Source organism: Streptomyces sp. TOM-9, assembly GCF_056858595.1.
The window spans coordinates 4,263,187-4,483,995 of record NZ_JBXEQB010000001.1 but is presented as its reverse complement, the minus strand read 5'-3'; the positions used below and the strand labels follow the sequence as shown (position 1 = coordinate 4,483,995).

General features: G+C 72.7%; 216 protein-coding genes, 1 tRNA gene, 6 pseudogenes and 1 riboswitch (1 of these 224 only partly in view). Of the genes and pseudogenes, 119 read left to right on the top strand and 104 right to left on the bottom strand.

The genetic code is table 11. The features are described from left to right. The 6 genes from AC1VWI_RS20795 to AC1VWI_RS20770 form a co-directional block, all read left to right on the top strand. Positions 1-685: the 3' portion of a phosphatidylglycerol lysyltransferase domain-containing protein gene (locus tag AC1VWI_RS20795; RefSeq protein ID WP_499512519.1), read on the top strand. The gene continues 1,073 nt to the left of window position 1, outside the view; only the last 685 of its 1,758 coding nucleotides appear in the window; its start codon lies beyond the left edge, outside the window; the stop codon is at positions 683-685. A 23-nt stretch (positions 686-708) separates the two neighbouring features. Continuing rightward, on the top strand, positions 709-1,563 hold the full coding sequence (gene folP / locus AC1VWI_RS20790; protein WP_499512518.1) for a dihydropteroate synthase: 855 nt from the start codon (positions 709-711) through the stop codon (positions 1,561-1,563). A 376-nt stretch (positions 1,564-1,939) separates the two neighbouring features. Beyond that, positions 1,940-2,425 carry a nuclear transport factor 2 family protein gene (locus AC1VWI_RS20785; RefSeq protein WP_499512517.1) on the top strand — a complete coding sequence of 162 codons (486 nt, stop codon included), beginning with the start codon at positions 1,940-1,942 and terminating at the stop codon, positions 2,423-2,425. Between the two features lie 217 nt (positions 2,426-2,642). Continuing rightward, positions 2,643-3,002 carry a dihydroneopterin aldolase gene (gene folB, locus AC1VWI_RS20780; RefSeq protein WP_499512516.1) on the top strand — a complete coding sequence of 120 codons (360 nt, stop codon included), beginning with the start codon at positions 2,643-2,645 and terminating at the stop codon, positions 3,000-3,002. Further along, positions 2,999-3,589 carry a 2-amino-4-hydroxy-6-hydroxymethyldihydropteridine diphosphokinase gene (gene folK, locus AC1VWI_RS20775; protein ID WP_499512515.1) on the top strand — a complete coding sequence of 197 codons (591 nt, stop codon included), beginning with the start codon at positions 2,999-3,001 and terminating at the stop codon, positions 3,587-3,589. The genes folB and folK overlap by 4 nt, the downstream gene beginning before the upstream one ends. Positions 3,590-3,643: 54 nt before the next feature. Continuing rightward, a complete protein-coding gene (locus tag AC1VWI_RS20770) occupies positions 3,644-4,138 on the top strand; it encodes a DUF3180 domain-containing protein (protein ID WP_499516874.1) in 495 nt (164 codons plus the stop codon). A gap of 5 nt (positions 4,139-4,143) precedes the next feature. Here AC1VWI_RS20770 and AC1VWI_RS20765 read toward each other — a convergent pair whose 3' ends face one another. Then, positions 4,144-4,758 (bottom strand): GPP34 family phosphoprotein, encoded by a 615-nt coding sequence (locus AC1VWI_RS20765; protein WP_499512514.1) that lies wholly within the window; start codon positions 4,756-4,758, stop codon positions 4,144-4,146. A 13-nt stretch (positions 4,759-4,771) separates the two neighbouring features. Further along, positions 4,772-5,980, bottom strand: coding sequence for an ABC transporter ATP-binding protein (locus AC1VWI_RS20760; protein WP_499516873.1), 1,209 nt, complete (start codon positions 5,978-5,980; stop codon positions 4,772-4,774). 169 nt (positions 5,981-6,149) lie between these two features. Here AC1VWI_RS20760 and AC1VWI_RS20755 point away from each other — a divergent pair, with 169 nt between their 5' ends. The 4 genes from AC1VWI_RS20755 (at position 6,150) to AC1VWI_RS20740 (ending at position 9,681) form a co-directional block, all read left to right on the top strand. Then, entirely contained in the window at positions 6,150-6,830 is a 681-nt protein-coding gene (locus AC1VWI_RS20755) for an ABC transporter permease (RefSeq protein WP_499512513.1), read from the top strand. Continuing rightward, positions 6,830-7,540 (top strand): ABC transporter permease, encoded by a 711-nt coding sequence (locus AC1VWI_RS20750; protein ID WP_499512512.1) that lies wholly within the window; start codon positions 6,830-6,832, stop codon positions 7,538-7,540. The genes AC1VWI_RS20755 and AC1VWI_RS20750 overlap by 1 nt, the downstream gene beginning before the upstream one ends. Continuing rightward, the gene (locus tag AC1VWI_RS20745; RefSeq protein WP_499512511.1) at positions 7,537-8,502 is read left to right on the top strand and encodes an ABC transporter substrate-binding protein; all 966 of its coding nucleotides are present in this window, start codon (positions 7,537-7,539) and stop codon (positions 8,500-8,502) included. Before AC1VWI_RS20750 ends, AC1VWI_RS20745 begins: the two co-directional genes overlap by 4 nt. 186 nt (positions 8,503-8,688) lie before the next feature. Then, the gene (locus AC1VWI_RS20740) at positions 8,689-9,681 is read left to right on the top strand and encodes a hypothetical protein (protein ID WP_499512510.1); all 993 of its coding nucleotides are present in this window, start codon (positions 8,689-8,691) and stop codon (positions 9,679-9,681) included. Between the two features lie 48 nt (positions 9,682-9,729). On the opposite strand, the gene AC1VWI_RS20735 is transcribed toward AC1VWI_RS20740, so the two are convergent. Together AC1VWI_RS20735 and AC1VWI_RS20730 are read right to left on the bottom strand one after the other, a co-directional pair. Beyond that, entirely contained in the window at positions 9,730-10,872 is a 1,143-nt protein-coding gene (locus tag AC1VWI_RS20735; protein ID WP_499512509.1) for an NADH-quinone oxidoreductase subunit D, read from the bottom strand. A gap of 20 nt (positions 10,873-10,892) precedes the next feature. Continuing rightward, positions 10,893-11,906 (bottom strand): SAM-dependent methyltransferase, encoded by a 1,014-nt coding sequence (locus tag AC1VWI_RS20730; RefSeq protein WP_499512508.1) that lies wholly within the window; start codon positions 11,904-11,906, stop codon positions 10,893-10,895. A 217-nt stretch (positions 11,907-12,123) separates the two neighbouring features. Here AC1VWI_RS20730 and AC1VWI_RS20725 point away from each other — a divergent pair, with 217 nt between their 5' ends. Next, positions 12,124-13,101, top strand: a complete 978-nt coding sequence (locus AC1VWI_RS20725; protein ID WP_499512507.1) for a carbohydrate-binding protein — start codon at positions 12,124-12,126, stop codon at positions 13,099-13,101. Here the strand turns inward: AC1VWI_RS20725 and AC1VWI_RS20720 are convergent. The 3 genes from AC1VWI_RS20720 to AC1VWI_RS20710 all read right to left on the bottom strand — a co-directional run bounded on the left by AC1VWI_RS20720 (position 13,098) and on the right by AC1VWI_RS20710 (position 16,179). Next, on the bottom strand, positions 13,098-14,039 hold the full coding sequence (locus AC1VWI_RS20720) for a 1-phosphofructokinase family hexose kinase (RefSeq protein ID WP_499512506.1): 942 nt from the start codon (positions 14,037-14,039) through the stop codon (positions 13,098-13,100). The two genes, AC1VWI_RS20725 and AC1VWI_RS20720, sit on opposite strands and share 4 nt — an antisense overlap. An 89-nt stretch (positions 14,040-14,128) precedes the next feature. Next, positions 14,129-15,322, bottom strand: a complete 1,194-nt coding sequence (nagA, locus tag AC1VWI_RS20715) for an N-acetylglucosamine-6-phosphate deacetylase (RefSeq protein ID WP_499512505.1) — start codon at positions 15,320-15,322, stop codon at positions 14,129-14,131. Beyond that, entirely contained in the window at positions 15,265-16,179 is a 915-nt protein-coding gene (locus tag AC1VWI_RS20710; RefSeq protein ID WP_499512504.1) for an ROK family protein, read from the bottom strand. Before AC1VWI_RS20710 ends, nagA begins: the two co-directional genes overlap by 58 nt. Positions 16,180-16,385: 206 nt before the next feature. Here AC1VWI_RS20710 and AC1VWI_RS20705 point away from each other — a divergent pair, with 206 nt between their 5' ends. Continuing rightward, positions 16,386-16,646, top strand: coding sequence for a DUF3263 domain-containing protein (locus tag AC1VWI_RS20705; RefSeq protein ID WP_499512503.1), 261 nt, complete (start codon positions 16,386-16,388; stop codon positions 16,644-16,646). Positions 16,647-17,063: 417 nt separating this feature from the next. Further along, complete coding sequence (gene otsB, locus AC1VWI_RS20700; RefSeq protein ID WP_499512502.1) at positions 17,064-17,960, top strand: trehalose-phosphatase; 897 nt, start codon at positions 17,064-17,066, stop codon at positions 17,958-17,960. Here otsB and AC1VWI_RS20695 read toward each other — a convergent pair. The 3 genes and pseudogenes from AC1VWI_RS20695 to AC1VWI_RS20685 form a co-directional block, all read right to left on the bottom strand. After that, positions 17,921-18,796, bottom strand: a pseudogene (locus AC1VWI_RS20695) (SDR family NAD(P)-dependent oxidoreductase); the annotation flags it as partial. The gene otsB and the pseudogene AC1VWI_RS20695 sit on opposite strands and share 40 nt — an antisense overlap. Positions 18,797-18,890: 94 nt before the next feature. After that, positions 18,891-19,556, bottom strand: a complete 666-nt coding sequence (locus AC1VWI_RS20690) for a response regulator transcription factor (protein WP_499516872.1) — start codon at positions 19,554-19,556, stop codon at positions 18,891-18,893. A gap of 2 nt (positions 19,557-19,558) precedes the next feature. After that, a complete protein-coding gene (locus AC1VWI_RS20685) occupies positions 19,559-20,656 on the bottom strand; it encodes a sensor histidine kinase (protein WP_499512501.1) in 1,098 nt (365 codons plus the stop codon). Between the two features lie 134 nt (positions 20,657-20,790). On the opposite strand from AC1VWI_RS20685, the gene AC1VWI_RS20680 reads away from it, so the two are divergent. Next, the gene (locus tag AC1VWI_RS20680; protein ID WP_499512500.1) at positions 20,791-21,003 is read left to right on the top strand and encodes a hypothetical protein; all 213 of its coding nucleotides are present in this window, start codon (positions 20,791-20,793) and stop codon (positions 21,001-21,003) included. 91 nt (positions 21,004-21,094) lie between these two features. Here the strand turns inward: AC1VWI_RS20680 and AC1VWI_RS20675 are convergent, their stop codons facing one another. The 4 genes from AC1VWI_RS20675 to AC1VWI_RS20660 all read right to left on the bottom strand — a co-directional run bounded on the left by AC1VWI_RS20675 (position 21,095) and on the right by AC1VWI_RS20660 (position 23,779). Then, a complete protein-coding gene (locus AC1VWI_RS20675; RefSeq protein ID WP_499512499.1) occupies positions 21,095-21,511 on the bottom strand; it encodes a hypothetical protein in 417 nt (138 codons plus the stop codon). Positions 21,512-21,757: 246 nt separating this feature from the next. Then, positions 21,758-22,660, bottom strand: a complete 903-nt coding sequence (locus tag AC1VWI_RS20670) for a hypothetical protein (protein WP_499512498.1) — start codon at positions 22,658-22,660, stop codon at positions 21,758-21,760. Positions 22,661-22,766: 106 nt separating this feature from the next. Then, positions 22,767-22,967: a DUF397 domain-containing protein gene (locus AC1VWI_RS20665; RefSeq protein WP_499512497.1), complete on the bottom strand. Its 201-nt coding sequence runs from the start codon at positions 22,965-22,967 to the stop codon at positions 22,767-22,769. Further along, positions 22,964-23,779 (bottom strand): helix-turn-helix domain-containing protein, encoded by an 816-nt coding sequence (locus AC1VWI_RS20660; RefSeq protein ID WP_499512496.1) that lies wholly within the window; start codon positions 23,777-23,779, stop codon positions 22,964-22,966. Before AC1VWI_RS20660 ends, AC1VWI_RS20665 begins: the two co-directional genes overlap by 4 nt. A 115-nt stretch (positions 23,780-23,894) precedes the next feature. On the opposite strand from AC1VWI_RS20660, the gene AC1VWI_RS20655 reads away from it, so the two are divergent. Together AC1VWI_RS20655 and AC1VWI_RS20650 are read left to right on the top strand one after the other, a co-directional pair. After that, on the top strand, positions 23,895-24,287 hold the full coding sequence (locus AC1VWI_RS20655; protein WP_026251177.1) for an ATP-binding protein: 393 nt from the start codon (positions 23,895-23,897) through the stop codon (positions 24,285-24,287). Continuing rightward, the gene (locus AC1VWI_RS20650) at positions 24,284-24,685 is read left to right on the top strand and encodes a hypothetical protein (protein WP_499512495.1); all 402 of its coding nucleotides are present in this window, start codon (positions 24,284-24,286) and stop codon (positions 24,683-24,685) included. The genes AC1VWI_RS20655 and AC1VWI_RS20650 overlap by 4 nt, the downstream gene beginning before the upstream one ends. Here the strand turns inward: AC1VWI_RS20650 and AC1VWI_RS20645 are convergent. Then, entirely contained in the window at positions 24,682-26,142 is a 1,461-nt protein-coding gene (locus tag AC1VWI_RS20645; protein ID WP_499512494.1) for an alpha,alpha-trehalose-phosphate synthase (UDP-forming), read from the bottom strand. The genes AC1VWI_RS20650 and AC1VWI_RS20645 overlap by 4 nt on opposite strands. A gap of 284 nt (positions 26,143-26,426) precedes the next feature. Beyond that, positions 26,427-27,395, bottom strand: coding sequence for a glucosyl-3-phosphoglycerate synthase (locus AC1VWI_RS20640; RefSeq protein WP_499516871.1), 969 nt, complete (start codon positions 27,393-27,395; stop codon positions 26,427-26,429). A 157-nt stretch (positions 27,396-27,552) separates the two neighbouring features. Next, positions 27,553-27,680, top strand: a riboswitch (SAM riboswitch). 18 nt (positions 27,681-27,698) lie between these two features. Between AC1VWI_RS20640 and thrC the strand changes: the two genes are divergently transcribed. The 4 genes from thrC to groL all read left to right on the top strand — a co-directional run bounded on the left by thrC (position 27,699) and on the right by groL (position 31,925). Further along, the gene (thrC, locus tag AC1VWI_RS20635; RefSeq protein WP_499512493.1) at positions 27,699-28,985 is read left to right on the top strand and encodes a threonine synthase; all 1,287 of its coding nucleotides are present in this window, start codon (positions 27,699-27,701) and stop codon (positions 28,983-28,985) included. A gap of 45 nt (positions 28,986-29,030) precedes the next feature. Then, positions 29,031-29,309 (top strand): ubiquitin-like small modifier protein 1, encoded by a 279-nt coding sequence (locus AC1VWI_RS20630; RefSeq protein ID WP_499512492.1) that lies wholly within the window; start codon positions 29,031-29,033, stop codon positions 29,307-29,309. A 424-nt stretch (positions 29,310-29,733) separates the two neighbouring features. Further along, complete coding sequence (locus AC1VWI_RS20625; protein WP_005486335.1) at positions 29,734-29,940, top strand: cold-shock protein; 207 nt, start codon at positions 29,734-29,736, stop codon at positions 29,938-29,940. A 362-nt stretch (positions 29,941-30,302) separates the two neighbouring features. Further along, on the top strand, positions 30,303-31,925 hold the full coding sequence (gene groL / locus AC1VWI_RS20620) for a chaperonin GroEL (protein WP_499512491.1): 1,623 nt from the start codon (positions 30,303-30,305) through the stop codon (positions 31,923-31,925). 93 nt (positions 31,926-32,018) lie between these two features. Here the strand turns inward: groL and AC1VWI_RS20615 are convergent, their stop codons facing one another. After that, on the bottom strand, positions 32,019-32,720 hold the full coding sequence (locus tag AC1VWI_RS20615) for a copper homeostasis protein CutC (RefSeq protein WP_499512490.1): 702 nt from the start codon (positions 32,718-32,720) through the stop codon (positions 32,019-32,021). A gap of 52 nt (positions 32,721-32,772) precedes the next feature. On the opposite strand from AC1VWI_RS20615, the gene AC1VWI_RS20610 reads away from it, so the two are divergent. Together AC1VWI_RS20610 and AC1VWI_RS20605 are read left to right on the top strand one after the other, a co-directional pair. Further along, positions 32,773-33,459, top strand: a complete 687-nt coding sequence (locus AC1VWI_RS20610; protein ID WP_499512489.1) for an HD domain-containing protein — start codon at positions 32,773-32,775, stop codon at positions 33,457-33,459. A gap of 93 nt (positions 33,460-33,552) precedes the next feature. Beyond that, positions 33,553-34,164 carry a maleylpyruvate isomerase family mycothiol-dependent enzyme gene (locus AC1VWI_RS20605; RefSeq protein WP_499512488.1) on the top strand — a complete coding sequence of 204 codons (612 nt, stop codon included), beginning with the start codon at positions 33,553-33,555 and terminating at the stop codon, positions 34,162-34,164. Positions 34,165-34,175: 11 nt separating this feature from the next. On the opposite strand, the gene AC1VWI_RS20600 is transcribed toward AC1VWI_RS20605, so the two are convergent. Then, positions 34,176-34,463: a DUF4031 domain-containing protein gene (locus AC1VWI_RS20600; RefSeq protein ID WP_499512487.1), complete on the bottom strand. Its 288-nt coding sequence runs from the start codon at positions 34,461-34,463 to the stop codon at positions 34,176-34,178. A gap of 1 nt (position 34,464) precedes the next feature. Beyond that, positions 34,465-34,851, bottom strand: coding sequence for a DUF8819 family protein (locus AC1VWI_RS20595; RefSeq protein ID WP_499512486.1), 387 nt, complete (start codon positions 34,849-34,851; stop codon positions 34,465-34,467). A gap of 83 nt (positions 34,852-34,934) precedes the next feature. Between AC1VWI_RS20595 and AC1VWI_RS20590 the strand changes: the two genes are divergently transcribed. Continuing rightward, positions 34,935-35,831: a MurR/RpiR family transcriptional regulator gene (locus AC1VWI_RS20590; RefSeq protein WP_499516870.1), complete on the top strand. Its 897-nt coding sequence runs from the start codon at positions 34,935-34,937 to the stop codon at positions 35,829-35,831. Then, positions 35,828-36,763 (top strand): N-acetylmuramic acid 6-phosphate etherase, encoded by a 936-nt coding sequence (gene murQ, locus AC1VWI_RS20585; RefSeq protein WP_499512485.1) that lies wholly within the window; start codon positions 35,828-35,830, stop codon positions 36,761-36,763. The genes AC1VWI_RS20590 and murQ overlap by 4 nt, the downstream gene beginning before the upstream one ends. A 22-nt stretch (positions 36,764-36,785) precedes the next feature. On the opposite strand, the gene AC1VWI_RS20580 is transcribed toward murQ, so the two are convergent. Then, positions 36,786-38,831 (bottom strand): HelD family protein, encoded by a 2,046-nt coding sequence (locus AC1VWI_RS20580; protein WP_499512484.1) that lies wholly within the window; start codon positions 38,829-38,831, stop codon positions 36,786-36,788. Between the two features lie 261 nt (positions 38,832-39,092). On the opposite strand from AC1VWI_RS20580, the gene AC1VWI_RS20575 reads away from it, so the two are divergent. Further along, on the top strand, positions 39,093-39,266 hold the full coding sequence (locus AC1VWI_RS20575) for a hypothetical protein (protein ID WP_499512483.1): 174 nt from the start codon (positions 39,093-39,095) through the stop codon (positions 39,264-39,266). Positions 39,267-39,301: 35 nt separating this feature from the next. Here AC1VWI_RS20575 and AC1VWI_RS20570 read toward each other — a convergent pair whose 3' ends face one another. Further along, the gene (locus AC1VWI_RS20570; protein ID WP_499512482.1) at positions 39,302-40,933 is read right to left on the bottom strand and encodes a DNA repair helicase XPB; all 1,632 of its coding nucleotides are present in this window, start codon (positions 40,931-40,933) and stop codon (positions 39,302-39,304) included. Between the two features lie 152 nt (positions 40,934-41,085). Next, positions 41,086-43,503, bottom strand: a complete 2,418-nt coding sequence (locus tag AC1VWI_RS20565; protein WP_499512481.1) for a helicase-associated domain-containing protein — start codon at positions 43,501-43,503, stop codon at positions 41,086-41,088. A gap of 293 nt (positions 43,504-43,796) precedes the next feature. On the opposite strand from AC1VWI_RS20565, the gene AC1VWI_RS20560 reads away from it, so the two are divergent. Together AC1VWI_RS20560 and AC1VWI_RS20555 are read left to right on the top strand one after the other, a co-directional pair. Then, positions 43,797-44,642, top strand: a complete 846-nt coding sequence (locus AC1VWI_RS20560; RefSeq protein ID WP_499512480.1) for an HAAS signaling domain-containing protein — start codon at positions 43,797-43,799, stop codon at positions 44,640-44,642. A 10-nt stretch (positions 44,643-44,652) separates the two neighbouring features. Beyond that, positions 44,653-45,297, top strand: a complete 645-nt coding sequence (locus AC1VWI_RS20555) for an HAD family hydrolase (RefSeq protein ID WP_499512479.1) — start codon at positions 44,653-44,655, stop codon at positions 45,295-45,297. On the opposite strand, the gene AC1VWI_RS20550 is transcribed toward AC1VWI_RS20555, so the two are convergent. Then, positions 45,267-45,512 (bottom strand): hypothetical protein, encoded by a 246-nt coding sequence (locus AC1VWI_RS20550; protein ID WP_499512478.1) that lies wholly within the window; start codon positions 45,510-45,512, stop codon positions 45,267-45,269. The genes AC1VWI_RS20555 and AC1VWI_RS20550 overlap by 31 nt on opposite strands. A 186-nt stretch (positions 45,513-45,698) precedes the next feature. Here AC1VWI_RS20550 and AC1VWI_RS20545 point away from each other — a divergent pair, with 186 nt between their 5' ends. Next, the gene (locus tag AC1VWI_RS20545; protein WP_319161765.1) at positions 45,699-46,082 is read left to right on the top strand and encodes a cold-shock protein; all 384 of its coding nucleotides are present in this window, start codon (positions 45,699-45,701) and stop codon (positions 46,080-46,082) included. Positions 46,083-46,102: 20 nt separating this feature from the next. Here AC1VWI_RS20545 and AC1VWI_RS20540 read toward each other — a convergent pair whose 3' ends face one another. The 4 genes from AC1VWI_RS20540 to AC1VWI_RS20525 form a co-directional block, all read right to left on the bottom strand. Beyond that, positions 46,103-46,963: a 1,4-dihydroxy-6-naphtoate synthase gene (locus tag AC1VWI_RS20540; RefSeq protein ID WP_499512477.1), complete on the bottom strand. Its 861-nt coding sequence runs from the start codon at positions 46,961-46,963 to the stop codon at positions 46,103-46,105. Further along, positions 46,960-47,661: a futalosine hydrolase gene (locus tag AC1VWI_RS20535; protein ID WP_499512476.1), complete on the bottom strand. Its 702-nt coding sequence runs from the start codon at positions 47,659-47,661 to the stop codon at positions 46,960-46,962. The genes AC1VWI_RS20540 and AC1VWI_RS20535 overlap by 4 nt, the downstream gene beginning before the upstream one ends. A gap of 26 nt (positions 47,662-47,687) precedes the next feature. After that, positions 47,688-48,158: a hypothetical protein gene (locus AC1VWI_RS20530; RefSeq protein WP_499512475.1), complete on the bottom strand. Its 471-nt coding sequence runs from the start codon at positions 48,156-48,158 to the stop codon at positions 47,688-47,690. 72 nt (positions 48,159-48,230) lie between these two features. Continuing rightward, the gene (locus AC1VWI_RS20525; RefSeq protein ID WP_499512474.1) at positions 48,231-49,610 is read right to left on the bottom strand and encodes an MFS transporter; all 1,380 of its coding nucleotides are present in this window, start codon (positions 49,608-49,610) and stop codon (positions 48,231-48,233) included. Positions 49,611-49,824: 214 nt separating this feature from the next. Between AC1VWI_RS20525 and AC1VWI_RS20520 the strand changes: the two genes are divergently transcribed. The 4 genes from AC1VWI_RS20520 to AC1VWI_RS20505 all read left to right on the top strand — a co-directional run bounded on the left by AC1VWI_RS20520 (position 49,825) and on the right by AC1VWI_RS20505 (position 57,392). Next, complete coding sequence (locus AC1VWI_RS20520; protein ID WP_499512473.1) at positions 49,825-50,727, top strand: DUF3027 domain-containing protein; 903 nt, start codon at positions 49,825-49,827, stop codon at positions 50,725-50,727. A 1,556-nt stretch (positions 50,728-52,283) separates the two neighbouring features. Then, positions 52,284-55,439: a sacsin N-terminal ATP-binding-like domain-containing protein gene (locus tag AC1VWI_RS20515; protein ID WP_499516869.1), complete on the top strand. Its 3,156-nt coding sequence runs from the start codon at positions 52,284-52,286 to the stop codon at positions 55,437-55,439. 173 nt (positions 55,440-55,612) lie between these two features. Continuing rightward, positions 55,613-56,449, top strand: coding sequence for a calcium-binding protein (locus AC1VWI_RS20510; protein ID WP_499512472.1), 837 nt, complete (start codon positions 55,613-55,615; stop codon positions 56,447-56,449). A 187-nt stretch (positions 56,450-56,636) separates the two neighbouring features. Next, positions 56,637-57,392, top strand: a complete 756-nt coding sequence (locus tag AC1VWI_RS20505; protein ID WP_499512471.1) for a calcium-binding protein — start codon at positions 56,637-56,639, stop codon at positions 57,390-57,392. A 39-nt stretch (positions 57,393-57,431) separates the two neighbouring features. Here the strand turns inward: AC1VWI_RS20505 and AC1VWI_RS20500 are convergent, their stop codons facing one another. Continuing rightward, entirely contained in the window at positions 57,432-59,855 is a 2,424-nt protein-coding gene (locus tag AC1VWI_RS20500; RefSeq protein ID WP_499512470.1) for an HAD-IC family P-type ATPase, read from the bottom strand. Positions 59,856-59,966: 111 nt separating this feature from the next. Then, positions 59,967-60,251 (bottom strand): DUF2530 domain-containing protein, encoded by a 285-nt coding sequence (locus AC1VWI_RS20495; RefSeq protein WP_499512469.1) that lies wholly within the window; start codon positions 60,249-60,251, stop codon positions 59,967-59,969. A gap of 145 nt (positions 60,252-60,396) precedes the next feature. Here AC1VWI_RS20495 and AC1VWI_RS20490 point away from each other — a divergent pair, with 145 nt between their 5' ends. Beyond that, complete coding sequence (locus AC1VWI_RS20490) at positions 60,397-61,857, top strand: NCS2 family permease (protein ID WP_499512468.1); 1,461 nt, start codon at positions 60,397-60,399, stop codon at positions 61,855-61,857. Here the strand turns inward: AC1VWI_RS20490 and AC1VWI_RS20485 are convergent. Then, positions 61,827-62,036, bottom strand: a complete 210-nt coding sequence (locus tag AC1VWI_RS20485; protein WP_499512467.1) for a ribbon-helix-helix protein, CopG family — start codon at positions 62,034-62,036, stop codon at positions 61,827-61,829. The genes AC1VWI_RS20490 and AC1VWI_RS20485 overlap by 31 nt on opposite strands. A gap of 205 nt (positions 62,037-62,241) precedes the next feature. On the opposite strand from AC1VWI_RS20485, the gene AC1VWI_RS20480 reads away from it, so the two are divergent. Then, complete coding sequence (locus tag AC1VWI_RS20480; RefSeq protein ID WP_499516868.1) at positions 62,242-62,634, top strand: MarR family transcriptional regulator; 393 nt, start codon at positions 62,242-62,244, stop codon at positions 62,632-62,634. Positions 62,635-62,652: 18 nt separating this feature from the next. Next, entirely contained in the window at positions 62,653-64,110 is a 1,458-nt protein-coding gene (locus tag AC1VWI_RS20475) for an MFS transporter (protein WP_499512466.1), read from the top strand. 25 nt (positions 64,111-64,135) lie between these two features. Here AC1VWI_RS20475 and AC1VWI_RS20470 read toward each other — a convergent pair whose 3' ends face one another. Beyond that, positions 64,136-64,525, bottom strand: coding sequence for a hypothetical protein (locus tag AC1VWI_RS20470; RefSeq protein ID WP_499512465.1), 390 nt, complete (start codon positions 64,523-64,525; stop codon positions 64,136-64,138). Positions 64,526-64,676: 151 nt separating this feature from the next. Beyond that, positions 64,677-65,084, bottom strand: coding sequence for a winged helix-turn-helix transcriptional regulator (locus AC1VWI_RS20465; protein WP_499512464.1), 408 nt, complete (start codon positions 65,082-65,084; stop codon positions 64,677-64,679). Between the two features lie 136 nt (positions 65,085-65,220). Here AC1VWI_RS20465 and AC1VWI_RS20460 point away from each other — a divergent pair, with 136 nt between their 5' ends. After that, a complete protein-coding gene (locus AC1VWI_RS20460) occupies positions 65,221-66,123 on the top strand; it encodes an NADP-dependent oxidoreductase (protein ID WP_499512463.1) in 903 nt (300 codons plus the stop codon). A 136-nt stretch (positions 66,124-66,259) separates the two neighbouring features. Then, positions 66,260-66,838: a Uma2 family endonuclease gene (locus tag AC1VWI_RS20455; RefSeq protein ID WP_499512462.1), complete on the top strand. Its 579-nt coding sequence runs from the start codon at positions 66,260-66,262 to the stop codon at positions 66,836-66,838. A 28-nt stretch (positions 66,839-66,866) separates the two neighbouring features. Here AC1VWI_RS20455 and AC1VWI_RS20450 read toward each other — a convergent pair whose 3' ends face one another. Continuing rightward, entirely contained in the window at positions 66,867-69,647 is a 2,781-nt protein-coding gene (locus tag AC1VWI_RS20450) for an FAD-binding and (Fe-S)-binding domain-containing protein (RefSeq protein ID WP_499512461.1), read from the bottom strand. 86 nt (positions 69,648-69,733) lie between these two features. On the opposite strand from AC1VWI_RS20450, the gene serC reads away from it, so the two are divergent. Continuing rightward, on the top strand, positions 69,734-70,852 hold the full coding sequence (serC, locus tag AC1VWI_RS20445; protein ID WP_499512460.1) for a phosphoserine transaminase: 1,119 nt from the start codon (positions 69,734-69,736) through the stop codon (positions 70,850-70,852). A gap of 74 nt (positions 70,853-70,926) precedes the next feature. Here serC and AC1VWI_RS20440 read toward each other — a convergent pair whose 3' ends face one another. Then, positions 70,927-71,943 (bottom strand): hypothetical protein, encoded by a 1,017-nt coding sequence (locus AC1VWI_RS20440; protein WP_499512459.1) that lies wholly within the window; start codon positions 71,941-71,943, stop codon positions 70,927-70,929. Between the two features lie 25 nt (positions 71,944-71,968). Then, complete coding sequence (locus AC1VWI_RS20435) at positions 71,969-72,574, bottom strand: mycothiol-dependent nitroreductase Rv2466c family protein (protein WP_499512458.1); 606 nt, start codon at positions 72,572-72,574, stop codon at positions 71,969-71,971. A 242-nt stretch (positions 72,575-72,816) separates the two neighbouring features. On the opposite strand from AC1VWI_RS20435, the gene AC1VWI_RS20430 reads away from it, so the two are divergent. The 3 genes from AC1VWI_RS20430 (at position 72,817) to AC1VWI_RS20420 (ending at position 75,027) form a co-directional block, all read left to right on the top strand. Further along, positions 72,817-73,509, top strand: a complete 693-nt coding sequence (locus AC1VWI_RS20430) for a GDSL-type esterase/lipase family protein (RefSeq protein WP_499516867.1) — start codon at positions 72,817-72,819, stop codon at positions 73,507-73,509. Between the two features lie 33 nt (positions 73,510-73,542). Continuing rightward, positions 73,543-74,538 (top strand): aldo/keto reductase, encoded by a 996-nt coding sequence (locus AC1VWI_RS20425; protein WP_499512457.1) that lies wholly within the window; start codon positions 73,543-73,545, stop codon positions 74,536-74,538. Positions 74,539-74,607: 69 nt separating this feature from the next. Next, positions 74,608-75,027, top strand: coding sequence for a CBS domain-containing protein (locus AC1VWI_RS20420; RefSeq protein ID WP_326575072.1), 420 nt, complete (start codon positions 74,608-74,610; stop codon positions 75,025-75,027). A 155-nt stretch (positions 75,028-75,182) separates the two neighbouring features. Here the strand turns inward: AC1VWI_RS20420 and thpR are convergent, their stop codons facing one another. Further along, the gene (thpR, locus tag AC1VWI_RS20415) at positions 75,183-75,752 is read right to left on the bottom strand and encodes an RNA 2',3'-cyclic phosphodiesterase (protein ID WP_499512456.1); all 570 of its coding nucleotides are present in this window, start codon (positions 75,750-75,752) and stop codon (positions 75,183-75,185) included. Between the two features lie 24 nt (positions 75,753-75,776). Beyond that, complete coding sequence (locus tag AC1VWI_RS20410) at positions 75,777-76,877, bottom strand: citrate synthase 2 (protein WP_499512455.1); 1,101 nt, start codon at positions 76,875-76,877, stop codon at positions 75,777-75,779. A 320-nt stretch (positions 76,878-77,197) separates the two neighbouring features. Here AC1VWI_RS20410 and pdxH point away from each other — a divergent pair, with 320 nt between their 5' ends. Further along, positions 77,198-77,821 carry a pyridoxamine 5'-phosphate oxidase gene (gene pdxH, locus AC1VWI_RS20405; protein ID WP_499516866.1) on the top strand — a complete coding sequence of 208 codons (624 nt, stop codon included), beginning with the start codon at positions 77,198-77,200 and terminating at the stop codon, positions 77,819-77,821. Positions 77,822-78,216: 395 nt separating this feature from the next. Beyond that, entirely contained in the window at positions 78,217-79,548 is a 1,332-nt protein-coding gene (locus AC1VWI_RS20400; RefSeq protein ID WP_499512454.1) for a PAS domain-containing protein, read from the top strand. A gap of 8 nt (positions 79,549-79,556) precedes the next feature. Here the strand turns inward: AC1VWI_RS20400 and AC1VWI_RS20395 are convergent, their stop codons facing one another. Beyond that, on the bottom strand, positions 79,557-80,306 hold the full coding sequence (locus tag AC1VWI_RS20395) for an SIS domain-containing protein (protein WP_499512453.1): 750 nt from the start codon (positions 80,304-80,306) through the stop codon (positions 79,557-79,559). A gap of 111 nt (positions 80,307-80,417) precedes the next feature. On the opposite strand from AC1VWI_RS20395, the gene AC1VWI_RS20390 reads away from it, so the two are divergent. Both AC1VWI_RS20390 and AC1VWI_RS20385 read left to right on the top strand, forming a co-directional pair. Further along, on the top strand, positions 80,418-81,110 hold the full coding sequence (locus AC1VWI_RS20390) for an iron-dependent transcriptional repressor DtxR (RefSeq protein ID WP_499512452.1): 693 nt from the start codon (positions 80,418-80,420) through the stop codon (positions 81,108-81,110). 351 nt (positions 81,111-81,461) lie between these two features. Further along, positions 81,462-82,349: an alpha/beta fold hydrolase gene (locus AC1VWI_RS20385; RefSeq protein ID WP_499512451.1), complete on the top strand. Its 888-nt coding sequence runs from the start codon at positions 81,462-81,464 to the stop codon at positions 82,347-82,349. 51 nt (positions 82,350-82,400) lie between these two features. On the opposite strand, the gene purU is transcribed toward AC1VWI_RS20385, so the two are convergent. Beyond that, entirely contained in the window at positions 82,401-83,279 is an 879-nt protein-coding gene (gene purU / locus AC1VWI_RS20380; RefSeq protein ID WP_499512450.1) for a formyltetrahydrofolate deformylase, read from the bottom strand. Positions 83,280-83,387: 108 nt separating this feature from the next. Further along, entirely contained in the window at positions 83,388-83,834 is a 447-nt protein-coding gene (locus AC1VWI_RS20375; protein WP_499516865.1) for an SCO4402 family protein, read from the bottom strand. Between the two features lie 160 nt (positions 83,835-83,994). On the opposite strand from AC1VWI_RS20375, the gene AC1VWI_RS20370 reads away from it, so the two are divergent. Then, positions 83,995-85,269 carry an ABC transporter substrate-binding protein gene (locus AC1VWI_RS20370; protein ID WP_499512449.1) on the top strand — a complete coding sequence of 425 codons (1,275 nt, stop codon included), beginning with the start codon at positions 83,995-83,997 and terminating at the stop codon, positions 85,267-85,269. A 115-nt stretch (positions 85,270-85,384) separates the two neighbouring features. Here AC1VWI_RS20370 and AC1VWI_RS20365 read toward each other — a convergent pair whose 3' ends face one another. Together AC1VWI_RS20365 and AC1VWI_RS20360 are read right to left on the bottom strand one after the other, a co-directional pair. Next, on the bottom strand, positions 85,385-86,677 hold the full coding sequence (locus AC1VWI_RS20365; protein ID WP_499512448.1) for a hypothetical protein: 1,293 nt from the start codon (positions 86,675-86,677) through the stop codon (positions 85,385-85,387). A 204-nt stretch (positions 86,678-86,881) separates the two neighbouring features. Then, positions 86,882-88,261 carry an NsdA family TPR-like regulatory protein gene (locus AC1VWI_RS20360; RefSeq protein ID WP_499512447.1) on the bottom strand — a complete coding sequence of 460 codons (1,380 nt, stop codon included), beginning with the start codon at positions 88,259-88,261 and terminating at the stop codon, positions 86,882-86,884. A 260-nt stretch (positions 88,262-88,521) separates the two neighbouring features. Between AC1VWI_RS20360 and AC1VWI_RS20355 the strand changes: the two genes are divergently transcribed. Genes AC1VWI_RS20355 through AC1VWI_RS20345 form a run of 3 tightly spaced genes read left to right on the top strand, consistent with a single transcriptional unit; the run spans position 88,522 to position 91,653 of the window. After that, positions 88,522-89,184 (top strand): bifunctional DNA primase/polymerase, encoded by a 663-nt coding sequence (locus AC1VWI_RS20355; RefSeq protein ID WP_499512446.1) that lies wholly within the window; start codon positions 88,522-88,524, stop codon positions 89,182-89,184. A 34-nt stretch (positions 89,185-89,218) separates the two neighbouring features. Beyond that, a complete protein-coding gene (locus AC1VWI_RS20350) occupies positions 89,219-90,088 on the top strand; it encodes an ABC transporter ATP-binding protein (protein WP_499512445.1) in 870 nt (289 codons plus the stop codon). Continuing rightward, positions 90,085-91,653: a transporter gene (locus tag AC1VWI_RS20345; RefSeq protein ID WP_499512444.1), complete on the top strand. Its 1,569-nt coding sequence runs from the start codon at positions 90,085-90,087 to the stop codon at positions 91,651-91,653. The genes AC1VWI_RS20350 and AC1VWI_RS20345 overlap by 4 nt, the downstream gene beginning before the upstream one ends. Before the next feature lie 47 nt (positions 91,654-91,700). Here AC1VWI_RS20345 and AC1VWI_RS20340 read toward each other — a convergent pair whose 3' ends face one another. Further along, positions 91,701-93,005, bottom strand: a complete 1,305-nt coding sequence (locus tag AC1VWI_RS20340) for a maleylpyruvate isomerase N-terminal domain-containing protein (RefSeq protein WP_499512443.1) — start codon at positions 93,003-93,005, stop codon at positions 91,701-91,703. Further along, on the bottom strand, positions 93,002-93,550 hold the full coding sequence (locus tag AC1VWI_RS20335) for a sigma-70 family RNA polymerase sigma factor (protein WP_499512442.1): 549 nt from the start codon (positions 93,548-93,550) through the stop codon (positions 93,002-93,004). Before AC1VWI_RS20335 ends, AC1VWI_RS20340 begins: the two co-directional genes overlap by 4 nt. Positions 93,551-93,769: 219 nt before the next feature. On the opposite strand from AC1VWI_RS20335, the gene AC1VWI_RS20330 reads away from it, so the two are divergent. The 3 genes from AC1VWI_RS20330 (at position 93,770) to AC1VWI_RS20320 (ending at position 97,327) form a co-directional block, all read left to right on the top strand. Then, complete coding sequence (locus tag AC1VWI_RS20330) at positions 93,770-94,147, top strand: STAS domain-containing protein (RefSeq protein ID WP_499512441.1); 378 nt, start codon at positions 93,770-93,772, stop codon at positions 94,145-94,147. 239 nt (positions 94,148-94,386) lie between these two features. Continuing rightward, complete coding sequence (locus tag AC1VWI_RS20325; protein WP_499512440.1) at positions 94,387-95,760, top strand: glycosyltransferase family 2 protein; 1,374 nt, start codon at positions 94,387-94,389, stop codon at positions 95,758-95,760. Positions 95,761-95,854: 94 nt separating this feature from the next. Next, positions 95,855-97,327 (top strand): cellulose binding domain-containing protein, encoded by a 1,473-nt coding sequence (locus AC1VWI_RS20320; protein ID WP_499512439.1) that lies wholly within the window; start codon positions 95,855-95,857, stop codon positions 97,325-97,327. Between the two features lie 28 nt (positions 97,328-97,355). Here AC1VWI_RS20320 and AC1VWI_RS20315 read toward each other — a convergent pair whose 3' ends face one another. Together AC1VWI_RS20315 and AC1VWI_RS20310 are read right to left on the bottom strand one after the other, a co-directional pair. After that, a complete protein-coding gene (locus tag AC1VWI_RS20315; RefSeq protein ID WP_499512438.1) occupies positions 97,356-98,459 on the bottom strand; it encodes a tetratricopeptide repeat protein in 1,104 nt (367 codons plus the stop codon). A gap of 62 nt (positions 98,460-98,521) precedes the next feature. Continuing rightward, a complete protein-coding gene (locus tag AC1VWI_RS20310; RefSeq protein ID WP_499512437.1) occupies positions 98,522-100,021 on the bottom strand; it encodes a class I adenylate-forming enzyme family protein in 1,500 nt (499 codons plus the stop codon). 169 nt (positions 100,022-100,190) lie between these two features. On the opposite strand from AC1VWI_RS20310, the gene AC1VWI_RS20305 reads away from it, so the two are divergent. From AC1VWI_RS20305 to AC1VWI_RS20290, 4 genes are all read left to right on the top strand, one after another. Then, on the top strand, positions 100,191-101,387 hold the full coding sequence (locus AC1VWI_RS20305; RefSeq protein ID WP_499512436.1) for an amidohydrolase family protein: 1,197 nt from the start codon (positions 100,191-100,193) through the stop codon (positions 101,385-101,387). Next, on the top strand, positions 101,378-102,499 hold the full coding sequence (locus AC1VWI_RS20300) for an acyl-CoA dehydrogenase family protein (protein ID WP_499512435.1): 1,122 nt from the start codon (positions 101,378-101,380) through the stop codon (positions 102,497-102,499). The genes AC1VWI_RS20305 and AC1VWI_RS20300 overlap by 10 nt, the downstream gene beginning before the upstream one ends. A 6-nt stretch (positions 102,500-102,505) precedes the next feature. Beyond that, positions 102,506-103,414 (top strand): acyl-CoA dehydrogenase family protein, encoded by a 909-nt coding sequence (locus tag AC1VWI_RS20295; protein ID WP_499512434.1) that lies wholly within the window; start codon positions 102,506-102,508, stop codon positions 103,412-103,414. A 378-nt stretch (positions 103,415-103,792) separates the two neighbouring features. After that, complete coding sequence (locus tag AC1VWI_RS20290) at positions 103,793-104,266, top strand: ATP-binding protein (RefSeq protein ID WP_499512433.1); 474 nt, start codon at positions 103,793-103,795, stop codon at positions 104,264-104,266. Between the two features lie 15 nt (positions 104,267-104,281). Here AC1VWI_RS20290 and AC1VWI_RS20285 read toward each other — a convergent pair whose 3' ends face one another. Then, on the bottom strand, positions 104,282-105,208 hold the full coding sequence (locus tag AC1VWI_RS20285) for a cyclase family protein (protein WP_499512432.1): 927 nt from the start codon (positions 105,206-105,208) through the stop codon (positions 104,282-104,284). Between the two features lie 95 nt (positions 105,209-105,303). Here AC1VWI_RS20285 and AC1VWI_RS20280 point away from each other — a divergent pair, with 95 nt between their 5' ends. From AC1VWI_RS20280 to AC1VWI_RS20265, 4 genes are read left to right on the top strand one after another with little or no spacing between them, the layout of a single operon-like run. Further along, positions 105,304-106,206 carry an SDR family oxidoreductase gene (locus tag AC1VWI_RS20280; protein WP_499512431.1) on the top strand — a complete coding sequence of 301 codons (903 nt, stop codon included), beginning with the start codon at positions 105,304-105,306 and terminating at the stop codon, positions 106,204-106,206. 28 nt (positions 106,207-106,234) lie between these two features. Beyond that, a complete protein-coding gene (locus tag AC1VWI_RS20275; protein WP_499512430.1) occupies positions 106,235-107,380 on the top strand; it encodes an acyl-CoA dehydrogenase family protein in 1,146 nt (381 codons plus the stop codon). After that, positions 107,377-108,843, top strand: a complete 1,467-nt coding sequence (locus AC1VWI_RS20270; protein WP_499512429.1) for an aldehyde dehydrogenase family protein — start codon at positions 107,377-107,379, stop codon at positions 108,841-108,843. Before AC1VWI_RS20275 ends, AC1VWI_RS20270 begins: the two co-directional genes overlap by 4 nt. Continuing rightward, on the top strand, positions 108,843-109,892 hold the full coding sequence (locus AC1VWI_RS20265; RefSeq protein WP_499512428.1) for a Zn-dependent alcohol dehydrogenase: 1,050 nt from the start codon (positions 108,843-108,845) through the stop codon (positions 109,890-109,892). The genes AC1VWI_RS20270 and AC1VWI_RS20265 overlap by 1 nt, the downstream gene beginning before the upstream one ends. Positions 109,893-109,898: 6 nt before the next feature. Here AC1VWI_RS20265 and AC1VWI_RS20260 read toward each other — a convergent pair whose 3' ends face one another. After that, positions 109,899-110,924, bottom strand: a complete 1,026-nt coding sequence (locus tag AC1VWI_RS20260; protein WP_499512427.1) for a GlxA family transcriptional regulator — start codon at positions 110,922-110,924, stop codon at positions 109,899-109,901. Between the two features lie 70 nt (positions 110,925-110,994). Between AC1VWI_RS20260 and AC1VWI_RS20255 the strand changes: the two genes are divergently transcribed. Further along, entirely contained in the window at positions 110,995-112,329 is a 1,335-nt protein-coding gene (locus AC1VWI_RS20255; RefSeq protein WP_499512426.1) for an MFS transporter, read from the top strand. A gap of 87 nt (positions 112,330-112,416) precedes the next feature. Next, entirely contained in the window at positions 112,417-112,743 is a 327-nt protein-coding gene (locus AC1VWI_RS20250; protein WP_499512425.1) for a hypothetical protein, read from the top strand. 19 nt (positions 112,744-112,762) lie between these two features. Here AC1VWI_RS20250 and AC1VWI_RS20245 read toward each other — a convergent pair whose 3' ends face one another. Continuing rightward, on the bottom strand, positions 112,763-113,380 hold the full coding sequence (locus AC1VWI_RS20245) for a flavin reductase family protein (RefSeq protein ID WP_499512424.1): 618 nt from the start codon (positions 113,378-113,380) through the stop codon (positions 112,763-112,765). An 84-nt stretch (positions 113,381-113,464) separates the two neighbouring features. On the opposite strand from AC1VWI_RS20245, the gene AC1VWI_RS20240 reads away from it, so the two are divergent. Beyond that, complete coding sequence (locus tag AC1VWI_RS20240; RefSeq protein WP_499512423.1) at positions 113,465-114,094, top strand: hypothetical protein; 630 nt, start codon at positions 113,465-113,467, stop codon at positions 114,092-114,094. 8 nt (positions 114,095-114,102) lie between these two features. On the opposite strand, the gene AC1VWI_RS20235 is transcribed toward AC1VWI_RS20240, so the two are convergent. From AC1VWI_RS20235 to AC1VWI_RS20225, 3 genes are all read right to left on the bottom strand, one after another. Continuing rightward, a complete protein-coding gene (locus tag AC1VWI_RS20235; RefSeq protein WP_499512422.1) occupies positions 114,103-114,939 on the bottom strand; it encodes an enoyl-CoA hydratase/isomerase family protein in 837 nt (278 codons plus the stop codon). Next, positions 114,932-117,139 (bottom strand): acetate--CoA ligase family protein, encoded by a 2,208-nt coding sequence (locus AC1VWI_RS20230; RefSeq protein WP_499512421.1) that lies wholly within the window; start codon positions 117,137-117,139, stop codon positions 114,932-114,934. The genes AC1VWI_RS20235 and AC1VWI_RS20230 overlap by 8 nt, the downstream gene beginning before the upstream one ends. A 280-nt stretch (positions 117,140-117,419) precedes the next feature. Beyond that, positions 117,420-118,613, bottom strand: coding sequence for a flavin-containing monooxygenase (locus AC1VWI_RS20225; RefSeq protein ID WP_499512420.1), 1,194 nt, complete (start codon positions 118,611-118,613; stop codon positions 117,420-117,422). A 132-nt stretch (positions 118,614-118,745) separates the two neighbouring features. Here AC1VWI_RS20225 and AC1VWI_RS20220 point away from each other — a divergent pair, with 132 nt between their 5' ends. The 4 genes from AC1VWI_RS20220 (at position 118,746) to AC1VWI_RS20205 (ending at position 121,268) form a co-directional block, all read left to right on the top strand. Continuing rightward, positions 118,746-119,198 (top strand): DoxX family protein, encoded by a 453-nt coding sequence (locus AC1VWI_RS20220; RefSeq protein WP_499512419.1) that lies wholly within the window; start codon positions 118,746-118,748, stop codon positions 119,196-119,198. Continuing rightward, the gene (locus AC1VWI_RS20215) at positions 119,195-119,626 is read left to right on the top strand and encodes a Zn-ribbon domain-containing OB-fold protein (RefSeq protein WP_499512418.1); all 432 of its coding nucleotides are present in this window, start codon (positions 119,195-119,197) and stop codon (positions 119,624-119,626) included. The genes AC1VWI_RS20220 and AC1VWI_RS20215 overlap by 4 nt, the downstream gene beginning before the upstream one ends. An 8-nt stretch (positions 119,627-119,634) precedes the next feature. Further along, positions 119,635-120,186 carry a GNAT family N-acetyltransferase gene (locus AC1VWI_RS20210; RefSeq protein WP_499512417.1) on the top strand — a complete coding sequence of 184 codons (552 nt, stop codon included), beginning with the start codon at positions 119,635-119,637 and terminating at the stop codon, positions 120,184-120,186. A 251-nt stretch (positions 120,187-120,437) separates the two neighbouring features. Next, positions 120,438-121,268, top strand: a complete 831-nt coding sequence (locus tag AC1VWI_RS20205; protein WP_499512416.1) for a glycoside hydrolase domain-containing protein — start codon at positions 120,438-120,440, stop codon at positions 121,266-121,268. Positions 121,269-121,321: 53 nt separating this feature from the next. On the opposite strand, the gene AC1VWI_RS20200 is transcribed toward AC1VWI_RS20205, so the two are convergent. After that, entirely contained in the window at positions 121,322-122,488 is a 1,167-nt protein-coding gene (locus AC1VWI_RS20200) for a thiolase C-terminal domain-containing protein (RefSeq protein WP_499512415.1), read from the bottom strand. 72 nt (positions 122,489-122,560) lie between these two features. On the opposite strand from AC1VWI_RS20200, the gene AC1VWI_RS20195 reads away from it, so the two are divergent. Together AC1VWI_RS20195 and AC1VWI_RS20190 are read left to right on the top strand one after the other, a co-directional pair. Further along, on the top strand, positions 122,561-123,793 hold the full coding sequence (locus tag AC1VWI_RS20195; protein ID WP_499512414.1) for an acyl-CoA dehydrogenase family protein: 1,233 nt from the start codon (positions 122,561-122,563) through the stop codon (positions 123,791-123,793). After that, positions 123,790-124,293 carry a nitroreductase/quinone reductase family protein gene (locus AC1VWI_RS20190; RefSeq protein WP_499512413.1) on the top strand — a complete coding sequence of 168 codons (504 nt, stop codon included), beginning with the start codon at positions 123,790-123,792 and terminating at the stop codon, positions 124,291-124,293. The genes AC1VWI_RS20195 and AC1VWI_RS20190 overlap by 4 nt, the downstream gene beginning before the upstream one ends. Positions 124,294-124,470: 177 nt before the next feature. On the opposite strand, the gene AC1VWI_RS20185 is transcribed toward AC1VWI_RS20190, so the two are convergent. After that, positions 124,471-125,118, bottom strand: coding sequence for a TetR/AcrR family transcriptional regulator (locus AC1VWI_RS20185; protein ID WP_499512412.1), 648 nt, complete (start codon positions 125,116-125,118; stop codon positions 124,471-124,473). Between the two features lie 193 nt (positions 125,119-125,311). Here AC1VWI_RS20185 and AC1VWI_RS20180 point away from each other — a divergent pair, with 193 nt between their 5' ends. Beyond that, on the top strand, positions 125,312-126,112 hold the full coding sequence (locus AC1VWI_RS20180) for a VOC family protein (protein ID WP_499512411.1): 801 nt from the start codon (positions 125,312-125,314) through the stop codon (positions 126,110-126,112). Positions 126,113-126,247: 135 nt separating this feature from the next. Beyond that, positions 126,248-128,629 carry a protein serine/threonine kinase AfsK gene (gene afsK / locus AC1VWI_RS20175; protein ID WP_499512410.1) on the top strand — a complete coding sequence of 794 codons (2,382 nt, stop codon included), beginning with the start codon at positions 126,248-126,250 and terminating at the stop codon, positions 128,627-128,629. Between the two features lie 210 nt (positions 128,630-128,839). On the opposite strand, the gene AC1VWI_RS20170 is transcribed toward afsK, so the two are convergent. The 3 genes from AC1VWI_RS20170 to AC1VWI_RS20160 are packed head-to-tail and all read right to left on the bottom strand — an operon-like array spanning position 128,840 to position 131,145. Next, entirely contained in the window at positions 128,840-129,619 is a 780-nt protein-coding gene (locus tag AC1VWI_RS20170; RefSeq protein WP_499512409.1) for an enoyl-CoA hydratase/isomerase family protein, read from the bottom strand. Further along, a complete protein-coding gene (locus AC1VWI_RS20165; RefSeq protein WP_499512408.1) occupies positions 129,588-129,995 on the bottom strand; it encodes a Zn-ribbon domain-containing OB-fold protein in 408 nt (135 codons plus the stop codon). Before AC1VWI_RS20165 ends, AC1VWI_RS20170 begins: the two co-directional genes overlap by 32 nt. Position 129,996: 1 nt before the next feature. After that, on the bottom strand, positions 129,997-131,145 hold the full coding sequence (locus AC1VWI_RS20160) for a lipid-transfer protein (protein WP_499512407.1): 1,149 nt from the start codon (positions 131,143-131,145) through the stop codon (positions 129,997-129,999). Positions 131,146-131,202: 57 nt separating this feature from the next. On the opposite strand from AC1VWI_RS20160, the gene AC1VWI_RS20155 reads away from it, so the two are divergent. Continuing rightward, positions 131,203-132,777, top strand: a complete 1,575-nt coding sequence (locus AC1VWI_RS20155; RefSeq protein ID WP_499512406.1) for a FadD3 family acyl-CoA ligase — start codon at positions 131,203-131,205, stop codon at positions 132,775-132,777. 303 nt (positions 132,778-133,080) lie between these two features. Here AC1VWI_RS20155 and AC1VWI_RS20150 read toward each other — a convergent pair whose 3' ends face one another. Both AC1VWI_RS20150 and afsR read right to left on the bottom strand, forming a co-directional pair. Then, entirely contained in the window at positions 133,081-133,215 is a 135-nt protein-coding gene (locus tag AC1VWI_RS20150) for a hypothetical protein (protein ID WP_018559962.1), read from the bottom strand. A 174-nt stretch (positions 133,216-133,389) separates the two neighbouring features. After that, positions 133,390-136,326, bottom strand: a complete 2,937-nt coding sequence (afsR, locus tag AC1VWI_RS20145; protein WP_499512405.1) for an SARP-family global regulator AfsR — start codon at positions 136,324-136,326, stop codon at positions 133,390-133,392. Positions 136,327-136,628: 302 nt separating this feature from the next. On the opposite strand from afsR, the gene AC1VWI_RS20140 reads away from it, so the two are divergent. The 7 genes from AC1VWI_RS20140 (at position 136,629) to AC1VWI_RS20110 (ending at position 144,732) form a co-directional block, all read left to right on the top strand. Then, positions 136,629-137,342 (top strand): AMP-binding protein, encoded by a 714-nt coding sequence (locus AC1VWI_RS20140; RefSeq protein ID WP_499512404.1) that lies wholly within the window; start codon positions 136,629-136,631, stop codon positions 137,340-137,342. 289 nt (positions 137,343-137,631) lie between these two features. Then, positions 137,632-138,867: an amidohydrolase family protein gene (locus AC1VWI_RS20135; protein ID WP_499512403.1), complete on the top strand. Its 1,236-nt coding sequence runs from the start codon at positions 137,632-137,634 to the stop codon at positions 138,865-138,867. Between the two features lie 171 nt (positions 138,868-139,038). Further along, positions 139,039-139,911, top strand: a complete 873-nt coding sequence (locus AC1VWI_RS20130; RefSeq protein WP_499512402.1) for a TIGR03619 family F420-dependent LLM class oxidoreductase — start codon at positions 139,039-139,041, stop codon at positions 139,909-139,911. A 12-nt stretch (positions 139,912-139,923) separates the two neighbouring features. Next, on the top strand, positions 139,924-140,688 hold the full coding sequence (locus AC1VWI_RS20125) for an SDR family NAD(P)-dependent oxidoreductase (protein WP_499512401.1): 765 nt from the start codon (positions 139,924-139,926) through the stop codon (positions 140,686-140,688). Positions 140,689-140,780: 92 nt separating this feature from the next. Continuing rightward, positions 140,781-141,902 (top strand): LLM class flavin-dependent oxidoreductase, encoded by a 1,122-nt coding sequence (locus AC1VWI_RS20120; protein ID WP_499516864.1) that lies wholly within the window; start codon positions 140,781-140,783, stop codon positions 141,900-141,902. Positions 141,903-142,062: 160 nt separating this feature from the next. Further along, positions 142,063-143,802, top strand: a complete 1,740-nt coding sequence (locus tag AC1VWI_RS20115) for an N-acyl-D-amino-acid deacylase family protein (protein ID WP_499512400.1) — start codon at positions 142,063-142,065, stop codon at positions 143,800-143,802. Positions 143,803-143,901: 99 nt separating this feature from the next. Then, the gene (locus tag AC1VWI_RS20110) at positions 143,902-144,732 is read left to right on the top strand and encodes an LLM class F420-dependent oxidoreductase (protein ID WP_499512399.1); all 831 of its coding nucleotides are present in this window, start codon (positions 143,902-143,904) and stop codon (positions 144,730-144,732) included. A gap of 13 nt (positions 144,733-144,745) precedes the next feature. Here AC1VWI_RS20110 and AC1VWI_RS20105 read toward each other — a convergent pair whose 3' ends face one another. From AC1VWI_RS20105 to AC1VWI_RS20090, 4 genes are all read right to left on the bottom strand, one after another. Continuing rightward, positions 144,746-145,852: an ADP-ribosylglycohydrolase family protein gene (locus AC1VWI_RS20105; RefSeq protein ID WP_499512398.1), complete on the bottom strand. Its 1,107-nt coding sequence runs from the start codon at positions 145,850-145,852 to the stop codon at positions 144,746-144,748. Positions 145,853-146,003: 151 nt separating this feature from the next. Beyond that, the gene (locus tag AC1VWI_RS20100) at positions 146,004-146,486 is read right to left on the bottom strand and encodes a hypothetical protein (RefSeq protein ID WP_499512397.1); all 483 of its coding nucleotides are present in this window, start codon (positions 146,484-146,486) and stop codon (positions 146,004-146,006) included. A gap of 17 nt (positions 146,487-146,503) precedes the next feature. Then, on the bottom strand, positions 146,504-147,244 hold the full coding sequence (locus AC1VWI_RS20095; protein WP_499512396.1) for an SCO2400 family protein: 741 nt from the start codon (positions 147,242-147,244) through the stop codon (positions 146,504-146,506). A 202-nt stretch (positions 147,245-147,446) separates the two neighbouring features. Continuing rightward, positions 147,447-150,020, bottom strand: a complete 2,574-nt coding sequence (locus tag AC1VWI_RS20090; RefSeq protein ID WP_499512395.1) for a bifunctional FO biosynthesis protein CofGH — start codon at positions 150,018-150,020, stop codon at positions 147,447-147,449. 123 nt (positions 150,021-150,143) lie between these two features. Here AC1VWI_RS20090 and AC1VWI_RS20085 point away from each other — a divergent pair, with 123 nt between their 5' ends. Together AC1VWI_RS20085 and trxA are read left to right on the top strand one after the other, a co-directional pair. Beyond that, on the top strand, positions 150,144-150,563 hold the full coding sequence (locus tag AC1VWI_RS20085; protein ID WP_499512394.1) for a MerR family transcriptional regulator: 420 nt from the start codon (positions 150,144-150,146) through the stop codon (positions 150,561-150,563). After that, on the top strand, positions 150,560-150,895 hold the full coding sequence (gene trxA / locus AC1VWI_RS20080) for a thioredoxin (RefSeq protein WP_499512393.1): 336 nt from the start codon (positions 150,560-150,562) through the stop codon (positions 150,893-150,895). Before AC1VWI_RS20085 ends, trxA begins: the two co-directional genes overlap by 4 nt. 59 nt (positions 150,896-150,954) lie before the next feature. Here trxA and AC1VWI_RS20075 read toward each other — a convergent pair whose 3' ends face one another. The 3 genes from AC1VWI_RS20075 to AC1VWI_RS20065 all read right to left on the bottom strand — a co-directional run bounded on the left by AC1VWI_RS20075 (position 150,955) and on the right by AC1VWI_RS20065 (position 154,798). Then, on the bottom strand, positions 150,955-152,487 hold the full coding sequence (locus AC1VWI_RS20075) for a sodium:solute symporter family protein (RefSeq protein ID WP_499512392.1): 1,533 nt from the start codon (positions 152,485-152,487) through the stop codon (positions 150,955-150,957). A gap of 280 nt (positions 152,488-152,767) precedes the next feature. Then, complete coding sequence (locus AC1VWI_RS20070) at positions 152,768-153,553, bottom strand: SDR family oxidoreductase (RefSeq protein WP_499512391.1); 786 nt, start codon at positions 153,551-153,553, stop codon at positions 152,768-152,770. Positions 153,554-153,604: 51 nt separating this feature from the next. Next, positions 153,605-154,798 carry an aminotransferase-like domain-containing protein gene (locus AC1VWI_RS20065; RefSeq protein ID WP_499512390.1) on the bottom strand — a complete coding sequence of 398 codons (1,194 nt, stop codon included), beginning with the start codon at positions 154,796-154,798 and terminating at the stop codon, positions 153,605-153,607. A gap of 106 nt (positions 154,799-154,904) precedes the next feature. Between AC1VWI_RS20065 and AC1VWI_RS20060 the strand changes: the two genes are divergently transcribed. Further along, positions 154,905-155,750 carry a hypothetical protein gene (locus tag AC1VWI_RS20060; RefSeq protein WP_499512389.1) on the top strand — a complete coding sequence of 282 codons (846 nt, stop codon included), beginning with the start codon at positions 154,905-154,907 and terminating at the stop codon, positions 155,748-155,750. A gap of 79 nt (positions 155,751-155,829) precedes the next feature. Here AC1VWI_RS20060 and AC1VWI_RS20055 read toward each other — a convergent pair whose 3' ends face one another. The 3 genes from AC1VWI_RS20055 to AC1VWI_RS20045 all read right to left on the bottom strand — a co-directional run bounded on the left by AC1VWI_RS20055 (position 155,830) and on the right by AC1VWI_RS20045 (position 157,977). Further along, on the bottom strand, positions 155,830-156,039 hold the full coding sequence (locus tag AC1VWI_RS20055) for a DUF397 domain-containing protein (protein WP_499512388.1): 210 nt from the start codon (positions 156,037-156,039) through the stop codon (positions 155,830-155,832). A 160-nt stretch (positions 156,040-156,199) separates the two neighbouring features. Continuing rightward, on the bottom strand, positions 156,200-157,057 hold the full coding sequence (locus AC1VWI_RS20050) for a helix-turn-helix domain-containing protein (RefSeq protein WP_499512387.1): 858 nt from the start codon (positions 157,055-157,057) through the stop codon (positions 156,200-156,202). Positions 157,058-157,266: 209 nt separating this feature from the next. Beyond that, complete coding sequence (locus AC1VWI_RS20045; protein WP_026251155.1) at positions 157,267-157,977, bottom strand: GOLPH3/VPS74 family protein; 711 nt, start codon at positions 157,975-157,977, stop codon at positions 157,267-157,269. Between the two features lie 483 nt (positions 157,978-158,460). Here AC1VWI_RS20045 and AC1VWI_RS20040 point away from each other — a divergent pair, with 483 nt between their 5' ends. After that, positions 158,461-160,698, top strand: a complete 2,238-nt coding sequence (locus tag AC1VWI_RS20040) for a D-alanyl-D-alanine carboxypeptidase (protein WP_499512386.1) — start codon at positions 158,461-158,463, stop codon at positions 160,696-160,698. A gap of 58 nt (positions 160,699-160,756) precedes the next feature. Here the strand turns inward: AC1VWI_RS20040 and AC1VWI_RS20035 are convergent, their stop codons facing one another. Both AC1VWI_RS20035 and AC1VWI_RS20030 read right to left on the bottom strand, forming a co-directional pair. Continuing rightward, complete coding sequence (locus AC1VWI_RS20035; protein ID WP_499512385.1) at positions 160,757-160,945, bottom strand: hypothetical protein; 189 nt, start codon at positions 160,943-160,945, stop codon at positions 160,757-160,759. Positions 160,946-161,019: 74 nt separating this feature from the next. Beyond that, positions 161,020-162,252 (bottom strand): winged helix DNA-binding domain-containing protein, encoded by a 1,233-nt coding sequence (locus tag AC1VWI_RS20030; protein WP_499512384.1) that lies wholly within the window; start codon positions 162,250-162,252, stop codon positions 161,020-161,022. Positions 162,253-162,409: 157 nt separating this feature from the next. On the opposite strand from AC1VWI_RS20030, the gene AC1VWI_RS20025 reads away from it, so the two are divergent. Further along, complete coding sequence (locus AC1VWI_RS20025; protein WP_499512383.1) at positions 162,410-162,835, top strand: SsgA family sporulation/cell division regulator; 426 nt, start codon at positions 162,410-162,412, stop codon at positions 162,833-162,835. A gap of 51 nt (positions 162,836-162,886) precedes the next feature. Here AC1VWI_RS20025 and AC1VWI_RS20020 read toward each other — a convergent pair whose 3' ends face one another. Both AC1VWI_RS20020 and AC1VWI_RS20015 read right to left on the bottom strand, forming a co-directional pair. Continuing rightward, positions 162,887-165,175, bottom strand: coding sequence for a heavy metal translocating P-type ATPase (locus tag AC1VWI_RS20020; protein ID WP_499512382.1), 2,289 nt, complete (start codon positions 165,173-165,175; stop codon positions 162,887-162,889). Further along, positions 165,172-165,381, bottom strand: coding sequence for a heavy-metal-associated domain-containing protein (locus AC1VWI_RS20015; RefSeq protein WP_499512381.1), 210 nt, complete (start codon positions 165,379-165,381; stop codon positions 165,172-165,174). The genes AC1VWI_RS20020 and AC1VWI_RS20015 overlap by 4 nt, the downstream gene beginning before the upstream one ends. A gap of 165 nt (positions 165,382-165,546) precedes the next feature. On the opposite strand from AC1VWI_RS20015, the pseudogene AC1VWI_RS20010 reads away from it, so the two are divergent. Then, positions 165,547-166,519: pseudogene (locus tag AC1VWI_RS20010) on the top strand (cytochrome P450). A gap of 26 nt (positions 166,520-166,545) precedes the next feature. On the opposite strand, the gene AC1VWI_RS20005 reads toward AC1VWI_RS20010, so the two are convergent. Next, the gene (locus tag AC1VWI_RS20005; protein WP_499516863.1) at positions 166,546-166,941 is read right to left on the bottom strand and encodes a nuclear transport factor 2 family protein; all 396 of its coding nucleotides are present in this window, start codon (positions 166,939-166,941) and stop codon (positions 166,546-166,548) included. Positions 166,942-167,199: 258 nt separating this feature from the next. Between AC1VWI_RS20005 and AC1VWI_RS20000 the strand changes: the two genes are divergently transcribed. Beyond that, positions 167,200-168,558 (top strand): transaminase, encoded by a 1,359-nt coding sequence (locus AC1VWI_RS20000; RefSeq protein WP_499512380.1) that lies wholly within the window; start codon positions 167,200-167,202, stop codon positions 168,556-168,558. A 5-nt stretch (positions 168,559-168,563) separates the two neighbouring features. Next, entirely contained in the window at positions 168,564-169,004 is a 441-nt protein-coding gene (locus AC1VWI_RS19995; protein ID WP_499512379.1) for an Lrp/AsnC family transcriptional regulator, read from the top strand. A gap of 13 nt (positions 169,005-169,017) precedes the next feature. On the opposite strand, the gene AC1VWI_RS19990 is transcribed toward AC1VWI_RS19995, so the two are convergent. Genes AC1VWI_RS19990 through AC1VWI_RS19980 form a run of 3 tightly spaced genes read right to left on the bottom strand, consistent with a single transcriptional unit; the run spans position 169,018 to position 172,194 of the window. Then, complete coding sequence (locus AC1VWI_RS19990; protein ID WP_499512378.1) at positions 169,018-169,239, bottom strand: cold shock domain-containing protein; 222 nt, start codon at positions 169,237-169,239, stop codon at positions 169,018-169,020. Positions 169,240-169,295: 56 nt separating this feature from the next. Next, positions 169,296-171,623, bottom strand: a complete 2,328-nt coding sequence (locus AC1VWI_RS19985; protein WP_499512377.1) for a bifunctional polysaccharide deacetylase/glycosyltransferase family 2 protein — start codon at positions 171,621-171,623, stop codon at positions 169,296-169,298. A gap of 37 nt (positions 171,624-171,660) precedes the next feature. Then, complete coding sequence (locus AC1VWI_RS19980; protein ID WP_499512376.1) at positions 171,661-172,194, bottom strand: hypothetical protein; 534 nt, start codon at positions 172,192-172,194, stop codon at positions 171,661-171,663. A gap of 223 nt (positions 172,195-172,417) precedes the next feature. Between AC1VWI_RS19980 and AC1VWI_RS19975 the strand changes: the two genes are divergently transcribed. The 3 genes from AC1VWI_RS19975 (at position 172,418) to AC1VWI_RS19965 (ending at position 174,228) form a co-directional block, all read left to right on the top strand. Further along, the gene (locus tag AC1VWI_RS19975; protein WP_499512375.1) at positions 172,418-172,825 is read left to right on the top strand and encodes a hypothetical protein; all 408 of its coding nucleotides are present in this window, start codon (positions 172,418-172,420) and stop codon (positions 172,823-172,825) included. Positions 172,826-172,906: 81 nt separating this feature from the next. Beyond that, positions 172,907-173,497 carry an RNA polymerase sigma factor gene (locus AC1VWI_RS19970; RefSeq protein WP_499512374.1) on the top strand — a complete coding sequence of 197 codons (591 nt, stop codon included), beginning with the start codon at positions 172,907-172,909 and terminating at the stop codon, positions 173,495-173,497. After that, positions 173,494-174,228: a hypothetical protein gene (locus tag AC1VWI_RS19965; protein ID WP_499512373.1), complete on the top strand. Its 735-nt coding sequence runs from the start codon at positions 173,494-173,496 to the stop codon at positions 174,226-174,228. Before AC1VWI_RS19970 ends, AC1VWI_RS19965 begins: the two co-directional genes overlap by 4 nt. A gap of 22 nt (positions 174,229-174,250) precedes the next feature. On the opposite strand, the gene AC1VWI_RS19960 is transcribed toward AC1VWI_RS19965, so the two are convergent. Then, a complete protein-coding gene (locus AC1VWI_RS19960) occupies positions 174,251-174,550 on the bottom strand; it encodes a hypothetical protein (protein ID WP_499512372.1) in 300 nt (99 codons plus the stop codon). A gap of 6 nt (positions 174,551-174,556) precedes the next feature. Here AC1VWI_RS19960 and AC1VWI_RS19955 point away from each other — a divergent pair, with 6 nt between their 5' ends. After that, positions 174,557-174,679 carry a hypothetical protein gene (locus tag AC1VWI_RS19955; protein ID WP_499512371.1) on the top strand — a complete coding sequence of 41 codons (123 nt, stop codon included), beginning with the start codon at positions 174,557-174,559 and terminating at the stop codon, positions 174,677-174,679. A gap of 214 nt (positions 174,680-174,893) precedes the next feature. Continuing rightward, positions 174,894-175,262 (top strand): hypothetical protein, encoded by a 369-nt coding sequence (locus AC1VWI_RS19950; protein WP_499512370.1) that lies wholly within the window; start codon positions 174,894-174,896, stop codon positions 175,260-175,262. Positions 175,263-175,333: 71 nt separating this feature from the next. On the opposite strand, the gene AC1VWI_RS19945 is transcribed toward AC1VWI_RS19950, so the two are convergent. Next, positions 175,334-175,630 (bottom strand): GYD domain-containing protein, encoded by a 297-nt coding sequence (locus AC1VWI_RS19945; RefSeq protein ID WP_499512369.1) that lies wholly within the window; start codon positions 175,628-175,630, stop codon positions 175,334-175,336. 218 nt (positions 175,631-175,848) lie between these two features. Here AC1VWI_RS19945 and AC1VWI_RS19940 point away from each other — a divergent pair, with 218 nt between their 5' ends. Both AC1VWI_RS19940 and AC1VWI_RS19935 read left to right on the top strand, forming a co-directional pair. Continuing rightward, entirely contained in the window at positions 175,849-176,370 is a 522-nt protein-coding gene (locus AC1VWI_RS19940; RefSeq protein ID WP_499512368.1) for a SigE family RNA polymerase sigma factor, read from the top strand. Beyond that, positions 176,370-177,446, top strand: a complete 1,077-nt coding sequence (locus AC1VWI_RS19935; RefSeq protein ID WP_499512367.1) for a hypothetical protein — start codon at positions 176,370-176,372, stop codon at positions 177,444-177,446. The genes AC1VWI_RS19940 and AC1VWI_RS19935 overlap by 1 nt, the downstream gene beginning before the upstream one ends. 169 nt (positions 177,447-177,615) lie before the next feature. On the opposite strand, the gene AC1VWI_RS19930 is transcribed toward AC1VWI_RS19935, so the two are convergent. After that, the gene (locus tag AC1VWI_RS19930) at positions 177,616-178,668 is read right to left on the bottom strand and encodes a zinc-dependent alcohol dehydrogenase family protein (RefSeq protein ID WP_499512366.1); all 1,053 of its coding nucleotides are present in this window, start codon (positions 178,666-178,668) and stop codon (positions 177,616-177,618) included. Between the two features lie 271 nt (positions 178,669-178,939). Then, on the bottom strand, positions 178,940-179,383 hold the full coding sequence (locus tag AC1VWI_RS19925) for a hypothetical protein (protein WP_499512365.1): 444 nt from the start codon (positions 179,381-179,383) through the stop codon (positions 178,940-178,942). 142 nt (positions 179,384-179,525) lie between these two features. Between AC1VWI_RS19925 and AC1VWI_RS19920 the strand changes: the two genes are divergently transcribed. The 4 genes from AC1VWI_RS19920 (at position 179,526) to AC1VWI_RS19905 (ending at position 183,643) form a co-directional block, all read left to right on the top strand. Further along, positions 179,526-180,419, top strand: a complete 894-nt coding sequence (locus AC1VWI_RS19920; RefSeq protein ID WP_499512364.1) for a LysR family transcriptional regulator — start codon at positions 179,526-179,528, stop codon at positions 180,417-180,419. Positions 180,420-181,184: 765 nt separating this feature from the next. Further along, complete coding sequence (locus AC1VWI_RS19915; RefSeq protein WP_499512363.1) at positions 181,185-181,808, top strand: hypothetical protein; 624 nt, start codon at positions 181,185-181,187, stop codon at positions 181,806-181,808. 243 nt (positions 181,809-182,051) lie between these two features. Beyond that, the gene (locus AC1VWI_RS19910; protein ID WP_499512362.1) at positions 182,052-182,573 is read left to right on the top strand and encodes a SigE family RNA polymerase sigma factor; all 522 of its coding nucleotides are present in this window, start codon (positions 182,052-182,054) and stop codon (positions 182,571-182,573) included. Next, positions 182,573-183,643 (top strand): hypothetical protein, encoded by a 1,071-nt coding sequence (locus AC1VWI_RS19905; protein WP_499512361.1) that lies wholly within the window; start codon positions 182,573-182,575, stop codon positions 183,641-183,643. Before AC1VWI_RS19910 ends, AC1VWI_RS19905 begins: the two co-directional genes overlap by 1 nt. 10 nt (positions 183,644-183,653) lie before the next feature. Here AC1VWI_RS19905 and AC1VWI_RS19900 read toward each other — a convergent pair whose 3' ends face one another. The 3 genes from AC1VWI_RS19900 to AC1VWI_RS19890 all read right to left on the bottom strand — a co-directional run bounded on the left by AC1VWI_RS19900 (position 183,654) and on the right by AC1VWI_RS19890 (position 185,234). Then, positions 183,654-183,968 (bottom strand): transposase, encoded by a 315-nt coding sequence (locus AC1VWI_RS19900; RefSeq protein ID WP_499512360.1) that lies wholly within the window; start codon positions 183,966-183,968, stop codon positions 183,654-183,656. 571 nt (positions 183,969-184,539) lie between these two features. Beyond that, positions 184,540-184,785 (bottom strand): hypothetical protein, encoded by a 246-nt coding sequence (locus AC1VWI_RS19895; RefSeq protein ID WP_499512359.1) that lies wholly within the window; start codon positions 184,783-184,785, stop codon positions 184,540-184,542. A gap of 176 nt (positions 184,786-184,961) precedes the next feature. Continuing rightward, positions 184,962-185,234, bottom strand: a complete 273-nt coding sequence (locus AC1VWI_RS19890) for a hypothetical protein (protein WP_499512358.1) — start codon at positions 185,232-185,234, stop codon at positions 184,962-184,964. A 402-nt stretch (positions 185,235-185,636) separates the two neighbouring features. Here AC1VWI_RS19890 and AC1VWI_RS19885 point away from each other — a divergent pair. The 6 genes and pseudogenes from AC1VWI_RS19885 to AC1VWI_RS19860 form a co-directional block, all read left to right on the top strand. Beyond that, positions 185,637-185,982 (top strand): annotated as a pseudogene (locus tag AC1VWI_RS19885) (tyrosine-type recombinase/integrase); the annotation flags it as partial. A 764-nt stretch (positions 185,983-186,746) separates the two neighbouring features. Beyond that, positions 186,747-187,298 carry a hypothetical protein gene (locus AC1VWI_RS19880; protein WP_499512357.1) on the top strand — a complete coding sequence of 184 codons (552 nt, stop codon included), beginning with the start codon at positions 186,747-186,749 and terminating at the stop codon, positions 187,296-187,298. Beyond that, positions 187,295-187,669 carry a transcriptional regulator gene (locus AC1VWI_RS19875; protein WP_499512356.1) on the top strand — a complete coding sequence of 125 codons (375 nt, stop codon included), beginning with the start codon at positions 187,295-187,297 and terminating at the stop codon, positions 187,667-187,669. The genes AC1VWI_RS19880 and AC1VWI_RS19875 overlap by 4 nt, the downstream gene beginning before the upstream one ends. An 862-nt stretch (positions 187,670-188,531) precedes the next feature. After that, the gene (locus AC1VWI_RS19870) at positions 188,532-188,957 is read left to right on the top strand and encodes a hypothetical protein (protein WP_499512355.1); all 426 of its coding nucleotides are present in this window, start codon (positions 188,532-188,534) and stop codon (positions 188,955-188,957) included. A 535-nt stretch (positions 188,958-189,492) separates the two neighbouring features. After that, on the top strand, positions 189,493-190,014 hold the full coding sequence (locus AC1VWI_RS19865) for an SMI1/KNR4 family protein (protein ID WP_499512354.1): 522 nt from the start codon (positions 189,493-189,495) through the stop codon (positions 190,012-190,014). A 162-nt stretch (positions 190,015-190,176) separates the two neighbouring features. Further along, positions 190,177-191,006: pseudogene (locus AC1VWI_RS19860) on the top strand (IS5 family transposase). Between the two features lie 16 nt (positions 191,007-191,022). Here AC1VWI_RS19860 and AC1VWI_RS19855 read toward each other — a convergent pair. Next, complete coding sequence (locus tag AC1VWI_RS19855) at positions 191,023-191,340, bottom strand: hypothetical protein (protein WP_499512353.1); 318 nt, start codon at positions 191,338-191,340, stop codon at positions 191,023-191,025. Between the two features lie 33 nt (positions 191,341-191,373). Here AC1VWI_RS19855 and AC1VWI_RS19850 point away from each other — a divergent pair. Further along, positions 191,374-191,509, top strand: a pseudogene (locus AC1VWI_RS19850) (replication initiation protein); the annotation flags it as partial. Positions 191,510-191,511: 2 nt separating this feature from the next. Continuing rightward, positions 191,512-191,865: pseudogene (locus tag AC1VWI_RS19845) on the top strand (tyrosine-type recombinase/integrase); the annotation flags it as partial. Between the two features lie 226 nt (positions 191,866-192,091). Here AC1VWI_RS19845 and AC1VWI_RS19840 read toward each other — a convergent pair. From AC1VWI_RS19840 to AC1VWI_RS19805, 8 genes are all read right to left on the bottom strand, one after another. Then, positions 192,092-192,979, bottom strand: a complete 888-nt coding sequence (locus tag AC1VWI_RS19840; RefSeq protein WP_499508794.1) for an IS3 family transposase — start codon at positions 192,977-192,979, stop codon at positions 192,092-192,094. Then, positions 192,976-193,275: a transposase gene (locus AC1VWI_RS19835; protein WP_499508795.1), complete on the bottom strand. Its 300-nt coding sequence runs from the start codon at positions 193,273-193,275 to the stop codon at positions 192,976-192,978. Before AC1VWI_RS19835 ends, AC1VWI_RS19840 begins: the two co-directional genes overlap by 4 nt. Positions 193,276-194,439: 1,164 nt before the next feature. Beyond that, positions 194,440-194,853, bottom strand: coding sequence for an SCO4402 family protein (locus AC1VWI_RS19830; protein WP_499512352.1), 414 nt, complete (start codon positions 194,851-194,853; stop codon positions 194,440-194,442). 448 nt (positions 194,854-195,301) lie between these two features. Further along, on the bottom strand, positions 195,302-195,817 hold the full coding sequence (locus AC1VWI_RS19825) for an Imm1 family immunity protein (protein ID WP_499512351.1): 516 nt from the start codon (positions 195,815-195,817) through the stop codon (positions 195,302-195,304). A gap of 520 nt (positions 195,818-196,337) precedes the next feature. Continuing rightward, positions 196,338-196,574 (bottom strand): hypothetical protein, encoded by a 237-nt coding sequence (locus AC1VWI_RS19820; RefSeq protein WP_499512350.1) that lies wholly within the window; start codon positions 196,572-196,574, stop codon positions 196,338-196,340. Positions 196,575-196,673: 99 nt separating this feature from the next. Further along, the gene (locus tag AC1VWI_RS19815) at positions 196,674-197,183 is read right to left on the bottom strand and encodes a hypothetical protein (protein WP_499512349.1); all 510 of its coding nucleotides are present in this window, start codon (positions 197,181-197,183) and stop codon (positions 196,674-196,676) included. A 212-nt stretch (positions 197,184-197,395) separates the two neighbouring features. Further along, positions 197,396-197,468, bottom strand: a tRNA-Arg gene (locus AC1VWI_RS19810). Between the two features lie 89 nt (positions 197,469-197,557). After that, complete coding sequence (locus AC1VWI_RS19805; RefSeq protein ID WP_499512348.1) at positions 197,558-198,040, bottom strand: MarR family winged helix-turn-helix transcriptional regulator; 483 nt, start codon at positions 198,038-198,040, stop codon at positions 197,558-197,560. 103 nt (positions 198,041-198,143) lie between these two features. Between AC1VWI_RS19805 and AC1VWI_RS19800 the strand changes: the two genes are divergently transcribed. The 3 genes from AC1VWI_RS19800 (at position 198,144) to AC1VWI_RS19790 (ending at position 201,070) form a co-directional block, all read left to right on the top strand. Continuing rightward, positions 198,144-198,554: an organic hydroperoxide resistance protein gene (locus AC1VWI_RS19800; RefSeq protein ID WP_499512347.1), complete on the top strand. Its 411-nt coding sequence runs from the start codon at positions 198,144-198,146 to the stop codon at positions 198,552-198,554. A gap of 253 nt (positions 198,555-198,807) precedes the next feature. Beyond that, the gene (locus AC1VWI_RS19795) at positions 198,808-199,437 is read left to right on the top strand and encodes a TetR/AcrR family transcriptional regulator (RefSeq protein ID WP_499512346.1); all 630 of its coding nucleotides are present in this window, start codon (positions 198,808-198,810) and stop codon (positions 199,435-199,437) included. Between the two features lie 121 nt (positions 199,438-199,558). Then, positions 199,559-201,070, top strand: coding sequence for an MFS transporter (locus tag AC1VWI_RS19790; RefSeq protein ID WP_499512345.1), 1,512 nt, complete (start codon positions 199,559-199,561; stop codon positions 201,068-201,070). Between the two features lie 94 nt (positions 201,071-201,164). On the opposite strand, the gene AC1VWI_RS19785 is transcribed toward AC1VWI_RS19790, so the two are convergent. Next, the gene (locus AC1VWI_RS19785) at positions 201,165-201,932 is read right to left on the bottom strand and encodes a dioxygenase family protein (protein ID WP_499512344.1); all 768 of its coding nucleotides are present in this window, start codon (positions 201,930-201,932) and stop codon (positions 201,165-201,167) included. 9 nt (positions 201,933-201,941) lie between these two features. Continuing rightward, on the bottom strand, positions 201,942-202,589 hold the full coding sequence (locus AC1VWI_RS19780) for a GTP cyclohydrolase II (protein WP_499512343.1): 648 nt from the start codon (positions 202,587-202,589) through the stop codon (positions 201,942-201,944). 102 nt (positions 202,590-202,691) lie between these two features. On the opposite strand from AC1VWI_RS19780, the gene AC1VWI_RS19775 reads away from it, so the two are divergent. Continuing rightward, positions 202,692-203,192, top strand: coding sequence for a MarR family winged helix-turn-helix transcriptional regulator (locus AC1VWI_RS19775; RefSeq protein WP_499512342.1), 501 nt, complete (start codon positions 202,692-202,694; stop codon positions 203,190-203,192). Between the two features lie 12 nt (positions 203,193-203,204). Here the strand turns inward: AC1VWI_RS19775 and AC1VWI_RS19770 are convergent, their stop codons facing one another. Continuing rightward, positions 203,205-203,732 carry a GNAT family N-acetyltransferase gene (locus AC1VWI_RS19770; protein WP_499512341.1) on the bottom strand — a complete coding sequence of 176 codons (528 nt, stop codon included), beginning with the start codon at positions 203,730-203,732 and terminating at the stop codon, positions 203,205-203,207. A gap of 189 nt (positions 203,733-203,921) precedes the next feature. Here AC1VWI_RS19770 and AC1VWI_RS19765 point away from each other — a divergent pair, with 189 nt between their 5' ends. Both AC1VWI_RS19765 and AC1VWI_RS19760 read left to right on the top strand, forming a co-directional pair. Further along, complete coding sequence (locus AC1VWI_RS19765) at positions 203,922-204,908, top strand: sigma-70 family RNA polymerase sigma factor (RefSeq protein ID WP_499512340.1); 987 nt, start codon at positions 203,922-203,924, stop codon at positions 204,906-204,908. A gap of 176 nt (positions 204,909-205,084) precedes the next feature. Continuing rightward, the gene (locus AC1VWI_RS19760) at positions 205,085-205,294 is read left to right on the top strand and encodes a hypothetical protein (protein WP_499512339.1); all 210 of its coding nucleotides are present in this window, start codon (positions 205,085-205,087) and stop codon (positions 205,292-205,294) included. Positions 205,295-205,306: 12 nt separating this feature from the next. On the opposite strand, the gene mscL is transcribed toward AC1VWI_RS19760, so the two are convergent. Both mscL and AC1VWI_RS19750 read right to left on the bottom strand, forming a co-directional pair. Continuing rightward, entirely contained in the window at positions 205,307-205,789 is a 483-nt protein-coding gene (mscL, locus tag AC1VWI_RS19755; RefSeq protein ID WP_499512338.1) for a large conductance mechanosensitive channel protein MscL, read from the bottom strand. Between the two features lie 186 nt (positions 205,790-205,975). Beyond that, positions 205,976-206,572 carry a hypothetical protein gene (locus AC1VWI_RS19750; RefSeq protein ID WP_499512337.1) on the bottom strand — a complete coding sequence of 199 codons (597 nt, stop codon included), beginning with the start codon at positions 206,570-206,572 and terminating at the stop codon, positions 205,976-205,978. Between the two features lie 217 nt (positions 206,573-206,789). Between AC1VWI_RS19750 and AC1VWI_RS19745 the strand changes: the two genes are divergently transcribed. Then, the gene (locus AC1VWI_RS19745) at positions 206,790-207,473 is read left to right on the top strand and encodes a helix-turn-helix domain-containing protein (protein WP_499512336.1); all 684 of its coding nucleotides are present in this window, start codon (positions 206,790-206,792) and stop codon (positions 207,471-207,473) included. 45 nt (positions 207,474-207,518) lie between these two features. Here the strand turns inward: AC1VWI_RS19745 and AC1VWI_RS19740 are convergent, their stop codons facing one another. From AC1VWI_RS19740 to AC1VWI_RS19720, 5 genes are all read right to left on the bottom strand, one after another. Beyond that, positions 207,519-208,379 (bottom strand): universal stress protein, encoded by an 861-nt coding sequence (locus tag AC1VWI_RS19740; RefSeq protein ID WP_499512335.1) that lies wholly within the window; start codon positions 208,377-208,379, stop codon positions 207,519-207,521. Between the two features lie 121 nt (positions 208,380-208,500). Then, the gene (locus tag AC1VWI_RS19735; RefSeq protein ID WP_499512334.1) at positions 208,501-209,514 is read right to left on the bottom strand and encodes a zinc-dependent alcohol dehydrogenase family protein; all 1,014 of its coding nucleotides are present in this window, start codon (positions 209,512-209,514) and stop codon (positions 208,501-208,503) included. A 121-nt stretch (positions 209,515-209,635) separates the two neighbouring features. Further along, positions 209,636-209,953 (bottom strand): FmdB family zinc ribbon protein, encoded by a 318-nt coding sequence (locus AC1VWI_RS19730; RefSeq protein ID WP_499512333.1) that lies wholly within the window; start codon positions 209,951-209,953, stop codon positions 209,636-209,638. A 66-nt stretch (positions 209,954-210,019) separates the two neighbouring features. Continuing rightward, positions 210,020-211,393: an MFS transporter gene (locus tag AC1VWI_RS19725; protein ID WP_499512332.1), complete on the bottom strand. Its 1,374-nt coding sequence runs from the start codon at positions 211,391-211,393 to the stop codon at positions 210,020-210,022. 173 nt (positions 211,394-211,566) lie between these two features. Next, the gene (locus AC1VWI_RS19720) at positions 211,567-213,066 is read right to left on the bottom strand and encodes a potassium/proton antiporter (RefSeq protein WP_499516862.1); all 1,500 of its coding nucleotides are present in this window, start codon (positions 213,064-213,066) and stop codon (positions 211,567-211,569) included. A 166-nt stretch (positions 213,067-213,232) separates the two neighbouring features. Between AC1VWI_RS19720 and AC1VWI_RS19715 the strand changes: the two genes are divergently transcribed. Then, the gene (locus tag AC1VWI_RS19715) at positions 213,233-216,061 is read left to right on the top strand and encodes a penicillin acylase family protein (protein WP_499512331.1); all 2,829 of its coding nucleotides are present in this window, start codon (positions 213,233-213,235) and stop codon (positions 216,059-216,061) included. Between the two features lie 114 nt (positions 216,062-216,175). Here the strand turns inward: AC1VWI_RS19715 and AC1VWI_RS19710 are convergent, their stop codons facing one another. Then, entirely contained in the window at positions 216,176-216,772 is a 597-nt protein-coding gene (locus AC1VWI_RS19710) for a 5-formyltetrahydrofolate cyclo-ligase (protein WP_499512330.1), read from the bottom strand. Positions 216,773-216,852: 80 nt separating this feature from the next. On the opposite strand from AC1VWI_RS19710, the gene AC1VWI_RS19705 reads away from it, so the two are divergent. Genes AC1VWI_RS19705 through AC1VWI_RS19685 form a run of 5 tightly spaced genes read left to right on the top strand, consistent with a single transcriptional unit; the run spans position 216,853 to position 220,742 of the window. Further along, positions 216,853-217,761 carry a UTP--glucose-1-phosphate uridylyltransferase gene (locus tag AC1VWI_RS19705; RefSeq protein WP_499512329.1) on the top strand — a complete coding sequence of 303 codons (909 nt, stop codon included), beginning with the start codon at positions 216,853-216,855 and terminating at the stop codon, positions 217,759-217,761. Then, positions 217,758-219,101 (top strand): molybdopterin molybdotransferase MoeA, encoded by a 1,344-nt coding sequence (locus tag AC1VWI_RS19700; protein ID WP_499512328.1) that lies wholly within the window; start codon positions 217,758-217,760, stop codon positions 219,099-219,101. Before AC1VWI_RS19705 ends, AC1VWI_RS19700 begins: the two co-directional genes overlap by 4 nt. Positions 219,102-219,157: 56 nt before the next feature. Further along, positions 219,158-219,640 (top strand): cyclic pyranopterin monophosphate synthase MoaC, encoded by a 483-nt coding sequence (gene moaC / locus AC1VWI_RS19695; protein ID WP_499512327.1) that lies wholly within the window; start codon positions 219,158-219,160, stop codon positions 219,638-219,640. Then, the gene (locus AC1VWI_RS19690) at positions 219,637-220,125 is read left to right on the top strand and encodes a MogA/MoaB family molybdenum cofactor biosynthesis protein (protein ID WP_499512326.1); all 489 of its coding nucleotides are present in this window, start codon (positions 219,637-219,639) and stop codon (positions 220,123-220,125) included. The genes moaC and AC1VWI_RS19690 overlap by 4 nt, the downstream gene beginning before the upstream one ends. Beyond that, entirely contained in the window at positions 220,122-220,742 is a 621-nt protein-coding gene (locus AC1VWI_RS19685; RefSeq protein WP_499516861.1) for a GNAT family N-acetyltransferase, read from the top strand. Before AC1VWI_RS19690 ends, AC1VWI_RS19685 begins: the two co-directional genes overlap by 4 nt. The last annotated feature ends 67 nt before the right edge of the window (positions 220,743-220,809 follow it).

Genomic DNA, 220,809 nt, shown 5'->3' with positions numbered 1-220,809 from the left:
CTGCTTCTCCCTGTCGGGGCGGGCGATGCGCAACGTGCGGCAGATGGTCAAGCGCACCGAGCGCGCGGGGTACGTGTGCCGGGTCCGGCGCGTGGCGGAACTGGGCGAGGAGGAACGCGACGCGGTCCGCCGCGCCGCGGACGCCTGGCGCGGCACGGACACCGAGCGGGGCTTCTCCATGGCACTGGGCCGCTTCGGCGACCCGGCGGACGAGGAGTGCGTGGTGGTGACGGCGCACGACGCGCAGGACGTGCTGAGGGCGGTGCTGCACTTCGTTCCCTGGGGCGAGGACGGCATGTCGCTGGACCTGATGCGGCGCGACCGGTCCGCCGACCCGGGGCTGAACGAACTGCTGATCGTGGCCGCGCTGGGCGAGGCTCCGCGGCTGGGCGTGCGGCGGGTCTCGCTGAACTTCGCGATGTTCCGGTCGGCGCTGGCCCGCGGGGAGCGGCTCGGCGCGGGGCCGGTGCTGCGGACCTGGCGTGGCCTGCTGGTCTTCCTGTCCCGGTGGTTCCAGATCGAGTCGCTGTACCGGTTCAACGCCAAGTTCCAGCCGGAGTGGCTGCCGCGCTTCCTGGTCTTCCGGGCCACCGGGGACCTGCCCCGGATCGGCCTGGCCGCCATGCGCGCCGAGGGATTCGTCACCCTGGCGCTCCCCGCGTGGGCCTCCCGGCGCCTGCGGTGAGCCGCCCGCTCTAGGCTGGCCCCATGGGTACGATGCGCGGCCACGTGGCCGGATTGCCGTCCTGGGACCGGTGCGCGGTCATGGGCGTGGTCAACGTCACGCCGGACTCGTTCTCCGACGGCGGCGACTGGTTCGACACGGACCTGGCGGTGAAGCACGGTCTGGACCTCGTCGCGGCCGGTGCCGACCTGGTGGACGTCGGCGGTGAGTCGACCCGTCCGGGCGCGGCGCGGGTGGACGAGGCGGAGGAACTGCGCCGGGTGGTCCCGGTCGTCCGCGAGCTGGCCAGAGCCGGGGTCGTGGTGAGCGTCGACACGATGCGGGCCACGGTCGCGGAGAAGGCGGTCGAGGCGGGCGCGGCGCTGGTCAACGACGTCAGCGGTGGACTGGCGGACCCGGCGATGATCCCGGTCGTCGCGGCGACGGGCAGCCCGTTCATCGTGATGCACTGGCGCGGCCAGAGCATCGACATGAACAACCGGGCGGTCTACCGGGACGTCGTCGGCGAGGTCACCACCGAGCTGCGGCGCAGCTTCGAGCACGCGGTGGCGGGCGGCATCGACCCGGAGCGGATCGTCCTCGACCCGGGCCTGGGCTTCGCGAAGAACGCTGAACACGACCTGACCCTGATCGCCCACGTCGAGGACCTGCTGGCCCTCGGCCGCCCCCTGCTGATCGCGGCCTCCCGCAAGCGGTTCCTCGGCCGTGTGCTGGCCGGCGAGGGCGGCGATCCGCCCCCGGCCAGGGAACGCGACGCCGCCACGGCCGCCGTCACCGCCATCGTGGCGGGCCGCGGCGCCTGGGCGGTCCGGGTGCACGAGGTGCACGACAGCGCCGACGCCGTACGGGTCGCGCGGGCGCTGGAAGGGGCTCGGTGAGCTAGGTGTCCGACCGGGTGCCGAGGGGTGCCGGGAGAAGCGAACGAGGGAGCTTGGTGAGCGACGCACGCGAGGCCGCCGGGCGGCAGGCGGCGACGATGCCCGCGGCGGGATGCCGAGCGGGCGGAGAAGCGAACGAGGGAGCTTGGTGAGCGACGCACGCGAGGCCGCCGGGCGGCAGGCGGCGACGATGCCCGCGGCGGGATGCCGAGCGGGCGGAGAAGCGAACGAGGGAGCTTGGTGAGCGACGCACGCGAGGCCGCCGGGCGGCAGGCGGCGACGATGCCCGCGGCGGGATGCCGAGCGGGCGGAGAAGCGAACGAGGGAGCTTGGTGAGCGACGCACGCGAGCAGACGACGAGGGACGGGGGGACAGGATGACGCCGCGTACCGCCGAGGCCGCACGGGTCGAGGAGGCCAACCAGGCGTTCTACGACGCCGTGGAGCGGTCCGACCTGGACGCGCTGGAGGAGCTGGTGCTGACCGGCCCGCTGGCGGAGACGGTGTCCGTGGTGCACCCGGGCTGGCCGGTGCTGCGCGGGCGACGCGAGGTGATGCGCTCGTACGCCCTGATCATGGCGAACACCGAGTACATCCAGTTCTTCCTGACCGACGTGGAGGTGGCGGTCGACGGCGACACGGCCCTCGTCACGTGCACCGAGAACATCCTCACCGGCGGCCCCGCCGAGGAGGAGGGCGAGATGGGCTCCCTCGTGGGCGGCCTGGTGGTCGCCACGAATGTGTTTCGGCGCACACCGGAGGGCTGGCGGCTGTGGGTGCACCACGGTTCCCCGGTGATGGCGGACGGGGCCGACGAGGACGCCGCGGAGGACGCCGACAACGGCGGCGAGGGGTCAGCCTGAGGCCTTCTGACCACTCGTTCGAGCCAAGAAGTGGTGAAGGCCGGAGTAGGCCGCTGCGTCCCGGGGTAAGCGCGGGGCGGTCGGCCGCCTCGGTGCCCGGTACTGGGGACTGTCGGTGGTCGAAGGTACATTCGAGTAAGGGCGGAGCGGCCCTCCCCTCCCGCTGGGCGGGCGGACCGCGCCCGCCCGTCCGTCCGACGACCAGCGGGAGTGAATCGTGGATCGTGTCGCGCTGCGCGGCCTGAAGGCCCGCGGGCACCACGGCGTGTTCGAACACGAGCGCCGCGAGGGCCAGGACTTCTTCGTGGACCTCGTCCTCGGCCTGGACACCGCCCCCGCCGCCGCCACGGACGACCTGACCAGGACCGTGCACTACGGCATCGTGGCCGAGGAGGTCACCGCCGTCGTCGAGGGCGAGCCCGTGGACCTGATCGAGACCTTGGCCCAGCGGATCGCCGACCAGGTCCTCAAGCACGACCTGGTCCAGGAGGTGGAGGTCACCGTGCACAAGCCACATGCCCCGATCACCGTCCCGTTCGCCGATGTGTCCGTCACCATCACCCGGAGGCGCCCGTGAGCTACGACCCCACCGTGCAGCCGGTCCCGGCCTCCGTCGTCGCGCAGGTCGACGCCGCGGACTCGACGCTGCAGAATCCGAAGTTCGCCGTCATCTCGCTGGGCAGCAACCTCGGCAACCGCCTGGAGACGCTGCAGGGCGCCGTGGACGCCTTGGAGGACACCCCGGGCGTCCGGGTCAAGAAGGTCTCGCCGGTGTACGAGACGGAGCCCTGGGGCGTCGAGCCGGGCTCGCAGCCGAACTACTTCAACGCCGTCGTCCTGGTCAGGACGACGCTGCCGCCGTCCTCGCTGCTGGAGCGCGGCCGGGCGATCGAGGACGCCTTCGCCCGGACCCGCACCGAGCGCTGGGGCGCGCGCACCATCGACGTCGACATCGTGGCCTACCAGGGCGTCGTCTCCGACGACCCGGAGCTGACGCTGCCGCATCCGCGGGCGCACCAGCGGGCCTTCGTGCTGGCGCCGTGGCTGGACATCGACCCCGCGGCGGAGCTGCCCGGACAGGGGCCGGTGGCCGGTCTGCTGGCGGGCGTGGGCCGGGAGAGCGTGTGGGCCCGGGGCGACGTGGAACTCAGGCTGCCGGAGTAATCGTTACGATCCCGTCGGTACGTTCGTCGATGTGATGTGGGGAGCGAGCACTCGGTGAAGGCGCTGCGCATCAGGACCCTGGTCGGACTGTTCGTGGTGGCCGGAGTGCTCTCCTGGGCCGGCGCGAAGCTCTGGGACTCGCTCGGCACCCTGCCGGGCGTGCCCGTGGCCGCGCCGATCGTGCTGGCGCTGATCGCCGCCGTGCTGGCGGCGACGGCGCTGTCGTTGCGCTCCAGGCTGCGCGCGCAGCGCGAGCGGCGTCCGGGAGCCAAGGGCGTGGACCCGCTGCTGGCCGCCCGGGCGGTGGTCTTCGGCCAGGCCAGCGCGCTGGTCGCCGCCCTGGTCGCGGGCATGTACGGCGGCGCGTGCGTCTTCCTCGTCATGTACCAGCTGGACAACGACCCCCGCCGTGACCAGGCGATCTACGCGGGCACCGCGGTGATCGCCGGCATCGCGGTCTGCGCCGCCGCGATCTTCCTGGAGCGGGTCTGCCGCCTCCCCGAGGACGAGGACGACAACCGCACCGGCGCGGTGGGCGGCCGGGCCTAGCTCTGTCAGTAGCCGCGCCGGACGTTCTCGGCGGCGGCGTCGGCCTGTCGCCGGGAGCGCCGTCGGCGTTCGGCCGTCAGCTCGGCCAGCGCGCCGTCGAGGGCGGCCAGGACGCGGGCCTTCGCGGGGTCGGTCACCCCGGGGGGCGGGTCGGTGGCCGGGCCGCCGCGCAGGCCGAGCGCCCCGGTGAGGGCGGTCAGGACGGGCTCGTCCGCCGCCAGGCGGTCCGCCGCGCGGCGCCGGGCGGGGGAGTCGCCCAGCACGGTCCGGGTGTCGCGGACCAGCCACCTCCGGTGCCGTTCCCGTACGACCTCGCCCCCGGCTTCCAGGGCGGCCAGGTAGACGCCGGCCAGGCCGCGGCCCCTGCGCCACAGCCAGTCGCCGGGGGTCTCGTACGGCGCCTGGCGCACCAGCGCGGCCGCGGCCTCCTCCAGCAGCGGGTCGGCGAGCTCCGGGTGCCCGCCCGGCACCAGGCGGTCGCCCTCCAGGGCCACCGCCCCCGCGGCCAGGAGGTCGACGGCCTCGGCCGCGGCGAGGGCGAGGGAGAGGTCGCCGGGCTCCACGGCGCGTTCGGCGGCCCGTTCCAGGGCGGTGATGATCAGGTCCCGCGGGGTGGTCATGGAACGCTCCGCATCAGGAGGCTTCGGCGTCCGGTTCGGCCCGGCGATTGTCGCCCGGCCCGGTCCCGGCCGCCACCGACCGCCCCGCGTCATCGTTCTCGTCCTCGACATCGCCGTCGTCGCCGTCCTCGTTGACCGAACGGCGCAGCGCGGTGTGGAGCGTCGCCGGGGTCAGCACCCCGGCGAAGCGGTCGCCGTCGACGACGGCTATCCAGCCCGCGTCGTGCTGGAGCATCGCGCTGAAGGCCCGCTTGAGGGGGGCGCCGACCGGGACCCAGGCCTCCAGGCGGCGGGTGTGGTCGGCCACGGTGCCCGAGGTGAGGGTGCCCGCGGCGACGTAGCCGCGCAGCCCGCCGTCGTCGTCGAGGACGACGGCGTAGGGGTCGCCCTGCTCCGCCAGGACGGCGGCGGCCTCCGCGGCGGGGGAGCCGGCGCGCACGACGGGCGGGTGCTCCAGGTCGGCGGTCTCGACCGGCGTGACGGACAGCCGCTTCAGACCGCGGTCGGAGCCGACGAAGTCGGCCACGTACGGGGTGGCGGGGGAACCGAGCACGGTCGCGGGGGTGTCGTACTGCTCGATCCGGCCGGGGCCGAAGACCGCCATGCGGTCGCCGAGCCGGACCGCCTCCTCGATGTCGTGGGTGACGAACAGCACGGTCTTGCGCACCTGTTCCTGCAGCCGCAGGAACTCCGACTGCAGCCGCTCGCGCACCACCGGGTCGACGGCGCCGAAGGGCTCGTCCATCAGCAGCAGCGGCGGGTCGGCCGCCAGTGCCCGCGCCACACCGACCCGTTGCCGCTGCCCGCCGGAGAGCTGCTCGGGGTAGCGGGAGCCGTGCACGGACGGGTCCAGGCCGACCAGTTCCAGCAGCTCGGCGGCGCGCGCCCGGCGCTTGGCGCGGGTCCAGCCGAGCAGGTGCGGCACGGTCTCGGTGTTCTCCAGCACGGTCTTGTGGGGGAACAGCCCGACGTTCTGGATGACGTAGCCGATGCGGCGGCGCAGCCGTACCGGGTCGGTGCGGGCGATGTCCTCGCCGTCCAGCAGGATCCGGCCGGCGGTGGGCTCGATGAGCCGGTTGACCATCTTCATCGTGGTGGTCTTGCCGCAGCCGGACGGCCCGACGAGGGTCACGAGTTCGCCCTCGCGCACGTCGAAGGACAGGTCGTCGACGGCGGTGGTGCCGTCGGGGTAGCGCTTGGTGACGTTCTCGAAGCGGATCATCGGGACCTCTCGTCGGCGCTGGGTGGTGCGGCTCACCCCCCAGCTTGGTACACGCTCGGCGATGGTTGTGAAGGGGGTGTTGCGAGGATGTGGCGGGACGCCGGGAATGTCGGTGGCCGGGTTTACGCTCACCTGCATGATCTGAAGCGGGCGGGGGAGGTGGCATCGCATGGCCGGACAGGACTGCCTGGCGGCGAACGACTGGATCTGCGGTGAGTACGTGCGCACGCGCAGCCAGGAGTTGCTGGACGCGGGTGTGCAACATCTGTGGATCACCGTGGCGTCGGTGGCGGCGGGCGTGCTGCTCGCGTTGCCGCTGGCCCTGCTCGCCCGGCGCTGGCGGGCGGCCGAGGGGCCGGTGCTGGGCGTGACGACCGTGCTCTACACGGTCCCGTCGCTCGCGCTCTTCTCCTTGCTCGTGCCCGTGTTCGGCATCTCCGCGGCCGTGGTCGTCACCGGGCTGACGCTCTACTCGCTGACCATCCTCGTCAGGAACTTCCTCGCCGGCCTGGACTCCGTGCCCGAGGACGCGCGGGAGGCCGCCCGCGGCATGGGGTACGGCCCGGTACGCCTGCTGCTGGAGGTGGAGCTGCCGCTGGCGCTGCCGGCGGTGATGGCGGGCGTGCGGATCGCCACGGTCGCCACGGTCTCCCTCACGACGGTCGGCGCGATCCTCGGCTACGGGGGCCTGGGCAACCTGATCTACGCGGGGATGCACAGCTTCTTCAAGGCCGAGGTGTTCACCGCCTCGGCGATCTGCGTGGTGCTGGCGATCCTCGCGGACGTGCTCCTGCTCGGTCTCCAGCGGCTGCTCTCGCCCTGGAGCCGTGCCCGGAAGGCGGTGGCGTGATGGCGGTGATCCCCGGCGCGTGGGAGTGGCTGACCACCGGCGCCAACTGGACCGGCACCGACGGGGTGCTGCAGCGGCTCGGCGAGCACCTCTCCCTGACCTTCGTCTCCCTGGGCATCGCCTGCGCCGTGGCGCTGCCCGTCGCGATCCTCCTCGGCCACCTCGGCAAGGGCGGGGCGCTGGCCGTCAACCTGTCCAACGTCGGTCGCGCGGTGCCCACGTTCGCCGTGCTCGTGCTCCTGATCATCGCCCTGGGGTCGGCGAGCCACTGGCCGACGATCCTCGCGCTGGTCCTCTTCGCCGTCCCGCCGCTGCTCACCAACACCTACGTCGGCATGCGCCAGGTCGACCGCGACGCGGTGGAGGCCGCCCGCGGCATGGGGATGACCGGTGGGCAGCTGCTCGGCCGGATCGAGCTGCCGCTCGCCGCGCCCTTCGTCCTGAGCGGGGTGCGCTCGGCCGCCGTCCAGGTCGTCGCCACCGCCACGCTCGCGGCACTGCCCGGGGAGGGCGGCCTCGGCCGCATCATCACCGCGGGCTTCGCCCAGTACGACACCCCGAAGGTGGTCGCGGGCGCGGTGCTCGTGGCCGCGCTCGCCCTGCTGGTGGAGGGAGTCTTCCTGTTGCTGCAGCGCCTGGTGTCCCCCACGCGGAAGTCCCGACCCGCCCGAAGACCTGCCCGTCCCACACATCAGATGGAGTTCTCATGAGCAAGGCCCTGCGCACCGCCACCGCCGTGGCCGCCGTGGCGGTCCTCTCCGCCGGCCTGGCGGCCTGCGGCGGCGACAGCCTGGAGAAGAGCGGGGGAGGGGGCAGTTCGTCGGCAGGCGGCGGCAAGGGTTCCCTGACCGTCGGCTCGGCCGGGTTCACCGAGAGCACGGTCCTCGCGCAGCTGTACGCGCAGTTGCTGACCGACGCCGGCTACAAGACCACGATCAAGACGGTCGACAACCGCGAGCTGTACGAACCCGCCCTGGAGAAGGGCCAGATAGACGTCGTCCCCGAGTACGCGGCCACGCTCGCGGAATTCCTCAACGCGAAGGCGAACGGCAAGGACGCCGCGCCCGTGGCCTCCTCCGACGTCGACGCCACCGTCACGGCGCTCACCGAACTCGCCGACCCGCGCGGGCTGAAGGTGCTGCCGGCCGGTGAGGCGGTCGACCAGAACGCGTTCGCGGTCACCAAGGACTTCGCGGAGAAGAACAACCTCAAGACCCTGTCCGACCTCGGGAAGTCGAAGATCAAGGTCAAGCTCGCCGCGGGCGAGGAGTGCTCCATCCGCCCCTTCTGCTCGCCCGGCCTGAAGAAGACCTACGGCATAGACGTCACGTCGGTCGACACCAAGGGCGTCGGCACCGTCCAGGCCAAGCAGGCCGTCAAGGACGGCACCGACCAGCTGGTGCTCACCACGACCACGGACGCCACCCTCGACCAGTTCGGCCTGGTGCTCCTGGAGGACGACAGGGGCCTGCAGAACGCCGACAACGTGCTGCCCGTCGTCAACGCGAAGGAGGCCGGCGGGGCGGACGTCGCCGCGGCCCTGGACAAGCTCACCCAGGTGCTGACCACGGCCGACCTCACCGAGCTGAACAAGCAGGTGGACGCGGAGCGCAAGAAGCCCGAGGACGTGGCCGCCGACTACCTGAAGTCGAAGGGCCTGCTGAAGGGCTGAGGCCCCGGGGCCGACGGACGGTCCCGGACGGTTCCGGACGGACAAGATCGACTAAATGGTGGCGGGAGGGCGTTCGCGTGACGTTTGGTGCACGCGCGAGCGCCCTCCGTATTTGTCGTTGTGTGTTCGGTGAGAAATCGGATGCCGCGGCCCCACACGACGCACGGGCACGCTAAGTTCCCTTCCATGCCCCGTGGACGACACCGCCATTCCCAGCCGCTGCACCGGCTGCTCCCGCCCGTGACGGTCGCCGGCTCCGCCGCGGCCCTCGCCGTCGGCGCGCTGGTGATCGGTGATCCGGTGCTGCTCCGTGTGTTCGTCGTCGCGGCGGCCGGTGTCGCCGGTGGCGGCGCCTTCCTGCTGCGCAGCTGGGACCGCGCCGCCGGCAAGCAGGTTGCCGACCTGAAGACCGCGCGTGTGCGCGACGAGTGGCGTGCCGACGAGCGGATCGCGGAGCTCGAGGTGGACCTCGAGGACTCCCGCGAGCTGCGCGGCAAGCTGGAGAACAAGCTGCGCGGCAAGCGCGCCGAACTGGCCCGGCTCCGCACGGAGCACGCGGACCTGCTGCGTCGCTACGCCACCGCCGAGTCCGAGCGGGCCCGCGCCCTGGAGGACGGCCGCGTCGCCAAGAAGGCGGTCGGCTCCGCGCTGCCCGTGCCCTACACCTCGCCGGTCAGCCCGGCCGCGTACCTGCGGGCCGCCTCCGCGCTGCGGGACCTGTCGCGCAACGGCGCCCGCCAGCAGGCCGCGCTCACCGTCGAGGAGGCGCGCCGCCGCGACCTCACCGACACCGACGAGCCGCAGGGCAGGCACGCGCTGGACCCGGCCGTCCGTGAGCGTCCCGCCGACGCCACCACCAGTGGCAGCGGGAACACCCCGGCGCTGCCGGTGCGCCAGCCCAAGCTCGTCCCGGCGGTCGCCGCGGCCGTGCTGCCGTACGCCAAGCCCAACCGGCAGGCCAGCCGTGCCCAGGGCGGCTTCGACTTCTTCGGCACGAAGAACGAGAAGGCCCGCCCCCAGGAACTGGAACCGGCCGGCGAGGCGGCGCCCGCGGGGGCGGACCTCGCCGACGTCGTCGGGGACGAGGCCGTGGCCGAGCAGGCCGAGGTCATCGACCTGACCGTGCACGACGAGACCGAGCAGCTGGACCTCAGCGAGCTGCGCGCCCAGTCCTCCTGACGTCCGGCCTTCCGACGTCCGGCGGGCCGCCCGCAGGCGCCCCGCCGGTCACTTGTCGATGTCGCCGACGACGAAGAACATCGAGCCCAGGATCGCCACCATGTCGGCGATCAGCGTGCCCGGCAGCAGTACGGCGAGCGCCTGGATGTTGTTGTAGGACGCCGAGCGCAGCTTCAGCCGGTACGGCGTCTTCTCGCCCTTGGACACCAGGTAGTAGCCGTTGAGCCCGAGCGGGTTCTCGGTCCAGGCGTACGTGTGGCCCTCGGGGGCCTTGAGCACCTTCGGCAGCCGCTGGTTGACGGGTCCCGGGGGCAGCTCGGCCAGCCGGTCGAGGCACGCGTCGGCGAGGTCCAAGGCGACGTGGGTCTGCTCCAGCAGCACCTCGAAGCGGGCCAGGCAGTCGCCCTCGGTGCGGGTGGGGACCTTCAGGGTGTCCGCCAAATCCCCGTAGGCCAGGTACGGCTCGTCCCGGCGCAGGTCGAAGTCGACGCCCGAGGCGCGGGCGATCGGGCCGCTCACCCCGTACGCGTGCACGTCCCGCGCGGCGAGGACGCCGACGCCGCGGGTGCGGCCGCGGAAGATCTCGTTGCCGAGGACCAGGTCGTCGAAGGTCCCCATGCGCGAGCGCACGGCGGCGACGGCGGCCCGGACCCGGCCGTGCCAGCCATTGGGGAGGTCCTCCTTGAGGCCGCCGACGCGGTTGAACATGTAGTGCATGCGGCCGCCGGAGACCTCCTCCATGACCGCCTGCAGGTCCTCGCGCTCGCGGAACGCGTGGAAAATCGGGGTGATCCCGCCCAGTTCGAGGGGGTAGGAGCCGAGGAACATCAGGTGGTTGAGCACCCGGTTCAGCTCGGCGAGCAGCGTGCGGGTCCACACCGCGCGCTCGGGCACCTCCATGCCGAGCATGCGCTCCACGGCGAGCACGACACCGAGTTCGTTGGAGAAGGCGGAGAGCCAGTCGTGCCGGTTGGCCAGCATGATGATCTGGCGGTAGTCCCGGGCCTCGAAGAGCTTCTCGGCGCCCCGGTGCATGTACCCGATGACCGGCTCGGCCGAGCCGATCCGCTCGCCGTCCAGGCTCAGGCGCAGGCGCAGCACCCCGTGCGTCGAGGGGTGCTGCGGGCCGATGTTCAGCACCATGTCGGTGCCCTCGGCCGCGCCGCCGATGCCGATCGTGGTCTCCGTCATGGGCCCAGTTTCCCATCCCTTTACGTGTCCCGGGGCGTGCCCCCCGGAGCTTCCCCGGCGGCCGGCACGGGCTGCTCCAGCCAGAGGAAGCCGCCGAGACCGGACGGCTCGGTGAGCTCGGCCGCCTGACCCGCGCGGGTCAGGGCGCGCACGTAGCCGGCGGGGTCGGAGGAGGCCAGGGAGAGCGGCGGACGGGCCCCGGTGACCCCCAGGGCGCCCAGGGCCTCGCGCTGGGTGCGCAGGACCGCCCCGGGGCCCGCGCAGGCGTCCATCGTCACGTGTGCCGTGATGTCGCAGGAGCCGTCGGGCACGGGCGGTGAGACCTCGCGGCCCGCCCGGAACGCGGTGAGCGTCCCGTACGGCGGGCGGGCCCCGGCCACGTGGCCGTAGTCGACCGCGACGGCGAGCCCGGCCTCCAGGCAGGCCACCGCGGCCGCCCAGGCGGAATCCCGCCAGCGGCCGATCTCCGCCCGGGTCCCGGCCTCCGCGCCCTCGACCGGCCACCAGCGGCGCAGCCAGGCGGCGTCCTCCCCGGCCACCGCGTCGCCCAGGCGCTCGGCGCCGTCCGAGGCGCGGACGAGGACGTGGCGGGGCACACCGTGCGCGTCGGTCTCCGCCACCGCGACCGGCACGTTGTCCAGCCATTCGTTGGCGAAGAGCAGGCCCCGCAGGCCCCGCGGGAGCTCGTCGGACCAGGTCACCCGGGCGTCCAGGCCGTCCGGTCGCGGGGCCTTCTCCACCGCGTGGGGCCGCAGGCGGGCGCGCAACGTGGCGGGAACCACATCGAGCACCCCCGTGAGCAGTTCCCCGGCGCCCGCGCCGACGTCCACCAGGGCCAGCTCGCCGGGGTGCCTGAGGTCCGCGTCGACGCGCTCCAGGAGCCGGGCGACGGCCCCCGCGAACAGCGGCGAGGCATGCACCGAAGTGCGGAAATGGGCGGCCGGGCGCTCCCGGCGGAAGAAGCCTCCCGGGCCGTACAGGGCCCGCTCCGTGGCCTCCCGCCACCCCGTCCACGCGGCTGTGCTGTCGATCACGTCTCCACCGTATGTGCACAACCCGGGGCTTCGGACGGTTGAGCGGTCCATCACCGGTTCCAGGTAGGGTGCCGTGGTCAGAGGTGTGTCCGCCCGTGACGGCCGCGGATGAATCGATCATGAACATTTGGCCATCGCGTGAGCGTACGCCTATTGCCGGATGGCCCGGTACTGATAGGTGCTGTGCAAGTGACAGGCAGTGGAAGGTGAAGAGCGGATGACGGCCGGCAACAACGGTGCCCCCGAGCCCGGGAGTGACGACCCCTTCGCGTACCTGTACCGCCAGGACGGCGAGGAGCCGGGTCAGGCGGCTGCTGCCCAGCCCGGTGTGCCCCGCACCTCGTACAACCAGGTGCAGCGGGTCGGTGAGCGGCGCCAGCAGCAGCCGCAGCAGTCCCAGCAGGGCGGCTACGGCTACCCGCAGCAGCAGCCCGCGTACGGTCAGCAGGCGCCCTCCTACGGTCAGCCGCAGCCCCAGCAGGCACAGGCGACCCAGCAGTTCCCCCAGGGCCCGGCAGGCCCGTCGGGACCGGCCGGCGGCGGCAGCCGGCGCGCCGCGTCCCCGCGCCCCGGCGGCCCCAACAGCAAGGGCCTGCTGATCGGTGCCGTCGCCGTCGTCGCCGCCGTCGCGATCGGCATCGGCGTCGCCATGGCGGGCGGTGACGACAAGACCCCGCAGGCGGGCGGCGGCTCCACGCCGACCGCGAACAGCGACGGCGGCAAGAGCGACAGCTCCGGCGAGCCCTCGGCCTCGGCGAGCGCGACCGTTCCGGGAGTCGTGGACGCGGCCACCCTGAAGCTGGCCGGCGGTGCCACGATCGCCACCGGCGTCTCCGGAGGCAAGGGTGCCGGCGGCAAGTACGTCGCCGGGATGGAGTCCGTGGGTGCCTCGGCCACGTGGGACTTCTCCGTCCCCGAGGACGGCGCGTACACGCTGTTCGTGGAATACACCGTGCCGGGCGCCGACGGGAACGCCACGATCACCGTCAACGGCGAGAAGCAGCAGCGGCCCATGAGCCTGCGGAACTTCGCGCACGCCAAGCCTGGTGACTACGAGGGCGGCTGGACCAAGTCCTACAGCTACATCCGGCTGAAGCAGGGCGAGAACACGGTGGCCCTGTCCTGCGAGGCAGGCAACCAGTGCAACTACTACCTCGACCAGGTCTCGGTCGAGCAGGGCGAGCACAAGGGCTAACGCCCCGTCTCCTCCGAGCACAGCACATCGACCCGCCCCAGCAGGTCCTCGTACACCCCGCGGTCGAACTCGCCCGCGACCGGTGCCGCCACGGTGGCCGCCGAGAGGGCGACGGCGCGGGCCAGGCGGCGCGGCCAGTCGAGGCCCTCGACGAGCCCGGAGAGCAGGGCGGCGACGGCGGAGTCGCCGGCGCCGGCGGGATTGCCGGGGACGGGCGCCGGGGGCCGGGCGGTCCACACGGTGCCGTCCTCGGCGAGGGCGAGCATCCCGTCGGGGCCGAGCGAGGCGGCGACGGCGCGGGCGCCGCGGCGGCGGGCGTCGCGGGCGGCGCGCATGGGCTCTGTAGCGCCGGTGAGCCCGGTCAGCTCGGCGGCGTTGGGCTTGACCAGATCCGGCCGGGCGGCCAGGCCGCGCCGCAGCGGCTCACCGCTGGTGTCCAGCAGGACCGGGACACCCGCGGCGCGCGCGTCCCGCACGAGTTCGGCGTAGCAGCCGACCGGCAGTCCCGGCGGGAGGCTGCCGCACAGCGCCACGGCGCGCGCCGCGCCGCCGTCCAGGAACTTGCGGTACGTACCGAGGAAGGCCGCCCACTCCTGCGAAGTGATCGTCGGGCCGGGCTCGTTGAACATCGTGGTGTCGCCGCCCGACTCGTCCACGACGCCCACCGTCCGCCGGGTGCTGCCGGAGGTGGGCACGAGGGCGTCCGTGACGCCGTCGATCCCCGTCAGGCAGGCCCGCAGCCGGTCACCGGACGCGCCGCCCGCGAAGCCGGTCGCGACGGCCTCGTGGCCGAGCGCGGCGAGGACGCGGGCGACGTTCAGCCCTTTGCCGCCGGGACGTTCCGCGGCCTCCGACACCCGGTGGGTGGTGTGCGGCCGCAGCCGGGGGACGCGGTAGGTCACGTCGATGGCGGCGTTCAGCGTGACGGTGACGATCACCGCATGATCCCTTCGAACAGCGTGTGCGATGGGAAGGGATCATGCCAAAGGAACGCCCGGAGGCACAGACCCCGCCGCCCGGGGGTCCGTCAGGGCTCGACGACCCAGCTGCCCTTCCGCATCACGCCCACGAGGTCGAACGACGCGTTCAGGACCACCAGGTCGGCGTCCTTGCCCGGCTCCAGGGAGCCGATCCGGTCGTACGCGCCCAGCAGCCGCGCCGGGTTGGCGCTCAGCGCGCGCACGGCGTCGGCGACGGGCAGCCCGTCCACGGTCACCGCCCGCTTGAACGCGGTGTCCAGGGTCAGCGTGGAGCCCGCGATGGAGCCGCCCTCGACGAGCCGGGCGACGCCGTCGACGACGTCGACCTCCATCGGGCCCAGCAGGTAGCGGCCGTCGCCGAAGCCGGCCGCGTCCATGGCGTCGGTGATGAAGGCGACCCGGTCGGCCCCGGCGCTGCGGAACGCCATCTCCAGGACGGCCGGGTGCAGGTGGACGCCGTCGTTGATGAGTTCGACGGTGACCCGCTCGTCCTCCAGCAGGGCGGCGATCGGGCCGGGTGCGCGGTGCAGCAGCGCGGGCATGGCGTTGAACAGGTGCGTCGCCACGGTCGCGCCCGCCTCGACGGCCTGCAGGGTGGCCTCGTACGCGGCGTCGGTGTGGCCGACGGCGGCGATGACGCCGTGCTCGGCCAGCATCCGCACCGAGTCGAGCCCGCCGGGCAGTTCGGGGGCGAGGGTCACCATGCGCGCGGTGCCGCGGGCGGCGTCGAGCAGCTTGCGGACGTCCGAGGGGTGCGGGTCGCGCAGCAGCGAGGGCTTGTGCGCACCGCGCCGGTGCGGGGAGATGAACGGCCCCTCGAAGTGGATGCCGGCCAGGTCGCCCTGCTCGACCAGTTCGGCCAGCAGCGCGGCCTGCCGGGACAGGTCGTCCAGGTCCCCGGTGACCGTCGAGGCGAGCAGGGTGGTGGTGCCGTGCCGCCGGTGGGTCGCGATGCCGGTGAGGACGGCCTCGGCGTCACCGGAGGAGAAGGACGCGCCGCCGCCGCCGTGCACGTGGATGTCGACGAAGCCGGGGACGATCCAGTGCCCCGTCAGATCGCGGGTGGACGCCTGGAGCGGGTCGTTCGCGACGATCGAGCGGCCCTCGACGGTCAGCCGGCCGTCCTCGACCACGCCGTCCGGCAGCACCACACGGGCACCGGTCAGCACGCTAGTTGCCGCAGTCAAGCGGTCACCTCCACGGAGAGAAGATCCCAGGCGAGCAGCCCTGCGCCCAGGCATCCGGCGGTGTCCCCGAGGGCCGCCGGCACGATGAGGGGGAGTTGCTGGAAGGTCAGCCGCCGCTCGACGGCGGCCCGCAGCGGTGCGAAGAGGGTGTCGCCGGCCTCGGCGAGCCCGCCGCCGACGATCAGCGTGCCCGGGGTCATCAGGGTGATCCCGGTGACCAGGCCGTCGGCGAGGGCGGCGACGACCTCGTCCCACACGGCCGCCGCGCGGGGGTCGCCCGCCTCGACGGCGGCGGCGCAGCCGGCGGCCCCGGCGTCCGGGATCCCGCCCGCGGCCTCCCAGGCGCGGGCCACGGCGGCGGCGGAGGCCGCCGTCTCCAGGCAGCCCCGCTGGCCGCAGCCGCAGACCGGGCCGCCGGGGCGGACGACGACGTGCCCGAGCTCGGTGGCCTCGACACGGCCCTCGATGCCGATCGCCCCGGCGATGCCGGTGCCCAGCGCCACGAACAGGAAGCGCTCGGCGCCCCGCCCCGCGCCCAGCCGGCCCTCGGCGAGGCCGCCGGCGCGCACGTCGTGGCCGAGGGCGACGGGGGTGCCGTCGAGGCGGCGGGTGAGCAGGTCGCGCAGGGGCGCGTCGCGCCAGCCGAGGTTCGCGGAGTAGACCGCGATGCCGGCCCGCTCGTCGACCAGCCCGGGCACGGCGACCCCGGCCGCGGCGGCGGGCTCGCCGTAAGCGCTTTCGCCGTAGGTACGAAGGTCCGCGGCGAAGTCGAGCACGGAGTCGACCACGGCACCCGGGCCGCGCTCCCGGCCGGTCGGGCGGCGTGCCTCGTGCAGCAGCGTGCCGTCCGCCGCGACCAGGGCGGCCTTCATGCCGGTGCCGCCCACATCGAGGGCGATGACGTGTCTCACGGGGGACAGTGTCGCGCGGGACCCCGCAAAAGGTCTAGTCCACTCGTCGAAAGAGATCGCGTGCCGCGTGCGAAAGGGGGCCAGGCGGGGTTGCGGGCGCGAACCCCGAGTGGTGTAGACCTCATGAGGGGGTCGGGGCGGGGACTGCGTGTGATCGGGGGGACACCCGGCGCATCCGCGGGCCCGGGCGCGGATATGGTTGTCGGATGGAAAGGGACGAGACCGGGGCGGACGCCCCCGCGGACGGGCTGACGGAGCAGGACCGCGCCGTCCTCGACATCGCCCGCCGCACGTGGGCCGGACCCGGCGCGAAGGAACGGGCCGTCCGCGAACGCCTCGGCATCTCCCCCACGCGCTACTACCAGCTCCTCAACGCCCTCCTCGACGACCCCCGCGCCCTCGCGCACGACCCCGTCACGGTCAACCGCCTCCGCCGCACCCGCGACACCCACCGCACCACCCGCTGACGCCCGCCCCCCGCCGGGTCCGGGGTTCGGGCGGGCAGCGACGGCGGGTTGTCGTGTGGTGGGCGCCGTCGCGGTCCGCGCCCATCCTTGCGGCGGTGCGACGGGCGTCCCCGCCGGTGACCGGTGGTCCGGGGTCCGGGCGGGCGGCGACGGCGGGTTGCCGTGCGGTGGGCACCGTCGCGGCCCGCGCCGGCGCGGTGGATCCGCGGCGGGCACCGTCGGTCCGCGTCCATCTTTGCGGCGGTGCGATGGGCGTCCCTGCCGGTGACCGGTGGTCCGGGGTTCGGGCGGGTGGGTGGGAGACCGCCCGCCGCAGGCGCAGCGGACCCGCGGGCGGCGGTGCGGAGAACACCGCCGGAGGCGGGATGCTTCCGTACGCCGGGCGTGCCCCCCGCAGGGGTCGGTAGGGTCGGGGGCATGAGCCGCAGCCGCAGGGACGAACTGCCGGTACCCACGACGCCCGAGGGCAAGGACGGCCTGGCCGCACTGCTCGCGGAGCCCCGCAGGGCCGTGCTGGCCCTGGACTTCGACGGGACGCTGGCGCCGATCGTGCCGGATCCGGACGCCGCGCGGGCGCATCCCCGCGCGGCCGCCGCACTGGCCCGGCTGGCGCCGCGGATCGGGTCCGTCGTGGTCGTGACGGGCCGCCCCGCGGGCGTGGCCGTGCGGTACGGGGGCTTCGCCGGGGTGCCGGCCCTGGAGCACATGGTCGTGCTGGGCCACTACGGCGCCGAGCGTTGGGACGCCCGTTCCGGCGAGGTCAAGGCGCCCGGCGCGCACCCCGGGGTCAACGCGGTGCGCGCGGAACTGCCGGGCGTGCTGGACGCGATCGGGGCGTGGCACGGCACGTGGGTGGAGGACAAGGGCCGCGCGGTGGCCGTCCACACGCGCCGTACGGAGGATCCGCAGGCCGCGTTCGAGGCGCTGAGCGGACCGCTGAGCGATCTGGCCGACCGGCACGGGCTGATCGTGGAGCCGGGCCGGATGGTGCTGGAGCTGCGGCCGCCCGGCATGGACAAGGGCGTGGCCCTCAACGACTACCTGCGGGAGGTCGGCGCAGGTCCCGTGCTGTACGCCGGTGACGACCTGGGCGACCTGGCCGCCTTCGGGGCCGTGGAGAAGCGGCGCGCCGACGGCCTGCCCGGTGTGCTGGTGTGCAGCGGCAGCGCGGAGGTGGCCGAACTGGCCGCCCGGGCCGACCTCGTCGTGGACGGCCCGGAGGGCGTCGTGGCGCTCGTCGACGCCCTCGCGGACGCCCTGGAGGAGCGGGACGGTCAGGACGGGCCCGAGAGCCAGCCGCCGGTCAGCGACTGAACCGCGGACCCGTCGAGGTCCGCGAGCTTCACGCCCGTGAACTCCCGGGCCCGCGGGGAGGTCTGGACGCGGAAGGGCGGCCGCTCGGCGCCGAGCACCTCGACGATGGGCGCCGCGGCCTCGTCGATGGTCTGGGCGGCCGTGAACGCCTGCGTGGTCCGGTCGAGGTAGTGGGTGAACGCGGGCCGGTAGGGGCCCGCGGCCGCCGCGTACGCGGGGATGTCGATGTCGAGGTTGGCGACGAACTCGCTGCCGACCGCGCCCGGTTCGACGACGCTCACCGTGACCCCGACCGCGGCCGCCACGGGCGCGAGCGCCTCCATGTAGCCCTCGACCGCGAACTTCGCGGCGCAGTAGGCCTCGTTGAAGGGCTGCCCCACGACGCCGCCCACGCTGGTGACGGTGACCAGGCGCCCGCCGGAGGCGCGCAGGTGCGGCATCGCGGCCTTGGTGACCTCGACGACGCCGAAGAAGTTGACCTCCATCGTGGCGCGGACGTCCGCGACCGTCTCCAGCTCGATCGTGCCGACGTGCCCGGCGCCGGCGTTGTTGACCACCGCGTCCAGGCCGCCGAACTCCACGACGACGTCCTCCACCACCGCGGCGACCAGCCGGGCGTCGGTCACGTCCAGCCGCTTGACGTGGACGTGTTCGGGGACCCCCGCCCCGGCCGCGGCCTTGCGGAGGGCGTCCGCCTTCCCGGGGTCGCGCATGGTCGCGACGACGTTCCAGCCGGCGCGGGCGGCGGCCACGGCGGTGGCCAGGCCGATGCCCGAGGAGGTGCCGGTGATCAGGACGGTCCTGGGGGTGCCGGTGGTCATGGGGTGGCTCTCGCTCTCTGCCGGGCCGTGCGGGTGCGCGGGTGTGCGCGTACTCGGGTGCGCGCGTACTGATGACCGCACCCTAGACACCCCGGCGGCCTCCGCCCGGTCAGCCCCGGCCCGCGGCGTCCGCGTCGTGGACGAGGAGGGCGATCTGGACCCGGTTGTTCAGGCCGAGCTTGCCGAGGATGCGGGAGACGTGGGTCTTCACCGTCGGCACGCTCATGTGGAGCCCGGCCGCGATGTCCGCGTTGGACCGGCCCTCCCCGATGGCGAGGGCCACTTCGTGCTCCCGCTCGCCCAGCGACGCGAGCCTGCGCCGTGCGGTGGCCCGCGCGCCCCTTCCCCCGGCGCCGGAGTCGGCGACCTGGGCGATCAACTGCCGTGTCACCGCCGGGGACAGCACCGGTTCGCCGGCCGCCACCTTCCGTACCGCCTCGACGATCTCGCGCGGCGCCGTGTCCTTCAGGACGAAGCCCGCCGCGCCCGCGCGCAGCGCCCGCAGCACGTGCTCGTCGGTGTTGAAGGTCGTCAGCACGATCACCTCGGGCGCGCCCGGCCGCGCCCGCAGCGCCTCGGTGGCCGCGAGGCCGTCCACGACGGGCATGCGGATGTCCATCAGCACCACGTCGGGGGAGTGCTCCTGGACCAGTGCCGCCACCTCGCCGCCGTCGGCCGCCTCGGCGACGACCTCGACGTCCGGCGCCCCGCCCAGCATCATCCGCAGCCCGGCCCGCACCAGCGGGTCGTCGTCCACCAGCAGCAGCCGCACCATCGTCACGCCGCCCACGGTAGCCAGGCGCGCAGCCGGAAGTCCCCGCCGGCCCGGCCGTGCTCCAGGTCGCCCCCGGCGAGCGAGGCCCGCTCCGTCAGCCCGATCAGCCCCTGCCCGGCGCCGGGGATGGCCGGCACCACGGCCGCCGCGGCCGGCACCGGGTTGCTGACCTCGACGGTCAGCCCCCGCGCGGGACCGCCGGCGAGCCGCACGGTCACCTCCGTGCCGGGGGCGTGCTTGCGTGCGTTGGTCAGCCCCTCCTGCACGATCCGGTACGCCGTGCGCCCCGAGGCGGCGGGCGCCGCCGCCACCGCGTCGTCGTCCGCCTCCAGCACGATCCGCATCCCGGCGTCCCGGGACTCCTCGACCAGCCGCGGCAGGTCCGCCAGCGTCGGCTGCGGCCGTCCGCCCGCGCCGTCCGCCGCACCGGAACCGTCCGGCTCGCGCAGGACGCCGATGATGCCGCGCAGGTCGTCCAGCGCCTGGTGCGCGCTCTCCCGGATCACCCCGGCGGCGCGCTCGATCTCCGCGGGGGACGCCCCCGGGTGGAACTCCAGTGCTCCCGCGTGGACGCTCAGCAGCGACAGCCGGTGCGCCAGCACGTCGTGCATCTCCCGGGCGATCTCCTCGCGCGCCTGCCGCCGTCCGCGCTCGGCGTACGAGGCCAGCAACTGGCGCCGGGAGCGTACGTAGAGCCCCCAGCCGATCGAACCCGCCATGATCACGAAGAAGGTCATCGCCGAGCCGGTCTCCGGCAGGTCCGGGTCGGGCCCCCGCGCCATGAACAGCGGCAGCGGAGCGAACGCCAGGGCCGCCACCCAGGCCGTCGTGCGCAGCGGCCGGTGCGCGGCCACGGTGAAGACCGCCACCGCGGTCGGGCCGCCGACCAGGTGCGCGAACCACCCGGTCACCAGCAGCACCACCGCCAGCTGCACCGGCCACCGCCGCCGCAGGAACAGCGCCGCGCACGCGGCCGCGCTGACCGCCTGCTCGACGGGCCCGACCTGGGCACCCACCCCGTCCACGGACAGCACGGAGAAGGCCGCCGCACCGAGGAAGACCGCGATGTCGGCGACGATGTCCTTCCGTACGCGTCGCATTCCCCCGAATGTACGGTCCCGGGGCGCCGGCACCACCCCCGCGCCCCAAGTCGAGACTTTCGGACGACAGCCCGTGCGCGATCGGCGACTTTCGCCGACAGCCCGCGCGGGCGCGTGCTCCCTAGCCTCGTGGCATGAAGGGTTTCCTCGGTTTCCTCAGCTTCGTGCTGCTCTCCCAGGGCATCGGCGGCATCGCCTACGAGCTCACCGGCGGCTGGTTCCGTCTGTGGGCGCTGACCCACCGGATCGGCTTCCTGGACGGTTACGAGATCTACGTGTGCGTCCTCCTGCTCGTCCTCGGCGTCGCGGTCCTCTCCGCGGCGGAGTCGGTGGGCAAGCGCTCCTGACGCCCGGTTGCGCCCGGTCGCGCACGGCCCGCCCCGGTCCCCCGTTCCTGTGCGACGGGGGCCGGGGCGGTGGCACATGTAGGGGGTCGGGTCACCAGTTGTTGTTGTCGCGGACGATCGCCGCGCACTCCACGACGGCGCGGGCGGTGGGGCTGAAGTTGGTCGACGGGGTTCCGTTGACCTTTCGGACGGTCACGGACCACCCATTGCCGGACCGCTGGCTCGTCAGTACGTGCAGGTCGCTGCTGCTGAGGACGAATCCGCCGCCGGTGACCTCGGTGCGCGAGGGGCAGCGTGCCGAGACCGTAACGGTGGACATGTCGGCCACGACGGCGGAGACACCCAGGAACTCGGCGGTCCTCAGCCGCCCGAAGTTGTCCCGGTTGCCGCCGCCCTGGACGGGGTTCGAGGCGGCGTCGTCGGCGACCGCGGCGGTGCGCGCGGTGGCGGAGGCGTGGGTGGGACCGGCGAATGCGGTGGTCGTGACGACCGCTGCGGCGACCGTCATGGCTCCGGCGACACCCCAAAGCACCTTATGGCGGGGTCGACCGGACATGGTCTTCTTCGCTCGTATGTTCATCTCTCTGCCTTCGAAGATGACGGAAGGAGCTCGCTCCGGGTCGAAGCGATTGCGCTCATCGTCACCTTGTGCGAGGTGTTCCGCACTTTGGGTGACCAAAGAGGATGAACGGGGCCCGGGGCGCGATCTGACGGAGCGGCGGTACGACGCTCGGTCAGCACGCCGGAACGGGCCTCAGATGGGGCCGGCGACCGCGCACGGTTCCACGCGTGGCCGCTGCCGCACGATGCCCGCGCGGACCAACGAGGCGCCGCGCGGAGCGCCCGACGGGGCGTCGGATGCGGGGGCGGCGGTGGAGCAGGGCGGGCAGGGGCCGGTCCGGCCGGGGGGTAGCGGGTCGCCGCAGCCGGGGCATTCGGGGAGCGGGGCCGCAGGGGCGGCGGGGTCGCGGGCGGGGCGCGGTGCGGGGAGCTTGTCGCGCAGGCGACGGGCGATGAAGCCGGCGGGGGAGTGCACGGCGGGCGGCAGTCCGCAGGACAGGGCCGTGCCCAGTTCCAGCTCGCTCGCGCCGTGTGCCAGCCAGCGGGCGGCGAGCGGGGCCAGCCGGGCCGCCTCGGCGACGCCCAGGGCGAGCCTGCCCTCCCACCGCCCGAGGCGGTGCAGCGCGGCCGCCGCGCGGGCGACCAGCGGCTCGTCGGCGGGGGTCCCGGGGTGGGAGGTGTTCTCCTTCTCCCTGTTCTCCCCCTTGGGGGATGCGCCGACGGCCCGTACGGACGGCGCACCGGCGGTCGGGAGGCTGCCACCCGGTGCGGCGAAGGCGGCCTCGATCTCGGCGGGGTCGCGCAAGGGCACGTTGGAGACGAGCACCTGGGTGGTCCAGCGGCCGGTCTCGCGGCTCTGCGCGCGGCGGGTGTGCACATAGCCCTCCGCCTCCAGCTGCTGCCGGGCCCGGCGCAGGGCGATGCGCCCCTCGGGCATCTTCTCGCCGATGGACTGCAGGGTCTCCCGGGACCCCTCCGGCAGGGAGAGCGCCCACTGCAACAGCCGTACGGCGGTGCCGTTCAGGCGTGGATGGCGGATGAGGTCGTTCGGCGTCTGGGAGAAGAAACGGGTCGGCGGGATAGCATGGCGGATCATTTGCGGGGCTCCTTCGGATAAAGCCTCGTACGTGTAGGCCCCCGGCCGGTGTTGGCGCACCACTGGGGGCCGCTTCATGCGCTGGGCACGAAGGGTGATCGGCCGATTACTCTACCGGTGTCCCGGTGTTGTCGGCGACGAAGGAGACGAACGCCGTCCACGCCTCGCCGGTGAAGGCGAGCGCGGGTCCGGCGGGGTCCTTGGAGTCCCGTACGTGCACGGCGCCCGGGGCATGGGCCACCTCGACGCAGGCACCGCCCTCGCTGCCGCTGTAACTGCTCGTGAACCAGGCGAGTTGGGACGTCATAGCTCCCCCGCAATCTGCTCGATCACTCTGGCGGAGTCCCCCACGCTGAGGGCCTGTGAGCGGATCATCGCATAGCGCTGGTGGAGTTTGCTGACCTCGTCCCGGCCGTCCACCAGCACGCTGCGGCCCTGGACTTCGAGATAGGCGAGCAGCCGCAGATCGTGGGTCTCCAGCAGGTGCATCGGTCCGTCGAAGCCCGCGTGAGCCTCGTGGGAGAGCGGCATCACCTGGACCGTCACATGACGCAGCGCCGCGGTCTCCACCAGCCGCTCCAACTGGCGCCGGTGCACCGCCCGTCCGCCGACCGGACGGCGCAGCACCCACTCCTCGATGACGAAGGCGAGCTGCGGCGCCGGGGCGCGGGTCAGCAGCGCCTGCCGGGCCAGCCGGGCCCGTACGCGGCGTTCGACCTCCTCCGTCTCCAGGGTCGGGCAGTAGGCGCCGAGCACGACGCGGGCGTACTCCTCGGTCTGCAGCAGGCCGTTGATGACCTGCGTGTCGTAGGTGTAGAGGCTCACCACCGCGCGCTCCAGCTCCGCGTACTCCTCGAACCAGGAGGGGAACTCGGCCCGTTCGAGATGACGCGCCGCGGACCGCAGCACCCCGCCGCCGTCGCCCAGCAGGGTTCCCGCCCTCTCCACGAACGCCGGCGGCGGCATCCGCTCGCCGCGCTCGATCTTGACCACCAGCGACTTCGAATAGCCGACGTGCGCGGCCAGTTCGTCGGTCGACATCCCGCGGGCCTCCCGCAGGGACCGTGCCACTGAACCGAACATCCGCATGCTGGCCGAGCCCTCGCCCTTCGCGGACACGGCACCACCTCCCCGGTACACACGCCGTACACAGCCGCGGACCGGTCCCGACACAACTGATCCGGGGTCAGGTCCGCCCTGGTCAGGCTAGCCACGGCACGGAACCGTTGGACCCATGACGCAGGAATCTCCACCCGCGGCGGCGATGCGCGTCGTCGCCGAGCCCGCCCGCATCGCCGAGGTCCGCCGGGCCGTACGCGAACAGCTCCGCGCCTGGGGGCGCGAGGACCTGGCGCCCGCCGCCGCGCTGTGCGTCACGGAGATACTCGCCAACGTGCACCGGCACGCGGGCTCCCCGGAGTGCGAGCTGACCCTGGACGACCTGGCCGCGGAGGGCGTGCGGGCCACGGTCAGCGACCGCTCCCCCGTCCTGCCGGTCCCGGCCCCCGGGCCGCCGGACTGGGCGGCCGAACGCGGGCGCGGCCTGCACCTGATCGCGGCGGCGGCGCACCGGTGGGGCGTACGGCCGACTCCCGACGGCAAGCAGGTTTGGGTGGTGCTGCGGTGAGGCCCGGCTCGTGGACCTGGCTGGACGACACGGCGTTCGGGCCGGTGGCGTTCCTGCTGCTGGCCCATCCGCACGGGAGCGGGACGGAGGAACTCGCCGCGCTCCTCGGGCTCGCCGAGCCCGGGCGGCGGCTGCCGGAGCTCGGCGAGCGGATCGCCGTCCCGCGTCCCGGGCGGGCCACGGTGCGCGGCCCGGACGGCGGCCCGCTGCTGGAGGTCGCGGCCGGGGAGCGGTGGTCCGCCTTCGTCGCGGGCGGGGGACCGGTCGCGCTCGTCGTGGGGCTGGACCCGCTCGCCCGCCGCGCGCCGCTGCCGGAGGTGGAGACCTACCTCGCCCTGGGCACGACCGCCGGACGCATCCGGCTGGGGATCAGCCGGCGGGCCCCCGACAAGGCCTAGCCCAGCGCCCGCAGCTGGTCCAGGAACCACTGCTGCGGGGGGAGCGCCGTCGAGGCCGCCGCGAGTCGCTTGGTGGCCTCGGCCCGCTCGCCGTGCGACACGGACAGCGCCTGGTGGAGGGCGTTGGCCGTGGCCCGGATGTCGTACGGATTGACCACGAACGCGTCGTCGGCCAGCTCCTCGTACGCCCCCGCCTCGCGGGAGAGGACCAGCGCCACGCCGTCGTCCGAGACGACCGGGATCTCCTTGGCCACCAGGTTCATGCCGTCGCGGATCGGGTTGACCAGCGCGACGTCCGCCAGGCGGTAGGCGGCCAGGGAGCGCGCGAAGTCGTCCTTGACGTGCAGGACCACCGGCTGCCAGCCCGGCGTGGCGAACTCCTCGTTGATCTCCTCGGCCAGGTCGGAGACCTCGTCCGTGTACTCCCGGTAGACGGCCAGGTCGTGACGGGAGGGGTAGGCGAAGGCGATGTGCACCACGCGCCCCTGCCATTCGGGGTGGTCGCGCAGCAGCTGCGCGTACGCGAGCAGGCCGCGGATGATGTTCTTCGACAGCTCGGTGCGGTCCACGCGCACGATGACCTTGCGGTCCGGGCCGCCCACGGCCTCCTGCAGCGACGCCAGGCGCTCGTCCACGTCCGGCTGGTGCGCCCGCTCCCGCAGGAAGTCGGCGTCCGCGCCGAGGCCGTGCACCCCGATCCGCGTGGTGCGGCCCTTGTACGTGATCGTGAGGCTGCCCTCGTCACGGATGACGGAGGCGCCCAGCACGTCGGCGCAGCACGCGGCGAAGGCGTCCGCCCAGCGGCGGGTCAGGAAGCCGGCCCGGTCGGCGCCGAGGATGCCGCTCAGCACCTCCGCGGCGACGTCGTCGGGCAGCAGGCGGAAGTAGTCCGGCGGGGCCCACGGGGTGTGCGAGAAGTGGCCGATGCGCAGGTCGGGGCGGCGCGAGCGGAGCAGCTGCGGCACCAGCGCGAGGTGGTAGTCCTGCACCAGGACGGCCGCGCCCTGGCCCGCCTCGTCGGCGAGCGCGTCGGCGAAGGCGGCGTTGTACGCCACGTACGCCGCCCACTGCTCGCGGAAGTCCTCGTCGAAGACGGGCTCCAGCGGGGTCTGGAACAGCATGTGGTGGACGAACCACAGCACCGAGTTCGCGATGCCGTTGTAGGCCGACGCGAAGGTGTCCGCCGGGATGTCCAGCATCCGTACGTGCTGGCCGCCGGTGTCGGCGGTGGACAGCCGGCCCGTGCCCCCGGAACTGCGCAGGACGGCGGCCCGGTCCCCCTCGCCGAGCGCCGCGCAGACCCAGACGGCGTCCGCGTCCGGCCCGATCGCGCTCAGGCCCGACACGAGTCCGCCGCCGCCGCGGCGGGCGGTGAGCGTGCCGTCCTCGCGGAGGCTGTACGACACGGGGCCGCGGTTGGACGCGACCAGTACGCGCGCGGCATGCGATGCGACCATGCGGCCAGCCTAGCCACGCATCCCCGACCGCAAACGTACGAGCTAGCCCAGCCGGGGGTTCCAGCCAGGTTGTGGGCAGGCGGTCCGCCGCCAGGCGTGGGGGCACCCCCAGCGGAGCTGGGGGAGGGTGGGCACAACCTGGCCACGGCGCCGCACCTGTGCGGTACCGCGGGTTGCGTCGGCGTGTGCACCCCGGTGGGTGGGGTGCGCCCACCCTCCCCCAGCCTTCGGCCGGGGGGACCCCCATGCCCCGCGGGACGACTGCCCGCTACCGGGCCGGAGGCCTACGCCACCGCGCGGTGGGCGTATTCGGGGACCGTCCGCATCGGGGGGCGCTCATCCGTCGCGACCTCGTGGACGCGGGGCTCGAAACCGCCGTCCGGGGAGCGGTCGAACTGCGTGAGGACGGGCCGCACGAGATGGCCCCGGGCCAGGCGGATCTGCGCCGTCCGGTAGATCGCCGCGGCCATGCGGCCCAGTGCCTGGCCGTCCTGGTGCCGGTGGTGCCGGACCCCCACGTCGACCTGGGCCAGCGCGTCGAGCCCGACCGTGTTGAGCGCGTCCACCAGCAGCCCGAGCTCGACCCCGTACCCGACGGGGAACGGCAGCCGCTCCAGCAGCGAGCGGCGCGCCGCGTACTCGCCGCCCAGCGGCTGGACGAACCCCGCCAGCTGCGGCCAGTGCAGGTTGAGCAGCGGCCGCGCGACCAGCTCCGTCACCCGGCCCCCGCCGGCCGGGACCACCGTGCCGCCGGTCTCCAGGGGCCGGTCGTACATCGCCTTGACCAGCTGCACGTCCGGGTCCGTGAGCAGCGGCCCGACGATCCCCGACACGAACCGCGCGTCGAACTCGCGCAGGTCGGAGTCGACGAAGCAGACGATCTCCCCGCGCGTCACGAGCAGCGAGCGCCACAGGACCTCGCCCTTGCCGGGCAGCGCGGGCAGCCGCGGGAGCACCTCGTCCCGGTGGACGACGACCGCACCCGCGGCCGCGGCGACCTCCGCCGTGCGGTCGGTCGACCCGGAGTCCAGCACGACGAGTTCGTCGACCAGCGGCACGGCCTCGCTCATCAGCTCGCGGCGGATCGTCCCGACGATCGCCCCGACCGTGGCCTCCTCGTCGAGGGCGGGCAGCACGACGCTGACCGTGCCGCGCGCGCCCGCGGCGCGCTTGGCGGCGAGCAGTTGCGGCAGCGGCCTGTGGTCGGCGGTCCAGGACCGCCGCTGCAGCCAGCCGGCCACCTCGTCGAGCACCGGGTTGCTCCGTTTCTGCCCGTCTCGCAGGACGGACGGCCCATGACCAGGTTCGAGGTCGTCGGTTACAGTCTTGAACACGAGGCATGACCATCGTATGTCCGCGGTGATCGCGCCCCGTCCGACAAATGCCCGGGCCCTGCGCCCGGTGCCATACCGCTCATCCAGAGGGGCAGAGGGAACGGCCCGTTGAAGCCCCGGCAACCCTCCCGCCGACCGCGAGGTCCAGGTGGGGAAGGTGCCAATTCCGTCTCGCGGCGAAATGCGCCGTGAGGAAGATGAGGAGAAAGGGCCTCGCCTGACATGGCTGCGCAGACCGTTGCACCCGCGTCCACCGATTCCGCCTTCGGCCCCGCGTCCGCGCTCTCCTGCCGCGAGTGCGGTGAGCGCTTCCCGCTGGAACCCATCTTCGCCTGCGAGGTCTGTTTCGGGCCGCTCGAAGTGGCGTACGACCTCCCGGGCGGCGACCCCGAGACCCTCCGCAAGCGGATCGAGTCCGGGCCGGACAACATCTGGCGGTACGCGCCGCTGCTGCCCGTCCCCGCGGACGTGGCCTCCAAGCCCAACCTCAACCCGGGCTTCACCAAGCTGGTCAAGGCCGACAACCTCGCCCGCGAACTGGGCGTCACCGGCGGCCTGCACATCAAGGACGACTCCGGCAACCCGACCCACTCCTTCAAGGACCGGGTCGTCGCCATCGCCCTGGAGGCCGCCCGCACCTTCGGCCTCACCACCCTGTCCTGCTCCTCCACCGGCAACCTGGCCGGCGCCGTGGGCGCCGCGGCCGCCCGGGCCGGCTTCCGCTCGTGCGTGTTCATCCCGCACGACCTGGAGGAGGGCAAGGTCGTCATGGCCGCGGTCTACGGTGGCGAGCTGGTCGGCATCGAGGGTACCTACGACGACGTCAACCGCTTCTGCAGCGAGCTGATCGGCGACCCGATCGGCGAGGGCTGGGGCTTCGTCAACGTCAACCTGCGCCCCTACTACGGCGAGGGCTCCAAGACGCTGGCGTACGAGATCTGCGAGCAGCTGGGCTGGCGCCTGCCGGACAACATCGTCATCCCGATCGCCTCGGGCTCGCAGCTGACGAAGATCGACAAGGGGCTGCGCGAGCTGATCAAGCTCGGCCTGGTGGAGGAGAAGCCCTACCGCATCTACGGCGCGCAGGCCGAGGGCTGCTCCCCGGTCTCGACCGCCTTCAAGGCCGGCCACGACGTGGTGCGCCCGCAGAAGCCGAACACGATCGCCAAGTCGCTGGCCATCGGCAACCCGGCCGACGGCCCGTACGTGCTGGACATCGCCCGTCGCACGGGCGGCGCCGTCGAGGACGTCACCGACGAGCAGGTGGTGGACGCCATCAAGCTGCTCGCCCGGACCGAGGGGATCTTCGCCGAGACGGCCGGCGGCGTGACGGTCGGCGTGCTGCGCAAGCTCATCGAGAACGGGCAGCTCGACCCGGCCGGTGAGACCGTCGTCCTCAACACCGGTGACGGCCTCAAGACGCTGGACGCCGTCGCCCCGACCTCCCGCCCCACGGCCACCATCCGCCCGAGCCTCGACGCGTTCCGCGCCGCCGGCCTGGCCGGCTGACCCCGACCGCACCGGCCGACCCAGACTGAAGGTGAACCCAGCATCATGAGCGCTACCGTCCGCATCCCGACCATCCTCCGCACCTACACCGGCGGCCGTGCCGAGGTCCCCGCCGAGGGCGGCACCCTGGCCGAGGTCATTCACTCGCTGGAGCAGAGCCACCCCGGCATCTCCGCGCGGGTCCTGGACGACACGGGCAAGCTGCGCCGTTTCGTGAACGTCTACGTCAACGACGACGACGTCCGCTTCTCCGAGGGTCTGCAGACCACGGTGGGCGAGGGCGCGTCCGTCTCGATCATCCCGGCGGTCGCCGGAGGCTGCTGAACCGCACGGCCCGCGGGCGACAGGGGTGCCGGGGACCACCCGGCACCCCTGTGTGCTTGAGCGGTAGTTGAAGGCCTGTACAGTTGCCTTCGACGGCTCGCAACTCCCTGCAACGCTCTGCGCAACCCCTCTTCCCCGGGGTGGCCTTGTCGACGATTTATCGCCAAATTCACGTCGCGTTTGTCGCGTTGGCCGCTTATGTCCGGTCCGAGTTGCCCCGGATTATTCGCCGATCAGGCTCTTCTTCCGATTCTCTGTGCCCGGAATTCTCGTCCGATTGACCTGTTGCAGACAGCGTCCGGGCAGATACATTCAGCCGCGGTCGACGCGTTCCGGCGCACGCCCCCTTGGCTGTAGGGGGTGAGGTCTGACCCGGGTCCGCGAGGTGCGGGTCTGCGAAGGGCCAGCAATAGGGGAGTTAGGAATGGCTCAGGGCACCGTCAAGTGGTTCAACGCGGAGAAGGGCTACGGCTTCATCGCGGTCGACGGTGGTGCGGACGTCTTCGTGCACTACAGCGCGATCCAGATGGACGGCTACCGCACCCTCGAGGAAGGTCAGCGGGTCGAGTTCGAGATCTCGCAGGGCCAGAAGGGGCCGCAGGCGGACATGGTCCGTCTCGCAGCCGGCTGACGCGCCGCGCATCGGCCACGGAGCACTTTCGCGTACGGCCGCTCAAACGTACGCGTCGAGGCCCGCCCCCCACACGGGGGCGGGCCTTCGTGCTGTCCGGGGCGGCCGCGGACCCGACCTGCGGGTTGTCCACGGTCCCGGCCAAGCGGCTTGCACTCTCCTGGGGCGAGTGCTAATCATTGGCGTTAGCACTCTGACGTTGAGAGTGACAAAGGACCGAGTGGGTGAGGCCCGCTCCACCGCCGTAAAGGAACCGGTGGGAGGGCAGGCCGTCCGTCGCGGGCGCCGGCACGGTCCTGGAGTAATCCTTCCCCGCAGCCCTGTGCCGCGGGGGGACCCCAAGTCCGGGAGGACCACTTCACATGGCCAAGATCATCGCGTTCGACGAGGAGGCACGGCGCGGTCTCGAGCGCGGGATGAACCAGCTCGCCGACGCCGTCAAGGTCACCCTTGGCCCCAAGGGCCGCAACGTCGTCCTCGAGAAGAAGTGGGGCGCCCCCACGATCACCAACGATGGTGTGTCCATCGCCAAGGAGATCGAGCTCGAGGACCCGTACGAGAAGATCGGCGCCGAGCTGGTCAAGGAGGTCGCGAAGAAGACGGACGACGTCGCCGGTGACGGCACGACGACCGCGACCGTCCTCGCCCAGGCGCTGGTCCGCGAGGGCCTGCGCAACGTCGCCGCCGGCGCCAACCCGATGGCGCTCAAGCGCGGCATCGAGAAGGCCGTCGAGGCCGTCTCCGCCGCCCTGCTGGAGCAGGCGAAGGACGTGGAGACCAAGGAGCAGATCGCCTCCACCGCCTCCATCTCCGCCGCCGACCCGCAGATCGGCGAGCTCATCGCCGAGGCGATGGACAAGGTCGGCAAGGAAGGCGTCATCACCGTCGAGGAGTCCCAGACCTTCGGTCTGGAGCTGGAGCTCACCGAGGGCATGCGCTTCGACAAGGGCTACATCTCGGCGTACTTCGCCACCGACCTGGAGCGTATGGAGACGTCCTTCGACGACCCGTACATCCTGATCGTCAACTCCAAGATCTCCTCGGTCAAGGACCTGCTCCCGCTGCTGGAGAAGGTCATGCAGTCCGGCAAGCCGCTGCTGATCATCGCCGAGGACGTCGACGGCGAGGCGCTGTCGACCCTGGTCGTCAACAAGATCCGCGGCACCTTCAAGTCCGTCGCGGTCAAGGCCCCGGGCTTCGGCGACCGTCGCAAGGCCATGCTCGGTGACATCGCCATCCTCACCGGTGGCACCGTCATCTCCGAGGAGGTCGGCCTCAAGCTGGAGAACGCCGGTCTCGACCTGCTCGGCCGCGCCCGCAAGGTCGTCGTCACCAAGGACGAGACCACGATCGTGGACGGCGCCGGCGACCAGGACCAGATCCAGGGCCGCGTCAACCAGATCCGTGCCGAGATCGAGAACAGCGACTCGGACTACGACCGCGAGAAGCTCCAGGAGCGTCTGGCGAAGCTGGCCGGCGGCGTGGCCGTCATCAAGGCCGGTGCCGCCACCGAGGTCGAGCTCAAGGAGCGCAAGCACCGCATCGAGGACGCGGTGCGCAACGCCAAGGCCGCCGTCGAGGAGGGCATCGTCGCCGGTGGTGGCGTGGCCCTGCTCCAGGCGTCCAACGTCTTCGAGAAGCTCGAGCTCGACGGCGACGAGGCCACCGGTGCCGCGATCGTGAAGCTGGCCCTGGAGGCCCCGCTGAAGCAGATCGCCGTCAACGCCGGCCTCGAGGGTGGCGTCGTGGTGGAGAAGGTGCGCAACCTGACCCCGGGCCACGGCCTCAACGCCGCCACGGGCGAGTACGTCGACCTGATCGGCGAGGGCATCATCGACCCCGCCAAGGTCACGCGCTCCGCGCTGCAGAACGCGGCCTCCATCGCCGCGCTCTTCCTCACCACCGAGGCCGTCATCGCCGACAAGCCGGAGAAGGCCGCTGCGCCGGCCGGCGGCGGCATGCCCGGCGGTGACATGGACTTCTGATCCTCCGGGATCAGGACTCCGCACCACGGCAGAAGACCGAGGGCGGTACCCCACGCGGGGTACCGCCCTCGGGCGTTTCCGGCTGCCGCCCGGTCACGGGACGGCGACCGGTGCGTCGAGCAGATCGCGCCAGGTGCGCACCGCCTCCCTGTCGACCGGGCCGGTCCAGCCGCCGGGGCGGACCGCGCCCCCGACGTGGAAGGCGTCGATGCCGCCCGCGAGGAGCCGCGGCAGGTGCTCCGCGCGGAGCCCGCCGCCCACCATGAGCTGGGGCTCGCCGGGACGGCCCGCCTCCGCCAGCAGATGGGCGAGCCCGGCGTCCACCCCGCGCGCGGAGCCCGCCGTGAGGAAGGTGTCCAGTCCGGGCAGCCCGCGCACCGCCGAGCGCACGGCTTCCCGGTCGGCGGAGTGGTCGATGGCACGGTGGAAGGTCCAGCGGGCACCGGAACCGATCGCGTCGACCAGCAGGCGCACGGCGGCCAGGTCCGGCGCGCCCGACGCGTCGAGGAACCCGAGCACGAACTCGTCGGCGCCCTCGCCGCGCAGCGCCGCAGCGGCGGCGCAGAGCGCGTCCGTCCCGCGGGTGCCGCCCACGGCGAAGTCGGCGCGGGCCCGCAGCATCACCCGGACCGGGATGTCCACCGCGGCCCGGACGGCGGCGAAGGTCTCCCGGGACGGCGTCAGACCGTCCGCGGCCATGTCCGTGACCAGTTCGAGGCGGTCCGCGCCGCCCGTCCGGGCCGCGAGGGCGTCGTCGGCGTCGAGCGCGATCACTTCGAAAATTGGTCTAGACATATCTCTAGGGTGTCACATGCCCACAGGTGCCCGCGACCCCCCGTACCGCACAATGACCTTCATGGCTGACACCGCACCCGAAACCGGCTCCGCCCTCCTCGCCCGCTGGTGCGACCTGCTGCGCCGCTGCCAGACGGAGTCCGTCGACCCGGTGCCGTACGGCAAGGACCTGATCGCCCGCTGGGCCGAGCCGCACCGCCGCTACCACACCACCACCCACCTCACCGCCGTCCTCGACCACGTCGAGGCCCTCGCCGGGCACGCCGAGGACCCGGACGCCGTGCTGCTCGCCGCCTGGTTCCACGACGCCGTCTACCGGCCCGACCGCTCGGAGAACGAGGAGCGCAGCGCCCGGCTCGCCGAACGCGCGCTCCCCGAGGCCGGGGTCCCGGACGCGATCACCGCCGAGGTCGCCCGCCTGGTCCGGCTCACCGTCACCCACCACCCCGCCGAGGGCGACCGGGACGGCGAGGTCCTCAGCGACGCCGACCTGGCCGTCCTCGCCGGCGACCCCACCGCCTACGCCGAGTACGCGGCCGCCGTCCGCGAGGAGTACGGCTTCGTCCCCGACGACGCCTTCCGCGCCGGCCGCGCCGACGTCCTGCGCCAGCTCCTGCGGCTGCCCCGGCTGTTCCGCACCCCGGAGGCGTACGGGCGCTGGGAGGCCACCGCCCGGCGCAACCTCACCACCGAGCTGGAACTGCTCGCCCCCGGCGACGTGGACGACGCCCGTCGATGACCGCGGCGCGAACCGATGACTCCGGTGCGCGCGGGCGGTCCTTGTCCGTGGCGGGGAGCCGCCCGCGACACGCGACGAAGGGGTACGACAGCGATGACCGACGACACGCAGGTGCAGGCCGCCGTCGCGGCCGAGTTCAGGGACCTGGCCGACCTGCTCGACGGGGCCCCCGCCGCGTGGTGGGACACCCCCTCGCTCTGCGAGGGCTGGCGGGTGCGTGAGGTCGTGGCGCACATGACGATGGCGGCGCGCTACTCGCAGGAGGCCTTCATGGCCCTCCTCGCCGAGCACGGCTTCGACTTCACCCGGCTGTCCGACGCCGTCGCCGAGCGGGACGGCGCACTGCCCACCGGGGAACTGGTCGGCTGTCTGCGCTCCGAGGTGATGGGGCGGTGGCAGCCCCCGGGCGGCGGTGCCCACGGCGCGCTCAACCACGTGGTGATCCACGGGCTGGACATCACCGTGCCGCTCGGCACGGGACGCCGGGTCCCGGCGGAGACCCTCGGCATCCTCCTCGACGACCTCACCGCGGGCGGAGGGCACGCGCACTTCGGCGTCGCCGTCGAGGGCCGGCTGCTGCGGGCCACCGACCGGGACTGGTCGTACGGTTCCGGCCCGGAACTGCGGGGCACCGGCGAGGACCTGGCCCTGGCGATGTGCGGGCGCCGGCTCCCCGCCGGCCGGCTGGAGGGCGAGCCGCTGTGAGCGGGGCCGGTCTAAGCCCTGCCGGCCCCACCCTGGGGGGACCTGCGCTTGGGGCGGCGCAGGCCGGCCTCGGTGAGGTGGCGCAGCAGTTCCTTGCTGCCGACCTCGACGGCGCCCGCGGCGACGGCCGAGGCGTAGCGCTCGCTGGGGACGTCGTAGTGGTCGGCGTCGAAGGCGCGGCGGGGGGCGCCGATGGCGGCGGCGAAGGCGTGGAGCTCCTCGTACGAGGTGTCGCTCACCATGTGGGACCACATGCGGCCGTGGCCCGGCCAGGTCGGCGGGTCGATGTAGACGGTCACGTCAGCGGGGCCCGCCGAGGGCCGCGGACAGGCCGCCCACGGGGGCGACGGCCTCGCCGAGCGACTCGCACACCCAGTGCGGGTCGGGGCCGAGTTCGGGCTCCACGTCGAGGGCGTGCGGGTCGGCGCAGCGAGGGCAGAGCGGCCAGCGGCCCATGCGTTCGAGCAGGGCGTCCTTGACGTCCTGGGCGACCAGCCCCGCGACGAACGCGGCGCCGTCGGGCCACTGCTCCACCCACCAGCGGCGCTGGGAGACGGCGTCCTCGACGAGCGAGACGATGTGCGCGTCGGCGACGCCGGTCGCGGTCAGGTCGGCGAGGACGAGCGCGCGGGCGCTGTGCAGGGCCGCCTCCAGGCCGGCGGAGGAACCGGGTGCGTCAGGATCCATGGCCCCCATTGTGGACCAACCGCCGCGCAGGCGTCCTTGACGTCGTCAGGAGGTGAAAATAGCTTTCGTCCGTGGCCGAGAAGATGAAGGAAACCTTCAACACCGGTGGGCTGGCCGCCAAGGTCAGGACCATGGCCCCGTCCATGACCCGGTCGATGCAGCGGGTCGCGGAGGCCGTGGCCGCGGATCCGGCGGGCTGCTCCCGGCTGACCGTCACGGCGCTCGCGGCCCGTACGGGGACGAGCGAGGCCACCGTGGTGCGCACCGCGCGCGTGCTGGGCTACCCCGGCTACCGGGACCTGCGGCTCGCGTTGGCCGCGCTGGCCGCCCGCGTGGAGGCGGGGGCACCGCCCGCCGTCACCCCGAACATCGCGGTGGACGACCCGCTGGCCGACGTGGTCACCAAACTCGCGCTGGACGAGCAGCGGTGCCTGGCCGACACCGCCGCCCAGCTGGACGTGGCCCAGCTGGAGGCGGCCGTGGCGGCGCTGGCCGCCGCCCGCCGCATCGACGTGTACGGGATCGGGGCGTCCAGCCTGGTCGCCCAGGACCTGGTGCAGAAGCTGCTGCGGATAGGCCTGGTCGCGCACGCCCTGGCGGACCCGCACCTCACCCTCACCAACGCGGTCCAGCTGCGCCAGGGCGACGTCGCCGTGGCCGTCACGCACTCCGGCCACACCCACGACGTGGTCGAGCCGCTGCGCGCCGCCTTCGACCGGGGCGCCACCACCATCGCCGTGACCGGCCGGGTGGACGGCACCGTCACCCAGTACGCCGACCACGTGCTGCTCACCTCCAGCGGCCGGGAGAGCGAACTGCGCCCGGCCGCCATGGCCAGCCGCACCAGCCAGCTGCTGGTGGTGGACTGCCTGTTCGTCGGGGTCGCCCAGCGCACGTACGACACCGCGGCCCCGGCCCTGTCCGCCTCGTACGAAGCCCTCGCCCACCGCCACAGCCCGCGAAGGAACCACCCGCAATGACGCACGCCGAGCTCCGTCGCGAGCTGGACCACCTCGGAACCGAGGCCTTCCGTGCCGAGCTCGCCGAGGTCGACCGGCTCCCGACGCTCGACATCGCCCGGCTGATGAACGCCGAGGACGGCACCGTGCCGGCCGCCGTCGCCGGGCAACTGCCCGTCATCGCCGCCGCCGTCGACGGCATCGCCGCGCGCATGGCCCGCGGGGGCCGCCTGGTCTACGCGGGCGCGGGCACCGCGGGACGGCTCGGCGTGCTCGACGCCAGCGAGTGCCCGCCTACCTTCAACACCGCGCCGGGCCAGGTCAGCGGGCTCATCGCGGGCGGGCCCACGGCGATCGTGGACGCCGTCGAGGGCGCCGAGGACAGCGGGGAACTGGCCGCCGCCGACCTGGACGCCCTCGGGATCGGCCCGGACGACACCGTGGTCGGCGTCTCCGCCTCCGGCCGCACCCCGTACGCCGTCGGCGCCGTGGAGCACGCCCGCGCCCTGGGGGCGCTGACCGTCGGACTGTCCTGCAACCCGGGCTCCGCGCTGGCCGCCGCGGCCCACCACGGCATCGAGGTCCTCACCGGCCCGGAGTTCCTCACCGGCTCGACCCGGCTGAAGGCGGGCACGGCGCAGAAACTCGTCCTCAACATGCTGTCGACGATCACGATGATCAGGCTGGGCAAGACCTACGGGAACCTGATGGTCGACGTGCGCGCCTCCAACGACAAGCTGCGCGCCCGGTCCCGGCGGATCGTGGCCCTGGCCACCGGCGCGCCCGACGACGAGATCGAGGCCGCGCTCACCGCCGCCGGCGGCGAGGTCAAGAACGCCGTCCTCGTCGTCCTCGGCGGCGTGGACGCCCCGACGGCCGCCCGGCTCCTGGCGGAGGCGGACGGCCATCTGCGCGCGGCACTGCTCGCGGCCGTCGCCGGCGACCGCGGATGAGCATGCGCGCGCGGGCGCGGGGTCACGCCGCGCGGAGCGCCTGCGGGAGGGGCGCCGCGTGGAGGACCGCCAGGCCCGAGACCGCGCGGGTCAGCGAGACGTACAGGCGGCGCAGGCCGGTGCGCTCGTCGGGCTCGCCGTCGACGACCGCGGCGGGCTCGTCCAGCACGACGTAGTCGTACTCCAGGCCCTTGGCCAGGGAGGCCGGGACGAGCGTGAGGCGGACCTCGGGCGTGGTCTCCTCACCGGGTGACAGGTACGGCAGGCCGGCCGCCGCCAAGGCCTCGGCCAGTGCGGGCACGCGCGCGTCGGCGGCGATCAGGCCGATGGACCCCTCGCGGTCCAGGGCCTGCCGGCAGGCGTCGAGCACGGCCGGGGTCAGCCCGCCCGCAGGGACCTCGGTCACCGAGAAGGCGCCCGGGTTCTCCCGGACGGAGGTCGCCTCCTTCAGGCCGGGTGCGATCTCGGGCAGCAGCCGGGACGCGTAGGCGATGACCTCCAGCGGGACGCGGAAGCCCTGGGTCAGCTCCTCGACCCGCGAACCCGGCTTGCCGAGGTGCTCCAGCGCCTCCTCCCAGGTCCCCGTCGCCCACGGGGTGGTGCCCTGGGCGAGGTCGCCCAGCACGGTCGCGGAGCCGGTGGAGCAGCGGCGGCCCACCGCCCGGTACTGCATGGGGGAGAGGTCCTGGGCCTCGTCCAGCACGACGTGGCCGAGCGAGGCCGTGCGGTGCACCAGGTCGTGGGCCTCGTCGACCAGCACGGCGTCGGCGGCCGACCACTTGGCGGAGGCGGCCGAGCGGGCGGGCTTCTCCCAGAGGATCTCCTTCTGCTCCTCCTCGGTCAGCACGCCCTGCGCGCACTCGGCCAGGAACTGCGGATCGGACAGCAGCCGCAGCACCGTCTTCGCCGGGTCCACCGGCGGCCAGGCCTCCTTCACGGCCGCCTTGACCGCCGTGTTGCGCGCGACCGCGTCCTGCACCCGGTCGTCGGGGGCCTCCCCGGCCGCCTCCATCCGGACCAGCACGGCGTGCGCGATCCGCTGCGGCAGCGCCTCGCGGGCGGCGCCGTAGCGGATGTCACGCTCCATCAGCTCGCGGACCAGTTCCTCCAGTTCGTACGCCGGGACGCGCCAGCGGCGCGAGCCGCGCACCACGACCACCGGCTCGGTGGGCATCCGGATGCCGGAGCGGACCGCGCGCCGCAGCACCTCGGCCATGCGCGCGTCGCCCTTGACGCCGGCGGCGGCCGCCGAGTCGGTGCCCTTGACCGGGACGTGGGCGACCAGGTCGTCGACGGTGGCCTGCTTGACGCTCAGCTCGCCCAGGGCGGGCAGCACCTGCTCGATGTAGTGCAGGAAGGACGCGTTGGGGCCGATGACGAGGGTGCCGGTGCGGGCCAGCCGTTCGCGGTGCGCGTAGAGCAGGTACGCCACCCGGTGCAGGCCGACGGCGGTCTTCCCGGTGCCGGGCGCCCCCTGCACGCAGACCGTGCCGCCGACCCCGGCGCGGACGATCTCGTCCTGCTCGGGCTGGATGGTGGCGACGATGTCGCGCATCGGGCCGACGCGCGGCCGCTCGATCTCCTGCTGGAGCAGCTTGCTGGAGGTCTGCGCCTCGTCCGGGTCGGTGAGGTGCTCGTCCTCGTAGGCGGTCAGCTCCCCGCCGGTGTAGCCGAAGCGGCGACGCAGCGCGACGTCCTGCGGGTCGGTGCGGGAGGCCCGGTAGAAGGGCTGGGAGACCGGCGCGCGCCAGTCGACGACCATGGGGTCGCCGTCCGCGTCGTGCACGTGGCGGCGGCCGATGTAGAAGCGGTGACCGGCTTCGGCGCCGTCCGCGTAGTCGAGACGGCCGAAGAACAGCGGGGTGTGGGCGAGGTCCGCGAGCGCCTTGATGCGGGCGGTGATCTCCGACTGCAGCACTTCCGCGTTCACCCAGTTGGCGGTGACGTCCCGGATGTCGAGGGCCTCGACGTCGGCGCGCATCGCGCGCAGGGCGGAACGGGACGAGGAGAGGTGGGAGCGTTCGCGGTCGAGCGGATTGTCGGTGGTGAGGGACTGTTCCCCTGGCACGGGTTGCCTCCGGCGGCACGTAGGGCATGGCTCAGCCGGCCCCTGACCTGCGCGCACGGGGGCGCGGGGCGGGGCGCTGTCCTGATACGGATCACGACTCGGGCCGACCGGTTTCCGTCCGGCCGGTGGCGCCGTCCCTCAAGGGGGCGGGCGGCAAGACGCAGGATCTTACGCCTCGGCGACGGCAGGTGCTAACCGGTTTTCCACCCGCCCGTAGCCGGAACCTCTGCCCAAAGCGTCACGTATGCGTACATTGGGGGCATGGCACGACCAGTGGTCTCCCGCGTCCACGGCAGCACCGCCATCGCCGAGGCCCCCGGGCACCGGCATCCGGTCCACCCCGTCGGGGACGCCCTGCGCGCGGTCCGGGTCTACGTCGCCACGGCCGTCCGCGTCGTGGTGCTGGGCCAGGACGGCGCCGCCGCGCGCGACTGACGCGGCGGGCCTCCCGGCGCGGCCCCGCGGACGGGTCAGAGCAGCTCGTCCGCGTCGACGATGCGGTACGCGTACCCCTGCTCGGCCAGGAACCGCTGGCGGTGCGCGGCGAAGTCCTGGTCGATGGTGTCGCGGGCGACCACGGAGTAGAAGCGGGCCTCGTGACCGTCCGCCTTCGGCCGCAGCACCCGGCCGAGGCGCTGCGCCTCCTCCTGACGGGAACCGAAGGTGCCCGAGACCTGGATGGCGACCGTCGCCTCCGGCAGGTCGATCGAGAAGTTGGCCACCTTGGAGACCACGAGCACCGAGATCTCGCCCTGCCGGAAGGCGTCGAAGAGCTTCTCGCGCTGCGCGTTGGTCGTCTCGCCCTTGATCACCGGCGCCCCGAGGTGCTCGCCCAGCTCGTCGAGCTGGTCGATGTACTGGCCGATCACCAGCGTCTGCTGCCCGCGGTGCTTGGCGACCAGCGCCTCGGCGACCTTGCGCTTGGTCGCGGTCGTCGCGCAGTAGCGGTACTTCTCCTCCGGCTCGGCGGTCGCGTACGCCAGCCGCTCGGAGTCGGTCAGGTTGACCCGCACCTCCACGCAGTCGGCGGGCGCGATGTAGCCCTGCGCCTCGATCTCCTTCCACGGCGCGTCGAAGCGCTTGGGACCGATCAGCGAGAAGACGTCCGACTCACGGCCGTCCTCGCGCACCAGCGTCGCCGTCAGGCCGAGCCGGCGGCGGGCCTGGAGGTCCGCGGTGAACTTGAAGACCGGCGCCGGGAGCAGGTGCACCTCGTCGTAGACGATCAGGCCCCAGTCGCGGGAGTCGAAGAGCTCCAGGTGCGCGTAGACGCCCTTCCGCTTGGTCGTCAGCACCTGGTACGTGGCGATGGTGACCGGACGGATCTCCTTGCGGGTGCCGCTGTACTCGCCGATCTCGTCCTCGGTCAGCGAGGTCCGCTTCACCAGCTCGTGCTTCCACTGCCGGGCGGAGACCGTGTTCGTCACCAGGATCAGCGTCGTCGCCTTCGCCTGCGCCATCGCGCCCGCGCCCACCAGCGTCTTGCCGGCGCCGCAGGGCAGCACGACCACGCCCGAGCCGCCGTGCCAGAAGCCCTCCACCGCCTGCTCCTGGTAGGGGCGGAGCTTCCAGCCGTCCTGGTCCAGCTCGATCGGGTGCGCCTCGCCGTCCACGTAACCGGCCAGGTCCTCCGCCGGCCAGCCCAGCTTGAGCAGCACCTGCTTGATCTGGCCGCGCTCGGAGGGGTGGACGACCACCGTGTCCGGGTCGAGCCGGGCGCCCACCAGCGGCGTGATCTTCTTCGAGCGGAGGATCTCCTCCAGCACCGGACGATCCGTGGAGGTCAGCACCAGGCCGTGCGCCGGGTGCTTGCTCAGCGTCAGCCGGCCGTAGCGGGCCATCGTCTCGGCGACGTCCACCAGCAGCGCGTGCGGCACCGGGTAGCGGGAGTACTGCACCAGCGCGTCCACGACCTGCTCGGCGTCGTGCCCGGCGGCGCGGGCGTTCCACAGCCCCAGCGGGGTGATCCGGTAGGTGTGGATGTGCTCGGGCGCCCGTTCCAGTTCGGCGAAGGGGGCGATGGCACGCCGGCACTCGTCGGCGAGCTCGTGGTCGACCTCCAGCAGCAGGGTCTTGTCGCTCTGGACGATCAGGCAGGACACGCAAACCTCCGCGAATGGGCGGGCCGGGACCGGGAAGGGGGCCGGGCTGAACTATCCATGGTCCCCCATCCCCGAGGGGAAACGTCCCGGTCCTCCGGATCGATACCGCGCCCCGCCCCCGGGCGGCGCCCCTTCCCCGCCCCGCGGCAGGGTCACGCCAGGTCGTCGGCGAGCTCGGCGACACCCGTTATCCGGTGCAGCGCGAAGGTGCGGACCTCGTCGGCGGTGTGGTCGTACGCGGTGACGAACCCGCCCTCCACCCGGATCGGGCCGATCACGCGCTGGCTCGCCGCGCCCTCCGCGTTGACGTAGCCGATCCACACCGACTCGCCGGTCAGCACCGCCGCCTGCATCGTCGCCAGCGTCTCGGCCGCCGCCGTGCGCGGCAGCCGGCCGTCGCCCTGGCCGCCCGGGCGCGCCGCGGACTCCCTGCGGACCGCGGTCGAGGCCCGGTCACCGGCCCGGATCGCCTTGACGGCCGCCCCGAGCAGTGTCCCGTCCGGGGTCGGCGGCCCGTCCACCACGGGTACCGGCGCGCTGCGCGGCGGGGTGCGCCGGGCGTCCGCGCGGGTGATCAGCACATCGCCCTCGGCGGACTCGGCCGCCGGCGCGTGGCCCAGCGCGCGCAGCCGCTCCAGCAGCGTTGCCGGATCGCTCTGCGCCGCCAGCACCGTCGGCGCGAGGCGGCGCAGCCCGAGGCCGGCCGCCCGGCGGTCGGCCAGCAGCTCGCTGAGCAGCGCGTCGTCGTCGCAGCGCACGTACGCCGAAGCCGCGCCCACGCGCAGGCGTCCGTGCCGGCGGGCGACGTCGTCCACGAGGTAGCTCAGCGGCTGCGGCACGGGCGTGCGCGAGTGCGCGGAGAGGAAGGCGTGCAGGTCGGCCGCGGTGCGGCCGGCGTCCAGCGCCCGGCGCACCGACTCCTGGGTGAAGCGGAAGACGGTCGCGCCGCCCTTGGACTCCACGTCCGCCAGGACGTGCAGGGTCTCGGCGAGGTGCGGCTGCAGAGGGCCCGGCGCGACCGCCGTCAGATCGGCCTGGAGCAGCACGTGGTCCAGCGGCTCCGGCAGCAGCGGCCCGAGCAGCACGGCCGCCGCGTCCCCGGAACGCCGCAGCAGCGCGCGGCCGTGCGCCGCCAGCGCGCCACGGCCGGTGACCCCCAGCATCTCCGCCTCCGTCACCGTCCAGCGCACCAGGTCGGCGCGGAGCGGGTCCATCGAGGCGCCGCCCCGCAGCGGGCGCTCCCAGCGCAGCCGGGCCAGCAGCGCGTCCTGGTCCGCCGAGGCGCCCTCGGGGAGCGCGGCCAGCAGCTCCAGCGTCCGGCGGCGCACCTCCGGGGCGAGCGAACGGTCCAGGTCGGGGCCGAGCGCCGCCAGCGCGCGGCCCTTCACGTCCCGTGTGCCGACGACCCCCGGTACGCGGGTGGCGGCCAGCCACGCCGTGACCAGGGCCGCCCAGCGGTACTCGGCGGGCAGCGTCAGCCACCCGTCGGCCGCGGGGGTCGGCGCGTACGCCTCGTCCAGTTCCCCGTCCGCGGCGACCAGGCCCGCGGCGTACGCCACCTCCACCCAGAACGCGGCCAGCGGATCCGGCACGTCCAGTGCCGTGGCCACCCGCTTGAGGTCCCGCACGCTCAGCCCGCCCGCGCGCAGCACCGAAGGGCCGCCGGTCTCCCACTGCTTGAGCAGCTCCTCGACCGTACGGACCGCCGTGAAGGCCTGGCCCGCGGCGTTCCTGTCCACAGCCTGTGGATCGTGCTGCTTCGGCTCCACGGCCGGCGCGACCGGCTCGGGGGCGCGGTGCGCCCTGCCGTCGCGCAGATGCAGGGCCACCTCGCGGGGGAGCACGACGTTGCGCGCCCCGGCCGGCAGCAGCAGCCCGCGCTCCAGCAGCCAGGCCACCGGGGGCGGCGGCACCGACACGTCCGCCACCTCCCCGTACGGTGGGCCCCACGCCAGCCTGCGCAGCACCGCCCCGGCCTCCGGGGGCGCGGCGTCGAGCAGCGCCGCCATCCGCGCGGGGTCGGCGAACAGCGAGCTCAACGCCCCCACCGCGCTCACCGGGTCGTGCGTGGGCGGCAGCCCGGCCACCGTGAGGATCTGCTGCAACCGCGTCGGCGACATACCGGAGGTCGCCTCGGCCACGGTCGGCCCGAGGCCGGTCGGGGACGGGGTCCCCGCGGCCGGGGCCAGGATGTCGCGCGCCGTGCGCACCAGGCGCAGCCGGTCGTCCCCGCCCCACAGCAGTGCCTGCGCCCGCAGCGTCGCCACCGCGCCGGGCAGCGCCTGCGCCGACTCCGGGCCCATCAGCGCGGCGAGCGCGTCGTGTCCGGCGCCGTCCGGCGCGACGGCCAGGGCCTCGGCGGTCTGCAGCGTGAACCGGTCCAGGCGTTCGAGGGCGCGGACGACGGAGGCGCGGGTGCCGGCGCGGGTCGCCAGCTGCGAGAGGTCGTTCGGGACCGGGTTCAGCAGGTCCGGGCGCGCCCGGAGCAGTGCGGACAGCGCGTCGTCGCCGCGGGCGCGCAGATCCTCCGCGAGCGTGCGCGGCGCCGCCGCGGGGCCGTCAGTGCTCATCTCCCCCACATTAGCCCTGCCCGTCCCCAACCCATGCTGGGCGTCGCCCCCGCTTTTCCCCAAGCGTGCCCGGTGCCCGGGTGTGTGGGGTTGCGGGCAGTCGTCCCTGGGCATGGGGGTCCCCCCGGCCGAAGGCTGGGGGTGGGTGGGCGCACCCCACCCACCGGGGTGCAGACGCCGGAGCAACCCGCAGTACCGCACAGGCGCGGCGCCGTCGTGGGGTTGCGCCAGCCCGCTTCGCCTCCGGCGAGCGGCCGACCCGCAACCATGCCCGGGGGCGGTAGCGTCGGGGCATGGGTGCGGAGGAGAGCGACCGGCTGGTACTGGACTACCTCAGCAAGGTGGGGGACCTGGCACAGACCGCCCTCCCGGCGGACCGGCGGCGGGACCTCGTGGCACGCCTGCGCAAGGACATCGACCGGGAGCGGCACGGCAGCGACAACCCCGCCGTGGTGCGGCGGATCCTGGGACGGCTGGGCGCCCCGGACGCGGTGGTGCAGGGGGAGGCCGCCGCGGTGCCCGCGCCCCGCACCCCGGCGGACCCCGCACCGGCGGAACCGCAGTGGTGGCGGCTGCCCGACCAGCGCACCCAATCGCCGTCGCCATCGCCTTCGACCTCGCGGACGTTCCTGCCCGGTGACGAACTCGCCGGGCTGCCCGGCATGACCGGCGGCCTGATCATCCCGCTGACCCCCGAGGAGGACCCGGAGGCCGCCCCGGCCGCCAAGGCCGAGGCCCAGCCCGAGGCGGAGCCGGACGCCGCCCCGGCAACGCGCCGCGGGCCGCGGCGGTGGCGGGCCGGTCTCCTGGAGTCCGTCGCCGCGCTCCTGCTGCTGACCGGCGCCGTCCTCGGCTCCTGGATCGCCCTCCTCGCCGGGTGGGCCGTGGCGTACGGCTCGCGCCGCCTGTCCCGCCGCGCGTCCCGGTTCGCGGCGCTGGGCCTGCCGGGCCTGACCGCCGCGGCCGCGCTGATCTGGATCTGGGGCCGCTTCGCCGGACGGTGGGGCGAGCCGATCCCCGAGGGCGGCCTGGACTCCGCGATCGCCGACGCGCTGCCCACGGTCGTGCGGATCGCGGCCGTCGCCTCCGCCGCCTTCCTGCTCTGGCGGGGGAGCAGGGCCGGCCGGCGGCCTCGTTAGAGTGGCTGCCATGCCCGCTTCCCAGCCGACGTCCCCGATAACGGTCGGGTTCGACCTCGACATGACCCTGATCGACTCACGGCCCGGCATCAAGGCCACGTACGAGCGCCTCGCCGAGGAGACCGGCGTCTTCGTCGACGCCGCGCTCGCCGTCACCCGCCTCGGGCCGCCGCTCGACTGGGAGCTGGCGCACTGGTTCCCCGCGGAGGACATCCCCGCGGTCGCCGACCGCTACCGGGCGCTGTACCCCGGGTTCGCCATCGCTCCGACCCCGGCCATGCCCGGGGCGCGCGAGGCCGTCGCCGCCGTGCACGCGGCGGGCGGGCGGGCCGTCGTGGTCACCGCGAAGCACGAGCCGAACGCCAAGCTGCACCTCACGCACCTGGGTCTGGAGGTCGACGAGGTGCGCGGCTGGCTGTGGGCCGAGGCGAAGGCCGAGGCGCTGACCGAGTACGGGGCGGCGGTCTACGTCGGGGACCACGTGGGGGACGTCGTCGGGGCCCGCACGGCCGGCGCGCTGTCCGTGGCGGTGGCGACGGGCCCGGTCACGGCGGACGAACTGCGCGCCGCCGGGGCGGACGTCGTGCTGGCCGACCTGACGGAGTTCCCCGCCTGGTTCGCCTCCTACGCCCCGGACCCCGACGCCGTCGCCTGACGGCTCTGCGCCCGCGCGGAGCGCAGCAGCCCGGCCAGGGCCAGCGCGAAGCCGACGCCCATGAGCATCGACACCAGGTAGGCGGCGGTCGGCAGCGGGTCGGATCCCAGGAAGAGCGGGGCCACGGTGGCCAGAGTGCCGAGCGCGCCGACGACGAAGACGGCGGCGCCGACGCGCACGAGGAGATCGCCGGGTTTCCGGGTTTCGGTGGTCACCGGACCAGGGTAGATCGCCCGGGGAAGTCGCAGCGCACCGGCCGGACGGTGGCCGGGGCAGGAAGACCACGGAGTCTTGTCACACGCCCCTGGGCCATTAGCCTTATGGGCAGCGGGTCTGCCAAGGGGCCCGCTGTCTTGCTATCCAAGAGCTTTTTTCTGTCTACAGCGAGGACGAGGTCGGACGTGCCTACCGGCAAGGTCAAGTGGTTCAACAGCGAGAAGGGCTTCGGCTTCCTCTCCCGCGACGACGGCGGCGACGTCTTCGTGCACTCCTCCGTCCTGCCGGACGGCGTGGCCACGCTGAAGCCGGGGCAACGAGTCGAGTTCGGCGTGGTCGCCGGACAGCGCGGTGACCAGGCCCTGTCGGTGACCCTGTTGGAGCCGGCGCCGTCCGTGGCGGCCGCGCAGCGACGCAAGCCCGACGAACTGCTGCCCATCGTCCAGGACCTCACCACGCTGCTGGAGGACGTCGCCCGCTCGCTGCAGCGCGGCCGTTACCCGGACAAGGCCCACGGCCACAAGATCGCGTCCGTCCTGCGCGTCGTCGCCGACCAGTTGGACGTCTGACCCCCCGCCCGGGTGCGGGCTCACGACTCGAGCGCGTGCGGACCGAGGGGCGGCACCAGTCCCTCGGCCGCGGCCCGGGTGAGCAGCCCGCGGACCGCCGCGTAGCCCTCCTCGCCGAGCGCCGAGGTGAACTCGTTCACGTACAGCCCGATGTGCTGGTCCGCCACCTTCGGGTCCATCTCCTGCGCGTGCTCCATGACGTAGCCGCGTGAGGCCTCGGGCTCGTCCCAGGCCATGTGGACGGAGGCGCGGGCCGCGGCCGCCAGTTCGCGCAGACGCTCCTCGCCCAGGGAGCGCTTGGCGATGATCGCGCCCAGCGGGATGGGCAGCGTGGTGGTCTGCTCCCAGTGCTCGCCCATGTCCGCGAGCTTGTGCAGCCCGTAGTCCTGGTAGGTGAAGCGCGCCTCGTGGATGACGAGCCCCGCGTCCACCCGGCCGTCCCGCACCGCCGGCATGATCTCGTGGAAGGGCAGGACGACGATCTCCCCGACACCGCCCGGCACTTCGGCGGCCGCCCACAGCCGGAAGAGCAGGTACGCCGTCGAGCGCTCGCTCGGCACCGCCACCGTGCGCCCGCTCAGGTCGGCGCCCTTGCCGGTGCCCTCGTCCCTGGTCAGGACGAGCGGGCCGCAGCCGCGGCCCAGCGCGCCGCCGCAGGGCAGCAGCGCGTACTCGTCGAGCACGTAGGGGAGCACCGCGTACGAGACCTTCAGGACGTCGAACTCGCCGCGCTCGGCCATCCCGTTGGTGACGTCGATGTCCGCGAAGGTCACGTCGATCGCGGGCGCGTCCGGGACCAGGCCGTGCGCCCAGGCGTGGAAGACGAAGGTGTCGTTGGGGCACGGGGAGTAGGCGATCCGCAGTGCGCGCTCTTGGCTCATGTCCGGTCTCCAACGTCGAGTACGGCGGGTTGCTTCCCGAGCCGGGCGAAGGCGTCGGCGAGCGCGTCGAGCGCCTCCCCGATCCGCCAGGCCGCGCGGTCGCGCGGGCCCACCGGATTGGACACCGTACGGATCTCCAGGACGGGCAGCCCGTGCGCCGCGGCCGCCTCCGCGACGCCGAAGCCCTCCATGGCCTCGGCCGGCGCCCCGGGGTGACGGCGCGTCAGCTCCGCGGCCCGGCCGGCCGTCCCGGTCACCGTCGACACCGTCAGGACCGGCCCGTACGCCGCGCCGAGCACGTCGGCGACCCGGCGGGACAGCGGTCCCGGCGGGCGGTGCTCGGAGGTGCCGAAACCCAGCTCGGCGACCGGGAGGAAGCCCTCCGGGCCCTCCGCGCCCAGGTCGGCGGCGACGATGGCGTTCGCGACGACCACCGAGCCGACCGGTGCGTGGGGCTGGAAGCCGCCGGCGATCCCGGCCGAGACGACGAGCCCGTACCGCGCCGCGGTGAGCGCCGCCGCCGTGCCCGCCGCCGCGGCGGCGGGGCCGACGCCCGCGGCCAGCACGTCCGCGAGGGCGGTGCGCAGCAGCACGCGGCCACCCGGTACGGGCTGCTCGGTGGCCGTGCCGCCGAGTCCGCGGACGACCGCGTCGCGTTCCGCCGGGACGGCGGTGACGACGAGGAGGCGGGGCATCATGACCTCGGCGGAGTCAGCGGACGGTTTCAGCCCGCCGACTTCAGCTTGAACTGCCAGACGCCGAGGTAGTCCTGGGCGCCGGCGGTCTCGATGATGTTGAGGGTCACCTCGCTGGCCGCGGCACCGGTCTGCGCGTCGGAGAGCAGGGTCTCGGCGTCGAAGGAGCGGTAGGTGGTGTCCTTCAGCAGCCCCGACTTGCCGGAGGTGCCGGCGGCCACGACCCAGCCCTTCTCGGCGATCGCGGGGTCGACGCCGATCCGCACCTTGTCACCGGGCCGGACCGTGATGGTCTTCTCGGGCTTGCCCTGCAGGCAGGCCAGGAAGACCTGCTCGGAAAGCTTCTTCCCGTCGAGGTAGCACTTGCTGGTGGCCTCGGTGGTCACGGTCCTGTCGCCGACGGTGACGGTCGCCAGGGGGGTCGGCTTCTCGCAGGCGGAGAGGGCGATCAGCCCGAGGGACACGGCACCGAGGGCGGCGGCACGGCGGCGATTGCTCATGAAGGTGAGGCTACCGGGCGGTCGCGCTCCCGCTACGCGGGGGGCCCGCTCGTGTCCCCGGGCCGCCCCCGCTCAGACGGTGCGCGGACGTGTCGCCCGTCCCCGGGCACCCGTCATCAGGCCGCGGACCGAGAAGGTGACGCCGAGCGCCACCAGGGCCGCCCCCACCGCCATCCCCAGCGTGCCGTTGAGCGGCAGGACGATGCCGATGGCGCCGCCGATCACCCACGCCAGCTGGAGGGCGGTCTCCGAGCGGGCGAACGCCGAGGTGCGCACCTCCTCGGGCACGTCGCGCTGGATCAGGGCGTCCAGCGAGAGCTTGCCCAGCGCCTGCGCGATGCCCGCCGCGGCCGCGACGACGGCGATGGTCAGCACGCCGTACCAGGCCGCCGCCACGCACGTCGCCGCCAGGGCGGCGGCCAGCGCGCTGATGATGATCCGCTCCGGTCCGCGGTCGCGCAGCCAGGAGCCCAGCGCGGTGCCGAAGGCGTTGCCGGTGCCCGCCGCCACGGCGACCAGGCCCAGCGACACCGGCCCCGACAGGCCGCCCAGCGGATGCTCGCGCAGCAGGAACGCCAGGAAGAGGGTCAGGAACCCCGACAGCGCCCGCAGCGCGGCGTTGGCCTGCAGGGCGTGCAGCACCGGACCGCCGACGCTCCGCAGCCCCGGCCGCTTCTCCCGCCACTGCCGGCCCAGGCGGTGGTGCTCGACCTCCTCACCCGAGGTCAGCTCGGCGCGCGCCTCGCCCTTGGCGGAGTCCACCTTGTGCGGGAGGGAGAAGGAGAGCAGCGTCCCGACGACGAAGACGACGAACGCCCCGTACAGCGGCACGCCCGGCCCGATCAGGTGGAGCAGCCCGCCGATCGGCGCCGCGACGGCGGTGGCCAGCAGGCCCGTCAGGCTCACCCGGGAGTTCGCCTTCACCAGCGTCGTACGGGCCGGCAGCAGCCGTGGCATCACCGCGCTGCGCACCACGCCGTACGCCTTCGACGCCACGAGCACGCCCAAGGCGGCCGGATACAGCTCCAGTCCGGCGGTCGCCACCACCCCGGCCATCGTCCAGGCCAGGATCGCCCGGGCCAGCATCGACATCGCCATCGCGGCGCGTCGGCCGTGCGGGATGCGGTCCAGCAGCGGCCCGATCACCGGGGCCAGCAGCGCGAACGGGGCCATCGTGACCAGCAGGTAGAGCGCCACGCGGCCGCGCGCCTCACCGGTCGGCACGGAGAAGAAGATCGTGCTGGCGAGCGCGACGGTGATCAGCATGTCGCCGGCCGAGTTCACCGCGTGCAGCTCGATCAGCTTCGCCAGACCCGACTCGCCCGCCCCGCCCGAGTGCGTGTGACGCCGGACGCGCCGCACCACGGCGGACGACGTACGCTGCGTGGCGCGCGCGACGGCGTTCCCCGCCCTGCGAACCGGTCCCGGGCCGGACGTCACTGTGCGTGCCACGCTCGCCAGTCTGCCCTACCGGGCGGCTTTCCGAACGGGGCGCGCACCGATAGCGTGCGATCGCGCAGAATGGAGTCATCAGGTGCGCCCGTGGACGTACGGGCAGGCAGCGTTTGAAGCGGTCCTCCGGTCCGCTCCGCCACCGCCCCGCCCGACCCTCGGCGGCGCACGCGTAAGACGGCGTAGGAGAGAATCGATTCTTGTGAGTGCTGCGATGCGAAGCCGTACCCCTGACCGCCTGTGCGCCGAGGCGGTCGACCTCGCCCTCGAAGCCGCCGTCGAGGCCTTCGGCGAGAAAGCGGTCGGCGAGCACCTCGGGGCGGTCGCCGAGGGCGACCGCGTCGTCACGCACCTGTTCGACTGCCGTGAGGCCTCCTACCGCGGCTGGCGCTGGGCGGTCACGCTCACCCGCGCCTCCCGCGCCAAGGCCATCACCTTGGACGAGACGGTCCTCGTGCCCGGGCCCGAGGCCGTCCTCGCGCCCGAATGGGTGCCGTGGAGCGAGCGCCTGCGCCCCGGCGACCTCGGCCCCGGCGACCTGCTGCCCACCGAGGCGGAGGACCTGCGCCTGGAGACCGGCTTCTCCGGGGAGGACGCCCCGCCGCCGAACTCGCCGGTCTCCGAGGAGATGGCCGAGCTCGTCGAGGCCGAGGACGCGGACGTCTCCGGCGGCCCCCCGGCGACCCTGCCGATGGCGCCCACGGTCGGCACGATCGCCGCGGTCGCGGAGGAGATCGGCATGGCCCGGCCGCGCGTGCTGTCCCGGTACGGGCTGCACGTCGCCGCGGACCGCTGGGAGGACGAGTACGGCCCCAAGGCCCCGATGGCCCAGGCCGCCCCCGCCCAGTGCGTCTCCTGCGGCTTCCTCGTCCCGATCGCGGGCTCCCTGCGGCAGGCCTTCGGCGTCTGCGCGAACGAGTTCTCCCCGGCCGACGGGCGCGTCGTCTCCCTCGCCTACGGGTGCGGCGCGCACTCCGAGGCCGCGGTCATGCCGAAGACGCCCCGGCCCGCGCCGCCCGTCCTCGACGAGACCGCGATCGAGCCGCTCCCCCTCCACCCCGACCGCCAGGGCTCCGTCGAGGACACGACCCCGGCCGAGGAACTCGGCCACAGCTGACGGCTCCGCCGCGGCCCGGGCGGGGGCGCGGACGCGCGCGCCTCGGCGGCCGTGTGGGCTCCGCCCACGCCCGGCCTGGTCAGGGGCGGGGCCGTTGTGCGCCGGTCGTCCCGGCTGGGTGACTCTGCCACGGCCGACGGCCGGCTCCACTGGCGCCCGACGCCCGCGCCGGGTTGCGCGGGCTGCCGTCCAGGTCGAGGGGTGGGTCACCGGTGACGGCTGCCATTAGCGGCCATGTGGGGCTCCGCCCATGCCCGGGCCCGGCCCGGGACCGCTGTGGCGCCGGTGAGGGCGCGATCTCGGCAACTCGACCACGGTCGCTGGACCCGGGGGTGGCCGACGCCTGGGGTCGGGTGGCGCTGGGCCTTCCTTGGTAGCCGTGTGGGCTCCGCCCACGCCCGGCCCGGACCCGCCAGGCGCCGGTCGTCCAGGTTGGGTGACTCGGCCACGGCCGACGCCCGCGCCCGAGTTGCGCGGGCTGACGCCCCGGGCCCTCCGGTCGAGGAACTGGGCCCCGGTTGACGGCTGCCGTCCGCGGACGGCGTGCCTCGGGCCGGGTGGGGTGCCGCCCCCGCCCGGGTCGGGACTGGGGTCGCTGCGCGCCGGTGAGGGCGCCATTCCGGCCGGGGAACTCGGCCACGGTTGCTGGCTCCACCGGCGGCTGCCGCCCCCGCCCGGGTTGTGCGGGCTGCCGCCCAGGTGACGGCTGCCCTTCGCGGCCAGGTGGGGTGCCGCGGTCGGGGAACTCGGCCACGGTCGCTGGCTCCGCCGGCGGCCCGCCGCCGGGACCGGGTGGCGCTGGGCGTGCCTCGGGGGACCGTGTGGGCTCCGCCCGCGCCTGGCCTGGTCCGGGTCGGGACCCGGGTTCGGGGTTTCTCGCCACCGGGGCCGCTGTGCGCCGGTCGTCCCGGCTGGGTACTCGGCCGCGGTCGACGGCCGGCTCCGCCGGCGGCTGACGCCCGTGCCCGGGTTGCGCGGGCTGTCGGCCAGGCACTCCGGTTGAGGAACTGGGCCACAGCCGACGGCTGCCGTCCGCGGACGGCGGGCCTCGGGGCCGGGTGGGGTGCTGCCCCGCCCGGGTCGGGGCTGGAGCCGCTGTGCGTCGGTGAGGGCGCCATCCCGGCCGGGGAACTCGGTCACGGTGCTCGCTCCGTCGGCGGCCCGCTGCCGGGACCGGGTGGCGCTGGGGGCGCCTCGGGGTCCACGTGGGCTCCGCCCACGACCGGCCTGGTCCGGGGCCCACCGGGGCCGCTGGGCGCCGGTCGTCCAGGTTGGGTGACTCGGCCACGGCCGGCTCCGGATTGCGCGGGCTGCCGCCCGGGCACTGGCTGCCGTCCGCGGATGGCGCGCATCGGGGCCGGGTGGGGTGCCCCTACGCCTACGCCCGGTCCACCGGGGCCGAGCAGAGCCTGGGCCGGCCCGGCCCGCGCGGGGCGGCGTCCCCGGGTGCGGGCGCGTGCGGGACGACCGGGCGACAGCCCACGCGGTAGCGTCACTCGCACAGGGCAGGGCATGCGACACCGCGTGAGGGAGAAGACGACGTGAGCGGGACCGCGATGGACCGGGGCGCAGATCCGTTCGGGACCGCACGGCTGCGGCGGGCCGTGCTGGACGCGTGGGCCGCGTCGCCCGCCCGGTTCCGGGAGGACGCCAACGCGGAGGAGGACCTCGCGCTCGGCGGCTACCGCGACCGTCTCGTCGTCGAGCTGGCCCAGAACGCCGCCGACGCGGCGACCCGTGCGGGGGTGACCGGCCGCCTGCGGCTGACCCTGCGCGAGGGGGTGCTCGCCGCCGCGAACACCGGGGCCCACCTGGACGCCGCGGGCGTGGAGTCCCTGTCGACGCTGCGCGCCAGCTCCAAGCGCGAGGAGGGCGCCCTGGCCGTCGGCCGCTTCGGCGTCGGGTTCTCCGCCGTGCTCGCGGTCAGCGACGAGCCCGCGATCCTCAGCCGCAGCGGCGGCGTCCGCTGGTCGCTGGCCGAGGCCCGCGACCTCGCGCGGGAGACCGGTGGGCACTCCCCGGGGCTCACCGACGAACTGCGCCGCCGGGACGGCCACGTACCGCTGCTGCGGCTGCCGCTGCCCGCCGAGGGCACCGCCCCGGACGGCTACGACACGTGCGTCGTGCTGCCGCTGCGCGACGGCGCCGCAGCGGACCTCGCGGCGAGCCTGCTCGCCGCGATCGACGACGCGCTGCTGCTGTCCCTGCCCGGCCTGACCGAGGTGGTCGTGGAGACGCCCGAGGGCGTACGGACCCTGAGCCGGCGTCAGGAGGACGGGCTGACCGTCGTCGTGGACAGCGCCGGCGGCACCACCCGCTGGCGCACCGTGAGCGACGCGGGCCCGCTGGAGGCGGGGCTGCTGAGCGACCGCCCGGTCGAGGAGCGGCTGCGCCCGGTGTGGTCGGTGACCTGGGCCGTCCCGGTGGGCCAGGACGGCGCGCCGGAGCGGCCGCGGACGGCGCCCTTCGTGCACGCCCCGACGCCGACGGACGAGCCGCTGGGACTGCCCGCGCTGCTCATCGCCTCGCTGCCGCTGGACCCGAGCCGGCGCCACGCCGCGCCCGGCGCCCTCACCGACTTCCTGGTCGCGCGGGCGGCCGAGCTCTACGTACGGCTGCTGGCGGACTGGCGACCGGTGGGCGCGGGCATCGTGGACCTGGTGCCCGGCCCGCTCGGCAAGGGCGAGCTGGACGCGCAACTGCGCCGCCACGTGCAGGAGCGGCTGCCGCGCACCGCCTTCCTGCCGCGCGCCGCCGACGTCACGGACGCGGGCGGCGAGGACGAACTGCCGCCCGCACTGCGCCCGGTGGAGGCCGAGGTCGTCGAGGGCACCGGCGCGGAGACCGTGCGCGTGCTGGCGGAGGTCTTCCCGACGCTACTGCCCCCCGGGCTGGAGCGCCGCCCCGAACTGCGCGTCCTAGGGGTGGCCCGGCTGCCGCTGGGCGACGCGATCGACCGGCTCGCCGGGGTGGAGCGCCCCGCGGAGTGGTGGCACCGCCTGTACGACTCGCTGGCCGGCACCGACCCGGACCGGCTGAGCGGGCTGCCCGTGCCGCTGGCCGACCGGCGTACCGTCGTCGGACCGCGCCAGGTGCTGCTGCCGCTCCCCGAGATGGACAGCGTCTACGCCGAGGGGGCCGCCCCGGTCAGCACCGGGCTGCCCGCCGCCTCGGAGCTGGCCCGGCTGGGCCTGAAGGTCGCCGACCCGGCGGCCGCGCACCCGCTGCTGGAGAAGCTCGGGGCCACCCCGGCGACCCCGCGCGCCGTCCTCACCACCCCGCAGGTGCGCGCCGCGGTGGCCGCGTCCCTGGACGCCGACGAGGCCTGGGACGAGGACGCGCCCGCGCTGGACGCGGAGGAACTGGCCGAGGTCGTCCTGGGCCTGGTCCGGGCCGCGAACCTCGCCCCCGGCGACGAGCCGTGGCTGGCCGCCCTCGCCCTCACCGACGACGAGGGCGAGCTCGCCCCCGCCGGTGAACTGGTGCTGCCGGGCAGTGCCTTCGAGCAGGTCATCCGGGAGGGGGAGCTCGGCTCCGTCGACGAGGACCTGGCCGCCCGCTGGGGCGAGCAGCCGCTGACCGCGGTCGGCGTGCTCGCCACCTTCGCCCTGGTCCGGGCCACCGACGTGGTGCTCGACCCGGACGAGCTGGAGCCGCGCGAGAGCGACTGGGCCGAGCCGGACGACGCCGGGCTGCTCGACGCGGTCGACGTGTGGTGCGAGGACGTCCTCGACCAGCTGCCGGACACCGACGTGCCGCCGGTCGCCACCGAGATCGTCGCCGTGCGCGACCTCGACCTCGTCGCCGACGACGCCTGGCCGCAGGCGCTGGCCATGCTCTCCGTGCCGCCGCTGCGCGACGCGGTCACCCAGCCGGTGCGGGTCCTGCTGCCGGACGGCACCACGGAGTCCGTGCGGCCCTACACCGCCTGGTGGCTGCGCGACCACCCGGTCCTCGACGGCCGCCGCCCGGTCGGCCTGCGCGCGATCGGCGGCGACCCGCTGCTCGACGGGCTGTACGAGGACGCCGAGGCCGGCGCCGTGGACGACCAGGTGCTGCGCGCCCTGGGCGTGCGTACGTCCGTCACGGCCCTGCTGGACGAGCCGGGCGGCGCCGCCGAGCTGCTCGCCCGGCTCGCCGACCCGGGCTCCACGGTCACCCCGGCCCAACTGCACCGCCTCCACTCCGAACTGGGCACCCTCGAACCCGAGCAGGTCACCCTCCCCGAGGAGCTGCGGGCCGTCGTCGACGGCCACGAGCCGCGCGTGGTCGACGCCGGGGACGCCCTCGTCGCGGACGCGCCCGACCTGCTCCCGCTCACCGCAGGACTGCCCCTGCTCCCGGTGCCGCCGGTCCGCGCCGCGGCGCTGGCCGAGCTGTTCCAGGTGCGCCGGCTCAGCGAGGCCCTCGACGCCCCGGTCGTCTCCGAGGGCGAGCCGCACGACGTCGCGGACGCGGTCCGCGAGCTGCTCCCGGGCGCCCCCCTGTCGTACGTCGAGCACGAGGAACTGTTGGTCAGAGCGGCCGACGGCAGCACCGTCGAGCTCGACTGGCGGTGGATCGACGGCACCCTGCACGCCGCCACGCTGGAGGGCGTCGCCGCCGGCCTGTCGTGGGCGGCCGGCGCCTGGCAGCGCCGCTTCGAGGTGGCCGCCCTGCTGGAGGACCCGACCCGCACGGAGGAGCTGGCCCGCGACCGCTGGTTCGACTGAGCGGCGGGGTGGCTGTGTGGCGACGGACCGAGTGGCCGTCGTCACACAGGGAGATATGTCGAAAGCATTTCCGCTGGATGACTGTTCGCGCGTACTCTCTTCCTCTCACCATTCGAGACGCCTCGTCCGGGGGAGTTTGACGGGCGTCCTCTTCATCTGGGGGATTCTCAAGCATGCGTATTCGCGCCACTGTGGCCGCCGTTTCCGGCGCCCTGGCCCTCGCTTCGCTGGCAGTCCCGGCCGCTCAGGCCTCCGACAAGCCGGCCGCCACTGCCCTGTCGACCTTCGCCGCCAAGGCGGGGGCGGACGAGTCCGTGGGTGACACCAAGATCACCAAGGTCGTCGTCAACGGCGGCAAGGACATCGTCCTCGGGACGAGCAGCAAGAAGACGGTCTCCGTCGCGGTGACCGCCACCGACCCGGCCGGCATCGACGGCGGCGTGGCGTTCCTCTGGCACGGGTCGTCGTTCACCGACGACGGCATCGACGGCGGCCTCTTCCCGCCCACGGACTACGCCGCCTGCACCGTGGTCAACGCCACCACCTCCACCTGCAAGGTCAGCATCACCATCGACCCCAAGGCGGACCTCTACAAGAACGCGCTCGCCGGCTCCTGGAAGGTGTACGCCGTGGTCGGCGGCAAGGACGGCGACTACGTAGAGAAGGAGATCGCCGGCACCGCGAAGATCAAGCGCAACACCGAGCTGACGGTCAACGCCACGCCGGAGCCGGTGAAGAAGGGCAAGACCATCACCGTCACCGGCAAGCTCACCCGGGCCAACTGGGAGACCCACAAGTACGCCGGCTACACGGGCCAGTCCGTGCAGCTGCAGTTCCGCAAGAAGGGCACCACCGCGTACAAGACGGTCAAGACCGTCAAGTCCAGCAGCACCGGTGCCCTGAAGACCACCGTCAAGGCGTCCGTGGACGGCTACTGGCGCTACACCTTCGTCACCACCTCGCTCAGCGGCGCGTCGGGCTCCACGGCCGACTTCGTCGACGTGAAGTAACCCCACCCGCACCACCCACCACCCACCGGGCGCCGGGCCCCCTCAGCGGGGGCCCGGCGCCCCGTGCTTGCGCACACCCACGCTTGACCGGTCCTTGAACCGCCCATTCCCCGGTGATCTGTAGGCTTCCACCGCCATTCGGCATTCACCTGGGGATTCTTCCCCTCGTTCCACTCAGTGGGGACACATGCGCATACGTACTGCCGCGATCGTGCTGGGCACGGCCGCGGCTCTCTCGGCCCTCGCCGTACCGTCCGCCAACGCGGACGAGGCCCAAGGCGACACGGCCATCACCAAGGTCGTCGTCAACGGCGGCAAGCCGATCGTCGTCGGCACGAGCGACAAGAAGATCTCGTACACCATCAGCGGCAGCGACAGCAGCGGCCTCGCCTACGGCGGCGCCTTCCTGTGGCGCGGCACCAGCCTGGACGCGCCGAGCGGCGTCACCGGCTTCGGCGAGACGGAGACCTGCTCCGCCACCGCGTGCACCGTCACCGCCACCGTCAGCCCCAAGCTCGACGAACTGCCCAGCTCCCAGGCCGGCACCTGGAACGTCCTCGCCGAACTGGACGGCAAGGACGGCGACATCCGGGAACTCGACAAGGGGACCACGATCAAGGTGCTGCGCGGTTCGCACCTGACCGTGAACGCCACACCCGAGCCGGTGAAGAAGGGCAAGACGATCACCGTCACCGGCACCCTGACCCGGGCCAACTGGGACACGCTCAAGTACGGCGGCTACGCGAGCCAGTCCGTGCAGCTGCAGTTCCGCAAGAAGGGCTCGACCACCTACACCACGGTCAAGACCGTCAAGTCCGGCAGCACCGGCGCCCTGAAGACCACCGTCAAGGCTTCGGTGGACGGCTACTGGCGCTACGCCTTCGGCACCAACGCCACCACCGGCGGGACCGCGGCCACGGCCGACTACGTCGACGTCCGGTAGCACCCGCCGCACCCGCCGCACCCCGGGCGCCGGGTCCCCTCAGCGGGGGCCCGGCGCCCGCTGTTGTTCCGGCGGGGCGTCGTCGTCCAGGCGGCGGACGCGGCGCCAGACCAGTTCCAGCAGCGCCGCGGCCGCCACCGCCACGACGACGGCCGTCCAGGGGCCCTGCGTGCCGACCAGCCGGAGGGCGAAGAACTCCTGCAGCCACGGGGTGACCAGGACGACCAGGAATCCCGCGCCCATGGTGAGGACCAGGGCGATCCGCCACCAGGTGTAGGGACGCGCGACGAGCGCCAGCACCCACATCGCGACCAGGAAGAGGGTCAGCGTCGCGGCGCTGGTCTCCGCCTCCAGCGCGCCGGCGCCGCGGTAGTGGTGGCGGGCGAGCATGTACGTCACGAAGGTGGCGACGCCCGCGATCACCCCGGCGGGCAGGGAGTAGCGCATGACCCGGCGCACGAAGAGCGGTTTGGCCCGCTCCTTGTTGGGGGCCAGGGCGAGGAAGAAGGCGGGGACGCCGATGGTCAGGGTGGACAGCAGCGTCAGGTGCCGGGGCAGGAACGGGTAGGGCGCGTGCCAGATGATCACCAGCAGGGCGAGCAGCACCGAGTAGACGGTCTTGGTGAGGAAGAGCGTCGCGACGCGGGTGATGTTGCCGATGACCCGGCGGCCCTCGGCCACGACCGACGGGAGCGCGGAGAAGCTGTTGTCGAGCAGCACGATCTGCGCGACCGCCCGGGTCGCCTCGGATCCTGAGCCCATGGCGACGCCGATGTCGGCGTCCTTGAGGGCGAGGACGTCGTTGACGCCGTCCCCCGTCATCGCCACGTTGTGGCCGCCGGACTGCAGCGCGCCCACCATCTCCCGCTTCTGCTGCGGGGTGACCCGGCCGAAGACCGTGCCCCGGTCGAGCTCGGCCGCCATCTGCGTGCGCTCGGCCGGCAGCCTGCGGGCGTCGACCGTCCGCTCGGCCCCCGCCAGCCCCAGCTTCCCGGCGACGGCGCCGACGGAGACCGCGTTGTCGCCGGAGATGACCTTGGCGTGCACGTCCTGCTCGGCGAAGTAGCGCAGGGTGTCGGCGGCGTCGGGGCGCAGCCGCTGCTCCAGGACGACCAGTGCCGCCGGGGTGGCCGAGGCGCCCACCGCCGGGTCGCCCAGCTCCTTCCCCGTCCGGGCGAGCAGCAGCACCCGCAGGCCCTGGGCGTTGAGGCCGTCGATCGCGCCGAGCGCCCGGTCGCCCGCGGGGAGCAGTACGTCGGGGGCGCCGAGCAGCCAGGCGCTGCGCTCACCGCCGGGCTCGGTGAAGGCCGCGCCGCTGTACTTGCGGGCGGAGGAGAAGGGCAGCGCGTCGGTGACGTGCCAGCCGCCGTCCGGGGCGGGGAAGGCCGCGGCGACGGCGGCCAGGGTGGGGTTGGGGCGCGGGTCGGCGGAGCTGACCGCGCCGAGCACCTGCCGGATGTACGCCTCGGGGACACCGTCCAGCATCCGCAGCTCCGCGACGTCCATCCCGCCCTCGGTGAGGGTGCCGGTCTTGTCCAGGCACACCACGTCCACCCGGGCCAGCCCCTCGATCGCGGGCAGTTCCTGGACGAGGCACTGTTTTCGGCCCAGCCGGATCACGCCGATCGCGAAGGCCACCGAGGTGAGCAGGACCAGCCCCTCGGGCACCATCGGGACGATGCCGCCCACCATGCGGCGGACCGCTTCGCGCCAGTCGTCGCCCTCCAGGACGAGCTGGCTGACGATCAGGCCGATCGCGGTGGGGACCATCATCCACGTGACGTACTTGAGGATCTGGCTGATGCCGCTGCGCAGTTCGGAGTGGACGAGGGTGAAGCGGCTCGCCTCCTCGGCGAGTTGCGCCGCGTAGGCCTCCCGGCCGACCTTGGTCGCGGTGAAGGACCCGCCGCCCGCGACGACGAAGCTGCCGGACATCACGGGGTCGCCGGGGCGCTTGACGACGGGGTCGGCCTCGCCGGTGAGCAGCGACTCGTCGACCTCCAGGCTGTCGGCCTCGGCCACCTCGCCGTCGACCACCACCTTGTCCCCCGGCCCGAGTTCGACGAGGTCGCCGAGGACGATCCCCGAGGTGGAGACCCGGGTGGCGACCCCGTCGCGGCGCACGGTGGGTTTCGCCTCGCCGATCACGGCGAGTCCGTCCAGGGTCTTCTTGGCGCGCCACTCCTGGAAGATGCCGATGCCGGTGTTCGCGATGATGACGAAGCCGAAGAGACCGTCCTGGATCGGGCCGACCACCAGGATGATCAGGAACAGCACGCCGATGATCGCGTTGAAGCGGGTGAAGACGTTCGCGCTGACGATCTCGGCCAAGGAACGCGAGGAACGCACCGGGACGTCGTTGACCTCGCCCCGCGCGATCCGCTCCGCCACCTGGGCGGCGGTCAGTCCGCCGGGCGTCGCCGGCCGTACCCCGGCCGCCTCCCGCTGCGTGCGTTCCGTCATGGCTTCGACGGTACGTGGGGGACGGCGCCGACGGCGCGGCGGGCCGTCGCTCTCGGGGACATCTCCGGGGCGCCGTACGACCGGGGGCGTAGCCGCCCCGCGGGCCCCGGCTCAGTCCTGCGCGGCGTCCTCCGCGGCGCGGGACCGCCGGATGGCGTCCCGGCGGGCGCGCACGTACCACAGGCCGATGAGCCCGAGGCCGCCGCCGGCCAGGCAGGTCCAGATCCACCAGGCGTGGCCGTGGTCGGCGTACCAGCCGTAGAAGGGGAGCTGGACGAGGAAGAGCGCGAACCAGATGACCGTCCCGACGGTGACGGTCGCGACGTCGTTCGCCTCCAGAGGTGCCGGTGCCTCACGCAACCCGGTCGTCCCCTTGCTGTGGCTGCTGCTGCTCATACCGCACAGCGTACCCAGTGGCCCCGAGGGGTCTACGCGCGGAGATAGCGTTTGGGACGCTCATATGTTCATACTGAAACGGTCCGAGACTGGCCGGTTTCAGTCGTAGGAACCTCCAAAAGCTCCCCCCCACGCAAGGACCCGCATGTCCCCGTCGACCACCGCCAAGGTCGTGCCCAGTTCCCCGACCCCGCCCCCGGCGACCGCCCACGGCGCGCTCGACCGGTTCTTCCGGATCACCGAGCGGGGGTCCTCGGTCCCCCGGGAGATCCGCGGAGGTCTGGCCACCTTCTTCGCGATGGCCTACATCATCGTCCTGAACCCGATCATCCTCAGCTCGGGCGTGGACAAGTACGGCCACCACCTCGACGGCGGCCAGCTGGTCACCGCCACCGTCGTCACCGCCGCCTTCACCACCCTGCTCATGGGCGTCATCGGCAACGTGCCGATCGCGCTGGCGGCGGGTCTGGGCGTGAACAGCATCGTCGCGCTCCAGCTCGCTCCGAAGATGAGCTGGCCGGACGCGATGGGCATGGTGGTCCTCGCCGGCCTCGCGATCATGGTGCTGGTCGCCACGGGCCTGCGGGAGCGGGTGATGAGTGCGGTGCCGCTCGGCCTGCGCAAGGCGATCGCCATCGGAATCGGCCTGTTCATCGTGCTGATCGGCCTGGTCGACTCCGGCTTCGTGACCCGGATCCCGGACGCCGCGCACACCACCGTCCCGCTGCAGCTGGGCGCGGGCGGCCACCTGACCGGCTGGCCGGTGCTGATCTTCATCCTCGGCGTGCTGCTGACCCTCGGGCTGATCATCCGCAAGGTGCCCGGCGCCATCCTGATCAGCATCGTCGCGATGACCGTCCTCGCGCTCGTCGTCGACGCGGTGGCGAACGTCAAGGACACCGCCTGGGGCCTGACCGTCCCGCAGTGGCCCGGCAACCCGGTCGCGACCCCCGACTTCGGGCTGATCGGCAAGGTGAGCCTGTTCGGCGGCTTCCAGGAGGTCGGTGTGCTCACCGGCATCCTCTTCGTCTTCACCGTGCTGCTGAGCTGCTTCTTCGACGCGATGGGCACCATCCTCGGCGTCAGCGACGAGGCGCACCTGCTGGACTCCAAGGGCGACCTGCCCGGGATGAGCCGGGTCCTGATGGTGGACGGCATCGCCACCGCCGCCGGTGGCTTCACCTCGTGCTCGGCCAACACCTGCTACGCGGAGTCCACCGCCGGTGCCGGCGAGGGCGCGCGCACGGGCCTCGCCTCGATCGCCACCGGTCTGCTCTTCATCGTCGCGCTGTTCTTCGCGCCGCTGGCCACCATGGTCCCGGCCCAGGCGGCCACCCCCGCGCTCGTCGCGGTGGGCTTCCTGATCATGGCGGGCAGCATCCGGGAGATCGACTGGAGCGACTACACGATCTCCATCCCGGCGTTCCTGACGATGCTGCTCATGCCGTTCACCTACTCGATCACCAACGGCATCGGCATCGGGTTCATCACCTTCTGCGTGCTGCGGCTGGTGGCGGGGCGCGGCCGTGAGGTGCCGCCCGCGCTCTACGCGGTGTCGGCGGTCTTCGCCTTCTACTACCTGATGCCGGCGCTCGGCCTGATGTAACCGGCCGTGTAGAACTGCTCGGTCTCGTCGACGGAGGCCTTGAGCCTCTCGTCGAAGTCATCGCGAATGAGCGTCCGGACGATGTAGTCCTGGACGCTCATTCCGCGTTTGGCGGCGTGAGCCTGGAGACGGTCCAGCAGGTCCCCGTCTATGCGCATGCTGAGCACTCTCGAAGCCATGGCCCAAGGGTCCGGCGGGCCCCTCGGGGCATGCGTCGTTTTCGGGGCGGAACTCACCCGGATGGGTGACTTCCTTGACGAATGCGTTTGGACGCGGCGCGGTTACGGCAATTTTACTTAGCATAGGTAATGAGCTAATCTAACGAACGTGACCGAACTGTCCGAGGACGACCGCTCAGCGGTGAACACGCTGCGCGGAGCCGTGATGCGGCTCTCCCGCCGACTGCGCCACCACCGGGTCGACGAGTCGCTGAGCCCGACGGAGATGTCCGTGCTGGGCACCCTCGCGCGCTGCGGATCCGCCACCCCCGGGGAGCTGGCCCGCAAGGAGCACGTACAGCCGCCGTCCATGACGCGGATCGTCGCCATGCTCGAGTCCAAGGGCCTGGTGCACCGGGACCCGCACCCGGACGACCGGCGCCAGGTCGTCGTCCGGCAGACCGAGCAGGCGGAGGCGATGCTCGAGGAGAGCCGGGCCCGGCGCAACGCGTTCCTGGCCGAACTCATGGCCACCCTCACGGAGGAGGAACGCGCCGTGCTCCGCGAGGCGGCGCCCGTCCTGGAGAAGCTCGCTCACGCCGACGCAAGGAACCGATGACGAGGAGGCGAGACCGGATTGAGTTCGGCAGCCGCATCACAGGCCGCACCCGAACCGAACATCCCTGAGGGGACCGGACCGGCCGGCACCGCCGACCCGGCCGATCTTGCCACCCCGGCGGGCGCCGACGCCGCCGCGGGGGCCGCAGGACCGTCCGGGACCCCCGGCGCCGGCCACCCCGCCGCGCCGCCGGCGCCCGGCGGCATGTTCAGCTCGCTCCGCAACCGCAACTACCGGCTCTTCGCCGGTGGGGCGATCGTCTCCAACACCGGCACCTGGATGTCGCGCATCGCCCAGGACTGGCTGGTGCTGAGCCTGACCGGGTCCTCCTTCGCCGTCGGCATCACGACCGCGCTGCAGTTCCTGCCCATGCTGCTCTTCGGGCTCTACGGCGGCGTCATCGCCGACCGCTACCCCAAGCGCCGCACCCTGCTGGCCACCCAGGCCGCCATGGGCCTGCTGGGCCTCGCCCTGGCCGCGCTGACCCTCAGCGGAGCCGTCCAGGTCTGGCACGTGTACGCCATCGCCTTCGGCCTCGGCATGGTCACCGTCGTCGACAACCCCAGCCGGCAGGCGTTCGTCGTCGAGATGGTCGGCCCGGCCGACGTCCGCAACGCGGTCTCCCTGAACTCCGCCAACTTCCAGAGCGCCCGCCTCATCGGCCCCGCCGTCGCGGGCGCGCTGATCACCGCGGTCGGCAGCGGCTGGGCCTTCCTCTTCAACGGCCTGTCCTTCCTGGCGCCGCTCGCCGGACTGCTGCTCATGCGCCGTTCCGAGCTGTACGAGGTGCCCACCGCGCCGCGCGGCAAGGGCCAGCTGCGCGAGGGCCTGCGCTACGTCGCCGGACGGCCCGAGCTGATCTGGCCCATCGTGCTGGTCGGCTTCATCGGCACCTTCGCGTACAACTTCCCGATCTGGCTCACCGCCTTCGCCGACCACGTCTTCCACGGCGACGCCGGGATGTACGGCCTGTTCAACTCGGTGCTCGCGGTCGGCTCCGTCGTCGGCGCGCTGCTGGCGGCCCGGCGCGGCAGCACCCGGCTGCGGCTGCTGGTCGGCGCGGCGCTCGGGTTCGGCCTGCTGGAGGTCGTGGCGGCACTGGCGCCGACGTACTGGATCTTCCTGGCGCTCATGCTGCCGATCGGCATCTTCGGCCTGACCTTCAACACCACGGCCAACGCCAGCGTCCAGCTCGCGACCGACCCCGCCATGCGGGGCCGCGTCATGAGCCTGTTCATGATGGTCTTCGTGGGCGGCACACCGCTGGGCGGCCCGCTCGTCGGCTGGATCACCGACGTCTTCGGGGCCCGGACCGGCTTCCTGGCCGGCGGCCTGGTCGCCGCGGTGGCGGCGGCCTGCGTCGGACTCTTCCTGGCCCGGCTGGGCGGTCTGCGGCTCAAGATCGACCTGCACCGCGGCAAGGACCACAAGCTGATCGAGTTCGTGCCGCGGGAGTCGGAGTCGGTGGCCGCCTGAGCGCGGCCACGGGCCGGGCGAACGGTCAGGCGGCCCCGGGGACCCGGCGCCGGTTGCGGAACTGCCGCATCAGCTCGGCCCACACCAGCAGGCCGGTCACCGGGGCGGTGGCCGCGAAGAGCATGTGCACGTAGTCCTCGCCCAGGCTCGACGAGGCCCACAGGCTCCACGCCAGCGCGGCCACCACGCCCACCGCGGTCAGGAACCACGAGGGCAGTTCGCGGCGGTCGTCGACGATCGCCGCGGCCGTGCCCAGCCCGCCGCCGATCACCAGTCCCATGACCAGGACGGCGCGGGTCCAGTCCGGGGCACCGATGACGTCCTGCAGCACGGGTTTCGTGTGCAGCTGGCGGTAGGTGATCAGCAGGCTGGCGACGTAGACGGTCACCAGCGTCCCCAGGCTGAGCGCTCTCACCAGCTGACCGAGCGCACTCCGCTCTCCACCGGGCATGATGTCCCCCCGCTGCCGGAAGTAGGCCGAAACGGCCGGTAACGGCTCTACAGAATGCCCGAAAACGGATGAACGGCACAGGGGATCGGCGAAACCGGGGCGCCCCCCGGCCGCCTCAGGACGTGTGCGCTCCGGCGTCGTAGCGCTCGCGGGCCTCGACGACCTCCTCGATGTGCTCCTCCGCCCAGTCCTTCACGGCGGAGAACAGCACGGCCAGGCTCTCGCCCAGCGGCGTCAGCGCGTAGTCCACCCGCACGGGCACGGACGGCGTGACGGTCCGTGCGACCAGTCCGTCCCGCTCCAGGGTGCGCAGCGTCTGCGTGAGCATCTTCTGGCTGACGCCCGCGATGCGGCGGCCCAGGTCGCTGTAACGCTGCGGCCCGTCCTTGAGCGCGGCCATGAGCAGGCCGGCCCACTTGTCGCTGATCCGGATGAGCAACTGGTTCGTCGGGCAGCCCTTCATGAACGCGTTGTAGGCCACGCGTTCCTCCTCGCGCCGCTGGGACGCGGTGGTCGTCACCATGGGGGCTCCCCTCCGGACTCCTCGGTTCGGTACGCACTTCCAGGTACGTACTTACCCGTAGAGAGTAGCTCTCCCTAGGTTTGTGGTGGCGGCCGGACCGGTCGCCGCACATCCTCAGGAACAGGGAGCTTCTGCCATGCGTGCTGTCGTGATCAGGGAATTCGGCGGGCCCGAGGTGCTGGAGGTCGCCGAGGTGCCGCTGCCCGAGCCGGGCCCCGGCGAGGTCCGGGTGCGGGTGGCCGCGGCCGGGATCAACCCCGCCGACCTCGCCGTAAGGGCCGGTCTGCTCGGGGCCGGGGCGCTGGTGCCCGGCGCTTTCCTCGGGCTGGGCTGGGACGTCGCGGGGACCGTGGACGCGGTCGGCGCCGGGGTCTCCGGTCCCGCGCCGGGCACGGCCGTCGTGGGCGCGGTGGGCGGGTTCGGGCAGCGGACCAAGGCGCACGCCGAGTACGTCGTGCTGGGCGCGGACGCCCTCGCCTCGGCCCCCTCGTCCGTCGACCCCGTCCACGCGGCCACCCTCCCGACCAACGCCCTCACCGCCGACCAGGCGCTCGGTCTGCTGGCCGCCCGGCCCGGCGACCGCGTGCTGGTCACCGGCGCCGCGGGCGCGGTCGGGGGCTACGCCGTCCAGCTGGGCCGCCACGCGGGGCTGCACGTCGTCGCCCTGGCCCGCCCCGCCGACCTCCCGCTGCTGCGGGAACTGGGCGCCGACGAGGCCGTGTCGTCCCTGGACGGCGTGCGGGCCGACGCCGCCCTCGACGCGGCGGCGCTCGGCGCCCCCGCCCTGGCGGCCGTACCGGACGGCGGCGGCTACGTCACCGTCCGGCCCGACGCGGTGCCCGCCGCCGAGCGCGGCATCCGGGTCGCCGCCGTGCAGGTCCAGCCGGACGGCGGGCGCCTCGCGGAACTCGTGGCCCTGCTGGACCGGGGCGTGCTCACCACGCGGGTGGCCGACACCTACCCGCTGGAGGAGGCCGCGAAGGCCCACGCGCGCCTCGCGGAGGGGGGTGTGCGGGGGAGGCTCGTGCTGGTTCCGTGACCCCGGCGGCGTCGGTGACCTCGGGGGTGCTTCATCGTTTCGAGTGAATGTGCGATAGGGACGCCCCGGGCGGGCGGCGGCTGCGTGAGAATCGCAGGTGTCGTCAGTCGCACGCGTGGAGCCCCCTGGAGGACCGATGAGCTCACAGCCCCACTGGGCGTCTCGGGCGGCCGCCGGTTCGTACGCGCCGGACGACCCGGAAACCGCGCTCAAGTACGCGATCCGGCACCACGGGGGGGACCGGGTGCAGATCGTCGAGGGGGTCATCCAGCAAGTGGTGCCACCTACGTGGGGGCATGAGAGGGCCGCAGCCATGATCCGTCGGCAGATCGACCCCGTCGTGCAGAAGATGGGCTGCCTCTCGGGCTCGGGAAACCTGGACCTTCCCGGCAGTGGCAACTGGTACGTGCCGGATCTGGCCGTGGTGCCGGAAGACCTGGCGGAAGCCGACGCTCTCGTCCCCCACCAGACCCTGCTGGTGGTGGAGGTCACCTCCGAGTCCAACGGTGACACCGACCGGATCGTCAAACGCCGCCGCTACGCCGAGTACGGCGCCCCGCTGTACCTCCTCGTCGACCGTCAGGAGCGCAGCTGCACCCTGTACGCGGAGCCGGCGGAGCTCGGCTACCGGGTGGTGGACGGCCCGCATCCCTTCGGCACGCCGCTGCGGCTGCCCGAGCCCTTCGGACTGGAGCTGGACACAACGGAGTTCTGAGGACCCGCCCGTCCCGCGACCCGTCGCGTCACAGCCCGTCCGCCAGCAGCTCCGCGAGGTGCCGGGCGCGTACCCCGCCGAGCTGGGCGATCTGGGTGCGGCAGGAGAAGCCGTCCGCGAGGACGGCCGTGCCGGGGCGGGCGGCGCGGACGGCGGGCATCAGACGCTCCTCGGCGCAGGCGACGGAGACCTCGTAATGGCCGCGCTCGAAGCCGAAGTTCCCGGCCAGGCCGCAGCAGCCGGAGGCCAGGGTGCCGGTCAGGCCCGCGCGGGAGCGCAGCCGGCGCTCGGCGGCGTCGCCCAGGACGGCGTGCTGGTGGCAGTGGGTCTGGCCGGTGACGGACCGGTCGAGGCGGGGCGGCGTCCAGCCGGGGGCCCGCTCCTCCAGCACCTGCGCGAAGGTGCGTACGGAACCGGCCAGGGCCGCCGCCTCCTCGGTGCCCAGGAGTTCGGGCAGATCGGTGCGGAGCGCCGCCGCGCAGCTCGGCTCCAGGACCACGACGGGATGACCGGCGGCCACCACGGGGGCCATCCGCTGGACCGTACGGCGCATCACCCGCCGGGCCCGGTCGAGGCGGCCGGTCGAGACCCAGGTCAGACCGCAGCAGACGCGTCCCGGCGGCAGCACGACACGCAATCCGGCCGCCCGCAGGACGCGTACGGCGGCGCGGCCGACCTCGGGGGAGAAGCGGTCGGTGAAGGTGTCCGGCCACAGCACCACGGTCCCTCCCGTCTCCGGCGCGGGCTCCTGCCGCCGCCACCAGCGCACGAAGGACTCCTCGGCCAGCGGCGGCAGTTCCCGCTCGGGCGCGACGCCCGCCGCCCGCTTGGCCACGGCGGCCAGCGGCCGTACCCGCGCCAGGGCGTTCACGGTCCCGGCGAGCGGGGTCGCCGCGCGCAGCCACGTCGGCAGGCCGCCCATCAGGTAGTGCGCGGCGGGCCGCGGCCGCCGCCGGTAGTGGTGGTGGAGGAACTCCGCCTTGTAGGTGGCCATGTCGACGCCGACCGGGCAGTCCGAGCGGCAGCCCTTGCAGGAAAGGCAGAGGTCGAGGGCGTCCAGGACCTCGGGCGAGCGCCAGCCGCCGGTGACGATCTCGCCGGCGAGCATCTCGTGCAGCAGCCGGGCCCGGCCTCGGGTGGAGTGCCGCTCCTCGCGCGTCGCCCGGTACGAGGGGCACATGACGCCCGCCCCCGGATCCCCGGCCCCCGGACCCCCGTCCGTGTCACGGCACTTGGCGACACCGACGCAGCGGCGCACCGCCGCCGAGAAGTCCCCGCCGTCGTGGGGGTAGCCGAAGGCGACGTCGACCGGCCGGCGCGGCAGGACCGCGAAGCGCAGATGGGCGTCGAGCGGTTCGGGCCGCACCAGCATGCCGGGGTTGAGGCCGCCCGCCGGGTCCAGTGCGTCCTTGAACCGGCCGAAGAGGGCGACCAGTTCGTCGCCGTACATCCTGGGCAGCAGCTCCGCGCGGGCCTGCCCGTCGCCGTGCTCCCCGGACAGCGAGCCGCCGTGGGCGACGACGAGCTCCGCGACGTCCTCGGAGAAGCGGCGGAAGCGGGCCACGCCGGCCGCGCCGAGCAGGTCGAAGTCGATGCGCACGTGGATGCAGCCGTCGCCGAAGTGCCCGTAGGGGGTGCCGTGCAGGCCGTGCTCGCGCAGCAGCGCGCGGAATTCGCGCAGGTAGGCGCCGAGCCGTGCCGGGGGCACCGCGCAGTCCTCCCAGCCCGGCCAGGCCTCCGCGCCGTCGGGCGTCCGGGTGGCGGTGCCGGCGGCCTCCTCGCGGATCCGCCACAGCGTGCGCTGCGCGACGGGGTCGGTCACGACGACCGAGTCGCCCGCGTCGGCGAGCCGCCGCAGCGCCTCCGCCTCGCCGGTGCCGGGCATCTCGACGAAGAGCCACGCGCCGCCCCGCGGCAGCAGCCCGGCGGCCTTACCGCCCACCAGGTCGGCGGCCATGCCCTCCACCGTCAGCGGGCCGTAGGGCAGCAGGCCGTTCGCGGCGTCGGCGGCGGCGCCTTCGTCCGGGTAGCCGAGGACGACCAGGACGCGCACCGGGGGTGCGGGCACCAGCCGGACCTCGGCCTCCGTGAGCACCGCGAGCGTGCCCTCGCTGCCGGTCAGGGCCCGGGCCAGGTCCCGGCCGCGTTCGGGGAGCAGGGCGTCGAGGGCGTAGCCGGAGATGCGGCGGGGGAGCTGCTGCGGATAGCCGGTGCGCAGCAGGGCGAGATGGCGGTCCACCAGCTCCCGCAGGTCGGCGCGGAGCGGGTCGGCGGTGCGCAGCGGCTCGCCGCCGTAGGTGAGGCACTCCAGGGCCCGGACGTTGTCGGCGGTGGTGCCCCAGGCGACGGAGTGCGGGCCGCACGCGTTGTTGCCGATCATGCCGCCGAGGGTGCAGCGGCTGTGGGTGGACGGATCGGGGCCGAAGGTCAGCCCGTGCGCGGCGGCGGCGCGCCGCAGGTCGTCCAGGACCACTCCCGGCTGCACACGGGCCGTCAACGCCTCGGGGCTGAGTGACACGATCCGGTGCATGTGCCGGGTGAAGTCGAGGACGACCCCGGTGCCCGTCGCCTGCCCGGCGATCGACGTGCCGCCGCCGCGCGGCACCACTGGCACCCCGTGCGCCCGGCACACGGCGAGCGCCGCGGCCACGTCGTCGGCGTCGCGCGGCGCGACCACGGCCACCGGAACGCGCCGGTAGTTGGACGCGTCCATCGTGGTCAGCGCCCTGCTCTGCGGGTCGAAGGAGACCTCGCCCCGCACCGCCCGCTCCAGTTCGCGGCGCAGTCCGTGCCGCAGATCGTCCGCCATGCCCCTCAGCCTGCCCCACCGCGCCGCATGTCTCACCGGATGGACCGGAGCCCGTAACCGGGTCGTCACGCACTACGCTGCGAGACGTGGCCGAGATCCAGATTCCCGCTGACATCAAGCCCGCCGACGGACGATTCGGTTCGGGCCCCTCCAAGGTGCGGCCCGAGGCGCTCAGCGCCCTGGCCGCGACCGGCACCTCGCTGATGGGCACCTCTCACCGGCAGGCGCCGGTGAAGGACCTGGTCGGCCGGGTCCGGGACGGCATCCGCGAGCTCTTCTCGCTCCCCGAGGGCTACGAGGTGGTGCTCGGCAACGGCGGCTCCACCGCCTTCTGGGACATCGCCACCCACGGGCTCATCGAGCGCAAGTCGCAGCACCTCAGCTTCGGCGAGTTCTCCTCCAAGTTCGCCAAGGCGGCCAAGCTGGCGCCGTGGCTGGACGAGCCGACCGTGATCTCCGCCGACCCGGGCACGCACCCCGAGGCGGCCGCCGAGGCCGGCGTGGACGTCTACGCCTTCACCCACAACGAGACCTCCACCGGCGTCGCGATGCCGCTGCGGCGCGTGGCCGGCGCCGACGAGGGCGCCCTCGTCCTGGTCGACGCCACCTCCGGCGCGGGCGGCCTGCCGGTCGACATCGCCGAGACCGACGTCTACTACTTCGCCCCGCAGAAGTCCTTCGCCGCCGACGGCGGGCTGTGGATCGCCGCGTTCTCCCCGGCCGCGCTGGAGCGCGCCGCGCGGATCGCCGCGTCCGGCCGCCACATCCCGGCCTTCTTCGACCTGCCGACGGCGATCGACAACTCGGGCAAGAACCAGACGTACAACACCCCCGCTCTCGCCACCCTGTTCCTGCTGAACGACCAGCTGGAGTGGATCAACGGCCAGGGCGGTCTGGACTGGGCCGTCGCGCGCACCGCCGACTCCTCCTCGCGCCTGTACACCTGGGCCGAGGACTCCAAGTACGCCACCCCGTTCGTCACCGACCCGGCCAAGCGCTCCCAGGTCGTCGGCACGATCGACTTCAACGACGAGGTCGACGCGGCGGCGATCGCCAAGGTGCTGCGCGCCAACGGCGTCGTCGACACCGAGCCGTACCGCAAGCTGGGCCGCAACCAGCTGCGCGTCGCGATGTTCCCGGCCGTGGAGCCGGCCGACGTCGAGGCCCTGACCGCCTGCGTCGACTTCGTCGTCGAGCGGCTCTGAACCCGGGCCCCACGGGGCCACCACCGCCGGCGGGCGGGGCGACCGCCCCGCCCGTCCGCGTTCCCCGGGGCGTCTCAGCGCTCCCGGCGCAACAGCCGGCGCACCCCCACCAGCAACGCGGCGACCGCGGCCAGGGTGACGGCGCCCAGCGCGAACTGCCGTGTCGAACCCGCCCCGTCCGCGCCGGAACCGGCGGCGTCCGCCGAGGAACTCCCCGACGGCCCGGGGGAGGAGGAGGCGGCACGGCGCGCCGCGTCGGGCAGGTCGTCCCCGCTCAGCGGCACGCGCCAGACCTCGCTGTCCGCGCCCTCGCTGCCGTACATCAGGGCCCGGCCGTCCGGGGTGAAGGCGACGGACTCGCCCTGCCGCTGCAGCGGCACGTGCATCTGGTCGATCCGGCGCGCCGTGCCGTCGGACCAGCGGTACATCAGCGCGCCGAGGTAGCCGCGCAGCACCAGCCGGCTGCCGTCCGGGGAGAAGGCGCCGTCGGTGATCCACAGCGGGATGGCCGCGACGCGCCGGAAGACGTTGGTGCCGCTCGCGGAGAGCTTCGCCGGGCCCTCGTAGAGGCCGCCGCCGTCCTCGTTCTTGCTCGCGATGTACACCCGCCCGGTCGTGGGGTCGACCATCATCGCCTCGGCGTTGCGCGGGCCGCCCTCGTACTGGACGGTGTACTGCGTCGCGGTCACCGTCCGGTCCGTCAGCCGCTCCGGCTCCGGGAAGCGGTAGATCCACACGTGCGGCCAGGAGCCGCCGAGGTTGTCGCCGATGTCGCCGACGTACAGGGCGCCGTCCGGGCCCATCGAGATCGCCTCGACGTCGCGCGGGCTGCCCACGCCGCGCAGGGTGACGGTGGCGACGGTCTTGCCGGTCGCGGAGTCGACGGCGTAGACGTACGGGCCGTCGTCGCTGTCGTTGTGCGTCCAGTAGACGCCCTTGTGCAGGCGGCTGGCGACCAGGCCGCTCGATTCGGTGATCCGCGGGTCCGACATCGTGAAGGCCACCGACTCCCCGTCGTCGGCGGCTGCGCTGCCGACGAGGGGACCCATGACGAGGACGGAGGCCGCGGCCGCGGCGAGCAGTGGGCGCATGCGCCCAGCCTGCCAGGTGGACGGCTCAGGCGAAGTCGAGGCCGCCGGTGCGGCTGCGCTTCAGTTCGAAGAAGGTGGGGTGGCCGGCCAGCGCCCGGACCCCGTCGAAGAGCCGCGCCGCCTCCTCGCCGCGCGGGATCGAGGTGAGGACGGGGCCGAAGAAGGCGGCCCCGTCGATGTGCAGGGTGGGCGTGCCGACCTCCTCCCCGACCGGGTCCATGCCCTCGTGGTGGCTCCTGCGCAGCTCCTCGTCGTACGCGGTGCCGCCCGCGGCCCGCGCCAGCTCCGGCGGCAGGCCCGCCTCCGCCAGCGCCTCGCGCAGCACCTCGTCGGAGGCCGGGCGGTCCTGCACGTGCAGCCGGGTGCCGAGCGCCGTGTAGAGCTCGCGCAGCACGTGCTCCCCGTGGTGCCGCGCGGCGGCGACGCACACCCGTACCGGGCCCCAGCCGGTGCTCAGCAGCCGCTCGTAGCGCTCGGGCAGGCCCTGCCGACCCTCGTTGAGCACGGACAGGCTCATCACCCGGAAGCGCAGGCGCAGTTCGCGTTCCCGCTCCACCTCCAGGATCCAGCGGGAGGTGATCCAGGCGAAGGGGCAGATGGGGTCGAAGTAGAAGTCCACCGAGTGCGTCATGCCCGTCACCCTAGGAACGGAACGGCCCGCTCAGCAGGGCCATTCGAGGGCTTCCCCACTGGGCCAATCGCAGCGGCCTCCCGGCCTTCCCGGGCCCGCGGCAGTGACGGTGCTAACACCGCCGGACCCGAGGTCAGGGCCCTGCCGGGGAGCCGGCGGGCTCTAAGATCCCCTCCATGTCCAGTGCACCCCCCGGCCCCGGCGACGGGCCCCGCCGCACGCCCGGACGCCGCACGGCGTGGATGTTCGTCGGCGACTCCATGACGATCGGCAGCGCGGGGGAGCACACCTGGCGCTACCGCATGTGGCAGCACCTGCGGTCGCTGGGGACGGAGGGCGAGGACTTCGAGATCGTCGGCCCGCGGACCGCGCTGCACGACCCCGGTGCCGACGCGGCCGTCTCGCAGCGCTACGCCGACCCCGCCTTCCCCGCCTCCGCGCGCCGCCACCTGGCCGGCTGGGGCGAAGGGTGGCTGCACATGGCGCCGCTCATCGAGGGCGCCGTGCGGGAGCACCGTCCCGACGTGCTGCTGGTCTCGCTGGGGCTGATCGACCTCGGCTTCTACACCAACCCCGAGCAGACCGAGGCCAACGTGCGGCTGTTCGTCGGCCGGGCGCGGGCGGCCAACCCCCGTGTCGCCGCGGTGCTGCTGCCCGTCATACCCAACTCGCGCTGCGACCAGGACCCCGGATTCGGCGCACAGTGCGATGAGTTCAACACCCGCCTGGCCAAGACCGTCGCCGACCTGGGCACCGCGGCCTCGCCGCTGCTGCTGGCCTCCCGCCCGGCCGGCTACGACATCGCCCGGGACACCTACGACGGCACCCACCCCAACGCCTCCGGGGAGCACCGACTGGCGGCCGCGTTCGCCGACGCCGCGCACCAGGCGTGGGGACTGGGGGCGCCGTACCGACACCCCCTCAACTCCGCTTGATTCGAGCGCACTCCAAGAGCTTGGCTGGTCCCCATGGAGTACACACAGCTCGGACGCACCGGACTCAAGGTCAGCCGGCTCGTACTGGGAACGATGAACTTCGGCCCGCAGACGGACGAGGCCGACAGCCACGCGATCATGGACGCCGCGCAGGACGCGGGCGTCAACTTCTTCGACACGGCCAACGTCTACGGCTGGGGCGAGAACAAGGGCCGCACCGAGGAGATCATCGGCAGCTGGTTCGCCAAGGGCGGCGGCCGCCGCGACAGGACCGTCCTGGCGACCAAGGTCTACGGCAACATGGGCGCCGACGGCGCCCCCTGGCCGAACGACGACAAGCTCTCCGCGCTGAACATCCGCCGTGCCGCCGAGGCGAGCCTGAAGCGCCTGGGCACGGACCACATCGACGTCTACCAGTTCCACCACATCGACCGCGCGACGCCGTGGGAGGAGATCTGGCAGGCGATCGACGTCCTGGTGCAGCAGGGCAAGGTGCTCTACGCCGGGTCGTCCAACTTCTCCGGCTGGGGCATCGCCAAGGCCAACGAGGCCGCCGCGCGGCGCCATTCGCTCGGCCTGGTCAGCGAGCAGTGCCTGTACAACCTCGCCGAGCGCCGCGCGGAGATGGAGGTCATCCCGGCCGCGCAGGAGTACGGCCTGGGCGTCATCCCCTGGTCGCCGCTCCACGGCGGCCTGCTGGGCGGCGCGCTGCGCAAGGAGCGCGAGGGCGGCGGCTCCCGCTCCACCTCCGGCCGCAGCGCCGACTCGCTGAAGGACAGCGCCCTGCGCGAGCAGGTCCAGGCGTACGAGGACGCCGTCGACAAGGCCGGCCTGCAGCCCGGTGACGTCGCCCTGGCCTGGCTGCTGGGCCGCCCCGGGATCACCGGCCCGATCGTCGGCCCGCGCACCCGCGAGCAGCTGGACTCCGCGCTGCGCGCGGTCGAACTGGAGCTGCCCGCGGAGCTGCTCGCCGAGCTGGACGAGATCTTCCCGGGCCCGGGCCCGTCCCCGGAGGCCTTCGCCTGGTAGGCGTCCGCGGTGGTCCGCCCCGTCGTGCGCCCGGTCGCAGATTCACCCGGTCGGGCGCACGATGAGGGTATGACCACAGCCAAAGAGATCATGCATCCCGGCGCCCGTGCGATACCGGCGACCGAGACTCTCGACCGGGCGGCGCAGCTCATGCGCGAGCTCAACGTCGGCGCGCTGCCGGTCCACGACGTGAACGACCGGATGTGCGGCATCATCACCGACCGGGACATCGTCACCAAGTGCATCGCCGCGGGGCGCGACCCCTCCAAGGTGACCTGCGGCGACCTGTGCGAGGGCACCCCCCGCTGGATCGACGCGGACGCCGACGTCTCCGACGTCCTGACCGAGATGGAGTCGCACCGCATCAAGCGGCTCCCGGTGGTCGAGGACAAGAAGCTGATCGGCATCATCACCGAGGCCGACCTGGCCCGCCACCTCACCGACGAACAGGTGGCGGAATTCGTCGAGAGGGTCTACGCCGGCGCCTGAGACGAGCCGGCCGGGACGGGCCGGCCCCTCCCCTGCGGTCGGCTAGCCGCGCACGACGGTGCCGACGATCACCACGACCACCAGCAGGGCGAGGGCGGCGGTCATTACTCGGGTACGGGTCTTCGGGTCCACACGTCGAGGTTAACGGGGCGGCCTCAGTGCCCCAGCGGGCAGGTCCGCACCGTCTCGTAGCGGGGTTGCGCCCCCGGCACCCCGGGTGTGGGCGGATGGCTCCGCACCAGGGAGATCGCCGCCGCCGTCCACGGGGTCCCCGCGAACTGCGCGAGGGCGTCCGTGAAGGGCCTCAGGCCCACCCTGGTGCGCCCGGCGCGCTGCCGGGCCAGTGTCAGGTGGGCGTGGAAGCGGCCGTGCTCGTCCTCGTGGTGGACGCCCGCCCGCCGGGCGGCCGCCTGCGCCGCGGCCGCCGTACGTCCCAGGTCGTCCCCGTCCAGTCCGGCCCAGAGCGTGCGGTCGCCGAAGCGGCCGCCGCCGGTCAGCGCGATCCGGCAGTGCGGATGGCGCCGCGCCGCCCGGTCCAGGCGTTCGGCGAGACCGGGCAGCAGGGCCTCGTCCACCTCGCCGAGGAACGCCAGCGTCACGTGCCATCCGGCACGTTCCGTCCAGCGCAGCCCGTCCGCGCCCGGCAGGGCGCGGAGCGCGTCCACGGTGCCCCCCAGTTCGGCGAGGGCGGACCTGGGGGGCACGACGGCCACGAACAGCCTCATCCCCCCAGGGTGCACCGCACCGGACTAGCGTGCGATGTCCGCGTAGCCCTCGACCTCGCGCGGGTCCCGGGAGCCCGGGCCGACGTAGCGGGCCGAGGGGCGCACCAGGCGGCCGGTGCGCTTCTGCTCCAGGATGTGCGCGGACCAGCCGGCGGTGCGGGCGCAGCTGAACATCGACGTGAACATGTGGGCCGGGACCTCGGCGAAGTCCAGGATGATCGCCGCCCAGAACTCCACGTTGGTCGCCAGGACGCGGTCCGGGCGCCGGGAGTGCAGCTCCTCCAGGGCCGCCTTCTCCAGCGCCTCCGCGATCTCGAAGCGGGGGGCGCCCAGCTCCCTGGCCGTACGGCGCAGCACCCGCGCCCGCGGGTCCTCGGCGCGGTAGACGCGGTGGCCGAAGCCCATCAGACGCTCGCCCTTGTCCAGGGCCTGCTTGACGTACGCCTCGGCGTTGCCGGTCCGCTCGATCTCCTCGATCATGCCCAGCACGCGCGAGGGCGCGCCGCCGTGCAGCGGGCCCGACATGGCGCCCACCGCGCCGGACAGCGCGGCGGCCACGTCGGCACCGGTGGAGGCGATCACGCGCGCGGTGAAGGTGGACGCGTTCATGCCGTGCTCGGCGGCGGAGGTCCAGTAGGCGTCCACGGCCTTGACGTGCTTGGGGTCCGGCTCGCCGCGCCAGCGGATCATGAAGCGCTCGACGACCGTCTCCGCCTTGTCGATCTCGCTCTGCGGCACCATCGGCAGCCCCTGGCCGCGCGCCGACTGCGCCACGTAGGACAGCGCCATCACGGCCGCGCGCGCCAGGTCCTCGCGGGCCTGCTCGGCGTCGATGTCCAGCAGCGGCTTCAGACCCCACACCGGCGCGAGCATGGCCAGCGCCGACTGGACGTCCACGCGGATGTCACCGGAATGGACGGGGATCGGGAAGGGCTCGGCGGGCGGGAGGCCGGGGTTGAAGGCACCGTCGACCAGCAGGCCCCACACGTTCCCGAAGGAGACGTGGCCCACCAGGTCCTCGATGTCCACTCCGCGGTAGCGCAGGGCGCCGCCTTCCTTGTCGGGTTCGGCGATCTCCGTCTCGAAGGCGACGACTCCCTCGAGTCCGGGTACGAAGTCGGACATCAGGCGGCTCCTCTTGATGCGGTCGACGATCCGGTGGTGCTTGTGGCACGCGGGGTGGTGCAGGGGTGGTGCATGGGGGTTGGCACTGGGTGCCCCGCACGATATCCCCCGATGTCGAGAGGGCACAGATACCCGGCCTGTAAGTCTGTCCCCTCCTGCAGGTGACGTGAAGCGTGAGGTCCGGCACATGTTCCGGCGGGTGGTCCGGCGGGTGTTCCGGCGCAGGTCCCGCGCGGGTTCCGGCGCACCGTCCGGCACACGGTGCCGCCGCCGTGCTGCAAGATGTGCGGGTGCAGCACAGCCACCACGACCCCGCCGCCATGCGCAAGCAGTACCGCGCCCACGGACTGACCGAGGACGAACTGGCCGGCGACCCGTACACGCAGTTCGCGCGCTGGTTCGCCGACGCCGTCAACGCCCGCGTCGACGAGCCCAACGCCATGGTGGTCTCCACCGCGGGGGCCGACGGACTGCCCAGCTCGCGCACGGTCCTGCTGAAGAGCTACGACCACCGCGGCTTCGTCTTCTTCACCAACTACGGGTCGAGGAAGGGCCGGGAGCTCACCGAGCGGCCGCACGCCTCGCTGCTCTTCCCCTGGCACCCGATCGCGCGCCAGGTCATCGTGGCGGGCGCCGTCGGGCGCGTGTCGCGCGAGGAGACCGAGGCGTACTTCCGCACCCGTCCGCACGGCTCGCGGATCGGCGCCTGGGCGAGCGAGCAGTCCTCGGTGGTGGGCTCGCGGGAGGAGCTGGAGCACCGCTACGAGGAGCTGGCGGCCCGCTACCCCGAGGGTAGCGACGTGCCCGTGCCGCCGGACTGGGGAGGCTTCCGGGTGGTCGCGCGCAGCGTGGAGTTCTGGCAGGGACGGGAGAACCGGCTGCACGACCGGCTGGTGTACACCGCCGCGGAGGACGGCTGGACGGTGCGGCGCCTGTCGCCCTGAGGGCCGTGCCACGCCGGGGAGGGGGGCGGGACCGGTCACCGCCCGCGGACGCAGGCGACCCGCGGGCTGCTCCCCGGACGGCGGGCCGTCCGGGCATCGGCCGGACGAATCCGACGAGCCCGCGGGTCGGGTGACTGCGATGGATTTGGCCCGCTACGCACATCGCGCGCAGGCGAGGAGCGCAGGCGTCAGCCCGCAGCCACCTCACGCGTCCGATGGGAACTCATTCTCCGGACCACCTCCCTTCGTGTGTGTCCGCAACCTTAGGAAAGGCTCCGGCGGACGACAAGCGGTTTTTTTCGCGGCTCCTTCCGCCCCGTGGACCACGGCCCCGAGGCCACCGAATTTCGTGAAGTTCCTGTGTCGTCGGTCACACAGGGGTTGAATGTCCAGACGTGCAGTCATTCGATGCGACGCCGCAACTGCTTGCCGCGCTCCTCGACGGCATGGAGGCCGGCCTCTGTGCCCTGGACCGCGACGGAGTGATCACGCACTGGAACGCGGAGGCCGCCCGCATCCTGGGCTGGACGGCCGAGGAGGCCGTCGGCCGGCGCGGTTTCGCCGGCTGGGCCGCGCGCACCGCCGACGCCGAGGAGGTGCGCGAGCGGCTGCTGGGCGCCATGGCCGCGGACGGCCGCCAGGTCCACGAGTTCGCGCTGCTGACCAAGGACGGCCACCGGGTGCTGGTGCGCACCCAGGCCGCCGCCGTGCACGGCTCCGACGGGCGCCCCGCCGGGGTCTACTGCGCGTTCTCCGAGGTGCACGCCCAGATCGACCTGGAGCGCTCGATAGCCCTCAGCGAGGCGCTCTTCGACGACGCCTCGACCGGGGTCGTCCTCGTCGACGCCGACCTGCGCCCCGTCGTGGTCAACGCGTACGCCGCCCGCGTGCTGCGCACCAGCCGGGACGCGCCGCTCGGGCGGCCGCTGGGCGACTTCCTCGACCAGGGGGTGGAGGAGCTGGAGAGCGCCCTGCAGCACGTGCTCGCCGAGGGCGCGCCCCCCGCGGCCAGCGAGCTGTGGGTGGGCCTGCGGGAGGAGGCCGGCACGCGCTGCTGCTGGCGCAGCGGCTTCGTGCGGCTCGGTTCGCCGCTGGGGGAGGAGCCGGTGCCGCTCGGCGTCGGCTGGCTCTTCCACGACGTCACCGAGGCCAAGCTCGCCGAGCAGGAGGCGGCGCGGCTGCGCTTCCGCAGCAACCAGCTGCACCGGGCCGCGCTGGCCGTCGCCGAGTGCGAGGACCCCATGGAGGCGGCCACCTGTTACGTGGACTTCGCCCTCGCCGGGTTCGCCGAGCACGCGCTGCTCGACGTGCTGGCGCCCGACGGGGCCCGGCTCGTCCGGGTCGCCGCCACGCCCTCCGGTGGCGCGGGGCCCTGCCTGCCGGTGCCCGGCGGTATCCCGGTGCGGTACAGGGAGGGGCACCCGGCCCTGCAGGCGGTCGCCCGCACCGGCTCCGTGCGCGCCGGCTTCGGGGCCGCGGCCGCCGAGCCGGCCTCACGGGCCCAGGTCGCCGGCTGGGCCGCCGCCCGGCGCTGGCCCGACGGCACCGTCCACGGACTGTGCGCCGTGCTCCGCAGCCGCGGCCGCACGCTCGGCGTGCTGACCTTCCTGCGCGGCACGGGCCGCCGTCCCTTCGACCGGGCGGACGCCGCCTTCGCCGAGGACGTCGCGCTGCGGGTGGCGGCCTCCCTCGACCTGCCGCCGCTCGACCCGCCGCCGCGGGCCTGACCGTGGGCTCAGTGACGGTAGAAGATCCGGTCCGCGTACTCCTCGAAGACCTTCGCGTTCCACTCGTGGCCCCCGTCGACGTTGCCCGAGCGGAGCATGGGCGGGGTGACGCCGCGCGCTGCCAGGTCCGCCGCGGCCGTGGCCACGACGGCCTGCATCAGCGCGCTGGTCACCACGGTGGAGGCCGGACCGAACGGCGCCGGGATCCCCGGCACGGACAGCTCCGCGTCGCCTGGCGCGATCTTGCTGTCGATCACGACGTCGCAGTGGTCCTTCAGGAAGGTGCCGCTTGGATGCCGTGAGTGCGTCTCCTTGGCGTATGCCACCGATGTGACGCCGATCACCTTCATCCCGAGCGCCTTGGCCTCCTGCGCCATCTCCACGGGGAGCGGGTTGCGGCCGGAGAGGGAGATGACCAGCAGGAGGTCGCCCGCCCGCGCGGGAGAGCTGCGCAGCACGACCCGGGCCAGACCGCCGACCTGTTCGAGCGCGCTGCCGAGCGTGGCCGGGACGACGTCCACGCCGACCGCGCCGGGCACGGCGAGCAGGTTCACCAGGGCGAGGCCGCCCGCGCGGTAGACGACGTCCTGCGCGGGGAGCGAGGAGTGCCCGGCGCCGTAGGCGAACACCCGTCCCCCGGCCGCCACGGTGTCCGCGAGCGCGGCCGCGGCCGCCTCGATCCCCGCGGACTCCTCGTCCCTCACACGCCTCAGCAGTGCGATGGCGGCATCGAAATATGTGGCGGCCAGATCGGTCATGCCGAGAACCGTGGTGCCGCGGCGTCCGCCTGTCAACCACAGGGCCCCGGTTGTCGGTCGCATGCGTCAGAATTGAGTCCAGGGCCACGTACGAGCCACCGAGGGGCGCGCATGTCCGGACTGATCGACACGACGGAGATGTATCTCCGCACCATCCTTGAGCTGGAGGAGGAGGGTGTCGTCCCCATGCGCGCCCGAATCGCCGAACGGCTCGACCAGAGCGGACCGACGGTCAGTCAGACCGTCGCGCGCATGGAGCGGGACGGACTGGTGCACGTCGCGGGCGACCGGCATCTGGAGCTGACCTCCGAGGGCCGCCGGATCGCGACGCGCGTGATGCGCAAGCACCGGCTGGCCGAGTGCCTGCTGGTCGACGTCATCGGCCTGGAGTGGGAGCACGTGCACGCCGAGGCGTGCCGCTGGGAGCACGTGATGAGCGAGGCGGTCGAGCGCCGCGTCCTCGAGCTGCTGCGGCACCCGACGGAGTCGCCGTACGGCAACCCGATCCCGGGCCTGGAGGAGCTGGGCGAGAAGGACGGCGCGGACCCGTTCCTGGACGAGGGCATGGTCAGCCTCACCGACCTGGAGCCGGGCGTGGCCGGCGCGAGCGTGGTCGTGCGGCGGATCGGCGAGCCGATCCAGACGGACGCGCAGTTGATGTACACGCTGCGGCGGGCCGGCGTGCAGCCGGGCGCGGTGGTGTCGGTGACCCCGTCCGCGGGCGGTGTGCTGGTCGGCAGCGGTGGCGAGGCCGCGGAGCTGAGCACGGAGACCGCCTCGCACGTGTTCGTCGCCAAGCGGTAGTCGCCTCACGCGCCGGCCGGAGTCCGGCCGGGTCGTGGGCGCCACCGGTGCCGGGGCCGTTGTTCGAGGGACCCCGGCGCCTCCCCATGCGCCGGAGTCCCTTCCTCCCCCGTCCCCCATCCCCCCCTGGGCCCCCGTGGAGCCCACCCGGATCCCCGAGCTGTCCGGGTGGCTCCCCGCTGCCCGTCTTCCCCGCCGGGCCGCGTCCCGCTGAAGTCCTCCCCTCGGCGCGCGCCGGCAATCCTTGAGCGTTGTCACTCGAAAGAGCGGTGTTGCGCGTGTGAAGACGCATATCGAACAGGATTTCGATAGCGTGGGGGTCTGAACGTCACGTACCAGGGGGTGCGGCACATGGCCAGGCGCGTCGAAGTCACCGGAGCGGGCGGCCTCCCGCTCACGACGTGGGAGTACGCCGACGGGTCCGCTCCCGGGCCCGCCTCCGAGCCCGAGGAGGCGCCGCGGCCCGCCGTCCTGCTGCTGCACGGCCTGATGGGGCGGGCCTCCCAGTGGGCCGGTACCGCCCGACGGCTCGCCGCCCGCCACCGAGTGGTGGCCTTGGACCAGCGCGGCCACGGACGCAGCGCCAAGCCCGAGGGGCCCTACACCCGTGACGCCTACGTGGCCGACGCCGCCGCCGTCGTCGAGCAGCTGGGGCTCGCCCCGGTCACCGTCGTGGGGCACTCGATGGGCGCCCTCACCGCCTGGCAGCTCGCCGTGCGCCGCCCGTCGCTGGTGCGGGCCGTGGTGCTGTGCGACATGCGCGCGGTGGCCCTCGGGGAGGCGAGCCAGCGCTGCTGGGAGGACTGGTTCAGGGCCTGGCCGCTGCCCTTCGCCGGTCCCGACGCGGTGCGCCGGTGGTTCGGCGAGGAGGATCCCTGGCTGGAGGGCTCCCGCCCGGCCCGCGGGGAGTTCTTCGCCGAGGTGATGGAGGAGCACGCCGACGGCTGGCGCCCGGTGTTCGAACGGCGCCACATGCTGCGCTCCCGGGAGTCCTGGATCCACGACGCCCACTGGGACGAGCTGGCCCAGGTGTCCTGCCCCGCCCTCGTCGTGCGCGGCTGGGACGGCGAGCTGGGCCGCGCCGAGGCCCAGGAGATGGTGCGCGTGCTGCCCTGGGGCTCGTACGCGGAGATCCCCGACGCCGGGCACCTCGTCCCCTGGGACCAGCCCGAAGCCTGGTACGCGGCGGTCGAGACCTTCCTGGCGGACGTCGCCGGCGTGCCGGTCTGCCAGGCCTGAGGCCCGTCCGGGCCGGCGCCCCGGCCTGCTCCGGGGGCCGTCGGCCTGGTGTCAGGCGAAGACGACCGTGCGGCGGCCGTTGAGCAGGACGCGGTGCTCGCTGTGCCACTTCACGGCGCGTGCCAGGGCCTGGCACTCCACGTCGCGGCCGATGGCGACCAGCTGCTCCGGGTTGACCCCGTGGCCCACCCGCTCGACCTCCTGCTCGATGATCGGGCCCTCGTCGAGGTCGGCGGTGACGTAGTGCGCCGTCGCGCCGATGAGCTTCACCCCGCGGGCGTGGGCCTGGTGGTAGGGCCGGGCGCCCTTGAAGCTGGGCAGGAAGGAGTGGTGGATGTTGATGATGCGGCCGGCCAGCTCCTTGCAGAGGTGGTCGGACAGGACCTGCATGTAGCGGGCGAGGACGACGAGTTGAACGTTCTCCTTCTCCACCAGGGAGAGCAGCTCCGCCTCGGCCTCGGCTTTGTTCTCCTTCGTCACCGGGATGTGGTGGAAGGGGACGTCGTAGGAGCCCGCCAGCTCCGCGAAGTCGGTGTGGTTGGAGACCACGGCCGCGATCTCCACCGGCAGCGCTCCGATGCTGGTGCGGAAGAGCAGGTCGTTCAGGCAGTGCCCGAACTTGCTGACCATGAGGATGATGCGCATCCGCTCGGCGGAGGGCGTGATCTGCCAGTCCATGGCGTAGGCGTCGGCGACGGCCGCGAAGCTGGCCCGCAGCTTGTCGGCGGTGACCGGGTGGCCCGCGGAGAAGTGCACCCGCATGAAGAACAGCCCCGTGTCGTGGTCGCCGAACTGCTGGCTGTCCTCGATGTTGCACCCGGTCATGAAGAGGTAGCTCGACACGGCGTGCACGATCCCCGCCTTGTCGGGGCACGACAGGGTGAGGATGTACTGCTGGGACTGCGGCGGCGAATCGTCGACGGCGTTCACGGGGCTAGGGTCGCACAAAGTCGCCCCGCCGTTCCAAGGCGTCCGCCAGCCGGGCGACCCTGGTGTCGTCGCAGGTGGCACCCCGCTCGCGTGCCGCGCGCGGACGGCTCAGGCCGTGCGTGTGTAGATCTTGAGGATGTCCAGTGACCGCGGCGGCGTGTCCGGGTCCTCACCGTCCCCGGTGGCCATCCGTACGTGCGCCTCGCGGGCGGCCCGCACGGCCTCGGGCCACGCATGGTGCTCCAGGTACGCGGAGACGGGAGCGTCCGCGCCCACCTGGTGGAGTATCTTCAGCACCCGCAGCACGGCCACGTCGACCAGGGCCGCCTCCTGGGAGTCCCGGAAGACGGTGCCCACGTACTTCTCCGCGGACCAGTTGTCGAGCCAGGTGTCCTCGACCAGGCGGTAGACGGCGTCGGTCACGTCGCCGTAACCCGGTTGCCCGGTGAGCCAGACCTCGCGCTGGAACACCGGGTCGCTGATCATGTGCAGCGCGGAGCGCACGTTCGTGCGCCAGCGCCACCAGGGCATGTCGTTGAGCGGCATGCCCCCCATCGTGGAGGAGCGGGTGCCACGGCGGGAAGACTTCTCCGTACTCTGCACAGTGCACGATCGTACGTGCTCCAGGGTCCACACACTCTGTTCACCCGATGGTGACCCTCCGTTCCCTTGCGTTCACCCTGGTGTTGCGACAAACGCGGAATCTTCCCATTCCATGAGTGATTGGCGTACGCGCAGAGCCGCTCCGTTCGCGTCCGCGATGGCCGGCGTCGCCCTGCTGGCAGGATGCGGCACGCTCCCAGGGGGGACGGGTGGCACCACGGGCCCGGTCGTCGTCATGACATGGGCTCCGGAGAACACCGGCGCGACCAACATGCCCGGCATGCCCGGCATGGCCAAGGCCTTCGCCAAGTACGTCAACGCCCGCGGCGGCATCGCCGGCCGGGAGCTGAAGGTCATCACCTGCAACGACCACAACAGCGCCCTCGGCGTCGGGGACTGTGCCCAGCGCGCCGCCGACGAGGGCGCGGTCGCCGTCGTCGGCTCCTACAGCCAGTTCGGCGCCGCCTTCACCTCCACGCTGGAGGCCGAGGGCATCCCGTACCTCGGCGGCTACGGCATCACCCAGGACGAGTTCGAGAGCCCGCTCTCCTACCCCGTCAACGGCGGCCTGCCCGCGCTGATGGCCGGGGCCGGCCGTCAACTGGCGGGCAAGTGCGACAAGGTGAGCCTCATACGCCCCGACACCGCCGCGGGCGACCTCTTCGCACGCTTCCTCGACGCCGGCCTGCGCGACGAGGGCCGCACCAGCGCCACCGACCTGCGTGCCCCCGAGGACGCCACCGACTACAACGGGATCTCCCGGCGGGCGATCGGCAGCAACAACCCCGGCGACTGCGTGAGCGCCGCGCTCGGCGACAAGACCGCCACCTTCTTCGATGCCTTCCGCCGGACGACCACCACCGACCCGGCCACCGGCCTGGACGACGGCCCCAAGGCCCAGATCGCCTCCGTCCTCGGCAGCGTCCAGCAGTCCACCCTGGACAGCACCGGCGGCAGCAACAGCCCGCTGGAGGGTGCGTTCGTCACCGGCTGGTACCCGCCGGCGTCCGACTCGCGCTGGGCGCTGATGCGGAACACGATCAAGAGGTACGCCTTCGGCGACAACAGCATCGACCCGAACGACCCGGGCGTGCAGACCACGTGGATCGCCTACACGGCCCTCGCCGAGGTCATCGAGAAGATGGGCAAGGACCAGGCGGTCACGGCCCCGTCGCTGAAGCAGGCGCTGGACGAGGCGCACGACGTCTCCACCGACGGCCTCACGCCCCCGCTCGGCTGGCGCGAGCAGGACACGGCCTCCATCATCGACCAGCCGCGCCTGGTCAACGGCCGGATCACCTTCCAGAAGGTCGAGAAGGGCCGACTGGTCGCCGCGCGCAAGGGCTTCGTGGACGTGACGAAGACGCTGGAGAACGCCCCGGGCTGACGGGCGCCAGGGGTTCCATGGCGCGAGTGGGAGCGGGAGCGGAAGCGCCGACGGCCACGGCCGTCGGCGCTTCATGTCCCCCGGGGCCGGGATCCGTTCCCGGGGGCCCTTCGTCTCAGAGCTGACCGCCCTGGTGCTGCGTCAGCCCGTACTTCTTCGCGATGGGGTTCCACAGCGCCGCCGCGCGCGATTTCGCCTGCGTTGCGGTGCCGCTCTGGGTGTTGCCCGCCGCGTACTGGTCGGTGTGGCGCGCCTGGCCGTGACGGCAGAGCTTCTTGCCGGCCTTGAGCTGGTCGGCCCAGGCCGCGTAGTGGTTGTCGGCGGCCGCGGAGGCCGTCCACGCCTTGTTGAGGGCGTCGGTGAGGTCCTGGTGGTCGGGGAGCTGGTCCACCGGCAGCGACTTCAGTTGCGTCATCAGGTCGTTGCGCTGCTGCGCGGCGGCCCGCAGGTCGGCGGCCGCCCCGTCCAGGTTCCGGCAGCCCTTGATGCCGGCGACCGCGTTGATCACGGAGGTCCGGTTGCTGCCGCTCGTCTTGAGCAGCGCCTCAAGCCCCTTGGCCTGCTCCTCCGCCGCGCCCTCGTCGCCTCCCCCGGAGGAGGCCGGGGACGAGGCGCTCGACGAGGCCGACGGGGACTGGGCCGCGGCGGGGTCGTCGTCCCCGCCGCTCATCAGGGCGCCCGCGAGGAGACCGGCGACGGCGCAGCCGCCGACGACGATGCCGATCAGCGCCGCCGGGGTGAGCTTGCGACGGGCCGGGGCGGGCTGGTCGTAGTCGTAGGACGGCTGCGGCACGTAGGCGGGCTGCTGACCGTAGGCGGGCTGTGCGTAGTCCGGGGACGCCGCGTAGCCGGGCTGCTGCGGGGGCGGGTTGTCCTGGCGGTACAGGTGCCCGAAGTCGTCGTGGGGCTGCTGTGCCGGGAGCATCGCGTCGTGACCCTGGTGACCCTGGTGACCCTGGGGGTCGTGCGGATAGCCGTAGCCGGGGGCCTGCTGCGGGGCCGGCGCGTCCTCGAAGCGCGGCAGGTGCTGGGTCGCGTCCGCGTCGGCCGGGGTGCCCGGGCGTACGCCGTACGGGGCGGCACCGGGCATCGGGTAGGGCGGCAGGACCTGTGTGGCGTCCGCCACGGGGCCGGGCTGGAACGGGGGCGCCGGGGGCTGCTGCGGCTCGTGGGCCGGCATGGGCGGCCGGGCCTGCGGGTACGGCGGGAAGAGCTGCGTCGCGTCGGTGTCCGGGAGGGACTGATGCGGGGGGCCGTACGCCTGGGGCTGCTCGCCCCACGGCTGCCCGGCCGCGGGGCCGGAACCCCAGGCCGCGGTCGCTCCCGGGCCGGGTATGCCCCCGTCCGCGGGCAGCACCACGCCCTCGTGCACCTCCGGATACGCCTCGTCACCGCGTCCGCCGTGCATCACCGGTACCTCTGCCTTCTCCGTCGCTACGGAATCGTCGGCTCACGCTACCGGGTCTGCTTCGGACGTCACCATGCCGCGGTGGGTCCGGCGGGATCCGGGGGGCCGCCCCGTCGCAGAACAGGGTGCCCCTACCGGTGGGTTGATGTCGTTCCTGTAACGATTCGGGGGACGGGGGCGTGCGACGCCCCCGCCCCCGTGTCGTCACGCCGCCAGTTCCTCCTCCAGGCGGGCGTCGAACTCCCGGACGGCGCTCTCCGCCGCGTACGGCTGCAGGCGCAGGCGGAGGTCGTCGAGGTACTCCGCGCCGCGGGTGGTGCGCAGCGTGGCCAGCAGTTCGACGGCCTGGGCGCCGGTGTGGCAGGCCTGCTCGACCTCCCGCTGCTGGACCTGGGCCTGGGCGAGCAGGAGCAGGCCGATCGCGCGGCGGCGGGCCTTGTCCGGGGCGTGTCCGGCCAGCGCCTCCTCGGCGCGGCGGACCGCCTGCGGCGCCTGGTTGAGGTCGCGGTGGCAGTGGGCGAGCTCGTCGGCGAGGTAGGCCGGTCCGAAGTGCCGGATCCAGTCGGGGTCGTCGCCCGGTTCGGAGCGCTCCAGCGCCTCCACGGCCTGCCCCGCGACGGCGCCGCAGGCCCGTGCATCACCCATCAGCGCGTGGCCGCGCGCCTCCGCGGCGTAGAACATGGCCTGTGCGGTGGCGGTGACCTGACCGCGGGCGCCCTCCTGGGCGGCGCGGGCGAGTTGGGCGATCTCGCGCGGGGTGCCGAGCTGCGCGGCGAGGTGGCTCATCCCCGCGGCGAGGACGTAGCCCCCGTACGCGCGGTCCCCCGCCGCCTGGGCCAGCCGCAGCGCCTGGATGTAGTAGCGCTGCGCCAGGCCGGGTTGGCCGGTGTCGACGGCCATGTAGCCGGCGAGTTCGGTCAGCCGGGCGACGGCGGAGAAGAGCTGACGGCCCGTCGCCTCCCGGTAGGAGCCGGCGAGGAGCCCGGAGACCACGCTGTTGAGGTAGTGCACCACCACGGGGCGCACATGACCGCTGCCGAAGCGGTGGTCGAGTTCGTTCAGCGCCCGGGTGGTCGCCCGTACCGCCTCGACGTCGGACATGCCGACACGCTGCCCGCCGGCGCGGGCGACCTGGGCGTCGGCCCGGGTGATCAGCCAGTCCCGGCTGGGCTCGACCAGGGCCGAGGCCGCCACGGTGGAGCCGGTGAGGAAGTCCCGGCGGCCGACGTCGCTCCGCCACAGCTCGCAGACCTGCTCGATCGCGCCGAGCACGGTGGGCGAGAAGTGCAGGCCGACACCGGTGGCCAGGTTCTTGCCGTTGGCCATGCCGATCTCGTCGATGGTGACGGTGCGGCCCAGCTTCCGGCCGATGGCCTCGGCGATGATCGCCGGTGCCCTGCCCCGCGGTTGCTGGCCGCGTAGCCAGCGGGCCACGGAGGTCTTGTCGTAACGCAGGTCGAGGCCGTGCTCCGCGCCGCACATGTTGACCCGGCGGGCCAATCCGGCGTTGGAGCAGCCTGCCTCCTGGATCAGTGCCTGCAGCCGTTCGTTCGGCTGGCGTGCGACGAGCGGTCGTGCGGCCATGGGCTCCCCCTCACAGCTGCCGCTTTCGGGACCTCAAGATCCCTTCCCGAAGATCCCTTCCCGGTACGCGCCACTCAAATTCGCCGCAAAGGACATAATTTGCGGTGGGATGCATGCCTACACACCCAAGGGTGACTACCCGGATGCCGGACCTCCCCCTACCGCGCGCCCCCACCAGTGCTCCCGTGCGCCCGGCATGAGCCGCGAGGCCGGGACGTCACTGCCCGTAACCCGCGCTGGGCAGCGCAGTTGTGAAGGTCGTGGAAGACACCGTGGAACACACCATCGCTGCCCCGCCGCGGATCGCCGGCCAACTCCTCGAAGCCGCCGTCGGGTACGCGGAGGAGCGGCACTGGGACGTGCTGCCCGGTGCCTGGCTCGTCGAGGACGACGCCGCGGGCCGCGGCGGCCCGCGCACCCCGCGCTGTTCCTGCGGCGACACCGCCTGCCCGGCGCCCGGGGCGCACCCGACCGGGCCCGGCTGGGTCGGTGAGGCGAGCGGGAGCGGAGCCACGGTACGCAGGATGTGGCTGCGCCAGCCCCATTCGTCGGTCCTGCTCCCCACCGGACGCACCTTCGACGCCATCGAGGTCCCGGAGGACGCCGGTTGCCTCGCGCTGGCCCGCATGGAGCGCATGGAACTGCCGCTCGGCCCGGTGCTCGGGACCCCGACCCGCCGGATGATCTTCTTCGTACTGCCCGGAGCCGGCGCGAAGGCGCCGGACCTGCTGCGCCGTCTCGGCTGGGCGCCCTCCTCGCTCGACCTGGTGGTGCGCGGCGACGGTCACTGGGTCCCTGCCCCGCCCACGCGGCTCGGCACGGGCGGCGTCGTCCAGTGGGTGCGCCGGCCCACGGCCCTCAACCGGTGGCTGCCGGACACCGAGGAACTGATCTCCCCCCTCGCCTACGCCTGCGGACGCTAGCCGGGCCCCACCCCCGTCGGCATAGGCTGGGCGGATGCCGAATGCATCCGTCGCGCCCGCCGTACGCGTCCATGGACTGTGGAAACGCTTCGGGCAGCAGATCGCCGTCGCCGGGATCGATCTGACCCTGCCCGCGGGGCACTTCGTGGGGATCGTCGGACCCAACGGCGCGGGCAAGACCACGACCCTGTCGATGGTGACGGGCCTGCTGCGGCCCGACGACGGCCTCATCGAGGTCGGCGGTGCCGACGTCTGGCGCGACCCGGTCGCCGTGAAGTCCCGCATCGGCGTCCTGCCCGAGGGGCTGCGGCTCTTCGAGCGGCTCACCGGCCGCGAACTGCTGGCGTACACGGGCCGGCTGCGCGGCATCCCGGGCGCGGAGACCGACCGCCGGGCCGCCCAGCTGCTCGACGTCCTCGATCTGGCCGGCGCCGCCAACAAGCTCGTCGTGGACTACTCGACGGGCATGCGCAAGAAGATCGGCCTGGCCGCGGCGCTGCTGCACAATCCCGAAGTGCTCTTCCTGGACGAGCCCTTCGAGGGGGTCGACCCCGTCTCCGCCCAGGTCATCCGCGGGGTGCTGGAGCGCTACACCGGCTCCGGGGCGACCGTCGTCTTCTCCTCGCACGTCATGGAGCTGGTGGAGAGCCTGTGCGACTGGGTGGCGGTGATGGCCGCCGGCCGGATCGTGGCCCAGGGCCCGCTCGCCGAGGTCCGCGGGCAGGCGCCGACGCTGCAGGACGCCTTCCTGACCCTGGTGGGCGCCCGGGACCGCGGCCCGGGGCAGGACCTGGACTGGCTCGGCGGGGCGAACGCTCCGGCGGCGCGGGGCGCCGGGCAGGGCGGGCACGGCGGAGGCGGCGCGGACGGCGGGGACGGGCCGGCCGGGGCGAGCCGGTCGTGACGGGCACCTTCGTACGGCTCAAGCTGTCGGTCCTCCGCAACGGGTTGCGGCAGTCGACGGGCCGCCGGGTCGGCTGGATCATCGGCAGCCTGGTGTCGCTGCTCTACGCGCTGGGCCTGGGCGTGGGGCTGGTCGCCCTGCGCGGGAACGACTACGCGCCCTCGGCGGCCATCGGCGTGGCGGTCGTGCTCGGGGTCGGCTGGGCCGCCATGCCGTTGTTCGTCTTCGGCGGCGACGACACCCTCGACCCGACCCGGCTGGCGATGCTGCCGCTGCGGCCGCGGCCGCTGATCCGGGCGCTCCTGGTGTCCTCGCTGGTCGGCGTCGGGCCGCTGCTCACGTTCCTGGTGGTGGTCGGCGCGGCGGTGTCCGTCGTGGCGGGGGCCGCCTCGGCGGTGGCGGCGGTGATCGCGGTGCCGCTCACCGTGCTGCTGTGCGTGGCCCTGTCGCGGGCCGTCGCCGCGGCCAACACCCGGTTGCTGACCAGCCGCAAGGGACGCGACCTGGCGGTGCTCAGCGGCCTGCTGGTCGCGGTGGGCGCCCAGCTGGTCAGCCTGGGCGCCAACGCGCTCACCTCCGGGCACGGCCTGGAGCGGATCGACGCCCTCACCTCGGTGCTGCGCTGGCTGCCGCCGGCGTCGGCGCTGGACGCGGTGCGGTCGGCGGGGGAGGGCGCGTACGGGCCGGCGGTCGCCGAACTCGCCTGGACCGGGGCCGTGCTGGGGCTGGTGCTCGTGTGGTGGCACCGCAGTCTGGACCGGCTCATGACCCGCCCGGACGCCTCCACCGTGCAGGCGGGCCCGTCGAGGGTCCGGGAGACCCGGTTCCGGCTGCTCCCCGAGGGGCGCACCGGCACCGTCATGGAGCGCCAGTTCCGCTACGCCTGGCGTGATCCGCGGACCAAGGCCGCCTGGGCCACCGCCCTGGCCCTGGGGCTGCTGCTGCCGCTCGTCTCGGCGGTCCAGCAAGGCAGCGTCTACACCGCCTGCTGGGCGGCCGCACTGCTCGGGCTGCAGATGTACAACCAGTTCGGCATGGACGGCTCCGCCTTCTGGACGGTCGCGGCGACCGTCTCCTCCCGCACGGACGCGTACGCGGAACTGCGCGGGCGGGCCCTGGCGATCGCGGTGGTGGGCGTCCCGTACGTGGCCGTCGTGACCATCGGCGCGGCCTTCCTGCTGGGGCGGGCCGACGCGGCGGCCGAGACGCTCGGGCTCTCCTTCGCACTGCTGGGGGCGCTGATCGCCACCGGCGCCTGGGCGAGCGTGCGCTTCCCGTACTCCATGCCGCAGGAGAACCGCTTCGGCAGCGCCGCCGCGCCGGGCCAGGGGAGCCTGGCCTGGCTCAGCCTCGCCGGGGGCGCAGCGACGGGCGCGGTGATCACGCTTCCCGTGCTCGGCGTACTGATCTGGCTCCACGTCTCGGGGCGGCACGGCGCGCTGTGGCTCGTCCTGCCGCTGGGCTGCCTCTACGGGGCCGCGTTCGCGGTGCTGGGGGTCCGCACGGCGGCGCCCCGCCTGCTGGGCCGCCTGCCGGAGGTGCTGACGGCGGTGAGCAAGGGGTAGCCGCCGCCCGGCAGGTTCCGTGCGGCCCGGGGCCCAGGAGACACGGCCTAGAGGCGTGACAACGATGCCGTGGCGTGCAGGACGTCCCGGATCGCGGCGTGGTCCCCGTCGCGCCCGGCGGCGACGCGGCCGGGCGCGATGTGGCCCGCGGCCAGCTGGCAGAAGTCGAGCTGGTCGACGGCGATCTCGGCGACCACCGTCTCCGGGGTGCCGATCGCGCCGGGCGAGTCCAGCGAGATGTACCAGTGGCCGCCGCCGGAGCCCTCGACGTGGAGGTCGAGGGTACGGCCGGGCGCACCGGCCCGTACGAGACGGGCGGTGGACTCGGCCCGCCCCGCCTGGCGGAGCGCGGCCAGGGCGGTGGGCAGCATCCGGGCCGCGAGGTCGATCATGCGGTTGAGGTGCGGCGCCGCGGGCGGTCCGTACTCGGGGTAGTCCAGGGCCTGCGCGATGTCCTCGGCGTGGATCCAGCACTCGAAGGCGCGGTCGATCAGGGCGTCCCGCATCGGCACGACGGCGTCGGTGAAGTCCACGGGCAGCCCGCCGGTCGCGGAGCCGGCGAAGGACAGCGTCCGCACGATGTCCCGGGTCTGGGTGCGCCACTTGTTGCGGACGAAGGCGTGCGTGTGGCGGCGGCAGCGCTCCCCGGCGAGTTCGGTGCGCTCCAGTCGTGTGCGGGGCGCACCGGGGCCGAGCGGGTCGTCGAGGCCGAGCGCGGTGGCCACGACCCCGTCCACCGAGCCGAGATGGGCGAGGACGCCGCAGAGCGTCAGCTCGCGCGACCCGCCCGCCCAGACCAGCTTGACGGGCATGTCCCACTCGGGTTCGCCGAGGTCGGCGAGGAGCGCGTCGAGGCGCGCGGTCTCGGCGTCGTACGGCGCGGCCCATCCGGGGACGGGGATACGGGCCGGGCGGCGGCCCAGGCAGCCCTCCAGGACGCGGGCGCGCAGCAGCGGGTCGAGGTCGAGGGACTCCTCCTGGTGCAGCAGGCCCACCGCGCGGCGCAGCCGCACCGCCTCCTCGGCGCAGGGCGCGCAGTCGGTGAGGTGGACCTCGACGGCGCCGGCCTCGTCACGGGAGCAGGCCGACAGTGCCCACGCGCCGAGCAGGGAGCGCAGCACGCGGTGGTCGTACTCCGGGGGTCCGGGCCGCACGGGCGCCTTCGCCGCTTCTCGCTCCGGCTCGCGCGCCGTCTTCGCCGCCTCGTGCGCGGGCACGTCCGGCGAGGGCGGGGGCGCGGCGGGCACGGCCTCGGGCAGCGGGCCGTCCTCGGCGGCGCCGCGGGGCATCGGCACACGGGGCAGGTTGGTCCCGGGCGGGGGAGTCTCGCCGTTCTCGGCCGGTCCGTTCACAGGGACCTTCCCTGGGGCGAGGAGTCCTGCGCAGCGGTGGACAGCAGCTGCAGCCCGAGCCGGAGGCGGCGGCGCGCCTCGTCCTCGGTGACCCCGAGGTCGGCGGCGGCCTCGCGGTAGTCCATGCGGCGGCGGTAGGCGAGGTCGAGGGCCAGGCGCAGGGGTTCGGGCATGGAGGTCACGATGTAGTCGGCGCGGGCGGCCGTCGAGGCCTCGCGGACCCTGGCCTCGACCTGCTCCGGGGTGCCGGCGCCGCGGGTCTCCGACTGGCGCAGCCGGTGGACGGCCTGGCGCTGGGTGAGGCCGGCGACCCAGGAGCGCAGCGAACCCTGCTTGGGGTCGTAGGCGTCCGGGTTCTCCCAGATGTAGCCGAAGACCTCACGGGTGATCTGGGCGGCGGCCTCCTCGTCGTCCATGACGCGGTGGGCGAGGCTGTGCACGAGGGAGGCGTAGCGGTCGTACAGCTCGCCGAGCGCGGCCTCCTCGCCGCGCGCGAGCCGCTGTTGCATCTTGCGGTCCCAGCGGGGTGGTGCGGATGCCGCCATCGCGTCTCCCCCTTTGTCACCGTCGTCCTACTACGGTCGCACTGCCTCGGATCGAATGTATCCGCCGATTGCTGCCACGTACGACGCCTTGAGGCAAGCTTCTGCCATAACTGATCGGTTCTGGTAATGCGTTATCCGGGTGTGACCGGAAGATTGCGGGGAAGCGGCTCAGGCGGGGCATAGGGTCTGTACGACCGCTGCCGGGAGAAGGGCCAGACAGTGGCATTGCAGGTGGTGCAGGACGAACGGGACGGTTGGGTGGTCCTGACCGTTTCGGGGGAAATGGATCTCGTGACCGCGCCGGTGGTGCGCCAGCACGTGCACGACGCGGTGGCCGACGGGCGCCACAGTGTGGTGCTGGACCTGGCCGGGGTCCACTTCTGCGACTCCAGCGGTGTGGGTGTGCTGATCGCCGCCCGGCGGCTGATGCGGTCCTGTGCCGGGCAACTGCGCCTGATCCTCCCGCGGAACAGCCCCTCCGACGGTGTCGCGCACGTCAACCGGGTGCTGGCCGCGCTCGGCGTGCGCCGGCTCTTCGAGGTCTTCCCCGATCTCGAGGCCGCCACCGACGACACGGCCCGGCCGCTGTCGGCCTAGACCGTCCTTCCGTGCCACCCAGGGGCGCGGGCCCGTCAAGTGCCGTGTGAGCACTCTCACATCCCACGTCCGCTTCGTCCATGAAGGGCCCGTGGGCGCCCGATTGTGAGCTACCGGGCGAAATCTGCGGAGGATGCACCTTTCGCCGGACCTCCGCCCGGGTTACCTTCGTGCGCAGAACACGTGTTCAAGGTTCTGTCCGGCGGGTGGGGGCGTTCGTACGGAGGTCTCCACTGCCCATGCTCGATCTCGCGGGTGCCTGGGACCACCTCTCGTGGTCCTTGCGTCATGTGCACTGGTACGGAGTGGCCGTCGGGTCCCTCCTCGCCGTCAAGCTGCTGCTCTCCATCCGCCGGCGCCGCCGTCCTGAGCTCGCGTTCGACAAGCCGGTGACCCGGCTGCGCATCCACGGCGTGATCACGGTCTACAACGAGGCCCCGGCGATGCTGCGCGGCTGCCTGGAGTCGGTCCTCGCGCAGACCCTGCTGCCGCACTCCCTCACCCTGGTCGACGACTGCTCCAAGGACCACTCGGCGCGTGCCCTGGTCGAGGAGATGCGCCCGCAGTTCCAGCGCGCGGGGGTCCGCCTCGACTTCGTCCGCTTCCCCGGCAACCGCGGCAAGCGCCACGGCCTCGCCGCGGGCTTCCGGCAGGAGCCGCTCGCGGACGTGTACCTGTGCATCGACTCCGACACGCTGCTCGACCGGCACGCCGTCGCGGAGCTCGCCCGGCCCTTCGCCAAGCGCCGGGTCCAGTGCGTCACCGGGCTGGTGCTCGCCCACAACCGCGGCACCAACCTGCTGACCCGCCTCATCGACATGCGCTACGTCAACGCCTTCCTCGGCGAGCGGGTCGCCTACTCCCGCCTCGGCTCGGTGCTCTGCGCCTGCGGGTCGCTGGCCATGTACCGCGGGTGGGTCGTCCGCAAGCACCTCGACGACTTCCTCGACCAGCGGTTCCTCGGCCGCCCGGCGACCTTCGGGGACGACCGGCGCCTGACGTACTACTGCCTCACCGAGGGGCTCTCCCTGATCCAGCCGTCGGCCGTCGGCTACACCGACGTCCCCGAGCGCCTCGGCCACTACGTGCGCCAGCAGATCCGCTGGGGCAAGTCGTTCATCCGCGAGGGCTTCCTGCTCCTCGCCAAGTTCCGGCTGCACCGCATGTACTGGTGGCTGAACCTCGTCGAGCTGGTCACCTGGGTCGCCTTCACCGCGGGGCTGCTCGCGGCGCTCGTGGCGGTCCTGATGCACCCGCAGGGCTGGACGCTGCTGGCCGGCTACCTCGCCTACATGTGCGTCATGGCCTGGGTCCGGTCCGTCCACTACCTGCGCGGCGCCGCGCAGGTGAGGATCGTCGACCGGGTGGGGACGTTCCTCGCCGCCCCGCTGTACGCCCTGCTCAACATCGGGTTGCTGCTGCCGCTGCGACTGTGGTCCCTGGCGACGCTGCGGCGCACCAACTGGGGCACCCGGACCCGGATCGAGGTCGGCGGTGCCCACGACGACATCGCCTTCCAGCCCCATCCGCAGCCCCACCTCCCGCGCCAGCGCCGGGAGACGGCCCCACCGGCGGTCGGCGCCGTCGCGCCCGTGCGCGACGCCGCCTCGTAGGCGGCGCCCGCGTTCCGCCGCCGGTCCGACCGGATCCCGCAGACCGCATGGCGTGCCCTCGGCATCGCCCCTCCACCGCGCTAGGAGCTTCCCCGTGGGTTCTGCCCGCCCCTCCGTCCGCCCCTCCGTCCGGTCCGACCGGCTCGTACCCTCGGGGCGCGGGAAGCGGCGCCACCCCGTGTGGAGGGTGGCCGGGTACCTGCTGCTCTCGGTCGCCGTCGGCGCGGGCGTCACGGCGCTGTACCCCGTGTGGCGTGAGGCACATGGGCCGCCCCCGGAGCTCACCGTCCGCTACAAGGCGGGCACGCCGGCGTCGGCCGCCACGGCCCGGCCGTGGCTGGAGGTCGTCAACACCTCGGACCACCGGGTGCGTCTGGCCGACGTGGCGGTCCGGTACTGGTACACGCAGGACGGCGGCTCCCCGTACGCGTTCAACTGCGTCCAGGCCTCGGTGGGCTGCCCGAACGTCGACGGGAGGACCGTCGCCATGGACCGTCCGGCCCCGGCCGCCGACCACTACCTCGAGCTCACCTTCACGAAGGCCGCGGGCACCCTGGCCCCGGGCGCGAAGAGCGGGGCCATCGGGGTGCAGCTGTACCGTCCCGGCGGGAAGGTGGACCAGCGCGACGACCGGTCGTTCAGCCCCGCCCACGACACCTTCCAGGCGTCGAAGCTGGTGACCGGCTACCTGGACGGCAGGCACGTCTGGGGCGACGAGCCCGGCGGCGACGTCACCACGTCCCCCCGGGGCCCGGCCGCAGCCGCGGCACGGCCCGCGCCGCCCTCCGGGATCGTCTTCGACGACTTCCGGTACAGCGGCCCCCGGGACCCGGCGCTGCGCGCCCACGGCTGGCTGGTGCGCACCAGCGGGGGCGGTCCCGGCATCCACGACACGTGGTCGGCGGGAGGCGTCAGCTTCCCCGCGGACGGGGACGCGCTGGGCGGCCAGGTCCTGCAGCTGCGCGCCGCCACCGACGGGACGAAGCGCGGCACCACCCAGGCCGAGGTGCACACCACCGGCACGGAATTCCTGACCGGGACCTTCGCCGCCCGGATCCACTTCGCGGACGAACCGGCGAGCGGCCGCAACGGCGACCACGTCAACGAGACCTTCTACATGATCTCGCCCCACCACCACGCCGAGTACAGCGAGCTCGACAACGAGTACCAGCCGAACGGGGGCTGGGGCGCCCCCGGGCCGAGGCTCGACACGACGACCTGGCGCAGCGCGAGGGAGGGTGACCGGGTCACCCGGGCCACGACGTCCAGCCTCAAGGGGTGGCACACGCTGGTCACCACGGCAGCTCACGGCGTGGTGACCTACAGCCTCGACGGGCACGAGCTGTTCCGGACCGGGGGCAAGTACTACCCGACCCAGAACATGTCCGTGAACTTCAACGCCTGGTTCGTGGACCTTCCGTTCGCGGGCAAGCGCACCTGGGACATGAAGGTCGACTGGTTCTACCACAACGCCAGGAAGGCCCAGTCCCTGGCGGAGGTGGAGAAGGCGGTCGACGGCCTCGCCGCGGGCGGCACGGGCTACGTGAACACGGTCCGCAAGCCCTGAGCCGGTACGGCGGCGAGGCCGGCCGGGGTCAGGAGTCGGCCGGAGCCGGGCCCAGCGTGGTGGTGCCGATCGCCGCGCGGTGGCCCAGGCCCGTCCGGTAGGCGTCCAGCGCGGCCTCCACCCGGCCGGACCGGCGCAGCAGGTCGCCCAGCAGCCGGCAGATGTCCGCCAGGTCTCCGGCGGCTCCCGCGCGTTCCAGCAGCGCCAGGGCGGACACGTAGTGCTCCTCCGCGGCCTCCGGGTCACCGCGCTCCTCCGCCAGCAGCCCGAGCAGCCGGTGCGCCCCGCCGGCGTGGACGGCGCCGCGCCACGGGCCCAGCTCGTCCAGCAGCCGGGTCAGCAGCTCCTCGGCCTCGGCGGGCTTCCCGCGCCGCCGGAGCACGTCGGCGAGCTCCACCTCGACCTGCACCGTGAACAGCACGGACCGGCCGGCGGACAGCATGTCGCGGGCGGTGCGCAGCTCGCGCTCGGCCTGCTCCAGGTCGCCGTCCTGGGAGTGGACGTAGCCGCGCATCCAGTGGCAGTGGGCCAGGTCCGTGTGCAGCTCCAGCCGCTGGAACAGCTCCTGCGCCTTTGCCAGGGAGGCCTCGGCCTCGCCGGTACGTCCCGCGACGATCAGGGTGCGGGCGATGCTGCGGTGCATCTGGGCGACCAGGGCCGGATCGCCCGCCCCGGGGGCGAGGTTGAGCGCCTGCTCGGCGGCGTGGGCGGCCCGGGCGTAGGCGCCCAGGTCGGTGTACGGCCCGATGGCCGCGATGTGCAGCATCAGCAGGGCGTCGGGGTCGGGCCGGGCGCCGTCCGACACGGTCTGCCGTTCGAGCCGGGTGATGCCCTCCTCCAGCAGGTGGGAGGCGTACCGCACCTCGCCCGCCAGCAAGTGGGACACGGCCCGGCCGCGCAGTGCCGCGGCGCGCCGGGCGTCGGGGGCCGCGGGGTCCGCGTCGAGCAGCCGCTCGGCGGTCTCGAAGTGGAGCCGGGCCTCGGCGAGTTCGCCCGCGTCGAGGGCGGCGTCTCCCAGCCTGAGCAGTTCGAGGGGATCCTGCGGGCCGTCCTGCGGGCCGCTTTCCGGACCTGTGCCGGGACCTTCGTCCAGGCCGTCCCGCGCCCGGTCCTGGCCGTCCTGTGTGCCCACCGTGAACCTTCCCCTTTGGAACTCTTGCGGAGGAGGGTACGCGGCTTTGCGCCGGACGTGCCTCACGCTTTCGTAAAGCGCTCCCTGAGCTTGTACTTGAGGACCTTGCGCAGGGTCTCGTTCCGGGGCAGCACCTCCACCACCTCGAGCTGTTCGGGCAGTTTGTGGACGGCCAGGCCCGCCTCGCGGAGGAAGGCCGTGACCTCGGCGAGGGTGAGCGGTCCGGCGTCCGGCGGCTGCTCGACGACGGCGCAGACGCGTTCCCCGCGCTGGGGGTCGGGCAGGCCGATCACGGCGGCGTCGGCGACGCCGGGGTGGGCGTAGAGGAGTTCCTCGATCTCCTTGGCCGAGACGTTCTCACCCTTACGGATGATGATGTCCTTGAGGCGCCCGGTGAGGACCAGGTAGCCGTCCGGGGTGAGCCTGCCGACGTCCCCGGTCCGCAGGAAGCCGTCCGCGTCGAAGGCCTGTTTGGTCAGTTCCGGGTCGGTGTAGCCCTGGCACACGGCCTCACCGCGCAGCAGCACCTCGCCGTCGTCGGCGATGCGTATCTCCATGGAGGCGGGCGGGCGGCCCTCGGTGGTGGCGAGCCGGTCGACGGGGTCGCGCGGCGAGCCCATGGTGATCATGGGGGCCTCGGTCATGCCGTAACCGTGCGCGAGGGCGCAGCCGAGGTCGCGGACCACCTCGTGGTAGAGCTCGGGCGGCTTGGGGGCGCCGCCACCGGACAGCAGGCGCAGGGTGGGGATGATCCTGCTCCCCGCGGGCTGCTTGCGCTGCTCGGCGAGGAAGAGGGAGTAGAAGGCGGTGCTGCCGCCCGCCATGGTGACCCCGTGCCTGCGGTAGGCCTCCAGGGACCCAGGGAGCGAGAAGTGCTCCAGCAGCAGGGCCGGGAAGCCGCACAGGAGCAGCATGACCAGGTAGTCGGGGCCGCCGATGTGCGCGTACGGGAAGGCGACGGAGCCGACGTCGTCCGGGCCGAGCTCCAGGGCGAGGGCGAGGCAGGAACCGCCGGCGATGAGGCTGCGGTCGGTGTGCAGCACGCCCTTGGGCTCGGAGGTGGTGCCGGAGGTCCAGTAGATCCAGCGGACCTGCGTGCCGTCGGAGGGCGGGGCGGGGAGGGAGTCCGGGTCGCCGTCGGGCAGGGAGTCGTAGGCCTCCAGGACGTCGCGCGCGCCGAGGCGGCGCGCCATCGCGGTGTGGTCGAAGCCGCGCCATACGCCGGGGACGGCGAAGAGGCCGGGGCCTGTCTGGCGCAGGATGTGGCCGACCTCGTGGTCGCGGTAGAAGGGCATGACCGGGGTCTGCACGGTGCCCAGCCGGGCGAGGGCCGCCGACAGGACCACCGTCTCGATCCGGGTCGGCAGCTGCCAGGCCACCGCGGTGCCGGGCCGGATGCCGCGGGCCTGCAGCCCGGCGGCGACCCGTTCTGCGCGGTCGCGCAGCTGCCCGAAGGTCAGCCGGCGGTCGTCGGTGTCGAGCAGCGCCGGGGCGTCGGGGGTCAGGGCGGCCCGCCCTTCGATGAGCGCCCAGAGGGTCGGCGAGTCGCCCAGGCTTCGCATCTCTTCTCCTCCCGGTATGTGATCTGACGTCACGTCAGATCCAGTCGCCCGGAGCGTAGGCGCCCGGCCGGGTGTGGTCCAGGGTCCGCGCGTCGCCGATGGACGCTCCGGGGCGGCGGGCGTACTGTGAATCTGACGGTCCATCAGATTCAAGGAAGGGTGGGGAGCGATGGAACTGCCCCGGATCATCAGCGTCGACGACCACGTGATCGAACCCGCGCACCTCTTCGAGACCTGGCTGCCGGCGAAGTACCGGGACCGCGGGCCCCAGCCGCTGACCGCCGGGATCGGGGAGCTCGCCTACATCGGCGGGAAGTACCAGATCACGATGGACCCGGACGGCCCGCCGACCGACTGGTGGATCTACGAGGACCTGAAGTTCCCCTACAAGAGGAACATCGCCGCCGTCGGCTTCGACCGGGACGAGATGACCCTGGAGGGCATCACCCGCGAGGAGATGCGGCGTGGCTGCTGGGACCCCAAGGCCCGGCTCGCCGACATGGACCTCAACCACGTCGAGGGCTCGCTCTGCTTCCCCACCTTCCCGCGCTTCTGCGGTCAGACCTTCGCCGAGGCCAAGGACAAGGAGGTCGCCCTCGCCTGTGTCCGCGCCTACAACGACTGGATGGTCGAGGAGTGGTGCGGGGACAGCGGCGGCCGGCTGATCCCGCTCTGCCTGATCCCGCTGTGGGACGTCGGCCTGGCCGTCGCCGAGATCCGCCGCAACGCGGATCGCGGGGTGCGGGCCGTCACCTTCAGCGAGATCCCGACCCACCTCGGTCTGCCCAGCATCCACTCGGGGTACTGGGACCCCTTCTTCGCCGTCTGCGAGGAGACCGGGACGGTGGTGAACATGCACATCGGCTCGTCCTCGCAGATGCCGGCCGCCTCCCCGGACGCGCCGCCCGCCGTGCAGGCCTCGCTCTCCTTCAACAACGCGATGGCCTCGATGATGGACTTCCTCTTCAGCGGGGTGCTGGTGCGCCACCCCCGGCTCAAGCTCGCCTACAGCGAGGGGCAGATGGGCTGGATCCCCTACGCCCTGGAGCGGGGCGACGACGTCTGGGAGGAGCACCGGGCGTGGGGCGGCGTGCGTGACGTGATCCCCGAGCCGCCCTCCACCTACTACTACCGGCAGATCTTCTGCTGCTTCTTCCGCGACAAGCACGGCGTCGCCTCGATCGACGTCGTCGGCCGCGACAACGCGACCTTCGAGACCGACTACCCGCACGTCGACTCGACCTTCCCGCACACCAAGGAGGTCGCCCTCGACCATGTGAAGGGCCTCGACGACGAGACGGTGTACAAGCTCATGCGCGGCAACGCCATCCGCATGCTGGGGCTGGAGCCGGACCGGTGGACCTGACGTACACCGAGGCGGAGCAGGCGTACCGGGGCGAGCTGCGGGCCTGGCTCGCCCGGACGCTGCCCACGCTGCCGTCCGCGCCGGACCCCGCCGACTGGCCCGCCCGGCGGGCGTACGACACCGGCTGGCAGCGGCGCCTGTACGAGGCGGGGTACGCCGACGTCCACTGGAACGCCGACCCGACCCGACGGCTGATCTTCCTGGAGGAGACCGAGCTGGCCGGGGCGCCCTACGTCGGCGCGAACTTCGTCGGTCTGCTGCACGCCGGGCCCACCATCGCGGCCGAGGGGACGGCCGGCCAGCGTGAACGCTGGCTGCCCCCGGTGCTGCGCGGGGACGAGGTGTGGTGCCAGGGTTTCAGCGAGCCGGGGGCGGGCTCGGACCTGGCGTCCCTGCGGACGCGGGCGGTGCGCGACGGCGACGCCTACGTGGTCACCGGTTCGAAGATCTGGACCTCGCATGCCGAGGTCGCCGACTGGTGCGAACTGCTGGTGCGCACCGATCCCGACGCACCGCGGCACCGCGGCATCAGCTGGCTGGCGATGCCGATGGACGTGCCGGGCGTGACGGTGCGGCCGCTGCGGACCCTGGCCGGGACGACGGAGTTCGCCGAGGTCTTCCTGGACGAGGTGCGCGTGCCGGTCGCCAACCGGGTCGGAGCGGAGAACGACGGCTGGCGGGTCACGATGGTGACCCTCTCCTTCGAGCGCGGCACCGCTTTCGCGGGTGAGGTCGTCGCCTGCCGGCGGACCCTGCGTGAACTGGCACGGACCGCCCGGGAGACGGGAGCCTGGGACGACCCCGTGCTGCGGCGCCGGCTGGGCCGTCTGGTGGCGGAGTTCGGCGTCCTGTGGCGGCTGGTCCAGTGGAACGTCAGCGCCGGCGCCCCGGGCGTCGGGGGCTCGGTCCTCAAGTTGCGCTACTCGCATGCGCGCCAGGAGCTCTACGACACCGCCGCCGAGGTCCTAGGCCCGTCCGGGGCGCTGGACGCGGACCGCCCGTGGACGGCGGACCGGCTCTCCTCGCTCTCGTACACCATCGCGGCGGGCACGTCGCAGATCCAGCGGAACATCGTCGCCGAGCGGATCCTCGGCCTGCCGAAGGGGGCGTGAGCGGCCGTGGACTTCCGCCTCACCGAGGACCAACGGGCGCTCGCCGACGGGACCCGTGGACTGCTGGCGCGGCTCTACCCGGCGGAGCGCCTGCGGAAGGACGCCGCCGGGGCGGCCGCGGGGCCCCCGGTGACCCTCGACCGGCAGATGTGGCGGGCGCTGGGGGAGGCGGGGTTCTTCGCACTGCGGCTGCCGGAGGAGCGGGGCGGGCTCGGCCTCGGCCTCCCGGAGGCCGTGCTCGTCTTCGAGGAGGCCGGACGGGCGCTGCTGCCGGGTCCGCTGGTGACGACGCACCTGGCGGCCGGACGCGTGCTGGGGGCGGCGGAGGGCGCCACGGTGGTCACCGCGGTCGACGGCGAGCTGGCCGAGTGGCTGGAGGCGTCCGACCACGTGCTGGGCTCCTTCGACAAGGCCGAGCCGATACGTTCGGTGGACCCGCTCACTCCGCTGCACCGGATGGTGGGCGGCGAACCGGCCGGCGGCGGCGGGGGAGCCGGCGAACTGCTGACCTCCGCGCAGCAGACCGGCAGCGCGGCGCGCACCCTGGAGCTCGCCGTGCGGTACGCCGGGACACGGGAGCAGTTCGGGCGGCCCGTCGGCTCCTTCCAGGCGGTCAAGCACCTGTGCGCCGAGATGCTGGTCCGGGTCGAGATGGCACGCACGGCGGTGCGTGCGGCGGCGGTCTCCGGGGATCCGGGCGAGACGGCGGCCGCACGGCTGCTGGCGGACGAGGCGGCCGTCCGCAACGCCCGTGACTGCCTGCAGGTGTTCGGCGGTATGGGTTTCACCTGGGAGGCGGAGGTGCATCTCCACATTAAGCGGTCGTGGATCCTGCGGAGCCGGGGCCGTTCCGTGGCGGAGTGTGAGGAGCAGCTCGCGGAGAGACTCCTCGACGAGACTCTTCGCTGGGTTTAGGTAGTTATGGCCGATTCGTCACGGATAAGGAGTCCCCGAGCGTCGATATCGGGTTGTGTCCGAGGTGTGACTCGTCACGCCGTGGAGTCGGAGCCTGCCTCGGGTACGCTCCATCGGGTGCGTGTGGTGGTGAAACGCGACGGATGTGGCAGTGGCGGGGTCTCGGTACCCGGCGGGCTGCCTGTACCGGGCTGTTCGATTTCGCCCCGTAATGGGCCTCGCACAGTATGCAGCACTCGTGCCCCCTTGCGCTGGAATATGCCCGAAGCGCTTGTTGCGGTCACTGCGGGTCAATCATGCTGGGTTGCGAAGAGGTCACGTACGGTGACCCTGCCGAGGCGCGAGGCGACGTGTCCGCCGGTTCGGATGGTGTGAGCGGTGCAGGTGCTCCAGGTTCAGCTTGAGGTCGGCCCCGACCCCGCGGAGGTGGGCCGGGCCCGCCGGTGGGCCCGCTCGCGTCTCGCGGGCTCCGGCATAGGAGCCGACGAGCCGGTCGCCGAGACGCTGATCCTGCTCATCTCCGAACTGGTCACCAACGCCGTCGTGCACACCGGCTGTCCGGCCGTGCTGCGGATGCTCTTCCGCTCCTCCGGCGCCGCGCAGAGCGGCGAACGGGAGACCGTGCGCGTCGAGGTGGCCGACACCAGCGACGCGCCGCCACGGCCGCGGCACGCCGACAACGACGAGACCGGCGGCCGGGGACTGGAACTCGTGGACGGCCTCGCGGACCGCTGGGGCTGGCAGCGTGAAGGTGCCGGCAAGCAGATCTGGTGCGAGATCGACCGCAGCGAGCGCCCCGCGATCGTCCCCGCGCAGTCCATGGGCGGGCTGATCCGCCGCCCCGCCTTCTGACCGTACGGACCGCCCTCAGAGCACCGCCACCGGCGCGACCGGACTGCCGACCCCGCCCACGAAGGGCTGCGGGGTGGCGTCCAGCAGGAACGCGTACCGCCCCTCCTCGGCGCAGGCCTCCGACAGCGCCTCGAGATTCCAGTTCTGGCCCTGGGGCATGCCCATCTCCACCAGGTCCAGGGCGTGCACGGCGAGCCACAGGTCCTCGATCTCCGGCGGGAAGATCTCGAAGGTCAGCGTGTCGTTGGCGACCGCCGCGACGTCGCGGGCGTGGAACCACTCGGGAGTGCGCACCGACAACCCCGGTGAGGGGAAGGCGTAGGCGTGCTTGTCGCCCGCCAGGTACAGCCGCATCTGACCGGTGCGGACGAGCGCGACGTCCCCGGCGCGGACGGTGGTCCGGGCCAGTTCCTCGGCCGCGTCGAGGTCGTCGGGGGTGACCGCGTGGTCGCCGGGCAGCCGGTCGGTGCCGCGGGCGCGGGCCACATCGAGCAGGACGCCGCGGGAGAGCAGCGTCGTGATCTTCTCTATGCCGCTGAAGGCGGCGCCGCCGTGGGCGGTGATGGAGCCGGCCGGGCGGCCGTTGTAGATCCGTCCCGAGTGCGAGACATGGGTCAGGGCGTCCCAGTGGGTCGCCGCCTGCAGCCCCATGGTGACGATGTCGTCGCTGGTGGCGACGGTGCCCGGGCCGAACATCTCGTGGTTGAGCATCACCATGGTGCGCAGGGGGTTGACCCGGCCCGGGATCATTCCCGTCTGCACCCCGTCCTGCTGCAGGGGCAGCGCGAGCGGCACGCGGCGTCCGCTGCGCACGGTGCCGGCCGCCGCGCGGACGACCTCGTCGGTGACCAGGTTGAGGGTGCCGGTCTCGTCGTCCTCACCCCAGCGGCCCCAGTTGTTGACGCGCTTGGCGATGTCGTGGAACTCGGCGGGGAACGCCATCGCTGCCTCCTGGTCTCAGGGCTTGTGCTGGGGTGCGTCCGTGCTCCTAAAATCTAACGGTCCGTCAGAAACTCTGAGAAGGGGCGGGACCGGACGTGGGCAACTTCCTGAACGGAAAGGTCGTCGCGGTCACCGGGGCCGGGCGCGGCATAGGGCGGGCCGTCGCCCTCGCGTGCGCGGCCGAGGGCGCCAAGGTCGTCGTCAACGACTATGGTGTCGCGGTCGACGGCAGCGGACCGACCGGTGAGGTCGCGGCCGCCGTCGTCAAGGAGATCGAGGCGGCCGGCGGCGAGGCCACCGCGGTGACCGACGACGTCTCGTCGATGGCGGGCGGCGAACGGATCGTCACCACGGCCGTGCAGACCTACGGCCGCGTCGACGGAGTGGTCTGCGTCGCCGGGATCCTGCGCGAACGCATGCTCTTCAACATGGGCGAGGACGAGTGGGACCCGGTCCTCGCCACCCATCTCAAGGGCACCTTCACCGTCTTCCGCGCCGCCTCGGCCGTGATGCGACGGCAGGGCTCGGGCACCCTCGTCGGCTTCACCAGCGGCAACCACCAGGGCAGCGTCTCCCAGGCCAACTACTCCGCGGCGAAGGGCGGGATCATCTCGCTGGTGCGCAGCGCCGCACTCGGACTGCACCGCTTCGGCGTGACCGCCAACTGCGTCGCCCCCGTGGCACGCACCCGCATGTCCGCCAACGTGCCCATGGAGCTCGCCGAGATCGGCGAGCCCGAGGACGTTGCCGCCATGGTCGTCTTCCTGCTCAGCGATCACGCCCGCGACGTCACCGGACAGGTCTACACGGTCGCCGGACCCAAGATCGCGGTCTGGGCGCAGCCCCGTGAACTGCGCGCCGCCTACGCGGACGGCGGGGGATGGACACCGCAGCGCATCGCCGCGGCCCTGCCCGGCTCCGTCGGCACCGACCCCATGCCGATGCTCGCCCAGCTCGAGGCCATGCGCGCCGCCGCGGCCGCCTCCCGAGGGCAGTGACGGCCCCGCACCGAGGAGAGGGCGGACCATGGACTTCACCTTCGGCCCGGAGACGGAGGCCTTCCGCGCGCAGGCCCGGGAGTGGCTGGCGGCGCACCCGGACCGCGCACCCGGCCGGGAGTGGGAGCGGGAACTCGGCGCCGCCGGCTGGATCGGCCTCGGCTGGCGCGGCGACTACGGCAACCGGCGTGCCACCCTGCCCCAGCAGGTCGCCTGGGGCGAGGAGTACGCCCGCGCCGAGGCGCCCGCCCGGTCCGGGCACATCGGCGAGAACCTGCTGGCCCCCACCCTGGAGGCGCACGGCACGCCCGACCAGCGCGACCGCTTCATGCCGCCGGTCGCCCGCGGCGAGGAACTGTGGTGCCAGGGGTACAGCGAGCCCGGGGCGGGCTCCGACCTCGCCGGCGTCCGCACCGCGGCCGCCGCGGACCACGACGCCGGCGGTCCCTGCTACCGCGTGACCGGTCAGAAGATCTGGACCTCCCTCGCCCAGGACGCCGACTGGTGCTTCGTCCTGGCCCGCACCGAACCCGACTCGCGCCGGCACCACGGACTGAGCTTCCTGCTGGTCCCCATGGACCAGCCCGGCAGGGTCGAGGTCCGCCCCATCCGCCAGCTCACCGGGACGGCCGAGTTCAACGAGGTCTTCTTCGACGGGGCCCGCGCCGACGCCGCCCACGTCGTCGGCGGGGAGGGCAACGGCTGGCAGGTCGCCATGTCCCTCCTGGGCGTCGAGCGCGGGGTCTCCACCCTCGTGCAGCAGATCGGCTTCGAACGCGAACTGCGGCAGGTCGTCGACCGCGCCGTCGCCACCGGGGCGGTGACCGACCCCGTGCTGCGGGACCGGCTGGTGCGCCAGTGGGCCGAGTTGCGCACCATGCGCTGGAACGCCCTGCGTACGCTGGGCACCGCCGACCCGGCCGCCCCGAGCGTCGCCAAGCTGCTGTGGGGCGGCTGGCACCAGCGGCTCGGCGAACTGGCCGTCGCCGTCCGCGGCGCCCCCGCCGCGACCGGCCCAGCGCCGTGGGAGCCGGAGCGGCCCTACGAACTCGACCAGGCCCAGCGCATGTTCCTCTTCAGCCGCGCCGACACCATCTACGGCGGCTCGGACGAGATCCAGCGCACGATCATCGCCGAGCGGGTGCTCGGCCTCCCGAAGGAGCCTCGCGGATGAACAGCGACGGGACGTACGGCCACTGGATCGGCGGCCGGTGGCACGAACCGGCTGGAGCGCACTATCCAGTTGTCAATCCGGCCACGGAGGAGACCGTCGGGCACGCCCCTCAAGCGGGCCCGGCGGACGTGGACGCCGCGGTGCGCGCTGCCCGGGAGGCGTACGAGGGCTGGTCCCGTACGAGCCCGGCGGAGCGTGCCGCGATCCTGGAGCGGATCGCGGACGTCCTCGCCTCGCGGTCGGCGGATCTCGTACCGCTGCTCCAGCAGGAGACGGGAGCGACGATCCGTGTCGCGTCGAGCATGCAGATTCCAACGGCGGTGGACCGCTTCCGGCGCTACGCGCGGGGCGCGCTGGAACCGGACACGATCCCCTTCGCGCCGCAGCCCGTGAAGGCCTCGCCGCTCGCCCCCGGCGGGCTGGTCAACGCGGCGGCGGCACGGCGTCCGGTGGGCGTCGTCGCCTGCATCACCTCCTACAACTTCCCCCTGGTCAACCTGGCCGGCAAGGTCGCCCCCGCCCTGGCCGTGGGCAACACCGTCGTCGCCAAGCCCGCGCCCCAGGACCCGCTGACCTGCCTGCTGCTGGGCGGGATCATGCGGGAGGCGGGCCTGCCCGACGGGGTGTTCAACGTCATCACCGGCTCGGGCGCCGCGGCCGGTGAGGCACTGGTCGCGCACCCCGGCGTCGACATGATCAGCTTCACCGGCTCGACGGCGGTCGGGCAGGCGATCGCCCGCGTCGCGGGCGCGTCGATGAAGCGGACCCTGATGGAACTGGGCGGCAAGGGCGCGGCGATCATCCTCGAGGACGCCGCACCGGGCGTCCTCAGATCAGCGGTATCTGCTGTCGGTTCAACATGGGCATTCCATTCAGGTCAGATCTGCACGGCGCCGACCCGTGTGCTCGTCCCCCGCGGGCGGTACGAGCAGGTGATCACCGCCCTCGAACAGTACGCCCGTTCGCTGACCGTCGGGGACCCTGTGGATAACTCCACCGTCGTCGGCCCGCTGATCACCGCCGCCCAGCGCGACCGCGTCGAGGCGTACGTCACCGGCGCCCGCGAACAGGGCGCCCGCGTCGTCACCGGCGGCGCGCGCCCCGACCTCAAACCCGGCTACTACGCGGCCCCCACCCTCCTCGCGGACGTCACGCCCGCCATGACGGTCGCCCGCGAGGAGATCTTCGGCCCGGTCGTCGCCGCCCTCCCCTACGACACCGAGGACGAGGCCGTCGAGATCGCCAACGGCACCCCGTACGGCCTGTACGACTACGTCTTCGGCAGCGACACCGCGCGCGCCTGGGCCCTGGCCGCCCGCCTGCGCAGCGGCAACGTCGGCATCAACACCGTGCAGCGTCATCCCGAGACGCCCTTCGGCGGCTTCAAGCACAGCGGGATCGGCCGCGACGGCGGCTCCTTCGGACTGCACGCGTACAGCGAGCTCCAGGCGGTGGTGTGGTGATGAGAGGCGTGATCTTCGACGGGACGCAGCCCGCGGTCGTCGACGACCTGGAGGTCCGGGACCCGGGCCCCGGCGAGGTGCTGGTCCGCATCCACGCGGCCGGGCTGTGCCACAGCGACCTGTCCGTCGTCGACGGGGTCATCCCCTTCCCCGTACCGGTCGTGCTCGGCCACGAGGGGGCGGGCGTCGTCGAGGTGACCGGCGCCGGCGTCTCGCACGTCTCGCCGGGCGACCGCGTGGCCCTGTCCACCCTTGCCAACTGCGGCACCTGCCCGGACTGCGACCGGGGGCGCCCGACGATGTGCCGCAAGGCCATCGGCCGTCCCGGCAGGCCCTTCAGCCGTCAGGGCGAGCCGCTGTTCAACTTCGCCTCCAACTCGGCCTTCGCCGAACTGACCGTCGTCAAGGCCGTCCAGGCCGTCCCCCTCCCCCGGGACATCCCCCTCACCTCGGCCGCGCTCATCGGCTGCGGGGTGCTGACCGGGGTCGGCGCCGCCCTCAACCGCGCCCGGGTCGACCGCGGCGACACGGTCGTGGTCATCGGCACCGGCGGCATCGGCCTGAACGTGCTGCAGGGCGCGCGCATCGCGGGCGCCTCCCGGATCGTCGCCGTCGACACCAACCCGGCGAAGGAGGAACCCGCCAGGCTGTTCGGCGCCACCGAGTTCGTGGACTCGGCGGAGGCGGCGCGCGCGCTGCTGCCGACCGGCGCCGACCACGTCTTCGAGTGCGTCGGCCACGTCGGGCTCATCCGCCAGGCCGTCGACCTCCTGGACCGCCACGGCCAGGCCGTCCTGCTGGGCGTGCCGCCGGCCGACGCCGAGGCGTCCTTCCTGGTGTCCTCCATGTACCTCGACAAGTCCATCCTGGGCTGCCGCTACGGCTCGTCACGGCCGCAGCGCGACATCGCGCTCTACGCCGACCTCTACCGGCAGGGCCGGCTCCTGCTGGACGAACTCGTCACCCGTACCTACCCGGTGGAGAACTTCGCGAAGGCGGCGGAGGACGCCCGGGGCGGCCGCGTGGCGCGGGGCGTGCTGACCTTCTGAGGCGGTTCAGAACGCCGCCGTCGCCCGGAAGGTCCGCCGGTAGGCGCTGGGCGAGACGCCGAGGACGGCCTGCAGGTGCTGCCGCATGGAGGCCGCCGTGCCGAACCCTGCCTGCGAGGCGACCTGGTCGACCGACAGGTCGCTGGACTCCAGCAGGTGCCGGGCGCGTTCGACGCGCTGCTGCGTCAGCCACTGCCCGGGGCTGGTGCCCACCTCCTCCCGGAAGCGGCGGGTGAAGGTGCGCACGCTCATCGCCTCGCGCTCGGCCAGCTCGCGCAGCGTCAGCGGCTGGTCGAGCCGGTCCAGCGCCCAGGAGCGCGCCGCGGCCGTGGTGGCCTGCTGGGGCTCGGGGACGGGCCGTTGGATGTACTGGGCCTGTCCGCCCTCCCGGTGCGGCGGCACGACCGTACGGCGCGCGCTGGCGTTGGCCACGGCCGTGCCGTGGTCACGGCGGACGAGGTGCAGGCACAGGTCGATGCCCGAGGCGACGCCCGCGGAGGTGAGGATGTCGCCGTTGTCGACGTACAGGACGTCCGGCTCGACCCGCACACGGGGGAAGAGCCTTTGGAAGTGGTCCGTGCTCGACCAGTGCGTGGTGGCGCGCAGGCCGTCCAGGTGGCCGGCCGCGGCGAGGAAGTACGAGCCGGTGCAGATGGAGACGAGCCGGGCGCCGGGACGGATGCGGGCGAAAGCCGCCGCCATCTCCTCGGGCAGCCGGCCCTCGGTGTGCGCGACGGAGCGCTCATGGGCGGCGGGGACGATGACGGTGCCCGCCGTCTCCAGGACCTCGGGGCCGTGGGCGACGTGGATCTCGAAGTCGGCGTCGGCGCGCACCGGTCCCGGACCGTGCGGGGAGCACGTCACCACCTCGTACAGATCGACCCCGTCGGAGTCCCTCGCGCCGCCGAAGATGCGGTGCGGGATGCCCACTTCGAAGGGGATCACACCGTGCTGCACCAGGACGACGACCCGGTGGCGCACCGGTGTGCGCGGAGGTGCGGTCGGCGAAGGCGTCTCCATGGATTCGGCCATGGCCCGATCCTTGCACAACATGGCCATCCGGCCACTCGTTCCGTGAAAGAGGATGCCGGATGCTGACCTGGTGACGCAGACTCCCGAGCTTCCCGTGCAGCCCCTGGCTGACAGGGGCCCCGACGTTCCCCGGCCGTTCCGCACGCCCCGGATCCACCGCGCGTGGTCGGTGGCGGCCGCCGCCTTCGTCACGCTCATCGGCGCCGCCGGCTTCGCCTCCCTGCCCGGACTGCTGATCGAGCCGCTGCACGGCGAGTTCGGGTGGTCGCGGGGCATGATCGGCCTGGCCGTCTCGGTCAACCTCGCGCTCTACGGCGTGACGGCGCCGTTCGCCGCCGCGCTCATGGACCGCTTCGGCATCCGCCGGGTCGTCGCGGCGGCGCTCGTCACCATCGCGACCGGTGCGAGCCTGACCGTCTTCATGACCGCGAGCTGGCAGCTCGTGCTCCTGTGGGGCGTGCTCGTCGGGCTGGGCAGCGGCTCCATGGCCCTGGCCTTCGCGACCACCGTCACCAACCGCTGGTTCGAGGACCGGCGCGGCCTGGTCACGGGCATCCTGACGGCGGCCGGCGCGGCGGGACAGCTGATCTTCCTCCCCCTGCTCTCCGTCATCATCGAGCACGCGGGCTGGCGCGCCGCGGCCCTCACCGTGGCGGGCGCCGCGGTCGTCGTCGCGCCCCTGGTCTACCTGCTGCTGCGGGACCACCCCGCCGACGTGGGCCTGGCCCCGTACGGTGCCGCGGAGTTCGTGCCGAAGCCGCCGCCGGTGACGGGGGCGGCCAAGCGGGCGGTCAAGGCGCTGTTCAACGCAGCCCGCGGTGGCCCGTTCTGGCTGCTGGCGGGGACCTTCGCGATCTGCGGGGCCTCGACGAACGGCCTGGTCAAGACGCACTTCGTGCCCGCGGCCCACGACCACGGGATGCCGGTGACGGCCGCCGCGTCACTGCTCGCCGTGATCGGCATCTTCGACATCGCGGGCACGGTGGCCTCCGGCTGGTTCACCGACCGCTTCAGCCCGCGGCGGCTGCTGGCCACCTACTACGGGCTGCGCGGACTGTCGCTGATGTTCCTGCCCGTGCTCCTGAACGATGCCGTGCACCCGCCCATGGTGCTGTTCATCGTCTTCTACGGCCTGGACTGGGTCGCCACCGTGCCGCCCACCATCGCCCTGTGCCGCGAGTTCTACGGCGCCGACAGCGCCATCGTCTTCGGCTGGGTACTCGCCTCCCACCAGTTGGGCGCCGCCCTGGTGGCGTTCCTCGGCGGCGCGGCGCGCGACGCCTTCGGCTCCTACGACGTGGTCTGGTACTCCTCCGGGGCGCTGTGCGCGGTGGCGGCGCTCATGGCGCTGGTGATCCGGCGACGGGCGACCCCGGGCGCCGGGGCGCTCCCGCTCGCGGCGTAGCCGGCCGGCCCCGGCGCTGCCGGGTCCCGCGGCTGCCCTGGTGGCGGTACGGGAACCGCGTGCGGCGCCGGGGCGTCCGACCTGTGCGTGAGGGAAGCGACCAAGGGCCTCACCGCCCTTCTTGTGGCGGGCCTGGGTGCGGCGTCCGCGCTGCTGGCCTGGGCACCGCTCGCCAGGGTCAACGTCGAGGGCGGCTTCGAAGGGCAGCGCCGGGACTTGAGCGTCCTCTACGTCGACCTTCCGCTCATCGCCGCGGGCGGCGCCTTGGTGCCGCTCGCCTTCTGGCTGCTCATGCTGCGCGGGTCGCGCCGCCCCGGGCTCGCGGCCCTGGTGGCGGTGGCCGTGGCCGCCCTCGGGATCTGGGCGCTGACCAGTTGGTGGGCGCCCCACCAGGCGCCGGAGTTCACGGGCTGAGGCGCGTACGCGGCCGCGGTCAGGGCGCGAGCCGGCCGAAGCGGCCGCGGTGGAAGAGCAGCGGCTCGCCGCCTTCCGCCCCGTGGCCCAGATCCCGGACCCGGCCGATGACGACGAGGTGGTCGCCGCCGGTGTGCACGGCGTGGATCGCGCAGTCGATCCACGCGGCCACGCCGCGCAGCCGGGGCGAGCCCGTCACCGGCGCCGGATCCCACTCCACGCCCGCGAACTTGTCCCCGCCGCTCACGGCGAAGGAGCGGCACAGCTCCTGCTGGTCCGCGCCGAGCACGTTCACGCAGAACACCCCGGCCCGCGCGATGCGCGGCCAGCTGGTGGACGTGCGCGCCACCATGAAGGCGACCAGCGGCGGATCGAGCGACAGCGACGCGAACGACTGGCAGGCGAACCCGGCGGGTCCGCCCTGCGCGTCGTCCCCGGGCGCCGCGATCACCGTCACGCCGCTCGCGAAGTTCCCCAGTACCTTCCGGAATTCGGCCTGGTCCACCGGGGCGCGCTCGTCCGGCCGCACGGCCCGCAGTTCGGGCGGCGGCAGCGGGTCCACCCGCCCGGCCGTCGTCACCGCCCCGGCCGACCGGAGGTAGCGGACGACGGCGACCGCCATGCCTGCTTGTCCCATCACGCGGTCCATTGAAACTGACGGACCGTCAGAAGTGAAGGCCTGTGGGAAGGACGGCCGAAGCCCGCGCGTACCGTGCCTGTCATGGGATGGGGTACGGGGTGGGGGTTCCCGGCGCGGCCCGCGGTCGACCCGTGGGGCGATGCCGGACGCGCGGCGGCGGTCACGACGTACTGCGCGGTGGGGGTGATCGCGGCAACGGTCCGTATGGTCGTCCTTCCGTCCCTGAAGTCCGCGGACGGTGCCTTCGAGGAGCCGCTCGCCCTCTGCGTGCTGCCGCTGGCCCTGATCCCCCTGTGGGCCTTCGCGGTGGCCGCCTCGCTCCTGCACGCCCTGCCGGCGACGGTCCCGGGACTGCGGCTCGCGGGGCGCACCGGGCGACGCCCCCGCTGGCTCTGCCTGCTGGCGGCGGAGGCCGCGACGGCCGCCGTCCTCGCGGTGCCGGTGGTGTGGCTCGGCGGTCCGTACCTGCTTGCGTGGTTGTGCCTCGCGGGTGCCGGTGCGGCGCCGGTGCTGGTCACCTCGTTCTACGCGGGGCGCCGGGACCCGGAGGGCAGGACCGGGTGGGCGCGGCAGCGGCAGGTCGCCTTCCGGATCTCCGTCGTGACGATCGCGGTGATCGGGCTCGTCTTCGCGGGTGCTTTGCTGGCGTACGGCACCGGACTGCTGGAGGAGTACCGGCCCCCGCCCGGGGTCGCGGCGCCCGAGGGGTGAGCCCGGTGTCACCGGCCACGGAAGTCCGGTGGGCGGCGTTCGAGGAAGGCGTGCAGTCCCTCCTGGGCGTCGGCGGTGGTCATGTTCTGCTCCTGTGCGGCCGCCTCTGCGGCGAAGGCCGTCGCGCGGTCGGAGTCCAGGGACGCGTTGACGAGTTGCTTGGTCAGGGCGAGGGCGCGGGTGGGGCCGGAGGCGAGTCGCCGGGCGAGGGTGTCGGCGGCCGCGTCGAGCTCGTCCGCGGGGACGACGCGGTTGACCAGCCCGAGGCGTTCGGCGGCGGCGGCGGGGAGGTCGTCGCCGAGGAGGAGGAGTTCCTTCGCGCGGTGCGGGCCTATCAGGCGGGGGAGGAGGTAGGCGCCCCCGCCGTCGGGGACGAGGCCGCGGCGGACGAAGACCTCGATCAACTTCGCCGTGTCGGCGGCCAGGACGAGGTCGCAGGCGAGGGCGAGATGGGCACCGAGACCGGCGGCCGTGCCGTTCACGGCGGCGACCACGGGTTTCTCGCAGTCGAGGACGGCGGCGATGAGGCGTTGGGCCCCGGATCGGATCGTCCGGGCCACGTCGCCCGCGACCCGGTCCGCGGCGGCCGGACCGCCGCGCAGGTCGGCCCCCGCGCAGAACGCCCGGCGGCCGGCGCCGGTCAGGACGACGGCTCGCACGGCCGGGTCCGCAGAGGCCTCCAGAAATTTCTGGATGAGGCGTTCGCGCAGGTCAGGGGTGATGGCGTTCATCGCCTGGGGGCGGTTGAGGGTGAGCCGGGAGACCCCGTTGTCGGTGACGTGGAGTACAACGGATTCCACGGAGCCATCACGCTCCGTGACCACTCCACGGGGGGAGTCAGTCATGTGTGTTCTCCTGACGGCAGACGGCCAGGGCGTCCAGGGCGCAGGCGCCCTGCCCGCGCGGCAGCACCATCAGCGGATTGATGTCGAGTTCGGCGAGGCCGTCGCCGAGTTCCAGGGCCATGCGCTGCACGCGGAGGATGACGTCGACGAGCGCGTCCGCGTCGGCGGGTGGCGCCCCGCGCACGCCGTCGAGCAGGCGGGCGCCGCGCAGTTCCCGCAGCATGTCCCGCGCGGTCCCGGCGTCGAAGGGCGGTACGCGGACGGCCGTGTCCCGCAGGACCTCGACGAGGACCCCGCCGAGGCCGGCGGTGACGGTGGGCCCGAAGAGCGGGTCGTGGCTCATGCCGACGACCATCTCCACGCCTGGCTCCACCATCTGGCAGACGAGGACGCCGTCGAGCTCCAGGTCCTCGAAGCGGGCGATGTCGGCGAGTTCGCGGTAGGCGTCGCGGACCTGGCTGGCGGAAGTGAGGCCGATCTTGACCAGGCCGAGTTCGGTCTTGTGCGCGAGCCGGTCGGCGGACGCCTTCATCACCACGGGGTAGCCGACCTGGGCCGCCGCCCGGACGGCACCGGCGGCGCTGGTGACCAGTTGCTCGCGCGGGACGCGGATGCCGTACGCCCGGAGCAGTTGCTTGGCGGCGTGCTCGCTCAGCCGGCGGCCGGGGTGCAGCAGGGCGCGCGCCTTCCGCGCGGAGGAGGAGGGCGTGCGCGGCGCGTCGTCGAAGGGGGAGCGGTAGCCGGCGGCGAAGCGGTGGTGGTCCAGCCAGGCCCGTACGGCGGTCACGCAGTTGCCGAAGGTGCGGAAGGTGGCGAGCCGGGAGGAGCCGAGCAGGGTGGTCCGGTAGGCCTCCTCGGTGCCCACGGGGGAGCCCCAGATCACGCACACCAGTTTGTCGGTGGCCTCGGCGGCCTCGGCGAGGTCCCGGGCCAGCCGGTCGCTCATCGGCGGGAAGGGGCCGGTGATCGGGCAGACGAGGACGCCGACCGCGGGATCGGCGAGGATCGCGTCGATGATCTTCCGGCCGCGCCAGTCACCGACGGGATGGCCCCCGCTGTCCACGGGGTTGGAGACGTTCAGGTACTCCGGTATCCACTGGTGGAGTTCGGCCTGCTTCGGCTCCGGGAGGGTGGGCAGCGGCAGCCCGGCGGCGGTGGCCAGGTCCGCGAAGTGCGCCCCGGTGCCGCCGGAGATCGAGTAGACGACCACGCCCTCGGCGGCCGGTGGCCGGGCCCGGGCCAGCAGGGCGGCGGTGTCCTGGAGTTCGTCCAGCGCGTCGACGCGGATCACGCCGAACTGGCGGAAGGCGGCGTCGGCGACCGCGTCGGATCCGGTGAGCTTGCCGGTGTGCGTGGCGGCGGCACGGGTGCCCGTCTCGGTACGGCCCACCTTGACCATGACCACCGGCACCTTGTTGCGGGCCGCGCGGTCGGCGGCGAGGGCGAACGAGCGGCCGTCCTTGAGGCCTTCGGCGTAGACCGCGATCGCGCCGACCTCGGGCCGCCCGGCGAAGTAGGAGAGGAAGTCGGCGGTCTCCAGGTCGGCCTCGTTGCCGGTCGGCGCCCAGTGGCTGAGCCGGATGCCGAGCTCCTGCAGGGCGTAGACCGGACGGCCTTGGTGGCCGGACTGGGTGATCAGGGCGATCGCCGGCCCGGGGAGGTCCTCACGGAACGCCTGGAAGGCGTTGAGGTTGGTGTTCGGCCCCAGCAGCCGCAGTCCGCTGCCCGCGACGGCCCGGCCGAGCCGCTCCTGGGCGGCGGCGCCCGCCTCCCCGGTCTCGGCGAAGCCGGAGGCGAAGACGACCGCGAACCGGGCCTTGGCCCCGGTGAGCTGCTCGAGGACGGGGAGGGGGTCGGCGACGAGCAGGACGGCAAGGTCGACCGGCTCGGGGAGATCCGCGACGGATGCGTGGCAGGGCAGACCGAACACGGTGCCGCGGCCGGGGTTGACCGGGTGGAGCCGGGCGCCGACCCGCTCGGCCCAGGTGACGAGTTGCCGGGTGATGCCGGCGTTGGGGCGGCCCTCGGCGTCCGAGGCGCCCACCACGGCCAGGGACTCGGGCCGGAAGAAGCGGTCGAGGTCGGGCACGCAGGCGTGCAGCGGGCGCCCGCTGACGTCCACGTCGTCCGTGCCGTGGCCCGGGCCGCCGGCGTCCGCCGCGGGATCGGTGCCGCGCGTGCTGAAGGTCGATCCAAGCATGTGTCTCGCCCGTCCCGCTCGAAGGTCCAGAGAACTGACGCAATGTCAGATTACTGAACTGACGATCCGTCAGGAACGGGGAGGATGCGAGAAACCTGTGCGCCCCGCGGGAAGGCGGTCCGGCCGGCCGAGGGGGAGCGGGCCGGCCGGTCCGCCGGACTGGGATGGAGCGGGAGCGGTACGGGGGCGGTGCGGGGGCGCGCAGGGGTGGTACGGAGGCGGTGCGTGCGGCGGCGCGGGTGCTCGTCCGTACCCCCTCGGTACCCACCGCGCGCGTTCGCTACCGCCGCGCCACCGCTTTGGCGATCCGGCGCGCGTCGATGGCCATTTCACGGAACATGCCGCTGATGGGATTGGTGAAGCCGGTGAAGTACAGGCCGGGAGCGTTCTTCGGGCTGCGGCCGCCGTGCCGCACGGGCCGGCCCCGCTCGTCCAGGACGTCGAGATGACCGACGAGCGGTTCCAGGCCGCGCCGGTAGCCGGTGGCCGCGACCACCGCGTCCGGGGTGATCCGCGTGCCGTCGGCGAGCAGCACCTCGCGCCCGTCGAAGCCCTCGACGGCGGCGACGGGTTCGACCTTCCCCGACCGGACGGCGTCGATGATGCCGACGTCCTGCACGGGGATGGAGCCCTCCCGCACCCGCGAGTAGAGCCCGTTGTCCGGGCGGGGCAGCCCGTACGCGGACAGGTCCGGCACGGAGACGCGCTCCACGTAGGGCGCGATCTTGTCGACCAGCTTCGTGGGGAGTCGGCGGACCATGATCCCGGTGCGCTGCGCGGGCCACCCCGCGGTGGAGCGGCGCATGATGTGCGGGGGCGTCCGCACCGCCAGCCGGACGCGGGCCGCGCCGGACTCGGCGAGGTCGACGGCGATCTCGGCGCCGGTGTTGCCCACGCCCACGACCAGGACGTCCCGGCCCTCGTAGGGCCGGCCGTTGCGGTAGCGGGAGGCGTGCAGCAGCTCTCCGTCGAAGGTGTCGCGCCCGGGCCAGTCCGGAAGGTGCGGCGTGTGGTTGTAGCCGGTGGCGACGACGACGCTGCGCGCGGTCAGCCGGCGCCCGCCGGTGGCCGGGAGCACCCAGCCCGCAGCCGGGTCCCCGGCGGGCTCGATCCGCCCCACCTCTATGCCGGTGGCGACGTCCAGCCCGTGGAACTCGGCGTACTGCTCCAGGTAGCGCACGACGTCGTCGCGGCCCACCCAGCGGCCGTACGGCCGGGGTATCCCGAGGCCCGGGAGCGCGGACAGGCGTCTGGTCGTGTGCAGCCGCAGCCGGTCGTAGTGGCCGCGCCAGGAGGCGCCCACCGCGTCCGACCGCTCGACGACCAGGGTGCGCACGCCCCGGTGCCGCAGCGACGCCGCGACGGCGAGGCCGCCGGGACCGGCGCCGACGACGATGGCGTCCGGCGCCGCCGTGTTCGGTAGGGGGGTGGCGGCGGATGCGGAGGTGCCGGCGGATGCCGAGGTGTCGGTCATGGCTGCTCCCGTGCCTGCAGGGTGAGGGTCACTCCGGAAGGTAGCGCGCTTTCGCCCCGGCACCTTGCGGAGGTGCGACCGCATCCGGTCAACTGACATACCGTCAGATTCCTTGCCCCGGGGAGGCACACGATGCAGACGATCTGGCTGACCGGCGCCGAATGGCTCGCCGTCCTGCGCATCGGCCTCGGGCTGTGGTGGCTGGAGAGCTGGCGGCACAAGGACAAGAAGGGCTGGTTCGAGCGGGGCACCGGCATCACCTGGGCCGCCGACGTCGCCGCGAAGCACCGCTGGACCTTCGTCCGGGGCGGATTCACCGCGGTCGTCGCGCCCCGCCCCAAGGTGATGGCCTACGTCGTCGTCCACGCCGAACTGGCCGTCGGGCTCGGTCTCACCGCCGGGCTGCTGACACCGGTCGCGCTGGCCGGCGGCATCGTCCTCAACCTGCTCTACCTCGTCCTCATGATCCACGACTGGGCGGAGCAGGGGCAGAACGCCATGATGATCCTCGCCTCCGTCGTCCTCCTCTTCGCCATGGGCTGGCAGACCTGGTCCCTCGACAGCGTCTGGGGGCTCTTCCTGTGACCGGTCTGCCCGAGCCCGACGCCTTCACGCGCACCTACTGGAGCGCCGCCGCCGAGGGCCGGCTGCTGATCCGCCGGTGCCTGGCCGCGGGCTGCGGCGCCGCCCACCACTACCCCCGGGAGTTCTGCCCGCACTGCTGGAGCGAGGAGGTCGTCTGGGAGCAGGCCGCGGGCCACGCCACCCTCTACACCTGGTCCGTGGTGCACGCCAACGACCTCCGGCCGTTCGCCGGACGCGTCCCCTACGTCGCCGCCGTCGTCGACCTCGCCGAGGGGCCGCGCATGATGACGGAGGTCGTCGGCTGCGCCCACGACGCGCTGCGCGTCGGGATGGACCTGCGCGTCTGCTTCCGCCCCGCGGCCGCAGGTGGGGAGATCGCGATCCCCGTCTTCCGTCCGGCCAGGGCGGCCACCGCCTCCTTTGCTTGAATGAGGACGTGCTGAGGCCGGTGGAGTTGGAAGCGTACGGACTGCTGCTCAGGCCCTGGGAGGAGACGTCCGGCGACCTCGACGCGGCACTGCGCGGCCTCGCGGACCCGGACTTCCGCCGCTGGAACACCGCGCACGCCCCCGAGCCCGACGAAGCCGGCGTGCGGGCGTTCCTGCGGCGCCGGCGCGACGGCTGGGGGGCCGGCGACCTCGCGTCGTTCGCCGTCACCGAGGCCGGTGTGGTGCTCGGCCAGGCCGCGATAGGGATGATCGACCACGCCATGCGCGGCGCACGCGTCAGCTACTGGACGCTCCCCGAGGCCCGTGGGCGCGGCGTCGCCTCCCGGGCCCTGGAGGCGGTCACCCGGTGGGCCTTCCGCGATCTCGGCCTGCACCGGCTGGAACTGGGCCACGCCGTCGGCAATGAGCCCTCCTGCGGTGTCGCGCGGCGCTGCGGTTACGTCCTCGAAGGGGTCCTGCGCGAGGCGGTCGTCGACCTGTCCGGCGCCCTCCGGGACGTCCACCTGCACAGCCGCCTGGCGACCGACCCACGTCCCTGACCCCGGCAACCCCACCGAGATTTGCCGCGCCTTGGGGGAATCTTGTGCCGATCGGGACAAGTGCTTTCCCGATCGCCGTGTGCGGGTTGGCTAAGGTGCGATCCGCCCCTCGCGCGCCGCGGACCCGTAGGCCGGTGCTTCCGCGCGCGCCGCACAGCCGCCGCACGCGTGCCGCGCGCCGTGCCGGGGGCCTCAGCAGTCCTGCCAGGCGCACCCGGTGCGGTGCGTCCCGTGTCGTGAATGGGGTGGGGATGTCCGGTCACCGGATGTCGAAGAAGCGTCGTTACATCGCCTGGGCGGTGGCGGCGGCCGCGGTGCTCGTGGGCGGTGGTGTCGCGGCGGGGGCCTCGATGGCCACCACGGTGTCGCGCCCGGCCCCGAAGGTCTACACGGGGCGGGCGTTCGACACCTGCACGGCGCCCTCCGCGTCGGCGATGAAGGCGTGGCACAACGGGTTCTACGGTGCGGCGGCGGTGTACGTCGGCGGCAAGAACCGGGGGTGCGCGCAGCCGAACCTGACCGCGTCCTGGGTCAAGTCGGTCAGCGCCACGGGCTGGAAGCTGATCCCGCTCTACGTGGGCGCGCAGCCGCCGTGCCAGACCAGCCGCAACCCGGAGAAGCTGACCGCCTCCACCGCGGCCTCGCTGGGCGCGGCGGATGGCGCGGACGCGGTGGCCAAGTCGTCGGCGCTGGGGATGAAGGCCGGCAGCCCGGTGTACCTGGACATGGAGTCGTACGACGTCACCAACACCTCGTGCAACAACGCGGTGCTCGCGTACGTCCGGGCGTGGGACAAGGCCGTGCACGCCAAGGGCTACTGGGCCGGCTTCTACGGCTTCCGCAGCTCCAGCGCGAAGGCCGTCGCCACGGCGGCCAACCGCACCGACCTGCCGGACGTCCTGTGGTACGCGCTGTGGGACGAGCACAAGACCACGACCACGGACTGGCCGTTCTCCACGTCGCTGTGGACCGGGCACCGCCGCGGCCACCAGTACATGGTCAACAGCAAGGAGACCCGCGGCGGTCACACCATCACCGTGGACCGCAGCGACTGGGACGCCCCGGTCGCCGTCACCGGCTGACGTCCGAGGGGGCGGTGGAGCCCCGGCGGGGCGGGACTGAGGGTCCGTGACCCTCAGTCCCGCCCCAGCACCACCGTCCCCGAGGAGCAGAACCAGCCGCCCGTCCCCGAGGCCACGGCCAGCTCCGGCAGCGCCCCACCCGGCTTGCGCACCTGGCGCTCGCCCGCCTCCCCCCGCAGCTGCCGGACCGCCTCGACGAGCAGGAACAGCCCCCGCATGCCGGGATGGCAGGCGGACAGCCCGCCGCCGTCGGTGTTGACCGGCAGGGGCGACGCGGCGACGAAGGGCCCGCCCTCGCCCTTGGCGCAGAAGCCGAGGTCCTCCAGCGTGACCAGGGTCATGTAGGTGAAGGCGTCGTAGATCTCGGCGAGGTCCATCTCGTCGGGGGTGACGCCCGCGCGGGAGAAGGCCAGCCGTCCCGAGACCGCGGCGGGGGAGACCGTGAAGTCGTCCCACTGCGACATCGTGGCGTGCGAGACGGCGGTGCCGGAGCCGAGCACCCACACCGGGGGCGGCGCGGCGTCCCGCGCGTACTCCGCGGCGGCCAGGAGCACCGCGCAGCCGCCGTCGGAGCGGATGCAGCAGTGCAGTTTGGTGAACGGGTCGGCGATCATCGGCCCGGACAGGACGTCGTCGACGGTGATCGGCGTGCGGTACATCGCGTCGGGGTTGCGGGCCGCGTTCGCCCGGGCCCGGACGGCGACGGTGGCGAGCTGCTCGGCGGTGGTGCCGTACCGGTGCATGTGGCGGCGGGCGGCCATCGCGTACTTGGCGATCAGCGTGTGCCCGTACGGGGCCTCGAACTGCAGGGGCCCCCGCGCCCCGAAGGACAGGTTGGCGGTGCGCCGCCCGGCCTTGAGGTCGGCACGGGCGGTGGATCCGTAGACCAGGAGCACGACGTCGGCGTGCCCGGCGGCGATCGCGTCGGCGGCGTGCGCGGCCATGACCTCCCAGGTCGCGCCCCCGACGGAGGTCGAGTCGACCCAGCGCGGCCGCAGTCCGAGGTACTCGGCGACCTCGACCGGCGCGAGCGTGCCGAGTCCGGCCGAGGCGAAGCCGTCGACGGCCGACCGCGGCAGCCCGCTGTCGGCGAGCGCGCGGCGCGCCGCCTGGGCGTGGAGCGCGTAGGGCGTGGCGTCGTCGACCCTGCCGCAGTCGGACAACGCGACACCGAGGACGGCGACTTCACGGCCGTTGCGAGTACCCTGACCCTGAGCCATGAATCTGACGGTACATCAGATTCGGGGTTTCCGGACGCCGCCGGATCCCCCGAGGTGGGAGGAGAGCTCGCCGTGGACGCCGCCTTCACCGAGGAGCAGGAAGAGATCCGCCGCACCCTGCGCGAACTGCTCCGCAAACGCTGCGGACCGGACGAGGTGAAGTCCGCCGCCCGCACCCCCGAGGGCCACGACGGCGCCCTGTGGCGGCTGCTGGCGCGGTCGCTGGGCCTGCCCGGCCTTGCCCTGCCCGCCGCGTACGGGGGCGCCGGCTGCGGCCCGGCGGAACTGGTGCTGGCCTGCGAGGAGACCGGCCGGGCGCTGCTGCCCTCACCGCTGCTGGGCACGACCGTGCTCACCGCCCCCCTGGTCGAGGCGCTCGGCACCGACGCCCAGCGCCGAGCCCTGCTCCCGCGCCTCGCCTCCGGGGAGCCCGCGGCCCTTGCCGCACCCCTGGTCGCCCTCGGCCTCACCGGGCCCAACAGCGGTGACTGGGCGGGCGGCGGCCGCGCGGGGGGCGTACAGGCCCGCCGGGTGGACGGGGTCTGGCGGCTGTACGGGCAGGCGGACCAGGTGCTCGGGGGTCCCGGCGCAGGGCTGCTGCTGGTGGCCGCCCATACGGGTGGCTACGCCCGCAGCCGGATCCGGCTCTTCCTCGTCCCCGGCGACGCCCCGGGCCTGGTCCGCAGGCGGCTGACCGCCCTGGACGAGACCCGCCCGCAGGCCCGCGTCGAACTGCGCGACGTCCCCGCCGAGCCCCTGGGCGGGGAGGAGGCGGGCGATCCGCGCCCCGCGCTCGCCCGTACGGGTGTCCTGGCCGCCGCCGCACTGGCCGCGGAAGCCGTCGGGGCGGCCTCCCAGGCGCTCGCGGGGACGTTGGAGTACGTCGGGGCCAGGGAGCAGTTCGGACGGCCCGTGGGCTCCTTCCAGGCCGTCAAGCACCGTCTCGCCGACCTGTACGTCCAGGTCCAGGCCGCCCGCTCGGCCGCCTACTACGCCGCCTGGGCCGTCGGGAGCCCCCCGGAGCAGGCACCGGACGCCGCGGTGGCGGCACCGCTCGCGCTCGCCCAGGGCCTGGAGGCGCTGCGCGCCACCGCGGGCCAGGCGGTCCAGTTGCACGGCGGCATCGGCTTCACGTGGGAGCACCACGCGCACCTGTACGTGAAGCGGGCCGCCTCCGACGTGCTGCTCTTCGGCCCCGTGCACGCGCTGCGGGCCCACGCGGCCGAGCGGGGGGGCCTCTTCACACCCACGACCGCGCCCGCGACCACGACCACGACCACGACCAAGGGGAGGGCGGCGGCATGAGCGTGCTGCGGACCGCCGTGCAGAAGGTGTCGTCGACCCGGGCGTTCGCCAGGGTCGGGCCGCATGTCGTCCCGGCGGTGGACCGGTTCGTGCACCGGGCGACCCGCGGCAAGGTGCTGCTCAGCGCGCGGATGCTGCCCGGGCTGGTGCTCACCGCCACCGGCGCGCGCAGCGGGCTGCTCCGGCGCACCCCGCTGGCCTGCATGCCCGAGGAGGGCGGGACCTTCGTGCTGGTCGGCAGCAACTTCGGGCGCACGGACCACCCGGCGTGGACGGGGAACCTGCTGAAGCACCCCGACGCGGAGGTCAGCTGGCGCGGCCGGGACGTCCCGGTCCGGGCGGAGTTGCTGACGGGCGGGGAGCGCGAGGCGGTGTGGGCGGCGCTGCTGGAGTTCTGGCCGCCGTACGCGACCTACGCGCGGCGCGTGGACCGGCGGATCCGGTTGTTCCGGCTCGTCCCCAGGGAGCCGGGCGGTGGCGGCGGGGCCGTGGAGCCGTAGAGCCGTGGAGCCGTGGAGCCGTCGAGCCGTGGGACGGAGCCCCCGGAAAGGACAACGCGGGCGCCTGGGCCGGCAACCTCCCCCGAGGACCGGTCGGCGCCCGCGTCGTTGCAGGCAGGACTTCGACGTGAACGTAGATCAACAATGCCGCCGGAGGCGGGCGTCAGCGCCGCGGCGTCACCGCGTCGGCTTCTTGCCCGTCACACCGAGGTGCACCAGCAGCGAGAGGTTCGGCTTCAGCTCGGCCTGCTTGACGCCCCAGCTCTGGAAGCCCTTCTGGTGCGCGGCGACCGCGGCGAGCATGGCCACGAGGGATCCGGCGACGGCTGCCGGGCTGACATCCTTGTCGACGCGGCCCTTGCCCTGGAGCTCCTTGATCGAGTCGGAAAGGGAGTTGGTGAGGGGGTTGAGGATCTTCATACGGATCTTGTAGAACCGCTTGTCCCCTTCGGCCGCGCCCAGGTCGACGACGCGCAGGATGGCGTCGTGCTTGCGCCAGAAGGAGAGGAAGCCCTCGACCAGTTCCTCCGCCGCCGTGGCGCCGGACTTGCCGGCCCAGGAGCGGCCGGCGACGAGGTCCGTCAGCGCGGCCCCCTCCTTGGCCATCTCCTCGGCGAGCTCGAGGACGGCGCCCTCGACGTCGGGGAAGTATTGGTAGAACGTTGCGGGGGAGGTACCCGCCATCCGGGCGACGTCGATGACCTTGACGTCCCGGTACGGCGACGTGCTGAGCATTTCGCCGAGGCAGTCGAGCAGCTTCTGCCGCGTCGCCTGTCCCCGGCGCCCTGCCACACGGCCGTCGACGGTGCGAACTTGTCCTGTCATGCCGTCAGTTTACGGGCTGGTGATCAGCGCGCGATTCGGTGCCTGCAAATGGGGAAGGCCATGTGTTCGATTTCTCCTCGGGCGCGGCGGGGGATCCGCCGATAACGTGTCAAGTCAGACACTCCGTCGATCCACGCGAATCCCCACGTGAATCGGGATCGCCAGCCGCATCACCGGACGAATCGAGGACGAGATGGCCGTGCACCCCGACGGCACCCCCTGCTGGGCCGACGCCATGCTCAACGACCTGGAGGCCGGCAAGCGCTTCTACGGCGGACTGCTCGGCTGGACCTTCGGGCAGGGTGAGGAGCAGTACGGCCAGTACACCCAGGCGTACGGCCCGGACGGGAGGAACGTCGCGGCCCTCTCCCCCAAGCCGGACGGCCGGATGCCGACGGTGTGGAACCTCTACCTCGCCTCCTCCGACATCCGGGCCACCGCGGGCAGGATCCGTGACTCGGGCGGTCAACTCATCATGGAGCCCATGCCCGTTGGGCCCTTCGGCACGATGCTCATGGCGGCAGACCCGGGCGGCGCGGTGTTCGGGGTGTGGCAGGCCGGCACGCACGGCGGCTTCGAGGTGACCGGCGTCCCGGGCTCCTACATCTGGACCGAGGTCTACACGCGCGAGACCGAGCGGACCGACCCCTTCTACGAGGAGGTCTTCGGTTTCGGCAGCAAGCGGATCGAGGGCGAGGCCATCGACTTCCGGATCTTCGTCCCCGAGGGCGAGGAGGTCACCCCCGACAAGGCCGTCCTCGGCCGCTTCCGGATGGGGGAGGGCTTCCCGCAGGAACTGCCCGCCCACTTCGTCGTCTACTTCGCCGTCTCCGACGCCGACCGCGCCGCGGAGGCGGTCGCGCGGCTCGGGGGCCGGGTCACGATGGGTCCGATGGATTCGCCTTTCGGCCGTTTCCTCCTGGCGAGCGACGACCAGGGTGCCCATTTCGCCCTGATCGATCCCGGTACCACGGTCGGTGAGAAGCCGTCCTGAACGCACGCGGATCCGCAACCGAATCAAAGGTAATCGCGTGTCGACACCGCCCCGGGTTCGCAACTGATACTCATCCCAGGAAGAATCAGGGACGGACCCCGGGATGGGGGGAACCCACGGGGAGGTGGCAGGGCAGTGGTGCAGCAGCTGACGCAGCACGATCCGAGACGGATCGGCCCTTTCGAGGTGCTGGGCAGGCTGGGCGCCGGCGGCATGGGCCTGGTCTATCTCGCCCGCTCGGCGTCCGGCCGGCGCGTGGCGATCAAGACCGTACGGGCGGAGCTCGCCGAGGACCAGTTGTTCCGCGTGCGCTTCGCCCGTGAGGTGGAGGCGGCCCGCGCGGTCAGCGGCTTCTACACGGCGGCGGTCGTCGACGCCGATCCCAGGGCCGCCGTGCCCTGGCTGGCGACGGCCTTCGTGCCGGCGCCCTCGCTCGAGGAGATCGTCAACGAGTCCGGGCCGCTGCCCGTGCAGGCCGTGCGGTGGCTGGCGGCCGGGGTCGCGGAGGCGCTCCAGTCGATCCACGGTGCGGGGCTGGTCCACCGGGACCTGAAGCCCTCGAACGTGCTCGTCGTGGAGGACGGCCCGCGGGTGATCGACTTCGGCATCGCGAGCGGGGTGTCCAACACGCGGCTGACGATGACGAACGTCGCCGTCGGCACGCCCGCGTACATGTCGCCCGAGCAGGCCAAGGACTCGCGCAGCGTCACCGGCTCCAGCGACGTGTTCTCGCTGGGCTCGACGCTGGTCTTCGCCGCGACCGGGCACGCGCCCTTCCACGGGGCGAACCCCGTGGAGACGGTCTTCATGCTGCTCCGGGAGGGCCCGGACCTGTCGGGTCTGCCCGGCGACCTGCGGCCGCTCATCGAGGCGTGCATGCGCATGGAGGCGGACCGCCGGCCGAGTCCGGCGGATCTGCAGGCGCAGTTGGCGCCGCATCTGTTCTCCTCCGCGGGTGACGACACCGGTACGGCCTCCGCATGGCTGCCGCCCGCGGCGGTGGGCCTGATAGAGGAACGGCGCAGTGGCGGGCGCCCCGGCGCGGGGCCTGGCGCCCCCGGCGGTGGCGCGGGCGCCGGAGCGGCCGGTGGCGGCGGTGCGGGTGCCCCCGTGCCCCCGATGCCCGCACAGCCTCCCGCGCCCCCCGTGGTGCGCCCTCCGGCCGCCGCCGAGGGCCCGGGCGGACCGGTGCAGCTCGCCGGTTCGGCACCGATAGGACCCGGGATGCGGCTCGCCGAGCGCAAGAACCAGGCCGCGGCCACCGCCGCCGCCGGGGACGGGCTCGGCTGGGCCGGCCGCGGCGGCGCGGCCGGGGGCCCGCCGGCGGCGGTGCCGGGCCAGGGCAACGCCCAGGGCACGCCCCAGGGCGCCCCGCAGGCACCCGCGGTCCCGCCGGGCGAATGGCGGCCGTGGCGGTTCCGCATGTCGAACGACGTGTGGGGCACGCCGGTCGTGTCCTCGGGACGGCTCTACGTGACCTCCTTCGAGGTGCACGCGCTGGACGTGGCCACCGGGCGGCGGCAGTTCAAGACCCGTGACGTGGCGTGGACGATGGCGGTCTCGGGCGGCCGGATCCACGGCTCCGACGGGCCGAGCCTGTACGCGCTGGACGCCGCGGACGGCTCCGAGCACTGGCGCACCGGTGTGGACGGCTGGATCTACTCGCTCCGTGCGGACGCCGGGACCGTGGTCACCGGCACCCGCGGCGGCGGCGTGCAGGTCTGGGACGCCGCGGCCGGACGGCTGCGCTGGGAACGCGGCGGGGCGCAGACGGAGTTCGAGACGCCCGAGTCGGGCCCGAGCGTGGTGGACGGGGTCGTGTACTTCCACGGCGGCGGCCGGCTGCACGCCCTGGACGCGACGAGCGGCGCGGAGCACTGGTCGTACCCGACCGGGGAGGGCGGCGCCATGCCGACCCGTCCGGTCGTCGCCGACGGCGCGGTCTACGTGACCGTGGGGAACCGCGTGCTGGCGCTGGACGCCCGCAGCGGCGCCGAGCGGTGGCGCTTCGACGCCCCCGCGGTGATGTTCGCGCCGCCCGCCTACGTGCCGGGACCGGGTGTCACGGGCGGCGGCGTCTACGTCGCCGACTACCTGGGCACCGTGTACGCCCTGGACCCGGCGGACGGGCGCGACCGCTGGCGGGTCGCGACGGAGCAGCGGCAGAGCGTGGAGCCGGTGCTCGTCGCGGGCGGCTCGGTGATGCTGGGCGCGGGCGGCGCGCTGTACACGCTCGACGCGGTCTCCGGCACCCCGAAGTGGCGCTTCGCCGCGCAGGGCGAGATCGTCGGCTCCCCGGTGGTGGCCGACGGGCGGGTGCACTTCGGCTCGAAGGACCACTGCCTCTACACGGTCGACGCGAGCGGTGGCCAGTTGCGCTGGAAGCTGGAGACCGGCGGGGAGATCACCGGTTCGCCGGTCGTCTCGGAAGGCGTGGTCTACGCGAGCAGCAAGGACCGCTGCGTGTACGCCCTCAACGCCGTGAAGGGCACCGAGGCGGCCACCCGGCGCGCGTGACGTGCCCGGCTGACGGCCGTCGTGCCACACACGGAAGGGGCTGACGACGGCCGCCGCCGGCCAACTTACGCGGCGGGAGGCCGGGGCGCCACGCGAGGGGCGTCAGGGTGACCCTCGTTCACCGCGTTCCGGCCACGGGAACGCGATGAACGCCGGCCGTACCGCGCGGCCACCCGGTGTCCGCCGAACCGCCCGCGGCCCGGGACACCGTCACCGCACCCGGTGCTCCCGGGCGCGGTGCGCGAACAGCCGGGCCTGGTGTTCGGGCGGGAGGTTGCCGAGGGCGATGAGGTGCGGCGCGTGCGCGAAGGCCTGGGCCCGCGCGGCCTCGTGGGCCGACCAGACGGCGCGGACGGTGCCCTGCACGGCCTCGGTGGGGTGGGCCGCCAGGACCGCCGCCGCGCGCAGGGCCGCGTCGAGCAGCAGCGGGCCGGGCACGACCTCCGAGACCAGCCCGGTCTCGTGGGCCCGCCGGGCGCCGATCCGCTCCGCGGTGCCCATCAGGGCCATGCGCATCACCTCGCCGTAGGGCATGCGCTGCGCCATGGCGATGGCCTCGTACGCGCTGACCATGCCGTAGCTGGTGTGTGGGTCGAAGAAGGTGGCGTGCTCGGCGGCGATGACGAACTCGCACTCGCCGAGCAGGTAGAAGGCGCCGCCGCAGGCCATGCCGTTGACGGCGGCGATGACCGGCTTCCACAGGTCGTTGGCCTTGGGCCCGATTGTCAGCAGCGGGTCGTCGAGGGCGTAGGGCGACGGCGGCTGCGGGACCTGCACCGCGCGGTCCAGGCCGGTGCAGAAGGCGCGGTCGCCGGCTCCGGTGAGGACGACGGCGCGGACCTCGTCGCCGGCGCGGAACTCCCGCCAGAGCGCGCTCAGCCCCGTGGCCGTGGCGAGGTCGATCGCGTTGTGCCGTTCCGGCCGGTCGAGGGTGACGACGGCGACGCCGTCCTTCGTCTCACAGCGCAAGCCAGCGGGGGATGCCGTCATGGAAGACCGCCTTCACGGGGGCGCCGATGCGGATGCGGGCGGGGTCGAAGGAGTCCAGCCGGGCGTCCGGTGCCGTGACCAGGTTGCCCACCAGCCGGATCCGGGGGTCCTCGGCGAGTTCGACGAGGACCACGTTGTACGGGGCCTGTTCGGCGTAGCCGGACAGCAGCGGGGGATGGGGGACGACGTACGACCAGACGCGTCCGCGGCCGCTCACCGGCCGCCACTCGCAGGCGAAGGAGTGGCAGTACGGGCAGCACGGGCGCGGCGGGAAGCGCAGCCGCCCGCAGTCCGCGCAGGCCTGGACGCGCAGTTCGCCGGCGCGGGCGTACTCCCAGAAGGGGGCGCCGTCGTCGTCGGTGACGGGGCTCAGCATGTCAGCTCCTCAGGATCAGGGCGGAGGTCGGGACGCCCTCGCCCGCCGTGACCAGGCAGGTCCGCGCGCCGGGCACCTGGGCGGTGGAGGTGCCGCGCAACTGCCGCACGCCTTCGGTGATGAGGTTGAAGCCGTGGACGTACGCCTCGCTCAGCCCGCCCCCGGAGGTGTTCAGCGGCAGCCGGCCGCCGATCTCCAGGGCGCCGCCCTCGGTGAAGGCGCCCCCCTCCCCGCGGGCGCAGAAGCCGTAGCCCTCCAGGGAGAGTGGGACCAGGGCGGTGAAGGCGTCGTAGATCTGGGCGACGTCGATGTCCTGCGGGGTGAGGTCGGCGTGCTTCCACAGATGGCGGGCGGCGGTCCAGGCCGGGCCCGTCAGGGGGTCGTCGGTCCAGTAGTTGACCATGCCGTGGTGCTGGGCCGGCAGGCCCTGGGCGACGGAGTGGACGTAGACGGGGCGCTGCCGGCCGTCGCGGGCGCGGTCGGCGGAGACCACGACGCAGGCCAGGGCGCCGTCGGTCTCCAGGCAGTTGTCGTAGAGGCAGAGCGGTTCGCTGATCCAGCGCGAGGTCATGTACATCTCGCGGGTCAGCGGGCGTTCGTACATGATCGCGGCCGGGTTCTGGTTGGCGCGGTTGCGGCAGGCCAGGGCGACGTTGAAGAGGTGGTCGCGGGTGGCGCCGTACTCGTGCAGGTAGCGGCGGGTCAGCATGCCGATCTCGTCGGCGGGCCGCAGCAGGCCGAAGGGCCGGGTCCACTGGGCGGGGGTGGGCAGTTGGACGGTGGTGTTCGTCCACGGGCGCGGGCCGCTGCCGCGCTTGCGGGACCGCCAGGCGACGCCCACGGTGGCCTGGCCGGTGGCGACGGCGGCGGCGAGGTGGGCGACGGTGGCGCAGGAACCGCCGCCGCCGAAGCCGGCCTTGGAGAAGAAGGTGAGGTCGCCGAGGCCGACGGCCTTCGCCAGCTCGACCTCGTCGGTCTCCTCCATCGTGTACGACGCGAGGCCGTCGACCTCGCGCGGCTCGATCCCGGCGTCGTCGAGGGCCGCCAGGATGGCGCGGCAGGCGAGGGCCTTCTCCGACTCGGGGAGGTGCTTGGCGAAGGGGGTCGCACCTATGCCGACGATCGCGGTGGCGTCCTTCAATGCTGACATTCCGTCAGGCTATCGCTAATCTGACGGATAGTCAGCTCATGGGGAGGTGCTCGGCGCATGCGCGGTGACCTGGAGTGGGGCAGCGTCCCACGGCTCGTGCGGGAGGCCGCGCGACGCTGGGGGGAGCGCGAGGCGGTCGTGGACGGCCGGACCCGCGTCACCTACGCGGAGCTCGGTGCCAGGGTCGAGCGCGCCGCCGCGGCGGCCGTCGCCTCCGGGATCGCCCCGGGGGACCGGGTCGCCGTCTGGGCGCCCAACACGCTCGACTGGATCACCGCCGCCCTGGGCTCGGTCACCGCCGGCGGGGTGCTCGTCCCGCTCAACACCCGCTTCAAGGGCGCGGAGGCGGCCTACGTGCTGCGCCGCACCCGCGCCAAGCTGGTCTTCGTCACGGGCACCTTCCTCGGCACCTCCTACGTCGCCTCGCTGCGGCGCGCGACGCAGGAGCACCCGCTGCCGGACCTGGAACAGGTCGTCGTCCTCTCCGACGCGGCGCCGCAAGGCCACGGCTACCGGCGCTGGAAGGACTTCCTGGCCGCGGGCGACCCCGTCACCGGTGCGGCGGTACGGGCCCGTTCCGACGCGATCGACGGCTCCGCGCCCTCGGACATCACCTTCACCTCCGGGACGACCGGCCACCCCAAGGGCGCGGTCGTCACCCACGCCCAGACCCTGCGCGTCTACGACGTCTGGGCGGACCTGGCCGGGCTGGAGGAGGGCGACCGCTACCTGATCGTCAACCCGTTCTTCCACACCTTCGGCTACAAGGCCGGGATCATCGCGTGCCTGATGCGCGGCGCGACGATGATCCCGCAGCCGGTGTTCGACGTGGGCACCGTCCTGGCCAACATCGCCGCTGAGCGCGTCACCGTGCTGCCGGGGCCGCCCACCCTCCACCAGTCGATCCTCGACCACCCCGAACGGGCCCAGCACGACCTGAGCTCGCTGCGGCTGGTCGTGACGGGCGCGTCCGTGATCCCGCTGCAACTGGTGGAACGGCTGCGCAGCGAGCTGAAGATCGCCACGGTGCTGACCGCCTACGGGCTGACGGAGGCGAGCGGCACCGTGACGATGTGCCGGCGCGGCGACCCCGCGGAGGTGGTGGCCGCGACCTCCGGGCGGGCCATCCCCGACACGGAGGTGCGGGTGCTCTCCGAGGGGCCGGGCCGTCCCGGCGAGGTCCTGGTGCGCGGCTACCACGTCATGTCCGGCTACTGGGAGGACCCCGGGGCCACGGCCGAGGCCGTCGACGCGGACGGCTGGCTGCACACGGGGGACGTGGGCGTGATGGACGCCGACGGCAACCTGCGCATCACCGACCGCATCAAGGACATGTTCATCGTCGGCGGGTTCAACGCGTACCCCGCGGAGATCGAGCAGGCGCTCGCCCGCCACCCCGACGTGGTGGAGGCGGCGGTGGTGGGCGTCCCCGACCCGCGGCTCGGCGAGGTCGGCCGCGCGTACGTCGTGCGGCGGGACGGTGCCGTGGTCACCGCGGACGACCTGATCGCCTGGTCCCGGCGGGAGATGGCCAACTACAAGGTGCCGCGCGAGGTCGAGTTCCTGGCGGAACTGCCGCGCAACGCGAGCGGGAAGGTGCTCAAGACGCAGTTGCGGGGACGGGGACGATGAGGAGCGTGCCCGGATGTCAGGGGGGTGTGGAAGTCGTCGGGCGAGACGATCGTCTGGTGCCGGTTGTCCGCGCCGTCCGCGGCGGCGAGGAGCCCGGCCGGTGGACTTCGGCGCGATCCGGGGCATGACAAAGACCGACTGCGGCGCCCCCTCCGCGCCGCAGTCGGTCCATGGATCCCTTGTGCCGTCCCCCGCTCCTTGAGGCGCTCCCCCCTTGGTGCGCCCTCAGGCCGCGCTGCTTCCCCCGTGGTGGTGCTGTCCCCCGTGCCCCCTCGGGCCGGCCGTCCGCCGATCAGGCACCGGTCAGGGCGAGTGCCAGTTGTCAGGCTTGACCGTGGTGTCGTCGCCCTTGACCTTGGGCTCCTCGATCTCCTCGGTCTCGACGACTTCCGGCTCTTCCTCGACGGTGGAGCCGGACTCGGGTGCCGTCTCGCTCATGGTGCCTCCCCTTGTGGTGGGACTGGGCCGATACGAAGCCCGCCTGGCAACGACCCCCGTGCGCTACCAGGCGGGCAGCTCTTGCAGTGATGGAATCGTGGCAGGCCTCGATAATCAACCGATAAACGGAACTGTTGATGTCCTGTATCAGCGGTGTTGCGTGGTGCGGAACCGCTACACGGCGATCGCCGGGGCGGCCGGACCGTGGAGCAGGAGCCGGACCTCGGCGGCGTCGGGGGAGCCCAGCGCGACGAAGGACGCCAGGGCGTCCCGCCAGCAGGCGCGGGCACGGTCCACCTGGCCCACCTCGGCGAGCGCGCGCCCGAGGACGGTGAGCACCTTTGCGTGATAGAGCTCGCCCCCCAGATCGCGCAGCGCGTTCAGCGACTGCTCGGCCAGCGAGGCCGATTGACGGTGGGCACCGGAGGACAGATGCACCTCCGCCATACGGAAGAGGCACATGGCCTCCCAGAACTGCTGTCGCGCCGCTCTGAAGACGGGGAGCGCCTCGGAGAGCGACGCCAGGGCCTCCTCGCGGCGACCGGCCGCCGTCAGCGCGATGGCGAACGCGTACAGGCCGTTGCCGAGACGGAACCCGGCCCGCAGCTCGCGGTAGATCGACAGGGCCTGCCCCGCCGAGGCCACGGCGGCAGAGACGTCCCCGAGTTCGATCTGGGCGCGTGACAGGTTGCTCAGCGCGGCGGCGCCGCCATGGCGGTTGCCGTCGGCCACGAAGGCCTCCAGGGCCTGGGAATGATGGTCAGCGCAGTCCTGGAAGCGCCGCGACGCGAGGGCGACCATCCCGCGCAGGTTGGGGGCGTAACTGCTGGTCAGAGGGTCGTCGACGGCACGCCCGAGCGCGAGGCTGCGTTCGGCCTCCCGGTCGGCCTCCTCCAGTCGTCCGGCCAGGACGTACTGCTGGCCCAGCAGCACGCGGGCCCGGCCCTCCACGAGCGGCTCGCCGCAGGCGTCGGCCGTCGCGACGAGGGAGCGCGTCGCGTGCTCGTATTGGCGCGCGTAGATCCCGGACTCCATCAGGTCCTGGCTCACGAGCAGCAGGTCGACGGCCCGCCGCATCGGGCCCTCGCAACCGCCGGCGGCAGCCTGCCGGACGGCGGCGAGGAGACTGGGCGCCTCGGTGAACAGCCAGTCCAGGCCCTCCTCGCGGGAGCCGAAGGGCATTCCGGCGCGGCCCACGGGGGCCAGGTGCGCGAGCAGGCGGTCGCCGGGGTTCTCCAGCTCGTAGGCGCACATCGCCGACGCGAGGTAGAAGTCCAGCAGCCGGGACACCGCCGCGCAGCGGGCGTCGTCCCCTTCGTGGCGCTCGGCGCAGTCGCGGGCGTACAGGCGGACCAGGTCGTGGTAGCGGTAGCGGGCGGGTGCGGCGGACTCGATCAGGCTGATGTCGACCAGCGTCTCGAGCAGTTCCTCGGCGTCGTAGACGTCCAGGTCGAGGACGGCCGCCGCCGCCTCCAACGAGATGTCCGGGCCGTCGGCGAGGGCCAGCAGGCGGAAGGCACGGGCCTGCTGCGCGGTGAGCTGGCCGTAGCCGAGTTCGAAGGTGGCCTTGACGGCGAGGTCGCCGGCCTTGAGTTCGTCCAGGCGGCGCCGTTCGTCGCTGAGCTTGCGGGCGAGGAAGGAGACCGTCCAGGTGCGGCGGGTGGCCAGGCGAGAGGCGGCGATGCGGATGGCGAGCGGCAGGAAGCCGCAGGCGGCGACGACGTCGAGGGCGGCCTGGCGTTCGGCGGCGACGCGTTCCTCCCCGACGATGCGGGTGAAGAGCAGCAGCGCCTCTTCCGGGCTCATGACGTCGAGATCGACCAGATGCGCACCGGCCAGGTCGACCATGCGGGCCCGGCTGGTGATCAGCGCGGCGCAGCCGGGGGTGCCCGGCAGGAGGTGGCGGACCTGGGCGGCGTCGTGGGCGTTGTCCAGCAGGGTCAGGATCCGGCGGCCCGCGAGGGTGGAGCGGTAGAGCGCCGCGCGGTCGGCGAGGGACTCGGGTATCGCGGAGTCGGTGACACCGAGGGAGCGCAGGAAGGAGGCGAGCACCGTCTCGGGTTCGGCGGGCCGCGCGGCGGTGCCCTGGAGGTCGACGTAGAGCTGGCCGTCGGGGAAGGTGCCCGCGACGGCGTGGGCGACGTGGACGGCGAGGGTCGTCTTGCCGACTCCGCCGATGCCGGCGACGGCGGAGACCGACATGACGCCGCCCTCCGCCGAGGACGCGGCCAGGCGCTCGCCGAGCTCGCGGACGAAGGCGACGCGGCCCGTGAAGTCGGCCACGGTGGCGGGCAGCTGGGCCGGACGCACCGGCTCCGCGACGGCCTCGGCCTGCGGGACGGGCGGCGGCAGCAGCGACGGGTCGGCCTCCAGCACGCGCTGGTGCAGCTCGGCGAGCTCCGCGCCCGGGTCGACGCCCAGCTCGTCGTCGAGGAGACGGCGGGTGTCGGCGTAGACGCCCAGCGCCTCGGCCTGCCGCCCGCTGCGGTACAGGGCGAGCATCAGCAGGGCACGCGGGCGTTCGCGCAGCGGGTGCTCCGCGGACAGGACGGTGAGTTCGGAGACGACCTCGGCGTGGCAGCCGGCCTGCAGGTCCAGGTCGAGGCAGGTCTCGGTGAGCTGCAGCCGCCATTCCAGCAGGCGGGTGCGCTGGGTCTCGGCGTACGGGCCGGGGAGCCCGGCCAGGGGCTCGCCGTCGAAGAGGGCCAGCGCGCCGCGCAGTTCCTCGCGGGCGGTGGCCAGGTCGCCCGCCGCGCGGGCCTTCTCGGCCGCGGCCTGGTGCCGTTCGGCGAGGAACAGGTCGAAGCCGTCGCCCGGGTGCAGCACGTAGCCGCCGTCGACGGTGGCCAGGGCGTCGGCGCCGAGGGCCTTGCGGAGGCGGAAGGCGTAACTGCGTAGCGCCGCGAGCGCGGTGGGCGGTGGGTCCTCGCCCCAGACGGCGTCCAGCAGTTCCTGCGCGGTGGCCGTGCGGCCGCCGCGCAGCAGCAGCGCGCCGAGCAGTGCCTTCTGCTGTGGCGACCCGGCGGAGATCGGCTCCGTGCCGCGCCAGGCCCGCACCGGGCCGAGGACCGCGAAGCGCAGCGCTCCGCCTTGGTCCTTACCGCTTGCCATGCCTGCCCCCAGGTGCCGCCGTACCTTCGCGACGAGCGCGTATATCGATCGTTCATCACGAGCCGGAACAGTCTTCACGGACGGCGGGACCATCCCGATCGGTTCCGCCGCTTGTGCCAGTTTGCCGCCTCAACCTGTACGCGGTCACCTATGGGTGGCTTTCGGGAGGGGCGTTCCAGGGAGTAGCGGGGAATGTTCGGTCCAGTTTCATGTGAAGTGCGGGCATATGCCGTCGGTCTGACGGGTGTTCCGTCCGGGGAGGTGGAGAGCCGCCCATGTGCTCGCGTTGTGTGCCGCAGGCCGTGAGCGGACCGCGGAGCCGCAGCGGCGGTGCGCCGGCGCCGTCGGTGTACCGGTTGCCCGGTCCCGCCTTGCGCCGCCGGGCCGTCCGGCATCCGGAGGGGCGACCGTACGCGCCGTACGACTGCGACTTCGCCGCGCTGGACCGGCGTGCCCGCGCGGTCGCGGCGCGGCTGGGACGGCTGGTGCCGCCGGGCAGCCGGGTGCTGCTCGCCTATCCGCAGGGCGCGGACCTCGCCGGGGCGTTCTACGGCTGCCTGTACGCCGGGATGGCGGCGGTGCCGCTGGTCGACGGCGGCCCGGACGGGGCGGCGACGGTCGCGGAGGCCGTCGACCGCTGCCGCCCCTCGATGGTGCTCACCGGTGCCGACGCGTGGACCGCGCTCTCGGTGGACCGCTCGCGCACCCAGGTCGTGGAGGCCGACGGGCGCCGGGTCGGCGGCGAGCCGGTCGACCGCCTGGCGCAGGAGTGGCGTCCGGTCGGCGTCCTGCGCACGGCGCCCGGCTACGAGCGGTACGTCGCAGACGGGCTGGGCGGGGGCCGCATGGAGCCCCCGCTGCGGCACGGCGACCTCGCGGACGCGGTGGGTGAGCTGGCGGTCGCGGCGGGCCGGGGGACCCCGGAGGACAGCCTGGGGTGGATCGCCTCCGTGCACGGGTTGGAGGACGCGGTGTGGCGCATGCTTCTGCTTGTGCCGGGCGGCGGGGTGGCGTGACCCGGGGTGCGGTGCCGTTGTGGTTGCGGTTCGTTGTCGTGCGCGAGTGCGTTGCGCCTGCGGCGGGCGGTTTTCCCGCCCTCCCGCCCTCCCCCAGCCTTCGGCCGGGGGGAGGGCGGGTGGTGGGGGATGCCCGCCGCAGGCGCAAACAACCCGCACACAACAACGGGCCGTGAGGGGCACCCCGGCCATCCGGCGGAGCCGCGCGCAACAAACGCGGCGCCGCACACAAAGACGGGCCGCCCCAACAGCTACTGACGGTCCGTCAGATTCGCGCTACCGTGGGCTCATGGAGACCTTCCCGAGGATCATTTCGGTGGACGACCACACGGTCGAGCCCCCCGGCGTCTGGCGGGACCGGCTCCCGTCGGCGTACCGGGACAGCGCGCCGCGCATCGTGCGCGCGCCCCTGAAGTCGATGACCTTCGTCGGGGGCAGGTTCGCCCCGCGCATGGGTGAGCCGGGTGACGAGGGGCCCGTCGCCGACTGGTGGGTGTACGAGGACCTGCGGCGTCCCCTGACCCGGCTGGACACCGCCGTCGGGTACAGCAGGGACGAGGTGCGGCTGGAGGCGATCACCTACGAGCAGATGCGCCCCGGCTCGTACAGCGTCCCCGAGCGGCTGGCGGACATGGACGTCAACCACGTGCAGTCCGCCCTCTGCTTCCCCACCTTCCCGCGGTTCTGCGGTCAGACGTTCACCGAGGCGAAGGACCGGGAACTGGGGTTGCTGTGCGTGCGGGCCTACAACGACTGGATGGTCGAGGAGTGGTGCGGCCCGCAGGCCGGGGGCCGGCTGATCCCGCTCACCCTCATCCCGTTGTGGGACGCGGAGCTGGCCGCAGCGGAGGTGCGCCGCAACGCCGAGCGCGGGGTGCGGGCCGTCTGCTTCTCCGAGATCCCGCCGCACCTGGGGCTGCCGTCCGTCCACACCGACGCGTGGGACCCCTTCCTGCGGGCCTGTGACGAGACCGGCACCGTCATCGCGATGCACATCGGCTCCTCCTCGCGCATGCCGTCCACCTCCGCCGACGCGCCGCCCGCGGTCGGCTCCACGATCACCTTCGCCAACTGCTGCTTCTCCATGGTCGACTGGCTGATGTCGGGGATCTTCGACCGCTTCCCCTCCTTGCGGATCATGTACGCGGAGGGCCAGATCGGCTGGATCCCGTACATCCTGGAGCGCGCCGACGTCGTCTGGGAGGAGAACCGGGGCTGGGGCGGCGTGGCCGACAAGGTGCTGCGGCCGCCCTCGGAGCTGTTCCGGGAGCACGTATACGGGTGCTTCTTCGACGACGCGGTGGGTCTGCGCAACATCGACGCGATCGGCGTCGGCAACGTCCTGTACGAGACCGACTACCCGCACTCCGACTCGACCTGGCCCAAGTCCCGTGAGGTCGGCGAGGCCCAGATGGGCCACCTCGCCCCGGACGTCGTCGAGCGGATCGTGCGCGGCAACGCGATCGAGCTGCTGGGGCTGACCCCGGACGGTTTGTGGCACGGGCAGGGCGGGGTCGCCGGCTGAGGAGGCCCGCCTGGTGGGCTTCGTCTGGCATCCGGAGGAAGCCGACGGCCCGCGGCTGTCGGTGTCCGGCATCGGCGTGCCCTTCGACGGGTTCGCCACGCGCTGACCGGCGCCGGTGCCGGTCCGGCCCGACCCCTTGTCTGACGGACCGTCAGGTCCGACCATGGCGGCATGACCAAGACCGCCTACGGCATGCAGCTGCCGGTGCAATCGCTCAGCACCCTCTACGCGGAGCCGTGGGAGGCCGCGGCGCCGCCGGGCGACCTGGTGGACGTCGCGCGGGCGGCGGACCGGCTCGGCTTCGCGTACATCGGGTGCTGCGACCACGTGGCCATCCCGCCCCGGCTCGCCCCCGCGATGAGCCCCACCTGGTACGACCCCGTCGCCACGCTGGCCTTCCTGGCCGCCGTGACGACGCGGGTGCGGCTGCTGAGCCACGTGGCGGTGATCGGACTGCGGCATCCGCTGCTGACCGCCAAGCAGTACGCGACGCTGGACCACCTCTGCGGCGGCCGGCTGATCCTCGGGGTCGGGGCCGGGCACGTCCGGGAGGAGTTCGAGGCCCTCGGGGTGGACTTCGAGCGGCGCGGGCCGCTGCTGGACGAGGCGATCGACGCGGTGCGGGCGCACTTCGCGGCGGGGGAGCAGAAGCCGGAGCCGGTGCAGCGCCCGGTCCCGGTGTGGGTCGGGGGGTCGTCGCCCGCGGCGGTGCGGCGCGCGGCGCTCAAGGGCGACGGCTGGCTGCCCCAGGGGGACTCCCGGAAGGCCATGCCGGGGCAGATCGCCCGGCTGCGGGAATTGCGCGGCGGGACGCCGATCACCGTCGGGGTGATCGCGGAGCCGCTGTACGTCGGCGAGCCGGGGTGGCCGGTGGGGCGGCGCACGCTGACCGGGAAGCCGCAGGCGCTGGCCGAGTCGCTGCGGGAGTACGGCGCGATGGGGGTGGACCAGATCCAGGTGAGGTTCCGCGCCCGGGGAGCGGCGGAACTGCTCGACCAGATGGAGGCGTTCGCCGACGGCGTGGCGCCGCACCTCGACGCGTAGGGAGTGACGGACATGGGCAAGCTGGACGGCCGGGTCGTGCTGATCACCGGCGCGGCGCGCGGGCAGGGCGAGCAGGAGGCGCTGCTCTTCGCGGCGGAGGGGGCGCGGGTCGTCCTCGGGGACGTGCTGGACGAGCGGGGCGCCGCCGTGGCGGAGGGGATCGGCGGCGACCGGGCGCGCTACGTCCACCTGGATGTGACGAGCGAGGCGGACTGGGCCGCGGCCATGGACGCCGCGACCGAGGCCTTCGGGCGGCTGGACGGCCTGGTCAACAACGCCGGCATCCTGCGCTTCAACGAACTCGTCGACACCCCGCTCGCGGAGTTCCAGGAGGTCGTCCTGGTCAACCAGGTCGGTGCCTTCCTGGGGATGCGCACCGTGGCCCCGCTGCTCGCGGCGGCCGGCGGCGGCACCATCGTGAACACCGCCTCCTACGTGGCGCTGGCCGGCATGGCCGGGGTGACCTCGTACGCCGCGACCAAGGCGGCCGTCGTCGGCATGACGCGGGTGGCCGCCGTGGAGCTGGCGCCCAAGGGCATCCGGGTCAACGCGATGTGCCCGGGTGCGATCGACACCCCCATGTCCAACCCCGGGGAGAGCGTGCCCGCGGAGGCCCTGGACCAGCTGTACGGCAAGCTCGTGCCGCTCGCCCGGATCGGGCGCCCGGAGGAGGTCGCGCGGCTCGCGCTCTTCCTGACCGGTGACGACTCCTCGTACATCACCGGGCAGCCGTTCGTCATCGACGGCGGCTGGCTGGCCGGGGTCTCGCTCTTCTGACGGCGATCGGGTATTGACCTCCCCCGTCGCCGGTGGAAGAGTCGGAGCGGGAATCTGACGATCCGTCAGAAAAGCTAGGGACGGTGAACCCCTTGGAATTCGGGATCTTCGTACAGGGATATGTGCCCAAGTTCCGCTCGGAGGTCGACCCGCAGGCCGAGCACCACGCGCTGATGGAGGAGACCGAGTACGTCGTCCAGGCGGACCGGTCGGGCTTCAAGTACGCCTGGTTCAGCGAGCACCACTTCCTCGAGGAGTACTCGCACCTGTCCGCCAACGACGTCTACATCGGCTACCTCACCCACGCCACCGAGCGGATCCACCTCGGGTCGGGCATCTTCAACCCCCTCCCGCAGGTCAACCACCCGGTGAAGGTCGCGGAGAAGGTCGCCATGCTCGACCACCTCTCCGACGGGCGCTTCGAGTTCGGCACCGGCCGCGGCGCCGGCAGCCACGAGATCCTCGGCTTCCTCCCCGGCATCACGGACATGAACGCCACCAAGGAGATCTGGGAGGAGACCGTCGGCGAGTTCCCGAAGATGTGGCTCAACGAGGAGTACCCGGGCTTCCAGGGCAAGCACTGGTCCCTGCCGCCCCGCAAGGTGTTCCCCAAGCCGTACGGGACGTCGCACCCGGCCATGTGGTACGCCGCGGGCTCGCCGCCCTCCTACGCCATGGCCGCCCGCAAGGGCCTGGGCGTGCTGGGCTTCAGCGTCCAGAAGGTCTCCGACATGGAGTGGGTGCTGGAGCAGTACAAGACCGCGGTGCGCGACGCCGAGCCCATCGGGGACTTCGTCAACGACAACGTCATGGTGACGACCACCGCGATCGTCGCCGAGACCCGCAAGGAAGCGATCCGCGTCGCCGCGAGCAGCAACCTCAACTACCTGCAGTCGCTGGTCTTCCGCTACCACGACACCTTCCCGCGCCCGGAGTACATCCCGCAGTGGCCCGAGCTGCTGCCGACGTACACCGAGGAGCTCATCGAGATGCTCCTCGACGAGGAGCTGATGATCTGCGGCGACCCCGACGACGCGCTCAAGCAGTGCAAGCGCTGGGAGTCCGCGGGGGCCGACCAGCTGTCGTTCGGGCTGCCGGTGGGCGTCCCCTTCGAGGACACGATGCGCACGATCAAGCTGGTGGGGGAGCACGTCATCCCCAAGATCGACACGGACCCGGTGCACCGGACCACCCGCTTCCGCCGGGCGGCGTGACGCCGCGGGCCACCGACAGGGCGGCGCCTTCCCGGACCGCCGCCCGGCCCCCGTCCGGACCGGCACCGCGGCGGCGGCCCGCCGCGCCCGGGGACGGCCGGGGGCCACACCCGCGCGGCGGGCGGCCCGCCCGCGGCCCCAGCAGGAGGAGGGACCACGCATGCTCGACCACCTGATCCGCGGCGCGACGCTCGTCGACGGCACCGGTGCCCCGGCCCGCACGGCCGACGTCGGCCTGCGGGACGGCCGCGTCGTCACGGTCACGCGGCCCGGCCGGGCCGAGGAGCCCACACGGACCACCGAGGACGCGACCGGGCTGGTCCTCACCCCGGGCTTCGTCGACCCGCACACCCACTACGACGCCCAGCTGTTCTGGGACCCCTTCGCGACCCCCTCCATGAACCACGGGGTCACCACCGTGGCCGGCGGCAACTGCGGTTTCACCCTGGCGCCGCTCAAGCCGCAGGACGCCGACTACACCCGCCGGATGATGTCCAAGGTCGAGGGCATGTCGCTGAGGGCCCTGGAGTCCGGGGTCGACTGGAGCTGGCACGGCTTCGGCGACTACCTGGACGCCCTGGAGGGCCGGATCGCCGTCAACGCCGGCTTCATGGTGGGCCACTGCGCGCTGCGCCGCTACGTCATGGGGCCCGACGCCGTCGGCGGGCAGCCCTCACCGGACCAGCTCGACCTCATGCTGCGGCTCTTCCACGAGTCGATGGAGGCCGGCGGCTGGGGCCTGTCGACGACCCAGTCCGCCACCCACTCCGACGGCGACGGCCGCCCGGTGGCCTCGCGGCACGCCCGGCCCGCGGAACTGCTCGCGCTCTCCCGGGCCGTCGGGGAGCACGAGGGCACGCAGATCGAGGCGATCGTCGCCGGTTGCCTGGACACCTTCTCCGACGACGAGATCGACCTCTTCGTCGACATGAGCGTCGCCGCGGGCCGCCCGCTCAACTGGAACGTGCTGACCGTCGACGCCGCCGTCCCGGACCGTGTGCCCCGCCAGTTGCAGGCCTCCGAGCGGGCCCGCAAGGCCGGGGGCCGCGTCGTCGCGCTGACGATGCCCATCCTGACCCCGATGAACATGTCGCTCGGCACCTTCTGCGCCCTCAACCTCATCCCCGGCTGGGGCGAGATCCTCTCCCTGGCCGTCCCCGAGCGCATCGCCCGGCTCCGCGACCCCGAGGTCCGCGCGGGGATGCTCCGCCGCGCCGGCAGCCCCGAGGCGGGTGTCTTCCGCCGGCTCGCCGACTTCGGGCGGTACGTCATCGGGGACACGTACTCCGAGGAGAACCGGCGGGCCGGCGTCAGCGGCCGGGTCGTGCGGGACATCGCCGCCGAACGGGGCCAGGACCCCTTCCGCACCCTCGTCGAGATCTGCGCGGCCGACGAGTTGCGGACGGTGCTGTGGCCCATGCCCACCGACAACGACCCGGACAGCTGGGAGCTGCGCCGGAACACCTGGGAGCACGAGGACGTGCTGCTCGGCGGCTCCGACGCGGGTGCCCACCTGGACCGCATGTGCGGGGCGCCGTACACCACCCGGTTCCTCGGCGACTGCCTGCGCGGCCGGCGGCTGGTCCCGCTGGAGAAGGCGGTGCGGATGCTCACCGACGACCCGGCGCGGCTGTTCGGACTCCGCGGGCGCGGCCGGGTCGCCGAGGGGTACCACGCCGACCTGGTGCTGTTCGACCCCGAGCGGATCGACGCGGGCACCGCCACCCTCGTGCACGACCTGCCGGGCGACAGCCCGCGCCTGGACTCCAGGGCCCGGGGCGTGGTCAGCGTGCGGGTGGGCGGCGTGGAGACGATCCGCGACGACGGGATCACCGGGGCCGTCCCCGGCCGGGTCCTGCGTTCCGGACGGGACACCCGCACGGTCCCCACGGGCCTGTGACCCCGGGCCGCCCCCGTGGCGGGACACCGTGTCGCGGGTGTCCGCGCCGCGCGGCACGGGCATAACGTTGGCCCACAGCACGGGAGGTGCGACGACGCCATGCGGATCGCCACGACGATCTTCCTGACCGACCACTCCGTCCCCGCCGTCCGGCTCGCCCGGGAACTGGAGGAGCGCGGCTTCGACGGCCTGTACCTCCCGGAGCACACGCACATCCCGGTCAGCCGCCGCACCCCCGCCCCGATGGGCGGCCCGCTGCCGCCGGAGTACGGCCGTACGCTCGACCCCTTCGTGGGCCTGTCCGCCGCCGCGGCCGTCACCCACCGGCTGCGGCTCGGCACCGGGATCACGCTGGTCGCGCAGCACGATCCGATCGTGCTGGCCAAACAGGTCGCGAGCCTGGACTTCCTCTCCGGCGGCCGGTTCACCCTCGGCGTCGGCTTCGGCTGGAACGTGGAGGAGGCCGCCGACCACGGGGTCGACTGGCCGCGCCGCCGGGAGCTGGTGCGGGAGCGGATGGCCCTCATGCACGCCCTGTGGGCGCCGGAACCGACCGCGTACGAGGGCGGCTCCTGCCGGGTCGCGGCCAGCCACGCGTGGCCCAAGCCCGCCTCGGGCGGGCGGCCCCGCATCCTGTGCGGCGGCGCCGGGGGCCCCGCGCTGTTCGCGCACATCGCCGAGTACGCCGACGGCTGGATGCCGATCGGCGGGGGCGGGCTGGCGGAGAGCGTGCCGCGGCTGCGCCGGGTGTGGGAGGCCTCCGGCCGGGACGCCAAGGCGCTCCAGGTCGTGCCGTACGCGGTGCGACCCAGTCCGGGCAAGCTGGCGTACTACCGGGACCAGGGCCTGGAGGAGGTCGTGCTGCAACTGCCGTCCACGGGAACGGCGGACGTGCTGCGCACGCTCGACGACTACGCGCAGTACATCTGACCCCGGCCGGCGCTCAGGTGCCGGGGTAGCGCTCCAGCCACGCCGCGGACGCGCCGCCGGGACCGTGCAGCGCGGGACCCTGCGTCATCTCCATGGCGAAGTCGTCGGCGAGCTGGAGGACGGTGCCCCGGCCCTCCAGTTCCGCGGTCCAGGCCGGGGGCAGGGCCGTCTCGCCGTGCTGCACGCCCAGCAGGTTGCCGCAGATCGAACCGGTGGAGTCGCTGTCCCCGGAGTGGTTGACCGCCAGCAGCAGTCCGTGCCGGACGTCCTCGGCGACCAGGGCGCAGTAGACGCCGACGGCGAGCGCCTCCTCGGCGGTCCGGCCCGCGCCCAGGGACTCCACCCGCTCCGCGCCGGGCAGTCCCTGGCGTACGGCGCCGAGGGCGGCCTGCAGTGCCACGGAGGTCTCCTCGTGCCCGGGGCGTGCCGCGATCAGGGCCAGCGTGTGCTGCACGGCGCCGTCCAGGGCCTCGCCGCGGGCCAGTCCGTGGACGATGACGGCGAACGCCCCGGCGGCCAGCACGCCGGTGGGATGACCGTGCGTCTGCGCGGCGCACTCGACGGCGAGCTGGAACACCAGTTGCGGCTCCCAGCCGACCAGCAGGCCGAAGGGCGCGGACCGTACGAGCGCGCCGCTGCCCTTGGCGTCCGGGTTCTTGGGGTTGTCGAGGGTGCCAATCCGCTCGTCGCCGAGACCGGTCAGGCAGGCCTTCCCGGGGCCGCGGCGCGCGTACAGCCACTCCTCGCGGGCCAGCCAGCCGGCGTCCTTGCGGCGCTCGTCGGGCCCCCAGTCGTTCTGGGTGGCCGCCCAGCGCAGGTGGGCCCGGTGCACGTCGGTGGGCGGGTGCCAGGCCCCGGCGTCGCGGCGCACCTGGGCGCGTATCAGGCCCTCGGCGGTGAACAGCGTCATCTGGGTGCCGTCGGTGACGGCCCCCCGCCGCCCGTACGCCGGGACGTAGTCGGTGACCCCGTCCTTCCCGTGCGCCTTCCGCAGGGCGGCCAGGGAGTCGGACTCGACGCCTGCGCCGAGGGCGTCGCCGATCGCACCACCGAGCAGACAACCGCGCACCCGGCTGCGGAAGTCCTGCTGCTCGGCACGCCCCCATATGGCCCCGACCATGACCAACGCCTCTCTGCTCGACCCGACCAAGCACTGTAATCGACCCAGATCGGTCGGCTTCCGGTCACGAACGGAATGTGGTCGGTCACGCATCGGCGAAGGCCCCCGCTGCCGTGGCAACGGGGGCCTTCGAGGGGCCGGGGCCCGGGGGTCACCAGGTGCGGCCCTGCCACGCGGGCCGGGGGGCCTGGATGCCGCGGGTCAGTGCCCAGCGGGCCGCGCCCGCGAGCAGGGAGGTGACGATCAGCCCGATGAAGAGGTTCACCACGCAGGTGGCGAGCATCTCGTTGGAGCGGTGCAGGGCCAGCGGGATCACCACGGCGAAGAGGGTCAGCCCGGCCATGATCCAGCCGAAGAACAGCGTGGCGCGGGGCGTCGTGGTGAGGAGGACGCGCAGCAGGAGCGTCGCGGCGAGCGCGACGAGCGCTGCCCCGAGGACGTAGGCGGTGGCGGCGGCGTCGCGCCACAGCCCGTAGCCCTGGGGGGCGAAGAGCGGCAGCAGCAGGAATCTCTGCGCGACCAGGATGCCCGCCTTGGCCAGCAGGCCGGCGAGCACCGCGGTCACGGCTCCGACGGCCCACAACCGCCAGGCGTGGACGCGGCGGCGGTCGTGGTCGGCGTGGCTGCTTGACACGTGGGGTTCCTTTCCGGTCAGCCGACGCAGAGGACCAGGAGGCACAGCTGCATCGGTGACTTCGTTGCCGGCGGCGTGGGGGCCGCCGTCGTCGTGGGGGGTGTGGCCGGGACGTCCGCGGGGGAGTGGGGGGCGGACGAGGGCGCGGTGGTGTGCGGGGTGATGTCCGCGGGTGTGGGGACGGCCGTGACCGTGCCGGTCCGGGGACCGGTGTCGCCCTGCGGGGCGGTGTGCGCCGGCGCGGTGGTGCGCGTCGCGGTCGGTGCGGCGTGGGGTGCGTCGCCGCGCGGCGCGGTGGTGGCGGGGTGTGCGGGCTGACCGGGGCGGTGCGTGGCGTCGCCGCCGGGCTGCGCGGGGATCGAGGAGAGCGGCAGGGTGCGGGCGGTGGCCGGGGTCAGGGTCTCCGCGGCCGCCGCCGTGTCGGCCCGGCCCTTGGAGCCGCCGTGTGGCAGCGCCGCGACCGTGAGGCCGCCGCCGACGAGTGCCACGGCCGTGGCCGCCGCCGCGCGCCGCCGGTTCTTCTTCCAGCGTTCCAGCTGCCGTCGCCGGGCCGCACGACCCTGCAGCGACGGGTCGGCGTCGTCCTGTTCGGTTCCGTCGGGGTCGTCCGGGGAGTCCGCGTCGCGGAGCCGCTCGCGTTCGGCGGTCGGGTCCGGGCCCTGCCACATGGGCGGTGCTATGTCGGGTGCGTACGCGCCGCACCCCGGACACACGAGAGCCCCGTTGAGATGCCGACGGCAAGAGGAGCAGTAGTCCATCTCCGAGTCTTTCTCTGCTGACAACGCCGCCGGGGGACGTCGGCGGCAGGTCCGCGCGCACGTTCACCGTGCAGGGCGGGACGGCCAGCAACGCTAACGACACCTCCCGAAGGAGGTGCGCAGCCTGTGTGACGCTTTTGGAGAGTTGCTCGGACTCTTTTGCACAGGTTGCCGAGGGGCGCGGCTGAGGCCGCGCCCCGGCTCAGTCCTCGAGGACGGGCAGCAGTTCGGGCAGGTGGCCGTCGGAGGCCAGGCCTGCGGCGATGCGTTCTGCGGGTACTTCGCCGTAGGTGGTGGTGCGCTGGCGGGCGGGGCGGCCGGCGGCGTCGGCGATGGCGACCAGGTCGCGGATGGAGCGGTAGGAGCCGTAACCGGAGCCCGCCATGCGGGAGATGGTCTCCTCCATCAGGGTGCCGCCGAGGTCGTTGGCGCCGGAGCGCAGCATCTCGGCGGCGCCGTCGGTGCCGAGCTTGACCCAGCTGGTCTGGATGTTGCGGATGTGGGGGTGGAGCAGGAGGCGGGCCATGGCGGTGACGGCGCGGTTGTCGCGCAGGGTGGGGCCGGGGCGGGCGATGCCGGCCAGGTAGACGGGTGCGTTGGTGTGGATGAACGGCAGGGTGACGAATTCGGTGAAGCCGCCGGTCTCCTGCTGGATCCGGGCGAGCAGGCGCAGGTGGGCGAGCCAGTGGTGGGGCTGGTCGACGTGGCCGTACATCATGGTGGAGGAGGAGGGCAGGCCCAGTTCGTGTGCGGTGGTGATGACCTCGACCCAGGTGGCGGCGGGCAGTTTGCCCTTGGTCAGGACCCAGCGGACCTCGTCGTCGAGGATCTCGGCGGCGGTGCCGGGGACGGAGTCCAGGCCGGCTTCCTTGGCGGCGGTCAGCCATTCGCGCAGGGACAGGCCGGTGCGGGTGGCGCCGTTGACGACCTCCATGGGGGAGAAGGCGTGCACGTGCATGCCGGGTACGCGTTCCTTGACCGCGCGGGCGATGTCGAAGTAGGCGGTGCCGGGCAGGTCGGGGTGGATGCCGCCTTGCATGCAGACTTCGGTGGCGCCGAGCTGCCAGGCCTGTTCCGCCCGGTCGGCGACCTGGGACAGGGACAGGGTGTAGGCGTCGGCGTCGGTGCGGCGCTGGGCGAAGGCGCAGAACCGGCAGCCGGTGTAGCAGACGTTGGTGAAGTTGATGTTCCGTGTGACGACGTAGGTGACCTCGTCGCCGACCGCGTCGCGGCGGACGTCGTCGGCGATCCGGCACAGCGCGTCCAGCGCCGCCCCGTCGGCGTGCAGCAGCGCGAGCGCCTCGGCGTCGGTCAGCTTCGTGGGGTCGTCGGCGGCCACGGACAGTGCGGTGCGCACGTCGGCCTCGATGCGGTCCGGGACCAGGCCGGGGGCGGCCTGCTCGCGCAGCGCCTCCCAGTCCCCGTAGACCTCGTCGAAGTCGTCCCGGCGGTCGCCGGTGCGTCCCTCGGTGTCGATGGTGCGGTGCAGGTCGGTGCGGCCGACGGCGGTGAAGACCTCCTCCGGCTCCTGCCACGGACGGCCGGTGACCTCGGCGTCCTCGCGCGCCAGACCTGTGGCCGGGTCGGCCAGCGCGGTGACGTGCGGCAGCAGCCGCGGGTCCAGCCACGGCTCGCCGCGCCGGACGAACTCCGGGTAGACGCAAAGCCGTTCGCGCAAGCTGAAGCCCGCCTCCGCCGAGCGCGCCGCCAGCTCCTCGATCTGCGGCCAGGGCCGCTCGGGGTTGACGTGGTCCGGGGTCAGCGGCGAGACCCCGCCCCAGTCGTCGATGCCGGCCCCGATCAGCCGGGCGTACTCCGCGTCCACCAGGTTCGGCGGCGCCTGGAGGCAGGCCGACGGCCCCATGATGTGCCGGGCGACCGCCACCGTGGCCACCAGGTCGTCCAGTTCCGCGTCCGGCATGCCGCGCATCGCGGTGTCCGGCTTGGCGCGGAAGTTCTGGATGATCAGTTCCTGGATGCCGTGGTACGACCGCGCGACGCGGCGCAGCGCGAACAGCGACTCGGCACGCTCCTCGTAGGTCTCCCCGATGCCGATGAGCAGCCCGCTGGTGAACGGCACGGAGCTGCGCCCCGCGTCCTCCAGCACCCGCAGCCGTACGGCCGGTTCCTTGTCGGGGGAGCCGTAGTGCGGGCCGCCGGGCTCGCTCCACAGCCGGGTCGCCGTCGTCTCCAGCATCATGCCCATCGAGGGGGCGACCGGCTTCAGCCGCTGGAAGTCCGTCCAGCTCATGACCCCGGGGTTGAGGTGCGGCAGCAGCCCCGTCTCCTCCAGGATCCGGATGGACATCGCCCGCACGTACGCGATGGTGTCGTCGTAGCCGTGCGCGTCCAGCCACTCCCGCGCCTCGGGCCACCGATCCTCCGGCTTGTCCCCGAGGGTGATCAGCGCTTCCTTGCAGCCGAGTTCGGCACCGCGCCGGGCGATCTCCAGCACCTCGTCCGGGGACATGAACATCCCGTGCCCGGCCCGCCGCAGCTTGCCGGGGACGGTCACGAAGGTGCAGTAGTGGCATTTGTCCCGGCACAGACGGGTGAGCGGGATGAAGACGCTCTTGGAGTAGGTGATGATCCCGGGCCGTCCCGCCGCCTCCAGGCCCGCGTCCCGCACCCGGGCCGCGCTCTCCGTCAGGGCGGCGAGGTCCGCCCCCCGCGCCTGGAGCAGCACCGCGGCCTCCGCGGTGTCGAGCGCGACGCCGTCCCGTGCGCGCCTCAGGGCACGGCGCATGCTGTTGGTGGTGGGCGGAGTGTGGGTCATCCTCCGAGGATAGGTGCGGCGTACGTCAGTCGGCGGTGTCGGGAGGATCACCGGGCCGCCGGGCCCCGACGGGGAATAACCGAGCTGGCCTTGACGTCCGCGTCAAGGTCTACCGTCGGGGGCATGCGGATCGGAGAACTCGCCGAACGGGCCGGGACCACCACCCGCGCCCTGCGCCACTACGAATCGCTCGGCTTGCTGCGGGCCCGGCGCACGGGCAACGGCTACCGGGCCTACGACGAGCAGGACCTGCGACTGCTCCGGCAGATCCAGGCGCTGCGCGCCTTCGGCTTCGAACTGGAGGACACCCGGCCGTTCGTGGACTGCCTGCGGGCCGGCCACCCGGAGGGTGACTCCTGTGCCGCCTCGATCGACGTCTACCGGCGCAAGCTGGCCGAGCTCGACGAGTGCATCGACCGTCTGGGGGAGCTCCGCGAGCGACTCGGCTCGCAGCTCGTCCGCGCGGAGCTGGCCTCGGCCGGGGGCACCTCCGAACCGCGCTGTGAGTTCAGCTGCGAGGCAGACGAGGGGAGTACGCGATGACGACGCACATCGAGGGCCTGACCGAGGTGACCGACGCGACGTTCGCCGAGGAGGTGCTGGGGGCCGAGGGGCCGGTGCTGGTGGAGTTCACCGCCGACTGGTGCCCGCCCTGCCGCCAGATCGCCCCGGTCCTGGCGGAGGTCGCCCGCGAGGAGGCGGGCCGGCTGAAGGTCGTCCAGCTCGACGTGGACCACAACCCGCAGGCGACGTCGGCGTACGGCGTCCTGTCGATGCCGACCCTGATGGTCTTCCGGTCGGGGGAGCCGGTGAAGTCCCTGGTGGGGGCGCGGCCCAAGCGGCGGCTGCTGCAGGAGCTCGCCGACGTCCTGTGAGCGGGCGGGCGCCCGGGCGGGTCCCGGGACGGGTGAAGGCCCGCCCCGGGAACCGGCCGTCAGGCCTTCGCGGGCTCCTCGGGCAGGGTCGCGGCGGCGGCCGCGTCGTCCCCGTCCCCGTCGGAGTTGATCCGCGCCAGGACCGCGTCGCGCTCCGGGGTGTCCTCGGGCTTGACGAAGCCGATGAGCACGTACAGCACGAGGCTGACGGCGAGCGGCGTCACGATCTGGATCTGCAGCTGCACCCCGTCCAGGCCGTAGTTGGTGAGCCAGAAGGCGAACAGGCCCGCCGCCCAGGAGACCAGCGCCGCCGTCGGGCCGGACTTGCGGAAGGTGCGCAGCAGGCCGAGCATGAACGGGATCGCGATGGGCCCCATCAGGCCGGCCACCCACTTGATGACGACCGTGATGATGTCCTTGAAGGTCGGCGAGTTGACCTGGGTGGCCACCGCCATCGACAGGGCGAGGAAGGCCACGGTGGTGAGCCGCGCCGCGAGCAGCCCGGCCCGCGCGTTCCAGCCGCGCGCCGCCTTGGACAGCACCGGGGCGATGTCCCGGGTGAAGACGGCGGCGATGGCGTTGGCGTCGGAGGAGCACATGGCCATGGTGTGCGAGAAGAAGCCGACGACCACCAGGCCCAGCAGGCCGTGCGGCAGCAGTTGCTCGGTCAGCAGGGCGTACGAGTCGGAGGCGTCCGGCTTCTGCGCCTTCACCAGCAGCGGGGCGACCCACATCGGGAAGAAGAGGATCAGCGGCCAGACGAACCACAGCACGGACGACAGCCGCGCCGAGCGCGTGGCCTCGCGGGCGTTGCTCGTGGCCATGTAGCGCTGGGCCTGGTTCCACATGCCGCCGTTGTACTCGAACGTCTTGATGAACAGGTACGCCAGCAGGAAGGTCAGGGTGTACGGGCCGGCGGTCGGGGCGGTGTGGTTGTCGGGCAGCTTGTCCCAGACCGTCCACAGCCCGCTGATCCCGCCGATCTCGCCCAGCACCGCGACCAGCATGGCGAGGCCGGCCAGCAGCTGGATGACGAACTGGCCCAGCTCGGTGAGGGCGTCCGCCCACAGGCCGCCGACCGTGCAGTAGACGGCCGTGACGGCGCCGGTGATGAGGATGCCCTGGTTGAGGGAGACACCGGTGAAGACCGACAGGAGGGTGGCGATCGCCGCCCACTTGGCGCCCACGTCCACGATCTTGAGCAGCACGCCGGAGACGGCGAGTGCCTGCTGGGTCGGGACGTTGTAGCGGGTCTTCAGGTACTCCAGCGGCGAGGCCACGTGCAGCCGCGAGCGCAGCCGGTTGAGCCGGGGCGCGAAGAGGTTGGCGCCGATGGCGATGCCGATGGCGATGGGGAAGGACCAGGTGACGTACGAGGTGACGCCGTAGGTGTAGGCGATGCCGGCGTACCCGGTGAACATGACCGCGCTGTAGCCGGACATGTGGTGCGAGATGCCGGACAGCCACCAGGGCATGCGACCGCCCGCGGTGAAGAAGTCGCTGACGTCGTCGACGCGTTTGTGGGACCACAGGCCGATGGCGACCATCACGCCGAAGTAGCCGACGAGTACGGCCCAGTCGAGACTGTTCATGCGTTGTTGCCCTTTCCAGGGGTCCGCCTTGTGAACGGGAGCGCACTTCGCCGGTACGTCCGTCGCGGGGCGGCGCCCCAGATTGAACCGCCTGGAAAGGGGCTGGTCAAGACCATCGGCGTTCAAGGACATGAACGTCGATCAGCGAGTAGAACGATTTTACTTGTTCTTGACCTTACTTCACGTTGTTGTGAACCTGCCCGGCGCCCCACGATGAGCGGGTACTTCGCCGGAACGACCGCACGTCGACCGGAGCCCGCCCGGGCTCCGACCGTCCCTGTCAGTGCATCAGTTCGCCCGCGTTCACCAGCAGCGACTGCCCGGTGATCGCGCGCGCCCGGTCGGAGGCCAGGAAGACCGCGGCCTCCGCCACGTCGCCGTCCGTGGCCAGCTCCGGCAGCGCCATCCGGTCGGTGAGCCGGTGCAGCACCTCGTCCTCGGGTACGCCCTCGGTGTGCGCGGTGAAGCCGACGTAGGCCTGGACCGGCGGGCCCCACATCCAGCCCGGCAGCACGGTGTTGACCCGGATCCGCTCCGGGCCGAGTTCACGGGCGAGCGAGTACATCGCCGAGGTGAGCGCGCCCTTGGAGGAGGCGTACGCCGCCTGGCGCACCTGGGACGGCGCGGCCACGGCGGACTGGGTGCCGATGAAGACCACCGAGCCGCCGCCGCGCCCGCGCAGACCGGGCAGGCAGGCCCGGGTCATCCGCAGCGTGCCGAGCAGGTTGACGTCCAGCACCGTCTTCCAGGTCTCGAAGTCGGCGTCGGCCAGACCGCCGAAGTAGCCGTCCATGGCGGCGACGTGGACGACCGCGTCGATCCCGCCGAAGCGCTCCTGTGCGAGTGCGGCCAGCGCCTCGCACTGTGCGGCGTCCTTGATGTCCGTGGAGCGCCAGGCGACGTGGGCGCCCCCGGGGTCGATCTCGTCGGCCGCCTTGGCGAGGTGGGCCTCGGTGCGGGCCCCGAGCACCGCGTTCCCGCCGTCGCGGACGACGGCCTGGGCGACGCGCTGTCCGAGGCCGGCTCCGACCCCGGACACCACCACGGTCTTGTCGCGCAGCAGCACGACCCACCACCTCCACCCCGACGGATGAACTGACGGATCGTCAGAATAGGCTCACCCGCCCGCGATGGCCAGGGCCTTGGCGAGCCGGCGCAGCCCCTCCCCGATCTCGTCCGGGGTGTGCGTCACGAAGGACAGCCGCAGCGCCGCACGGTCGGGCTCGCCCGCGTAGAAGGGCGCCCCCGGCACGTAGGCCACGTCGTGGGCCACCACCTGGGGCAGCAGCTCCGTCGCGTCGTAACCGGCGGGCAGCCGCGCCCAGACGAACATGCCGCCCTCGGGCCGGTTCCACGAGCTGCCCTCGGGCAGCGCGCCGGGCAGCCCGGCCAGCAGGGCGTCCCGCCGCTCCCGGTAGGCGGCGCGGACCCGGGTCAGATGGGCGTCGAGGTCGGAGTCGGCGAGGTAGCGGGCGGCGGCGGCCTGGTCCACGGTCGAGGTGTGCAGGTCGGCGGACTGCTTGGCGACCACGCACGCGCGGTGCAGGGTGGCCGGGGCGCGCAGCCAGCCGAGCCGCATCCCGGGGGCCATGATCTTGGACAGGCTGCCGAGCAGGACCGTACGGTCGGCGGCCGCCTCGTGGGAGGCGATCCACGGCTCCGCCTCGCCGTCGTAGCGCAGTTCGCCGTACGGGTCGTCCTCCGCGATCCACAGACCGTGCCGTTCGGCGATCAGGGCGACCGCCTGCCGGCGCTCGGCGGTCGTCGTGCGGCCCGTGGGGTTCTGGAAGGTCGGCACCAGGTAGAGCAGCTTGGCCTTCTCCCGGACCACGGCCAGCTCCAGGGACATCGGGTCGATGCCGTCCGCGTCGGAGGGGACGGGCACCACGCGGGCGCCCGCGAAGGCGAAGCACTGCAGCGCCGCCAGGTAGCCCGGGTCCTCCACGAGGACGACGTCCCCGGGTTCCAGCAGGGCGGTGGAGATCAGGGTGAGGGCCTGCTGGGAGCCGCCGGTGACGAGCAGGTCCTCGGAGCCGGTGGGCAGTCCCGCCCGGCTGAGCCGGCCGGCGACCGCCGTGCGCAGCGCCGGGTCCCCCTCGGTGGTGGAGTACTGCAGCACCCGCTCGGGTGCCTCGGCGAGGACGCGGTCGTACGCGGCGCGTATCGCCGCGGCGTCGAAGAGCTCGGGGGCGGGCAGCCCGCCGGCGAAGGAGATCACCTCCGGGCGGGCGGTCAGCGCGAGGATCTCCCGTACCGGCGAGCCGCCGACGGAGGTGGCGCGGGTGGCGAGGCCGGGGACGGCGGCACGCATGGCGGGCTCCTTCGCTGTGGGCGGGCGATTTCGCGGACCGTACACAGATGTGCCGGGCACCGCCACGGGCTTCCATTTCTGACGCTCAGTCAGCTACACCGTATGCATGACCGAAGAAGACACCCGCAGCGAGGTCTACGCCGAACTGGCCTCCGTCGGCCCGTACGGCCCCGGCCTCGGCCACGCGCTCATCACCATGGTCGAGCCGCACCCCGGCCACGAGTACGCCTACAACCGCTGGTACGAGGACGACCACTTCATCGCCGGCGCCATGGCCATGCCCTGGATGTACGCCGGGCGCCGCTGGGTGGCCACCCGCGACCTGCAGTTACTGCGCTACCCGGAGAAGTCCGCGGTGGCCCGGCCCGTCACCGAGGGCTGCTACATCACCGTGTACTGGATCACGGCCGGGCGCTACGGGGACCACATGAAGTGGACCGTCGCCATCAACCGGCGCCTCAACCGCGACGCCCGCGTCCACCACGACCGCACCCACGTCTTCACCGCCTTCCAGGACCACGCCGTCACCGTCTACCGTGACGGGCCGGCCGGGCCCCGGGACTTCCACGCGCTCGACCACCCCTACGCGGGGCTGGTCGTCGAGGTGGTCGACACCGACACCCCGCAGGAGTGCGACGCGCTGCTCGGCCTGCTGCGCGACCGCCACCTGCCGCGGCGGCTGGCCGGCTCGCCCTCCGCGATGGTGACCGTCTTCCGTCCCACACCGCTGCCGCTGGAGCGGATGTCGTACGTGAAGCAGGTCGAGGGCGTCGGCACCCGGCTCACCCTGCTGTGGTTCCTGCAGCGGGACCCGCGCGAGGTGTGGGAGGAGCACTTCACGGGGCTGGACACCGAGGTGGCCGGCACGGGGCTCGGTCGGGTCGAACTCGTCGCGCCCTTCGTCCCCACGGTGCCCGGGACCGACACCTACGTCGACCGGTTGCGGGGGTAGGGCGCCGGGGTGGCAGTGAGCCCCCTCGGCCAGGACGGCGTGCCGGTCGAGAGGGCCCGTACGGATACTGCGGCGGTGCTCAGTCGAGGTCGTACGTCCCGTGGCCGACGTCCGCGACGAACGCCGCCCAGGCCTCGGGGGAGAAGGCGAGCGTCGGGCCGTCGGGGTCCTTGGAGTCGCGGACGTCGACGGCCGACGTCGTACGGGAGGCCACCTCGACGCAGGCGCCATTTCCCTGGGAACGGGTGGACTTGGTCCACGCCCTGGTGTTTCCGAGCTGAATAGCCATGATCGCTCCGAGCATTCTTTTTTGTGCAGCTCTGACGTGATCGAAGCTACTCGCCAACATCACTGCCCACAGCGGCTATTACCTCCAACGGGTGGCATATTCCAGGAGGTCTTCCGCCTCACGGGACGCAGGTGTACTCTGCGGCATTCCCGCCGGGGAGTCAGCGTGCATACTCCTTAGCGGCGTCCGCGATGAACTGCCGGCTCTGCTCCGCGCTGAGCGCCTGGGCCCGCAGGTGCTCGTACATCACGCTGTAGCCGTGCACGTCGGTCGGCTTCTCCAGGTACAGGTCGCTCGTCACGCCCTCGATGTAGACGACGCTGGAGTCGGTGGCGTCGGCGAACTCCAGGATCGCGAAGTTGCCGGACATGCCGGGGTGGGCCCCGGCGTCGTACGGCAGGACCTGGACCGTGACGTGCGCCTGGGTGCTCATCTGGGCCAGGTACTCCAGCTGTTCGCGCATCACGTCCTTGGTGCCGACGACACGGCGCAGCGCGGACTCGTCCATCACCACCCAGAAGCGCAGCGGCGAGTCCGGGTCGGTGACGCGCTCCTGGCGCCGCAGCCGGATCTCGATCCGCTTCTCGATCTGCTCGGGCGTGGCCTCGGGGAGCGTCCCCTCGATGACCGCCGAGGCGTAGTTGCGGGTCTGCAGCAGGCCCGGCACCACCAGGGAGTCGTAGACGCGCAGGGACTCGGCCTCGGTCTCCAGGCCGATGTAGACGCTGTAGGGGACGTCGCCGAAGGCGTGCCACCAGCCCTGCTGCCGGGACTCGCGCGCCATGTTCATCAGGGAGTCGACGAGACGGCTGTCCTCGACCCCGTACACGCTGCACAGGTCGCGCACGTCGCGCTGGCTGATGCTCCGGCGCCCGTTCTCCAGCCTGCTGATCTTCGACTGGGAGACCAGCAGCCGGGCGGCGACCTCCTCCGCGGTCATCCCTTTCTGCTCGCGCAGCTTGCGCAGTTCCGAGCCGAGTCGGCGTCGCCTGACGGTGGGATTGACGTTGGCGGCCACGGGATGTGCACCTCCGTATTCCGGACTGGTCCGTGTTCTCTGCAGATATGTACTGCTGGTCAGCAGAGTGCCACTATCGGTCATCCCACCGCTGGGAATTGGTCATATGCTGCGCTCGTCGAAAGAGCGGACAAACAGCAACGCGCGGGGCGGTTGCGATGGGATCGCGGTCGTCACGGTGTCCGGGCCCTGCCGCCGGACACCCCGGGTCAGCGGACGCCGGCGCGGACCATGCCGTGGCCCGTCGCCCTGGCCGCCGCCGGACGCCCCTGGGCGGGGGCGCGCTTCGGCTGCGCGGCGGCACCGTTCTGCACGTCCATCACGGCGTGCGCGACGAGGCCGCCCATGGGGTCGTACCTGATCAGGTCACGGAGCCGCGATCGGGACGACCGGCCTTCGTTGCCCGGGTACAGGTGCTTGCCGAGCCCCACGGCATGGGCGATCGCGGCGAGTGCGGCGGTCCGCGGGTCCGGTGGCACCCCGGTGCGGATCGCACTGTCCAGCCGGGCCCTGATCTCCCGGCTGACCTCGCTGTCGGTCGCCTGATAGCGCGTGGTCGGCAGCACCCCGCACATCTGCCCCGGCACGGCGTGCACCATGCCGCACCGTTCCAGATGCGTGAGATACGTCTGGCGCAGCCCCAGGCGGGGCCCGCCGATCCAGTGGACGGCGCGCACGGGGCTGCCACGACGGCGCAGCAGTTCGAGCGCGGAGTCCAGGGTCGGATCTCCTGTCGGCCGTGGGTGCACCACGGCGATACGATCCCCGTCAGGGGCTATCCGTCCTGCGAGGGCCAGCTCCACTAGCTGTGCCCCGGCAAGACCGAGGTCGAGCGACTGCGGCTGCGCCGTGGTACCCGTGGCCGGGTCCAAGGCGAGAAGCAGTAGCTCCTCCGGAAGTGTTCTGCGGCTCCTGCCCATCCATGCCTCCCCGCGTGGATGAATGACAGGGTGACGCCTCTCACACCGGCCTGTCGAGAGCGCCTTGCCCGTTCGTGCGGGAACCGACTCATATGTCGTTCTCGTCTAGCACCGAGGGCGGCGGTGGCTCGCGGGGGGCCGTTGGCGTCCCACGGCGGGTCCCACGGCGGCTTCACAGCAGGGGCCTGGAAACTGGTGTAAGGGTGAGCGGGGCGCCGCGGCGGCGCACCGCACGAGTGTGGAGGAGGTCCGGTGGCGGGCGAGTCCCCCGGCAGGGCGGAGCAGCAGGAGTTGTCGGGGGAGGCGACCGGAGGCGGGGCGGTGGATCCGCGGCTGTCGGTCTTCCGCGGGGTCGTGGGAGCGCCCCGGGGCGCATCGGAACCGGCCACCGGGGACCCGGAGTTCGCGCCGGAGCCGCCCGAAGCGGAGGGCGTGCCTGAGCCGGATCGGAGTGCTTCCGCTACGCCGGATGACGGAGCGGGCGTGGACGGCGAGCCGCAGGACGCTACGCCGGACGCGGAGGACGCCCCTCCGGCCGACGGCGCGGGGGACGATGCGGAATCCCGTACCGACGACGCAGTCGCCGAGGAGGCGGGCGCGGAGGAATCCGGTACGGACGGCGACGAGGACGGCGACGAGGACGGCGACGAGGACGGCGACGAGGACGGGGCCGGGGACGGGGCGGAGGCCGAAGCCGGCACCGAGGACGGCCCCGAGGGCCGCAGCGAGGAGCACCGCACCGAGGACGAGGCCGCCGAGGACGGCGCCGCGGAACCCACCGCCGGCGGGACGCCCGCGGAGGGGCCCGAGGACGCGGTGGACGCCGTGGACCCCGAGGACCCCGAGGACGCCGAGGAGCCAGAGGAGTCCGCGGACTCCGGGGCCGAGCCGGAGGAACCTTCCGCCGCCGGGGAGACCGGCCGCGGCGAAGAGCCTTCCGCGGGGACGGACGAGCGGACCGGGGCGGACGCCGAAGCGGAGCCCGGGGACGACGACGCCGGCGACGCGGGCGAGGAGACCCCGGACGACTCCACTCAGGACGCTCCCGGGGAGTCCCGGGACGCCACCCCTTCGGACGACGACGAGGACGACGCCGAGGGCCCCTCACAGGGCCCCGGAGACGTCAAGGGCGGACCCGGGGCGCGCGAGGCGTCCGGGGGCGGACACGACGGCCCCAGGGCCGGGGAGGGCACGCTCACGCTGCGCGCGCCCCGCACCGAGGGCGGCGGCACGCCGGCCAGGGACCGCACCATGGCCCTGCGCGTGCCCTCCGCGTCCGCGCCCGTCAAGGCGCCCCCCCGGCCGAGCGGAACGTTCGTCCCGCTGCGGACCGACGACCGCCCGGACGTGGTCCCGCAGGCCCCGGCGCCCGTGGAGACCGCGCCGACCACGGAGCCCGGCGGCGGTTCGCGGACGAAGCAGATGCCGCTGCCGCCCGACCCCGACGAGCCGCTGCGGCTGCTGGCGGAACTGACGAACACGCCGCCGCCGCCGCAGACGCCGCTGCGCACGACCGTGCGGCGGATCAAGATCTGGACCCCGCTGGTCCTGCTGCTGATCGTGGCCTTCTGCGTGGCGCAGGCGCTGCGCCCGCTGCCCGAGCCGGAGCTGGACCTGACCGCCGAGACCTCGTACACCTTCAAGGGCGACGAACTCGCGCTCCCGTGGCCCAGCGAGGGCCAGGCCGTCGTCGAGGCCGAGGGCCTGGGCCGCATGGGCGAGTTCGGCGAGCAGGTGCCGACGCCGATCGCGAGCGTCGCCAAGGTGATGACGACCTACGTCATCCTGCGCGACCACCCGATCAAGAAGGGCGGCAAGGGCGAGACCGTCGAGGTCGACCAGAAGGCCGAGGACCAGTACCACAGCGGCATGCAGGAGTCGGAGTCCGTCGTCCCCGTCACCGCCGGGCAGAAGCTCAGCGAGTACGAGGCGCTGGAGGCCGTCATGCTGCCCTCGGCCAACAACATCGCCCGCCTGCTGGCCCGTTGGGACGCGGGATCGGAGGAGGCGTTCGTGAAGAAGATGAACGCCGCCGCCGAGGAACTCGGGATGGACGACACGACGTACACCGACCCGAGCGGCCTGGAGGCGACCACCGTCAGCACCGCGAGCGACCAGGTCAAACTGGGGCACGCGGCGATGAAGGACGAGGTCTTCGCGCAGATCGCCACCAAGATCCAGTACACGGACATCAACGGCGACGACCAGAAGAACTACAACCAGCTGGCCGGCTACCACGACATCGTCGGCATCAAGACCGGCACCAGCACCAAGGCCGGCGGCAACCTGCTCTTCGCCGCCTACCGCACGATCGGCGGCACCAAGCAGCTGATCGTCGGCGCGATGCTCGACCAGCAGAAGGCGCCGATCATCGACACGGTCCTCAGCCGCAGCCGCACCCTGATCGACGGCACGCGGGACGCGCTCGCCTCGGCCACGATCATCAAGAAGGGCGACGTCGTCGGCTACGTCGACGACGGCCTCGGCGGCCGCACCCCGGTGGTGGCCGGGAAGGACGTCACCGCGATCGGCTGGACGGGCCTCAAGGTCGACATCTCGGTGGAGACCGGCAAGGGGGGTCTGCCGCACGCGGCGCAGGCAGGTGACCAGGTCGGTGAACTCGTCGTCGGAAAGGGCGACAGCATGATCCGGGTCCCGGTCGTGCTGCAGTCGGCCCTCGTCGAGCCCTCCTTCGGCTCGAAGCTGACCCGGGTCGCCTGACCCGGGTCGGCCCCGCCCGCGGTGCGCGGGCGATCGGGAGGACGGGCCGGCCGGACCGCTATACGTGGTCCAGCCGGCCCGCCTTCGCCTCCTCGACCAGTGAGCGGAACTGCTCGGCGCTCATCCGCACCCGCTGCCCGAAGTCGTCGGTCAGCACGACCCGCTGGTCGGCCGGCGCCGTCTCGTCCACGTACAGCGTGGGACAGCCGCAGTCGCAGTTGCCGCAGAACACGGCCACCTGTTCCATCGGTCCACCTCCGCCCGGTCCGCGCCCGGCCGGTCACCGGGCGTCATGAGCGGCATACCCGTGGTGACGGTGTTTCAGGCCGGTGGAGCCGACGGGGCCGACGGGGCCGGGGGCGTCTGGGGCGCCGAAGCCGCCTGGGCCGACAACTCGCGCTCCAGCGGGGTGCGGAAGCGGGGCGTGACGCGGACGGCGTCCAGCCACCCCCGCAGCCGCGCGGCCTCCGCCTCGATCGCGGCGACGGCCTCGCGGCCCGGGTCGCCGAAGAGCCGGTGGACGACCTCGCCGTCGGCGCGCTGCGCCCAGCCGCCGACGACCTGCCCGTTCCACCACACGGTCGGGCCGATGTTGCCCGAGCGGTCGAAGAGCGCCGCCCGCTCCCGCTCGTCCTGCGGCAGGTACCAGTCGCGCCGCTGCCAGCCCATCGGCGTCGGGTCCAGCGCGGGCAGCAGCGCCGCCCACGGTGGCGTCGGCGGGGCCGGGTCGCCGTCGCCCGGCAGCACGTGGCCGGTCTCCCCGTCGAGCAGGACCTCCTCCGTGCCGAGCGCCGCCAGGGCCTTGCGGACCTCGGTCAGCGTCCAGCCCGTCCACCACTTCAGGTCGGCCTCCGTGCCCGGCCCGTACGCGGCCAGCCAGCGGCGCACCAGCTCGACGCGCGCCTGCGCGGTGGGGGGCGTCCGGGTCACCGTGCCCGGGGCCCAGCGGTACTGACTGCTCGTCCAGCCGCCCACCGGCCTTCTGCGGACGATGCGGCCCTCCGCCGCCAGCACCCGCAGGACGCGCGTCGACACCGCCTGGGTGGCCTCGTACGGCTTGCCGCGTGCCACCACGACCTGTTCGCGCAGCCGGGGCACGTCGGAGGCGAGCTGCGCGGCCGTCGCCTCGCCGCGTCCGGTCAGGGCGGCGAGCACGGACTCCTCCAGCTCCGCCAGCCACCGCTCGTCCCAGCCGCCGCCGTCGGCCAGGTGCTTGAGCAGTTTCCGCCGCTCCAGCGCGGCGATCGCCAGGGCCGCCGCGGACAGCACCACCGGCGCCGAGGCGGTGGTGACCACGAACATCGTCCGCCGCATCGCCAGCAGCCGGGTCAGGCTCCGGTCCTCGTGCAGTGCCCGGTCCAGGGCCGCGGCGCCGGGCTCGCGCATCCTGGCGGCGGCCGACACGTAGACCGTCGCCGGGTCCGTGCCGTGCAGCGCCACCAGCGACTCGGTGACCTCCTCGGGGGTCGCGGCCCGCCGTTCCGGCGTCAGCCGGTGCCGTACCGCCATGCGGCGCCGCCGCTCCTGCGCCCCCACCGTCCGTCGTGCGTCCATGGCTCATCGTGGCACGGCCCACCGACAGCACCTCCGGCCGCCTGTGACGTACATCACACAATCGGTACCGGAAGTCGTGTAAGGACAGCGGCCGTCCGCGCTCTCCCGGTGGACCGGAACGCATCCGGAGCGCACCGCCCGCCTGCCGAGGAAGGCCATGCTGACCGACATCGACCACATCGTCAGGGCCCGTCTGCGCACCCCGCGCTCGGGGCCCCGGGGCCGGGAGATCACCGCGACCCTGCGCTACCGCCGCGACGACCCGCTCGCCGCCCGGATCACCTTCCCCGCGGAGGTCTCCCTCGACGGCGCCGAGGTGACCTGGGTCTTCGCCCGCGGGTTGCTCACCACGGGCCTGTACGAGCCCGCCGGGGAGGGCGACGTGCACATCCGGCCGAACGGGCCGGAGCACACCGCGATCGAGTTCCGCACCGACGAGGGCACCGCCCTCGTGGAGGTGCGCACCTCCGGTCTGCGGAGCTTCCTGGCCCGGGTGTACGAGGCCGTGCCGCCCGGGCAGGAACTGCGCCACCTGGACATGGACGCGGTGATCGCCGCCTTGCTGGACACCGACGGCGAGTGACCGCCACACGGCCACGGCCGCCCCCCCATGGCCCGGGGGCGGCCGTGGGGGTCAGCGCGCGAGCGGCCGGAACCCGCGCAGGCGCAGCGAGTTGCCGACCACGAAGACCGAGGAGAAGGCCATCGCGGCGCCCGCGATCATCGGGTTGAGCAGCCCGGCGGCGGCGAGCGGCAGGGCCGCCACGTTGTAGCCGAAGGCCCAGAAGAGGTTGCCCCTGATCGTGCCCAGGGTGCGCCGGGACAGCCGGATGGCGTCGGCGGCCACCCGCAGGTCGCCGCGGACCAGGGTCAGGTCGCTCGCCTCGATGGCGGCGTCCGTGCCGGTGCCCATGGCGAGTCCGAGGTCGGCGCGGGCCAGCGCGGCGGCGTCGTTGATCCCGTCGCCGACCATGGCGACGGACCTGCCCTCCCGCTGGAGCCGGGCCACGACGGCGACCTTGTCCTCCGGCATGACGTCCGCGATCACATCGGCGGCGTCGATGCCGACCTCGGCGGCGACGGCCCGGGCCACCGCCTCGTGGTCGCCGGTGAGCAGCACCGGGGTGAGGCCCAGTCCGCGCAGCATGCGGACGGCGTCGGCGCTGGTCGGCTTCACGGCGTCGGCGACGACGAGCACCGCGCGGGCCCGGCCGTCCCAGGCGGCCGTGACCACCGTGCTGCCGCGGGCCTCGGCCTCCGCCTTCGCCCGGGCGAGCCCCGCCGGGAGCGGCTCGGGCAGTTCCTGGCGGCCCACCGTGACCTCGTGGCCGTCGACGGTGCCCTGGACGCCGAGTCCGGGCAGCGCGCGGAAGCCCGTGACGTCGGGCAGCGGGCCGGTGCGCTCTTCCGCCGCCCGGGCGACCGCGCGGGCGATGGGGTGCTCGGCGGCGTCCTCCAGGGCGCCGGCCAGGCGCAGCACCTCGTCCTCCCGCTCGCCCTCGGCCAGGTGGACGCCGGTCAGCGTCATGGCACCGGTGGTGACCGTGCCGGTCTTGTCCAGCACGATGGTGTCGACCCGCCGGGTGGTCTCCAGGACCTCGGGTCCCTTGATGAGGATGCCGAGCTGCGCGCCCCGTCCGGTGCCGACCATCAGCGCCGTGGGCGTGGCCAGTCCGAGCGCGCACGGGCAGGCGATGATCAGCACGGCGACGGCCGCGGTGAAGGCGGCGGTCGGGCCCGAGCCGTTGCCGAGCCAGAAGCCGAGGGTCGCGAGCGCGAGCCCGATGACGACGGGGACGAACACCGCGGAGATCCGGTCGGCGAGGCGCTGCGCCGCCGCCTTGCCGTTCTGGGCGTCCTCCACCAGGCGGGCCATACGAGCCAGTTGGGTGTCGGCGCCGACCCGGGTGGCCTCCACGACCAGCCGGCCGCCGGCGTTCACCGTGGCCCCGGTGACGGCCCGGCCCGGCCCCACCTCGACCGGTACGGACTCGCCGGTGAGCATCGAGGCGTCGACCGCCGAGGTGCCCTCCCGTACGACGCCGTCGGTGGCCACCTTCTCGCCCGGCCGCACCACGAACAGGTCGCCGACGGCCAGTTCGGCCGTGGGGACGCGCACCTCGCGCCCGCCGCGCAGCACGCCGACGTCCTTGGCGCCCAGTTCCATCAGGGCGCGCAGCGCGGCGCCCGCCCGGCGCTTGGAACGGGCCTCGAAGTAGCGCCCGGCCAGGATGAAGGCGGTGACGCCGGAGGCGACCTCCAGGTACAGGTTGGCGGAGCCGTGCCCCTGGGCGACGGTCAGCTCGAAGGGGTGCGTCAGGCCCGGCACGCCCGCGTCGCCGAAGAAGAGCGCCCACACCGACCAGCCGAAGGAGGCCAGCGTGCCCATGGAGATCAGCGTGTCCATGGTGGTGGCGCCGTGCCGCAGGTTGGTCCACGCCGCGCGGTGGAAGGGCCATGCCGCGTACGCCACGACCGGCGCGGCCAGGGTCAGCGACAGCCACTGCCAGTTGCGGAACTGCAGGGCCGGGACCATGGCCATCGCGATGACGGGCACGGCGAGCACGACGGCGGTCAGCAGCCGCTGCCGCAGCGCCGTGAGCTCGCCCGGCGCGGACTCCGGCTCCTCCCGCGACGCGTCGGTGACCGGCGGGGCGGGGAGCGCGGCGGTGTAACCGGTGGCCTCGACGATGGCGATCACGTCGCCGACGCCGATCCCGTCCCCGAACGCCACCTTGGCCTTCTCGGTGGCGTAGTTGACGGTGGCCGTGACGCCGTCCATCCGGTTGAGCTTCTTCTCGATCCGGGCCGCGCACGAGGCGCAGGTCATCCCGCCGATCGCGAGTTCGAGCTCGGTGACGCCCGCAGGGGCGGCCTGCGCGGCGATCCGCGGGGTGACCTGCTGCTGATCCGGGACGGTCATGCCCGGCCGACCAGCTCGTAGCCCGCCTCGTCCACGGCGGCGCGGACGGCCTCCTCGTCCAGGGGGGCGTTGGAGTCGATGGTGAGCAGGCCGGTCTTGGCGTCCACCGTGATGCCGGTCACACCGGGGAGGGTCGAGACCTCCTTGCTGACCGCGGACTCGCAGTGACCGCAGCTCATCCCGGAGACGCTGTAGCTGACAGACATGGGTTCTCCTCGTGCGTCCTGTGCGTGTTCCGGTGGACGGCGTCGGGCACCGTGCCGTCCACCCACCATCAAATTATACCCCCTAGGGGTATCGAGGAAGGGGAGGGTGGGGGAGCGGGGGGTGGTGTGGCGCGGGGTTCCGCGCGCCCGCGGGCGCACGCCACGATGTCGTCCATGGCAACTCGGCCCGCGCCGCTGCGCCTTGACCCGCTCGGCCGCGACCAGCACGGGGAGAACGCCGCCCTGCGCGCCCTCGGCCCGGTCGCGCGCGTCGAGCTCCCCGGTGGTGTCCCCGCCTGGGCGGTCACGCGCCACGACCTGCTGCAGGAACTGCCGGCGGATCCCCGCACGGCCAAGGACCCCCGCCACTGGCGCGCCCTCGCCGAGGGCGAGGTCCCCGAGGGCTGGCCGCTGATCACCTTCGTCACCGTGCCGGGCATGATGACCGCGGACGGCGCAGCGCCACCGGGCCGCAGGACGTCGTCGCCGACCGGCGCGCGCTGTACGGGATCATGGCCGAGCTCGCCGCCGCCCGCCGCGCCGTCCCCGGCGACGACCTGACCAGCGCCCTGATCGCGGCGCACGAGGACGGCGAGCGGCTCGGCGAGGCCGAGGTCACCGGCACCATGCTGCAGATCCGCGTGGCCGGGCACGTCACCACCCTCAACCTGATCACCAACGCCGTACGGGCGCTGCTCGACCACCCCGGGCAGCTGGACCTCGTCCGGTCGGGCGGGCGAGCTGGGGCGCGGTCGTCGAGGAGACCCCGCGCTGGGACTCGCCCGTGGGCCGGTTCCCGCTGCGCTACGCGGTCGAGGACATCCCGGTCGGGGACACCGTCATCCCCCGGGGCGACGCCTTCCTCGCCTCCTACGCCGCGGCCGGACGCGATCCGGAGCGGCACGGCCCCGACGCCGACCGCTTCGACGTCACCCGCCCCGCCGGCCGCCACCTCACCTACGGGTACGGGCCGCACTTCTGCCCGGGCGCCGCGCTGGCCCGCCTGGAGGCGGAGATCGCGCTGCCCGCGCGGTTCGCACGCTTCCCGGGCCTGCGGGCGGCCGTCGCGCCCGGAGAAGTGGAGCCGCTGCGGTCGATGGTGAGCAACAGCGTGCGGGTCTTCCCCGTCACGGCGTGAGACCGGGCCCCGGGGCGCCTGCCCGCTCAGGACCAGAAGCGGTTGGCGGCGTCGAGGTCGCCCACGCACTCGTCCAGGTCCGTGATCCGGTCGCCGACGATCCGGAACACGATGCCGCCGGGCTGGTCGAGGTAGCCGCCCCCGCGCTCGGCCGTGAGGTGGTGGAGGGACATCGCGTGGCCCCGGCCGTCGACGAGCACCTGCCGCAACTGGACCCGCATGCTGCCGTCGGTCTCCTCGGCGAGCCTGCGGTAGTAGCCGATGATCTCGTCCCGGCCCTTGTAGTGACCGGCGAGCGGATGGTCGCCGGGGGAGTGGTGGGCCGCGTCCCCGGCCAGCAGCCCTGCCAGCGCGTCCATGTCGCTCCGGGTGAGCGCCGCGTACACCTTGTGGACCAGCATGGCGTGCGGGTGTCCCGCCATGGCCATCGCCGCCTTTCCCTGCCGTCCGTCCACCGACCGACACCAGCCACCCTGGCACCGGTCCCCGGCGGGCGCACCCGCTGCGGCCGTGACGGATCGCAGGCCGGGCCGCCGACGCCGCCCCGCAGGTGTGCGTGGCCCTCGCGCTGACCATCGGATGGGGATTCGATAGCTCGCGCGATCGAATCTGGCGCCGGAGGATGGATCGGCAATGGAATCACGCGTATGGTCGGAGCCGTCCGTCGCCGAGGAGGCCCCATGTCCGTCGACCGCACCCGCCTGAAGGAACTGCTCGCCCGGGAGACCGCCGAGGCCGCCGCCCGCAACCCGAAGTCGCGGGCCGCGTACGAGGCCGCCGACCACCTCTTCGGCCGGGTGCCGATGACCTGGATGAACAAGAACGCGGGAGCCTTCCCCCGCTACCTCGCCGGTGCCCGCGGCGCCCGTGTGACCGACATCGACGGCCACGAGTACGTCGACTTCTGCCTCGGCGACACCGGCGCCATGGCCGGGCACTCCCCGGAGCCCGTCGCCGCGGCGATCGAGCGCCGCTACCGCGAGCAGGGCGGCGCCACGGCGATGCTCCCCACCGAGGACGCCGAGTGGGTGGGCGCCGAACTGGCCCGCCGCTTCGGGCTGCCCCGCTGGTCGTACTCGCTGACGGCCACCGACGCCAACCGCTGGGCGATCCGGCTCGCCCGGGCCGTCACCGGACGGCGGAAGATCCTCTTCAACAGCTACTGCTACCACGGCAGCGTCGACGAGTCCCTGATCGTCACCGGCCCCGGCGGCCGCGGCGGGGCGAGCCGCCCCGGCAACGTCGGAGCGCCCTGCGACGTCACGCTGACCAGCCGCGTCGCGGAGTTCAACGACCTGGAGGGCCTGGAACGGGAGCTCGCCCACGGGGACGTGGCCGCCGTCCTGATGGAGCCCGCCCTCACCAACATCGGGATCGTGCTGCCCGAGCCCGGTTACCTGGCGGGCGTCCGCGAGATCACCCGCCGGTGCGGCGTCCTGCTGATCAACGACGAGACCCACACCTTCTCCGCGGGGCCGGGCGGCGCCACCGCCGCCTGGAACCTCGACCCCGACGTCCTCACCATCGGCAAGGCCATCGCCGGCGGCGTACCGGCCGGTGCCTACGGCCTCTCCGCCGACCTCGCCGACCGCCTCCTGTCCCGCGGCGACCTCGACCTGGTCGACATGGGCGGCGTCGGCGGCACCCTCGCGGGCAACGCCCTGTCCGTCGCTGCCATGCGCGCCACCCTCGAACACGTCCTCACCGACGAGGCGTTCACCGGCATGTCCGCCCTCGCCGCCCGCTTCGAGCGGGGCGTCGCCGACGCCGTCGCCGCGCACGGCCTGCCCTGGTCCGTCAGCCGCCTCGGCGCCCGTACGGAATACCGCTTCGCCGCGCCCGCGCCGCGCGACGGCACCGAGTCGGCGGCCGTCTCCGACCCCGAGCTGGAGGACTTCCTGCACCTGTGGCTGGCCAACCGCGGCATCCTCATGACGCCGTTCCACAACATGGCCCTGATGTGCCCGGCCACCACCGAGGCCGACGTCGACACCCACACCACCCTCTTCGCCGGTGCGCTGGCCGAACTGGCAGGCTGAGCCCCGTGGACGACATCGACCGCGCCATCCTCCGTGAACTCCAGACCGACGGCCGCATCCCCTACGCGGACCTCGGCCCGAAGGTCGGGCTCTCCCCGTCCGCCGCCCGCCAGCGCCTGCAGCGGCTCATGGACGGCAAGGTCGTGCAGGTCGTGGGCGTCACCGACCCCATGGCCATGGGCGGGCAGGCGATGGCACTGCTCGGCGTCCGCGTGGACGGCGACCCGCGCGCGGTCGCGGACACGCTCGCCGCCCGGGACGAGGTCGTCTACGCGGTCCTCACCGCCGGGCCCTACGCACTGTTCGCCGAGGTCGTCTGCCCGGGCCCGTCCGACCTGCTGGACTTCGTCAACGACGTCGTCAGGGCCGTCGAAGGGGTCGCGGGGGTGGACACCTTCCCGTACTTCGGCATCCACACCCACCGCTTCCTGTGGGACGTGGGCTGACCCGCGGGCCCGGTCAGCCCTTCGGGACGACGCGCAGGGCGCGGTAGTCGTACCCGTCCTGCGCGAATCCGGGCGCCTCCCACTCCAGGGCCACCGACTGGCCGGCGGACAGGGTGCGGAAGCCGTTCATCTCGATGTCGCTGTAGTGGGCGAAGCACCCCCCGGGCGTCTCGGGGCAGTCCAGCACGCCCCAGCCCTCTTCCTCGTACCACTCGCGTACGGTCGCGTTCGCCATGCCCGCAGCCTAAGCGCGTCCGCGCCACGGGGCGCGTCCACGACGGTCTACGGGCGTCACCAGCTCTGCCGACCGTCCCACGGTGCGGCGTCCGCCGGAGGGTACGCCCCCGGCAGGGCGGCCCCGTGCAGATGGGGGACATCGGCGGCACGGGAGGCTTGGGCCTCCTCGACCCAGGCGTCGGCCAGCAACGTGGGCGATCCCGCCGTCCCGGCCGCGGCTGCTGTAGCGGGTCCCGGCGCCGGGACCGACAGACTGCCGTAGCGCTCCATCCGCTGCCAACGCAACCGCGACCCGGCGAGGGCGGTGGCCACCGACTGGATGACCACGAGGTACATCAGCTGCCGGTAGACGAACTGCTGCAGGGGCAGGCTCCACAGGGGGCCGGCCCGCTCGCCGTCGAGCCGGAAGGCGTACAGCCCCATCACGGCCTGCAGCGCCAGGAATCCCAGCCACAATCCGACGATGCGCACGGGGTCGAGGAAGACCAGCCCGTAGACGGCGAAGACGTCGACCACGGGGGCCAGCAGGGGCAGCAGCACCTGGAAGAGCAGCAGGTACAGCAGGCCGCGGCGGCCGAGCTTGCCGGCCGCGCCGGACTGCAGCAGTGCCCCGCGGTGCTTCCACATCGCCTGCAGCGTGCTGTAGCACCAGCGGTAGCGCTGGCGCCACAACGCCCCCAGCGAGGCAGGGGCCTCGGTCCAGGCGATCGCGTCCTCCTGGTACACCGCCCGCCAGCCTGCGCGACAGAGCGTCATGGTCAGGTCGGTGTCCTCGGCGAGAGTGTCGTCGCTGACGCCGCCGGTTCTCACCAGGGCGTCGCGACGGAACGCGCCGACGGCCCCGGGCACGGTGGGCATGCACTCCGCGAGGTCGAACAGGCGGCGGTCGAGGTTGAAACCCACCACGTACTCGATGTGCTGCCAGCGGCCCAGCAGGCCCTGGCGGTTGATGACCTTGGCGTTCCCGGACACCGCACCGACACCCGGATCGGCGAAGGGCTGCACGAGTCTGCGCACCGCGTCGGGTTCGAAGACCGTGTCGCCGTCGACCATCACGAGCAGGTCGTACGAGGCCGCGGCGATCCCGGTGTTGAGCGCCGCGGGCTTGCCCGCGTTGGCCTGCCGGATGACGCGCACAGAAGGCAGCCGCAGCGACTCCACGAGGTCGGCCGTGCCGTCGGTAGAGCCGTCGTCGACGACGACGATCTCGACGGGGTGGTCGGAGGCGAGGAGTGAGCGGACCGCCGCCTCGATCCCGGCGCTCTCGTTGTACGCGGGCACGATGACGGAGACCGGAGCGGTCACCGGCAGTCCCCACAGGACGTCGCGCCTGCGGACGTGTCGTCGGGCCGCGACCATCACGGCGGCGGCGCGCAGCAGGGCGAGCGCGCCCGCCGCGTACAGTAGCCAGCCGAGGATCCGGAGGGCCCACGCGCTTGCGGTGAGTGCGCCGATGAGCCCCAGGCCCAGCCAGTGGTCTCCGGCTGCGGCGGGCCGAGTGGACTGTGGAAGCCGTACCGCTCCGCTCACCGTGGTCACGGAGAAGCCCCGGTCGGCGAGTGTTGAGAGCAGCGGGTCCAGAGCCGCCAGCGTCTGCGAGCGGTCGCCGCCGCCGTCGTGCATCAGCAGGATCTGCCCCGCCGTGCCGCGCGGGACCGAGTCGGTGACGATCCGGTCCACACCCGGCCGCCGCCAGTCACCGCTGTCAAGCGTGCTGAGCACGGTCAGGTAGCCGTCCCCGGCGGCCGCCCGGATCGCGGACCAGTCCTGGTTCGTCACCGCCGCGTTCCCGGACGAGTACGGGGGGCGTAGCAGCGAGCTGGTCCTCCCGGTGGCGCCCGCCAGCGCCAACTGGGTCTCGCGCAGCTCCAGCGAGCGCTGCCACTCCGGGAGCGTGCCCAGGTCGGTATGGGTGAAGGTGTGGACACCGATCTCGTGCCCCTCGGCGAGGATGCGCCGCACGAGCTCCGGATGGGCGGCGACCTGGGTGCCCACCACGAAGAACGTGGCGTGCACATGATGGCGGCGCAGAACGTCCAGGATCTTCGGCGTCCACTTCGGATCCGGGCCGTCGTCGAAGGTGAGGGCGACGGTGCGCACCCCGGGACCGGCCGTGCGTACGGCGTGCGAGGAGCCGTCGACAACCGGGCCGCCACGGGTCACGCCGGCCGGCACGCGGTCGGAGGCACCGGACGGCTTGGCGGCGTCGTCGCCGATCCCGGACATGTGATGGGTGTAGCCCTGGATGATCAGTGCCGCGCTCAACGTCAGGACCAGCATCGTCAGCAGGAGCCAGTGTGTACGCAGCGGCACGTTGCGCACGTTGCGCACGATGCCGCGGTGGCCGCGTCTTCGGGGGTGGCGGGTCTGGGCGCGCCTCATCGGGATTGCTCTCCTCGGCGGTGGAACACGGCCGTCCCTAGTCGCGGCCGCGACCGGTGCTGTGGGCGGGGGCGGGGGCGGGGTGGGAAGCCGTACTCCTGCCCCGGACCACGGCGGGTGCCGGGGTCGTTTTCGCGGCGCCCGGCGGGGTGCTTGCCGCCGGGCTCGGTCCGGTCGTGGTCGCGGCCCCCGGCTCGGCTACGGATGCGGGCGTGCGGGACGCGTCGCCGGGGCGACCCTCGGGAACCGCGGTCGGTGCTGTCGCCGGACGGCGCGGGTCGCCTCCCTCACGCTGTGGTGCCCCCGACGCCGGACCGCCTGAGGGGCGCTCGGCGGACTCGGGCAACGGGAGGTACGGCGAGGAGGCGCCGGGCCCACCCAGGAGCGCGCTCAGCAGGAGGGCGATGTACGCGGCCGCGGGCACGGCGAGCAGCAGCCCGAGCCGCCGAACCCGCCGCTGGCGACGCCCCGAGGCGTCGACGAAGACGGGCGCCGTGACGGCGTGGCGACGGGGCGCGACGGGGCGCTCCGGCTGCGGCCGTGTCGCGTCGGGGTCAAGGGTCTGGTGCACGGCCGCGCACCCTACAAGCGATCCCGCTCCGTTGGCGACCGCCACCATATTTCGCCCAAGAGCGGCATGTGGTGGTTTCCGCTCCCGCAATGCTTTCGCGGTGTTGTCACTCCGGTCCCGGCCCCGGGGTGTAACGGTTTCGGGGCCGGTTGCGCCCCCGTGGATAGCCCCGTGCAGCACCGCACACGGGCCCGAGGAGTGAAGGGGCAGGATGAAGCAGGACGTGAGCAACCCACGGGTGGCCGTGCTCGGGCCCCGCCTCGCCGCGGACGTGGTGACCATGGCCCGGGAAGGGGCCAGGATCAGGCTCGACTACTCGCCGGCGAGCCTCACCATGGTTGACCGGGTCATCGAGGCCATCCGGCGTGAAGGCCCTCCCCTCCAGGCGGTGGCTCCGACCCTTCGGGGGTTCGGCGCCTACACGGGCGAGGTGCTCGTCCGCGCGACCGGGGCGGCCTGGGTGGAGTTCGACGAGAAGGAGCGCGATACATTCGGGCAGCCGTTCGGAATCCGCACACCGGACGGGCGTGTCTGGAACCCGCTCGGACGGGCGATGAAGCGGTACGAGAACGGCGCGGCGGACAGCCTGCGTCTTTTCTGCCTCTCGGTGATGGGCCGGGGCCAGGTGTGACTCCCGCCGTGCCGCGGGAGGCCGGGTCTCCGCGGCGCGACAGGGCGGCATGCACGGGGCGACGAGCACGAAGAGGACGCAGTGGGCAAGGCGGAGGTTCGTCGGCGCGACCGGCTGGGCGAGGGCGAACTCGGTGATGCGGTCCGGCGGGCCCGCAGCGGTGACGAGACCGCGTTCGCAGCCGTCTACCGGGAGGTCCACCCGATGCTCCTGGGCTACCTGCGCGGCCTGGTCGGCGACGACGCCGAGGACGTGGCCTCCGAGACCTGGCACGACATCGTCCGGGACGTGGCGGGCTTCCGCGGCGACGGCCAGGCCTTCCGCGGCTGGGCCGCGGCGATCGCCCGGCACCGTGCCCTGGACCACATCAGGAGGATCAAGGCGCGGCCCCGCACCACACCCCTCGAGGACCGCGTCATCGAGCCGGTGACGCTCGCGGACGCCGGCGGCTCGGCGCTGGAGAACCTGTCGACGCGGCGGGCGCTCGATCTGATTGCAGGGCTGCCGCAGGACCAGGCCGAGGCGGTCCTCCTGCGAGTGGTCGTCGGGCTCAACGCGCCCACGGCGGCCAAGGTTCTGGGCAAGCGGCCGGGTGCGGTGCGGACCGCCGCACATCGGGGTCTGAAACGCCTGGCGGAGCGCCTCGACGGAGCCGGGGGAAGTGAAGGATGAAAGACAGCAGAGAACACGACGACTGGATGGACACCGCGCTGGTGGAGCGGCTGCTCGACGGCGCTCCCATAGGGGACGCCGACGGCCGTGCGACTCATGTGGCGCGTCTCCTGGCGGCCGCGTCGGCGCCGTTGCCGGCGGATCCGGCACGGGAGCGGGTGGTGCTGGCGGCATACCGGCAGGCGCAGGACGCCGGGTCCACGCGGCGGCGACCGTCCGCCCTCGGCCGGCGTGCCCGCGTGGTGGCCGGCGGACTGGCTGCGGTCTTCGCCCTCGGTGGTGTGGCGGTCGCCGCGCAGTCCGGCACGCTTCCGAACCCCTTTCACTCGACCGGGACCGGGCCCCGTCCGGTGGCCTCCGGCTCGGCGGGGTCAGCCACGCCGCTCGCCTCCGCGTCCCCCACCCCTGTCGCCGCCACGCCCACCGGACCCGTGCCCACGCCGCCCGCCGGACCCACGGCGGGGAAAGCGGCCGGCACGCCTCCTGCCACGCCCGGTTCGCGGGCCACGCCCCCCGGGCTCACAGAGGCCGAACCCAAGGGGCTCTGCCAGGCCTACGCCAAGGCCGTTGGACGCGGCGAGGCCATGGACGCTGCCGCACGGGCCATGTTGGAGAGGGCGGCCGGTGGAAAGGAGGCCGTGGGCCCCTACTGCGATCGGATCCTGGGCCCGGGCGCCACTACGAAGCCCCAGGCCCCTGCGCCGCCGACGGAGGCCGGTCGCCGCCGCTGACCGTGCAGGGCCCGACGGGCCCTCAGCCCCACACCGAGCGGACGCCGTTGACCAGGTTGACGACCGTCCCCAGCACCAGGAACCAGCCGAAGCAGAGGTAGACCCGCCCCACGGTCCGGTCGCCCCGCGCCGGCGAGGACGCCGGACCGGGCGCCGGAGCGGATTCCACGCGCACCGGCTCGTCGGGGGCGAGCAGGCCCCGCGCCGCGCGGCGCCACACGCGGCCCGCCCGTATGAGCACGATCGCCACGAGGCAGCAGAACGCAGCCGTCTGGAAGTAGGTGCCAGGTGATGCCAATTGCGCCGAGGCGTAGCTCTGCATGAACGCGTGACCTTCCAGGATTCCGGACGCGCCGGACCGCACACCGGCCTGCCCGTACCGACGGGCGAAGCGGTCGAGGACGGCCCGGCCGGCGATCTCGGCGGAGAGCCGTACGCGGCCATCTTGTGATGATCCGCAACGCAGGTCAACACCCTCCGGCCGCCCGAAGAAAGGCGGACCGCACGGCGGAGCGGAAAGCGAGGAATCGCCCTATCCGCGCACCCCTTCCGGGAGCCGGTCAGAGGCAGCCGACGCAGTACAGGCTGTGGCCCCCAGCCCCGGCGGCCACATCTAGCATGTGACCCCGCCGGTCAAGGGAACCGGCCGCGCCAAGGGGGGATCAATGGACGTCGAGCAGGTCATGGACTTCCTCGTCGACCACCGGGCACCCGCTGTCGTCCCCGGCTACGTCTCCGAACAGCTCCTCTCCATGTCGTGGATCATCGACGCCGAGCACATGGGCCGCATCGTCCAGGTGGCGCAGCGGTGGCTGCGGTCCGACGACCCGTTCCGCGCGGCCGTGGCGATCGGCCTGGAGAGCGAGACGTATCTCGCCGACTCCTGGGCGGAGATCGCCGCCCTGGCCGCACCCCTCAAGGAGCGGTTCCCGTCCATGGCCGCCGACGTGGACGCGTGGATGGCGCGGGCGGAACCCTCCTACGAGCGGCTGAGGCGCGGCTCCTTCTTCGAACAAGCCGCCGACGGCTCGTGACCGCGCTCCGCCCGGTCCTCCCAGCCGCCGGCCCGGAGTTCGTCCAGGTGCGGTGGCGAGGCCATGGTTCCTCAGGCGGACGCCTTGGCGATGATGCCCTCGACCTCGTCACGCCCGAAGGCCCGCAGGGTCGTGCTGCGGATGTTGCCGATCGCGCCGAGCCGCAGCAGTGCCGCGGCGGCGGTCTCGTCGTCGGGTGCCTCGACGACCGCCACGAGGTCGTAGGGCCCGACGGTCCAGTAGATGTCCACGAGCCGCCCACCGACGTGCCGCAGGGCGTCGCCGAAGGCGTCGGCCCGGTCGGCCGTGTCGGCGTAGGCGCGGATCCCCTGGTCGGTCCAGCTCAGCAGTGTGATGTAGAGCGGCACGATCTCTCACCTCGACAAAGAGAGGAGCGTCCACTCACAGCGTATGTGCGCCCCTGACGGGCCGCATCCGGCGCGGGGGCGGCCGTCGCCCGATCATCGAGGATGCCGAACGCGCCGGTTCCGGTGCCCGAGTGGTGGGTCGTGCAACCTTTCGCCTTGCTTCTGGCATCAGGGTGTCGGGCTTCACCTGGAGTGCGGCCTGGAGAGGAGTGCCGTTCATGGCGGAGCGCGGGCGTGATGAGGAGTTCAGGGAGTTCGCCGAGTCCAGGGCGGACTGGCTGCGAAGAGTGGCCTTTTTGTTGTGTTCGGACTGGCATCGGGCTGATGACCTGGTGCAGGAGACCTTCACGAAGTTGTACGTGCACTGGCGGCGGATGCGGCGTGCGGAGAATCCGGATGGTTATGCCCGGGTGGTGTTGGTGAACACTTTTTTGGCGGAGCAGCGTTCGCCGCGGCTGCGGTGGGCGGTTCGGTGGCAGGGCCGGCCGGTGGAGGACCATCCGGCGCCGCCGGCCGATCCGGATGCCTCCCTTGATCTGCGGCGGGCGTTGGCTGCGATTCCGCCCCGGCAGCGTGCCACTTTGGTGCTGCGCTACTACCACGATCTGAGCGTCGAGCAGACCGCCGATGCGCTCGGTTGTTCTCCGGGGAACGTCAAGAGCCAGACGGCGCGCGGTCTTCAGGCTCTGCGTGGGGTGCTCGCCGCCCGTTCCGCCACCACTGCTGGGAGGACTCTGTGATGCGTGATCAGACCGATGAGTTGACCCGGGAGCTGGGTGAGTTGGCCGGCGCGGCTGCGCCCGCGAGTGGCGTCGATGTGGCCAGGGCGGTGCGGGAGGGCAGGGTACGGCTGCGGCGCAGGCGGTTCGCGGCGCTGGGCGCGGCGGCGACCGCGGTGGCGGCGACCGCGGTGGCGGCGACCGCGGTGGTGTCGTTCCTGCCGCCCGGTGTCGACCGGGCCGAGCGACCGACGCCGGCCGCGACCCGGGTCTGGACCGCTCCCACCCCCGCACCGGACACAGGCCACGCCCCCTTGACCGTGGAGGCGTCCTTCGGCTGGCTCCCGGCAGGCTTCGGCAAGATCGAATACTCGCCGCAGCAGAAAAGAACCGTCGTGAGCGCCGCGGGCAAGATCCCCGAAGGCGGTGTGACGGGGCCCGGCGTCTCGCTCGACGTCTACCCCGAGGGAACCAAGCCGTCGCTCGGGCGCCCCTGGTACCCCGGAGGTCCTCGGCAGTACCGGATCGACGCGTCGCCGGTCAACGGCCGCACCGCGTACTGGGTGGGGAAGAGCCCGACGGCCGCCTGGGGCCCCGCGGGTGTCTGGCACCTGCGCTGGCAGACCGCGGACGGCCGGTGGGCGGAGCTGCAGGGTGACGGTATGCCGGGGACCGCGGGGCAGCAGACCCTGCACAAGATCGCCGAAGGGGTCGTCGTGGCTCACCGGGCGATTCCGTTGCCGTACCGGATCAGCGATGTGCCCGCGGGATTCGCCGTTTCCGAAGCCTCCTTCGACATGGGGAGGAGGCCGGACGACGCGCCCTGGACGGCCACCGTCAACTTCATCGTCGGCGGGATGTACATCCACACCACGGTCCAGCCGGACCTGCCCGAGCCCACCATGAGCCTCCCGCCGGGCGCGGTTGTCCAGCGCTCCACGTCCACCTGCGTCCGGGAGGACGGCCTCAAGCTCTGCACCGGTTCGGAGTACGGCGTGGACGCCTACCACGCCGTGGGCGGCCCGAAGAGCTGGCTCAAGCGGTTCACCCTGCTCGGGACGGACCAGAACGACTGGACGACGAACGTGCTGGGCTGATGTCGACGGGCGCCCCGGAGCGGCTGCCCGAGCCCTGTGGCACGCATACGGTACGGCCGTGATCACGAGAAAGGGCCAGTTCCGGGGGATCAAGCCCCGGAACTGGCCCTTCGGTATGTGCCCCAGCAGTTCACCCACCACTGTTCGAGGGCTGCCGCGGTACGGCGCCCTACCCGAAGACGAAGAGTGGTTTGGCGCCGTGCGCGGGTGTCTCGGCGAGCGTGATGGCTTCGATGAAGCGTTCGAGCGGGAACGGCCGGCCTTCGGGGATGCTCAGCACGCCGTCGGCGACGAGATCGCGGACCTCGGACAGCGCGCGCAGCGCATCCTCAGGTGAGGCACTGCCGAACCAGCGGTTCAGCCAGAAGCCACGGACCGCTTTGGTCTCGTAGATGACCGAGCGCGCCGACAGCGGGATCGTCAGTGCTGCCGGGTCGGTCTGCCGATGGGTGGAGAGCGCGCCGTAGACCACGACCTGTCCTCCGGGAGCCAGTGCCTGGGACACCTGGGCACCCACGGGGCCCGCGACGCAGTCGATGGCCTTGCGCACGCCGTCCGGCCCTGCGATCTCGGCCACGCGGTCCACCAGGTCCTCGTCCTCCGTGCAGATGACCTCGTCGCCGCCGAGCGCCTTGATCTCCTCGACGGCATCGCGCCGCCGCACGACGTTGATCGTGCGCATACCCAGATGCCCGGCCAGCTGAATGACGAGCCGGCCGACGGTGGAGCCCGCGGCCGTCTGCAACAACCATTCACCCGGCTGTACGTCGAGTTCGCGAGTCACCAGGAGCAGCGCGGTCAACGGGTTGACGGCGAGCTGACAGGCGTCGGAGTCGCTCAGTTGGTCGGGGACCGGCAGGAGCCTTCGTGCATCGGCGACGAGGTATTCCTGCCACGTGCCGGCCACGCGCGGCCCGGGTACCGCCGGGACCGCGACGGTCACCACGCGCTCGCCGATCGTCAGTCCCCCCGCATCCGGGCCCAGGGCCTCGATGCGGCCCACGCATTCCATGTGCCCCCCGACGGTGGGAAACCCGGGGGAGAAACCGTAGCGGCCGCGCAGTACGTGCAGATCGCTCGCGTGAACCGGAGTCGCCTTCACCCGGATCAACGCCTGACCGGCCTCAGGCGTGGGGACAGGCCGGGATTCCAGCCGCAGGACGTCGGTCGGCTCGCCGACCTTTCCGGCCACGAGCGCGCGCATGGATTGTGGCACGGGCATGGGATCTCTCCTTTGGTCGAGGGCGGCATCGCCCGATGGGCAGTGAAGTGATGGGCGCACCGTGCCCCGCAAAAGTTCTCGCCCGCCTACACCTGCGGGTCGTCGATCAGGTCACGACCCTTGGCGGTGTCCGCGTAAAGAGCGGACAGTGTTCATTCTCCATGGTGCGGCCGGTCTTCGCTTTCGCCAGGTCGGCGAGAAAGGCGAAAATCGCCTCGGGTGACACAAAGGCCACCAGTTTTACCCGATTGCGAAACGGGCGGGAAAGTGTTCAGTCGCGGTCGGCATCCGACGGGTCGGCACAGTATTTCGCATACTCCGTACCGGCGAAGTGCTCGCCCAGCTTCCGGGAGAAGTACCGGAGCATCGGCAGCGGCCGGTGGTTCATCACAAGATGCTGCGTCTTCCCTTCGTCGTTCATGTAGACGACGGCGATATTGGCGATCGGCCTGCCGTCCACCGTCGCCGCGTAGTCCTCGACGAAGCCGTTCTCTCCGTATGTGCCGATGTAGATGAAGTCCTGGAATTCGTACAGGGTGCGCGCGTAGGACAGTATCGCGAGAACGTCCTTGGCTCCGTGGATGGTCCCGTTGAAGACACCGGCCTCCAGCGTCACATCATCGGCGAGATTGTCCAGCCAAGGAGGGTAGTAGTCCTTGCGCTGCCGCACCGGGTCGCCGCTGCCCAGATATGTCGGTGGCGTCTTGTAGGTCATCTCCAAGCCTCCTGTGGTGAGCCGTTTCCTCATTCGAGCAGTTCCCCCGGTGAACAGGGTCGCCGTACGCAACGGTCGCCGTCCAACGAAAGTCGGAGACCGCAGCCATCTCGCCGAGAGATACCTGTGGGATATTGGGAGTGTGGAACTGCGCCAACTCGAGCACTTCGTCACCGTCGCCGAGGAAGCGAACTTCACCCGTGCCGCCGCACGGCTGCACGTCGTCCAGTCCGCGGTCTCGACCACGATCAAGAACCTCGAGCGAGAACTCGGCACGCCGCTGCTGGAACGCACCTCCAAACGCGTCCTGCTCACCGATGCCGGTGCCGCCCTGCTCCCGCGCGCCCATGCCGCCCTCAACGCCGCCCGGGAAGCCGTGGACGCGGTGGCCGAGGTCCGCGGGGGACTGCGCGGCACCCTGCGGCTGGGCACGATGACCACGGTGGGGCTCATCGACCTTCCCGCGCTCCTCGGCGCATTCCACCGGCGTCACCCCGGCGTGCTCCTGCAGACCAGCGCCGCCGCCTCCGGCTCCCAGGGCCTGATCGACGCCCTCCTCGAACGGCGGCTCGACCTCGCCTTCGTCTCCCTGCCCGGACCGCATCCCACCGGCATCACGCTGACCGACCTCGTCGCCTCGGTGCTCGACCTCGTCGTGCCGGCCGGCCATCCGCTCGCGGAACGCCGCACCGTGCCGATCACCGAACTGGCCGGCCTGGACTTCGTCGACTTCCCCGTGAGCTACGGCATCAGGACCGTCGCCGATCAGGCCTTCGCCGCCGCCTCCGTGACCCGTCGTGTCGCCCTCGAGATCACCGACCTCCCCACCGGCGTGGCCTACGTCCGCAACGGCCTGGGCGTGGCGCTCCTGCCACGGCCCGCCCTCGCCAAGGCGGAGGGCGTCGCCACGCTGACCATCGACGGCGCCGACCTGGACTGGCCGTTCTCCCTGGCCACTGCGTCCGAGCGGACGCCCAGCGCCGCAGCGCGTGCCCTGATCGCGACAGCGCACGAGTTCCTCATCTGGCGAGGGTGAGGGCCGCCTTCGAGCGTGGGGACCGGGTGTCGAACGGCCGGCTCCGTAGGCACTTGCCTCGTGCCGACCTCCGCCCGCGAGCCGGCCGGTCGATCCCGGGGCGTGGGAAGATGCCGTCCATGACTTTCATCCGAAGGGGCCGTGCCGCGTAGAAGGCCGGCTTCGCTTCGACCGCGAGATCGCGGATGGGGAAGCCCTTGGATCCGTCATCGCGATGTCCCGGGTCTGTCGGGGGCGGCGAATGCTGCCATCCGTGTGCTCGAACGGGAGCGGTTGTCCCCGGGCATCGTGTCAGTGGCGCTCAGCGGATGGTCTGTGCGCGTTCACGGCACCAAGCGCCGGTGGAGGCCTTGGGAAGCCGAGTTCACGTGCCCCTGTTGTGGCGAGGGCTGGGCCCGGGACAAGCTGCAAGAGGCCCTGCTCCTCCTTCCGCCGCGGGCCGCCACCGAACTCCGAGTGCAGGTGGAACGCCTGGACACGGTCCTTCTCGGACGAACGCACCATGAGCCCCTGGCGGACCCGGATCTGGCGTGGTGGCATCGCAGGTGCTGACCACGGACGTGCCCACTGGCCGTCCGGACACGCTTGGACGGTGCCCCGACCTCGCCCTCACCGGGCAACCCCCCCCGTACGGGGACGACCTTTAGGCTGTGCGGATCTGTCGTTCGTCTCGTGGGGGCTGACTTCGTGCGCGCCGTCCGATCCATCCGCCGATCCGGCCCCCGGAAGCCCCGCAGATCCAGATGCGCCGCGGGGGTCGTCGCGTTGGGTCTCCTCGGGGGGCCGGGGCTCTCCGGTTGTGCGGGCGGGGACAACCCCGACGACGCCAACGGCGGGCACGGGCCGATCCTGAGGAAGCTCTGGGACGTGCCGACGGGGTACGCGGGGGACTACGACTACGTGCATGCCGTCTGGGTGATGGACGACCGGATCGTCCGCGTCTCGAACATGTCGCTCGAGGCCATCCGGTTGTCGGACGGCCACAGCATGTACTACCGGCAGCTGGATTACCCGGCAAGTGCGTCAAGGGCACTGGACTCACAGGACCGGGGCCTGGTCGGCGGGTCCACGTACGACGCGCGTACCGGCACGGATCTGAACCCCATGGGAGGCGATGACGGTCGGAAGTTCGTGGCGAGAGAACCGGGCGTGACGCGGCAACCGATCCAGGAATGGCGGAAGAAGGGGCACAAGTACAACTCCTTCACCGCTCAGGATCCCGCGACGGGGAAGATCGTCGGCCGCTACTCCGTGCCGGAGCTGAACTTCATCGCGAAGGGCGAAGTGGAGAAGTGCTTCGCGATACGGCTGACGGACGGGCGGATCGTCTTCGTCGCCTCGGACAACGTCGGCGACTACCTGGCCGCCGCCTATCGCGCACCGGAGTAGGCCGTGCCTGGAGGAGCCGCCGTCCGACCTCTCCGGGAGGGAGGCTACCGGGGGCACCTGGTGCTTCTGCCCGGCTGGTGACAGGCCGGTCACCGGTGACCCCCATGCACGGTGACGATCCCGCCGCACCACGACGGGAGAAATGACCGCCGTCAGCACGTGGGTCGTGCAACCTTTCGCCTTGCTTCTGGCATCAGGGTGTCGGGCTTCACCTGGAGTGCGGCCTGGAGAGGAGTGCCGTTCATGGCGGAGCGCGGGCGTGATGAGGAGTTCAGGGAGTTCGCCGAGTCCAGGGCGGACTGGCTGCGCAGAGTGGCCTTTTTGTTGTGTTCGGACTGGCATCGGGCTGATGACCTGGTGCAGGAGACCTTCACGAAGTTGTACGTCCACTGGCGGCGGATGCGGCGTGCGGAGAACCCGGACGGTTATGCCCGGGTGGTGCTGGTGAACACCTTTTTGGCGGAGCAGCGTTCGCCGCGGCTGCGGTGGGCGGCTCGGTGGCAGGGCCGGCCGGTGGAGGACCATCCGGCGCCGCCGGCCGATCCGGATGCCTCTCTTGATCTGCGGCGGGCGTTGGCGGCGATTCCGCCCCGGCAACGCGCGACTTTGGTGCTCCGCTACTACCACGATCTGAGCGTCGAGCAGACCGCCGATGCGCTGGGTTGTTCTCCGGGGAACGTCAAGAGCCAGACGGCGCGTGGTCTTCAGGCTCTGCGTGGGGTGCTCGCTGCCCGTTCCGCCACTACTGCTGGGAGGACTGTGTGATGCGTGACGGGACCGATGAGTTGACCCGGGAGCTGGGTGAGTTGGCCGGCACGGCTGCGCCTGCGAGTGGTGTCGATGTGGCCAGGGCGGTGCGGGAGGGCAGGGTCCGGGTGCGGCGCAGGCGGTTCGCGGCGCTGGGCGCGGTGGCGGCCGCGGTGGCGGCGACCGCGGTGGTGTCGTTCCTGCCGCCCGGTGTCGACCGGGCCGAGCGGCCGACGCCGGCCGCGCCCCGGGTCTGGACCGCTCCCACCCCCGCTCCGGACACAGGCCACGCCCCCTTGACCGTGGAGGCGTCCTTCGGCTGGCTCCCGAAGAACATCGACGCCCTCGGCTATCTGCCAGAGAAGGGCAAGACCGTCGTGCGGGCCCAAGGCAAGGTCCCCGAAGGCGGTTCGGTCGCACCCATCCTCTGGCTCAAGGTCTACCCCGAGGGGACCACGCCCTCGACCGGGCGGCCCTTCTACCCGGGAGGCCCGCGGCAGCACCGGGTCGAGGCGCCGTCGGTCAACGGCCGCCCCGCGTACTGGGTGGGGAAGAGCGCGACGGCCGCCTGGGGGCCCGCCGGCGCGTGGACTCTGCGCTGGCAGACAGCGGACGGCCGCTGGGCCGAACTGAGCGCCGATTACATGGCAGGTACCGGCGCACAGGAGATCCTGCACCGGATCGCGGAAGGGGTCGTCGTGGCTCACCGGGCGATTCCGTTGCCGTACCGGATCAGCGATGTGCCCGCGGGACTCACGCTTTCCTCGGCCTATTTCCAGGAGGATCCGACCCCTTGGGCAAGGCATGTGCCCTGGACGACCACCATCAGCTTCCTGGTCGGGGGGAGGTACATCACGACCACGGTCCAGCCGGACCTGCCCGAGCCCGCGAAAAGCTCGCCCCCGATGGGCTCCCAGCACGTCCCGCCCAAGCCGACCTGCGTCCGGGAGCGCGGCCTCAAACTCTGCACCGAGTCGATGTACGGCGTGGACGCCTACCGCACGGTGGGCGGCCCGAAGGGCTGGCTCAAGCGGTTCACCCTGCTCGGGACGGACCAGCACGACTGGACGACGAACGTGCTGGGCTGACCGGCACGGATCAGCCGTCGGGAGCACCTCTCGCTTCCCCGAGTGCCGCCAGGACGTGCTCTGTTCCGTCGAATCCCACGGCTTCCGCGTGACCAGTACCGACCGGCCCCTGACCACCCACAGCGGTCAGGGGCCGACTGCCCCACGGGGTGCAGCGACAGGGCTGCTTCACCCTGTCGCGCACCGTGGTCTCGGTGAGATCGAAGTCCTCGGCGACCTGGCCGACCGAGCGGTCCCCGCGTCGGCACAGCTCGACGATCTCGGCCTTGAGCTCCGGTACGAACGAACGGCGAGGGCGTGGCTTCTTCTTCCCCATGCTCTCCATGACGGACATCCTCCGGGGCTGAACCCCAGATCTCGGATGTCCGCCACAGCGGATCAGGCCCAACAGCACCAACTCGGCGATGAGGCACGGTCGGATCAGAAGGCGTCTCGCCACCAACAAGGTGTCGGCTCGCCGTATGGCAGGCCATCGGGTCTTTCGAGGATTTTCAGGTCGAGAGTCTGCACGATGCTGCGCAACTCTCGGGCTGTCTTTCTTGGGAGAGCACAGATCGCCAGCTCCAGTAGATCTCGCTCGTCTGAGGGCTCAGGGCAGCAGTCTGGGACGCCGCACCGGTCACTGAACGGTGAGGGAAGCTGGTCCTTCGGCGCTTGTGCGATGGCTGCCCATCGGGAGAGAGCTTGCCCTACCAGGCCGGGCTGGAGCCGGGTTCGTTCCAACTCGATGACTTGTGCTTGAGCGGGGCCCGAGAGTCGGCTGATCTTTGAGTAACTGCCGGAATTGGCAGCAAAGCGTCTGTTGTTCGCCCGGAGGCGTGAGGGGCGCCTACGCGGCATGGCCCTTTCGGCTGTGCGTCATGGACGGAAGTCTGTCATGCGGCCAGCCCGATACGTCAGCGTGCGTCTGGTCCTGATTCAGGCCCTATGTAGATCTCTATGCCTTCGGAGTCCCAGGCCCTGTTGTAGCCGCCGCTCGGCGCGTGCACAACGAAGTCCTCAGCTTCAAAGGAGACCATGCCGTCATCGCCGTCTCCGAACCACTCCACGACCACGTCCTTGTCCGGCTCCATCACGTACTCGGCCGCGGTCGGCTCGAAGACCACCACCATGCGCCGGTCCGCATTGATCAGGAAACGCATCCGTACCCTGCCGAAGGTGGTCGGATCAGTTCTCCTGGAAGTGATTCGCCGGTCACCTGACCTGGGAGACGTTCTTGGTCGGTACTCTGACCTGCGGTTGGGCTGTCAGCGGTTGTCAGTTTGGTTGTCATTGAGCACCACCGGACGGCCCGGAGACGACCCGGTCGGACCGTGGCCTAGAGCCCCCCCAGGCCGAGGTTGGCGCCATCGCGAAGATCTGGGAAGCCTTGAGCGATGAGGGCCGCAGGCTCAAGGCAGGCGTGACGGGTCGATGCGCTGGTCGGGTTGTTGGCGCAGCCAAGCTGTTGGTACCTAGCGACAGCGGTCCGGAGCTTGTTGGCGACAGAACGCAGCGTCGCAAAGCCTTCGTGGTGCTCGATCTGCTCCAGAGCGAACGATGCATCGGCCCCTGTGGCTTCCGCTGCGGAGCGGCACTCGGCAGTGAACATCCGCGCTGACGAGGTTGAGCAGGGCGACCCTGTGCCTGAACCGAACCGCGACTCATTGGGAGTGAGGCGGTGCTCCAAGACCGTCTTGACGTGAACGGCAATTGCTGCCTTGGGCGACTGGGGAGCCACCTCCTGGCCTGCGGACGCAGCCGGCGAGGCGGCTCGGTCAGGGTTCGGTTCAGCGCGGGAATTGCTGCAACCTGCCAGCAGCACCAGAGCCGCCGTTCCACCGCAAGCCATCGAAATCAGTTGCCGCTTCACTAGGTCCCGCCCCCAACCTTGTACGTGTCGGGCGTGATCTTATCCAGGCCTTGATCACGTCCAGTCAAGGTTGCAGGTCGGTAAGTGCGGGCAGCTGAGGCACGAGGTCGGCGGAGCGGCTTTGGGCGGGAGCTGGCATGAGTGGCCCTCCCGAGCGAACTGCTTCCGGACGTTCAGTGGCACCTCGACACCTACGCCGGGCACGGCCGGGACGGTCACGTCTTTCTCGGCCCCCGGGGTGGGCAGGTGCGGCGGAGCAACATCCGCGACGACTGGATCCGTGCGCGGTCCAGGACGGGCATCACGGCGGACGTGCACTTTCACGATCTACGACGCACGGGGAACACCCTGGCCGCCTCCGGCGTGAGCCTGCGGGAGCTGATGACCAGGATGGGCCACAGCACTCCGCGTGCGCTGATCTATCAGCATGGTCAACGGCCGAGACCGAGAGATCGCCGACCGACGCCGATGGCTGCTGCGATGGGCTACTGGGTGCCGCACTCTGAGCTTGGGAATCGCAAGGTTGGACGAACACCAAACAGATCCTGACCCGCCAGGTCTGGTGGCTCAAGATGCCGTTGCGGGGGTTCGCGGTGGCCCCTGATCGACTGTCGGTTACCGCCCCGATCTGGCACGCATTGGGTACGGCAGAACGCGCTGAACGCGCGTCGGTAAGGACGGATTGGGCGCGCTGTTCGCGATCAACGCGCGGTCGTTCTGCCTCGGCCCCGAGCATGCAATCGAGTCGACTTATGTTATTACGTCCCGAACCCTTCGCGGGATGGACGCTCTATGGGACTGGCCATGGCCGCAGTGACCGTGGCTGATCCCCAGGGGGCTCGCCTGGGAACGGAGGGTATGACGCTTGCTCTTGACTGCCATGTACTTTGCATCGCAAAGTTAGTGAGTGGCGGGTGGCCGGCTGGCAATCCGATTTCCAGCGCTGCTGAAGCGCGACTACCGGGGGACATCATGGGAGCACCCGCACCGAGCAGCGCGGAATCCGAAACGAGGACGCGGGCGGCCGGCCTGTTGGCCGCGACGGAAGGCCTGCGGGCCAGGACCCGCACGCAGCTGAACGGCTCGTGGGTCCCCCTCCTCGGCTTCGGTCTCCTGGCGCTGGCGGCCACTCCGGTCGCCCGGTACGCCTTCAACTTTGGGGCCCACGGGCGCTACATCGGGTCCTATCCAGCCTTCGCCTACGCCGAGCTGACTGGCCTGTGCGTCGTGCATGAGCCGGGAACTCCCTGCTTGAAAGGCGAGTTCGACGGCGCCGTCCTGCGCTTCGCGGCCTGGGGCGTCTGGTTCGCGCTCCTCCCCGTGGCATGGTTCGTCTTCGCCCGCTGGTATCGCCTGCGTGGCGAGACTCGCGGCATCGTCCCGCGCCGCGCTGTGTGGATTCGCGCAACCGTCACAGCCACCGCGGCGATCACGACGGCCCTGGTCATGCTGCTGTTCGGCAGGAACCAACCGTGGGAGGCCGCACTGCTGGAGAACAGTTACGCCTCCCCGTGGTACCTGGTCGGCGTCGGACTCCTCGCCCTCGGCATGGCCGAACGCAGTTGGATCGCCGCAGCGGCCGGCACTGCTCACGCCGTGGTCCTCACGGGCTACCTGGGAGCCTCCTGGGGCAGCGGCTGGCTCCCCTGGGAGCACCCCATCCACCCCGGCTGGACCGACGGCCCGCAGGCCAAGGCTTTTCTGCTTGCGGCCGTCCTACTCCTCGCTGGTCTGGCGGAGCGGGTGGCGGTCCGCCGCCGGGCCTCCCCGGGCGCTGCCGGTACGCGTACCGTCGCCTCATGAGCGTCGAGGACTCGTCCGCCGCGCGTGACAACCACGAAGGACTGCATCCGACCCACGCGCTGGACGACACCGTCCACCAGCGCGTGCGGCTCGGCATCCTCACCGTCGCTCGCGAAGCCGACCGGGTCGAGTTCGGCTTCCTGAAGAAGCAACTGGCCGTCACCGACGGAAACCTGTCCCGGCATCTGAAGGTGCTGGAGGACTCAGGCCTGATCACCTTGGAGAAAGGCTACGCCGGCAAACGCCCCCGCACGTGGATCGCCCTCACCCGCGAGGGCACGCAGGCACTGGACGCCGAACTCCGGGCCCTGCGTGCACTCGTCCACCGCCTGGAAGCCTCCGGCCCCGTAAGCGGCCCAACCGGCATATGAGCACCGCCTTAGGACCGAGGTGGGGCGAGCACCGGCGTGACCTGTGGATTCCCCACCTTGAACAGAGTCCGGCAGCCGCACCCCTCGGCACCCCGGTTCCCCGTGAGTCCCCTCCCGTTCTGGCACGGATGTGGCACGGTCACTGAGAGGGGCCCTCACGGGTCGCTCGCCTAACCGGAGGCCGGTGTTGGACCGGGGGAAGATTCGCCGAGCGCGTGGGTGAGGCGATTGATCACCTCGGGGACGGTGAAGCTCCATCCCACCAACCGTGGGCCCGACCAGTTGATCCGACTAGCAATTGTTCGTCGGACAGGTCAGGAAGCTCGGCATTGCGCCAGTGGTCCAACGTCAGAGACTCGACTCGAAGGTTTCCACCCCAGAGTTCGGCGGCCGTTTCGCGCGCGCGGCCGTGGACCAGAACGGAGCTGCTCCCCGTCCGCTGGAGTCCATCGGGGCAGGGCTGCCGGCATCGTCACGTACGAACCAAACCGTCCGCTCGCGTGCGACGTCCCTGAAGAATGCAGCTGCTTGGGCACCACTCTGGCTCACGGTTCCAGAAAGTAGCAAGCGCGCGAAAGGGCGCGTGATCAGTTCTTCTGGAAGTGAATCGGGCTTCCGCCGACCTGGGATAACCGAGGCGACCAGCCCTGTGACCTGCGGTCAACCCGCCAACCATTGTCGCCCTTGAGCGCCCTTGGACGGCCCAGACACGGCCCCGGGGCGCTGGGCACGCGACCGCAACCGTCTCCTTCCGACTCGCCCGAACCGAGAACAAGACAGCACACACGTCTGAAAACGTTCTTGTTGGTGCTCCCTGCAGGTGGTCTGATCTTCACCATCTCAAGATCCAAAAGGAGTTAACGTGAACCGCGTAAAGATGGCCAGCCGCACCCTGGGTGTGTGTTTCGCGGCAACCGCGCTCACGGTGGGAGCAGCTTCCACTTCGAGCGCTGCGGCCGCAGTGACCAAGACCGCCAGCTGCTCGACTACGGGCGCTTCTGGCTCGTCCGTGTCCGTCAACGGCTCTGACCCGAGGGCCGAGGTGCAGGTGACTCTCTCGGTCAAGGACACATCGGCCGATGGCCACAGCGTCCGAGTTCGCTACCTCACCAAGACGGACACCGGGCAGACCCTCACGTGGCCCTGGCACACCAACGCCGATGGCAACGGCACCACCAAGGTGTGGTCCACCACGGCCCAGAGCAGCTACGGCATCTACGAGAAGGGTGTCGAGATTGCTCGCTTCGAAGGGAGCACCTTCCTCAACTCCTGCACTGACTGGGCATAAGGCCGTCCCAGTCCCTCGCTATTGAAGCCTCCAAGCTGTAGGAGGTTCTGGCGTCACTTGAGCGCCCTCCATGGCCCGCCACGGCCGGGAGGGCGCTCTCGCATGAGGCCGGTGTGGAGAGGCTTTGGGCTGGGGCTGCCATGGGGCGAGAGATCGGGGCCCGTAAGCTTCCCGCGACTCGGGCAGTCTCTGGACCTGCCCGCAATAGCCCGATGTGGGCCCCGATCCTCGAGGCTCGCTCCATGGTGGCTGCCTAAAGCATCGGAGCGCCAGCCGACCCAGTCATCGCGGTTCTGACCTCATGGCCCTCGGGCCTACCTATGTGGGCGCGCGGCGGCGGACGGCGCGCCGAGCGGGACGGAGGCAGGAGCGTGGGCGCGGCCGGACGCGGGCCGCGCGCCCGGCGGAGCGTGAGCGACTCCGGGTGCCTTGATGAGGTAGAGAAATCGGTAACAAGTACTGTGGTCTGACCCGCCTCCCGTTGCCCCACTGGCAAGATCGCGATCTACGGCTGGAGTGCCAGAAGGGTATGGCGATGGCAACGCTTGCGGAGATCGAAGCCCTGTTGGGTGAGTCCCGGTTCAACTGGTCGGATCCGGCTCCGTGGATGGCCTTGGAGCAGGAACTTGGTATCGAGTTTCCTGCGGACTTCCGTGAGATCGTCGACGCCTACGGTTCAATCGAGATCAACGGGCAGTTGTATCTGAAGCATCCCGCCGATCATCTTCTGCACAGTCTGGGCGAAAAGGTCAGGGAGGATCTCGAGTTCTGGCGTGAGGAGGACATGGCGGAGTTCCTGCCCAGTCCGGTGGGGGCGAGCCCCGGTGAGTTGATACCGGTGGCGACGGCCACGACGGGCGAGGCGGTTTTCCTTCGCGTTCCCGACGACCCCTCGTCGCCCTGGCGCGTCGTGGTCCAGGAGTTTGACAGCCCGGCCTGGACTCTCTACGTGATGACGTTCGGCGAGTGGCTGTTGGCTTACCTCAGGGGTGAGGACGTGACCGTGTGTTCTCGCAACCGTGCGCCTGGCCGCCCGTTCTACGAATTCCTGCCCTGACAATGGCACGGTCCCGTTGGCAGATGTGGAGCCAACGGGCCCGCTCCGCGAACGCAAGGTCGTGAGACCGGGCAGCGCCGCAAGACCGAGCATGTAGTAGACCGGCGACGCTCACTAGAGCGTGTCGTCAAACGATCTTGCCTGGTGGATCATGGTCCGGTGATACGTCGCCATGAACTGTCAGACGCCGAGTGGGAGTTCGTCCGGCCGCTGCTGCCCCATGCCGAGTCGGGGCGGAAGCGGCTGGACGACCGCATGGTCCTGAACGGGATCGTGTGGAAGTTCCGGACTGGGTCCGCCTGGCGGGACGTGCCTGAGCGATACGGGTCCTGGGCCACCTTGCATACCCGTTTCCGCCGGTGGGCTGCAGACGGAACCTTCGACCGGATGCTGCGGGCAGCCCAGGCGAAGGCGGATGCTGCCGGTGCCGTCGACTGGATGGTGTCCGTCGACTCCACCATCGTGCGGGCCCACCAGCATGCCGCCGGGGCCCGAAAAGGGGGGCCCACAACCCGGGGCTCGGACGGTCCCGCGGCGGCCTGACCAGCAAAATCCATCTCGCCTGCGACGGACTGGGCCGCCCGCTCGGCTTCACGATCACCGGCGGCAACACCAACGACTGCACCCAGTTCACCGCCATCATGCAGGCCATCCGCGTGCCCTGGATCGGACCTGGCCGGCCCCGAATCCGGCCCTCGCACGTCATCGGCGACAAGGGCTACAGCTCACGGGCCATCCGCACCTGGCTGCGTGAACGGGGCATCGCGCACACCATCCCCGAGCGCGTCGACCAGATCCGCAACCGGCGCCGCCGCGGACGCCGCGGTGGACGACCCCCGGCCTTCGACAAGGCGGTCTACAAGCGCCGCAACGTCGTGGAACGCTGCTTCAACCGCCTCAAGCAATGGCGCGGCATCGCCACTCGCTACGACAAGACCGCTCAGTCCTTCCAGGCCGCCGTCACCCTCGCATCACTTCTGATGTGGGCCTGACGTTTGACGACAGGCTCTAGGCCATGGGATGCGGGCCCACACCGAGCAGCTCGACAACCCAGAAGTCGCCGCACGTGAGTGAGAGGCTACGGATGTTGGCGCTGCCGACCCCGCCGGTTGGCAGGCGTACCTCCAGCGGTCCCGGCTTCAGCGCCCACTCTGGGCTGATGCCAGGTGCCTCGCTGCGGGCGGCCTCAGCGGTCCCCTCCCAGCCCGTACGGGACTCGCGACTTTCGGTTCTGGCGTGCTCGCTGAGGTGGACCTCGGTGAAGTCGATGCCGCCAACCGTGGCGGGTCCGTCGTAGCGGCTCAGGCTGAGTGAAGTCTCGGACATATCTCCAGCTTGACGCAGGTTGCGCCGGCGGCCGTGGCTGACGCCGCGGCGCCTGCGGCACCGATCCGCTGACCCTGGTCGACGCGCTGCGGGTTGCAACGACCCCGGGTTTGAGCGCTTGCACGAACAGGTGCAGCGCACTGGAGGCTGCGCCGACCCGATCCACCTGGCTTCCCGAGCGAACTGCTGTCGGACGTTCAGTGTCACCCGACACCTACGCCCGGCCCGGCCGGGACGGTCACGTCTTCCTCGGCCCCCGGGGTGGGCAGTTGCGGCGGAGCAACTTCCGGGACGACTGGATCCGCGCGCGCTCCAAGGCGGGCATCACGGCGGACGTGCACTTCCACGATCCGACACACGGGGAACACCCTGGCCGCCTCCGGCGTGAGCCTGCGGGACCTGATGACCAGGATGGGCCACAGCACTCCGCGCGCCGCGTTGATCTATCAGCACGTGGCAACGGCCGAGATCGCCGATCGGCTCGGGTCGCTGATCCGCAAGGCGCGAGGTGACGTGGACTCGTAGTGGACGTCGTGGCACGGATGTGGCATCACCGTGGTCACGAGAAAGGGCCAGTTCCGGGGATCAAGCCCCTGAACTGGCTCTTCGCCATGTGCCCCAGGCAGGATTCGAATCTGCGACACCAGCTTCAGGAGTTCGTTCGCCGGGGTTTGCCGTCTGCCACGAGAGGCCGGCAGCTAGCAACCCAGCACCCTGGTGAAGTTTCCCCGTGATCTCGGACACGTGATCGTTATGCCGCGAGCGTGTGCTGCTGACGTTGCCTGGTCTCGGCCGGGGTGAGGTAGCCGAACGTGCGGTGCTTGCGTAGGCGGCGGCGGTTGTAGAAGGTCTCGATGAAGGAGAAGACCTCGGCGCGGGCGGTGGCCCGGTCGGGCCAGGTGCGGGTGCCGATCTCTTCCTTGAGCAGGGCCCAGAAGCTCTCCGCGGCGGCGTTGTCGAAGCATGATCCGGTGCGTCCGCAGCTCTGCCGCAGCCCCAACCTCCCTATGCGCTCACGGAATTGGGTCGAGGTGTATTCGCTGCCGCGATCGCTGTGGACCACGCAGCCGGGCTCGAGTCCGCCTCGGCCGTGCGCCATGTCGAGAGCGTCGACCACCAGCTCGGCGCGGTGGTGGTCGGCCATGGCGTAGCCGACGACTTCGCGGGTGGCCAGGTCCAGCCAGCAGGCGAGGTAGAGCCAGCCCTCGGCGGTGGGCAGGTAAGTGATGTCGCCGACCAGCTTGGTCCCGGGGCGTTCGGCATGAAAGTCGCGGCCGATCAGGTCCGGGGCCGGCTTCGCTTTCGCGTCCGGCCGGGTCAGCGAACGCCGTCTGCGCCGGGTGACGCCGCGGATGTCGCGTTCACGCATCACGCGGGCGACGCGCTTGCGGTTCACCCGTCGGCCCAGGCGGCGCAGTTCGGCGTGGATGCGCGGGACGCCGTAGGTGTGCCGGGAAGCGATGTGCACCACGGTGATCTCGTGTGCGAGTGCGTCGTCGGCGGCCCGCTTGGCACGGCGGGCGGCCTCGCCCTCGCACCAGGCGTAGTAGGAGGACCGGGCGACCTTCAGCACCCGGCACAGCAGAATGATCGGATAGTTCGCCTTCTCCGTGTGGATAAACCGGTACAGCTCGCTCACCGGTCGTTCTCCTTCGCGAAGAAGGCCGTCGCTTTTTTCAGGATCTCGATCGTCTGCTGCTGTTCGCGGACCTCCTTGCGCAGCCGCTTGAGCTCCTCGCGCTCGGCGCTGGTCAGCTCACCGGACTTGCCCTCGCCCTGGTCTGCCTTCGCCCGGCGGTACCAGCCGCGCAGGGACTCGGAGCTGATGCCGAGTTCCCGAGCGACGGCAGTGACCGTCTTGCCCGAGGAATCAACGAGCGCGATCGCATCCCGCTTGAACTCCTCGGTGTAACGCTTCGTGTACTTACTTCCCACCTGGTGCTACTTCCTCTGGAACCTCAAGATCCCAGTCTCCAGGTGTCCACGATCGAGGGGAAGCTTCACTGGAGCGCCGCCGACGTCCGCGCGTATACGGCTTCGTTGCCGTCATCTTCTGCCGTCAGGATCCCGCGCAGCACCGCAACAACGCAGCACCGAGTTGGGTTCGCCGTAGTGACGGTGAGCGCTGAGCTTGGGAATCACCGGGTCTGGCTTGTCTGAGACTGGTCGTGACCAGCTACGTGACCGCATCCTGCACAGAGCGGTTGAGCTCGCCGACGACTCCGATTGGCCGTGGCTCACCAACTGATCGGGCACGCATCGGGCACGGGCTTACGAACTGGTCCGCGAACTGACCGCCCGCCGCCGGCGATGGGACAGGATACGACGACGAGTGCCGCGCCGAAGGAGGGGACCGTAGGGCCGCAGCTCCCGTCGCATGGCCATGAGGCAGAGTTCTAGCTCTGGTTGGTTTTCATAGCGGTACCCGGGGTCTTCCTGGTCGAACGCTTCATCGCCCTGTGCCGGAGGGGTCCGCCAGGTGCTCTGGCGGAAGGGTCCGCCCAGTCTGCGGGTCTCGCGCACGAGATCCGTGTACGCCATGGCTACGATCCGGGATTCCAATTCGAGCAGGGCACGGGAGTTCTGCATGTTCTCCAGTGTCGTGTATGTCAGTTCTCCGAGAGCCGCCCGAGTCTCCTCGTCACTGCGGGCGCGCCACCGTATCCGGTACGGAAGATCTTGGTAGGCCCGAACTGCCGCTAGAGCGCTTGCGAAAAGGTCGCGCCGCTGAGTTCGCCGGCTGGCGTACTGGTTGGCCAAGTAGCCCAGGACCGTCGCTAGTGCCGCCACGCCAGCGGCCAGCAGCGCAACCTGATTCGACGTTTCCAACGCGACCTCCCTCGGCAACGAGACGCAGAGTATCGAGAGGTTCACCGGGCATCCACGGGTCAGGGCGAAGAGGGCCCGGTCGGCGTGCACGCCTTCCAAGTCTGTTGGTCCAGGTCAGCGGGCTATCCAGGGCAGTACGCCTGTGCCCGCGCGGGTTCGACGGGGAGGCTTGGGTCTGTTGCCGTACCCGGGCAGACGGCCCCGGACGCTGGTGAATGAGACGGAAACTGAGACGGGGCGGCAACAGGGCTGCCAGCCCTATTACTCACGCTATGACTCGTCGGTGAGCCTGGCTTCGTGTAGGGAGGCAAGTTCGCCTAGGTCGTTCGCGACCATGACTTGCGCGAGTCGTCCGGCAACGGCCACAACCTCGGGCCATGCGGTTGCCTGGAGGTACTCCGCGTCGGCGTCGTTGGGGGCCTCGGCCTCTGCGGCCTTGAGTGCACCGCACAGTTGCCGCATGAGATCGACCCCTTCATCGGTCCCCAAGCTGATGCCGAGATAGCGATCTGGGTGGTCGGCGTCGCAGAAGTCATCGAAGAGTGTGTGGAAGATGTGGTCCAGATTCTCGAAGGTTGACGGATCCAGCCACACGTCCCGCTGCCACGGAGGGTTGGCCAGGGCCAGGACCGCCGGCACGAGGTTGACTCGGAAGTTCGCTATGCGCTGGCTGTCTTCGCTCACGAAACCGAGAGTAGCGACCATCCCACCCGCGGACTGACTGAGCAGCAGGACTCTTTTATCTCTGTGGACGCTGAGCTTGGGAATCACCGGCCCTTGCGGCACAGGTCGTGCTCTGAACAGCGTCAACGACAGCTGGGGCGAGCCATTGAGCTCGCCCCAGCAACCGTCGTTGACCGTGGTTTACCGCCCTCTCGGGCACGGAACGGGCACGGCGACCTTCTGATCCGTAGCTATAGCCAGACCGGTCAGCAGGGGCCATAGAGGTCACCGGGAGGTCCCTCGAGACCGGTGTCGACCGCTGGGGGGCCCCGGAGTTGCTGTCTTCGCTGCTGTACAACAGGCATCCGGGCGGGCGCGCCGTGTCTACCCCAGGGGACCAGCACCGCAGATGCAGCCAGCCGAGGACAGGCGCATGCCGTGGCCTCAAAGGGACGAGTTCGTCGTGGGGCTATAAATCGCGGTCTGCACGCCTCCCACTTACCTCACCGAGCGTCCATTGTACGCACTCGGGACGAATGCCTGTGCGTACACGGCAGAACTCCTCGACAGCAGCTTCGATTTGTTCGGCTGGCAGCGTGCTGCGCAGATCGAACCAGTAGGGTTCTTCTGGATTCGATACTACTCCCGGATCAAAATCGGGAGGGTTGGGGTTATCGGAGACCCAGATGTTGTCCAGGACCTCGTCCGTCTCTGGGCCAGGGTACCCCGCATTCACGAACCAAATCAGACCACCGTAGCCGGTCTCTTTATTAATGGAGACCACAAGGAAGTTGTTCGGCATATCCGCTCTATCCACGTGCCGGCGGTCCGACCACGCAAACCAAGCGGTGGTGCCCGGGAACCAATGTTCGCCTTGCTGGTTCCAGCCCTGTAGGGAACCCATAGCCTCTGCAACCACCGAGGAGATTTCGTCGCCTGTTTCAGCGAACCACTGGCGATCGCCGCAAGTTACGTTGAGAATCATCGTGCCTCGCATTTTACGAAGCTGGGCGTTGAGGGCTAGTGCTGGGGCGGCTCGGGATGGAGTCCACGCACCCGCGTAGGCTGTCGCGAGGTGAGGCCGCCCGCACGGTAAAGCACGGGACCCGGGGTGCGGACAGGGTCGTCTGCCTCATCCATCTGACTTCGTCGCGGTGCACACCCAGTTTGGAAGACTGAGGCTGCGGACCGCGCCTCACCTGGGCGGACGCTGACCTGCGGCAAAGCGACCCCGTCACCGCTGTTCCCGGTGGGTCCCCATTCGACACCGCCTAACCTGGCACGGCTGTGGCACGCCGATCCCCTCGACGCGAACTATGGGCACGACGGTCGCTGAGGTCTGCCCGGCACGCCGGCCAGTCGCCTGGGGCTGGTGATGGTTGGCCGTGGGCGCGGAGGTTGCTGTACTTCGCTGCTGTACACCGCCCGTTTGCGGGGAGCCGTGTGCAACCTGAGACTGTGCTGCGAGAGCTACGCGCGGAGCTTCCCGCGAGATCTGGCGGCCGTCAGTCGGTATCAGCGAGCCAGGATCGTGCGTCCTCAAGTGCAGCTGCTGTGAGGGCGGGGGACAGTTCTGCGGATGCCCAGACCTCTAGTTGGTCATCAGGTGCTTCGAATGAGCGCGACACAGCAATCTCCAGATCGCCACCCAGCTCCGCATATTCCATGGTCCAGCAGTCATCGATGATGTTGGTGAATCGAGTTACGACAAAGCGCCTTCCGGCCAGTGTCACGTCACGCATGGTCGTTCATCTCCGCCCGGCAACGGCCAGTTCTTCTGGAAGTGATGCGGGAGCCCGCTGACCTGGGCCCGCCTAGGCGATCAACCCCGTGACGCGGGCTCAGTGCCTCGAGGCTGACGACGCTCGGTTCCGCAGCAGTTCGTGAACAGCGAGGACGACATCGCTGGTGATCTCTTCCCACGGGGTTGACCAGTTCTCGTTCCAGTCGTCGAGCGCGATGGCGCACGAGACGATGGGCTCCAACTCAGGCGGATACCGGAGTTCACTGGCTGCTTCGGTCCAGATCATGTCCGCGCCGGTTGCGGGGTCGAGCGACCCATCGGCGATCTGCTCGGCAAGCCAGTAGGCCAGTTCCCAACGAGCGGCAGTCGGATCCGCCGGTGGTTCGAAGACGAAGCCGAGCTCGTCCATCACCTGATCGAACAGCTCGGACGCTTCGGGTTCCTCGCGCCGCCCGAGGCCGGCAAGGAGTGGCAGCGACGGCGTGTCCACGTCGGCCAGGAGGGCGTCGAGAGCCGCTGCGATGAGCCGATCAGAGCCCACGGGCCGTCCGAACGCACGCGACCGCGCGAGCATCCTCAGCTGCCTGACGGCCTCGTCCTTGGTCACGTCCGCACCCCCTTGTCGACCATGCCGGACCGGCATCGTGTCACGTCGGTAGAGCTCGGTCGCAAGCGGTTTTGGGGCACGACACGGCAGGCGGAAAGACCACATCCAGAGGCGGAAGACCAGCGCGATAGCTGCCGTCGACCGCTGCCGTTGATGTCGAAAGTGGATGTCAAAGGCCCCGGACCTTGATCGGTCCGGGGTCTTTTCCCTTGTGCCCCAGGCAGGATTCGAACCTGCGACACCCGCTTTAGGAGAGCGGTGCTCTATCCCCTGAGCTACTGAGGCGGAGGCGTGGGACAGCCTAGCGGATGAGGGTCAGGGGTGTGCCGGCGATTGCGCCGGGTGCCGTGGTGTGTGGCGCCCCGCGAGGGGCGTCAGCCGCAGGGCGGGCCGTCGTCGAGGTCGGCGGCGGTGAGGGCCGCGGTGAGGCGGTCGACGCGGGCGCGGAGGTCGTTGATCTCCTCCAGGTCGAGGCCGGTGGCGGCGGAGATGCGGAGCGGGATCTGGAGGGCCTTGGCGTGCAGCGCGGTGCCGGCGTCGGTGAGGTGGACGGTGACGGAGCGCTCGTCGTCGGTGGAGCGCTCGCGGCGTACGAGGCCGGTGGCCTCGAGGCGCTTGAGGAGGGGGGAGAGGGTGCCGGAGTCGAGGCGCAGGTGCTCGCCGATCTTCTTGACCGGCAGGGCGCCGTGTTCCCAGAGCACGAGCATCACCAGGTACTGGGGGTAGGTGAGGCCGAGGTCCTTGAGCACGACGCGGTAGACGCCGCCGAAGGCGCGCGAGGCGGCGTGCAGGGAGAAGCAGATCTGGTTCTCGAGCCGGAGGTGGTCCCCGGCGCGGGCGGGCGCGGTGGCGGTCATGGGTCCAGGGTAGCCCGACCGTCCACGTTTTAGTTGTGTGCAACTCAGTTGTGTGCTCTACTTGTCGTCAACGGGATCGCAACCGATCGAAAGAGGACGTTCCATGGACGCGCTGTACACCGCTGTCGCCACCGCCAACGGCCGTGACGGGCGCGCCGTCAGCTCCGACGGCCAGCTCGACCTGGCGCTGGCCATGCCGCCGGCGCTCGGCGGCAACGGACAGGGCACCAACCCCGAGCAGCTCTTCGCCGCCGGCTACGCCGCGTGCTTCGCCAGCGCCCTCGCCCTGGTCGGGCGGCAGGCGAAGGTGGACACCAGCGAGATCTCCGTGACCGCCGAGGTGACCATCGGCAAGGACGACACGAGCTTCGGCCTGGCCGTCGTGCTCCGTGCCGAGCTGCCGTCGGAGCTGGAGAACGAGACCGGCCGCACCCTGATCGAGCAGGCCCACCAGGTCTGCCCCTACTCCAAGGCGACCCGGGGCAACATCCCGGTCGAGCTCGTCGTGGAGTAAGCGGAGCAGGCATCGGCAGGAGCGGAAGGGCCCCGGGCGCGCGGTAGCGTCCGGGGCCCTTCCCGTGCGTGCGGGACCGGACGGTCCGGGAGGCCCCCCAAGCGCTGCCGGAGCCACCCGCATTGATTGTGACTCAGCTCACAAGCGACCCTGAAATATCCGGGGAACGGCTCCCCGTTTACACCTACGTCGCACAAACGGGGACTCGCTCCCCGGAACCGAGCGCCACCGAGGACAGAGAGGAGTACCCGTCATGGCAGTCGTCGCCACGAAGCTCCGCGCGGACGCCACGCGCAACCGCGAGCGGATCATCGTCGCCGCCCGCGAGGTGCTCCTCGAGCACGGTACCGACGCCCCGCTCGACGAGATAGCCAAGCGGGCGGGTGTGGGCAACGCCACCGTCTACCGGCACTTCGCCGACCGCCAGGAGCTCGCGCTCCAGGTGGCCCTGTCGGTGACGGACAGGATCACCCGGCGGGCCGAGGAGGCGCTGGCGCAGGAGCCGGACGCCTTCGACGCGCTGCGCCGCTTCGTGCACGAGGCGGCCGACGAGCGCGTGGGCGCGCTGTGCCCGATGCTCTCCACCGGATTCGGCAAGGGGGACCCGCGGCTCGAGGAGAGCCGCATACGCTTGGAGCACGCGATCGAGGAGCTGATGGCCGCCGGGCGGCGGTCCGGACGGCTCCGCGCCGACATCGACGTCGGCGACGTGATGGTGGCCGTCAGCCAGCTGACGCGGCCGCTGCCCGGTAAGCACTGCGGCAGCATGGAGCGCTTCATCCGCCGTCATCTGCAGTTGTTCGTGGACGGCCTGGAGGCGCCGGCGCGCTCCGAACTCCCGGGTGACTCCGCCACTTTCGAGGACCTTCGGCAATGTCGCTGAGTTCCGCCTGCCGAACGGGCGCCCCCGCGTAATTCACTCGCCCACAACATTTCTGTTACGTACCGTATGTCCTCTTCGTCTTCAATGTCGTCATCTCTTCGTACCGTTAGTGAGTTCATCCATGCCTGATCTGGCACACGCCCAGCGCTGGAAGGCGCTGGCCTTCATCGCGATAGCCCAGCTGATGGTCGTCCTCGACGGCACCATCGTGAACATCGCCCTGCCCTCCGCCCAGACCGACCTGGGCATCTCCGACGCCAACAAGCAGTGGGTCATCACGGCCTACGCACTGGTCTTCGGCGGCCTGCTGCTCTTCGGCGGACGCATCGCCGACCTGTGGGGCCGCCGCCGCACCTTCGTCACCGGCCTGATCGGCTTCGCGGCTGCCTCCGCGATCGGCGGCGCCGCGGCCAACGAGGGGGTGCTCTTCGGTGCCCGCGCTCTGCAGGGTGCCTTCGGCGCGCTGCTCGCGCCGGCCGCGCTGTCGCTCCTCGCGGTGATGTTCACCGAGGCCAAGGAGCGCGCCAAGGCGTTCGGCATCTACGGCGCCATCGCCGGTGGTGGCGGTGCCGTCGGCCTGATCCTCGGTGGTGTGCTCACCGAGTACCTGGACTGGCGCTGGACGTTCTTCGTCAACATCCCCTTCGCCGCCGTCGCCGCGTTCGGTGCCATGCGCTTCGTCCACGAGCCCGCCGGCAGCCGCAACAGCAGCGGCCTGGACATCCCCGGCGTCGTGCTGGCCACCGCCGGTCTGGTCTCGCTGGTCTACGGCTTCACCCGCGCCGAGACCCACGGCTGGAGCGAGGGCACCACGATCGGCCTGTTCGTGGCCTCGGTCGTGCTGCTGGTCGCGTTCGTGGTCGTCGAGGCCCGCGTGAAGGCCCCGCTGCTGCCGCTGCGCGTGGTGACCGACCGCAACCGCGGTGGCGTCTACCTCTCGCTGGGCCTGGCCATCATCGCGATGTTCGGCCTGTTCCTCTTCCTCACCTACTACCTGCAGGTCGTCCAGGGCTACTCCGCGCTGAAGACCGGCTTCGCCTTCCTCCCGATGATCGCGGGCATGATCGCCGGTTCCACGCAGATTGGCGCGCGTCTGATGACCCGCGTCCGTCCGCGCCTGCTGATGACCCCGGGCTTCCTGGTGGCGGGTCTGGGCATGCTGCTGCTGACCCAGCTGTCGGTCGACAGCTCCTACGCGGGCCTGGTCCTGCCGGCCGAGATCCTGCTCGGCCTCGGCATGGGTACGGCGTTCATGCCGGCCATGAGCCTGGCCACGCACGGTGTCGAGCCGCGTGACGCGGGTGTCGCCTCCGCCATGGTCAACACCTCGCAGCAGGTCGGCGGTGCCATCGGCACGGCGCTGCTGAACACCATCGCGGCCAGCGCCACCACCACGTGGGTCGCCGCACACGCTGCCGAGGCCCGTACGCTCGGCAAGCAGGGCTTCGTCAACGCCGCGGCCGTGCACGGCTACTCCACCGCGATCTGGTGGGCGGTCGGCATCCTGGCCCTGTCCGCGATCATCGCCTTCACCTTCATCACCACCACCGGTGGCGGCGGTGTGGTGGCGGCGTCCGGCACCAAGGACGCCGAGGGCGCAGAGGAGGTCGCCGTCCCGGTGATCGCCCACTGACGGACGCGTCGACGACGACGGCACGCCGGAGACGGCGAGTACGGCGAAGGGCCCCGCTTCATGGGAGGAAGCGGGGCCCTTCGCGTTGCGGAGACTACCGGCCGAACTGCACGGACCGTTTGGCCAGGCCCATCCAGAAGCCGTCGATGACGCTGCGCTGGGCGCCGAGGTCGTCCTCGGCCGCGCCCATCGTGACGAAGAGCGGTGCGAAGTGCTCGGTCCTGGGGTGGGCGAGCCGCCCGGCGGGGGACTTGTGCTCGAAGTCCAGCAGGGCGTCCACATCCTGCCCGTCCAGCGCGCGGTGCCCCCAGTCGTCGAACTCCGCCGACCAGCCCGGCACCCCGCCGGCGTGCCGCAGCGCGGCCAGATTGTGGGTGAAGAAGCCGCTGCCGACGATCAGCACGCCCTCGTCGCGCAGCGGGGCGAGCCTGCGCCCGACGTCCATGAGTTCCTGCGGGTCGAGCGTGGGCATCGAGACCTGCAGCACGGGGACGTCGGCGTCCGGGTACATCTCCACGAGCGGGACGTACGCCCCGTGGTCCAGGCCGCGGTCGGGGATGTCCTGGACGGGAGTGCCCGCGCCGCGCAGCAGCTTGCGCACCGAGTCGGCCAGCGCGGGCGCGCCCGGGGCCGCGTACCGCACCTCGTAGTAGTGGCGGGGGAAGCCCCGGAAGTCGTAGACGAGCGGGACCGTGGTGGTGGCGCCGAGGGCGAGCGGGGCCTCCTCCCAGTGCGCGGAGACCATGAGGACCGCCGTGGGGCGGGGGAGCCCGGCGGACCAGGCGGCCAGTTCGCCGGGCCACACCGGGTCGTCGGCGAGCGGCGGGGCGCCGTGCGAGAGGTAGAGGGCGGGCATGCGCATGGGGCCTCCTCAGGCCGGGAGGTCGAGGGTGTGGTGGGTGTGCTCGGCCTTGGCGCGCAGGTAGCGCACGTTGTCCTCCGACAGGTGGACCCCGGTCGGCACCCGCTCGGTGATCGTGACGCCCAGCGCGGACAGCTGCGCCGCCTTGTCGGGGTTGTTGCTGAGCAGGCGGACGGCGTCGACGCCGAGGGCGCCGAGCATCTGGGCGGCGGCGGTGTAGTCGCGTTCGTCGTCGAGGCGGCCGAGGGCGCGGTTGGCGGCGTAGGTGTCCAGGCCCTCGTCCTGGAGGGCGTACGCGTCGAGCTTGGCGTACAGGCCGATGCCGCGGCCTTCCTGGCGCAGGTAGAGCAGGTAGCCGCCGGCCTCGGCGATGCGCTGCACGGCCTCGCGCAGCTGGGGGCCGCAGTCGCAGCGCGCGGAGCCGAAGACGTCGCCCGTCAGGCACTCGGAGTGCGGGCGGACCAGCGGAGACGTCGCGCCCTCGTGAGGGCCGAGGCCGAGCGCGATGTGCTCCTTGCCGTCGGCGAGGCCGGTGAAGGTGAAGACGTCGGCCGGGGTCGTCCAGCCGTCGGGGAAGGTCAGGGGGATCCGCACCCGGGTGCGGGTGGCCGCGCGCGACGGGGCGGGGGCTGCGTCCGGTGCGGTCGGGGTCGTCATACGGCTCCCTCGCCTGAAGAGTTCCTTGAAGTTTCAAGCTGGCAAGGGGGAACGTACCGGCGATTGCTTGAAAGTTCAAGGTCGAATTCGTAGAGTGGGAGGATGACGACGAGAGCCCCCGAACCCCGCTGGCTGAGCGAGGAGGAGCAGCGCGCCTGGCGCGCGTACATGGCGTCCACCCAGCTGATCTCGGACGCACTCGACCGGCAGCTCCAGCGCGACGCGCGTATGCCGCACGCGTACTACTCGCTGCTGGTGTGGCTCTCGGAGACCCCCGACCGCCGGATGCGCATGACGGAGCTGGCCGAACGCTCGAAGATTACGCGCAGCCGGCTCTCCCACGCCATCTCCCGCCTGGAGGAGAACGGCTGGGTCCGTCGCGAGAACTGCCCCTCCGACCGGCGCGGCCAGCTCGCGGTCCTCACCGACGAGGGCTTCGCAGCGCTCGCCGCGGCCGCTCCCGGCCATGTGGAGGCGGTGCGCGGGGCGATCTTCGACCGGCTCTCCGAGGAGCAGGTGCGCCAGCTCGGCGAGATCTGCCGGGTCATCGCCGAGGGCCTGCAGCCGCAGAACGGAGCGGTGGACCTTCCCTGGCTGCGCTGAGCGCGCGCCGGTTCAGGTCAGGTCCTTCTCGTACCAGGCGACGTCCCAGTAGCGGCCGAACTTCCGGCCGACCTCGCGGTAGACGCCCAGCGGGCGGAAGCCGAAACGGGTGTGCAGGCGGACGGACGCCTCGTTGGGCTGCGCGATCCCGGCGTACGCGCGGTGCAGGTCCTCGCCCCGCAGGGCCTCGAAGAGCGCCGTGTAGAGCAGGGTGCCGACGCCGCGGCCCCCGGCCTCCGGGGCGCAGTACACGGAGGTCTCCACCGAGGTGGAGTACGCGGCCTTCGGGCGGAACGGGCTGCTCGTGGCGTATCCGAGCAGTGCGTTCGTACCGTCCTGTTCCGTCCCGTGGGCAACCAAAAGGCGGTGCGGTCCGTCTTCCGGGTGGGAGAGCAGCCAAGGGCGGCGCTGTTCCGGGGAGAAGGGCTCCAGGTCGAATGTGACCGGTGTCTCACGGACGTAGTGGTTGTAGAGGTCGGTGAGGGCCTGCAGGTCCTCTTCCCCACCCGGCCTGACCTGCACTTCGACGGACTCGGGCAATGATCCACCTCCGGCTGTGGCCGGACAGGGTACTGCAAGATCGTAAAAAACGGGGCGGCGCTTGGGAATTGTGTCCGGATTCCAGTCGTTATCTCTTTTCGAGTGGGCAGCCGAAAGGCACGCGTGAAGCTGCTGGAGGGGCAGCTCACTCAATCCGACACCCGACCGAACCTTCGCAAGGGAGCACGCATGGCAACCCGTGCCGTCGCCCGCAGCACCACCGGCGGGAACAGCAGCGCTCGCGCAGGCCACGGCGAGATGGCCGACCGCGACCTCGTCGGCATGTACCTCGACGAGATCGCGCGCACGCCGCTGCTCGACGCCGCGCAGGAAGTCGAGCTTTCCAGGGCGATCGAGGCCGGCGTCTACGCCGAGCAGCTCCTCGCGGGCGAGGAGCTGGGTCAGGGAGCGGACGCCGACCGAGAGGAACTGGAGACGATAGCCGCCGCGGGTGCGCGGGCCAAGGACGTCTTCATCCGTTCCAACCTGCGCCTGGTCGTCGCCGTCGCGCGACGCTATCCGCGCAGCGGCCTGCCGCTGCTCGACCTCATCCAGGAGGGAAACGCAGGCCTGGTACGCGCCGTCGAGAAGTTCGACTACACCAAGGGCTTCAAGTTCTCCACGTACGCGACGTGGTGGATCCGTCAGGCGATCACCCGGTCCATCGCGGACCAGTCGCGCACCATCCGGCTCCCCGTCCACCTGGTGGAGGAGCTGGGGCGGGTGCGCCGGGTGCAGCGCGAGTTCAACCGCGAGCACGGGCGCGACCCGGAGCCCGCGGAGATCGCGGCCGAGCTCGGCTCCACCCCGGAACGGATCTCCGACGTACTGGACTGGGCGCGCGACCCCGTGAGCCTGAACATGTCGGTGGATGACGAGGGCGAGACCCAGTTCGGCGATCTCGTCGAGGACACGTCGGCGGCCTCGCCGGAGGACTCCGTACTCGTCATGCTGCGGCGTGAGGAACTGGAGGATCTGATCGACCGGCTCGACGACCGGACGGCGTCCATCATCCGGGCGCGGTACGGGATCGTGGACGGCCGTGAGCGCACGCTGACCGAGGTCGGCAAGCAGCACGGGCTGACGCGTGAGCGGATCCGGCAGATCGAGAAGCACGCGCTGGCGGACCTCAAGCGCATGGCGCGCGCAACCGGGCTGTCCATCGAGGCGGCCTGACGTCAGGCGGGCGCCGCTGCAGGCGCCCGCGCCACCACAGACTCGAGCCCCGGCGCCACCCCCCTGTGCCGGGGCTCGACCCTTTCCCGGGCCGGCCCGGTCGTGCGTCGCCCGCGTGCGTACTGCCGGGCCTTCGTCGCGGCCGGGCGTGTGGACGGCCCCGTACCCTGGACGGCATGAGCAGCACCCCCGACCCCGCTACGGGGCCCGCCGCGGCCCCGGCCCCGCAAGCGCCGCGCGAGCACGTGCCGGCGCTGGTCTTCGACGACCCGCTGGACCGGCAGTCGTCCGACGACACCGACACCGGGTGGGGCGAGCGCCCCGGCCAGGGTGGTGCGGGAGATCTCGCGCGCTTCCTCGACGAGAAGCCCCCGCACCACATCTGAGGCGGACGGTCGCTACGGATGCGTCCGGTTGGTACCGCTGTGGCCGCCGTAGGGGGAGGGGATGCCGGGAGCGCCGCCGTGGCCCTGCTGCTGGCGGGCGAGCAGGTCGCGTATCTCGGTCAGCAGCTCCAGCTCCGTCGGGCCGGCCACCGCCGCTTCCTTGCCCTCCTTGCGCCGCTCGTTGAGCTTGTTCATCGGCAGGATCAGCAGGAAGTACACGACCGCCGCCGTGATGAGGAACGTCAGTGCCGCGCCGGCGACCGCGCCCCACAGGAGGCCCACGCCCTTCGTGAGCTCGCCGTTGACGACGGTGCAGGGCGACTCGATGCAGAGGGTGTAGCCGTCGAGGTTCTTGGTGCCGATGGCACCGATCACCGGGTTGATGAGGCCCTTCACGAACGCGTCGACGATCTTGCTGAACGCGGCGCCGACGACGACCGCCACAGCGAGCTCGACGACGTTGCCACGCAGCAGGAAGGCTTTGAAGCCCTTCAAGGGACGATTTCCTTTCGAAGAACGACCGTGCAGTTCGGCCCGGGGACCCGTGGGGCCTGGTGGTGTCCGCCGGGCGCCGCCGGCGTGGGGGCCGGCGGTGACGGAGGTGGGTGAGCGGTTCGGCCTCCGAGGGTAAGGGGTGGCGCCGCGGGCCTCCCCGCCGGTTGCCTTTCTCACGGAGTGCGGCTAGCGCAGCGCCACCGCCAGGGGCGAGGTGGCCGCGGCGCCGGACAGCGCCGCCGCCGTCCGGCGCGGGACCGACAGCACGATGAGCGCACCGCCTCCGAACCCGCCCCCGTCCACGCCGGTCGCCCCGCCACCCGGGGCGCCGTCGGCGGAGGAGGGCACGGTCACCACGGGCGCCCCGCGGGCCACCACGCGTGCCGCCGCGAGGATGTCCACCCGGTCACCGGGCCGCAGCAGCCCGGCGGCCGCAGCGTCCGCGATGCGCACCGGCGCCCGCACCATGTCCCGCGCGGCCGCGGCGGGCGCCGGAGCGGGGCCCTCCCGCCCGGCCCGGCCGTGCTGCGGATCAGTACGGGGCGCCGCGGCGGCCAGCGCGGCCGCGGTCATCGCCAGGCCCGCGGCCATCATCCGCCGCCGCCGGCGCAGCGCGCGCCGCAACCGGTGCCGCCCGCCACCCGCCCTGATCGGTGCGAACACCGGAACCACGCACGGGGCGGGCGCGCCCACCCCCGCGCCCGCCGGCGGCACCGGCACGTCACCGCCGTCCGTCCACAGCGCGCATCCACCGCTGTCCACCATCTCGACCACCCCCGTCATCGGGCCCTCGTCCGCCGGCGCATCCGGCCTGGCAGGACCACCATGACGCATCGCGGCGCCGCCCCCCGGCGGCCTGTGGAGTACCGACCGGTTGTGGATAACTCGGTCACCCGTTCGAGGGGATGGACCGGGCGGGTCTGGCGGCGCGGCGCCCGCGGTGGTGTGCTTGCTGGTAACGAACCGAAGCGTCCGAGCCCGAGAGCGGGAGGTGGTCGACGTGCCCAGGCAGTCATTGCGCGACGGCCCGTCCGAGAGGTCGAGAGCCCATCCGGGGGACGTCAGCCGTCGCGTCGCGCAGCGGCGGGAACAACTGGGGCTCAGCCGCGAGGAAGTGGCCGCCAAGGCCGGTATGACGCCGAGCTACGTGCGGTACGTGGAGGAGCAGTGCCATCACACCATCGGGACCAACGCCCTGCTCCGGCTCGCGGGGGCGCTGCGGACCACCGCCAGCCACCTCCTGGGGGGCGACGCCGAGCACGTCCCCGGGGAGACGGAGGCCGTCGGCCCGCCGGTGATGGAGGAATTGCTGTCGCAGGAGTGCTGGACCCGGCTCTCCGGCCATGACGTCGGCAGGATCGCGCTCACCACCTGCGGCGGCCACCCCGCGGTCGTCCCGGTGAACTACGCGGTCGTCGACGGGGCCATTGTCTACCGCACGGCCGCGGACGCGCCCCCGTCCCTCGCCCAGGGCAGCGAGGTCGCCTTCGAGATCGATCAGCTCGACGCCTGCCTCAGCGCGGGATGGAGCGTGCTCGTCCTCGGGGTCGCCGAGCACGTCGTCGATCCCGAGGACGCCCGCGTCCTGGAGGCCCACCCCGGCCCGTGGTCCGGGGGTGAGGACGATCTGTGGATACGCATCGTCCCCACCCACATCACGGGCAGCCTCATACGCACCGCGTAGCGCGCGGAGAGGCCTTCGCGGTCCGCCCGCCGAGGGGTACCGGGGTCAGGCGTGGTGGAAGACGGCCACGGGACAGTGTGCGTGGTGCAGCACGGCGTGGGTCACATGGGCCAGCCGGCCGCTGGAGCGCTGATGCCGTCGGGCACCTGCGACGAGCAGATCGGCATGGGCCGAGGCATCCACCAGGGCACCGCTCGCGGAGGAGGCCTTGACCAGGTCCACGGTCACGGTGATGTCCGGATACTCCTCGCGGATCGTGTCGGCGACATGCTGCTCCGCCGCTGCCTCCCGGTCACCGACGGACGTGGCGTCGTCCAGCCCCGGCACCATCTCGCCCACGGCCCCGAGCAGGCTCCATGCGGTCAGGAGACGCAGGGTGGCCTTCCGCAGCCGGGCCTCGTCGGCGGCGAAGCGCACGGTGGCCAGATCGGTCTCGTCCCGGATCCCGACCAGGACGACACCGGTGGAGGGCTGCTCGCTGCCCCGCACGACGACCACGGGCCCGCGCGCCTGGGTCGCCACCCGCAGCCCGACCGAGCCCAGCAGCAGTGCGTGGAAGCCACCGCGTCCACGGCAGCCGACGACGGTCAGGCCCTCCGCCAGGGACTGGTCCAGCAGACTTTCGGCGGGCTTGCCCTTGCCGAGTGAGGTGGAGACCGCCAGGTCCGGATAGCGGCCGGTGGCCGAAGCCGCCGCTTCGTCCAGCAGGGCGCGGCCTCCGTCGAGGACCAGCTGTGCGGTCTGGGGGGACAGGGCTCTGCCGGAACGGGTCTCGATGCCGGCCGCGTGCAGGATGTGCAGCGGGCGATCGCGCAGCACGGCCTCACCGGCGGCCCACATCACCGCAGCGGTGGCGCGGGGCGAGCCGTCCGTGCCGACCACGACCGGTCCGTGGGTGGTGTCCATGGCGGTGCCTCCTTCTCGCTGTCGCTCGGCTCCGTCCCCACCCGTCCCGTCTCCCCACCCGTCCCCCCCACCCGTCCCGTTCGGCACCACCCACGGCACCACCCACGGCCCCGCCCACCTCTCAGCCCGGCACCAGGACCGCCGCACCGTTGATGCGGTCGGCGGCCAGGTCGGACAGCGCCCGGTCCGCGTGGTCCAGGGGATAGGGGGTGGCGGTTACCCGGATCCCGATCCTGGCGGCCAGGGCCAGGAACTCCTGTCCGTCCTGTCGTGTGTTGGAGGTGACGCTGCGCAGACTGCGTTCCTGGAACAGATGGCGCTGGTAGTTCAGTGCCGGGATGTCGCTGAGGTGGATGCCCGCGATCGCCAGCGTGCCGCCCCGGTCCAGGGCCTCCAGGGCGGGCTGCACCAGGTCGCCGACCGGGGCGAAGAGGATGGCCGCGTCCAACGGCTCCGGTGGCCGGCCCGCCGCCGCGCCCGCGGAGGCGGCACCGAGCTCCAGCGCGAGCTCCCGCGCCGGCTCCGACCGGGTCAGTACGTGCACGGTCGCCCCCTCGGCCAGCGCGACCTGGGCGGCGATGTGCGCGGACGCGCCGAAGCCGTAGATGCCCAGCCGCCCGCCGGCCGGCAGGTCGCTGCGGCGCAGGGCGCGGTAGCCGATGATGCCCGCGCACAGCAGGGGCGCCAGGTGCACGGCGTCGCGGCCGTCGGCGTCCTCGGGCAGTGCGTAGGCGTAGTCCTCGGGCACGGTGGTGAAGTCGGCGAAGCCGCCGTCGGCGTCCCAGCCGGTGTAGAGCGAGTACGGGCACAGGTTCTCGCGGCCGGTCAGGCAGTAGGCGCAGTTCCCGCACGTGCCGCGGAGCCAGGCGACGCCCACCCGGTCGCCCTCGGCGAAGCGGCAGGCCTGCTCGCCGGTGCCGATGACCCGCCCCACCACCTCGTGTCCGGGGACGGTCTCCCGGCGGTGCGGCGGCAGGTCCCCCTCCGCCAGGTGCAGGTCGGTGCGGCACACGCCGCACGCCTCCACGCGCAGCAGCAGTTCACGCGGTCCGGGCACCGGCTTGGGGCGTCCGACGCGCACCAGTGGCTCCGTGACCATGGGTCCGGGCCGGTCGACGACCCAACCACTCAGCATGTCTCCAGTCTGCGACCGGAGGCCTCGGCGCTGCAGCACGAAACCGGTCGTGTGGGCACGCCGAAGGCCCCCGTCGCCCGCGACGGGGGCCTTCACCAGGCGAGGGTGCCGTGGACTCCGCTCAGGCGGCCGAGGTGCTCGCCGAGCTGGAGGAGCCGCTGGAGGAGCCGGTTGAGCCGGCCGAGCCGCTGCTCTTCGAGTCCGAAGAGGACTTCGACTCCGAGCCGCTGCTCTTGGCGGCCGGCGTGCTGCTGGACGACGAGCCGCGACTGTCGGTCCGGTAGAAGCCGGATCCCTTGAAGACGACGCCGACCGCGGAGAAGACCTTGCGCAGCCGGCCGTTGCAAGCCGGGCACTCGGTCAGCGGGTCGTCGGTGAACTTCTGCACCGCCTCGAGGCCCTCGCCGCAGGCGGTGCACTGGTACTGGTACGTCGGCACTTGCTCCTCCTGGCACTCTGACTCATTGAGTGCTAACGACGGTCAATAGTGCAGCATTCCGAGGCCTCAGTCCACCGTGACCGGCTCTCGGTGACCGATGCCACTGCCGTGGCCGGTTCCGGCGCCGCGCGCCGCGACCACTTCGGGCTGCCTCGGCGCGAGCCGATCACGCAGCACGAGCAGCGTGACGAGTGCCAGGCCGGTGCCCACCAGCGGCACGGTGAACCCGGCGCTCGCCCCGAGCCCGTCGGCCAGCCGCCCGGCGGCGGTGGCGGCCGCCGCCTGGCCCAGCGCCACCGCGCCGGTCAGCCAGGTGAAGGCCTCGGTACGGATCCCCGCCGGCACGAGTGCGTCGACCAGGGTGTAGCCGGTGATCAGGGCCGGGGCGATGGTGAGTCCGACCAGCAGCCCGAGCCCGCCCAGCAGCGGCACGGCGTGCGCCGCCCACAGCATCGAGGTGGCCAGGGACAGCGCCGTGTAGCCGACCACCATGCGCCGCTTGGGTCCGGACTTCCAGGCGACGGCGCCGCACGCGATGCCAGCGAGCATGTTCCCGGCCGCGAACGTCCCGTAGAGCAGGCCGTTGATGCCGGGCCTCCCGATCTCCTGCGTGAAGGCCGTCATGGAGACCTGCATGCCGCCGAAGACGGCGCCGATCCCGAGGAAGGCCACGGCCAGCCCCCGCACACCGGGCACGGTCAGCGCCGAGGCCTCCCGCTTCCGGGCCCCGGGGACGGACCGGGACGGTGCGGGCGCGGTCCGCCGCTGCGCGGCGAAGAGCAGTCCACCGGCCAGCGTCAGCACGGCCTCGGACAGCAGCCCGGCCGCCGGGTGCACCCCGGTGGCCAGCGCCGTGGCCAGCACCGGCCCGATGACGAAGGTGAACTCGTCCGTGACCGACTCGAAGGCCGCCGCCGTCTGCAGCAGCGGCGACCCGGCCGGCAGCGTGGCCGCCCAGCGGGCCCGCACCATGGGCCCGACCTGCGGCACCGAGGCGCCAGTGGGCACCGCCACCGCCAGCAGCGCCCACAGCGGCGCGTGCGCCAGCGCCAGCACGGCGAGCAGCGTCCCGGACGCCGCGTGGACGAGCACCCCGGGCAGCAGCACGGCGCCCTGGCCGAAGCGGTCGGAGAACTTGCCGCTCAGCGGGGCGAACAGCGCCATGGCGACGCCAGTGACGGCCGAGACGGCACCGGCGGTGCCGTAGGAGCCGGTGGTGTGCTGCACCAGCAGCACGATGCCGATGGTGAGCATCGCGAAGGGCTGGCGCGCGGCGAACCCGGGCAGCAGGAAGGCCCACGCACCCGGCGTGCGCAGCAGCTGCCCGTATCCCGGGCGCGCCGCGGTACGGGAAGGACGGGGGGAACCCGACGGATGGGAGGAACCCGAAGGACGGGAGGATCGGGACGAACGGGACGTACGCGTGACCGTGGATGCCACGGCCGGGCCTTTCCGCCGCCTGGTAGCGCACCCTGGACGCCTTGGTCGCGTTCCTGTGCGCCGAGAGCTGTCCTCTCGCGCATGACCGAGGTAGATACCGGGTCTCTCCGGCCGCCGGGCGGTCGCGCCAGCTCTGCGTCAGGCAGAGTTGGTGGTGACTGTCGTCAGCCATGTTAACGGCCGGCCCCACCGCCCGATTCCAGCCATCCGGCCAGCTTGCCGCCGCGTCCCACCGCCCGCAGCCGGGCTTCCGCCTTGTCCCGCACCGGGTCGGTAGCGACGACGAGAAGTTCGTCACCGTGCCGCAGCACCGTCGTCGGCAGCGGGACGAAGCTCCTGTCCTCGCGGACGACCAGGGTGACCGCCGCGCCCGGGGGCAGGCGCAGTTCGCCGACCTCCACGCCGTGCATGCGCGAGTGCTCCGGGATCCGTACCGACAGCAGGTGTCCGCGCAGCCGCTCCAGGGGCGCCGACTCGATCCCCAGGTCCTCCGCGGCCCCCGGGTCCCCGAGCCGGAGCCGGCGGGCGACCCACGGCAGGGTCGGACCCTGCACGAGGGTGTAGACGATCACCAGGACGAAGACGATGTTGAAGATGCGCTCGCTCTGCCGGACGCCCGCCACCATCGGGATCGTCGCCAGGACGATGGGCACCGCCCCGCGCAGCCCGGCCCAGGACAGCAGCACCTGGTCGCGGAAGGGCGTGCGGAACGGCAGCAGGCTTGCCGTCACCGACACCGGCCGCGCCACCACCGTCAGGACCAGGCCGACCACCAGCGCCGGCACGATGTCGTCGCCGAGTTCGTGCGGGGTCACCAGCAGGCCCAGCAGCACGAACAGGCCGATCTGCGCCAGCCAGGCCAGCCCCTCCGCGAAGCCCCGGGTGGCCGGGCGGTGCGGGAGCTTGGCGTTGCCCAGCACGACGGAGGCGACGTACACGGCGAGGAAGCCCGAGCCGTGCGCGAGCGCCCCGCCCGCGTAGGCGAGGACGGCGATCGCCAGGACTGCGATCGGGTAGAGGCCGGAGGCGGGCAGCGCGACGTGGCGCATCGCGAACGCGCCGAGCATGCCGACGGCCAGGCCGACCGCGGCGCCGATCGCCAGTTCCAGGGCGATCTCGCCCAGCAGCAGCCCCCAGTTGTGCACCGGCCAGTGCTCGGAGAAGGCGACCACCAAGATGACCACCGGGGCGTCGTTGAAGCCGGACTCCGCCTCGAGCACACCGGTCACCCGGCTCGGCAGCGGCACCCTGCGCAGCACCGAGAAGACGGCCGCCGCGTCGGTGGACGAGACGACCGCGCCGATCAGGAGCGCATGCCGCCAGTCCAATCCGACGAGGTAGTGCCCCGCCGAGGCCGTGATGCCGACGCTGACCGCGATGCCGAAGGTCGCCAGGACCGCCGCCGCCGGGACCGCCGGTTTGATCTCCCGCCACTGGGTGCCGAGACCACCCTCGGCCAGAATCACCACAAGTGCGGCATATCCCAACACTTGTGTCAATTCGGCGTTGTCGAAGGCGACTCCCAGTCCGTCCTGTCCTATTGCGACGCCAATGCCCAGATAGAGGAGCAGGCTGGGCAGGCCGCTGCGCGAGGAGAGGCGCACGGCGACCACCGCTATGAGCAGCACGAGGGCGCACACCAGCAGGAGTTCATTGAGGCGGTCGACAGTCAGGAGCCGGTCCTTCCAACGAAGTTCATTGCCTTACCTAATATTTTACCTGTGCTTGGCGTTGTGGCGATCTCCGTCCACAGGTAAGGACACCGCCTGGGGACCTACGGGCCGGTACGCCTAAGGTGGCCCCTAGCAATCGGTCCACCCTGCCGTTCGAAGGACATCGATGCCCGCCAAGAAGAAGTCCCGCCGCACGCGCCTCATCGTGATCGGGGTCGTGCTCGTGCTCGTGGCGGGCATCGTCTACGGGTCGTACTGGAGTGTCGCGACCGTCCGCGCCTCCCTCCCGCAGACCACCGGAACCCTGCAGCTCAAGGGCCTGACCGGCGCCGTCCAAGTGAAGCGGGACGGCAACGGCATCCCGCAGATCTACGCCGACACCGCCGAGGACCTGTTCCGCGCCCAGGGCTACGTCCAGGCCCAGGACCGCTTCTACGAGATGGACGTGCGCCGGCACCTGACCGCCGGCCGGCTGTCGGAGATGTTCGGCAGCGGCCAGGTCGAGACCGACGCCTTCCTGCGCACGCTCGGCTGGCGCCGGGTCGCGCAGCGGGAGTACGACAAGAAGCTGTCGGCCACCACGAAGACGTACCTCCAGGCCTACTCCGACGGGGTCAACGCCTACTTGGACGGCCACTCCGGCGCCGACCTGTCGGTCGAGTACGCGGCGCTGAAGTTCAGCAACGACTACGTGCCGCAGAAGTGGACCCCGGTCGACTCGGTCGCCTGGCTCAAGGCGATGGCCTGGGACCTGCGCGGCAACATGCAGGACGAGATCGACCGCTCGCTGCTGTCGAGCCGGCTGAGCCGCAAGCAGATCGAACAGCTCTACCCCGACTACCCGTACGACCGGAACCACCCGATCGTCGAGGGCGGGAAGGTCAACGACCTCACGGACGAGTACGAACCGCCGGGAACCACCTCGGAATCGGGCACGAACTCGGGAACCGGTACGGAAACCGGCACGGGCACGGGTTCCGGCGACGGCACGGGCGATGGCACGGGGACCGGTACCGGCACCGACGCCGCCTCCACCTCCGACGCGACCCAGAATGTCCAGTCCCAGCTGGCCTCGCTCTCCGACACCCTCGACCAGATCCCCGCGCTGCTGGGCCCCAACGGCAACGGCATCGGCTCCAACTCCTGGGTGGTCTCCGGCGAGCACACCACCACCGGCAAACCGCTGCTGGCCAACGATCCGCACCTGGCCCCGCAGATGCCCTCGCTCTGGTACCAGATGGGCCTGCACTGCAACACCGTAGGCGAGGCCTGCCCCTTCGACGTGGCCGGCTACACGTTCTCCGGCATGCCCGGTGTGATCATCGGCCACAACCAGTCGATCGCCTGGGGCATGACCAACCTCGGTGCCGACGTGACCGACCTCTACCTGGAGAAGGTCACCGCCGACACGTACCTCTACGACGGCAAGCAGCAGTCCTTCAAGACCCGCAAGGAGACCATCAAGGTCGCCGGCGGTGACGACCGCACGATCACGGTGCGCAGCACCAGGAACGGTCCGGTGATCTCCGACCGCAGCGCCGAGCTGCGCACCGTCGGCAACCGCGCCCCGGTGCCGAACTCCGCGCCCGACCGCGGCGAGGGCTACGCGGTCTCCCTGCGCTGGACGGCGCTGGACCCGTCCAACACCATGGACGCGGTCTTCAAGCTCGACACGGCGACCGACTGGGAACAGTTCCGGGCCGCCGCCCGCGACTTCGCCGTCCCGTCCCAGAACCTGATCTACGCGGACAACGAGGGCGCCAAGGGCCACATCGGCTACCAGGCCCCCGGCCGGATCCCGGTCCGCGCCAGCGGCTACGACGGCACCTACCCGGCCCCCGGCTGGGACCCGCGGTACCAGTGGAAGAAGTGGATCCCCTTCTCCGCGATGCCGTACGAGCACGACCCGAAGCGCGGCTACATCGTCACCGCCAACCAGGCCGTGGTCGACCAGGACGAGTACCCCTACCTGCTCACCAAGGACTGGGGCTACGGCACCCGCAGCCAGCGGATCAACGACCTGGTCCAGTCCAAGATCAAGGACGGCGGCCTGGTCTCCATGGACGACATGCAGGAGATGCAGGGCGACAACAGCAGCGAGATCGCCAAGCTCCTTGTGCCGTACCTGCTGAAGATCGACATCAAGGACGACAAGGACGACTACGTCCGCAACGCCCAGAAGCTGCTGGAGGGCTGGGACTACAACCAGGACTCCGACTCCGCCCCCGCGGCCTACTTCAACGCCGTCTGGCGCAACGTCCTCAAGCTGGCCTTCGGCAACAAGCTGCCCAAGGAGCTGCGCCCCGAGGGCCAGTGCCTGACCGTCCCGGCCGCCGACCGGTCCGGCCCGGTCGACGACCTCGACGGCGCGTCCAAGCTGGTGCGCGAGTGCGGCCGGCGCGCCGCGGACCAGGCGCAGCCGGACGGCGGCGACCGCTGGTTCGAGGTCGTGCGCTCGATCCTGGACGACGAGGACAACCCGTGGTGGACGACCTCCCCCACGGCCTTCTACGACAAGGACAGCGGCCGGACCCGCACCACCCGCGACGAGCTGCTCGCCCAGGCCATGAAGGACGCCCGCTACGAGCTGACCGCGAAGCTCGGCAAGAACATCGACACCTGGAGCTGGGGCCGCCTCCACACGCTGGACCTGCGCAACCAGACCCTGGGCACCGGCGGCCCCGCGGTCGTCCGGTGGCTGCTCAACCGCGGCCCGTGGCAGCTCGGCGGCGGTGAGGCCGCGGTCAACGCGACCGGCTGGAACGCGGCCGGCGGCTACGAGGTCGTCTGGGTGCCGTCGATGCGGATGGTGGTCTCGCTCGACGACTTCGACAAGTCCCGGTGGATCAACCTGACCGGAGCCTCGGGCCACGCCTACAGCTCGCACTACACCGACCAGACCACCAAGTGGGCCAAGGGCGAGCTGCTGCCGTGGGTCTTCACCAAGCAGCCGGTCGACGGGGCCACGGAGGACACGCTGACGCTGAACCCGTAGCCCGCACGGGCGGCGTGCGACGACAAGCACGGGAGGGGGGCGGGCCGTCTCGGGCCCGCCCCCCTCAGCCGTCCCCGCCCCCTCCCTCGCCTGCCGCACGGGCCGCCGGCTCCCTCAGCCGTTCCCGAAGCGCCGTACGCCCTCCGGGGTGACCACCGCGTCGACCGGCCGGTCGTGCGGCTCGTCGGGCACCCGGTCCAGCACCTCGTGCGCGTACAGCAGCACCACCAGGGCGGGCGTCACCCCCGCCGCGTCCAGCCGGGCGAGGACCCGGTCGTACGAGCCCCCGCCGCGGCCCAGCCGCAGCCCCCGGCCGTCGACGGCCAGTCCCGGGAGCAGGACCGCGTCCGCCCCGGTCACCGCGGCCGGGCCGAGCCGGGGGCCGGTGGGCTCGTACAGTCCGCGGGCGGTCCGCACCAGGCCGCCGGAGCCCTCGTACGGGGCCCAGTCCAGGTCGTTGTCCGGCAGCAGGACCGGCAGCAGCACCCGCTCCCCGCGCTCGCGCAGCACGTCGAGCAGTGTGCGGGTGCCGGGCTCGCCGCCCATCGACACATAGGCCGCCACCGTCCGGACGCCGGACAATTCCGGCAGATCCAGGGCGTGTTGCGCGATCGACCGCTCGGCCACCGTGCGGTCATGAGCCGTCAACCCGCGCCTCACCTGGAGGAGGTGCTCCCGCAACTCCCTCTTGTTAACGTTTTTGTCACTCATTTGACGCGCAACCGCCGCCTATCCCCATCAAGCAACCGCAACTTCATCTTCACCTCATATACAGCGGTTATCGTTGTCCCATGACGCACGCACGTACCCGGATCAGCAAGGCTGTGATCCCTGCCGCCGGCCTCGGCACCCGGTTCCTGCCCGCCACGAAGGCGACTCCCAAGGAAATGCTGCCGGTGGTCGACAAGCCCGCCATCCAGTACGTCGTGGAGGAGGCCGTCGCCGCGAACCTCTCCGACGTCCTCATGATCACAGGCCGGAACAAGCGTCCGCTCGAGGACCACTTCGACCGCAACTACGAGCTCGAGTCGGCGCTGACCGCCAAGGGCGACGAGGCCCGCCTGGCGAGGGTCCAGGAGTCCAGCGACCTGGCCACCATGCACTACGTCCGCCAGGGCGACCCGCGCGGCCTCGGCCACGCCGTGCTCTGCGCCGAGCCGCACGTCGGCGACCAGCCCTTCGCGGTGCTGCTCGGCGACGACCTGATCGACCCCCGGGACCCGCTGCTCGGCCGCATGATCGAGGTGCAGGAGCAGTACGGCGGCAGCGTCGTCGCGCTGATGGAGGTCGACCCGAGCCAGATCCACCTCTACGGCTCCGCCGCCGTGGTCCCCACCGCCGCCGACGACGTGGTCCGCGTGACCGACCTTGTCGAGAAGCCCGCGGCGGGCGAGGCCCCCTCCGCCTACGCCGTCATCGGGCGCTACGTGCTGGACCCGGCGGTCTTCGCGGTGCTCGGCAAGACCCAGCCGGGCCGCGGCGGTGAGATCCAGCTGACCGACGCGCTGCGCGAACTGGCCCAGCAGGACGGCCCGGACGGCCCCGTGCACGGTGTCATCTTCACCGGCCGGCGCTACGACACCGGAGACCGTGGCGACTACCTGCGTGCGATTGTCCGACTGGCATGCGAACGTGATGACCTGGGCCCGGACTTTCGGTCCTGGCTGCGCACGTATGTCAGCGAGGAGATGCAAGCTTGAGCAGTGGCACGGCCGACCGCGTCTGGTCCGTCTCGGAGCACCTCGACAACATCCTGCGGCAGCTGAAGCCGCTGGAACCCATCGAGCTGCAACTCCTCGACGCGCAGGGGTGCGTCCTCGTCGAGGACGTGATGGTGCCGGTCGCGTTGCCGCCCTTCGCGAACAGCTCGATGGACGGCTACGCGGTCCGCACCACCGACACCCAGGGCGCCGACGCATCACATCCGGCCGTGCTCACCGTCATCGGTGACGTGGCGGCCGGCAGCGGCGAACTGCCCACCGTGGGGCCCGGGCAGACCGCCCGGATCATGACCGGCGCCCCGCTGCCCCCCGGTGCCGAGGCCGTCGTCCCCGTCGAGTGGACCGACGGCGGCACCGGCGGTGCTCCGGTACTCGGCATGCCGGCCGCGAGCCGGAGCCCCGACGCCGTGGGCGGCGAGGTCAGGGTCTACCGGCCCGTGGGGCCGGGCGACCACGTCCGCGCCCGGGGCAGCGACGTCGCCGCGGGTGAGCTGGCGCTCAGCGCCGGCACGGTGCTGGGCCCGCCGCAGATCGCCCTGCTCGCCGCCGTCGGGCGGGCCGCCGTACGGGTGCGGCCCCGGCCGCGGGTGGTCGTGGTCTCCACCGGCAGCGAGCTGGTCCCGCCGGGCGAGGAGCTGGGCCCGGGCCGTATCCACGACTCCAACAGCTACATGCTCACGGCCGCCGCCCGCGAGGCCGGCGCCCAGTCCTACCGGGTGGGCGCGGTCGCGGACGACGCCGAGACCTTCCGGGCCACCGTCGAGGACCAGCTGATCCGGGCGGACCTCGTGGTCACCAGCGGAGGCGTCAGCGTCGGCGCGTACGACGTGGTGAAGGAGGCCCTCGGCGAGGAGATCGAGTTCCGCAAGCTGGCGATGCAGCCCGGCAAGCCGCAGGGCTTCGGCTTCATCGACGTCGGCGCGCGCAGCGAGGCGGAGGGCGGTGGTGAGGACGCGGACGCCGCGCCGCCGGAGCCCGAGCGCACCCCGCTGCTCGCCCTGCCCGGCAACCCGGTCAGCGCCTACGTCTCCTTCGAGCTGTTCGTCCGGCCCGCGATCCGCACCCTCATGGGCGTGGAGCCGGTCTTCCGGACGACCGTGCAGGCCGTCTGCGAGGGCGGACTGACCTCCTCGCCCAAGGGCAGGCGGCAGTTCCTGCGCGGCCGCTACCACCCCTCCACCGGCCGGGTCACCCCCGTGGGCGGCGCCGGATCGCACCTGGTCAAGGCGCTCGCCCACGCGAACGCGCTGATCGTGGTACCCGAGGACACGACGGAGGTCGCGGCGGGCTCGGAGGTCGAGGTCGTGCTGCTCGACTGAGCGGGTACCGTTACTGCCCACGCGAGCACGCGGCGAGCAGTGGGAGTGCCGTACCGATGACAGAACAGCAGCATCTGACGCACATCGACGAGGCGGGGGCGGCCCGCATGGTCGACGTCTCGGAGAAGGACGTCACCGCCCGTACCGCCCGCGCCACCGGCCGGGTCCTGGTGTCGCCCCACGTCATCGAGCTGCTGCGCGGCGAGGGGGTGCCCAAGGGCGACGCCCTCGCCACCGCGCGCATCGCCGGGATCATGGGCGCCAAGCGCACCCCCGACCTCATCCCGCTCTGCCACCCGCTGGCGGTCTCCGGGGTGAAGGTCGACCTGGTCGTGGGCGACTCCTCCGTGGACATCACGGCCACCGTGCGGACGACCGACCGCACCGGCGTCGAGATGGAGGCCCTCACGGCGGTGAGCGTCGCCGCGCTCACGGTCGTCGACATGGTCAAGGCCGTCGACAAGGCCGCGGTCATCACGGACGTACGGGTCGAGGAGAAGACCGGCGGCAAGTCCGGGGACTGGAGCCGCAGCCGATGAGGGCGCTCGCGATCACCGCGTCCAACCGCGCGGCCGCCGGGGTCTACGAGGACCGGGGCGGCCCGCTGATCGTCGCCGGGCTGCGGGACATGGGCTTCACGGTCGACGGCCCGCGCGTCGTCCCGGACGGCGAGCCGGTCGGCAGCGCGCTGCGGGAAGCCGTGGCCGGGGGGTACGACGTCGTCGTCACCACCGGCGGCACCGGCATCTCGCCCACCGACCGCACCCCGGAGGTCACCCGCGCGGTCCTGGACTACGAGGTCCCCGGCGTCGCCGAGGCCATCCGGGCCGCGGGCCGCGAGAAGGTGCCCACCGCCGCCCTGTCCCGTGGCGTCTGCGGTGTCGCCGGGCGCACCCTGGTGGTGAACCTCCCCGGGTCGACCGGCGGCGTCAAGGACGGCCTGGCCGTGCTGGCCCCGATCCTCGTCCACGCCGTCGAGCAGATCCACGGCGGCGACCACCCTACGTCTGGGAGACCGAGCTGAACGGGTCCTGGCCGGCCGAGCTGGCGGACGGGGACGTCCTCCTCCGCCCGATAAGGATGCGCGACCAGCGGGCCTGGCGCGAGGTGAACCGGCGCAACCGCGAATGGCTGCGCCCATGGGAGGCCACCGTGCCCCCGGCGCCCCCCGGCCACCTCACCCAGCGGCCCACCTACCGGCAGATGGTCCGCCATCTGCGCCACGAGGCCGCCGCGGGCCGCATGATGCCGTTTGTCATCGAGTACCAGGGCCGGCTCGCCGGACAGCTCACCGTCGCCGGCATCACCTGGGGCTCCATGTGCAGCGCCCACGTCGGCTACTGGGTCGACGAGGCCGTGGCCGGCCGCGGGGTCATGCCCACCGCGGTCGCGCTCGCCGTCGACCACTGCTTCCGCGCGGTGGGACTGCACCGCATCGAGGTCTGCATCCGGCCGGAGAACATGCCGAGCCGGCGGGTGGTGGAGAAACTCGGCTTCCGCGAGGAAGGGCTGCGCCCCCGCTATCTCCATATCGACGGAGCCTGGCGTGACCATCTGGTCTTCGCGTTGACGGCGGAGGAGGTGCCGGAGGGAATGCTCCACCGCTGGCACCAGGCCCGACCTGGCACGGCTCACAAATAAAATATCTGTTCGAAAATAGCCGCGGATCCGACTCCGACTTGAACGCAATCAGAAAAAAATTTCGGAG

What these genes read in the sequence shown, in the direction of transcription:
- folP (WP_499512518.1), top strand. Translation starts at nt 709, where the DNA reads ATGGGTACGATGCGCGGCCACGTGGCCGGATTGCCGTCCTGGGACCGG.
- AC1VWI_RS20785 (WP_499512517.1), top strand. Translation starts at nt 1,940, where the DNA reads ATGACGCCGCGTACCGCCGAGGCCGCACGGGTCGAGGAGGCCAACCAG.
- AC1VWI_RS20765 (WP_499512514.1), bottom strand. Translation starts at nt 4,758, where the DNA reads ATGACCACCCCGCGGGACCTGATCATCACCGCCCTGGAACGGGCCGCC.
- AC1VWI_RS20760 (WP_499516873.1), bottom strand. Translation starts at nt 5,980, where the DNA reads ATGATCCGCTTCGAGAACGTCACCAAGCGCTACCCCGACGGCACCACC.
- AC1VWI_RS20755 (WP_499512513.1), top strand. Translation starts at nt 6,150, where the DNA reads ATGGCCGGACAGGACTGCCTGGCGGCGAACGACTGGATCTGCGGTGAG.
- AC1VWI_RS20750 (WP_499512512.1), top strand. Translation starts at nt 6,830, where the DNA reads ATGGCGGTGATCCCCGGCGCGTGGGAGTGGCTGACCACCGGCGCCAAC.
- AC1VWI_RS20745 (WP_499512511.1), top strand. Translation starts at nt 7,537, where the DNA reads ATGAGCAAGGCCCTGCGCACCGCCACCGCCGTGGCCGCCGTGGCGGTC.
- AC1VWI_RS20740 (WP_499512510.1), top strand. Translation starts at nt 8,689, where the DNA reads ATGCCCCGTGGACGACACCGCCATTCCCAGCCGCTGCACCGGCTGCTC.
- AC1VWI_RS20735 (WP_499512509.1), bottom strand. Translation starts at nt 10,872, where the DNA reads ATGACGGAGACCACGATCGGCATCGGCGGCGCGGCCGAGGGCACCGAC.
- AC1VWI_RS20725 (WP_499512507.1), top strand. Translation starts at nt 12,124, where the DNA reads ATGACGGCCGGCAACAACGGTGCCCCCGAGCCCGGGAGTGACGACCCC.
- nagA (WP_499512505.1), bottom strand. Translation starts at nt 15,322, where the DNA reads ATGCCTGGGCGCAGGGCTGCTCGCCTGGGATCTTCTCTCCGTGGAGGT.
- AC1VWI_RS20705 (WP_499512503.1), top strand. Translation starts at nt 16,386, where the DNA reads ATGGAAAGGGACGAGACCGGGGCGGACGCCCCCGCGGACGGGCTGACG.
- otsB (WP_499512502.1), top strand. Translation starts at nt 17,064, where the DNA reads ATGAGCCGCAGCCGCAGGGACGAACTGCCGGTACCCACGACGCCCGAG.
- AC1VWI_RS20690 (WP_499516872.1), bottom strand. Translation starts at nt 19,556, where the DNA reads ATGGTGCGGCTGCTGCTGGTGGACGACGACCCGCTGGTGCGGGCCGGG.
- AC1VWI_RS20685 (WP_499512501.1), bottom strand. Translation starts at nt 20,656, where the DNA reads ATGCGACGCGTACGGAAGGACATCGTCGCCGACATCGCGGTCTTCCTC.
- AC1VWI_RS20680 (WP_499512500.1), top strand. Translation starts at nt 20,791, where the DNA reads ATGAAGGGTTTCCTCGGTTTCCTCAGCTTCGTGCTGCTCTCCCAGGGC.
- AC1VWI_RS20675 (WP_499512499.1), bottom strand. Translation starts at nt 21,511, where the DNA reads ATGACGGTCGCCGCAGCGGTCGTCACGACCACCGCATTCGCCGGTCCC.
- AC1VWI_RS20670 (WP_499512498.1), bottom strand. Translation starts at nt 22,660, where the DNA reads ATGATCCGCCATGCTATCCCGCCGACCCGTTTCTTCTCCCAGACGCCG.
- AC1VWI_RS20665 (WP_499512497.1), bottom strand. Translation starts at nt 22,967, where the DNA reads ATGACGTCCCAACTCGCCTGGTTCACGAGCAGTTACAGCGGCAGCGAG.
- AC1VWI_RS20655 (WP_026251177.1), top strand. Translation starts at nt 23,895, where the DNA reads ATGACGCAGGAATCTCCACCCGCGGCGGCGATGCGCGTCGTCGCCGAG.
- AC1VWI_RS20645 (WP_499512494.1), bottom strand. Translation starts at nt 26,142, where the DNA reads ATGGTCGCATCGCATGCCGCGCGCGTACTGGTCGCGTCCAACCGCGGC.
- thrC (WP_499512493.1), top strand. Translation starts at nt 27,699, where the DNA reads ATGGCTGCGCAGACCGTTGCACCCGCGTCCACCGATTCCGCCTTCGGC.
- AC1VWI_RS20630 (WP_499512492.1), top strand. Translation starts at nt 29,031, where the DNA reads ATGAGCGCTACCGTCCGCATCCCGACCATCCTCCGCACCTACACCGGC.
- AC1VWI_RS20625 (WP_005486335.1), top strand. Translation starts at nt 29,734, where the DNA reads ATGGCTCAGGGCACCGTCAAGTGGTTCAACGCGGAGAAGGGCTACGGC.
- groL (WP_499512491.1), top strand. Translation starts at nt 30,303, where the DNA reads ATGGCCAAGATCATCGCGTTCGACGAGGAGGCACGGCGCGGTCTCGAG.
- AC1VWI_RS20615 (WP_499512490.1), bottom strand. Translation starts at nt 32,720, where the DNA reads ATGTCTAGACCAATTTTCGAAGTGATCGCGCTCGACGCCGACGACGCC.
- AC1VWI_RS20610 (WP_499512489.1), top strand. Translation starts at nt 32,773, where the DNA reads ATGACCTTCATGGCTGACACCGCACCCGAAACCGGCTCCGCCCTCCTC.
- AC1VWI_RS20605 (WP_499512488.1), top strand. Translation starts at nt 33,553, where the DNA reads ATGACCGACGACACGCAGGTGCAGGCCGCCGTCGCGGCCGAGTTCAGG.
- AC1VWI_RS20595 (WP_499512486.1), bottom strand. Translation starts at nt 34,851, where the DNA reads ATGGATCCTGACGCACCCGGTTCCTCCGCCGGCCTGGAGGCGGCCCTG.
- AC1VWI_RS20590 (WP_499516870.1), top strand. Translation starts at nt 34,935, where the DNA reads ATGAAGGAAACCTTCAACACCGGTGGGCTGGCCGCCAAGGTCAGGACC.
- murQ (WP_499512485.1), top strand. Translation starts at nt 35,828, where the DNA reads ATGACGCACGCCGAGCTCCGTCGCGAGCTGGACCACCTCGGAACCGAG.
- AC1VWI_RS20575 (WP_499512483.1), top strand. Translation starts at nt 39,093, where the DNA reads ATGGCACGACCAGTGGTCTCCCGCGTCCACGGCAGCACCGCCATCGCC.
- AC1VWI_RS20565 (WP_499512481.1), bottom strand. Translation starts at nt 43,503, where the DNA reads ATGAGCACTGACGGCCCCGCGGCGGCGCCGCGCACGCTCGCGGAGGAT.
- AC1VWI_RS20560 (WP_499512480.1), top strand. Translation starts at nt 43,797, where the DNA reads ATGGGTGCGGAGGAGAGCGACCGGCTGGTACTGGACTACCTCAGCAAG.
- AC1VWI_RS20555 (WP_499512479.1), top strand. Translation starts at nt 44,653, where the DNA reads ATGCCCGCTTCCCAGCCGACGTCCCCGATAACGGTCGGGTTCGACCTC.
- AC1VWI_RS20540 (WP_499512477.1), bottom strand. Translation starts at nt 46,963, where the DNA reads ATGAGCCAAGAGCGCGCACTGCGGATCGCCTACTCCCCGTGCCCCAAC.
- AC1VWI_RS20535 (WP_499512476.1), bottom strand. Translation starts at nt 47,661, where the DNA reads ATGATGCCCCGCCTCCTCGTCGTCACCGCCGTCCCGGCGGAACGCGAC.
- AC1VWI_RS20530 (WP_499512475.1), bottom strand. Translation starts at nt 48,158, where the DNA reads ATGAGCAATCGCCGCCGTGCCGCCGCCCTCGGTGCCGTGTCCCTCGGG.
- AC1VWI_RS20520 (WP_499512473.1), top strand. Translation starts at nt 49,825, where the DNA reads ATGCGAAGCCGTACCCCTGACCGCCTGTGCGCCGAGGCGGTCGACCTC.
- AC1VWI_RS20515 (WP_499516869.1), top strand. Translation starts at nt 52,284, where the DNA reads ATGGACCGGGGCGCAGATCCGTTCGGGACCGCACGGCTGCGGCGGGCC.
- AC1VWI_RS20510 (WP_499512472.1), top strand. Translation starts at nt 55,613, where the DNA reads ATGCGTATTCGCGCCACTGTGGCCGCCGTTTCCGGCGCCCTGGCCCTC.
- AC1VWI_RS20505 (WP_499512471.1), top strand. Translation starts at nt 56,637, where the DNA reads ATGCGCATACGTACTGCCGCGATCGTGCTGGGCACGGCCGCGGCTCTC.
- AC1VWI_RS20500 (WP_499512470.1), bottom strand. Translation starts at nt 59,855, where the DNA reads ATGACGGAACGCACGCAGCGGGAGGCGGCCGGGGTACGGCCGGCGACG.
- AC1VWI_RS20495 (WP_499512469.1), bottom strand. Translation starts at nt 60,251, where the DNA reads ATGAGCAGCAGCAGCCACAGCAAGGGGACGACCGGGTTGCGTGAGGCA.
- AC1VWI_RS20490 (WP_499512468.1), top strand. Translation starts at nt 60,397, where the DNA reads ATGTCCCCGTCGACCACCGCCAAGGTCGTGCCCAGTTCCCCGACCCCG.
- AC1VWI_RS20485 (WP_499512467.1), bottom strand. Translation starts at nt 62,036, where the DNA reads ATGGCTTCGAGAGTGCTCAGCATGCGCATAGACGGGGACCTGCTGGAC.
- AC1VWI_RS20480 (WP_499516868.1), top strand. Translation starts at nt 62,242, where the DNA reads ATGCGGCTCTCCCGCCGACTGCGCCACCACCGGGTCGACGAGTCGCTG.
- AC1VWI_RS20465 (WP_499512464.1), bottom strand. Translation starts at nt 65,084, where the DNA reads ATGGTGACGACCACCGCGTCCCAGCGGCGCGAGGAGGAACGCGTGGCC.
- AC1VWI_RS20460 (WP_499512463.1), top strand. Translation starts at nt 65,221, where the DNA reads ATGCGTGCTGTCGTGATCAGGGAATTCGGCGGGCCCGAGGTGCTGGAG.
- AC1VWI_RS20455 (WP_499512462.1), top strand. Translation starts at nt 66,260, where the DNA reads ATGAGCTCACAGCCCCACTGGGCGTCTCGGGCGGCCGCCGGTTCGTAC.
- AC1VWI_RS20450 (WP_499512461.1), bottom strand. Translation starts at nt 69,647, where the DNA reads ATGGCGGACGATCTGCGGCACGGACTGCGCCGCGAACTGGAGCGGGCG.
- AC1VWI_RS20440 (WP_499512459.1), bottom strand. Translation starts at nt 71,943, where the DNA reads ATGCGCCCACTGCTCGCCGCGGCCGCGGCCTCCGTCCTCGTCATGGGT.
- AC1VWI_RS20435 (WP_499512458.1), bottom strand. Translation starts at nt 72,574, where the DNA reads ATGACGCACTCGGTGGACTTCTACTTCGACCCCATCTGCCCCTTCGCC.
- AC1VWI_RS20430 (WP_499516867.1), top strand. Translation starts at nt 72,817, where the DNA reads ATGTTCGTCGGCGACTCCATGACGATCGGCAGCGCGGGGGAGCACACC.
- AC1VWI_RS20425 (WP_499512457.1), top strand. Translation starts at nt 73,543, where the DNA reads ATGGAGTACACACAGCTCGGACGCACCGGACTCAAGGTCAGCCGGCTC.
- AC1VWI_RS20420 (WP_326575072.1), top strand. Translation starts at nt 74,608, where the DNA reads ATGACCACAGCCAAAGAGATCATGCATCCCGGCGCCCGTGCGATACCG.
- thpR (WP_499512456.1), bottom strand. Translation starts at nt 75,752, where the DNA reads ATGAGGCTGTTCGTGGCCGTCGTGCCCCCCAGGTCCGCCCTCGCCGAA.
- AC1VWI_RS20410 (WP_499512455.1), bottom strand. Translation starts at nt 76,877, where the DNA reads ATGTCCGACTTCGTACCCGGACTCGAGGGAGTCGTCGCCTTCGAGACG.
- pdxH (WP_499516866.1), top strand. Translation starts at nt 77,198, where the DNA reads ATGCGCAAGCAGTACCGCGCCCACGGACTGACCGAGGACGAACTGGCC.
- AC1VWI_RS20395 (WP_499512453.1), bottom strand. Translation starts at nt 80,306, where the DNA reads ATGACCGATCTGGCCGCCACATATTTCGATGCCGCCATCGCACTGCTG.
- AC1VWI_RS20390 (WP_499512452.1), top strand. Translation starts at nt 80,418, where the DNA reads ATGTCCGGACTGATCGACACGACGGAGATGTATCTCCGCACCATCCTT.
- AC1VWI_RS20385 (WP_499512451.1), top strand. Translation starts at nt 81,462, where the DNA reads ATGGCCAGGCGCGTCGAAGTCACCGGAGCGGGCGGCCTCCCGCTCACG.
- AC1VWI_RS20375 (WP_499516865.1), bottom strand. Translation starts at nt 83,834, where the DNA reads ATGGGGGGCATGCCGCTCAACGACATGCCCTGGTGGCGCTGGCGCACG.
- AC1VWI_RS20370 (WP_499512449.1), top strand. Translation starts at nt 83,995, where the DNA reads ATGAGTGATTGGCGTACGCGCAGAGCCGCTCCGTTCGCGTCCGCGATG.
- AC1VWI_RS20365 (WP_499512448.1), bottom strand. Translation starts at nt 86,677, where the DNA reads ATGCACGGCGGACGCGGTGACGAGGCGTATCCGGAGGTGCACGAGGGC.
- AC1VWI_RS20360 (WP_499512447.1), bottom strand. Translation starts at nt 88,261, where the DNA reads ATGGCCGCACGACCGCTCGTCGCACGCCAGCCGAACGAACGGCTGCAG.
- AC1VWI_RS20350 (WP_499512445.1), top strand. Translation starts at nt 89,219, where the DNA reads ATGCCGAATGCATCCGTCGCGCCCGCCGTACGCGTCCATGGACTGTGG.
- AC1VWI_RS20335 (WP_499512442.1), bottom strand. Translation starts at nt 93,550, where the DNA reads ATGGCGGCATCCGCACCACCCCGCTGGGACCGCAAGATGCAACAGCGG.
- AC1VWI_RS20325 (WP_499512440.1), top strand. Translation starts at nt 94,387, where the DNA reads ATGCTCGATCTCGCGGGTGCCTGGGACCACCTCTCGTGGTCCTTGCGT.
- AC1VWI_RS20310 (WP_499512437.1), bottom strand. Translation starts at nt 100,021, where the DNA reads ATGCGAAGCCTGGGCGACTCGCCGACCCTCTGGGCGCTCATCGAAGGG.
- AC1VWI_RS20305 (WP_499512436.1), top strand. Translation starts at nt 100,191, where the DNA reads ATGGAACTGCCCCGGATCATCAGCGTCGACGACCACGTGATCGAACCC.
- AC1VWI_RS20285 (WP_499512432.1), bottom strand. Translation starts at nt 105,208, where the DNA reads ATGGCGTTCCCCGCCGAGTTCCACGACATCGCCAAGCGCGTCAACAAC.
- AC1VWI_RS20275 (WP_499512430.1), top strand. Translation starts at nt 106,235, where the DNA reads ATGGACTTCACCTTCGGCCCGGAGACGGAGGCCTTCCGCGCGCAGGCC.
- AC1VWI_RS20270 (WP_499512429.1), top strand. Translation starts at nt 107,377, where the DNA reads ATGAACAGCGACGGGACGTACGGCCACTGGATCGGCGGCCGGTGGCAC.
- AC1VWI_RS20265 (WP_499512428.1), top strand. Translation starts at nt 108,843, where the DNA reads ATGAGAGGCGTGATCTTCGACGGGACGCAGCCCGCGGTCGTCGACGAC.
- AC1VWI_RS20260 (WP_499512427.1), bottom strand. Translation starts at nt 110,924, where the DNA reads ATGGCCGAATCCATGGAGACGCCTTCGCCGACCGCACCTCCGCGCACA.
- AC1VWI_RS20245 (WP_499512424.1), bottom strand. Translation starts at nt 113,380, where the DNA reads ATGGGACAAGCAGGCATGGCGGTCGCCGTCGTCCGCTACCTCCGGTCG.
- AC1VWI_RS20240 (WP_499512423.1), top strand. Translation starts at nt 113,465, where the DNA reads ATGGGATGGGGTACGGGGTGGGGGTTCCCGGCGCGGCCCGCGGTCGAC.
- AC1VWI_RS20235 (WP_499512422.1), bottom strand. Translation starts at nt 114,939, where the DNA reads ATGACTGACTCCCCCCGTGGAGTGGTCACGGAGCGTGATGGCTCCGTG.
- AC1VWI_RS20230 (WP_499512421.1), bottom strand. Translation starts at nt 117,139, where the DNA reads ATGCTTGGATCGACCTTCAGCACGCGCGGCACCGATCCCGCGGCGGAC.
- AC1VWI_RS20225 (WP_499512420.1), bottom strand. Translation starts at nt 118,613, where the DNA reads ATGACCGACACCTCGGCATCCGCCGGCACCTCCGCATCCGCCGCCACC.
- AC1VWI_RS20220 (WP_499512419.1), top strand. Translation starts at nt 118,746, where the DNA reads ATGCAGACGATCTGGCTGACCGGCGCCGAATGGCTCGCCGTCCTGCGC.
- AC1VWI_RS20205 (WP_499512416.1), top strand. Translation starts at nt 120,438, where the DNA reads ATGTCCGGTCACCGGATGTCGAAGAAGCGTCGTTACATCGCCTGGGCG.
- AC1VWI_RS20200 (WP_499512415.1), bottom strand. Translation starts at nt 122,488, where the DNA reads ATGGCTCAGGGTCAGGGTACTCGCAACGGCCGTGAAGTCGCCGTCCTC.
- AC1VWI_RS20190 (WP_499512413.1), top strand. Translation starts at nt 123,790, where the DNA reads ATGAGCGTGCTGCGGACCGCCGTGCAGAAGGTGTCGTCGACCCGGGCG.
- AC1VWI_RS20185 (WP_499512412.1), bottom strand. Translation starts at nt 125,118, where the DNA reads ATGACAGGACAAGTTCGCACCGTCGACGGCCGTGTGGCAGGGCGCCGG.
- AC1VWI_RS20180 (WP_499512411.1), top strand. Translation starts at nt 125,312, where the DNA reads ATGGCCGTGCACCCCGACGGCACCCCCTGCTGGGCCGACGCCATGCTC.
- AC1VWI_RS20170 (WP_499512409.1), bottom strand. Translation starts at nt 129,619, where the DNA reads ATGACGGCATCCCCCGCTGGCTTGCGCTGTGAGACGAAGGACGGCGTC.
- AC1VWI_RS20165 (WP_499512408.1), bottom strand. Translation starts at nt 129,995, where the DNA reads ATGCTGAGCCCCGTCACCGACGACGACGGCGCCCCCTTCTGGGAGTAC.
- AC1VWI_RS20160 (WP_499512407.1), bottom strand. Translation starts at nt 131,145, where the DNA reads ATGTCAGCATTGAAGGACGCCACCGCGATCGTCGGCATAGGTGCGACC.
- AC1VWI_RS20155 (WP_499512406.1), top strand. Translation starts at nt 131,203, where the DNA reads ATGCGCGGTGACCTGGAGTGGGGCAGCGTCCCACGGCTCGTGCGGGAG.
- AC1VWI_RS20150 (WP_018559962.1), bottom strand. Translation starts at nt 133,215, where the DNA reads ATGAGCGAGACGGCACCCGAGTCCGGCTCCACCGTCGAGGAAGAGCCG.
- afsR (WP_499512405.1), bottom strand. Translation starts at nt 136,326, where the DNA reads ATGGCAAGCGGTAAGGACCAAGGCGGAGCGCTGCGCTTCGCGGTCCTC.
- AC1VWI_RS20135 (WP_499512403.1), top strand. Translation starts at nt 137,632, where the DNA reads ATGGAGACCTTCCCGAGGATCATTTCGGTGGACGACCACACGGTCGAG.
- AC1VWI_RS20130 (WP_499512402.1), top strand. Translation starts at nt 139,039, where the DNA reads ATGACCAAGACCGCCTACGGCATGCAGCTGCCGGTGCAATCGCTCAGC.
- AC1VWI_RS20125 (WP_499512401.1), top strand. Translation starts at nt 139,924, where the DNA reads ATGGGCAAGCTGGACGGCCGGGTCGTGCTGATCACCGGCGCGGCGCGC.
- AC1VWI_RS20115 (WP_499512400.1), top strand. Translation starts at nt 142,063, where the DNA reads ATGCTCGACCACCTGATCCGCGGCGCGACGCTCGTCGACGGCACCGGT.
- AC1VWI_RS20110 (WP_499512399.1), top strand. Translation starts at nt 143,902, where the DNA reads ATGCGGATCGCCACGACGATCTTCCTGACCGACCACTCCGTCCCCGCC.
- AC1VWI_RS20105 (WP_499512398.1), bottom strand. Translation starts at nt 145,852, where the DNA reads ATGGTCGGGGCCATATGGGGGCGTGCCGAGCAGCAGGACTTCCGCAGC.
- AC1VWI_RS20095 (WP_499512396.1), bottom strand. Translation starts at nt 147,244, where the DNA reads ATGGACTACTGCTCCTCTTGCCGTCGGCATCTCAACGGGGCTCTCGTG.
- AC1VWI_RS20090 (WP_499512395.1), bottom strand. Translation starts at nt 150,020, where the DNA reads ATGACCCACACTCCGCCCACCACCAACAGCATGCGCCGTGCCCTGAGG.
- AC1VWI_RS20085 (WP_499512394.1), top strand. Translation starts at nt 150,144, where the DNA reads ATGCGGATCGGAGAACTCGCCGAACGGGCCGGGACCACCACCCGCGCC.
- trxA (WP_499512393.1), top strand. Translation starts at nt 150,560, where the DNA reads ATGACGACGCACATCGAGGGCCTGACCGAGGTGACCGACGCGACGTTC.
- AC1VWI_RS20075 (WP_499512392.1), bottom strand. Translation starts at nt 152,487, where the DNA reads ATGAACAGTCTCGACTGGGCCGTACTCGTCGGCTACTTCGGCGTGATG.
- AC1VWI_RS20065 (WP_499512390.1), bottom strand. Translation starts at nt 154,798, where the DNA reads ATGCGTGCCGCCGTCCCCGGCCTCGCCACCCGCGCCACCTCCGTCGGC.
- AC1VWI_RS20060 (WP_499512389.1), top strand. Translation starts at nt 154,905, where the DNA reads ATGACCGAAGAAGACACCCGCAGCGAGGTCTACGCCGAACTGGCCTCC.
- AC1VWI_RS20055 (WP_499512388.1), bottom strand. Translation starts at nt 156,039, where the DNA reads ATGGCTATTCAGCTCGGAAACACCAGGGCGTGGACCAAGTCCACCCGT.
- AC1VWI_RS20045 (WP_026251155.1), bottom strand. Translation starts at nt 157,977, where the DNA reads ATGGGCAGGAGCCGCAGAACACTTCCGGAGGAGCTACTGCTTCTCGCC.
- AC1VWI_RS20035 (WP_499512385.1), bottom strand. Translation starts at nt 160,945, where the DNA reads ATGGAACAGGTGGCCGTGTTCTGCGGCAACTGCGACTGCGGCTGTCCC.
- AC1VWI_RS20030 (WP_499512384.1), bottom strand. Translation starts at nt 162,252, where the DNA reads ATGGACGCACGACGGACGGTGGGGGCGCAGGAGCGGCGGCGCCGCATG.
- AC1VWI_RS20025 (WP_499512383.1), top strand. Translation starts at nt 162,410, where the DNA reads ATGCTGACCGACATCGACCACATCGTCAGGGCCCGTCTGCGCACCCCG.
- AC1VWI_RS20020 (WP_499512382.1), bottom strand. Translation starts at nt 165,175, where the DNA reads ATGACCGTCCCGGATCAGCAGCAGGTCACCCCGCGGATCGCCGCGCAG.
- AC1VWI_RS20015 (WP_499512381.1), bottom strand. Translation starts at nt 165,381, where the DNA reads ATGTCTGTCAGCTACAGCGTCTCCGGGATGAGCTGCGGTCACTGCGAG.
- AC1VWI_RS20005 (WP_499516863.1), bottom strand. Translation starts at nt 166,941, where the DNA reads ATGGCGGGACACCCGCACGCCATGCTGGTCCACAAGGTGTACGCGGCG.
- AC1VWI_RS20000 (WP_499512380.1), top strand. Translation starts at nt 167,200, where the DNA reads ATGTCCGTCGACCGCACCCGCCTGAAGGAACTGCTCGCCCGGGAGACC.
- AC1VWI_RS19990 (WP_499512378.1), bottom strand. Translation starts at nt 169,239, where the DNA reads ATGGCGAACGCGACCGTACGCGAGTGGTACGAGGAAGAGGGCTGGGGC.
- AC1VWI_RS19985 (WP_499512377.1), bottom strand. Translation starts at nt 171,623, where the DNA reads ATGAGGCGCGCCCAGACCCGCCACCCCCGAAGACGCGGCCACCGCGGC.
- AC1VWI_RS19965 (WP_499512373.1), top strand. Translation starts at nt 173,494, where the DNA reads ATGAAAGACAGCAGAGAACACGACGACTGGATGGACACCGCGCTGGTG.
- AC1VWI_RS19960 (WP_499512372.1), bottom strand. Translation starts at nt 174,550, where the DNA reads ATGCAGAGCTACGCCTCGGCGCAATTGGCATCACCTGGCACCTACTTC.
- AC1VWI_RS19950 (WP_499512370.1), top strand. Translation starts at nt 174,894, where the DNA reads ATGGACGTCGAGCAGGTCATGGACTTCCTCGTCGACCACCGGGCACCC.
- AC1VWI_RS19940 (WP_499512368.1), top strand. Translation starts at nt 175,849, where the DNA reads ATGGCGGAGCGCGGGCGTGATGAGGAGTTCAGGGAGTTCGCCGAGTCC.
- AC1VWI_RS19935 (WP_499512367.1), top strand. Translation starts at nt 176,370, where the DNA reads ATGCGTGATCAGACCGATGAGTTGACCCGGGAGCTGGGTGAGTTGGCC.
- AC1VWI_RS19930 (WP_499512366.1), bottom strand. Translation starts at nt 178,668, where the DNA reads ATGCCCGTGCCACAATCCATGCGCGCGCTCGTGGCCGGAAAGGTCGGC.
- AC1VWI_RS19925 (WP_499512365.1), bottom strand. Translation starts at nt 179,383, where the DNA reads ATGACCTACAAGACGCCACCGACATATCTGGGCAGCGGCGACCCGGTG.
- AC1VWI_RS19910 (WP_499512362.1), top strand. Translation starts at nt 182,052, where the DNA reads ATGGCGGAGCGCGGGCGTGATGAGGAGTTCAGGGAGTTCGCCGAGTCC.
- AC1VWI_RS19905 (WP_499512361.1), top strand. Translation starts at nt 182,573, where the DNA reads ATGCGTGACGGGACCGATGAGTTGACCCGGGAGCTGGGTGAGTTGGCC.
- AC1VWI_RS19900 (WP_499512360.1), bottom strand. Translation starts at nt 183,968, where the DNA reads ATGGAGAGCATGGGGAAGAAGAAGCCACGCCCTCGCCGTTCGTTCGTA.
- AC1VWI_RS19895 (WP_499512359.1), bottom strand. Translation starts at nt 184,785, where the DNA reads ATGCGTTTCCTGATCAATGCGGACCGGCGCATGGTGGTGGTCTTCGAG.
- AC1VWI_RS19890 (WP_499512358.1), bottom strand. Translation starts at nt 185,234, where the DNA reads ATGTTCACTGCCGAGTGCCGCTCCGCAGCGGAAGCCACAGGGGCCGAT.
- AC1VWI_RS19875 (WP_499512356.1), top strand. Translation starts at nt 187,295, where the DNA reads ATGAGCGTCGAGGACTCGTCCGCCGCGCGTGACAACCACGAAGGACTG.
- AC1VWI_RS19865 (WP_499512354.1), top strand. Translation starts at nt 189,493, where the DNA reads ATGGCAACGCTTGCGGAGATCGAAGCCCTGTTGGGTGAGTCCCGGTTC.
- AC1VWI_RS19855 (WP_499512353.1), bottom strand. Translation starts at nt 191,340, where the DNA reads ATGTCCGAGACTTCACTCAGCCTGAGCCGCTACGACGGACCCGCCACG.
- AC1VWI_RS19825 (WP_499512351.1), bottom strand. Translation starts at nt 195,817, where the DNA reads ATGATTCTCAACGTAACTTGCGGCGATCGCCAGTGGTTCGCTGAAACA.
- AC1VWI_RS19820 (WP_499512350.1), bottom strand. Translation starts at nt 196,574, where the DNA reads ATGCGTGACGTGACACTGGCCGGAAGGCGCTTTGTCGTAACTCGATTC.
- AC1VWI_RS19805 (WP_499512348.1), bottom strand. Translation starts at nt 198,040, where the DNA reads ATGACCGCCACCGCGCCCGCCCGCGCCGGGGACCACCTCCGGCTCGAG.
- AC1VWI_RS19800 (WP_499512347.1), top strand. Translation starts at nt 198,144, where the DNA reads ATGGACGCGCTGTACACCGCTGTCGCCACCGCCAACGGCCGTGACGGG.
- AC1VWI_RS19795 (WP_499512346.1), top strand. Translation starts at nt 198,808, where the DNA reads ATGGCAGTCGTCGCCACGAAGCTCCGCGCGGACGCCACGCGCAACCGC.
- AC1VWI_RS19790 (WP_499512345.1), top strand. Translation starts at nt 199,559, where the DNA reads ATGCCTGATCTGGCACACGCCCAGCGCTGGAAGGCGCTGGCCTTCATC.
- AC1VWI_RS19785 (WP_499512344.1), bottom strand. Translation starts at nt 201,932, where the DNA reads ATGCGCATGCCCGCCCTCTACCTCTCGCACGGCGCCCCGCCGCTCGCC.
- AC1VWI_RS19780 (WP_499512343.1), bottom strand. Translation starts at nt 202,589, where the DNA reads ATGACGACCCCGACCGCACCGGACGCAGCCCCCGCCCCGTCGCGCGCG.
- AC1VWI_RS19775 (WP_499512342.1), top strand. Translation starts at nt 202,692, where the DNA reads ATGACGACGAGAGCCCCCGAACCCCGCTGGCTGAGCGAGGAGGAGCAG.
- AC1VWI_RS19765 (WP_499512340.1), top strand. Translation starts at nt 203,922, where the DNA reads ATGGCAACCCGTGCCGTCGCCCGCAGCACCACCGGCGGGAACAGCAGC.
- AC1VWI_RS19760 (WP_499512339.1), top strand. Translation starts at nt 205,085, where the DNA reads ATGAGCAGCACCCCCGACCCCGCTACGGGGCCCGCCGCGGCCCCGGCC.
- AC1VWI_RS19750 (WP_499512337.1), bottom strand. Translation starts at nt 206,572, where the DNA reads ATGACGGGGGTGGTCGAGATGGTGGACAGCGGTGGATGCGCGCTGTGG.
- AC1VWI_RS19740 (WP_499512335.1), bottom strand. Translation starts at nt 208,379, where the DNA reads ATGGACACCACCCACGGACCGGTCGTGGTCGGCACGGACGGCTCGCCC.
- AC1VWI_RS19735 (WP_499512334.1), bottom strand. Translation starts at nt 209,514, where the DNA reads ATGCTGAGTGGTTGGGTCGTCGACCGGCCCGGACCCATGGTCACGGAG.
- AC1VWI_RS19715 (WP_499512331.1), top strand. Translation starts at nt 213,233, where the DNA reads ATGCCCGCCAAGAAGAAGTCCCGCCGCACGCGCCTCATCGTGATCGGG.
- AC1VWI_RS19710 (WP_499512330.1), bottom strand. Translation starts at nt 216,772, where the DNA reads ATGAGTGACAAAAACGTTAACAAGAGGGAGTTGCGGGAGCACCTCCTC.
- AC1VWI_RS19705 (WP_499512329.1), top strand. Translation starts at nt 216,853, where the DNA reads ATGACGCACGCACGTACCCGGATCAGCAAGGCTGTGATCCCTGCCGCC.
- moaC (WP_499512327.1), top strand. Translation starts at nt 219,158, where the DNA reads ATGACAGAACAGCAGCATCTGACGCACATCGACGAGGCGGGGGCGGCC.
- AC1VWI_RS19690 (WP_499512326.1), top strand. Translation starts at nt 219,637, where the DNA reads ATGAGGGCGCTCGCGATCACCGCGTCCAACCGCGCGGCCGCCGGGGTC.